Source organism: Microvirga mediterraneensis (genome assembly GCF_013520865.1).
GTDB classification, from domain to species: domain Bacteria; phylum Pseudomonadota; class Alphaproteobacteria; order Rhizobiales; family Beijerinckiaceae; genus Microvirga; species Microvirga mediterraneensis.
In genome coordinates, this window is the sequence record NZ_JACDXJ010000001.1 from 4128487 (window position 1) to 4352355 (window position 223869).

Sequence of the window (223869 nt, forward strand, 5' to 3'; positions counted from 1 at the left end):
TCTGAAGCGATCGGCGCAAGGTCTGCGAGAAGACGCGTGGGTAATAGACTGCGCTGCCGATCACGATGGCGGGCCTGCCCTGCCCCTCGACCACATAGGCCAACTCGAAGCCATCGGATGGAATGATGCCGTGCATGTCGCCGTTCCCGGACGCGAAAAACCTGGGTGGTTTCCCACGAAAGCTCTCGGCTTGTGAAGTCCCCCCACCCCTTCACGCGTGAACGGCACTCTTATGAGCATGTGCGGCTGCGGAAAAGGTGACTTCGAGCGATGGTGGGCTCGTCCCCAGGCCACCGGAACATCCCCCTATGCCGAACCCGGTCCAACGCTTTAGCATCCTGTCATGGCTTCTTCGTCTCTCGACCCCGTCCGCCCCGCCTTCGTCGAACCGTCCTGGGACGATTTGCGGATCTTTCTCGCCGTGGTGGCTCATGGATCGATGAACAGCGCCGCGAAGGCACTCGGCCAGAGCCAGCCGACCGTCGCTCGGCGCATCAAGGTGCTGGAGGACGCGCTGGGCCTCTCCCTCTTCCAGCGCGGGCCGAACAATCTCGAGCTGACGGAAGCAGGCCAGGCCATCCTCGAGGCGGCGAGTCCCATGGGCGACGCGGCCGCCGTCGTGTCGCGGACGGCCGCCGCCTACAGGCCCGATCCCGACGCGCCGGTGCGGATCACGGCCACCGCCTCGGTGACCCTGTTCCTGTCCCTCTACGCGGCCCAGCTGCACGAAGCGGCGGCGCCGGTGGAAATCGCCTATATCCCGACGCGCCGCCGACTCGATCTCGCCTCCGGCGAGGCCGATATCGGCCTGCGGATGCGCAACCTGCCGGAGGGGACGGACGATCTCGTGGCGCGGAAAATCGGCCAGATCGCCTTCGCCATCTATGCCCGCACGGACAATCCCACGGCGGTCATCGCGCCGCCGGAGGACCCGACGCTCTCCCGCCAGGCCGCCTACGTGGCCGAGTTCGCCCAGGGACGCACCATCGTGGCGCGGATCGGCGACATGCCGATCCGCTATCAGGCGGCCAAAGCAGGCCTCGGCGCCGCCTTCCTGCCCTGCTGGCTCGGCGATTCGGACCCCAGCCTCATCCAGATCACGAAGCCGGAGGGCGACCTGATCGAGGACGTCTTCCTCGTCATGCACCGCCGCAGCCGAAACCGTCCCAACGTGACGCGGGTGGCGAATGCCTTGGCTGCGCTGTTCAAGAAGAACCACAAGGCGCTGGTGGGCACCTGATCAATCCTTCGCGGATGCCTTCGCCTTCCCGCCCGGGATCTCCCCCAGCGCATGCACCAGCACCTTCTTCATGGCGCCGGGCAGCGCCTCCTCGTGCAGTTGGAGGCGCGGAGTCCAGCGCATGTCCTCGGGGGCCGGCGTTCCCTTGGCGACCTTGGCGAACAGAACCGTGAGCTCCAGCGGGAAATGGGTGAAGACGTGTTTCACCGTGCCCGGCAGGCGCTGCCAGCGCGCCTCGATGGGCGCGTCGAGCACGGCGCGGGAGGGTTGATAATCCGGCTCCCAGGTGCTCGTCGGCGGCTCGGCCATGCCGCCGAGAAGCCCCTGCGGCGGACGGGTGCGGAGCAGGATGGTGTCGTCGGCGCGCAGGACCACGAAGGCCGCGCCCTTGCGCAGCTGCCCGGTCTCCTTCTTCTGCTTCTTCGGAAAGGTCTCCTGCAGGCCCTCGGCCCGAGCCCTGCAGGGCACCATCCAGGGGCAGAGCGCGCAGGCCGGACGCTTGGGCGTGCAGATGGTGGCGCCGAGATCCATGACGGCTTGGGCGAAATCGCCCGGCCGGTCCGCCGGCACCAGCTCCTCGGTGAGGGAGCGGATCAGGGGCTTGGCTTTCGGCAACGCCTCCTCGACCATGAAGATGCGGGACATCACCCGCTCCACGTTGCCGTCCACGGCGGCCGCCTTCTGGTCGAACGCGATGGCAGCCACGGCCGCCGCCGTATAGGCGCCGATGCCGGGGAGTTTCAGAAGCTCCGCCTCCGTGCCCGGAAAGAGCCCGCCATGCTTCTCCACGACCGCCTTGGCGCAGGCATGAAGGTTTCGGGCCCGGGAATAATAGCCGAGCCCCGCCCAGGCCTGCATGACCGCGTCGGAAGGGGCTTCCGCGAGGGCCTCCACGGTCGGGAAGCGCTCCAGGAAATTCAGGTAATAGGGCCTGACCGCCGTCACCGTCGTCTGCTGCAACATGATCTCGGACAGCCAGACCCGGTAGGGATCCGCCGTCACGCCCGGCTTGGCGCGCCACGGCAGGTCCCGCCGGTGACGGTCGTACCAGGCGAGGAGATCCTGCGGGTCGGGCTTGGTCGCGCTCGGAGCGGGCGTTAACATGGGATTCGGAATAGCGTTCTACACGGAATATTCCAACGCGGCTTTTGGACATTCAACATGAGACGACCGAGGCGACAGTGAGACGTCCAAGACCTTTGGCCCGCCCCCTTGCCGAGTTTCTCGACGTCTGCCTGTCTCCCAGCCTGGCGGCGCAAGGCTTTGCGACCTCCGACATCATCATGGCCTGGCCCGATATCGTCGGCGAGCGGCTCTCCGCCTTCACCCAGCCGCTCAAGATCGAGTGGAAGCGCAAAGCCCCCCATGCCGACCCAGAGGCGCGGCCCGATCCGGCGACCCTCGTGATCCGGGTCGAGAGCGCCTTCGCCCTCGAACTCCAGCATCTGGCCCCGACCGTCATCGACCGGGTGAACACCTATTACGGCTGGCGCTGCATCGGAAAGCTGGTGCTGAAACAAGGGCCCGTGCGGCGGGTTGAGAAGAAGCGCCCGCCCCCCCGAGCCCTCACCCCCGCCGAGAGGGACAAGGTGGACCGGGCCGTCGGGCCGATCGAGGAGGAATCCTTGAAGGCGGCGCTCGACCGACTGGGCCAGGCGATCGTCAGCTCCGGTTCACGCACGAAAGCGTGAGATATTGGGCGCTTGCCTCCAAGGCCAAGTCATTCTACCGCAGGACGAAATCTCTTCAGGAGCTTCCCCACGATGATCACCCGGCGTCAGACGCTTCAGCTTCTCGGAACCGCAGCCGCGACCGTCTATCTCGGCATGAGCCTTCCGGCGCTTGCCCAAAACGTGTCCGCCCAGGACCTCGCGGTCCAGGGACCCATGGGCGATATCGCCCTCGGCCCCGCCGACGCCAAGGTGACGATCATCGAGTATGCCTCGATGACCTGCTCCCATTGCGCCCATTTCCATGCCACGACCTGGCCCGAGCTGAAGAAGCGGTACATCGATACCGGCAAGGTCCGCTTCGTGCTGCGCGAATTCCCGCTCGATCCCTTGGCCACGGCCGGTTTCATGCTCGCCCGCTGCGACGGCAAGGACAAGTACTACCCGATCACGGACCTGCTCTTCGACCAGCAGAAGAACTGGGCCTTCGTCGACAAACCCCTCGATGCTCTCCGGGCCATGCTGAAGCAGGCAGGTTTTTCACAGGAAAAATTTGATGCTTGCCTCAAGGACCAGAAACTATATGACGCAGTCAACGCGGTGAAGAACCGGGCTATGGAGCAGTTCAAGGTGGACTCCACGCCTACTTTCTTCATCAATGGTCAGCGCCATCCTGGAAGCCTGTCGATCGATGAGCTTGAGAAGATCATCAAGCCGATGCTGGGCGAATAAGCCCCTGAACCCTGCCTCCATGAGGCGGGACGGAAAGGCGCGTCCATGAAGCTGACGCGCCTTCGCATTGCCGGCTTCAAGACCTTCGTCGAGCCGACCGACTTCCTGATCGAGCCGGGCCTGACCGGCGTCGTCGGGCCGAATGGCTGCGGCAAGTCCAACCTCGTCGAGGCCCTGCGCTGGGTCATGGGGGAGAACTCCCACAAGAACATGCGCGCCACGGGAATGGACGACGTCATCTTCTCCGGCTCCGGCAACCGCCCGGCCCGTAACTGGGCCGAGGTGATGCTCACCATCGACAACATGGAGCGCACGGCCCCGGCCGCCTTCAACGACACCGATCTCCTGGAGATCTCGCGCAAGATCGAGCGCGAGGAAGGCTCGACCTATCGGGTCAACGGCAAGGAAGTCCGCGCCCGCGACGTGCAGATCCTGTTCGCGGATGCGGCGACCGGCGCCCGGTCTCCGGCCCTCGTCCGCCAGGGCCAGATCAGCGAGATCATTTCCGCCAAGCCCCAGGCCCGCCGCCGCATCCTGGAAGATGCCGCCGGCATCGCGGGCCTCCACGCCCGCCGGCACGAGGCGGAGCTGCGCCTCAAGGCCGCCGAGGACAACCTCGTCCGCGTCGAGGACGTGATCCGCGAGCTGGAGAGCCAGATCGAGAGCCTGAAGCGCCAGGGCCGGCAGGCCTCCCGCTACAAGAACCTCTCGTCCGAGATCCGTCGCCTCGAAGCCCTGATGTACGCCATCAGCTTCGCCGAGGCCCGCGAGCAGGCCGCCACCGCCGAACGGCAGGTCGCCGAGGATCTCAAAGCCGTCGCCGACGCCACCGAGGAGCAGACCCGGGCCGCCACCGCCCAGGCCGTCGCCGCCCATGGCCTGCCGGCCCTGCGCCAGGCGGAGGCCGCCGCCGCGGCCGCCCTGCAGCGCCTGACCCATGCCCGCAACGAGCTCGAATCGGAAGAGCGCCGCTCCAAGGAGCGCGTCGTCGAGCTGGAACGCCATATCGGCGATCTGAACCGCGATCTCGCCCGCGAGGCGGCGCAGCGCACGGATGCCCAGGCGACCATCGAGCGGCTTCAGTCCGAGGCCGACGAGATCGCGCTCACCACAGACGGGGCGGACGACGTCCGCGCCGAGGCCGAGGAGCGCCTACAGACCGCTGAAGCCGAGCTGGCGGAAGCCGAAGCGGCCTTGAGCGCCCTTCAGGCCCAGACCTCCGACCTCAATGCCCGCCGCGCCGCCCTGGAACGCGCCGTGCGCGAGGAAATGGAGCGCGCCTCCCGCTTCCGTTCCGAGAAGGAGCGGCTCGAGCGCGAGATCGCCGCCCTCTCCGGCACGCCGGAGGACGGCCTCTCCCTCGACGACCTGCGCGAGGAAGCCGCGATGGCGGAAGAGACCGCCCAGGGCGCCGAAGAGGCGGTGATCGAGGCGCGCGAGACCCTGTCCGCTGCCCGAGAGGCCGAAACCCGCCTGCGACAGCCCCTCAACGAGGCCGAGCGGACGGCCCAGCGCCTGGAAACCGAGGCGCGCACGCTCGCCAAGCTCGTCACTTCCGCGACCAGCGACCTCTGGCCTCCGGCGGTCGACCAGATCACGGTCAGGAAAGGCTACGAGACGGCTTTGGGCGCGGCCCTCGGGGACGATCTCGAAGCCTCGGTCAACCCGACCGCTCCGCACCATTGGGCCGAGACCCAAGGGGGTGCGGACGATCCGGCTCTGCCGGAGGGCGTCATGTCCCTGGCGGATCTCGCCCAGGCACCGTCCCAGCTTCAGCGCCGCCTGCGCCAGATCGGCGTGGTGAGCAAAGCCGACGGCCTGCGCCTGCGCGGCCTCCTGAAGCCCGGCCAGCGTCTCGTCACCGAAGAAGGCGATCTCTGGCGCTGGGACGGCTTCACGGCCGCCGCCGAGGCTCCCTCTCCGGCCGCCCGTCGCCTGGCGGAGAAGAATCGCCTCGGCGATCTGGAGCGCGAGGCCGCTGCGGCCCGCGAACAGGCCGAACATCTGCGCCATGAGGCGGAAGCAGCCCTCGAGGCCGTCCGCAAGGCCGCCTCCCACGAAATGCAGGCCATCGAGGCCGCGCGCCAGACCCGGCAGGCGCTCGACGCCGCCCGGACCAGGCTGACCGCCGCCGAGCGCAAGGAGGCCGAACTCGGCCAGCGCCGCTCGGCCCTGCAGGAGGGCCTCGCCCGCCTGTCCGACAGCGAGGCGGAGTCCCTGGAGCGCGTGCAGGATGCGCAAGGCGCCCTGCAGGACCTCGCCCCCGCGCCGGATCTCGAAAGTCGCCTGCTCGAAGAGCGCACCCGGGTGGCGGAACGCCGGGCTGCCGCGTCAGAGGCTCGCGCCGCCCTCCAGTCCCTCATGCACGAGGGAGAGCTGCGCCGCCGCAGGCAGGAATCGATCGCCGCCGATATCCGCCTCTGGACCGAGCGTGCCGCCCGCGCGGCCAAGGCATTCGAGGATCTGGGCGAGCGCCTGGAGCGCGCCCAGGACGAGCACCAGCGCCTGCTGGAGGCTCCCGATACCTACCTTCAGCGGCGCCGTGCCCTCCTTTCCGAGGTCGAGCAGGCCGAGGCGAAGCGCAAGGAAGCCGCCGACCACCTCGCCGATGCGGAGACGAGTCTCGCCGAGTCGGACCGGGCCGCCCGCGCGGCCCTGGAGGCTCTGTCGGCCGCCCGCGAGGCCCGCGCCGGTTCGCAGGCCCGTCACGAGGCCGCCGTCGCACGTCTCGCCGAGATCACCCGCAACATCGCCGAGAATCTGGAGACGACGCCGGCCGGCCTCATCGAACTCGCGGGCCTGAAGGAAGGATTCGAGCTGCCCTCCCATGGCGAGATCGAATCCAAGCTTCATTCCCTCAAGAACGACCGGGAACGCCTCGGCGCCGTGAACCTGCGCGCCGACGAGGAACTGACGGAACTCGAGACCAAGTACAACGGCATCGCCGGCGAGCGGGACGACCTTGTCGAGGCCATCAAGCGCCTGCGCCAGGCCATCGGCAGCCTCAACCGCGAGGGCCGCGAGCGCCTGCTCGCCGCCTTCGACGTCGTGAACAACCACTTCAAGCAGCTGTTCTCCACCCTGTTCGGCGGCGGCACGGCGGAACTGACCCTGGTCGATTCGGACGATCCGCTGGAAGCGGGCCTCGAAATCCTCGCCCGTCCGCCCGGCAAGAAGCCCCAGAGCATGACCCTGCTCTCGGGCGGTGAGCAGGCTTTGACGGCCACAGCGCTGATCTTCGCGGTATTCCTCACGAATCCCTCGCCGATCTGCGTGCTCGACGAGGTGGACGCACCGCTCGACGACGCCAATGTGGAGCGCTACTGCGCCCTCCTGGAGGACATGGCCCGTCAGACGGAGACCCGGTTCGTGGTCATCACCCACAATCCGATCACCATGGCCCGGATGGACCGCCTGTTCGGCGTCACCATGGCCGAACGGGGCGTGTCGCAGCTCGTCTCCGTCGACCTGCAGAGCGCAGAGCGCATTCTTGAGGTAGCCTAAGGCTTTCAGGGCCGCCTTGCTTCGGCCTCAAAAACATGTGCGCTTTCGGCCCGAAGCCGCCCAAAAACACGGTTATTTTAACCATTTCAGTGACTTAGATCTTTTCAGACGGTTCTTGACAGGGTGGACCCCCGCTCATATGGTGCGCCCGGCTTTCGGGGCTGGGTTTCCAAGCATTTTCCCGCATCGCTTCAAAGGAGATCGCAATGGCGGACCCCAACGAGCGGAACGGAGACAATGGGCGGAAACCGGGCAGCGCCGACGATGCCGACCTGTCAGCGAGACTGCAATCGCTCGACGCACGGATCTCCCAAGCATCCGCGCAGCGAGCCGAAGCGGAACCTCGCTCCCGCCCGACGTCAGATTCCAGCGCTCTCGGCCAAGCCTTCAGGCTCTCGGCCGAATTCGTTGCAGGAGTGGCCGCCGGCGGAATTTTGGGTTGGATAGTCGACCGTCTGTTCGGGACTTCCCCTTGGGGTCTGATCGTTTGTCTGATACTCGGCTTCTGCGCCGGGATGCTCAATCTGATGCGAGCTGCCGGGATGGTCAAATCCGCCCGGTATGACGACAAGCGGTGACGGACTTGGACTTCGAACGCCGAACGGCATTTGATAACAACGAACTTTGAGAGCGGATCATGGCGAGCCCGATCGAACAATTCCAGATCAAGCCCATCATTCCGGTCATCAATTTCACCAATTCATCCCTGTTCATGATCGGCGCAGCCGCCGTGATCGTGGGCGGCCTCCTGCTGGCGACCCGCAAGCGCGCGGTCGTTCCGGGCCGCGCCCAGTCCATGGCGGAAGTCCTGCACGATTTCGTCGCCAACACGCTGGTCGATGCGACAGGCAAGGAGGGGATGAAGTTCTTTCCCCTCGTGTTCTCCCTCTTCATGTTCGTGCTGACCGCGAACCTGCTCGGCATGATCCCGGGCTTCTTCACGGTCACCAGCCACATCATCGTCACCTTCGCCCTCGCCATGCTCGTCATCGGCACGGTGGTGGTCTACGGCTTCATGAAGCACGGCACCCACTTCCTCGGCCTCTTCGTGCCGTCGGGCGTGCCGGCATGGCTCCTGCCCTTCATCGTGGTGATCGAGCTCATCTCGTTCCTATCCCGTCCGATCTCGCTGTCGCTGCGTCTCTTCGCGAACATGCTCGCCGGACACATCGCGCTGAAAGTTTTCGCGGGCTTCGTGGTCAGCCTCCTGGCTGCCGGCGGTGCCCTGACGATCCTCGCTCCGCTGCCGCTTCTCATGGCGGTTGCCCTCATGGCGCTCGAGTTCCTCGTCGCCGCTCTGCAGGCCTACGTCTTCACGGTGTTGACCTGCATCTACCTTAACGACGCGCTGCACCCGGGCCACTAGGTCTGCGCTGAGTTACATCTTCCCTCCCGATCACAGTATTCCCAAGGAGATCACAATGGATCCGGTTGCTTTCAAGTTCCTCGGCGCGGGCCTCGCCTGCATCGGCATGGGTCTCGCCGCTATGGGCGTTGGCAACATCTTCGGTAACTTCCTCTCCGGCGCCCTGCGCAACCCGTCGGCTGCCGACGGCCAGTTCGCCCGCGCGTTCATCGGTGCGGCGCTCGCAGAAGGTCTCGGCATCTTCTGTCTCGTCGTCGCTCTCGTTCTGCTCTTCACCTAATCTCAAGACGGTGATCGGGAGGTCGAGGCGCGCTCACGCGCTTCGCCTCGACAGGGGTGACGGCGGGCTCAACCGCCGTCATTCATGTTTGTAGGACCGTATACTAGGATCTGCTCCATGGCTCAGGCTCAGACGAACCACGCCACAACAGAGGCCCCCGGCGGCGCTCACGAGGATATCGGCTTTCCGCCCTTCGAGACGGAAACCTATGCCGGTCAGCTCCTCTGGCTGGCGATCACCTTCGTGGTGCTCTACACCCTGCTCTCCAGGCTGGTTCTCCCGCGTCTGGGCGGAATCATCGAGAACCGCCGCGCGATGATCGCCAACGATCTCGACGACGCGGCCGCCATGAAATCACGCGCCGAAGACGCCGGCGCCGCCTACGAGAAGGCCCTCGCCGAAGCCAAGGGCCGCGCCCAGGCCCTCGCGCAGGAAACCCGCTCCAAGCTCGCAGCCGAGAGCGACGCGAAGCGCAAGGCGCTCGAAGCCGACCTCAACCAGCGTCTCGCCGACGCGGAGGCGACGATCTCCGCCAAGAAGTCCGAGGCCATGAGCCACGTGGACGCCATCGCCCGCGACACCGCTTCCGCCATCATCGAGCGCCTGACCGGCAAGGCTCCGGCCCCGCAGAAGGTCGAAGCCGCTCTCAACCAGATCAAGGCCTGATCGGGAGGTCCCCATGTTGCACAGCGCTGAATTCTGGGTTGCGGTCGCCTTCGTCATCTTCTGGGGCATCCTGTTCTACAAGGGCGTTCCGGGTAAGGTGCTCAACCAGCTCGATTCCCGCGGCAAGCGCATCGCCGACGAGCTGGCCGAGGCCAAGCGCCTGCGCCAGGATGCCGAACGGCTCCTCAAGGAATACGAGTCCAAGCGTGCCGCCGCCGAGCGCGAAGCCGCGGACATCGTCTCCAGCGCCCGCGACGAGGCCGAGCGTCTCGCCCGCGAAGCCCAGGAGAAGATGACCGACTTCGTGAAGCGCCGCACGGCCACCGCCGAGGCGAAGATCGCCCAGGCCGAGGCTCAGGCCTCCGCCGAAGTGCGCGCCGCCGCCGTCGACGCCGCCATCAAGGCCTCCGAGCGCGTCCTGCGCGACGAGATCACCGGCGCCACCGCCGCCTCGCTCATGACGGCGAGCCTCAACGACGTGCGGACGAAGCTGCAGTAAAGGCCTCGCGCCGGACGAACCCTCTCAAGGCCGCCCTCCGAGGCGGCCTTTTTGCTTGGAGACCGTGATGCTGATGATCTTCGACTGCGACGGCGTGCTGGTCGATTCGGAGCCGCTGAGCTGCCGGATCGACGCGGAGGTTCTGACGGCCTGCGGCGTGCCCTACACGGCCGACGCCGTGGCCCGCGAGTTTACCGGCGTCAGCATCAAGGACCAGATCAGCCGCATCGAATCGGAGCGCGGCATCCGGCTGCCCGAGGATTTCACGGAGCGGCTCAACAGGACCCTGTTCGCCCGTTTCGAAACGGACCTGAAGCCCACCGAGGGCGTACGCGAGGCAATTCTGTCCCTCCCCTACCCGCGCTGCGTCGCCTCGTCGTCCATCCCTGAACGGATCGCCCTGTCGCTACGCGTCACTGGCCTCTCAGACCTCTTCGACGACATCTTCAGCTCGACCCAGGTGGCGCGCGGGAAGCCGGCTCCCGACCTGTTTCTTCATGCGGCTCGACGCATGAGCACCGCCCCCGATCATTGCCTGGTCGTCGAGGATTCCATCGCGGGCGTTCAGGCGGCGACGGCCGCCGGGATGCGCGTGATAGGGTTCACAGGCGGCGGCCATTGCGGGCCCGACCATGGGGAGAAGCTCCGGCAAGCGGGAGCCACAAACGTCATCGGCCGGATGGTGGATTTGCAGGCTGCTGTGCAGGGCTCTCTGTAGCGGCGGGAGCAACATCTTCCCCCACGCGTCATCACGGGTCTCGTGCCGGTGATCGCAATAGTTTTGAGACCCTGTGGTGTCATTTCCGGCGGAAGCGCAGCTGAGGGGAAGGGAATCCACAGCTCATCGCTTGCTCGTAGATCCCCTTCCCGGTCCTGCGGACCACCGGGATGACAGCGTAACACCTTACCTTGTCGAGATGGCCGGGACAGGCCCGGCCATAACGTGAGAGCCATACGGCAGAGATCTGCCTCGTTACTCAGCATGGGCAGCGAAGAGCGCAAAGAAATGCCCGGCGATTGCCGGGCATTTGCATTTTTCGAGAGCCTTACTCCGCGGCCTCGGCCACCGGCTCCGGCGGCGTCCATTTCAGCACCGGGCTGCGGGCGGCGCGGGTCTCGTCGAGACGACGGCGCGGAGCGTGGTACGGGGCACCGGTGAAGCGCTCCTTGTCGCCGTTCTTCGCGGCCATCGCGAGATCGCGCAGCGTCGCAATGAACAAGTCGAGAGACGACTTCGATTCGGATTCCGTCGGCTCGATCAGCATGGCGCCATGCACCACCAGCGGGAAGTACATGGTCATCGGGTGATAGCCCTCGTCGATCATGGCCTTGGCCACATCGAGCGTGGTCACGCCCGTGTCCTTCAACCACGCATCGTCGAACAGCACCTCGTGCATGCACGGTTTGTTGCCGAAGGGCAGCGAGAGGAGGTCCGACAGTCCGGCCCGGATGTAATTGGCATTGAGCACGGCGTCCTCGGAAGCCTGCTTCATGCCGTCGGCCCCATGCGAGAGCATGTAGGACAGGGCGCGCACATACATGCCCATCTGGCCGTGGAACGCGGTCATGCGGCCGAAGGGCTTCTCGGCGGCATCGCTTTCCTGCTCCACCAGCTCGAACCCGCCATCCCGACCGGCGCGCACGAACGGCACCGGAGCGAAGGGCGCAAGGCGCGCGGAGAGCACCACCGGACCCGAGCCCGGGCCGCCGCCGCCGTGAGGCGTCGAGAAGGTCTTGTGCAGGTTGATGTGCATGGCGTCGACGCCGAGGTCGCCCGGCTTCGCCTTGCCTACGATGGCGTTGAAGTTCGCGCCGTCGCAGTAGAAATAGGCGCCCGCATCGTGGATCGCCTTGGCGATTTCCGCCACCTGCGGCTCGAAGAGCCCGCAGGTATTGGGGTTCGTCAGCATGATCGCCGCCACATCGGGGCCGAGCAGCTTCTTCACGTCCTCCACATGCACGGAGCCGTCCTCGCGCGCCGGCACCGCCTTCACCTTGAAGCCGATGAGAGCGGCGGTCGCCGGGTTCGTGCCGTGGGCCGAATCGGGCACCAGCACCACGTTGCGGGTAGCCCCCTCGCCCTTCGCCTCGATGGCGGCCTTGATCGCCATCATGCCGCATAGCTCACCATGAGCACCGGCCTTCGGCGACAGCGCGACGGCCGTCATGTTGGTGAGCGTGACCAGATAGCGCCCGAGCTCGTTCATGAGCTCCAGCGCACCCTGCACGGTCGAGACCGGCTGCAGCGGATGCACGTCGGCAAAGCCCGGCAGACGGGCCATGCGCTCATTGAGACGCGCATTGTGCTTCATTGTGCAGGAACCGAGCGGGAAGAGGCCCGTGTCGATGCCGTAGTTCTGCTGGCTGAGGCGCACGTAATGGCGCATGGTCTCGGGCTCGGAGAGACCCGGCAGACCGATCGCCTCCTTGCGCTCCAGGCCGCCGAGGCGCGGCTGGAAGTCCTCCGGCTCGTCGAAGTCGACGCCGGTCGTGTCGTGACGGCCGATCTCGAAGAGCAGCGGCTCGATCTGCGCCAGCGCCTTGTTGCCTGTGAAGGTCGGATGCGCGGTGGTGCCGGCTTCTCCGGCGGAAGAGGGACGTCCCTGGCGGTTCAACATCACAGAACCTCCTTCAAGGCGGCGACAAGGGCCGCGCGGTCATCATCGGTGTTCACTTCGGTCGAAGCGACGAGGAGCAGATTGTCGAGGCCGGCACCCGGCATGAGGCGCGACACGGGCACACCCGCGAGCACGCCTTTTTCGGCAAGACGCTCGACCACTTCGGCGGCAGGCTTGGCGAGCTTCACGGTGAACTCGTTGAAGAACGTCTCGTTGAGAACCTCGACGCCCTTCACTTGGCTCAATTGGTCGGCCAGTTTCACCGCGTTCGCATGATTGATGCGGGCGAGACGCGACAATCCCTTCTCGCCGAGCAGGGTCATGTGAATGGTGAAGGCGAGCGAGCAAAGCCCTGAATTCGTGCAGATATTCGACGTCGCCTTATCGCGGCGGATGTGCTGCTCGCGGGTCGAGAGCGTCAGCACGAAGCCACGGTTGCCGTCCGCGTCCACGGTCTCGCCGCAGAGGCGGCCCGGCATCTGGCGGATGTATTTCGACTGCGTGGCGAAGAGGCCCACATAGGGGCCGCCGAAGTTCAGCGCGTTGCCGATGGACTGGCCTTCGCCGACGACGATGTCGGCTCCCATGCTTCCGGGCGATTTCAACAGGCCGAGCGACACCACTTCGGTGAACACGGCGATCAGCAGCGCGCCGTGCTGGTGCGCCTTGTCGGCGATGGGCTTCAGGTCGCGTACGTTGCCGAACACGTCCGGCGACTGCACGACGACGCAGGAGGTCGTGTCGTCGATCTGCGAAAGGATGTCCTCGGTGCCGCGCACATCCGGCGCCAGGATGATTGTTTCGTCGCTCGCCATGTCGGAAAGCGTCTTCACCACATCCGTGTAATGCGGATGCAGGCCGCCGGAGAGCACGGCCTTGCGGCGCTTGGTGACGCGATGCGCCATGAGCACCGCCTCGCCCGTTCCGGTAGAGCCGTCATACATGGAGGCATTCGCCACATCCATGCCGGTGAGCGCCGCGACCTGCGTCTGGAACTCGAAGAGATATTGCAAGGTGCCCTGCGCGATCTCCGGCTGATACGGCGTGTAGCTCGTCAGGAACTCGGAGCGCTGGATCAGGTGATCGACCGTCGCCGGCACATGGTGCTTGTAGGCGCCGGCGCCCACGAAGAACGGCACGGAAGAGGCCGAGATGTTCTTCGAAGACATACGGGAGAGGATGCGTTCCACCTCCAACTCGCCCTTGCGGCGCGGCAGATCCACCGGCTCCTTGAGGAGCAGGTTCTTCGGCACGTCGGCGAACAGCTCATCGACATGGTTGACGCCGATCCGGGCGAGCATCTCGCTACGGTCGGTATCGGACAAAGGCAAATAGCGCATCGGCAAAAAACCTTGAGGCGTTAGTGCGAGGGAAGGTCCGCCACCACGATCTCCGTGAGAACGGAGTTGGCGATGAAGCATTCCTTGTGGGCGAGGTGGTGCATGTCGGCGATCTGCTCCGGCGTCGGAACCTTCTCGCCCGAGAATTCGATTGTCGGATCCAGGGTGACCTTGGACACGAAGAGCTTTCCGTTCTCGTTCTTGGTCATGACCCCGAGCGCTTCGTCCTCATAACGGTCGACGACGAAGCGCTTCTTGGCGGCGATCGACAGGAAGGTCAGCATGTGGCAGCTGGAAATTGCTGCCACGAACGCCTCCTCCGGATCGACGGCGTCCTCACGGGAGAGGGGCAAAGGCACGACGGAAGGCGATGCGGAGCCCGGCACTTCGATGCCGCCATCGAAGATCCAGCTATGGCCGCGGCTGTAGCGGTTGTCGGAGAAGATTTCGTCCTCTCCCCGCGTCCAGCGGATCGTCGCCTTGTATTCGTGCGCCATTGCCACGTCGCTCCTGGTTAGGAAATCGACTTCACGAATTCCTGGTACTGCTCCTCGGTCATGAGGCCATCGAGTTCGCTCTGGTTCGTGAGGCGGAGCTTCATGAACCAGCCGCGGCCGGCGGGATCCTCGTTCACGGTGCCGGGCGAGGCTTCGAGATCGCTGTTGACTTCGACCACTTCGCCGGAGACGGGCGCATAGACTTCGCTTGCGGCCTTCACGCTCTCGACGACGGCGGCTTCATCGCCCTTCGACAGATTCTTGCCGACGCTCGGCAGCTCCACGAAGACGACGTCGCCGAGCTGGCTCTGCGCGTAGTCGGAGATGCCGACGATGCCGGCATCGCCCTCGACGCGGATGTATTCGTGATCTTTGGTGTAGCGCGTGGTCATGATGATTTCCCTCTTTGAGTGTCAGCGCTTGTAGCGATGGGGCGCGAACGGCATGGCCGCGACCTTGGCGGGCAGCGGCTTGCCGCGAACGATGAGATGAAGGTCCGTGCCGACGGCGGACACGTCCTTCGCGACGTATCCCATGGCGACCGGGCCGTTGACCGTGGGGCCGAAGCCGCCGGAGGTCACGATGCCGACCTCGCGGCCGTCGGGCGTGGTGATGACGGTGCCCTCGCGGGCCGGAGCGCGGCCCTCGGGCCTGATGCCGACGCGCACGCGGGCGGCGCCGTCCTTGATCTCGCGCTGGACGCGCTCGGCGCCGGGGAAGCCCCCCTCCTCGCGGCGGCGCTTCTGGATCGACCAGATCAGGCCGGCCTCGATGGGCGAGGTCGTGGGATCGATATCGTGGCCGTAGAGGCACAGGCCCGCTTCGAGACGCAGCGAATCGCGCGCGCCGAGTCCGATGGCCTTCACTTCCGGGTCGGCGAGCAGCTTGTCCCAGAGCGCGGGCGCGTCCTTGCCCTGGCAGGAGATCTCGAAGCCGTCCTCGCCGGTGTAGCCGGAGCGGGAGACGTGGCACCAGATGCCGTCGATCTGCACGTCGGCCGACATCATGAAGGCGATGCCGGCGGCCTCGGGCGCCAGCTTGGCGAGCACGGCCTCGGCGGAGGGGCCCTGGAGGGCCATGAGGCCCAGATCGTCCTTGCGGCGCAATTCGACGCCCCTCGGCAGGCGGGCCTCGATATGAGCGTAGTCCTGCTCCTTCATCGAGGCGTTGACCACCAGATAGAGCCAGCCCTCATGGCCGGGCGCCCCGACGCGGGTGACCATCAGGTCGTCGAGGATGCCCCCATCGTCCGCCAGGAGCTGCGAATAGCGCTGCTGGTTGGGCTTGAGGTTCACGACGTCGGCGGGAATCAGCGCCTCGATCGCCCGGGCCACGGTCTCGTGGGACTTGTCCTCGGCGACAAGGAAGGCCTGGCCCATATGCGAAACGTCGAACAGGCCCGCATGCTCGCGGGTCCAGTTGTGCTCGGTCAGGATGCCGGTGGGATACTGCACAGGCATGTCGTAGCCGGCGAAGGGCACCATGCGGGCGCCAAGGGCCACATGCTGGGCATGAAGCGGGGTCTGCAGGAGCGGCTCGTCGCTATGCGCTGGCTCGGCCATGGGGTTTCCTCAAAGGTGCGCGTTCCATCGAGCCTTGCGGCCCGTTGCTGTGCGCCCCCTCTGTCCCGAGACCTGAGAGATTTCCCTCGCCGCTTGCGCGGCGGGTTACGCCCGTCGGTGGGCGACGCTTGTTCGGGCGTCGCCGCTTTCCAGAGTGCCAGCTCCCGCGCGGTCCTTTGGCCTGAGCGTTTCCGGGGCGGTTGCGCCTTCGGCGCCGGACCTGAGGTCCGGTCTCTTCCGCGGGGATCATCGGCTGGATTTAGCTCTGAAGAGGAAATGCGTTCCTGTCAACAAAGCAGGCCGCCGCATCGAATATCTCCCTGCCTTAATTGACGGCAGGGCATCGACACTCCATTTTAGGGGCCATCTGTCACAGAAGGGGAGAAGCGCGGCCTGGTCCGGTCAGCAGCTCCACGCATCGTTGCTCGAACTGATCATCGCCCTTGCTCTCGTCGCCCTCAACGGCGTCTTTGCTCTTTCCGAACTTGCCATCGTTTCCGCCCGCCGCGCCCGCCTCAAGACCATGGCCGAGCAGGGCCGCTCGGGAGCCAATACGGCCCTGACCCTCATGGAGGATTCGGGCCGCTTCCTGTCCACGGTCCAGATCGGCATCACCCTCGTGGGCATCCTGGCCGGCGCCTTCTCGGGCGCCGCTCTCGGCGACCGCCTGACCCAGATCTTCCTGGCCCAGGGCATGCCCGAAGGGTTGGCCCAGCCCTTAGGCTACGGCCTCGTGATCGGCATCATCACGTATCTCTCCATCGTCATCGGCGAGCTCGTGCCCAAGCAGCTGGCCCTGCGCCATCCTGAGGGCATCGCCTGCACCATGGCCCCGTTCATGCTGGTGGTCTCGAAAGTCGCGGCCCCGGCCGTCTGGCTTCTGAACGCCTCGACCGGCCTGATCTTCCGGCTCCTGGGGACCAAGTCCGACGATTCGTCGACGGTCACGGAAGAGGAAATCAAGATGCTCGTCGGCGAGGCCGAGAGCGCCGGCGTGATCGAGGAGGAGGAGCGTCGCATGATCTCGGGCGTGCTGCGCCTCGGGGACAGGACGGTGCGCGGCCTCATGACCCCGCGCACGGACGTGGACTGGATCGACCTGGGCGACGACGAGGCGACGATCCGCGCCCTGCTGATCGAAACCCCGCATTCCCGCCTGCCCGTGAGCGAGGGGACGCCCGACAACGTGATCGGCGTCGTCCAGTCCCGCGAGCTTCTCGCGACCATGCTGTCGGGCCAGCCCCTGGACATCCGGGACCATATCCAGGCGGCCCCGGTCATTCCGGACACGCTCTATGCCCTCGATGCGCTGGCCACGTTGCGCGATGCGGAAGTGCCGATGGCGATCGTCCATGACGAATACGGGCATTTCGAGGGAGTCGTGACTCCGGCCGACGCCCTGGAGGCCATCGTCGGCGCCTTCCGATCCGACGGCGAGGCTCCGGAGCCCGATGCCATCAGGCGCGAGGACGGCTCCTGGCTGCTCGCGGGCTCCATGCCGGTCGACGAGATGGCCGAGGTCCTGGGCGTCACCCTGCCCGAAACCCGCAGCTATCACACCGTCGGCGGCCTGGTGATCAGCGAGCTGCAGCACCTGCCCAGCACGGGCGAGCACGTGGACACCCTGGGCTGGCGCTTCGAGGTGATCGACCTGGACGAGCGCCGGATCGACAAGGTCCTGGCCGCGCCCCTCAACCAGAGAGCGGGCGCCGCCGCTCTCTATTGAGACTTCGAAGCTTAGAGCATCGAGCGTGAATTCGAGCTTACGTCAGATGCTCCAACTTCATGATTTTCCGCATCTTTCCACGCAAAGCCGATTTCCACTGTTGCGTTCGATGCTTTAACCGCGGCGCCGGCCCGAAGCGGCGCGGCCACCGCCGAGGCCGACCTCGATCTCGAAGCTGTTGGCGTAGGATGGCGGCACGATGATGCCGTCCTCGATTACCGATACGGTCGTCTGGGTCTGGCCGGCCGGGATGGAGGCCGCCAGACGGCGCGACCGGTCGGCGAATATGGTCGAGCCGTCCTTCACGACGATGTGGACCGGCACGTCGTAGCGGCCAGCCGATCCGCCGACGCCCAGGAGCGCCCGCGCCTCGACGCCGACCTTGACCAGGGTCGAGCCGTCCGGCTGCCCGATGCATTCGCGGGCGATCTCGCCCAGGGTCACTTGGCTTCGGATCGAGCCTTCCTCGCCGCTCCCGCGAACCCGGAGGGCGGAACCGCCGTCCACCACGTCGACGGTCGGGCAATACACGTCCCGGATCTCGGCCGATTGGGCCGGCGCCTGGGTCGTTCCCGCCGTCAGGAGCATGTCGCCCACGCCGAAGCCGCGTTCTCCCGGCGCGCCGCAGCCCGTCAGGGCCGACAGGCCGAGCACCGCGAGCGTCCATCCGGCCTTCCGGCTCAATCCGTCTCTCATGATTGCCCCCACTTCTTGTTCATCTGTTACGGAAGGGCATCGAACCCGGCCGCAAATCCGTTCAGGGACACGGGAATCCCGATCCCTTCCTCAGGCGTCTGGAACACGATGAAGGTGGCCGCCTGACCCGTCTTCATCTGGTTGACCAGGTTGTCCTCCATCACGACCTCGGCCACGCAGCCGGTGGCGAGGCAACGCACGAACCCGGCCCGGCCGATATCCGTCTGGTCGATCTTGAGGCCCAGGCCCGACGGCAACAGAATACCAAGAGGCGCGACCACGCGCAGGAGGCGGCTTTTGCCGTCGGCGGTTTTCAACACAATAATGACGAGAGTGACGTTCGGACGGTCCTCGGCGACGACGTTCTGCACGAGAGCGCATTGCTCGGCCGTGGCACCCGCCGGAGTCTCGCAGCGCATCTGCCACTCGCCGTAGGTGTTCTTGACCATGCCTTGAGCGCCGGCGCCGCTGGCCCCGAACAGGGCCGAGAGCCCCAGGATTGCCGCCGCACCATGGCGAGCCCATCGCGATGCGCCCATCGGTTTCTCCATTCATTAACCCTGGTAAGGGGTCGCGGCCTGCCGCCGCTTCAGGTCCATCTTTGGCCCGTTGGGACCATGGCAGAGGGCGCGATGTCAAGCGAGAGAGGCCGTTTGAGGGGCTGAAATGATTTTTGGCGGTTATGACGCACAGTTTGGAACGCTTCTACCGTTGCGCTTGAGCGCGTCCTGTGATCTTTGACGCAGATCAAAGGTGATGGCGCAAGCCGGGCGCCGCTTTCCGCACGCCCGCGCCTTCCCCGATGCTTTCATGGCCCTGGGCCATCACATCTTTAGGAGCTTAGGAACGCCGATGCGGATCGAGACTGGACGTCGATCGGTGACCGCCCTCTCCACGGCAGCGGTCGCACTTGTGTTGGGCATAAGTGAGGCGTGGGCCGCCGCCGGCCGGCCCTCCCCATGGGAAATGGGCATGCAGGAGATGGTGACCGAGTTGGGACACAGCGTGTCCAACTTCCACACCTACCTGGTTTGGCTGATCGCCGCGATCTGCCTTTTCGTTCTGGCGCTGCTCCTCGTGATCGTTGCCCGCTTCAACGAGAGCAAGAACCCGGTTCCCTCGAAGACCACCCACAACACCCTTCTCGAGGTGGCCTGGACCATCGTTCCGGTCCTCATCCTCGTGGCGATCGCCATTCCGTCCTTCCGCCTCCTGCGCCAGCAGCTCGTTCCGCCGCAGGCCGATCTCGTGGTGAAGGCGACGGGCTATTCCTGGTACTGGGGCTATGAGTACCCGGCCGACCAGGGCGGCTTCAAATTCGATTCGAACATGATCACCGAGGCCAAGGACCTGAAGCCCGACCAGCCCCGTCTGCTCGGCGCCGACAACGCCATGGTGGTTCCGGTGGGCAAGGTCGTGAAGATTCAGACCACTTCCGCCGACGTGATCCACTCCTTCGCCCTGCCGTCCTTCTACATCAAGGTGGATGCGATCCCGGGCCGCCTGAACGAGACCTGGTTCAAGGCCGAGAAGGAAGGCGTGTATTACGGCCAGTGCTCCGAGCTCTGCGGCAACGGCCACCCCTACATGCCGATCGAAATTCGCGTCGTCAGCGAGCAGCAATTTGCCGCTTGGCTAACCGAGGCGAAGCAGAAGTATGCTTCGACCGAGAGCGACGCCCCGCTCAAGTTCGCGACCGCTCAGTAATTGTAAGAAGGACCACAGAGGTCTCATCATGGCACATGCAGCTGATGCCGCTCACGCGGATCACCACGATCATTATCCGAGCTTCTGGCGCCGGTGGTTCTATTCCACGAACCACAAGGATATCGGCACGCTCTATCTCATCTTCGGCTTCACGGCCGGCATCGTCGGCGGCCTTCTGTCCATCGGCATGCGCCTGGAGCTCCAGGAGCCGGGTCTCCAGTATTTCTCCAATCCGCAGGCCTTCAACGTCTTCGTGACCGGCCACGGCCTCATCATGGTCTTCTTCATGGTGATGCCCACCCTCATCGGCGGCTTCGGCAACTGGTTCATCCCGATCATGATCGGCGCGCCTGACATGGCGTTCCCGCGGATGAACAACATCTCGTACTGGCTCACCGTCTCGGCCTTCTGCCTGATGCTGCTCTCGCTCTTCGTCGAAGGCGCGCCGGGCTCCCTCGGCTTCGGCGGCGGCTGGACCGTGTACCCGCCGCTCTCGACCGTCGGCCATCCCGGCCCGGCGCTCGACTTCGGCATCCTGGCCCTGCACCTTGCCGGCGCGGCCTCGATCCTGGGTGCGATCAACTTCATCACCACGATCCTCAACATGCGCGCTCCGGGCATGACGCTGCACAAGATGCCGCTCTTCGCCTGGTCGATGCTGGTGACCGCGTTCCTGCTGCTCCTGTCGCTGCCGGTCCTCGCGGGCGCGATCACGATGCTGCTCACCGACCGCAACTTCGGCACGACCTTCTTCGAGCCGGCGGGCGGTGGTGACCCGGTGCTCTACCAGCACCTGTTCTGGTTCTTCGGCCATCCCGAAGTGTACATCATGATCCTGCCGGCCTTCGGCATCGTGTCCCACATCATCTCCACCTTCTCCAAGAAGCCGATCTTCGGCTATCTCGGCATGGCCTACGCCATGGTGGCGATCGGCGTGGTCGGCTTCGTCGTGTGGGCGCACCACATGTACACGGTCGGTCTCTCGCTCCAGACGCAGGCCTATTTCGTGTTCGCCACGATGGTGATCGCGGTTCCCACCGGCGTGAAGATCTTCTCGTGGATCGCCACCATGTGGGGCGGCTCCATCCGCTTCACGGCGGCCATGCAGTGGGCCGTGGGCTTCGTGTTCCTGTTCACGGTCGGCGGCGTCACCGGCGTCGTGCTGGCGAATGCTCCCGTCGACCGCTACATGCACGACACCTACTACGTGGTGGCTCACTTCCACTACGTGCTGTCGCTCGGCGCCGTGTTCGTGATCTTCGCCGGTATCTACTACTGGTTCCCCAAGATCACCGGCTACGTGATGCCCGACTGGATCGGCAAGCTGCACTTCTGGATCGCCTTCATCGGCGCCAACGTGCTGTTCTTCCCGATGCACTTCCTCGGCCTCTCCGGCATGCCGCGCCGCTATGCGGATTATCCGGACGCCTTCGCGGGCTGGAACCTCGTCTCGTCGATCGGTTCCTACATCTTCTTCGCCGGTCTCTTCGTCTTCATCGGCGGCGTGGTCTATGCCTTCGTCCGCAAGGAGAAGGCAGCCGACAACCCGTGGGGCGAAGGTGCGACGACGCTGGAATGGACCCTGTCCTCTCCGCCTCCGTTCCACCAGTTCGAGACGCTTCCCCGCGTCGTCGACACCGGACACTAAAGCAATCGAGTGGGCGGCACCGCGCCGCCCGCTCCTCCCCAGAGGGCTTGCGCAGACAAGCCTTCCGGCGAGGAGCCGACTTTCAGGAGGCCTTTTCGGCCTCGTCACGGCATTTCGGAAGATCAATCAGTTATGAGCACCATGTCGAACAGTTTGACCGAAACCCAAGCAGAGAACCTTGCCACGGCAGGCCTCTCGCAGGGCGACGTGTCCGACTTCTTCGCCCTTCTCAAGCCGCGCGTGATGTTTCTCGTCGTGTTCACGGCGCTGGTCGGCATGGTCGTGAGCCATTCGGACGTTCATCCCGTCCTGGCTTTCATATCGCTTCTGATGATCGCCATCGGCGGCGGCGCGTCCGGCTGTCTGAACATGTGGTGGGATGCGGATATCGACGCCGTCATGACCCGCACCCGCAAGCGCCCGATCCCGGCCGGCAAGATCCAGCCGGGCGAGGCACTTGCCTTCGGCGTGACGCTCTCCGTCGGCTCCGTGATCATCCTGGGCCTTGCAAGCAACTGGCTGGCCGCCGGTCTTCTGGCTTTCACCATCTTCTTCTACGTGGTCGTCTATTCCATGTGGCTGAAGCGCTCGACGCCGCAGAACATCGTCATCGGCGGCGCGGCGGGCGCCCTCCCCCCGATCGTCGCTCAGGCCGCCGTCACGGGCCACGTCGCGTGGGACAGCATCGTGCTGTTCGCCATCATCTTCATGTGGACGCCGCCGCACTTCTGGGCGCTCGCCCTGGTGAAGTCCGGCGATTACGAGCGCGCGGGCATTCCCATGATGCCGAACGTGGCCGGTCCCGATTCCACGCGCTTCCAGATCCTGGCCTATACGATTCTCCTGGCGCCCCTCGGCCTCGCTCCGGTGGCGCTCGGCTTCGGCGGGCTGGCCCATGCGATCATCGCGCTGATCGGCGGGCTCGGCATGCTGGCGCTCGCCGTGCAGGTCTATCGCCTGCGCCAGGGCGAGCCGGCCATGCGTGTCGCCCAGCATCTCTTCGGCTTCTCGATTCTCTATCTCTTCCTGCTCTTCGCGACCCTTCTCGCGGAGCACGGCTTCGGCTTGTTCCGGCCGGTTTTCGGGTGATCGAATGGCAGACCGCACCGACTACGTTCGCCTGACTCCCGAGGAACAGAAGCGCCGCCGCCGGCGTTCGGTGGCTTTGGCCCTGACCCTCGCGGCCTTCTGCATCATTCTCTTCGCGATCACTCTTGTGAAGCTTGGACCGGGCGTCCTGCAGCGCCCCCTGTGAGGCTCAAATGGCTGAAAGATCCCCCACCGAACGCAAGATGAACCGCACGGCCTTCGCCTGCGCGGGCGTTGTCGTGGGGATGGTCGGCCTGGCTTACGCCTCCGTGCCGCTCTACGATCTCTTCTGCAAGGTCACCGGCTTCGGCGGCACCCCGATCATCCGCGACGCCAACGGCTCCGAGGTGATGGACCGGACGATCGCCGTCCGCTTCGATTCCAACGTGGCGCCCGGCCTCAACTGGCGCTTCTCCCCGGAGAAGCCCGAGGTCAAGGTGAAGCTCGGCGAGACCACGACGGTCTATTACAAGGTCACCAATACGGGCGACAAGCCGAGCACCGGCATCGCCACCTACAACGTGCAGCCGGACCTGGCGGGCACCTATTTCTCCAAGCTCGAATGCTTCTGCTTCACCGAGCAGACCCTGCAGCCGGGAGAAACCCTGGAATCAGCCGTCGTCTTCTACGTCGATCCCCGCCTCGTGCAGGACAGCGACGTGAAGGACCTGACCTCTCTCACCCTCTCCTACACCTACTTCCCCTCCAAGGGGGGCAAGCCGGTGGCGGAGGTGACATCATCCACCAAACCCATTGCTCAATAAGGGACGTGACAAGCTAGGCGGAAACGTCCTAAAGCGAGTTCACATTCGAGGCACGGAGACGACACGAAATGGCCGAGGCCCACGCCAAGAACCACGACTACCACATTCTTGAACCGAGCCCGTGGCCGCTCATCGGCTCGGTCAGCGCCTTCCTGATGGCATCCGGGTTCGTGACCTGGTGGAAGGCCATCACCATCGCGGGCATGCATCTGGGCCCGTTCATCTTCGGCGCCGGCATCATCGGCGTGCTCTACACCATGCTCAGCTGGTGGACCGATGTCGTTAAGGAAGCCAACACCGGCTACCATACCCGCGTCGTCCAGCTTCACCACCGCTACGGCATGATGATGTTCATCGCCTCCGAGGTGATGTTCTTCGCCGCCTGGTTCTGGGCCTATTTCGATGCGGCCCTCTACGCCGGCGACCCGCAGCTCTACTCCCGCGTCGAGGCTCTCGGCGGCGTGTGGCCGCCCAAGGGCATCGAGACCTTCGATCCCTGGCACCTGCCGCTGCTCAACACCCTGATCCTGCTCACCTCCGGCACCACGGTCACCTGGGCGCACCACGCGCTCCTGGAGAACGACCGCCAGGGCCTCAAGGCTGGCCTGTGGCTCACGGTGATCCTCGGCCTGATCTTCTCCTGCGTTCAGGCCTACGAGTACAGCCACGCCACCTTCGGCTTCTCGGGCAACATCTACGGCGCCACCTTCTTCATGGCGACGGGCTTCCACGGCGCGCACGTGATCATCGGCACGGTCTTCCTGGCCGTCTGCCTCCTGCGCGCCTATCGCGGCGACTTCACGCCCAAGCAGCACCTCGGCTTCGAGTTCGCCGCCTGGTACTGGCACTTCGTGGACGTGGTGTGGCTCTTCCTCTTCGCCGCCATCTACGTCTGGGGATACGGCGGGCACGCAGCCGCCGGGCACTAAGCCGCCAGTGACATCAAACTCAGCAAGGGCGGCTCAAAAGCCGCCCTTCGCTTTTTGGCTCCCGGCACCATCCGGCTTGGAGTTCGTTGACCGGCAACCCATCTGGAGAAAAGCCGTGGCCATTGACCCTTCCGCCCCCTCCCCCATCGTCACTGGCCTTAAGGGCCTGTGCCCCCGCTGCGGCAAGGGACACCTTTTCCAGGGCTATCTGAAGGTTCGGCCGACATGCGAGGTCTGCGGCCTCGATCTCGCCTTCGCCGACACCGGCGACGGTCCGGCCTTCTTCGTCATGTCCATCGTGGGCATCGTGGTCGTGGCCCTCGCCCTCTGGGCCGAGTTCGCCTATTCCCCGCCGATCTGGCTCCACCTCGTCATGTGGACGGCCCTGAGCATCGTCATGAGCCTCGCCCTCGTGCGGCCGCTGAAAGGGGTCCTGGTGAACCTGCAATACCACCACAAGGCCGAGGAAGGACGCTTCCGGTAGTGCCTGCCTCGTCCCGCAAAATTCGCTCGCTGATCGTCCCGGGCCTCGCGGCGCTCGTCGCGCTCGCGATCCTGATCGGGCTCGGCACCTGGCAGCTCCAGCGCAAGGCCTGGAAGGAAGGCCTCATCGGGCAGATCGAGGCCCGGGCCTATGGTCAGCCTGGGGCCATCGTCCCCGAAGCCGACTGGGCCTCATGGCGGGCCGATCAGGACGAGTTCCGCAAGGTGCGGGTGACCGGCACCTTTCTGAATGCCTTCGAAGCTCCCGTTTACGGCCTCCTTCCCGGCGAGCGGCAGGGGGCCCCGATCCAGGGCTATTACCTGATCACGCCCCTGAAGCTCGCGAACGGCGCCATCGTGATGGTCAACCGGGGCTTCGTGCCCATGGACCTGCGCGATCCAGCCCGCCGCCCCGAGAGCCAGCCTCAAGGCGAGGTGACGATCACCGGCCTCGTGCGGGCGCCCGAGGCCCGCAACCCCTTCACGCCGAACGACGACCCCGCCAAGAATCAGTGGTTCGCCCGCGACCCGCAGGCCATTGCCGCCGCCCACAAGCTCGAGCGTGTGGCGCCCTTCCTGATCGACGCGGATGCCACGCCGAACCCGGGCGGCTGGCCCAAGGGCGGCCAGACCCCGCTCACCCTGCCGAACAACCACCTGCAATACGCGGCCACCTGGTTCGGCATCGCCCTCACGCTGATCGGCGTCTTCACTGCCTTCGCGTGGCGGCGGGTAAAGGAATAACGCAGCCATAGAACCGGCTTGCCGTCGCCGGTCGCGACACCTAATGTCCGGCCGAATTTCCAGGAGATCCACCGTGCTCCACGTCTCGACCCGGGGGGAAGCCCCGGCGCTCGGTTTCGCCGATGCCCTGCTGACCGGCCTTGCCCGCGACGGCGGCCTCTACCTGCCGGAGAGCTGGCCGAACCTGCCCCAGGACACGATCCGGGACTTCGCCGGAAAACCCTATGCGGAGGTGGCGAAGGCCGTCCTCGGCCCGCTGGTGGACGGCGACATCCCGGACGCCGCGCTCGGCCGCATGATCGACGAGTCCTACGCCTCCTTCCGCCACGCGGCCGTCTGTCCGCTGACCCAGCTCGGCGACAATCTCTTCGTGCTGGAACTCTTCCACGGCCCGACGCTCGCCTTCAAGGACGTGGCGATGCAACTGCTCGGCCGCCTCATGGATCACGTGCTCAAAGCCCGTGGCGCCCGCGCGACCATCGTGGGCGCGACCTCGGGCGATACGGGCAGCGCCGCGGTCGAGGCGTTCAAGGGGCTCGATCAGGTCGATATCTTCATCCTCTACCCGCACGGGCGCGTCTCGGACGTGCAGCGGCGGCAGATGACCACGGTGGCCTCGCCCAACGTCCATGCGCTCGCCGTCGAGGGCACCTTCGACGATTGCCAATCCATGGTGAAGGGCATGTTCAACCATGCCCGCTTCCGCGACGAGCTGCAGCTTTCGGGCGTGAATTCCATCAACTGGGCCCGCGTCGCCGCCCAGGCGGTCTATTACTTCACCGTCGCCGTGACCCTGGGCGCTCCCCATCGCCCCGTCTCGTTCTCCGTGCCGACCGGCAATTTCGGCGACATCCTCGCCGGCTGGGTCGCCAAGCGCATGGGCCTCCCCATCGAGCGGCTGATGATCGGCACCAACGCCAACGACATCCTGGCCCGCACGCTCGGCTCCGGTTCCTATGAGATCAAGGGCGTGCAGCCCACGACCTCGCCGTCCATGGACATCCAGATCTCGTCCAATTTCGAGCGCCTGCTGTTCGAATCTTACGGTCGCGACGGCGAGGCGATCCGCCGCCTCATGGCGAATCTCGGCCAGTCGCGGGCCTTCACGATCGACGCCGGGCCCCTCGCCCGCATCCGCGAGGAATTCTCGGCCGAGGCCGTGAACGAAGACAACGTGCTCGCCGAGATGGCCGAGACCTATCGCACGACCGGCTACGTGCTCGATCCGCACAGCGCCGTCGGCACCCGCGCCGGACGCGCCCTTCTCAGGGCGAAGCCGGAAACGCCCGTGGTCGCCCTGTCCACCGCTCATCCGGCCAAGTTCCCCGATGCGGTCGAGCGCGCGACGGGCGTTCGCCCCGCACTTCCGCCGCACATGGCTGATCTGATGGAGCGCAGGGAGAGCTTCACGGTTCTTCCCAACGACCAGGCTGCGATCGAGCGCTTCATCCGCGAGCGCGCGCGGGCGGTCAAAGGCGCGGCCGCATGAACCAGCACTTCGTCCACGAGAAGCGGATCGAGATCACGACCCTGTCCAACGGCCTGATGGTGGCCACGGAGCGGATGCCGGCGATCGCCACGGCGACGCTCGGCGTCTGGGTCGGCACTGGCTCCAGGCATGAGCGGGCGCACGAGCACGGCCTGTCGCATCTCATCGAGCACATGGCCTTCAAGGGCACGGCCCGCCGCTCGGCGCGCCAGATCGCCGAGGACATCGAGAATGTCGGCGGCGACATCAACGCCGCCACCAGCGTCGAATACACGAGCTACACGGCCCGCGTTCTCGGCGAGAACGTGGATGTCGCCCTCGACGTCCTGGGCGACATCCTGATCCATTCGGCATTCGACGCGGGCGAACTCGCCCGTGAGAAGGGCGTGATCCTGCAGGAATACGCCGCCGTCGAGGACACGCCCGACGACCTGATCTACGACGCCTTCATGGAGACCGCTTTCTCGCGCCAGGCTGTCGGCCGGCCGATCCTCGGCACGCCGGAGACGATCAAGAGCTTCGACGAGGCGACGATCCGCGCTTTCCTGGCGCGGGAATACACGCCGGGCAAGATGGTGCTCGCCGCCGCGGGCGACGTGGACCATGCCCGGATCGTCGACATGGCTGACCGGCTCTTCGGCGGGATGCCGAGCGTCGCCCCCCAGGCACCTGAACCGGGGCACTACACGGGCGGCGAGAGGCGGATTTCGCGCAAGCTCGAACAGGCCAATCTGGTGCTCGGCTTGCCGGGTCTCTCGTTCAAAGACCCGGGCTATTACGCCGTCCACCTCTTCGCCCATATGCTCGGCGGCGGATTGACGTCACGCCTCTGGCATGAAGTCCGCGAAACCCGGGGCCTCGCCTATTCCATCGATTCTTTCCACTGGCCCTTCTCCGATTGCGGGCTCTTCGGCATCGGGGCCGGAACGGCCGGCTCGGATGTCCCCGAGCTGATGGACGTAACGCTCGCCTGCATGGCCCAGGCGACCCGCGACATCAGCGAGATCGAGCTGGTGCGTGCCAAGGCCCAGATGAAGGTCGCGCTCCTCACCGCCCTGGAGACGCCCGGCGGCCGGATCGAGCGCGTCGCGCGCCAGCTCCTGTCCTGGGGCCGGGTCGTGGCGAGCGAGGAGATCATCAGGAAGGTCGATGCCCTCGAGGTGGAGCACGTTCGCGAGGCGGGACGGCGGCTCCTGCAGGGCGCTCCGACGCTTGCGGCCATTGGGCCGATCAAGGGCGTGCAGTCTCTGGACGACATAGCCGCGGGATTGCGGGGCTGATTTTTTCTGCCCTAGCTTCCCCAACGTCACGTCTGATTCTCCTCAATCCCGCCGCAAAGTGACCTCATCGCCACTGGTAACAATAACCAACGAGTCCTGCGGACAAGTGGGGAGCGTCTCCGCCCCCACCTTGCCCTCAAGCCTCCTGACCGGTACCAATCCTGTTCCATTGTTTTAGTACCGGACGAAAGACCGAAGCATTGCGGATCGTATCTTTCGCCATAACCCTTCTTTTGGCGACTTTCCTGGGGCTGGCTTTGCCGTCCACCGGCTGGGCGGTGGAATCCGTCCGCGTCGACCCCAAGATGAAGGCCATCGACCTCACGCCGGCGATCGAGCGCTACAACTCGGACGGTGACGAAATCAGGATCTCGACCGCGCCGGGGCGCGACGGCATCGTCCGCCGCATCGCCGTGAAGGCGCGCGAGGCCGGCACCAGGCCCGATTGGATCGTCTTCGCGCTCACGAACGACACGGACGAGCAGGTGGACCGCCTCCTCGTCGCTCCGCATTTTCGCCTGACAGGGTCTGGCGTTCTGTGGCCCGACCTGGGCGCGACCCGCATCGCGGCGATCACGGCCAGCCAGGGCATCCGGCCCGACCGGGACGACAGCGAGGATGCGGATATTTTCCTCATCACCCTCGATCCGGGCACGACCGTCACCTTCGTGGCGGAGCTGCGCTCCCACAACCTGCCCCAGCTCCATCTGTGGGACGCGAACGCCTACAAGGACCGCGTCAACGGGCTGACCCTCTACAAGGGCATCATCATCGGCATCGCGGGCCTTCTGGCCCTGTTCCTCACCATCGTCTTCGTGGTGAAGGGAGCCCTGATCTTCCCGGCCGCCGCGGCTTTGGCCTGGGCGGTGCTGGCCTATGCCTGCATCGATTTCGGGTTCTTCCAGCGAGTCTTCCCGATCAGCGAGGCGACGGAGCAGATCTACCGCGCCGGCGCGGAGGCGGTGCTGTCGGCGACGCTCCTCGTCTTCCTCTTCGCCTATCTCAACCTCAACCGCTGGCACGTGCGCTACAGCCACGTCACTGCCTTCTGGCTGCTGTTTCTCGGAGCCATGGTGGCACTCGCCATCGTGGATCCACCGGTGGCCTCGGGCGTGGCGCGCATGTCCATCGCGGCCGTGGCCGGCATCGGCTTCGTGCTCGTGATCCATCTGGCGACCCACGGCTATGACCGCGCCGTGATGCTCGTTCCCACCTGGCTCCTTCTGGTGGCCTGGGTGACGGCCGCGAGCTTCACGGTCGTGGGGCAGCTGTCCTCCGACCTCGTCCCCCCGGCCCTCGTGGGCGGCCTCGTCCTGGTGGTCATGCTCATCGGCTTTACGGTGATGCAGCACGCCTTTGCCGGCGGCGCCTTCACGCGCGGCTTCGTGAACGACACGGAGCGCCGGGCCCTGGCCCTGACCGGTGCCGGCGACATCGTGTTCGACTGGGACGTGGTGTCAGACAACATCTTCGTCAGCCCCGAGGTCGAGCATCAGCTCGGACTCAAGCGCGGCTCGCTGGAAGGCCCGGCCTCGGCCTGGCTCGACCTGATCCACCCCTTCGACAAGGACCGCTACCGCCTCGCCCTCGACGCGGTGATCGAGCAGCGCCGTGGCCGCCTGACCCAGGATTTCCGCCTGCGCTCGTCGTCCGGCGCCCACCATTGGTTCCGCCTCAAGGCACGGCCGGTCATCGGCTCGGACGGCGAGGTGCTGCGCATCGTCGGCACGCTCGCCGACGTCATGGACAGCAAGACCGCCGAGGAGCGCCTGCTGTACGATGCGGTGCACGACAACCTGACGAGCCTGCCGAACCGGCAGCTCTTCTACGACCGCCTGGAAGCGGCTCTCACCTTCGCCAGCCAGGACGATGCCCTGCGCCCCACCGTGCTCGTCATCGACATCGACAAGCTGAAGGACGTGAATGCCTCGGCAGGCTATGCGGCCGGCGACTCCGTTCTGCTCACCCTGTCCCGCCGCCTGAGCCGCCTGCTCAAGCCGCAGGATACCCTGGCGCGCATCTCGGGCGACGAATTCGCCATCATCCTGCTCTCCGAGCGCGAGCCGGATCGCATCATCTCCTTCGCCGACATGGTCCGTCGGGTCGTGACGACCCCCTTCACCTATGCCGACCGTGAGATCTTCCTGACCGCCTCCATCGGCATCGCCCTTCACGATCCGCAGATCGCCGCGCGACGCGAGGAAGTGCTGCGCAACGCCGAGATCGCCATGGCCCATGCCCGGCGTCACGGGGGCGACCGGATCGAGGTGTTCCGCCCGACCATGCGCTCGGACCGCAGCGATCATTTCACCATGGAAACCGACCTTCGCCACGCCCTCGAGCGCAACGAGATGAAGGTGCTGTTCAAGCCCATCGTGCGCCTGGAAGACCGGACCATTGCCGGGTTCGAATCCATGCTGCGCTGGGATCACCCGCGCCTTGGCCGCATCGGGCCCGAAGACTTCATGTCGATTGCCGAGGAAACCGGCCTCATCATCAAGCTCAGCGTCTTCCTGCTGGAACAGACGGGCTATGAACTCGCCGCCTGGCAGAACGCGCTCGAGGTCGAGCCGCCGATCTTCGCCAGCGTCAACATGTCGAGCCATCACCTCCTGCGCCACGACCTGCTGCAGGACGTGAAGTCGGTCATCGCCCGCACGGGCGTCATCCCGGGCACGCTCAAGATCGAGATGACCGAGAGCCTCGTGATGGAGAATCCGGAATACTCGGCTCAGATGCTCGCGCGCCTGCGGGATCTCGGGGCGGGCCTCTCGCTGGACGATTTCGGCACGGGCTATTCCGCCCTCTCCTACCTGCAGCGGTTCCCGTTCGACACGATCAAGGTGGACGAATCCTTCGTGCGCCTGATGGCCTCCGGCAAGCCGGTCATCCTGCGCTCCATCGTCAAGATGGCCCATGAACTCGGCATGGAGATCGTCGCGGAGGGTGCTGAGAGCGAGTCCGAGGCCATCGAGCTCTATCAGCTCGGCTGCGAGTATGCGCAGGGGCCCGTCTTCGGAGAGCCGATGTCGACGCTGCAGGCCCGCCAGCTCGTAGGGGCCACTCCGGCTGCCGCCTGATCAGGCGTGGCCGGTTTCCATCGACAGCATGGCCGGTTCGATTCCGATCCGGCGCAGGGCCATCTCGTAGCGAAGGTCGGCGGCGGTGCTGAAGATCAGCTCCGCATCGGCCGGGCAGTTGAGCCAGCCATTGGACTGGAGTTCCAGTTCGAGCTGCCCTGCGCCCCAGCCGGCATAGCCCAGCGCCAGCACGGCGTTCTCCGGCCCGTCTCCACGGGCGATGGCGCGCAGGATGTCGATGGTCGCGGTCAGGCAGATGTGATCGTCAATCGGCAGCGTCGATTGGGCGAGGTGAAAATCCGGGGAATGGAGCACGAAGCCCCGGCTCGTCTCCACGGGTCCGCCCATCAGCACCTGCATGCTGCCCACTTTCTGCGGCAGTCTGATCCGCTCGGGCTTGGGAAGGATTTCGAGCTGGACCAGCAGGTCCGGCATGTTCAGATTGGCGGCGGGCCGGTTGAGGACGATCCCCATGGCCCCTTCGGCCGAATGGGCACAGATATAGATCACGGACCGCGCAAAGCGCTCATCCATCATGCCCGGCATGGCCACGAGGATCTGGCCGTCCAGGTAGGGGGATTCGATATCGTACAAAGGAAGCTGCGAGCCCATATCCTAAATCTGCCTTGCCGGACTTGGCCGGATCACAGGATCGTGGATGGCAAGCCCGAAGATAAATGCATAAGGGAAGCGCGTCAGGGAGGTGTCAGTTCCATGGCATTCATGCTCCGGGTCGCATCGATTGCGATTTTTTCGATTTTGTCCATTACAGCGGTCGTTGCGCAGCCCGTCAAATCACCCGCCTCCGCCCAGGGCTTCCACTCCCGCGCCCGCCTGGTCTCGGGAGGGCAGCAGGGCGATTCCTGGCTGGCTGGGATCGAGATCTCCCTCGATCCGGGCTTCAAGACCTATTGGCGCAATCCGGGCGATTCCGGCCTGCCACCCCGGTTCGACTGGTCGGCATCCGAGAACGTGGCGGATGTCGAGATCCGTTATCCCGCCCCGTACCGGCAGGAGGATGCGGCGGGCGTCGCCTATGTCTACGGCAAACGGGTTGTGCTGCCGGTTCTCGTCAAGGCCCGGGACAGGGCCAAGCCGGTCAGGCTCGCCATGTCGGCCGAATACGGGGTGTGCAAGGACATCTGCATCCCGGCCCGGGCCGACATGAGCGTGGATCTGACAGCGGACGGCCCGGACCGCAGCGCCATCGAGGCCGCTTTGGCGAAGGTGCCGCGCCCGCAGGTTCTTGGAGCGCAGTCGGAGCTGTCCGTGCTTTCCGTCGAGCCGGTAACACAGGACAAGCCGACCCTCTCCGTCACGGTCCGCGCGCCGGACGGGGCCAAGCCATCCCTTTTCGCCGAGGGGCCGGAGAACTGGTATCTCTCGACCTCCCAGCCCGACGATGCCAATCGCTTCACCGTGACGGTCGAGGAGAAACCCAAGGACGCCTCGGGCCTGATTCCCGTGCGTCTGACCCTGGTGGCAGGGGGTAAGTCCATCGAGACGGAAGTCAGCCTCGACGGCAACGGGCAGCCGCGCTAGGGATGAGCACCTATCGGTTTCAGTTCGGAGATCAGCCCATGCCCATCCAGGTTGGAGAACGCCTTCCCCAGGTCACCTTCCGCGTCATGACACCGGACGGCCCCGTGGCCAAAACGACGGACGATCTGTTCAAGGGCCGCAAGGTGGTTCTCGTCGCCGTGCCCGGCGCCTTCACGCCGACCTGCCACCGCAACCACCTGCCCGGCTACGTGCAGAAGAAGGACGAGATCAAGGCCAAGGGCGTCGACGCGATCCTGGTGACCTCGGTCAACGACGTCTTCGTCCTCGAAGCCTGGGGCAAGGCCTCCGACGCCGAGGGCATCGAGTTCCTGTCGGACGGCAATGCCGATTTCGCCAAGGCCATCGGCCTGTCCATGGACGGAACGGGCTTCGGACTCGGCATGCGCTCGCAGCGCTATTCCATGGTCGTCGACGACGGCGTCGTGAAGGCGATCAACGTGGAGGACGCGCCCTCCAAGGCGCAGCATTCCGGCGCCGACAACATCATGAAGGATCTCTGATCCTTCGCGCCTAAGAAGCCGGAGGGTCAGGCGCCCACTCTCCGGCCGCTCTTCTTGAAGGGCTTCATGGCCGCGACGGCCAGCTCGTCGACGCGGATATTGGTCGGATCGTCCGCGTGGCCCTTCACCCAATGCCAGGCGACGTCGTGCCGGGCGGCGGCTTCGTCGAGCTCGCGCCAGAGGTCCTCGTTCTTCACCGGCTTGTTGTCGGCCGTGCGCCAGCCGCGCCGTTTCCAGTTGTGCATCCATTGGGTGATGCCCTGGCGCACATATTGCGAATCCGTGAACAGATCCACCGCGCAGGACCGCTTGAGGGCGTTCAAGCCCTCGATGGCCGCACGGATTTCCATGCGGTTGTTGGTGGTGTGAGCCTCCCCGCCGGAGATCTCCTTCTCGCTGCCCTTGAAGATCAGGATCGCCCCCCAGCCGCCCGGCCCGGGATTCCCCGAGCAGGCGCCGTCCGTGTAGATCGTTATGCGTTCCGGGGCGCTCATGCTTCGAGTCCGTATTCGCGCGCATGCTTCACATGGCGATGGAAGTTGAGTTTTCGGTCGTATTCCAGCGGGTCCTTCGGCTTGACCAGCGCCCCCGGGGGCACGTTGAGCCAGTCCACCAGGCGGGTCAGCATGAAGCGCATGGCCGAGCCGCGACAGAGGACCGGCAGGGCCTCGACCTCGTCCGCATCGAGCCTGCGGACGCTCTGATAACCCGCCAGCATCGCCCGGCCCTTGGTGAGGTTGAACGAGGCATCGATCTCGAAGCACCAGGCGTTGAGGCAGATCGCGACGTCGTAAGCGAAAGCATCCGTGCAGGCGAAGTAGAAGTCGATCAGCCCGGAAACCTCCGAGCCGATGAAGAACACGTTGTCGGTGAACAGGTCCGCATGGATGATGCCCGACGGCAGGTTGCGGGGCCAGGCCTCAGCCAGGTTCGCGAGCTCCCGGCGCGTCCGTTCGGCAAGCCCCGCCGATACCGTGTCGGCCTGGGCCTCGGCCTGTGCGAAGAGCGGCGCCCAGGCGTTCAGGGACAGGGCATTGGGCCGCCGCATGGAAAAGTCCTGGCCGGCCAGATGCAGCTTCGCCAGGGCCGCGCCGAGGGCGCCGCAATGCTGCGCCGTCGGGCGGCGGACCGCGATGCCTTCTAGGAAGGTGATGATGACCGCCGGCCGGCCAGCGACCCGGCCCAGGGCCTCGCCCCGGCGGTTGTTGACCGGCAGCGGACAGTTGAGCCCCTTGAGCGCCAGATGCTGCATCAATCCGAGGAAGAAGGGCAAATCATCCTCCCGCACCCGCTTCTCGTAGAGGGTGAGGATGTACGAGCCCTTCGTGGTGTGGAGGAAATAGTTCGTGTTCTCCACGCCCTCGGCGATGCCCTTGTAGGACAGGACCGTGCCGATATCGTAGGTTTCGAGGAAACCCGAGAGCTCCTCGTCGCTGACTTCCGTATAGACTGCCACCGCTTACTCCGCCGCCTGCTCACGAAGCTCGCGAGGCAAAGGAAAGAACACGCTCTCATCCGCCGTCGACACGCTCTCGACCGAGACGTCGTAGCGCTCGGCAAAGGCGTCGATGATCTCCTCGACCAGGATCTCGGGAGCGGAGGCCCCGGCCGTGATGCCGAGGCTACGAATATCGCCGAACAGGCTCCAATCGATGTCCTCGGCCCGCAGGATCAGCCGGACCAGGGGGCAGCCCTCCCGCTCGGCGACCTCGCGCAGGCGCTGGGAATTGGACGAATTGGGCGAGCCCACCACGATCATGGCATCGACCTGGGGCGCCACGCGCTTGACCGCACCCTGGCGGTTCGTCGTGGCGTAGCAGATGTCTTCCTTGTGCGGGCCGACGATGGCCGGGAAACGGGCCTTCAGGGCGTCCACCATGTCCTGGGTGTCGTCGACCGACAGGGTCGTCTGGGTGACGAAGGCGAGATTGTCCGCATCCGCCGGGTCGAGCCGGGCAATGTCGTCCACATTCTCCACCAGGGTGGTGGCCCCCTCGGGCAGCTGGCCCATGGTGCCGACCACCTCCGGGTGGCCCGCATGGCCGATCAGGATGATGTGCCGGCCGCGCTTGTGGTGAACCTGCGCCTCCCGGTGCACCTTCGTCACCAGCGGACAGGTGGCGTCGATCCCGAAAAGGTTGCGGGCCTGCGCGGCCTCCGGCACCGATTTGGGAACCCCGTGGGCCGAGAAGATGACCGGAGCCTTCGTGTCGGGCACCTCGTCGAGTTCCCGGACGAAGACCGCGCCCTTCCGCCTCAGGTTTTCCACGACATATTTGTTGTGCACGATCTCATGGCGCACATAGACCGGCGCCCCATGGATGGCGAGCGCCTTCTCGACCGCATCGATGGCACGGACGACCCCGGCGCAGAAGCCGCGCGGGGCACAGAGCAGAATGTCGAGAGAGGGCTTCGTCATGATCCGGCGATGTGGCGAGACGAAGCCCCTCCTGTCAAGCGGGAGCGACGCTTATTCGCGGCGGAGGCTTGGCGTTCCATCCCCGTGCCCGAACGGGAGAGGGACAAAAAGGGAGGCTTCTTCACCACCCTGTGCGGCAAGGCACGAAACACGGCATTCCGGGCCAAGAAACGCTCGCCCTCGCCGCTCATAATCCCTAGAAAGGTGAGGCAGCCCCTCAAGTCCCCCTGATCGTCCATGGCCTCCACCGCTTCCCATGTCAGCTTCCTGCCGCCCGTCCTGACCTTCTGCGGGGCGGCCGTCGTGGCCGTGCCCGTGTTCCGGCTTCTGGGCTTGAGCGCCGTCCTGGGCTATCTCGCGGCCGGCGTGGCCATCGGTCCGTCGGGCCTGAGCCTCGTGGAGGATCCGCAGACCATCGCCACCGTCGCGGAACTGGGCGTGGTGCTGCTCCTGTTCATCATCGGCCTGGAGCTGAAGCTGTCCCATCTCTGGGAGATGAAGCGGGACATCTTCGGCCTCGGCTTTGCCCAATTGGCCGTGACCACCCTCTGCCTCGGCGGCGCGGCCTATGCGGTCGGCTTCACGCCCAAGGCCTCGTTCGTGACCGGCGCGGCCGTGGCACTCTCGGCAACGGCCATCGCCCTGCAGATGCTGGGCGAGCGGAACGACCTGCAGACGCCTTACGGCCAGCGCTCCTTCGCGATCCTGCTGTTCCAGGACCTGTCGGTCGTTCCGCTCCTGGCTGTTCTGCCCCTTCTCGCCTCCGGCGCGGCCGCGGAGCACGGCTCGCTGATGGACCGCCTTCTCGCTGTCGGCGAAGCCCTGCTCGGCATCGGCGCAGTCGTGCTGATCGGCCGCTATGGACTCAATCCTTTCTTTCGCATTCTCGCCCGCAGCGGCGCCCGCGAGGTCATGACCGCCTCGGCCCTGCTCGTCGTGCTCGGTGCCGCCCTGCTCATGCAGGAGGTCGGGCTCTCCATGGCGATGGGTGCGTTTCTCGCGGGACTCCTGCTCGCAGAATCGAACTTCCGGCATCAGCTCGAGGCCGATATCGAACCCTTCCGCGGCATGCTGCTCGGCCTGTTCTTCATGAGCGTGGGCATGTCGATCGATCTCGCTCTGGTCCGCGAGCAATGGCTCCTGCTCGCCATTGCGACGCCCGTCGTCATCATCGGCAAGAGCCTTCTCATCGCCATCCTGTCGCGGCTGTTCGGCGCAAGCTGGCGCGATGGACTGCGCTCGGGAGCGCTGCTGTGCACGGCGGGCGAGTTCGCCTTCGTCCTGCTCCCCGTCGCGACGGGCCTCGGCCTCATGTCCATGGCCGAGGCGCAGCCCGTCACGGCGCTGGCCGCCATCACCATGCTGCTGGGCCCGCTCCTGTCGACCTTCGTGGAGAGAGTGTTCGCCAAGACTAGCGAGAGCGAGGAGCAGCCCGATGAATCAGGCCTTCTCGGCCAGGAAGGCGAACTCGAAAGCCGCGTGCTCGTGATCGGCTTCGGCCGCTTCGGCCAGATCGTGAACCAGGTTCTTCTGGCACAGGGCATCGAAGCAACCGTGATCGACAAGGATGTGGAACGCATTCGCGATGCGGGACGTTTCGGGCTTCAGGTCTATTACGGGGATGGGACCCGCCTCGACGTGCTGCGCGCCGCCGGGGCCGAAAAGGCCGAGATGATCTGCATCTGCATCGACGATCACGATGCCATCCTGAAGATTATCGAGATCATCCACGAGAACTTCCAGAATGCACGGAGCTTCGTGCGCGCCTTCGATCGCATCCACGCCATCGAACTCATGAACCGGGACGTGGATTACCAGATCCGTGAGGTGTTCGAATCCGCAATCGTGTTCGGGCGGGCGGCGCTCGAGGAACTCGGGACCGAGCCCGAGGCAGCCGCAGCCGCGGCCAACGACGTGCGCAAGCGCGATATCGCGCGCCTCGTGCTGCAGAAGGAAGTCGGCTCCATGGGCGGCGCCGAGCTGGTTGTCGGCTCCAAGATCACGCCCGAGCCTCTCACCGTTCCCACGAGCCGGGCCAGGGCTCTCAGTCCCGAGACGCGGGATATTCTCGGCGAAGGCGTGTTGTGATGGATTCCAGTCCCTCCCTGAAACCGGCCGATCCGCCGAACGAGCCCCCACGCTTCGTCGTCGGCTCGACCATGCGTCACGTTCTCGTCATGACGGGAACGGGGGCGGCCGGCCTCGTGGCCATCTTCATCGTCGACCTCGTGTCGCTTCTCTACATATCCTGGCTGAACGACCCGAGCCTGACGGCCGGCGTCGGCCTCGCCACGGTCGTGATGTTCTTCACGATCTCGATCAATGTGGGCCTGATGATTCCCATCGGCGCGCTCGTCTCCCGGGCTCTCGGGGCGCGCAGGCCGAGCGATGCGCGTCGATTGGCGACTTCGTGCAGCATCCTCATGGCGGCCGTCGCGGCTTTGGTCAGCCTCATCATCCTGCCCCTGCTGCCCATGATCCTGACCATGATCGGCGCCAGCGAGCAGACCTACGAGGTGGCGCGGAACTTCCTCTGGATAGCGCTGCCGACGAACGTACTCATGGCCATCGGCATGGCGTTCTCCACCGTCCTGCGCGCGGCGGGCGACGCCAAGCGCAGCATGTACGCCACTTTGTCCGTGGCTGCCGTCACCGTCGTCCTCGATCCGATCCTCATCTTCGGACTGGGCCTGAAAACCAACGGCGCGGCGATCACCATCAACATCGCGCGCGTCGCCTATGTCTATGTGGCCTTTCTCTATCTCACGCGCGCTCACGATCTGCTGAAGCGGCCCAACTGGGCTGAACTCATCGCCGATGCACGACCGTTCTTCGCCATTGCGATCCCGGCCATTCTCACCAACATCGCGGCGCCTGCGGCCAACGCGTTCTTCACGGGCGTCATGGCACGGTTCGGCGATCAGGCGATCGCCGCTTCCGCGATCATCGACCGCGTCACTCCCGTGGCCTTCGCCGGGGTCTTCGCGCTCGCCGGCGCCATCGGTCCCGTGCTCGGACAGAACTGGGGAGCGCAGCGATACGACCGGATGAAGCAGACGCTCAGGGACTCACTGACCTTCACGATCGTCTATGTGGGCAGCGTGTGGCTGCTCCTCGTCCTCGTGCAGGTTCCGATCACACGGGCCTTCAATGCGCCTCCGGCGACCGCCGAGATCGTCCAGGTCTTTTGCCAGCTCAGCGGCTTCATCTGGTTCTTCGTCAGCCTCGTTTTCATGGCGAATGCCTCTTTCAACAATCTTGGCTATCCGCTGCTTTCAACCTTCTTCAACTGGGGCCGGGCCACGCTGGGGATGATCCCCTTCGCCTATTTGGGCGCGGAAATCGGCGGGCCCAAGGGCGCCCTCGTGGGGATCGGGGCGGGATCCGTGGTCTTTGGGATCGCCGCCGTCATCACTGCGTTCTGGACAATCCGGCGTTTGGAGAGGCAAGCTGTTCTCGCGATGTGATATCCTGAAGATCGTTTCGCATTCGAGGAGGCTGCCATGTTCAACTGGTTCGATCTGATGCGCCAAGCCCAGACCAGTGCAGCCCTGGCCTCCCTCGCGCAGCAATTCAACCTGTCGGGCGATCAGACCCAGAAAACCATGGCGGCCTTTATGCCGGCCTTTGCCATGGCGCTGCAGCATGCCACCGCCCAAAGCGACCCGGCCCGCCTCTTCCAGCCGATGATGAGCGGCGCCTTCCAGAATTTCTGGCAGGCTGCCGGGAACCCCTTCACGCCACAGGCGCAGCAGGAGGGCAGACGGCTGCTGGACCAGCTCTTCGGCTCCGATGAAGTCAGCCGCCGTGTGGCGCATCAAGCTGCCGATTTTGCGGGGATCAGCACCGAGACCATGCAGCAATTGCTGCCGCTTCTGGCCGGCATCATGGCTGGGGGCATGTCGCACTGGATGGCCGCGCACGCACAGGCCCTGCAATCCTTCGCCTCCTCAAAAGACAAGCCAGGCAGCGCCAACCCCTGGTCCGATCTCTGGGCCGGATGGATGACGGCGACGAATCCTGAAAAGAAGCATGCCAACCCGTTCGAGGACATGATGGCAAGCGTTCTCAAGGCGCCACCGCCGAAAGCCCCGCAGGAGGAGCCGCCCTCCACCCCGTCCTTCGACGAGATGATGGAAAAAGGACGCGAGATGCAGTTGCAATATCTCGCGTCCCTCCAGTCGATTTTCACCGATGCCTGGCACGGCCAGGACAAGAAGGGTTAGGCGCAGCGCTTGACCGGCCTCACCATGGGAACCACGGGTCGGACCGGCTTCGCCGAATGATCGGGTCTCTCGGCGCGGGAGTGTCGCTCCGCGCTTCGAACCAACACCCATGACGGATTGCGGATGAGAGGCTCGTCGAGCGCACTCGTCACATCGCTGCGGGTCAGGCCGATATCCGCGAGCATCCGGTCGTCGAACTCGGCGAGATGCCGGACCTCCCGGCGATGCTTCAGAGCGACGGCGAGATTCGTGAGCGCACGGGCCAACAGCCCGAGAGCCGCCGTTCCCGAGAAGGCCATGGACGGAAATGCAGACCGTTTCATCGGAGGTCTCCTTGTTCTCACGTTGGATTCGTCGGCTTTAGAACGCTGTGGAATGGGCGTTCCAGGCGTTCGAGGCGTTTCAGGGTGTTTCAACGGCCGTTCCAGGAGCGTTCCAGGGAGTTAGGCTGGAACGTTTCAACGCGTTCCAGCATCCGTTCCAGGTTAATATTCCACGACGTTCCACGAATTTTCATGGAAGCTCCTGCCAGTGACCTTCCATTCAACCCATTGATTTTCCTGATTTTCCCTCAGAATTTGGGAGATCGTATCAGACGAATATCATCACTTGAAACGATTGTTTGAGATATGTATCATCAACATGATTGATGATGAGGGATTGCCATGCATCTGCTTGATATCGACCAGCTCCGGACCTTCGTGGCCATTGCCGATACGGGGTCGTTCACCCGCGCGGCGGAGATCGTGCACAAGACGCAGAGCGCGGTGTCCATGCAGATGAAGCGGCTGGAGGACCGGGTCGGCAAGGCGATCTTCGAGCGCGACGGGCGCCTGTCGAAGCTCACCGACGAGGGCGAGCGCCTGCTCGACTACGCGCGCCGGATCGTGCGGCTGAACGCGGAATGCATGGCCTCCTTCAACGAGCACGAGCTGACCGGCCGGGTGCGCTTAGGCCTTCCCGACGATTACGCCGACCGCTACCTGCCGGAGATCCTGGCCCGCTTCTCGCGCTCGAACCCGAAGGCCGAGGTGACGGTGGTGTGCGAGCCGAGCCACAACCTGATCGAGCGCGTGCAGCACGGGGACCTCGACCTCGCGATCATCACCCATGTGGACCGGCGCGGCCCGTCCGAGATCGTGCGCATCGAGCAGCTGCTCTGGGTGACCTCGGCCCGGCACGGGGTGCATGAGGAGACCCCCGTCCCCCTGGCGCTCGGCCGTCCGAACTGCGACTGGCGCCATTCCGCCACGGAGGCCCTGGAAAGCGCCGACCGCGCCTTCCGCGTCGCCTATGTGAGCTACCACTCGACCGCCGTGGGCGCGGCGGTCCTGGCAGGCCTCGCGGTCTCGGTGCTGCCGGAGAGCGCCGTGCGCCCCGGCATGCGCATCCTCGGGCCGTCCGACGGCTTCCCGGCCCTGCCCTCGTGCAAGATCGGCCTGATCCGCGCCCGGGGCGAGGAGAACCCGCTCGCCGACGCGCTCGGCTTCCACATCAAGCAGTCTCTCGACAATCTCGGCTCGACCCGCCCGATGGCTCCGCTCGCCGCCGAGTAACCCCGCTCACTTCGCCACGGGCCTGCGCAGCACGAGCACGTTGCCGAGAAGCGCCAGCACGACGCCGATCACGGCGAGCGGCGTCCACACATAGCCCTCGATCAGGGTCGAGACCGTGAGCGCCACGATGGGAAACAGCACCGTGGCGTAGCCCGCCCGCGCGGCCCCGAGCCGCCGCAGCAGGGTGAGGTACGACATGAAGGCCAGCACCGAGGCGCCGATGGAGAGATAGATGAGCGAGCCGATGTACTTCACCGTGGGCTCGATGATGAAGGCGTTGCCGCGCAACAGGTTCAGCGCCAGCAGCACGGCGCAGCCATAGGTCATGCCCCAGGCGGTGGCGGACAGAAGCGGCACGCCCCGGCGCTGCACGACCGTCGAGATCATGTTGCCCGAGCAGAAGAACAGGGTGCCCATCACGCAGAGCGCCAGGCCTTTCAGCGCCGCCGCGTTGAAGCCCGCGCCGGTGATCTCCGGCCAGAACAGGAACAGGATACCCAGAACCCCGATCACGCCGCCGAGCGCCACCCTCGGCTCGACCCTCTGCCGGAACACGAGGAAGCCGAGCACGAGGTTGAACACGGAGGCAAGCGAGAACACCACCGAGAGCAGCCCGGACGGCACGCTCAGCCCCCCGTAATAGAACGAGATGAAGTTGAACGAGAACAGGCAGCACCCGACCGCCGCGAAGCGCAGGTGATCGGCGAGCGCGAAGCGCACCCGGTGCCCGGTGGCGAGCACCCAGCCCCACATGAGCGCGGCCGCGAGCAGGAAGCGCCACAGCACGGACATCTCCGGGGCCACCACCCCGAGCTGCGCCCGGATCCCGATCCAGCTCACGCCCCACAGGAACACGGTGGCGGCATAGAGCCCCAGGGTCGTCCCGTCGAGCCCTTTCAGGCTTTGACCCGGCATGGCGGCGCTCGCATGACTCATGACATTCCCGTCCCACTCGAAGCCACCGGAATACGCTCGGGAAAGCATCAGCACAAATGATGATAACTGATCGATCACCCTTGGAACGGTGATGAAACGTTCCAGGATCTTCCCCAAGGGAAATCCCTGGAACGCCCCGTTGGAACGGCGCTGGAACGGTTGGAACGGCTGAAACGGGCGTTCCAGCGGGATATTGCCCTAGCGGGAGGTCGACCCGGATGGGAGGTTTCAGACATTGCAGGAGCCATGAAACTTCCTATCATGGCGTCGCCATGTGAGAAGCCCATGCCCTACTATGTCTATCTCCTTGCGAGCCGCCGCCACGGCACGCTCTACCTGGGTTTGACGAACGATCTTGCGCGACGAGTCGACGGGCACAAACGCAAGATCGTTCCCGGCTTTTCCGCCACCTACGACGTCTCCCGTCTCGTCTGGTACGAGGTCTAGGACCGGATCGACGAGGCCATCGCCCGCGAGAAAAGCCTCAGGAAGTGGCGCCGCGACTGGAAGATCACCCTGATCGAGGAGATGAACCCCGATTGGTCGGACCTTCATGCCAGCTTGAATCGGTGAAGAACTCACGCCCGCTCTTGTCATTCCGGCGCGCGCCTGCGGCGCGAACCTGGAATGACGACTCTGGCCGACCTTGACCGGGCTCTGTGCCATACTATATTGTTCATGTTTTGTTCTTTCATCATGAAGACCGATTGCCATGACGTCCCCCTCTTCTCCCACCCCGGATCACGCGAGTTCCTCGGGGTTCCGCCAAAAACTCCCGCCGGAGCGGATCGCCCTTTTGCGCGAATGGGTGGAATGCACCACCCGTTCCTTCAAGAAGATCGGCCAGGAACTCGGCATCTCGCCCGCGACCATCTCGCGCTATGCCAAGGAAGGCGGCTGGAAGCGCCCCGCAGGGCCCCTCCCCCGCCCGCCATCGTCCGACGCAACCCGGCGCCCGCGAGCCGCCGCAACGCCGCCCGCCATCCGCCCCGGCCCTCGGCGCCGGCCTGTCCCCTCGACCCATGCGCGCGAGCACCTCGTCGAGCGGCTCTGGAGCCTCGCGGAGCGCCATGCCGAGAGCCTGGAGACCCAGCCCATCGAGCGCACGGAGCGCTCCCTCCAGCCGCTGGCCCGCCTCACCCGCACCCTCGGCGAGATCGACAAGCACGTCCGCCCGCCCCTGCCCGCCCGCGAATACGAGGCGGATTACGAGATCGACGCCCCCAAACCCCGCCGCACGCTGCACGAGCTGCGCGACGAACTCGCCGCCCATCTGGAGCGCATCAACCGCGAGGAAGGCGACGGCTGGGAGGTGCGGGAATGGTGGTTCAAGGATGGTGCGGGGATTTGAGGGATGTGCCTCACGTCCGGAAGAGATCGCCGGCGGACATTGAGCAAGCCGCAACCGTCTTCAGCTTTTGACCCAAAGGCGACGTTTCGAGCGTGCCTCTAGGCCTGATACGTCAGTCCATCACAAGCCGAATTGAAGATCTCGTTGGAGCAATTAGCAATTTCAACGTCTTCGCTGCCGCACGGTGAACCTAATAGCCCTCTCTCAACTTCACGATAGGATGGACGGACAGGCTAGCGTAACAGGCCACGCGCCATCGCGTTGATCGTGAGGTCAATAGCAGCGCCTTTGTCGTCGCCGTCGCCGATGAACCAAGCCGCCGACAACCCCGTCCATGCGACGATCCAGCGAAGGAGTCGCGCGGGCTCGCTCCCTGTCGCGCGGATCACGATCGCCAGCCGGGTCTCCAGTCGACCCGGCAAGGTGGAAAGCGGCCGGCTGGGATCGCTGAGATCGGGGTTTGTGAAGATGTTGGCATAGTCGAAGGTTCGTTCGCCCAGGAGCCCATGGGGGTCGATCGCCAACCACCCTCGCTCGCCGAAATCGAGCACGTTCTCGTGGTGCAGATCGCCATGGAGCGGACCGACCGCGTACGGAGCGGCCAGAAGCTGGCGTGCGGTCTCGGCCGCTGGGGCAAGTACCGCGTGTTCCGGCGCGAGTTGAAAGAGTGGCTGGAACCAGACCTCCAGCGGGTGCAGCACGGGAGGTGGGCTGCGCCGTGGCATGTGTAATCGGGCCGCCGTATCACAAAGGATCCGGCAGGCTTCGTCATCCTGGCCTGACCAAGCCATCTGTGCCAGATTGCGGGTCTCTATGGCCCGTTCCATGAGCAGGGCGCCTGGAGAAGAGGCGAAGACCTTGGCAGCGCCCTGACCATCCCACCACGACATAAGATGATAACCCGACTGCTCGTCAGGGATGCGGGCGACTTTCAGCATAGCGGATGATCCCTCGTGTCGAACCGGAAGGACCCAACTGGAACGCGTAGTCAGTAGGGGCCCATCAGGGACCAAGTGCCACGCGTTCAGGAACTCTCCGACCTTCGGCGGAAAGGCGGCATGCACGCCCATTAGAACTCTCCTCAAATCGTCCATCGGATCCGACGCCGATCTGGACGGCCGCTTTGGGCAGTTACGGTATTTTCGCCAATCATGCGCGCCCTTGTTCACCACGATGAAGGACCTTGGAGTAGGTTGCATCCTAGAATCGGTAGTGCAGCCGCACGCAGCCCTTGTCGATCGCCTGAGCGCTGACGAGGGTCGGACTCGCGCGGACGCCATTCCCTGCATCGACTATGCCCTCGGACTGAGCCCGCGCGAGGCATTTCTCGGCGACTTTCAGTTCTACTACGCCAAGGCTTACTTTCCAGGGTGCAAAGTACGAGCTTGGATTGAGTTATGCGCGGGAGGCGCATCGCTTGCGGTCCGGGCACGTACATCCGCTGATCATCGGCGCGGCCTGTGCCGGCCTTCTGGACGACCAGGAGGCTGCCAAGGACTTGCTCGGACGGCTCAAGTCGCTCGTCCCCGATATCTCGCGAGTCTCGGTCGAGGCAACATCCGCTTTCGTCCGCGCCGAGGATCGGGCACGCCTGATCGAGGGCCTTGCCCGTGCCGGCCTGGAGTGACCGGTTGGATTGACCTTGTGAACCAGGATCGTCCACTCATGGCACCCGCCGGACCTTAGCCTTATTGCCGAAGCACGCCTGCCTCATGCGGAGCAGATGTTCGCCCGGCCGATCGCCCCACGTAGATCGTGTAACGGCCGGAACCTCTTTCCGCAGCTGATAACCCTCAAGACCGGAGTCCAAAGAGCCGGTGATCGGTCCGGTTCTGTCAAAAGGATGTCTCACCCGGTCAAGCAGCTCTCACGGTCAAGCGTAGAGTGCCGGCTTCATGGCAGCACCGGGGCCAGGAGGGCCGTCGGCTGTGGGCGTGCACCGAGCATCGGAGCGTGGACATGCGAGCGGTAACTCTCACCCTTTCCCTGGTCACCGCCAGCGTTCTGGCCCTCTCCGCGGCTCAGGCCCAGCAGGTGACCGGAACCCCGGGCTCCCCCGGCTCCACGACGACCATCGACGGCAAGCAACTGCCGCCGCCCGATCCGGCCTTCGGCGGGATCATCAAGGAGAGGGCCGCCGAGTCGCAGCCCTGGTGGCCGCCGCGCGTCGTGCCGCCGAAAGGCGCGCCCAACGTGCTGCTGATCATGACGGACGATCAGGGGTTCGGCGCCCCCAGCACCTTCGGCGGCGTCATTCCCACGCCCAACATGGACCGGATCGCCCAGGCCGGGTTGCGCTATACCAATTTCCACTCGACGTCGCTCTGCTCGCCGACCCGGGCGGCGTTGATCACCGGGCGCAATCATCATTCGGTGGGGTTCGGCGTGGTCGGTGAAATCGCAACCGGCTTCCCCGGCTACGACTCGATCATCCCGATCGAGAAAGGCACGGTCGGCACGATCCTGAAGGCCAACGGCTACGCGACCTCATGGTTCGGCAAGGACCACAACACGCCGTCCTATCAGTCGAGCCAGGCAGGCCCCTTCGATCAATGGCCGAACGGCATGGGCTTCGAGTACTTCTACGGCTTCGTCGGCGGGGACGCGAGCCAGTGGCAGCCCAACCTCTTCCGCAATACGACGGCCATCTATCCCTTCCAGGGCAATCCGGGCTGGAACCTGGAGACGGCGATGGCCGACGAGGCGATCCAGTACATGAAACAACTCAAGGAGGTCGCCCCCGGCAAGCCGTGGTTCGTTTACTACGTTCCGGGCGCCACCCATGCGCCGCATCATCCGACGCCCGAGTGGGTCAAGACGATCAGCGATATGCATCTCTTCGACGAGGGCTGGAACAAGCTGCGCGAGACCATCTTCGCCAATCAGAAGCGGCTCGGCATCATGCCCGCCACCGCGAAACTGACGCCCTGGCCGAAGGAGCTGCCGGAATGGGATTCGCTCAGTTTCGACGAGAAGAAGCTCTTCATCAGGCAGGCGGATATCTATGGGGCCTATCTGGCCTATGCCGACCATGAAATCGGCCGCGTGATCCAGGCCGTGGAGGATATGGGCCAGCTCGACAACACCTTGATCATCTATATCGGCGGCGACAACGGCGCGAGCGCCGAGGGCATGCTCAACGGCACGCCGAACGAGTTCACCACCTTCAACGGCATCCCCGTGCCGGTCAAGGATCAGTTCCTCTGGTATCCGTTCTGGGGATCGGAACGCACGTTCCCGCATTTCGCGGCCGAATGGGCGTGGGCGATGGATACGCCGTTCAAGTGGGTGAAGCAGGTGCCGTCCCATTTCGGCGGAACGGCTCAGGGCGTGGCGATGGCCTGGCCGGGCCACATCGCGGATGTGGGCGGCATCCGCCGCCAGTTCCACCATGTCATCGATATCGTGCCGACCATTCTCGAAGCGACGGGCATTCCGCAACCCGACACGATCAACGGGATCAGGCAGATCCCGATCGAGGGCGTGAGCATGGCCTACACCTGGGACAAGGCGAACGCCGAGGCTCCGACGCGGCACACCACGCAGTATTTCGAGATGCTCGGCAACCGCGCCATCTATCACGACGGCTGGGTGGCTTGCACGACCCCGGCGACGCTGCCGTGGGAGCTGAGCACCAAGACGCCGCCCGACGTGATCACCGGCTACAACTGGGAGCTCTACAACGTCCAGGAGGATCCCACGCAGTCCAACGATCTGGCCGCCAAGATGCCCGACAAGCTCAAACAGATGCAGGACCTGTTCTATGCCGAGGCGAAGAAGTACAATGTGCTGCCGCTCGACAATTCGACGCTCACCCGTTGGAACACGCTGCGCCCAAGCCTGACCGCGGGCCGCACGGAGTTCACATATTCGGGTGAACTGATCGGCACGCCGGCCAGCGCCGCGCCGAGCATCCTCGACAAGTCCTACAGCATCACGGCCGAAGTCGAGATCCCCGACGGCGGCGCGGAGGGCATGATCGTGACCCAGGGCGGGCGCTTCGGCGGCTACGGCCTGTTCCTGAGCAAGGGCGAGTTCGGCGTCGGGCGGGGCAAGGTGGTGTTCATGTACAACCTGCTCGACCTGAAGCGCACGACCTGGGAGGGGCCGGAGCTGGAGCCGGGCAAGCACATCATCGTGTTCGACTTCACGGCTGCCGGGCCCGGCTTGGGCAAGGGCGGCACGGGGGTACTGTCGGTGGACGGTAAGGAGGTGGCGCGGAATTCCATGGACCACACCACGCCGGTGACCTTCCCGGAGGACGAGACCTTCGACATCGGCCAGGACACGCGCACACCGCTGGCCCTGCTCGAATACCGCTACGACGTCCCGTTCAAATTCACGGGCAAGATCGACCGGCTGACCTTCAAGCTCGAACCGGAAAAGCGGGCGGAGGCCACGCCCTAGCGGTCCAGTCAATCGCAACCGGGCGCGGGCATGAGGGACCAGGCATGATCGGTACGAGGAACAGACCGCTCATGGTCGCCGCCGTCGCTGAAGCGGCGACCGGCTTGGCATTGCTGCTGGTTCCGTCCCTCGTCGGGCAATGGCTGCTCGGGGAGGCGCTCGTCGGCGTCGCCATGCCGGTGGCACGGGTAGCCGGCATCGCGCTGATCGGACTGGGGATCGGCGTGCTGCTGTGGCCGGCGGTTGCCGTGTACGCGGTCCTGTCGGTCCTTCTTGGACATGCTTGGCTGGTCAGCCCCCAACAGCCGAAGCGAAGCGGCATTTGACGTCCCGAACGGGCGGAAACTCTCGGCTCATGATCCGGAACAGCCCTTCCAATCCGCTGGTGCCCCTGACCAGATTCACAGCCGGTGGAAAGACGCCATGCTGCGGTCCCTGGAGACGCTTTGCGCCTGTCCTGGCGCTTGAGATTGCCGTTGGCCTCGTCACGAACCTTGGCGCGGACGACATTCCGCCCTGGAGGGCGCCGGTTCTTGTCGTCCCCTCCTGGCCGCCTAAGTCATAACATAAGTAAAATGTCCTGCGTCCGACCTTGGCTCCGGCGAGCCACGTTTGATCGGCGGCTTCGTCGACGTCGCTCCTGAACCGCGTGGTTGCGTCAACCCAGAGGAGGAGCCTATGGACCTGCGCAACGAGCCGTCCGGGACACCCGTACGATGGCCGTGATCGACATCTTCGCCTGGATCGTGCTGCTCGTGCTCGTCGGCACGCTCGTGGCCATCGTCGCGGCGCTCGGCATGATGCCGGGCCGCATCGCCCGCAAGCGCGGACATCCCTGGGCGGAGGCGGTGGCGGTCGGAAGCTGGGCCACGCTGGTGTTCGGCTTCGTGTTCTGGCCGCTGGTCCTGATCTGGGCCTATGTCGACGTGCCGACCAGGCGGGAGACGCCGCGATGATCGTCGTCCTGCTCAATGCCTACATCGCGCTGCTCGCCCTGTTCGTCTGGCTCCGGTTCATCCCGTTCAACACCTTCTGGAAGCTCTCGCCGGTCCTGGTGCTGCTTGCCCTCCTTGTCGGCCTGTTCATCCCCATGGGCTGGGGCGCTCCCTCCGGACCCGCGGCGGTGATCCGCAACTCGGTTCAGATCATCCCCTCCGTGGCAGGGGAAGTCGTCGACGTGCCGATCGCGGCCAACGCGCCGATCAAGGCAGGCGATGTGCTGTTCCGGATCGACCCGACCACCTACCAGGCCCAGGTCGACACCATTCAAGCCCAGCTCAAGTTCGCCCAACTGCGTCTCGGTCAGTTCTCGGAACTCCAGAGCCGTGACACCGGACGCGCGTTCGACGTGCAGCAGCGCGAGGCCGAGGTCGAGCAGTTGCGCGCCGAGCTCGAAGGCGCCAAGTGGAACCTCGACAAGACCACCGTGCGGGCTCCGGCCGACGGCTACGTCACCAATCTGGCGCTGCGCAAAGGGGCGCGGGTCACCACACAGTCGCCGGTGATGGCCTTCATCGACACGTCGGAGACCATCTTCGGCGTCGAGATCCCGCAGATCTACGCCCGCTACATCGAGGTCGGACAGCCGGTGGAGGTCACGTTCAAGCCGCTCCCGGGCGAGGTCTTCCCTGGGCGTATCGAGACGGTGTTGCAGGCCATCGCCACCGGACAGACGCAGGTCGGCGGCCTGGCCGTCGTTCCGTCAGAAATCCAGGCGCCGCCGTTCGTCGTCCGCATCAGGCTCGATGATCAGGAATTGGCGAAGCGCCTGCCGGCGGGGAGCACGGGACTGGCGGCGATCTATACAAACCACGTCACGGCCGCGCACGTCATCCGCAAGGTCGTGCTGCGGCAGACGGCGATCGTCAATTACATCAATCCCTTCTGATCGCGATCGCGGCACACGGGAGAAGACAATGAAAGTGATGATCCTTGCAACGCTCGCGGCTATCGCCTTCGCGGCACCCGTACGGGCGCAGACGGCGGCGATTTCCGACCAGGACATCAGCGACGCCTACATCTATCTGCTCGGCCGCCTGATGGTGACGCGCCAGCAGCAGCTCGACTTCCAGGAGGGCTTCCAGTGGAACGAGATCCGGCACCGCAAGCCCGGAGCCGTCGATTGGCCCAACCCGAACCTCGACGTCGCCTATTCCGAAGCCTGGGTCGCCGTCGACGAGGCCAGTTGCACCATCGTCTCCGTGCCGAGGATCGAGGATCGTTACTACACGGTGCAGTTCCTGAACGGCTGGGGCGAGACGCTGGCCAACATCAACGAGCGCCTCTTCCCCAAGCGGCCATCCGGTGACTTCGCCATCTGCCTTCGGGGATCAACCGTCCCCGTGCCTGCCGATGCGCAGCGCATCGACCTTCCCGTGAAGTACGCGCGCGTGCTCGCCCGCGTCGCGTTGGGTGACGACTGGGACAAGGCGGTCGCCTTGCAGCAGCAGTTCACGCTCAGGGCCACCGGAACCCCGAAGCTGCCGGACATCCCGAAGACGCCGATCTTCGCGCTCGAGAACCTGCCCGGCGTGGAGGCCTTCGAGGCGGCGGAGATTGCCCTCGACAGCGAGCCTGACCTCAATCCCGGCCTGGAGCCGTTGCAGGACAAGACCCGCGCCATTGCGAAGGCGGTCAAGGATCCCGAGCAGCGGGCGCGGGTCGACAGGGTCATCCGCACGGTCGGGTTCGCCGATTTCGCCAAGGGCGGGCCGCCCATCGGGCACGGCACCATCCGCAACGGATGGGCCCGTCCCGCCGTGGTCGGTGCCTACAACATCGACTACCTGGCGCGCACCCTGATCAACTACGGCGGCATCTGGGCCAACATCGCCCCGGAGGTGATGTACTACCGGGCCAGCACCGATGGCTCCGGGGCTCCCCTGTCCGGTGACAATGCCTACACGATGACCTTCACCAGGGATCAGCTCCCGGCCAACTACGCGAACTACTTCTGGTCCGTGATCGCCGTGGACACCAAGCACTTCCGTGTCCTGCCCAACCCGCTCAACCGCTTCCTGATCAACGAGCAGTCCAAGCCCGTCTATGGTCCGGACGGATCGCTGAAGCTCTACTTCGCGGCCGAGAAGCCCGCCGACGCGCCGGACGGCAACTGGCTGCCGACGCCGAAAGGATCGGTCTATCGCCTGACCTTCCGCTTCTATGGCCCGATCAGCGGCGTGGCGAACGGCACCTATTACCCGCCGCCGATGCAGCGCATGAACTGAGCCCATCCGAAACGCGGGCGATGCCGCTATCCATGGAGGCTGAGCCATGACGACCCAGCGAACCTGGCAGGCCCGCTTCCCCTGTTGGCCCCTTGGAGCCGGTCTGCCTGCGCCGAAAGGAGTCGGCTTCACCCTGTATCCTGCGGGCCTGCTGGTCGAAGGCCCGCACCCTTCGACGACTCTTGGACAGCGCCGCCGTGCACCGGGCGGTGCGATGTTTGATCGTGATTGGGAATGGCACGAGGCCGACCTTAGCCTTACTTCCGAAGCGCAGGATTAAGCGGGCTTTCGTTCAGGCTCACGGTGCCACCGAGGTAGACCCGGTGCAGACATTCGCATTTTTTGAGGAACGAAGACCCAGGTCCAACAGACGACCTTTGCGCTTGCAACAGCCTCACTGGGTTTGATATAGCCACCCTGCCTCGGGACGACCCTTGGCCTTCGCATCATCGGGGACGGCCCCACCGTCGCGGCATCGCATGCCGTTTCTGTGGCTTCGACCTGAAAGCGGAGGCGTCCCGGTGGCCAGCCCTATTGAACAATTCGTCATCAAGACCATCGTCCCTCTCGGAAGCGTGGGCGGGATAGAGCTCGGACTGACGAATGCGGCCGCGTTCATGATCCTGGCCGTCACGCTGATCATCGGCGGGCTGCTTTGGGCCACACGTGAGAAGGCCGTCGTGCCCGGCCGCGCCCAGGCCGTGGCCGAGATGCTGCACGAGTTTATCTCCGGAACCCTTCAGGATGCGGCGGGCAGAGAGGGAATGAAATTCTTCCCCCTGGTGTTCTCGCTGTTCATCTTTGTCCTGACCCTCAACCTGCTGGGCATGATCCCTGGAGGCTTTACGGTCACAAGCCAGATCGTTGTGACGTTCGCTCTCGCCTTACTCGTGATCGGGACCGTGCTCGGTTACGGCTTCATGAGGCACGGCTTTCATTTCCTGGGGCTGTTCGTGCCCTCAGGCGTCCCGAAATGGCTCCTTCCGGTGCTGGTGGTCATCGAGATCATCTCGTTCCTGTCGCGGCCGATCAGTCTTAGCCTGCGTCTGTTCGCCAACATGCTGGGCGGGCACATTGCCCTGAAGGTCTTTGCCAGCTTCGTCGTCTCGCTTGGGACAGCCGGGATCGGCTTTGCCCTGTTGTCCCCGCTTCCACTGGCGATGGCCGTGGCGCTCACCGCCTTCGAGTTCCTGGTCGCGGTCCTTCAGGCCTACGTGTTCACGGTGCTGACTTGCATCTACCTCAACGATGCAATCCATCCGGGGCACTGACGCCACCCGGCCCAGGAAGAACCAGAGGACGACCTCTCCCATCATGGGTGAACCCCGCCAGGACGGCTTGGCTTGAAGCAAGAGAGGTTTGACAATGGCTTGGATTTATCTGTTGGTGGCGGGTCTGCTGGAGGTTCTGTGGGCCTACACGATGAAGCAGTCGATGGGGTTCACGAGGCTGGTGCCGAGTGTCGTGACCATCGTGGCGATGATCTTCAGCTTCGGGCTCCTGTCGTTCGCCATGCGGGTGCTTCCGCTGGGCACCGCCTATGTCATATGGACGGGGATCGGCGCCATCGGCGCCTTCATCGTCGGCATCGCGGTGCTCGGGGAGCAGGTCACGGCCCTGCGGGTCGGCAGCGCCGTCTTCATCCTGATCGGTCTCATCGGCCTCAAGATGGCATCAGACCACTAGGGTCGGGCGAACAGGGATCGAGGCTCCGGGTTCTCTTCTGAAGTCAACCAAGCGTCGGCTTCAGAAGAGAACCCGGAACATATCAACACGACGATCCCGGAAAGAGCGATTGAGTCTAAGAGGACAGACACCGCTGCTCCTGATGGAACTCTCATCGCGAAGGGCACTTGGCTCTCTAGCGCCGCCCATGCAGAGAGAAGCCATGCCAAAGTACTTCTTCAATATCCATATCGGCGGGGGCGTTCTCAGTGACCCTGAAGGGCAATCCCTGCGCGATCCCGATCAGGCGTGGGAAGTCGCGAGCGCCATGGCTCGGAACCTGATGGACACCCAGTTCGACAAGCCGATCAATTGGGCTTCATCCCACATCGAGGTGAAGGATGACCTGGATGAGATCGTCCTGGAATTTCCGTTTTTGGAGGCTCTTCAGCTCAGTCCGAAATCCCACTGAAGGGCTCGGCAGAACAAAGCTTAGGTCAACCGGGAGCCGTCGTCCGAACCTTTCTTATCCACGCTCTCCACAGGCCCCTCTTCAGCCTATCGACGAACCTGAAGGCTCATGACATGTTCACTATATGTTCTTCAAGGAGATTCGTCGTGACCGCCACAAACCAAAAGCTGACCACCGAGCAGGTTCTCGAGGCTCGTCTGAGGTTTGCATCCGGGGAACGGGAATGGAGCAAGCTCTCAAAGGATTACGGCGTGAGCCGGGAGACCATCAAAAGCGCCGTCGTGGGCGAAACCTTCAAGGAGCTCCCGATGCCGCCCAAGAGGGTCCTGGATCTTCGACCCTTTCCCTATGGCTAAAGCATCGGACCCAAAGGTGGATTCCACTTTTGGGATCAATCCGATACTCCACTCTTGGAAGAGCGCATCGTTCGGTGCGATAGGCAATTCCCGCCGATCCTGGCCCGGCCATCCGGCCTCCGGCATCGGCTGCCCGGGCGCGGACCGTACTCTCGATGGCGACTTCGTGGCCGCGCGGCGATGGGATGAAACCGGGCACGCGCCGCGGCTTGTTTCTTAACGAACGACGGCAAGAATGGCCGGAAGACCGGCATCAAAGGGAGAGGAACACGCGCATGGCCAAGAATACGATCTGCCTCTGGTACGACAAGGATGCCGAGGCGGCCGCCCGCTTCTACGCGGAGGTCTTTCCCGACAGCGCGGTGCATGCCGTGCACCGGGCGCCCGGCGATTACCCGTCCGGCCAGGAGGGCGACGTGCTGACGGTCGAGTTCACCGTTGCGGGAGTCGCCTGTCTGGGCCTCAACGGCGGGCCTGCGTTCAAGCACAGCGAAGCCCTCTCGTTCCAGATCTCGACCGCCGACCAGGAGGAGACCGACCGCTACTGGAACGCCATCGTCGGCAACGGCGGCCATGAGAGCGATTGCGGCTGGTGCAAGGACAAATGGGGCGTGTCCTGGCAGATCACCCCGCGCGTCCTGATGGACGCGCTCGCGGCGGGCGGCGACGAGGCCAAGCGCGCCTTCGCGGCGATGATGACCATGCAGAAGATCGACGTCGCCGCCATCGAGGCCGCGCGGCGTGGGTGAAGCGCCGTCGCGCTGGCGGCGACGTTTCCGCCAGCGCTTGGCCGTTCGTGGCTCCGGAGCGATGCATCCACGAGCCTAATTCTGCTCTAACTCTCGGGACCTACGATCACCGGCCCGACAGGCGTCATGCCGATCCCTGACCCTGATGTCGGGAAGTGGGGGCTTCTCTCAAGCCATGGAGGCGTTGATGAGCGCCTATTCCTTCGATCCGCTCGGACAGACTTCTCGATCCGCACACCATCCTGGGCAGCAGGCGAACTCCTACACTCAGACGAATCTCGTCTCCGACGGCTTTCTGCCTGCCGCGCATACCGACCCGAACCTGATCAATCCCTGGGGCGTCGCCAGCAGCCGCACCGGTCCGTTCTGGGTCTCGGACAACGGGACCGGCGTCACCACGGTCTACGACGGCAAGGGATCCCCGGTCTCGATCGGCGGCCATTCGTCGATCACGATCGCGGCCCCTCCCGGGCAGACGGATCCTTCCGCCCCGACGGGCCAGGTCTTCAATTCCACGCATAAGGGATTCAAGATCACCAGCAACGGGCACACGGCGTCGGCCGATTTCCTGTTCGCGACGGAAGACGGCACCATCTCCGGGTGGAACCCGAACGTGGACAGCGGCAGCTCCGTGATCGCCGTCGACAAGTCCGCATCCGGCGCCGTGTTCAAGGGCCTGGCCATCGGCACGACGCATGGACACACCTATCTGTATGCTGCGGATTTCCATAACGGCGCCGTCGACGTCTTCAACAGCCAGTTCCATCAGGTGAAACACTTCACCGATCCGAACCTGCCGGACGGCTATGCGCCGTTCAACGTGCAGGCGCTCAACGGCCATCTGTTCGTGACCTTCGCCCTCCAGGATGCGGACAAGAAGGACGATGTCGCCGGCGCGGGCCACGGCTATGTCGACGAGTTCGATTTCTCCGGCCATCTTCTTCACAGGGTCGCCTCGCAGGGCCCGCTGGACTCGCCCTGGGGCCTGGCCATCGCACCCTCCGGCTTCGGGGAATTCTCCCATGACCTGCTGGTGGGAAACTTCGGAGACGGGAGGATCAACGCCTACGATCCTCACGATTTCCATTTCCTCGGCACCGTGGACGATCCCAGCGGCAATCAGGTCGTGATCGGCGACCTCTGGGCGCTCGTACCCGGCAACCATGGTCCCAACAGCGATCCGCACAGCGTCTATTTCACGGCGGGCGTGCAGGATGAAGCGCATGGCCTGTTCGGAAAGCTCACGGTCGCTCCGGCGCAGGCGCCTCAGCATGCTGCGGCAACGGATTGGCTCATCTGATCCGTCCCGAGCGGTTCCTGCGCGCGAGTGGCTGAGAGACGTGCGCCCTAGAGCATCGTGCGGAAAAGTGGACCTCCTTTTGGGTCCGATGCTGTAGCCTCCCCGGACGTGATCCGGGGAGGCGACGATGTCGAGTTATCCGCGACAGGGTTCCGGCGCGGCATCCTCCCCTACCGATACCGGCCGGGCTTTCAGCCTTGGACGAAGGCCAGCATGTCGGCATTGAGCCTATCGGCATTGACGGTCAGCATGCCGTGGGACAGACCGGGATAGGTCTTGAGCGTGCCGTTCTTGAGCAGCTTGATCGACTTCAGCGCCGAGTCCGCGATCGGGACGATCTGATCGTCCTCGCCATGCAGGACGAGGGTCGGCACGGAGATCGCCTTGAGATCCTCCGTCTGGTCGGTTTCCGAGAAGGCCTTGATGCCGTCGTAATGCGCCTTGGCGGAGCCCATCATGCCCTGCCGCCACCAGTTCTGGATGACGCCCTCGTGCGCGGCCGCGCCGGCGCGGTTGAAGCCGTAGAACGGACCGGCGGGAACATCGCGGAAGAACTGCGCCCGATTGGCCGCCAGTGCCGTGCGGAAGCCGTCGAACACCTCCATCGGCAGGCCTTCCGGGTTGCTCTGGGTCTTGAGCATCAGCGGCGGAACCGCCGAGACCAGGATCGCCTTGGTCACGCGGCCCGCGGGCTCGCCGTGCCTTGCCACGTAGCGGGCGACCTCGCCGCCGCCGGTGGAGTGGCCGATCTGGACGGCGTTCCTCAGGTCGAGGGCTTCGACCACCGCGAAGGCGTCGGCGGCATAGTGATCCATGTCGTGCCCCCCGGCGACCTGCTCCGAGCGGCCGTGCCCGCGCCGATCATGGGCGACGACACGGTAGCCCTTCGAGAGGAAGAAGAGCATCTGCGCGTCCCAATCATCGGAACTGAGGGGCCAGCCGTGGTGGAACATGACCGGCTGGGCATCCTTCGGGCCCCAGTCCTTGTAGAAGATGCGCGTGCCGTCCTGCGTGGTGATCGTATCCATGAAAGGCTCCCTTGCGCGTCGGCTGGTCTGTCCCTGCCGCGCCCTGCCCAACCGACGGGGCAGAACGGACGGTCGTGATCGTATCACCCTGATCATGACCGGCCTGCGATCATTGGCAACCGGTTCAACGACGGCAGGATGACCTGCATCGTGTTCCATGCCGTCCCGAACACTCGGGCATCGGGCGCGAATTCGAGCTCGCATCCGCTGCTCCGAGCCTTTGTCTTGTCGCATCCCCATGCCGGCGTCGGCTACGGATCCGGCAGGAAAGTCGCCGCCGTCTCGTGAATGTCCGATGTGACCGCCTTATGCGGACCTTCGGCCCATCTCGCGTCGGTGCCATTGTGAGGCATTCCAGGGGCTCTTCGGAACCACCGGCCAAGTGTCCGTTCAGACCGTCACCTGGGTGCCCACCTCGACCACGCGCCCGGTGGGGATCTGGAAGAAGTCCGTGGCGTCGCTGGCGGACTTGGCGAGGCTGATGAAGAGTTTGTCCTGCCAGAATGGCATCCCGCCATGCACCGAGGGCCGGATCGAGCGGCGCGAGACGAAGAACGACGTCGTCATGATGTCGAACTTGAAGCCTTGCTTGCGCAGGAGGGCCAACCCGCGCGGGATGTTCGGAGCTTCCATGTAGCCATAGGTCATGGTCACCCGCCAGAACGAGTCCTCGAGAGGCTCGATCCGGACACGTTCGTCGTTCGCCACGCGCGGTGCGTCCGCGGTCTTTACCGTCAGCACCACGTTCTTCTCATGCAGGATCTTGTTGTGCTTGAGGTTATGCAGGAGGGCCGCGGGCGCAACTTCTGGATCGCTCGTCATGAACACCGCGGTGCCCTTCACCCGATGCGGCTGGCTCTTCTGCAACATGCCGATGAGCTCGAGCAGCGGCACGTCCACCTTCCGGGTCTTCTCAAACAGGATGCGCGTCCCGCGCCGCCACGTCATCATGAGCATGACCAGCAGCGCACCGACCAGGAGCGGCATCCAGCCGCCCTGCGGGATCTTCAGGGCATTCGCCGCAAGGAAGATCGTGTCGACCAGCAGGAAGGGCGCAATCACCGCCACCGAGGCCCAGAGTGGCCACTTCCAGAACCGCCACACCACGAAGAAGGCCATGATGGCGGTGACCACCATCGTTCCGGTGACCGCCAGCCCATAGGCATGAGCCAGGGCGCTCGAACTCCGGAACATGACGACCAGGATCAACACGGCGCCGAGAAGCAGAAAGTTCATCTTCGGCACGTAGATCTGGCCCTTCTCCGTCTCGGAGGTCCAACGAATCTCCATTCGTGGCAGCAGGCCCAGCTGGATGGCCTGCTGCGTGATGGAGAACGCACCGGTGATCACCGCCTGGCTGGCGATGATGGTGGCGACGGTCGCCATGCCGACCATCGGGAGAAGCGCCCAATCGGGATAGAGGAGGAAGAACGGGTTTTCGATCTTGGCCGGGTCGGCCAGCAGCAGCGCGCCCTGGCCCATGTAGTTCAGGGCCAGGCATGGCAGGACGAAGCTGAGCCACGCGAGCTGGATCGGACGTCGTCCGAAATGGCCCATGTCGGCATACAACGCCTCGGCTCCAGTGACGGCCAGGAATACCGCCCCGAGGGCGAACAGGCCCGCCGTACCGTGTGTGGCGAGGAACACGATGCCGTAGGTCGGGCTGATCGCCGCCACGATGCCGGGTGCGTCCGAAATGTGGAGGATGCCGCCGAGCGCCATCAGAACGAACCACAGCGCCATGATGGGGCCGAAGAACGCGGCCACGCGTGCCGTTCCATGGCTCTGCACCGAGAACAGGGCGATCATGATCACAAGGCTGAGCGGCAGGATGTAACGATCGAGAGCCGGAGTGACGAGCTTCAGACCTTCGACGGCCGAGAGCACCGAGATCGCCGGAGTGATGATGGCATCGCCGTAGAATAGCGCCGCTCCGACCATGCCGAGCACGGTAATCACGAGCACGTTGTGGCCCATGGCTCTCTGAGCGAGCGCCATCAGGGTCAGCGTGCCGCCCTCGCCGTTGTTGTCGGCGCGCAGGATGAACAGCACGTATTTGATCGTGACGATGACGATCAGCGCCCACAGGATCAGCGACACGATGCCGAACACCATCTCGCGGGTGACGGTGCCGCCCGCGGCCGCGGCCGAGAGGGATTCCTTGAGCGCATAAAGGGGGCTTGTGCCGATGTCGCCGTAGACGACGCCCAGCGTGCCCAGGGTCAGCAGCCAGAAGCTGGACGCATGAGGGGGGCCCGCATGGGCGGACGGCTCTGCGGGGCGAGGCTGGCTTGAGGCCGTTGCAGTCATTTATCTCTCCACCTCGCGGCCGATGGAGGTCGCTCCGGCCCGGTCCATCCGCCTGAACACCGTGACATTGCTGGGACAGCGGCCCTGAGCCTTCTGGACCTGAGCCTGGACGAAGGCCCCGAGGATCGCGAGAGCCGGGTTGCCGTGCTGGAACTCGGCCACGTCCTCGACCCAGTTGATCGCCAGTCCGCGGACGCAGATCGCGCAGTTCCAGCGGCTGTCGTCGCAGGACAGGTGGTGGATCACCCAGTCCGGCAATTCCCAGCCGACCAGCCAGAAGCCCAGATCAACCCAAGCCTCGGCTTCGATCAGGCGCCGTACGGGAGCGGTGGGGCCGAGAGCCGATCTGAGCCGGGGACAGGCATGTTCCAATACGTCGGCCACGAGTCCGACCTGCGGTTGGGAGGCCGTCTCGATGCGAGACAGGAGGGAACGGAGATCCCGCTCCGGATTTTGCTTCGGCCACATCTTGGCTGTCCAAACTGATCACGGCGGATCCCCCGCCCCGACCTCTGGCTCTGACATGGCCGGTCTCGCATAAAAAATCGATCCGGATGTGACGGGCCCGATATAAAGGCCGCATAAAAGCGCGTGCCTGGACCGGACCTGGAACACTTTTCGGTGAAGGCGTTCCGGCTCGCCGCCAAAACCGCGGCAACGCAAGAAAGAGAGCTGTTTCCAAGCAAGTGGAACGGCTCTCGCGCATCGTGCGGACCTAAAACGGGATCGGCGCCCTAGGCGACATCCATCAGGCGGTAGCCGATGCCCGGCTCGGTGAGGATGAAGCGCGGGTCGGAGGGGTTCGGCTCGATCTTCTGCCGGAGCTGGCCGACATAGACGCGCAGGTACTGGGTATCGTTCTCGTGGGCTGCGCCCCAGACGGCGGTAAGGACCTGCTTGTGGGTGACCACCTTGCCCGCATGGGCCGCCAGGAAGGCGAGAAGATCGAACTCCTTGGGACTGAGGCTTACATCGGCTCCCTGGAACGTCACGCGGCGCCGGGGGATGTCGATCTCCAATCCTCCGACGCTGACGACCGGCGTCTCGCCCTTGCGCTGCATGCGATGGCGCAAGGCCGTGCGCAGCCGGGCCATGAGCTCGCCCATGCCGAACGGCTTGTTGACGAAATCGTCCGCGCCGAGATCGAGGGCGGCGATCTTCTCGGCCTCGCGATCACGGGCCGAGAGTACGATGATCGGCACGTCCGACCATTCGCGCACCCGGGCGATCACGTCCTTGCCGTCCATATCGGGCAGGCCGAGATCGAGCACCACCACGTCGGGAGCCTCGGTGGCGATGCGCTTCAAGCCCTCGGCGGCCGTTCCGGCGCTTACCGCCTCGTATTCGTTCGCCTCCAGAGCCGGCTTGAGGAAACGGAAGATCGCCGGCTCGTCGTCGATGACGAGCACGCGCGTCAGGTTGGTCATGCCTTCTTCTCCTCCAGCGGCAGCCTGATCGCGATGCGGGTGCCGTGCGCGTCCGCGACGGGACTCTCCGCGACGATCGCTCCACCATGCGCGTCGACGATCCCTTTGGCGATGGCCAGACCCAGCCCGGTGCCCTCGCCCCCGTCGCCATCATGCTCCCGGCCACGGGCGAATTTCTCGAAAACCTTCGGAAGCAGGGCCGGAGGGATCCCTGGCCCATCGTCCGTGACTGACAGCACGACGTCCCGGCCATCCCGGCGAGCCGCGAGTTCCACCTTCGCATCCGGCCCCGCATAGCGAACCGCATTGCCAATGATGTTGGCGAGCGCCTGATCGAGCAGGGAGGCATCCGCCTCGACAAAGGGCAGATCCGGGTCGACGTCAAGACGGAAGGCCTGTGTTGCCCCTCGTCGCCGGGCGACGGCCACGACCCGGTCGAACGCTTCCCGGATGTCGACCCAGTCACGGCGCAGCTCGAGGGCGCCGGCCTCCACCCGGGTCATCGACAGCAGGTTGCGGACCATCCGGTCGAGGTGCTCCGCCTCGTGCTTGACCTGGTCCAGCAGGTCTTGGCGGGCAGGCTCCGACAGCTTGGGTCCATAATCGATCAGGCCGGTCGCCGCTCCGAGAATGGACGCGAGGGGCGTCCGGAAGTCGTGGCTGATCGAGGCCAGGAGGGTGTTGCGCACCCGCTCCGACTCGGCGGCCGTGTTGGCCGCCACGATCGCCCGCGTCAGCCGTGCCCGTTCCAGGGCCGCCGCCGTGAGCTCCGCCACCGTCTCGGCAAGCGTGCGCATCTCAGAGTCCAGGGCGGCCCCGTCGAGCGCGACACCCATCACCCCGACCCGGCCATCGGACGAGCGCAAGGGCAGGAAGAGCCAGCGCGCCGACGGCAGGGTTCCTGTCCCGGCGCCGGCCGTTTCGTCCTTGTCATAGGCCCAGCGGGCCGCAGAGGCCGAGGCGGTGTCGAGCCGGTCCTCCGGTGGCCAGGAGGCTGCAAGCTCAAGGCTGTCGCCCTGGGACAGGAGGATTGCCACGGGCCGGTTGAGGTAGCCGTTGAGCTCCACGACGGCGCCTTCGGCGACCGCATTGGCATCGGGGAAGCTCGAGAGCCGGCGGGTGAACTCGTAAAGCCGCCGCGTCGCCCGCGCCCGGCTGACCGCCGCCGCGGCCTGCTCCCGCGCCCGCCCGGCCAGGGCGGAGGTCAGGACCGCTGCGCCGAGGAAGATGAACAGGGCGAGCAGCTCGTGCGGACGCGCCACCGTGAAGGTGTAGACCGGGTCGATGAAGAAGAAGTTGTAGCCGAGGAACGACAGGATCGAACTGACGACCGCAGGCCAGATCCCGAACCGGACGGCGGCGAACAGCACGGCCACCAGGAAGATCATGGAGACGTTCGGCAGCGGAACAATGGAGGCCATCGCCAGCGCAACGACAATAGCCGTGGCAACCGCCAATGCGGACCAGAGGAAAGGAGCCCACGGCCGGCTGACCTTCATCCGTGGGAGACGGCCCCACCATCGCACCTTCCGGGCCTGCCCGTCCTTGGCGGTCACGACGTGAATGGCGATATCCTCGGCATGGTGAACCAACTGGTGGGGCAAGGAACGCCCGACCAGTTCGGACAGAAAGCCGCCACGGGATCGTCCTACCACGATCTGGGTGACGTTCTCAAACCGGGCGAACCGCAGGAGTTCCTGAACCATATCGCCTGCGACGAGCGTCTTAGCCTCTTCGGCGCCCAGGCGCTCGGCAAGCTGGAGCGTCTCGTCGATGCGCCGCCGCTCCTCGCTCCCGAGCAGCGCGCTCGGTCGCTCCACGGTCACGGCGAGCCAGGGAGCGCCGATGGCCTCGGCCAACCGCTTGGCGTGTCGCACGACCACCGGTGAGGCCTCGTCCGTGCCGACGCAGACGAGGATGCGCTCCCCTGCTGCCCAGGGGCCTTCAAGTCCACTGCTCTGCATCCGTTCGAGCAGGTCGCTGTCGATGCGCTCGGCGGCCCGGCGAAGGGTCAGCTCACGCAGGGCGACCAGGTTGTTGGGACGGAAGAAATTGTCGACCGCGCGGGCCGCCGTATCCTGGACGTAGACCTTGCCCTCGGCCAGCCGCTTGAGAAGCTCGTCCGGCGGCAGGTCGACGAGGACCAGCTCATCCGTTTCGTCGAAAGCCGCATCCGGCACGGTCTCACGCACGCGAACACGCGTGATGCGCTGAACGACGTCGTTGAGGCTTTCGAGATGCTGGATGTTCAGCGTCGTCCAGACGTCAATTCCCGCCGCCAGCAGTTCCTCGACATCCTGCCATCGTTTCGGATGACGGCTGCCCGGAGCGTTGGTGTGAGCATATTCGTCGACGAGAATGAGTTGAGGATGGCGCTGCAGCGCGGCGTCGAGATCGAACTCCTGCACCATCCGGCCCCGATAGGGAACCGACAGGCGCGGCAGGATCTCGAAACCTCCCAGAAGCTCCTCCGTTTCCTGGCGCCCGTGGGTTTCGACGAGGCCGATCACCACGTCTGTCCCACCGTCTCGGGCCGTCCGGGCGGCCTGGAGCATGGCATAGGTCTTCCCGACGCCAGGAGCCGCCCCAAGAAAGATCTTGAGGCGGCCGCGACCTTCGCGGTTGGCGAGGGTGAGAAGCGCGTCCGGGCACGCGCGGGGCGTCTCGGTCGAAGCCATGAGGGCTTATGCCTCCAGTGCGTCAGGATACATCGCGCGTTCCCTGAGAGCTCAGCCGGTCGAGGGCTCGGTTGACCAGCAGGACATTGACGCGGGGCTCCCCGAAGATGCCGAAGGTTCGCCCTTCGGTCGAGGTCTCGATCACGTGCCTGATCTGCTCTTCCGGAAGGTTCCGGGCCGCAGCGATGCGGGGGGCCTGCGCCAGCGCAAAGGCCGGGGAGATGTGCGGGTCGAGGCCACTGGCGGAGGTGGTCACGGCGTCGCCTGGAATCGGCTGCGCCAGGCCAGATGCCTGCCAGGCCTCGGAGGATGCGGTCAGGCGATCCGCCAGCTTCGCGGAGGTCGGCCCGAGATTGGAGCCGGTCGAGGCCGCCGCGTTGTAGGGCGCATCCACCGTCCTCGACGGATCCGCGGGGTCGGCGGCGCTCGTAGCCGAGGGGCGCGGCCAGAGATAGCGGTCCGACGTGAATGCCTGACCGATCAGCTCGGAGCCGACAACGCGGCCATCCTGCACGATCAGGCTGCCATTGGCCTGCGCCGGGAAGACGAGCTGTCCGATCCCCGTGACGGCAAAGGGATAGACGAGTCCCGTCAAGGCCGTGAACAGGACAAGCAGGACGAGCGAGGGACGAAGATATGACATGTCGGACTCCTTTCAGGCCCAGCCGATCGCCGTGACGGCGAGGTCGATGATCTTGATGCCGACGAAGGGCACGACGAGCCCTCCGAGGCCGTAGACGAGCAGGTTTCGGCGCAGCAGGGTTGCCGCCCCGAGGGGACGATAGGGAATGCCGCGCAGGGCCAGCGGGATCAGCGCGACGATGATCAGCGCGTTGAAGATCACCGCCGACAGGATCGCGCTCTGGGGCGTCGACAGGCCCATGACATTGAGCGCTCCGAGTTGCGGGATCGCAGCCACGAACAGCGCCGGGATGATGGCGAAGTACTTGGCCACGTCGTTGGCGATGGAGAACGTCGTCAGGGATCCTCGCGTCATCAGGAGCTGCTTGCCGATCCCGACGATCTCGATGAGCTTTGTCGGATTCGAGTCGAGGTCCACCATGTTGCCGGCCTCGCGGGCGGCCTGCGTGCCGGACTGCATCGCCACGCCGACATCGGCCTGCGCCAGTGCCGGTGCGTCGTTCGTGCCGTCGCCGCACATGGCCACGAGACGTCCTTCCGTTTGCGCGCGGCGAATGTAGTCAAGCTTGTCCTGCGGGGTCGCCTCGGCGATGAAGTCATCGACTCCCGCCTCCGAGGCAATCGCCGCCGCCGTCACGGGATTGTCGCCGGTCACCATGACGGTGCGGATGCCCATGCGCCGCAGCTCGGAGAAGCGCTCCTTGATGTCGGGTTTCACCACATCCTTGAGGTGGATGACGCCCAGCAGCCGGCTTCCGTCCGCCAGTCCGAGAGGCGTACCGCCCGAGCGCGCGATGCGATCCACGGCGGCGGCGAAGGTCTGGTCCGACACGGTTCGGCCGCTGGCGTCCCGCACGAAGCGGAGAACGGCATCCACCGCTCCCTTGCGCAGGTTCCGCTTGCCGAGATCGACGCCGGACAGGCGCGTCGTGGCGGAGAACTCGATGAAGCGGGCATCGTCCGGAGACTGCCCGGGGGCTTCCATGCCGTACTTCTCCTGAACCAGCGTCACGATGGAGCGGCCCTCCGCCGTCTCGTCCGCAAGGCTCGCCAGGAGAGCGGCCTCCGCCGCCTCGCGCTCCGTGACGCCGGAGACCGGAATGATCTCGGACGCCATGCGGTTGCCGAAGGTGATGGTGCCCGTCTTGTCGAGCAGCAGCGTGTCAACGTCTCCCGCCGCCTCCACGGCCCGTCCCGACATGGCGAGCACGTTGAAGCGGATGAGACGGTCCATGCCGGCGATGCCGATGGCGGAGAGCAGGCCGCCGATGGTCGTCGGGATCAGCGTCACGAGAAGCGCCACGAGCACCGGGACCGGAACGTCGGCTCCGGAGTAGCGCCCCAATCCGGACAGCGTCACCACGGCGATCAGGAACACGATCGTCATGCCCGCCAGCAGGACGTTGAGGGCGATCTCGTTCGGCGTCTTCTGCCGCTCGGCCCCCTCCACAAGAGCGATCATCCGGTCGAGGAACGAGGAGCCCGGCGCCGCCGTGATCCGGACCACGAGCCAATCCGAGATCACCGTGGTGCCGCCGGTAACGGCGGAGCGGTCGCCGCCCGACTCGCGGATGACCGGTGCGGACTCGCCCGTGATGGCCGCCTCGTTGACCGAGGCAATGCCTTCCACCACCTCGCCGTCGCCCGGGATCAGATCTCCCGCCTCGACGAGAACGAGATCGCCGATATCCAGCTCGAGCGCCGACACGTTGGCGTGGAGCTCCCTGCGCTCGGGATCGTACAGCCGCTTGGCGACGGTCTGCGTGCGGGCCTGGCGCAAGGTGTCAGCCTGTGCACGCCCACGGCCTTCGGCAACGGCTTCTGCGAAATTGGCGAAAATCACCGTGAACCACAGCCAGGCGGCGATCTGCCCCGTGAAGAAGGCGGAGGCGCCGGTGGCGAGATCCCGGATGAAGAGGATGGTCACCAGCAGAGCCACCACCTCCGTCACGAAGATCACGGGATTGCGGACAAGAACTGCAGGATTGAGTTTTCTGAAAGAGTCGAGGACCGACTGGCGCAGGATCGTTCCGTCGAACATCGAGATGGTCGCTTGAATGTGTTTGCTCATGGAGCACCTGTCAGAATGTTTTGCCGGTCAGCATCATCACCTGCTCGGCGATGGGGCCGAGGGCGAGGGCCGGGAAGAACTGGAGGCCGCCGAGGATCAGGATCACGCCGATCAGAAGACCTATGAACAGCGGGCCATGGGTCGGAAATGTGCCTGTCGAGGATTCAAGCTTCGTCTTGGCAGCCAAAGAGCCCGCGATCGCCAGCATCGGCACGATGTAGGCGAACCGGCCCAAGAGCATCGCAAGCCCGAGAGTCGTGTTGTACCAGGGCGAATTCGCCGTGAGCCCAGCAAAGGCGGAGCCGTTGTTTCCGGCCGCCGACGAGTAGGCGTACAGGATCTCCGAAAGGCCATGCGGCCCGGCATTGAGCAAGCCGGCCAGGCCCTGCGGGATCACGGCGGCGATGGCCGAGAAGCCGAGGATCGCGGTCGGCAGGATCAGGACGGCGAGCATCGCCATCTTGACCTCCTTCGCCTCGATCCTCTTGCCGAGATACTCGGGCGTGCGGCCCACCATGAGACCTGCCACGAACACTGCGATGATCGCCATGACGAGAATGCCGTAGAGGCCGGAGCCGACACCGCCCGGCAGGATCTCGCCGAGCTGCATGAGGAACATCGGGATCATTCCGCCGATGGGCGTGAAACTCGCATGCATGGCATTCACCGCCCCGCACGACAGGCCTGTGGTCACGGCGGCCCAGAGAGCCGACAGGGCAAGCCCGAAGCGGACCTCCTTGCCTTCCATGTTGCCCGCGAGCGTGTCGATGCCGGCCGCGTGCAGAATGGGCGTTCCAGCCGCTTCCGCCACATAGGTGACGGCGATGCCGGTCGTGAGCAGAATGCCCATCACCCAGACAAGGGCCCGGGCCTGCCGTCCGTCGCCGATGAGACGACCGAAGGCGAAAACGACGGCGACCGAGATCACCAGCATCTGCCACACCTGGACGAAGTTCGTCAGCGCCGTCGGGTTCTCGAACGGATGAGCGGCGTTCGCATTGAAGAATCCGCCGCCATTGGTGCCAAGCTGCTTGATGGCAACCTGACTTGCCGCGGGTCCGACCGCGATGGTCTGCTTCGCGCCCTCCAGCGTCGTCGCGTCCACCGAAGCCAGCATGGTCTGCGGCATGCCGAGGGCCACGAGCAGGATGGCCGTGACGAGGGACAGCGGCAGGAGGACGTAGAGAGTCGAGCGGGTCATGTCGACCCAGAAGTTTCCGACGGTGCTCGCCTTCGACCGGGCGAAGCCCCGGACCAGCGCCATCGCGAGGGCAAGCCCCGTGGCGGCGGAGAGGAAATTCTGCACCGTCAGCCCGGCCATCTGCGAGAAGTGGCTCATCGTGGTCTCACCGCCATAGGACTGCCAGTTCGTGTTGGTGACGAACGAGACGGCGGTGTTGAAGGCGAGATCAGGAGAGAGGGCGCCGAAGCCCTGCGGATTGAACGGCAGAAAACCTTGCAGCCTGAGGATTGCGTAGAGCAGCGCGAAACCGGCCGCATTGAACAGGAGCATCGCAAGAGCGTAGCTCCGCCAGCCCTGCTCGCGGGCGGGATCGACGCCCGCGAGGACGTAGAATCCGCGCTCGACAGGCACGAGCACCGGAGACAGGACAGTACGCTTGCCGGCATAAACCTTGGCCATGAAGGCGCCAAGCGGAACCGCCGCCAGCAAGACGGCTGCGAGGATGATAGCGATCTGGAGCCAGCCGCTGAGAGTCATGGGAGCCTCCTGGAGCATTTCCCGGTGAAGTGGATCCGGTTCACCGTCACGAAATGCGGCAAAGAAAAGAGGGGAGATGGTTCCACGCGAGTGGAAGCAGCTCTAGAAACGTTCGGGCTTGAGGAGCGCCAGGACGAGGTAGACGGCGAGGCCAAGTGCGACGAGGCCGCCGAGGAACAGATCGAGGGACATGGATGAGCCTCCCTCAGAGCCGTTCGGCCGCGCGGGCATACAGCGCCATCAGCGCAAAGAACCCGAGACCGATGAGGAGATAGACAAGATCGGACATGACAACACCTATTGCGAGTGCTGAACGCTACGCCCGGTGACCATCAAATCTCGATTGGGAAGTGCGGCCTCGAAAATAAAGGCGGCATAAAGAACGGCTGCCACCTGATCATCCGGATGGGTGGCGGCTTAGGCGCAACGCCGATGCCGTGGAAACCGGGCCAAGAGCATCTCTCGGCGAACCGGATCCGGTTCGCCGAAAAATCGCGCTGGCCTCAAGTCCTGATGAACCGGATGCGGACGAAAGAGTATCGCGAGCGCCGGTTCGGGACGAAACTAACGGGCTTGAGCGGGATGTCTATCCGCACAGCACGATGATGCCGGCTGGAGCTGAACCCCATCGGGATCTGTCCGATTTCTGCTCACGATCGAGACCACTTGAACGAATGATCCGGCAGACCTCTCACACCTGCATCGAGAGCGAACACGCTTCCGGACAGAGGAGCCTCCTGGAGCTGTTGGCTCGAGAGGCGTATTCTGGCCGATGTGATATAGAGCGTCGACAGATCGGGGCCGCCGAATGTGCAGCTCGTTGGGCGCGGCACGGGAACGCTGATGGTCCTGTCCACCGTCCCGTCGGGAGCATAGCGGATGATCCGCCATCCATCCCATTGCGCGCTCCAGACGAAACCTTCCGCATCAACCGTCAAGCCGTCCGGAACGCCCATGTTCTCGGGCGTTTGAGCGAAGACCCGTCGGTGCGAGATCGTGCCCCTGTCAGGATCGAAATCGTAGACGAAGATGGTTCGGGCCATCGAGTCGGTGAAGTACATGAGCCGGTCGTCCGGGCTCCAGCCGAGCCCGTTCGAGATCCCGATCCCCGATTCCATTTTGTCGATCCGGCCGTGCGCATCCAGGCGATAAAGGCTCCCTGCGCCGGGGGTGACGGCCATATCCATCGTGCCGGCCCAGAAGCGGCCGCGGCTGTCGCATTTGCCGTCGTTGAATCGGTTTCCGGGTTTGTCGATTTCCGGGTCGCCGATCGGCGTCTTGCGGCCCGTCGTCGGATCGAGGAGGAAAAAGCCCGTTTGCGATGCGATGACGAGGCCGCCCGCCGTGCATTCGGCGAATGCGCCGACGATCTCCGGCATCGGGATCACCAAGTCGCTCCCTTGGGCCGGATCCGATATGTGAATGGCCGGAGCGAGAATATCGATCCATTTGAGTGTCTTGTCCTTCTCGCTCCAGAACGGCCCCTCGCCAAGGAAGGCATTGGATCGAACGACACAGGAGACGGAGGGCTGGGTTATCATGTTGGCCTTCGGAGACTGGCTTGGTTGCGTGAAGGCGGCTTGCCCTGTGATGCGCTGCGCCGAGCGAAGAATGTCAGGTCCAAGCTCATGCAGGCGTTCGACGCTCATGCGAAACGCCGGGCCCATGATGGCGATCACCCCGATGGGACGATTGGCGCGATCCAAAACGGGAGCCGCGACGGAGCGAACGCCGTTCTGCCATTCCTGGTCCTCGATGGCGTAGCGCCTTGCCTTCGTGACATCGAGCTGCGCCCGGAAGGTCTGCCGATCCTCGATCGTCGAGGGCGTCAGCGCCTCGAATGATGTCGACTCGATCAGCGCGTCGAGCCGGTGAGGTTCCGTGAAGGCCAGCATCGCCTTTCCGGCCGCCGTGCAATAGGCCGGAAGCCGGACGCCTTCCGCGAGGCCGTGCGGATAGGATTGAGGGTTGCTGATGACCTGCTCGCAGATCAGCTGCGCTCTCTCGCCGACCGCAAAGAGAACCAGTTCCCCCGTGAGGGCATGAAGGCGGATGAGTTCGGGTTCGGCCAGGGCCTTGAGGTCCAGCTCCGCCGTCGACCACCGCGCGTATTCGACGAGGCGCCATCCGAAACGGTAGCGCGAATCCTTGCTCTCGAAGCGGATCGTTCCGTGATCGGTCAGCGCCGCAAGGATGCGATGCAGGGTCCCCTTGGGCAGTCCCGTGGCTTTCCCGATTTCCGAAAAGGTCATGCTGCCGCCGCCATCGGCAAGCGCATCCAGGATGCTGAGCCCCTTCTGGAGAGCGGCTGTCCCGCGCGCCGCCGGGCTTTCCTCGGATTCCGACAAATCAAAACCTCCGCTTGACACGGTTACAGTGCACAACCATTATCAGTTCCACAATATAAAACAAGTTCTACATTATAGAACTAACTGATTTCCGGACGAGGAAGCAAGGAGGGTGGTCATGAACCGTGTAACGAGACGTATATTACTGGTAACCGCGTCGGCATTCGCCATTGCGGGTGCCGCAGCCGCGCAGGCCAAGACCAAGATCACCTATTGGGCCTGGACGGAACACGTCGCCGCGGCCAATGCGGTTAAGGCGGAATTCGAGAAGCAGAACCCGGACATCGAGGTCGAAATCTCGAACCTCAACCCGTTCGACCTGCAGGACAAGTTCCTGGTCGCGATGGCGGCGGGCGTCGGCGGTCCGGATGTCGCCCTCATCCTGCAGCGCCGTTTTGACGTCTACATTTCGACGGGCGGACTGCTCGATACCACCAAGGAGATGAGTCCGCTGAAGGGGCAATATCCCGCCGCCGTGTGGTCATCCATCGAGCGTGACGGCAAGACATACGGCGTCCCCTACGACCAGAACCCCTCCGCATTCTTCTACAGAAGCGACATCTTCGAGCAGAACAACATCAAGGTTCCGTTCGAGACCTGGGACGAGTTCGTGGCCGCCGGCAAAGTGCTGGCCCAAAAGGGAATCTTCATCACCCACGTGTCCGCTCCGAGCGGCGTCCCCGGCGTGGCGAACCTGGTGGAATACCTTCAATCCCGCAACGCGCAGATCTTTGACGACAACGGCAAGGTCATCAGGAACAACGAGATCGCCCGAGAGACGGTCCGTTTCTACTACGACCTCGTGAGAACGCATAAGATCGCCTTCGAATCCCGCAACAATGCTCCGGAGTTCTTCCAGGCCATCAAGGACGGGCGCATCGCCGGCTATGCTGTGCCGTCATGGGCTCTCTTCCGTCTGCAGAAGGAAGCGCCCGAGCAGAGCGGGAAATGGCGTGCGATGCCCTGGCCGAAATGGGGCGCCAATGCACCCGCCACCACGGGCGCCTGGGGCGGCAACGTTCTCGCGATCCCCAAATCCTCGAAGAACAAGGAAGCGGCCCTGAAATGGGCTCAGTTCATCGGGGCCAACGAACTCACGCAGGTTCGGATATGGGAGGAAGGACATCTGCTCCCGGCTTTCGAACCAGCGCTGAAATCCGAAGCGCTTCTGAAAGGTGAGGCCTATCTGGGCGGGCAATCGATCTACGAGAGCGCCCTGAAGCCCCGCACGCTCAACAACTTCAACTATTTCGACTGGGCCAAGACCGAAGTGATCGTCGGCAATGAGCTGGATTTGATGTTCGGCAACAAAAAGACGCCCGAGCAAGCCTGGGACGATATCGAGAAGCAGTTGGCCAGCCAGTTGCGCCGCTGAACGTGCGCGGCAGGGCCCCTCCCTGCCGCCCTCCCTCCAAAGACAAGGACATGGTGATGAGCGCTGCAAATGTGCTGGCGAGGCGGAGCCCTGCGCCCTGGCGACGGAAGTTTCGCCGGGCCTTCATACCCTATCTTTTCCTGGCGCCGTTCTTCATCACATTCTTGGCCTTCTGGCTTGGGCCGATCATCGCGTCCTTTCTCTACTCCTTTACCGATTGGCGCGGCGTGCTGGACGCGCAGTTCATCGGAACCGCGAACTACGAGCGCATCTACAATGACCCTCGTTTCTGGCTGGCGCTTCGGAACACGGCATTCTACGGCCTTGTCTACGTGACGCTCCTCAATGTTCTGGCCCTGGCCCTGGCTCTGGCCCTCGACAGCACGTGGCTCCGGTTCAAGAACGGCCTGAAGATCGGCTTCTTCCTCCCGGTGACGATCAGCCTCGTCGTTGCCGCTGTCATCTTCGAGATGGTGTTTGCGAACGGGGTTGGCCTTCTCAACATCATTCTCGGCGCCCTGGGCCTGCCTCAACCCGATTGGCTGGGAGACCCCGAGGTCGCCATCTGGTCAATCATCATCCTCAGGGTCTGGCGCGCCCTGGGCTACTACGCAGTGATCTACTTCGCCGGGCTGCAAGCAATCCCGGGCGACGTCAAGGAAGCGGCGCGCCTCGACGGTTGTCGCCCCTGGCAGGTGACGTGGTACATGACGCTGCCGCTTCTGAAACCCGTCATCCTGTTCGGCGTCATCATGTCGACGATCTGGGCGCTCGAGCTGTTCGACGAGCCTTGGGTCCTCACCAAAGGCGGCCCGGCCGACAGCACGCTGACCATCGTGATCTACCTCTATCAGGCCGGCTTCCAATACATCGAGCTCGGCTACGCCGCCGCCGTCTCCTATGTCCTGACCTTCCTCATCGTGGTCGCCGCCATCGTCCAGAAGCTTCTCATCGGGAGGGAGCAGCAATGACCATGCAAGCCGTGAGCCCTGCGGGATCCCAGGTGGAAGAAGGCAGAAGAGCCGTCCCGTTCGTGTCCTATTTCGGCACTCTTTTGATGCTGATGCTCCTCGCGATCGTGATGACGCCCGTGCTGTGGGCCGTCTTGTCCGCATTCAAGACGCGAAGCGACATTTTCGCCGGTGACGTCTGGCCTCGGAACTGGTCGGTGGAAAGCTTCCGCGACCTCCTGTCAAAAACCCTGTACATCAGGTGGATGGTCAACAGCCTGTTCGTTGCCTTCTGCAGTACCGCACTCGGCCTGTTCTTCTGCTCCCTCGGCGGATACGCCTTCGCCAAGTTCGATTTCCCCGGCAAGACGGTCCTGTTCTGGATTGTGATCGCGTCGGTCTCCATTCCGCCCTTCACCACAGTCATCCCTCTCTTCGGCTGGTTGGCCCGGCTCGGCCTCCTGGATACCTACCTGGTTCTCATTCTGCCGTTCGCCGCGAACGCTTTCGGGATCTTCCTCATGCGCCAGTATGCGATGGGCGTTCCCAACGAGCTGCTCGATGCGGGCCGCATGGACGGGTGCGGCGAGTTCCGCCTGTACTGGAGCGTCGTCCTGCCCTTGCTCCGGCCTGCCCTGGGAACCGTCGGGATCCTCATCTTCATCTCTTCCTGGAACAGCTACATCTGGCCACTCGTCATGATGCGCTCCGACGAGATGCTCACATTGCCTGTCGGAGTTGCGTCCCTGAAGGGCGACCAGCTTCCGGAATATGGGATGCTGATGGCCGCCTCCGTCCTCTCCAGCCTTCCCATCGTCGTCGCGTTCTTCGCGATGCAAAGGCAATTCATCGCCGGCCTCACGCAGGGCGCGGTCAAATAATCTCCTTCCGGAGTCGACGAACATGCAACTGGATTTGGAAGACAAGGTCGTTCTGATCACTGGGGCGGCGCGCGGGATCGGCCTGGAGACGGCTCGCTGCTTTGCGGCTGAAGGCGCCAGAGTGATGCTCGTGGATCGGGACGCGGCGGCGCTTGCCGACGCCGCGTCGCAAATCGGCAATTCGGAAAGCATGGCGGCTGACTTGACCGTCGACGGAGCGGCCGACCAGATCGTTTCCAAAGCACTCGATGCCTTCGGTCGTCTCGATGTCCTCGTCAACAATGCGGGGATTAGCGAGCCGGCGCCCATCGCGGGAACAAGCCCGGAATCCTGGCGCAGAGTCATGGCGATCAACCTCGATGCCATTTACCTCTTGTCCCGCGCGGCCATGCCAGCCCTCGGGACCTCAAAGGGCTCCGTCGTGTCCCTGGCGTCCTTCGCCGGAAAACGGGGAACTCTGTTCGGCGACAACACGTCCTATTCGACTTCCAAGGCCGGCGTCATCGGGTTCACCCGCGCGCTCGCCATCGAAGCCGCCAAGGTCGGGGTCCGCGTGAATGCCGTCGCGCCGGGCCCTGTCGCGACCGAACTCATCAAGGCGCTCACACCCGATCAGCTCAAGCGCGTAACCGATTTCGTTCCCCTCGGACGCATGGCCGAGACCCGGGAAATTGCCGAGTTGATCGTTTTTCTGTCCTCCGCCCGCGCCGCGTACATCACTGGAGAAGTGGTGAACGTGAACGGCGGCTTGTACATGGATTAAATGCATGACGTCTGCCGCTTCGCCCCTCACGATCGTGAATGTCAGGCACTGGCTGATCTATATCCCATTCGAGCACCCGATCGTCTGGGGGTCCGGTAAGCGCCTGGGAAGCACGCGGCTCGTGGTGGAAGTGACCACCGCCGGAGGCGTCAAAGGGTATGGCGAAACCATCTCCCTGCTCGATTTCGTGCCGGCTGTCTTCGAGAAGGTTGTCGCGCCGCTCCTGATCGGCAGGAGCGTCTCCGACGTCGAAAGATTTCACAGGCACGTCCTCGGGGCCGGCTATTACCATCATCAGCGCGCAGCCGTCATGGCCATGGCGGCTGCCGAAATGGCCATGTGGGATGCACTCGGCCGTCACGCGGGCCTTCCTCTCCACGCCCTGTGGGGCGGCGCGTACCGCACGGATATCGAGTTGTCCGCGTACCTGTTCGTCGCGGACCCGCAGGGTTGCGCCGACATGGCTGCGCGCTTTCTCGATCAAGGCTACACGACATTCAAGCTCAAGATCGGTCATGACTTGGCGTCGGACCTGAGCTTGGTCGAGGCCGTTCGACGGACCATCGGCGACGATCCTCCTTTGCGGGCCGATGTCAACGGTGCTTGGACCCCTGGAACCGCCAGACGCCAGTTGGATCGCCTGAAAGCCTATGATCTGGCCTATATCGAGCAGCCGCTCGTTCTTGACGACCTGATCGGGCACGCGGAGCTTCGGAAGGTCCAAACGGTGCCGGTCGCGTTGGACGAGTCGGCCTACACCCTGAACGACGTCGGAAACATCGTCCGAATGGGCGCGGCGGATGTCATCCTGCTCGATCCCCATGAGCAGGGCGGCCTGTGGCAGTGCCTGAAGGCCGCAGCCATCGCGGAAGCGGCCGGATTGCCCGTAACGCTCCACAGCGGCGGGGAACTGGGCCTCTCCCAGGCCGCCTATCTTCACCTCGCGGCGGCCATTCCGAACATGTCGATCGCCATCGACACGGAGTATTATTATCATACCGTCGACATCATCAAGGACCCGCACGAGATCAAGGCCGGTCGCCTTCCCGTCCCGACCGGGCCGGGCCTCGGCGTAACCCCCGATATCGACAGGCTCGACAGCCTGCGCACCACGAAGGTCATCGGGGCCTATCTCGATGCGGACCGGCCCGGCTGGTTTGCCGAGAAACCCAAATACTAGGTGCATCATGAGCAGGTTTCAGGGACGCATCGCCGTGGTGACAGGTGCCGGCCAAGGCATTGGCCAGGCGGTGGCTCAACGGCTCTCGGATGATGGAGCGACCGTGTATGCGGTGGATATGGCCGCACCATCGGAAAGCGACGCAAGGCTGCGGGAAAGACGCGTCGATGTGACGGACCAGGAGCAGATCCAAACTCTCTTCGCCGAGATCGGCGAGGTTCATGGCCGCCTCGACATGCTCGTCAACAACGCCGGAATTCCCGGAGAGGGCGCCCTTGCCGGGCTCACCGTCGAGGCGTGGAACAAGGTCTTCGCCGTCAACGTCACCGGGCAGATGCTCATGTGCCAGGCGGCCCTGCCCCTGCTCCGTTCCGGTTCAAGCATCGTGAACGTCTCGTCGGTCGCAGCTCATATCGGGTTTGCCGACAGGGCGCCCTATTGCGCCTCGAAGGCGGCCGTGCTCGGCCTTACCCGTGCTCTCGCGGTGGAACTCGCCTCCAGCAACATTCGCGTCAACTGCGTGTGCCCCGGAACCGTCCAGACGCCCTGGATCGGCCGCCTCGTCGGCACCGACGAATTGTCGGACGCCAGACTTGCGAGCATGCGGTCCCGTCAGATCCTCAACCGGATCGGCGAACCGTCCGAGATCGCCTCCGTGATTGCTTTTCTTTTGTCGGACGACGCGTCCTTCGTCACAGGCAGCATTTTCATGGCGGACGGCGGAATGCTGACCGCCCGATAAATCTTGGAGTTCAAAATGGCTAAAGTCAGACTCGACCGCGTTCGCAAGACTTTCGGCGATGTGGTCGTCCTTCCGGGGATTGATCTCACGATCGAGAACGAGGAATTCGTCGTACTCGTCGGGCCGTCAGGCTGTGGAAAGTCGACCCTCCTGAGAATGATTGCCGGTCTGGACGACATGACAAGCGGGACGATCAGCATCGGCGACCGCATTGTGAATGACGTCGATGCCCGCGATCGCGATATCGCGATGGTGTTCCAGAGCTACGCGCTCTACCCGCACAAGACGGTCTTCGAGAACATGTCGTTTGCCCTGAAGCTCCAGGGTGTCGAGAAGGCCGTGCTGCGACGCAAGGTCGATGAGGCGGCAAGCATACTGGGCTTAACGAATCTTCTCGATCGCTATCCTCGGCAGCTGTCGGGCGGACAGCGACAGCGGGTCGCCATGGGACGCGCCATCGTGCGCGATCCTCAGGTTTTTCTGTTCGACGAACCGCTTTCGAACCTTGATGCCAAACTCCGCGTCGCGATGCGCACAGAGATCCGGTCCTTGCATCAGAGGCTCAGGGCAACATCCATCTATGTCACCCACGATCAGGTCGAAGCCATGACCATGGCGGATCGGATCGTCGTGATGAATGCCGGACGCATCGAGCAGGTCGGCACGCCGATGGAGCTGTATGACCGGCCCGCCAATGTGTTCGTGGCGAACTTCATCGGTTCTCCAGCGATCAATCTCCTTCCGGGCCGCATGGGGCAGAACGGCCGGTTCACGACCTCCGGCGGCGCAAGCCTGCCCGTCCAGAGCGCTGTTGGAGCGACGCCGAGGCCGCTCCTTTATGGCATTCGGCCCGAGCATCTGGAGATCGACCACGAGAGCGGCCTGCCGTTTCGCGTCGAGATCGTCGAACCGACCGGGTCGCAGGTCATTCTGTATGGCGACCTTGCTGGAAACCCCGTCTACGCTCTCTTCGGCGACCTCCGAGGGGTCACGGTCGGCGATACGCTCAAGCTATCCCCTCGATCCAGCGCGGCTCATCTTTTCGATGAGCACACTGGCACAAGATTGAACTCTTGATCCCACACGCGCCGCCTCGAATGCGTTACCCGGAGCGTTGGATCTCAGCGGGAAGCGTTAGAGCTGTTTCCACTTGCGTGGAATCAGCTCTCTTCTTTGTTTGACCGCATTTTTGACGGTGAACCGGATCCACTTCACCGAAAAATGCTCTAGGCCCTGTTAGGCCTTGAAAGCGTTCTCCCTTTGCTGGATGCCGAGGGAGGCCATCATGCAAGTTCTAGACGATGCTGAGTGGGCGGTCTGGGAGCCGCTGATTGCGGCCTGCCGCCCGCATGGCAAGACCCAACCGCTCGATCTGCGCCAAACCTTCGAAGCCATTGTCTGGCGTCACCGCAACGGCGCCAAGTGGCGCTCCATTCCGGCGGAACTCGGGCCATGGTGGCGTGCCGCGCAGATGTTCATCCGCTGGGCCGAACTGGGAGTGTGGGAAGCCATTTTCGAGCTGGCGCAAGAGCGCAAGGTCGAACTGGGCATGGTGTTCCTCGACGGCAGCAGCATCCGGGCGCATGCCAAGGCGGCGGGCGCGGCTAAAAAGGGGGGAGTGCGGCAAGCCGCGATCAGCATGAGGCACTTGGACGAAGCCGTGGCGGCTTCGGTACGAAGGCCTGCGTGATTGCCGATGCGCTCGGGCGGGCGGTGACGTTCCTCCTTGCCCCAGGCTAGGCGCACGAACTGCGCTTGGCGCTGCCCCTGCTCGACAGCTTGCCGGGCGTGCCGCTGTGGGTGGTGGGCGATCGCATCTACTCGTCGCATGGCTTGCGTCAAGCCGTCTGGGACAGAGGTGCACGACCGGCGATCCCCACCAATCCCACCGAGGGCCCGTTGGCCTGTCCCGCCTGGATCTACGCCAACCGTTCCCGTGTCGAGCAGCTCTGGGGGCGGCTGAAGGAATGGCGCGCCATCGCCACTCGCTACGAGAAGACGGCACGCTGCTTCATGGCGGTGCTGTGCATCGCCGCAACTCACGACTGGATCAAGAGCTAACAGAGCCTAGGTGGAGGCCCTATGGAAGTTACCGGCGCAGTCCAGGTTCATCCCGCTTGATAGGGGCTGGTGATCGGCTCGGGCAAGCCGCTCCCATGCTTGTAAAAAGCTGGCCCATCAACCGCGCTGCCAACCTTAGTCAATGGAGCGGCCTTCGCGACATCGAGCCCCTGCAAGCTAGACGACAAAGAAGTCGTGATGGGTAAGTTTGGCCTTGTTGGAGATCGTAGCGAACTTAACTTGAGCGGCCGACCCTGTGCCATCGGGATCATAGTAGAGTGAGCCCGAAGCTCGGTCATAGATGATACGATCCTGCGCATCCTGCGCCTGCAGGCCGGCCACGAAGCTCCCGCTCTTGAGCGCGACAGGCTTGGTTATCGTACCGATCCCGAGCCCGGCAAAGACTGAGTTGTCGAGCCAGAGACTGTCGCGTACGACATTGAAGTCCTTTATGATGTCGACATTGCCGCCCTTGTTCAGCCTAGTATCGAACAGGAACACGTCGCGCCCCGCATTGCCGAAGAGGATGTCATTGCCGGCGCCGCCATTGATCGTATCGTTGCCCCTGCCGCCATAGACCGTGTCCCGCCCCGCATCGCCATAGACACGGTCATGGCCCGAACCGCCATTGACCAAGTCATGCCCCGAGCCGCCATTGACCGTGTCGTTGCCGGCGCTGCCGGATATCACGTCGTTCCCCGATCCACCCGAGACCCGGTCATCGTCATTGTATCCATAGAGGGTGTCGTTGCCGGCGCCGCCCCTGATCAGGTCGTTGCCGGTGCCGCCGAAAACGTAATCCCGGCCCGAGCCGCCATCGATCGTGTCGTTGCCGCCGCCGCCATGAAACCAGTCGTTGCCGCCCCCGCCCCACAGGGCATTGTCACCGCCGCTACCCCGCATCGCGTTGCCGAGGGCGTTGCCCTGCGCCTGCGCATCGCCGCCGGTCAGGGTGAGGTTCTCGATGGAGTCCGGCAGCATCACCGTGCCCGAGCCGCCATAGAACACCTGATCGACGCCGCCCGTTCCCAGGGCGCCGGTGAGCTGCGAGGGATCTGTGATCGCGATGTCGACGCCGCCGCTATCGTTGCGCGTTACGGCCACATCGTCCGCTCCATACACCGTTACTGTGACATTCTGCACGGTCCCATCTAACGCTCGGACCGTGAAGATCTCCTGTGCCACATCGGTCGCTTTGAGCGCCTGCAGCGATGCGCGGGAGTTATCCAGATGATAGGTCCACTTACCCGTGCTCGCGTCGAACGAAAAGATACCGTAGGTACCGTTCACATCAGCTTGTGCCTGGAACTGGCCCTCGCCAGTATCGGGGTCGCTGACTATCAGTGTGCCTGAGATCGCGGTCGTAGCGTCTTCTGTCACCTCACCCGCTGTGGTGCCGCCAATCACGGTCGCATCGTCTGTGCCCATGACGGTTAGTCTGATGAGTTGCTCAGTGCCATCGAAGGCTTTGATCTTAAACGCCTCGTATGCCACAGCCCCAGACGTAAGTGCCTGGAGGGCTGTACTGGCTGGATCAAGGGAGTAGGTCCATCGGCCGGTGCTGGAGTTGAAGGAAAAGATGCCATAGGCACCACGAATATCGCCCTGAGCTTGAAACTCGCTCTCACCAGTATCTGGATCGACCACGGTCAATAGGCCTGAGACCGTAGTGATCGTGTCTTCCGTTGCCTCCCCTGTCACGGTGCCGTCTATGACCGCCACATCGTTCACACCGTGGAACGTTATCGTCACCTGACCAGTGTCCGCAGCACCGATCGGATCGGAAGCCTGATATGCGAACGTATCTGTGATCGTACCGCCGGCGCCGAGAGCTTTCACGGCAGCGAGTGTAAGAGCGCTTGCGCTGTAGGTGTAAGACCCATCGCTGTTAAGAACTACGAAGCCGCGTGCCGGGGCCTGACTCAGGGTGACTGTGATCGCATCACCTTCGGTGTCAATATCACGACCCGTCCCGTCCAGTGCGCCTTGGATCACGTTACCCATAGCACGCCCGAGATCATCCGCATCAGCGCTATCATCGGCAACCGACGGCGCTGAGTTGATCATCAATATTGTTGTGTTGGTTTGAGAGTCGTGTTTGGCATTCCAGATCAAGCCTGCAAAATTGCCCTGCAGGATGAGGCTGTCATACTCGCTGATGTCGAGGCGCCCCGTCTTCAGGGTGTCGACGACGGCTTGGTTGGCGACCCACATGCCGTAGTAGCTGTTCTGCAAAACGATACGGTCGCCGACGCCAAAATCAGTAATGATGTCGTCTTTGAGGTCAGACTGAGAGCCTAGAAACGTATCGTTCCCGCTCCCGCCTGTCAGAATGTCCGCGCCACCGGAACCGTTCAGGGTGTCATTCCCACTGCCCCCGTTAATCGTGTCATCCCCGGCCAGGAAAATCGAGGCTGTCCTTGGATCTTCATAAGACCACAATGTCGGGCCATATTTAGAAGCCCACGCCATATTGAAAATTATATCAGGTTGATCATCGATAAACTCTAGCCGAGCAACTGATGTACCGTTGCTGTAAGCGTTAATCTGCATAAGTTTATAGGTAAACCCTGACCTAAGAATGTTATCAAATATAAGATCTACCCGCAGCAGCTTCCCATCATTGGTCCCGCGTGCAAAATTATTTTCAGTATAGTTTGTTTGATTCTTAAGACTAATAGATGAGACCCGGTGGCCATTGCCCCAGAAATAATCAGTCGAGAAGCCTGTATCACCGTCCGATCCGGAAATTAGCACTCCCACGATTGCCCCCCTGTGAATTTCCCACGCCGTTTGCAGTGCTGGCCTAAGTCTCAACAAAGCATCTATGAATAGTTCCTTATCCCAATAAGGTAAGCTTTCCTAGAGAAAGCCAATACAGCCATCCCCATATTGTCTACAGGCAGCACGGGCATACTGATGCGTTTCATCGATGCCGCCCTCTATCGCGAGCCGGTCAGGGGCGGTGCTCAGCGCCTCGCTCCTCAAGGGCCAAGGCCGCAGCTACATCGATTTAGAGAACGGCGTCTTCTATCGGCTGGCCGAGGGCCAGCGGGACACGAACAAGAGACAGTCGTCCGTACGCCTGCCGCCGCGCCTGATCGCCCATATATGCCGCTGGCAAGCCAGGGGCATCATCGCCACGCATGTTGGGGAATGGGACGGAGTGCCGGTGAAGTCGGTCAAGGTGGCATGGGCGAGGGCCCTGAAGCTCGCCAAGATCAGCAAGAAGGCGCCGCCGCACACGCTCCGGCACACGGCCGCCACGTGGCTGATGCAGCAGGGCGTGGACAAGTGGGAGGCGGCCGGTTTCCTCGGCATGTCCACCGTCGTGCTGGAGCGGACTTATGGGAAGCACCATCCGGATTTCATGGCCGAGGCGGCGAGCGCCACTACCTGGAAAAGACGCAAATCATTGCCGCAGAACCTGCGATGTGCTCGGTTAAACAGCATCAAGAGGCCGATTTTAAGATAAATATCAAAGAGTTAGAGATTGGTGGGCCCGGCAGGACTCGAACCTGCAACCAGACCGTTATGAGCGGCCGGCTCTAACCATTGAGCTACAGGCCCTTCCAGGGAGGAAGGCAAGGGATCGTCTGAGGCGGGAGCCGGTCGTCACCCCTTGTCGTGACGGCAGGCCCTCCCCCTTCTCGTGAGCGGGGCTCAGGCGAAGGGGGCCCGGAGGCCATTCCTGTTCCTGTAATACATCTCCCTGTCCGTCAAGCCGGTTTTGTCCCGCGGCTCGGCCGGCTGTCGCACTGTCCTTGACGCCGGAATTGATCCGTCGCCCTTGACCCCGGCCAGGATCCTCCATCTGTCAGCTTTCCCGCTTGGGACGAGACGGGGAGGACGGGATGGGATTGCTGATCGACGGGGTCTGGCACGACCAATGGTACGACACCAAGGGTACCGGCGGGCGCTTCGTGCGCAAGCCGTCGGCCTTCCGCAACTGGGTCACCCCCGACGGCTCTCCCGGGCCTTCCGGCGGGGGTGGGTTCAAGGCGGAGCCGGGCCGCTATCATCTCTATGTCTCCCTCGCCTGCCCCTGGGCGCACCGCACCCTGATCATGCGCAGGCTCAAAGGGCTCGAGGGTATGATCGACATCTCGGTGGTGCACTGGCGCATGCTCGAGCACGGCTGGACCTTCGAGGACGGGCCGGGCGTCGTTCCCGATCCGATCCACCGGGCGCAATATCCCTACCAAGTCTATAAGGCGGCCGTGCCCGACTATACGGGCCGCGTGACGGTTCCCGTCCTCTGGGACAAGGCGACCGGCACCATCGTGAACAACGAATCCGCCGAGATCATCCGCATGTTGAACGCCGCCTTCGACGACCTGGGGGCCACGCCGGGCGATTATTGGCCGGACGACCTGCGCGCCGAGATCGACGCCCTGAACGGGCGCATCTACGACAACGTCAACAACGGGGTCTACAAGGCCGGTTTCGCGACGACGCAGCAGGCCTATGAGGAGGCGGTTCGGCCGCTGTTCGAAACACTCGACGTCCTCGACGAGCGCCTGTCCTCACGTCGCTATCTCTGCGGCGCCCGGCTGACCGAGGCGGACATCCGGCTCTTCACCACGCTGGTGCGCTTCGACCCGGTCTATGTGGGCCATTTCAAGTGCAATCTGCGCCGCATCGCGGATTACCCGCATCTCTCGGGCTACCTGCGCGACATCTACCAGACGGACGGCATCGCCGGGACCGTGAACATGGCGCACATCAAGGGGCACTACTACGAGAGCCACAAAACCATCAATCCCACGGGCATCGTGCCGGTAGGCCCGATCCTCGATCTCGATGCGCCGCACGGGCGCAATCGTTTTCAGGGTTTGTAGACCTCGATCGCCTCCGCGAAGCCTTCGACTTCGTGAGCGCCGAGCGGCGAGGGATTGCCCCACAGATGTTCGACGAACGGCTTGGACATGAGCAGCGGTTCGCCCAGCCTCTTGTTCAGCTCCGCGATGCGGCTGGCGAGGTTCACGTCGCGGCCGATCACCGTGAAGTCGAGGCGCTGTCCGGAGCCCACATTGCCGTAGGCCGCGTCGCCATGGTGAAGAGCCAGGCCGACATGGATCGGCACCGGAAAGCGGCCCTCGTTGTTGGCCGCCTCGATGCGTCGCAGCGCCTTGGTGGCGGCCGTCAGCGCCGATTGCGCAGCGCCGCCCGTGTCGTCGCCCTTGTCGCGCACGATGGCGAGGAGCCCGTCGCCGAGATATTTCAGCACCTCGCCGCCCTCGTCCTCGATGGGCGGCACGAGGCAATCGAAATAATTGTTCAGGAGATCGACCGCGCTTTCCGGGCTCAGGGTCGAGGAGATATGCGTGTAGTCGCGCATGTCGGCGAAGAGGATGGCCGACCGGATCCGCGTCACCTGTCCGCGCTGGATGGCGCCGGAGAGGATCGCCTTGTGCGGATCGTCGCCCACATAGATCCGCAGCACCTCGTCGAGCCGGTTGCTCGTCGCCCGCAGCTCGGTCACGAGGGAAAAGGACGGGATCACCATGCGCAGGATCGTCAGCTCGCGCAGGCCGAATCCCTGCGGTGTCCGAGTCGCAAAGGAGATCGCGTTCTCCGCCCCGCTGGTGAAGCGGATCGGAATGGTGACATAGTGGCGATAGCCCGCCTCCTTCAGCTCGGGGATGATCGGGAAGAGATCGTCGGGCGTGGTCGAAAGATCGAGGACGAGCCATTCGCGCGTGCGGTTCACATGGGCGAAGGGGCTCGCCTGGTACACGGTCTCCCGGCGGTCGCCGTGCGGCAGGTAGCGCACGACGGTCCCCTCCTCCCGGGTCCAGAACCGGCCGATGCCGGCATATTCAGAATGCAGCGTCTCGATGGCGGAAACCGCCCGGTCGACGGGCAGGCCGAGCTCGATCAGGCGATTGAGGAAGCCCGACAGGACCTCGTTCGAGTCCTCCATCTGGCCCGCCGCAGTGATCAGCCAGTCCCGCAGGGCGATGACCCGCGCGAGGCTTTCCGCGTCGAGGCTTCGCGCCATGGTCAATAGATCGTCCGGGGAGGCCGGCAGGAGGGAGGATGACATCATAAGGCCAAGGTGTGTTGCCCCGACGGATCCTTCAACCCACCGGGAATCTTTCCGCCCGGAAAGCTGGTATGCCCTTCCCGAAGCGGCAATGGCTTTGACAGAAGCCTGTGGCCGGAATAGAGCCAAGCCATGGCAAGCATCGATACGCTTTTCGTCACCAAAGTCTACCGCGCCGAGATGACGGGCGCCAAGGCCGAGATCCGCAACGCGGAGCTGGAGGCGGCCTGTTTGTCCATCGCCGAGGACGACGAGGCCGGTCAGCGCTGGTGCGAAAAGCACGGCTATCCGGGCTACACGTCCTATGCCTCCCTCAACGACCTGCCCTGGCGTGTGCCGGTGTTCGGCGAGCTTCTGAAGGAACTCGACAAGCACGTGGCGAGCTTCGCCAAGGAGCTGGAATTCGACCTGCAGGGCCGCAAGCTCGTACTCGACAGCCTGTGGATCAACATCCTCCCGCCGGGCGGCATCCACACGTCCCACATCCACCCGCATTCGGTGATCAGCGGCACCTATTACGTGACGATCCCGGAGGGCGCGAGCGCGCTCAAGCTGGAGGATCCGCGCCTCGGCTTCATGATGGCGGCGCCGCCGCGCAAGGCGAAGGCCAAGCAGGAAAACCGGCAATTCGCCTATATGAAGCCGGCCCCCGGCACGGTGCTGCTCTGGGAAAGCTGGCTGCGCCACGAGGTGCCCCTGAACGAGGCCGAGAGCGAGCGCATCAGCGTGAGCTTCAACTATTCCTGGCAGTAGGGAGCGGCATCTTCCCTGGTCGCCGCGATACGGCGAAATGCTCTCGTGTCATTCCGGGGCGCCGCAGGCGAACCTGGAACCTATAAACACGCCAGTTCCAAAAAATGCGATGAGCGTGATGCCTCTTCTTGCATCGGCAGCGTTTATGGGTTCCGGGTTCCGCTACGCGGCCCCGGAATGACAGGGCGGCACGACATTCATCGTGTAATGATCGTTGCTCAAACCTCCGCCCACATGCGGAAGAGATTGGCGCTGCTCTTCGCCAAGAGGTCGAATTCCGGCGTCTTTCCCGCCTGGGCGAACAGGTTGCGCTTGGCGGTTTCGAGATCGAACAGAAGCTCGCGCCGGGCGCTGTCGCGTACATAGCTCTGCGCCCAGCCCACCGCCACCATGCGCTCGCCCCGCGTGACGGGGGCGACCCGGTGCAGGCTCGTGGAATCATAGGCCACCAGATGCCCGGCCGGGAGCTTCACCTCCTCCTCGCCGGACACGGATTCGATCACGAGCTCGCCGCCGTCGTAAGTCGCCGGATCGGCCAGGAAGAGCGTGAAGGACACGTCCGTGCGGATGCCGTTCATGAGCGGATTGTCCACATGGGAGCCGTATTCCCGGCCCGCGCCGTAACGGGCGAAGATCAGCGGCGTCAGGGCCTTCGGACGCGCCGCGAGGGCGAAGACCTCGTGGCCCAGAATGGCCGCCGACACCTTCTCCCGCAGGAGGGTGAGAGCCGCCCCCTCGCGGGCCTGCTCGTTGTCCTTGACCAGCCGGGCGCTCCATCCCGCCGTCGCGCGGCCGTCCTCGAAGCGCATGGAGCCCAGCGTCGCCCGAACCTCTTCGAGATCGGCCGGCAGGAGGACGTCCGCAATCGTGATCAGCATGGGAGAGCACCTTCAGGCTTGCCAGGCCCTCCCATATTCTGTAGCTAAGTTATTGTAAAGACAAGCAGTTTTTAACTTTTCTAAACTAGCCGCGGCAGCCAGCGCGCCGAGGGGGAATCATGAAGAAACGGAAGATCTGGGCGGGCCTGGGCTCCGCCGTTCTCGTTGCCGCGCCGGTCGCCGCGCAGGCGGCGGCTCCGCATGTCGAGCCGCGGGCCGGGATCGAAGCCAAAGCCGGCCAGAGCCTGCTTCAGCTCGCCCAGCACCAGGGCCATGCCGCCCCGGCGGCCTCGGTCGGTGGCGAGGGAGACGAGGGCGGAGCCGGCGGCGCGGTCAAGTTGCCAGCGCCCCTTCATGTCTATCGCGGCATCGAGATGATTCGCGGCCATCTCACCGTCGGGGCCGAGCTGATCGAGGCCGGACGCTGGGCGGATGCCCTGCCCCACTTCCTGCACCCGGAGGAAGAGATCTACGGCAGCATCCGCGACCAGCTGAAGACCCTGAACATCGCGCCGTTCCAGGTCGCCCTGAAATCCCTGTCGCAGACCGTGAAGGCCAAGAACAAGGAAGCCTATATCCGCGCCCGCGCGGCGCTCGACGAGCGCCTGGCCTCCGCCGAGACGGCCGTGAAGGCGAAGGAGCAGGACGGCACCTATTTCGTGCTCGAAACGGCCCTCGAAGTGCTGCAGCAGGCAGCCGACGAATACGAGGAGGCCGTCGAGAAGGGCCGCATCGCCAACGTGGTCGAGTACCAGGATGCGCGCGGCTTCGTGTTCGAGGTGGACCGCCTCGTCGGAACGGTCATGCCGGCCGCTTCCGCCAAGAGCGCCGACGCGGCCAAGACCCTGCAGGCCAGCCTCGACGACCTGAAGGCAACCTTCCCGGCCGTGACGCCGCCGAAGCAGGCGGTGAAGGATTCCGGGCAGTTCCTGAGCGCCGTCGCGAAGTTCGAGCTGCAGCTCAGCAGCTTCCACTGACATCCATGCCGCGCGAAAGCCTCGCCAGGATCGGCCGGGTGCTTGCGGGCCTCGTGCTCGCAAGCCTCGTGGGCGCAGCCGCCGACAGGCCCGCTCCGCCCGATGCCGCGCATTGGCGGCAGGCTTTCGCGCGGCCGGACCATGCACCGACGCCCGCCGACAATCCGGCCAGCCCGGAGAAGATCGCGCTCGGCGCGAAGCTCTTCGAGGATACCCGCCTGTCGGGCTCCGGCGACATGGCGTGTTCGAGTTGCCATCAGGCGGATCTCTCCTTTTCCGATGGGGTCGACCGCCACCTGGGGCATGACGGCCAGCCCCTCGACCGGCGCACGCCTCCCCTGTGGAATCTCGCCTGGGGCCTGTCCTTCTTCTGGGACGGCCGGGCCGCGAGCCTGGAAGCCCAGGCCATGGGGCCGATCGAGAATGAGCGCGAGATGGCCGGCAACCTGCAGGCGGCCCTGCGCACGCTCGATTCCGATCCGCCGATGCGCAAGGCATTCGCCGCAGCCTTTCCGGACGATCCCGCCGTGACGCAGGCCAGCCTCGCAAAGGCGCTCGCGGCCTTTCAGCGGACGCTCGTCTCGCCGGAAACCCGCTTCGACCGATGGGTCAAGGGCGACGACGCGGCCCTGGAGGCGGACGAGCTGGCAGGCTTCTCGCTCTTCGTCGGCAAGGCCGGATGCGTCGCCTGCCACCAGGGCTGGCGGTTCACCGATGAAGCCTTCCACGACATCGGCTTGGCGAGTGACGACAAGGGCCGTGGTCCCGTTCTCGGCGTAAGCGCCGCGAACCATGCCTTCAAGACGCCGAGCCTGCGCGAGCGGGTCTGGTCCGCGCCCTACATGCATGACGGCTCGCTCGCAACCTTCGACGACGTCGTCACGCATTACGCGGAAAACGTGGTGCAGCGCCCCACCCTGTCGGCCGACCTGCCGCGACGGATCGAACTGAACGACAGAGAGCGCGCGCAGCTCGTCGCTTTTCTCAACACCCTGTCCAGCGACGACCCGCCACGCCCCGCAAGCCTGCCGTCGAAAGCGATGTCCTGGGGAACCGACGAGAGAGCCATTCCCACCTCCACGGTCAGCCAGAAGGACCGACGCTTCACGCCGGGCGCGGTCCTCCTGAAGGTGGGCGAGGCCCTGCGCATCGTCAACGACGACACGCGCGTCCACAACGTGCGCCTCGACGCCCCGGGCAAGAGCTTCAACTCGGACGGCCAGAACCCCGGCGACACGGTGACCATCGGGTTCGATCAACCGGGCCATTACGACGTGATCTGCGGGATCCATCCGGACATGCGCCTGGGCGTGGAGGTCGCCCAGGCGCGCTGAGCGTCGAACAAAAATACACGCCTCGTTTCCGGCGACACGGGCCCGACAGGTGAGCTAAAACTGGGTCATGCCGATGCTCCGTGACGACGACACTCTTTTTGCCGCCCTGATCGCCCGCGATCCCTCCTACGAGGGGTTCGCCTATGTGGGCGTGAAGACGACCGGCATCTTCTGCCGCCTGACCTGCCCGGCCCGCAAGCCGAAGCGCCACAACGTGGTGTTCTTCTCCTGCAGGGACGCGGCGCAGGATGCGGGCTTCCGCCCCTGCCTGCGCTGCAAGCCCCTCGACAGCAGGCGGCCGACGAGCGGCGCGTTCGAAACCTTGAGGGACAGGATCAGGGCCGAGCCTGACCGGCGCTGGAGCGCCGAGGACGTGAGGGCGCTCGGATACGACCCCTCCACCGTGCGCCGCGCCTTCCAGCGCGAATACGGCGTCACTTTCGCGCAATATGCGCGCTCGCAGCGCCTCGGCCTGGCGGTGAACACCTTGCAGCAGGGAGGCTCGGTGATGGATGCCCAGCTCGACGCAGGCTATGAATCCGGCAGCGGCTTTCGCGACGCCATCGGCAGGCTCATCGGCGACGCGCCGATCCGCGCGCCGTCGCGTCAGATCCTCACTGCGCAATGGCTCGACACGCCCATCGGGGCGATGCTCGCGGTCGTGGACGACACGGGCGTTCACCTGCTCGAATTCGCCGAGCGCAAGGCGCTTCCGGCCGAGATCGAGCGCCTGCGCAAGCGCGCCGGGCCGATCTGCTTCGGCCAGCATCCGATGCTCGACACGCTCGCCCGTCAGGTGGAGCTTTACTTTGCCGGTCGTTCGCTCGCGTTCGATGTGCCCATCGTGCAGAAGGGAACGCCGTTCGAAGCGACGGTGTGGGACGCCCTGCGACGGGTCCCGGCCGGCACCACGCGCAGCTATGGCGAGATCGCCCGCACCCTCGGCCGGCCCGACGCGCCCCGGGCCGTGGCGCGGGCGAACGGCGCCAATCAGGTGGCGATCATCGTGCCGTGCCATCGCGTGATCGGTGCCGATGGATCGCTGACCGGCTATGGTGGCAAGATCTGGCGCAAGCAATGGCTGCTCGAACACGAGCGGCGCGTCGCGACAGCATTGTCCAAGGGATGAAAGACATGACGGATCAAGTCACGAAGGCCGAGGCGTTCAAGGCTCTCCACGTTCCGGGACGGCCGATCGTCCTGTTCAACGTCTGGGATGCGGGCACCGCCAAGGCGGTCGCGGCGAGCGGCGCGAAGGCGCTGGCCACCGGCAGCTGGTCGGTCGCGGCCGCCCATGGCTTCGAGGACGGCGAATACATGCCGTTCGATCTCGCCTTGGCCAATCTGGAGCGCATCGTGGCGGCGAGCGACCTGCCGGTCACCATCGACCTGGAAAGCGGCTACGGAGCCACGCCCGAGGAGGTCGGCGCGACCATCGCCCGCACGGTGCGGGCCGGCGCCATCGGCTTCAACATCGAGGACGGCGTCCGGGAGACCGCGCTCCGTGACGCGCCGGAGCAGGCCGCGCGGCTCCGGAGCGCCCGGGAGGCGGCGGACCGGCTCGGAATCCCGGCCTTCCTGAACGCGCGCACGGACGTGTTCCTGATCGCCGCAAGCGACCAGCATGAGAGCCTCGTCGAGACCGCTCTCGAACGCGGCCGCGCTTATGCGGATGCCGGCGCGGACGGCTTCTTCGTGCCGGGGCTCGCGGATGAAAGGCTCATCGCCCAAGTCGTGGAGGCCTCACCCCTGCCGGTGAACATCATGGCAGGCGCCAAGACCCCAAAGGCTGCGCGGCTCGCGGAACTCGGCGTCGCGCGCATCAGCCATGGCCCGGGCCCCTATCGCATGGCGATGAAGGCCCTGGAGGACGCCGCGAGGGCGGCCCTGCTTTGATACAGTTTCAAAGAGTTTTGCGTATCGAAATCCCTCATCCTGAGGAGCAGGCGCAGTCTGCGTCTCGAAGGAGGTTCCAGTGATCGCCGGAGGCTCCTTCGAGACGGTCGCTCCGCGACCTCCTCAGGATGAGGCCAGAGAGTTATAGGCCCGCTCAGGCGTGCTTCCTCTCGATCTTCGGGAGGAAATACGCGAGGAGCCCCAAAGCCGGCAGGAACGAGCAGACGGTGTAGACCGTCCCGATGCTCGTGACGTCGGCGAGATGTCCGAGCGCTGCGGCGCCGATCCCTGCCATGCCGAACGAGAAACCGAAGAAGAAGCCGGAAATCATGCCGACGCGGCCCGGCACGAGTTCGATTGCATAGACGACGATCGACGAGAAGGCGGAGGCCAGAACCACGCCGATGATCATGCTCAGCACCGTTGTCCAGAACAGATCGGCGAAGGGCAGCATGAGCGTGAAGGGCAGGACGCCGAGGATCGAGAACCAGATCACATAGCGCCGGCCAACCCTATCGCCGAGAGGGCCGCCGAGCAGCGTGCCGACAGCGAGCGATCCGAGGAAGATGAACAGGTGGACCTGCGCGTCCTGCACAGGAAGCTGGAACTTGGAGATCAAGTAGAACGTGAAATAATTGGTGAAGCTCGCGACGTAAAAGTCCTTCGAGAAGATCAGCAGCACCAGGATCGCGAGGGAGATCACGATGCGCCTCTTCGAGAACAAAGATCCCGTCTCGACCGTGCGCGGCTTGGCGCGCAGATCCGCGAGCTTTGCCTGATACCAGCGCCCCACCGCGAAGAGGATCAGTATCGCCAACAGGGCCACTGCCGAAAACCAGGCGATGCTCGGCTGCCCGAACGGGACGACGATGAAGGCCGCAAGCAGTGGGCCCAGCGCGCTTCCGGCATTGCCGCCGACCTGGAACACGGACTGGGCCAATCCGTGCCGCCCGCCCGAGGCCAGTCGCGCCACGCGGGAGGATTCCGGATGGAAGACCGATGACCCCATGCCGATGAGGGCGGCCGCCAGGAGCAGGACCGGATAGGAGCTTGCCTGAGAGAGCGTCAGCAGGCCGACGAGGGTGAACCCCATGCCGGCGACCAGGGAGAACGGCTGCGGCTTGCGGTCCGTGAACGTGCCGATCATAGGCTGGAGCAGCGACGCCGTGAGCTGGAAGGTGAGCGTCAAGAATCCGATCTGGCCGAAATCGAGATGGAAATCCCGTTTGAGGATCGGATAGATCGCCGGCAGCAGCGACTGGATGAGATCGTTCAGCAGGTGCGACACGCTGATGGCGGCCAGGATCGGGACCGCGACCCTTTCCGGAGAGACGACGCGGGTCGCGAGGGGCATGGCTGGCGTTTGATTGGTCATCGTCGTTCTTCGTGATGCTGCCGAGCTTGCCTGCGAGCCCGGCCTTCAGGCGTTTCCACCTTCCGCTATAAACCAGAACGGATTTCCGATCTCCCCCCGGCCCTGCAGGGCAGGGTTACGGCGCAGGTAGGGCGGCCCATCCGCCGGGTCACAACTTTTTCCTATTTCGCCCTTACGCCTTGGCACCAAGGAACCAGCCCGATCCAGGGATAATCACAAAACACCGAAGGGGTCCCCCATGTCGCAAGCCTCGGCCTATGAGCAGCTCATGCTCGAGCTGGTCAATCGCGAACGCGCCAAGACCGGCGCCCAGCCTCTCGCCTTCAACGGCAGCCTGAACGACTCGGCGGATTCGCACAGCAGCTGGATGATTGCGACCGACACCTTCTCGCATACGGGCGCGGGCGGCTCGACGCCGACCGAGCGGATGACACAGGCCGGCTACGCCTTCTCGGGCAGCTGGGCATCGGCGGAGAACATCGCCTGGGCCAGCACCCGCGCGCCCGAGGGGCTCGCGGACGAGGTGGAGCTGCTGCACGCGAACCTGATGGACAGCCCCGGCCACAAGGCCAACATTCTCAACGGGACGTTCCGCGAGATCGGAATCGGCTTCGACACCGGTCCCTATCAGAGCTGGGACGGCGCCTTCGTCACGGAGAACTTCGCCCGGTCGGGCTCGGCTTCGTTCCTCACCGGCGTCAGCATGGCCGACAAGGACGGCGACCGTTTCTACGACATCGGCGAGGGGCTCGGCGGATTGAACGTGACCGCCGTGAGCTCGACCGGCGCCCAATACAGCACGACGACGCAAAGCGCCGGCGGCTACAGCCTGGCGCTTGCTGCGGGCACTTATGCGGTCACGTTCTCCGGCAGCGGCTATGCCCCCGTGACCCAGCAGGTGACCATCGGCTCCTCGAACGTGAAGCTCGATCTCATCGATCCGGCCGCGGGGATCTCAACCGTATCGAACACGATCAAGGGCAACGCCGGCAGGAACACCCTGAAGGGAACATCCGGGTCCGACACGATCAAGGGCCTCGGCGGCAACGACAAGATCTACGGCAACGGGGGCGACGACAAGCTCTACGGCGGGAGCGGGAACGACGCGCTCACCGGCCATGGCGGCAATGACCGCCTCTACGGCAATGACGGCAACGACCGCCTGTCCGGCGGCAGCGGCAACGACACCCTCACCGGCGGCAGAGGCGCGGACACCTTCCGCTTCTCCGGCAAATGGGGCGCGGACACGATCACCGACTACAGTGACGGCATCGACCGCATCGACCTGCGCGGCGCGCATCTGAGCTTCAAGGACCTCGGCATCACCCGGTTCAACGCGGACGGCGACGGCAAGGCGGACGACGTGCTCATCGAGGCCGACGGCCAGTCGATCGCTCTGCTCAACGTGAAGCATGCGCTGATCGGAGCATCCGACTTCCTGTTCTGACGGGGCGGCGCATCGACCTCTCTTACGTCGTCACCGGCCTTGTGCCGGTGATCCCGATGGATTGAAGCACAGCACTCTTCGGATCGAGATGGCCGCGTCAGCGAAAAGTGGATCCGGTTTTCCGCCCGAACGATGCGCCAGCCAAGAGAAGGAGCATCGGATTCGATCCCAAAAGTGGATTCCACTTTTGGGTCCGATGCTCTAGGAGCGGGAGGAACGAGCCACGGGCTTCTTCGATATGTTCAGTGCCACCGCCGCGCGAATGAGCGCCTTCAGCGCCTCCTCGTCGATCTCCTCGCCTTCATGAAGATCGATGGCGCGCCTCGTGTTGCCCTCGAGGCTGGCGTTGAAGAGGCCGGAGGGGTCTTCCAGCGAGGCGCCCTTGGCGAAGGTCATCTTCACGACGCTCTTGTAGGTTTCTCCGGTGCAGATGATCCCGCCGTGCGACCAAACGGGAACGCCTCTCCACTTCCATTCCTCGACGACCTCGGGGACAGCCTGCCTGATGACGGACCGGACCCGGGCGAGCATCTCGCCCCGCCAATCGCGCAGCTCCTCGATCTTCGCATCGATCAGCCGGGAGGGTGTCGCCTCTCCATCGGAAATCTTCATGTTGCTCTTCTCCCTGGCGGATGGTTCGTGCATCGGCGGCTTCCGCTCACATCCGCTCGCCGGGCAATTGGCTCGCCTGCCTCACCCAGTCGCTGAACCGATCTTCGTCGAAACCATCGTTCTCATAGATGTCGAGATAGCGCACGTCCTTTTGCTTGGAGGCTCCGGGCGGCTCCGGCTGCAGAGACGTGCCGCGGAAGAACGCCACCTTGATGTACTTCGCGAAGCAATGGAAGCTGAGAAACCAGCCCTGGCCTTCGACGCCGTAGAACGGCGAGTTCCATTTCACGGCCTTGCTCACATCGGGAACCGCCTGCGCGATGAGCGCATCGATGCGACGCCCGACATCGCTCTTCCAGTCCGTCATGGCCGCGATATAGGCCTGCACGGGCGCATCGCCGTAGCCCTTCGCGATCTGAGGATTGCCGCCGGAGAGAAGCTTAGGGCCTGAGGCGCCCGCAAGCGACGTTTTCGCCGCCTTCGTTGCGACCTTCGCCGATTTCCTCGAAGACACTGTATCGGCCATCGGACCCACCCCCATCGGCATATGGGCGCGCATGATAGGATCACGATCCGCAAATGTGCAACCTGCGCCAATCGGGCAGCCGCTCGGGGCGCGGCGCCGTCACGAGCGCGTCGCGCGCCATGGTGATGCCCGCGAAGGTGCGGCGAGCGAATGGACCTGGGCGAATGGACCTGGGCGAATGGACCTGGACTGTCTCCCGGTGCTTGCCCGTGCTAAGGAACCGGAACGGCCGAAGAGACCGATCGTCATGTGGCCGGCCGAGCAACAAGAGTCATGAACGACACGTCCCTGCTTTTCCGTCTCGTCGCCGCCCTGGCCATCGGGCTGCTGATCGGCCTGGAGCGCGGGTGGAAGCAGCGCGAGGAGGCGGAGGGCGAGCGCACCGCCGGTCTTCGGACCTATACGCTGACCGCCCTGCTCGGCGCCCTCTCGGCCGTTCTGACGAGCTATACCAGCACGGTCTTCCTGGCTTTCTCCTTCCTGGGCTTCGCGCTCGCGTTCAGCGCCTTTTCCTGGCTGGAGGCGAAGGCGGAGGAGAATTTCAGCGTCACGGGCGTCGTCGCCGGTCTCATCACGTTCGCCCTCGGCGCCTATGCGGTGCTCGGCAATCTCGAAATCGCCACCGCGGCGGGCGTCGTCGTCACGCTCATCCTCGCGCTCAAGCAGCCGCTGCACCGATGGGTGCGCAACCTCACCTGGCTGGAGATCCGATCCGCGCTCATTCTTCTCGCCATGACGTTCCTGGCGCTGCCCTTGCTGCCGGACAGGACGGTCGATCCCTGGAATGCGATCAATCCCTTCGAGATCTGGCTGCTCGCCATCATCATCGCGGCCATCTCCTTCGTCGGCTATATCGCGGTGAAGATCATGGGGAGCCAGGCGGGCGTGGCGCTCGCGGCGCTCGCGGGCGGATTGGCGTCGTCGACGGCGACGACCGTTACCCTCGCCCGGCTGGCGCGCGAGCATCCGGCCGCGAGCCCGCTGCTCGCCGGCGGCATCCTTCTGTCCGGATCGGTGATGATCGCCCGCGTGCTGGTCGTCGCAAGCGTCCTGAACAACGCCCTGCTCGTTCCCCTCGCTTGGCCGCTCGGCGCCGGGGGCCTCGTGATGATCGCGGTTGCCGGACTGCTCTTCTTCACCCACGGCGGAGGAAGCAAGGAGCATCCTCAGCTCGGCATGAAGAGCCCCTTCGATCTCGGGACCGCGTTGAAGCTCGCGGGCCTCATCGCCGTGATCAGCCTGCTGGCGAAGGTCATCGGCGGCTCCGCCGGCGATGTGGGCATCACCATCCTGGCGGCGCTCTCCGGCATCGCGGACGTGGACGCCATCACGCTCTCGCTCGCGCGGCTCGCCAACAACGGCATCACGCCCGTCACGGCGGCGCTCGGCATCGGCATCGCGGTTGCGGTGAACACGGTGGTGAAGGCGGGCATGACGTTCAGCCTGGGAACCGGACAGGCCGGCTGGATCGTCTCAGGCGCGAGCGGCGCGGCGATCGCGGCAGGCGGCGCGGCCTTCGCTGTTTTCGGCTGACATGAAAAAGGCGGGTCCTAAAACCCGCCTTCTCAATTCGCTCAGTTGTCCAGGAAGCTCCTGAGCTTCCGGCTCCGCGAGGGGTGCTTGAGCTTGCGCAGGGCCTTCGCCTCGATCTGGCGGATACGCTCGCGGGTCACGGAGAACTGCTGGCCGACCTCTTCGAGGGTGTGGTCGGTGTTCATGCCGATGCCGAAGCGCATGCGCAGCACACGCTCCTCGCGCGGCGTAAGCGAGGCGAGGACGCGGGTCGTCGTCTCGCGCAGGTTGGACTGGATCGCCGCGTCGATGGGCAGGATCGCGTTCTTGTCCTCGATGAAGTCGCCGAGATGCGAATCCTCCTCGTCGCCGATGGGCGTTTCGAGGGAGATCGGCTCCTTGGCGATCTTGAGGACCTTGCGCACCTTCTCCAGCGGCATGGCGAGCTTCTCCGCCAGCTCCTCCGGGGTCGGCTCGCGGCCGATCTCGTGCAGCATCTGGCGCGAGGTGCGGACGATCTTGTTGATCGTCTCGATCATGTGCACCGGAATGCGGATCGTGCGGGCCTGGTCGGCGATCGAGCGGGTGATCGCCTGCCGGATCCACCAGGTGGCATAGGTCGAGAACTTGTAGCCGCGCCGGTACTCGAACTTGTCGACCGCCTTCATGAGACCGATATTGCCCTCCTGGATCAGGTCCAGGAACTGCAGGCCGCGGTTCGTGTACTTCTTGGCGATGGAGATCACGAGGCGCAGGTTGGCCTCGATCATTTCCTTCTTCGCCTGCCGGGCCTCGCGCTCGCCCTTCTGCACCATCATGACGATGCGGCGGAATTCTTGGATCTCCAGGCCGGTCTCGCTCGCCAGGTTGTGGATGTTCTCGCGCAGGTCGTGGATGCCGTCCTTCGCCTTGGCGACGAAGTCCTTCCAGCCCTTGCCGCCGAGCTTGGAGACGCGCAGAACCCATTTCGGGTCGAGCTCCCAGCCCTGGTAGTGCTTGAGGAACTCCTCGCGGGCGACGCCGTGGCTCTCGGCCAGGCGCATCAGGCGGCCCTCATGGGAGATGAGGCGCTTGTTGATGTCGTAGAGCTGCTCGACCAGGGCTTCGATGCGGTTGTTGTTCAGCGACAGCGACTTCACCGACGTGACGATATCCGCCTTGAGTTCCTTGTACTTGCGCTCCTGGGCCGGGGTCAGCTGCTTGTTCTGCATGCGCTGTTCCACATGCTCGACCTGCAGGCGGCGCAGCTTCTTGTAGTTGTCGGCGATGGAATCGAAGGTCTCGAGAACGCGCGGCTTCAGCTCGGCCTCCATGGCCGAGAGCGACACGTTGTTCTCCATGTCGTCGTCGTCCATCTCGCCCTCGGGCGGGGTCATCCCCTCCTCGGACTCGGCCGTCTCCTCCTCGGCCTCGCCTTCGCCCATGCCCTCGACCTTGGGCGCGCCCTTGCCGTCGGGGCCCGCATAGGTGGCCTCGAGGTCGATGATGTCGCGCAGGAGCACCCGGCCTTCGACGAGCTCGTCGCGCCAGATGATGATGGCCTGGAAGGTCAGCGGGCTTTCGCAGAGGCCTGCGATCATGGCCTCGCGGCCGGCCTCGATGCGCTTGGCGATGGCGATTTCGCCCTCGCGGGAGAGAAGCTCCACCGAGCCCATCTCGCGCAGGTACATGCGCACCGGGTCGTCCGTGCGGTCGGTCGGCTCCTTGGCGGTGGTCTCCCGCACCGCCACGGCGCGGGTCTGCGACGCCTCGACGAGGTCCCCCCCGTCGGCCTCCTCCTCTTCCGCTTCCGGCTGGGCGTTCTCGTCGGTCTCCTCGGACTCGACGACGTTGATGCCCATCTCGGACAATTGGCCGAGCACGTCCTCGATCTGCTCCGAGGAGAACTCCTCCGGAGGCAGAACCTCGTTCAGTTCGTCGTAAGTGACATACCCGCGTTTTTTCGCGAGCTTGATCATCCGTTTAACGGCGGCATCGCTCAGGTCGAGCAGGGGCCCGTCGCTCTGCTGCTCCGGAGCCGTCGTCTCGCCTTCGTCCCGTTCGGTTGCCTTCGTTGCCATGCTTTGCTCAACTCCAGCGCCCCGCTCATCCCCCCTACAGGACCCGCGATGCGCGAATGGGCGGCCAAGCCTGCAGAGCTCCGCCACCCGAAATTCATTGCCAATCATAAACAGTGAGTCGCTTGACTAACCGTTAACCATCCCCTGCTCAAACCGCCGCAGCCGCCCGGCTTGCCGCACTCTGACATGAATGGACGTCAGAGACCGAGGGCCCCTGCATTGTCCATGTCGGCCTCGGCACCCTCGACGGAGGACAGTTGGTTTTGGACCTCTCGCAGCCAGGCGAGATTGGCCTCGTTGTCCTCTTCGGCGAGCGCGCGCTCGGCAGCCCGAAGTTCGCTATGTAACGTGCGTGCGCGGCGATGCAAGGTGATGGCTTGCCTCAATGCGTCCTCAAGCCGCAAGGGATCCGCATGTGGATCCAGCATCCACCGGTCGCCTGGACGGACCAGAGCCGTCAATCTTTCCGCCGTTCCGGTCAGCCCGGCCCGTTCGAGGCGGGCCATCATGACGGTCGGATCGGCCGGTTCGCCGCTCGCCGCTCCATCGAGCAGGAGACTGCGCACCATTTGGGTGGACCGGCCCTCAAGTTCAAGATCTGCAAGGGTTTCTACATGATTCTGGACCAGCTCCGGGTGGACAAGAAAGGTGCAGAGGATCATCGCCTCCCGGGGGCTATCGGCCGTGCTTCCGGCAAAGAGCGGGTTGCGGGCGAGCAGCGGCGAGACGCTCAGGCGGGAGCTCGGCGTCATGGGCTGGGGCTTCCCGAAATCCCTCCGGGCGCCCCCACCCTGACGGTCGAACCTTTTGGGCCGAGAATCCGCATTCAGGGACGAAAGGCGGCCCGCGATGTCCTCCCGGTAATATTTCTTGAGGGTCTCGTCGCGAATCAGCGTCAGTGATTCGCGCAGCCGCCGCTCCAGGGCCGCCCGGCGTTCGGGGGTATCGAGGGGACCGGCCTCCAGCTCCCGGGTCCAGAGCACGTCGACCAGCGGCCGCGCCGAGGCGAGGACCCGCTCCACGGCGGCGCTCCCTCCGGCGCGTGCGAGATCGTCAGGGTCCTGCCCCTCCGGCAGCATGGCGAAGCGCAGGGATTTGCCGGGCATCAGGTTCGGCAGGGCGACGTCGAGCGCCCGATAGGCCGCCCGCTGCCCGGCCTTGTCGCCGTCGAAGCAGAGGATCGGCTCTTCCGCGAGGCGCCAGAGCAGGGTGAGCTGGTCCTCCGTCAGGGCGGTGCCGAGCGGCGCGACCGCATGGGGAAATCCCGCGACGCTGAGCGAAATCACGTCCACATAGCCTTCCACGGCAATCACCGTGCCCTTCTCATGGGCCGGCTGGCGGGCGAGGTGGTAGTTGTAGAGGAGCCGCCCCTTGTTGAAGAGCGGCGTATCGGGCGAGTTGAGGTACTTGGCCGGCACGTCGGCGCTCATGGCCCGGCCGCCGAAGGCGATGACCCGGCCGCGCACGTCGCAGATCGGGAACATGACCCGGTCGCGGAAGCGGTCGGCCGGAATCTTCCCCGCCTCCCCGGCATGGACCAGCCCCGCCTCCACCATCATGTCGACAGGCACGCCCTTGCCGGCGAGATGATCGCGCAGCGCATAACGCTCGGACGGGGCATACCCGATCCGGAACCGGGTTTGCGTCTCGCGGCTGAGCTGGCGCCCGGCGAGATAGTCCCGCGCTTTGCCGCCAAAACGCCCCTGGAGCGAGGCCTCGAAGAACTCCGCCGCCAGTTCCATGACGTCGTGGAGGTTCTTGCGCTTGACCTCCTCCTGCCGGTCCTCCCGGGAGGGCGTCGGCAGGGGCACGCCCGCTTCGCCCGCCAGCCGCTCCACGGCCTCGGGGAAGGACAGCCCTTCCGTCTCCATGAGAAAGGTGAAAATGTCCCCGTGCTTGCCCGAGGAGAAGCAGTGATAGAACTGCTTCTGGTCGTTCACGTAGAAGGACGGCGTCTTCTCCGCATTGAACGGCGACAGCCCCTTCCATTCCCGCCCCGCCTTCTTCAGGCGCACGCGCTTCCCCACGACCGACGAAGTCGGCAGCCGGGCGCGGATCTCTTCGAGGATTTGGGGCGGGTAGCGCACGAAGCGGTGATCTCCAAACCTGCTCCATAAACTAGTGCGCCTACCCTTCGGTTAAAAACCCCAAGGCCACGCTTTTCTGTGCCCGCTATCCACAGGGCTCGTCATCGACGGTCTCCGTCGCTCTCCGTGCCGTGAACCCAAACGCCGGGAAGGTGCGAGCCTTTCGGTTCGCTCATCCTCAGGGTTTTGGAGGGCGCCGCCGACGCGGTTGCGCGTCGGCGGCCGATCGTTCACCGGCTCGCGGTCGTGAGCGCCGCGCCGATGCCGACGAAGGTCGCGCCGGCGGCGCGGTTGAACCAGCGGCCGTGGCGGGTCAGCCAGGGCGCGATGCGCTGGGCCATGCCGGCGAGAAGAAGTTCGTAGACGATCTCGACCACCACGAAGGTGCCGCCGAAGATCGCGAGCTGGACGGGAAAGGACACGCCCGGCGCCATGAATTGCGGCAGGAAGGCCGCGAAGAAGATCAGCGCCTTCGGGTTCGACACCGCCACGAGGAAGCCCTGGTTGAACATCCACAGGGGCCTCACCCGGCGCGGCCCCTCGTCCCGGGCGGCAACGTCCAGAACGGAGGCGGGCGACCGCCAGATCCGGATTCCGAGATAGACAAGGTAGGCGGCGCCGATCCACTTGGCGATCGTGAAGGCCTTCTCCGACGCGGCGAGCAGCGCCCCCATGCCGGCCAGAGATGCCGCGATGAGGATGAAGAACCCGAGCGCGCCGCCCAGAACCGTATAGATCGTGGGCCGGAAGCCGTAGCAGACGCCGTGCGTCAGGGACAAAAGCCCGTTGGGTCCGGGCGTCAGGGAGAGGCCGACAGCGGCGACCAGATAGATCAACCAGAGTTCAAGGCTCATATGTCACCGCTGCTTGCTCGTGCTGCCGCGTCTTCGGAAGGCGCCGCTCTCTCTTAGCACGATTTGGATCAGATCCACGAGCGGATACGCCGTCTCTCCCTCCCCTCTCCGTGAGAGAGGATGAAGGCTGGAGGAGTCGGAGATGAGCGCTCCGCGTCCATCCTCTCCACGTCATGGCCGGGACAGGCCCGGCCATCCAAGTCTGCGGGGCGCCCCTTCGACCTCATCCTGAGGAGCAGCGAAGCTGCGTCTCGAAGGATGCTCCAGCACGCACTGGAGACGCCCTCGTCCTTCGAGACGCTTCGCTCCTCAGGATGAGGGCTCTGGGTGAGACGCGCAGGGTTATGTTCTTACTTTGTTCTTGACAGGTGACGCAACCTTGGCTATATCGTTACCCATCCCCGCCTGACGAGGGGCGCGCTCGCGAGGCGTCGCAAGAACGGGGCGGGGAACGGTCCGGTCGCAGGTCTCGCACCCCTGGGGCCGGAGGCCCTTGGCAGCCGTGTGCTGGTTCCAAGTCTCAACGCCTAAAAGAACCGTGCGGGACGAGCAGTTCGGCTCTTCCATTACCTTACCCAGCGAGCCGGGCTGCCCGACACGCCACCCTCGATCCTGATAGGCTCGCAGCGCAAGCTGCGGGCCCACAGGTGCTGGCTCTTTGACATGAACGAACTTCCACACCCGCCCGTCATGGCCGAAGCGCCTAGCCCCATGCCCATCCCGTTGCGAGAACGATACGTCTTGTGGCGGTGGCGACCCTGGGTTTCGAATTCGCCCCGGGGAACGCGTTCAGGCGCTCACGGCCGCGGGAACGGCCGCGGCGGCCTGACGTCGGGTGCGCCCTACCCCTTCGGCAGCATGTCCTTCACGAGGCCGCTCGCCTTGGCGAAGTCCATGCGGCCGGCGTATTTGGCGCGCAGGGCGCCGACGACCTTGCCCATGTCCTTCATGGAGGCGGCGCCGGTCTCGGCGATGGCAGCCTCAATGGCGGCCTTGGTCTCGGCCTCGTCCATCTGCTGAGGCAGGTAGGAGGAAATCACTGCGACCTCGTTCTTCTCCTGATCGGCGAGCTCGGTGCGGCCGCCCTGCTCGTACATGGTGATCGATTCCTGGCGCTGCTTCACCATTTTCTGCAGGAGGGCCAGGATCTCCTCGTCGGACAGGGGCTCCTTGCCGTTGCCGCGGGCCTCGATGTCCTTGTCCTTGAGGGCGGCCTGAATCAGCCGGATGGCGCCGAGCCTGCCCTTATCGCCGGCCTTCATGGCTTCCTTCATCTCGGCGGTAAAGCGTTCGCGCAGCATGGACTTCTCCTTGGTTTTAAGTCGCTGGAGCATCGGATCCGATGCTCCTTCCCTTGTTTGGCGCATCGTCGACGCGGAAAACCGGATCCGCTTTTCCGCACGATGCGCTTGAGCGTTGACGGAACGCGAACGGCCCCTTAAGTCACGGGGGTAGTTCAAAGGCGGCCCGGGCACGGCCTGCTCAAGCACGGCCTGTTGGCCCCGGACTTACAAGAGATCATGACGATGCTGCAAGACAAAGACACCACCGGGAGTTCCTCGGGTGGCTGGGCCGAGCCGCGCGCGACCGCGGTTCTCGTGCTCCAGGACGGAACGGTTCTCGAAGGCTTCGGCATCGGCGCCGTGGGCGAGGCGACCGGCGAGGTCTGTTTCAACACCGCGATGACGGGCTACCAGGAGATCCTGACCGACCCGTCCTATGCCGGCCAGATCATCACCTTCACCTTCCCGCATATCGGCAATGTGGGCACCAACGAGGAAGACATCGAGAGCGTCAACGCCGCCTCGTCCTCAGGCGTGCGCGGCGTCGTGCTGGCGGCGACCATCACCGAGCCGTCCAACTGGCGCGCCTCCCGCGACCTCGATGCGTGGCTCAAGGCCCGCAGCATCGTCGGCCTCTCGGGCATCGACACCCGGGCTCTGACCGCCCTGATCCGCGACAAGGGCATGCCGAACGCGGTCATCGCCCACGATCCCGAGGGCCGGTTCGACATCGAGGCCCTCAAGGCCAAGGCCGCCGCCCTCCCGTCCATGGACGGCCAGGACCTCGTGCCCCTCGTGACCAGCGCCCAGCGCTTCGACTGGGACGAGACCACCTGGACGCGCGGCGAAGGCTACGGCCACCAGGACGGCGTCCCGAAGCGTCACGTGGTCGCCATCGATTACGGCGTGAAGCGCAACATCCTGCGCCTGCTCGCCCGCGCCGGCTGCAAGGTCACGGTGGTCCCGGCCACCGCCTCGGCCGAGGACGTGCTGGCCCTCAAGCCGGACGGCGTCTTCCTGTCCAACGGCCCCGGCGATCCGGCGGCGACCGGCGAATACGCCGTTCCGGTGATCCGCAAGGTGCTCGACGAGAAGATCCCGACCTTCGGCATCTGCCTCGGCCATCAGATGCTGAGCCTGGCCGTCGGCGCCAAGACCAAGAAGATGCACCAGGGTCACCACGGGGCGAACCATCCGGTGAAGGACAAGACCACCGGCAAGGTCGAGATCACCTCCATGAACCACGGCTTCGCGGTGGATCCGGAGACCCTGCCCTCGAACGCCGTGGAGACCCACGTGTCCCTGTTCGACGGCTCGAATTGCGGCATCTCGCTCACCGACCGCCCGGCCTTCTCGGTTCAGTACCACCCGGAGGCCTCCCCCGGCCCGCAGGACAGCCATTACCTGTTCGACCGCTTCGTGCAGCTGATGGACCAGAAGAAGACGCAGGCTTAACATCTGTGTGAAGGCTGGCGCCGCGACAAACACGTCGATTGCGCCAGCCGCCCAAATCACGGTAACCGATCATTAACCATAAAAATAAAATGATTCCGGACCTTGGTTTGGGGGTTTCATCCAATGGATTTCGATGACGATTCCGGCGAATTCAGCCGATTGCACAACCTGTTCACGTTTCACCTCGGCATCGCCGTCACGCTGTCCTGGCTGACGTCGCTCTATGCCGCCCTCTACGCGCCCTGGGTGCGCAACATCCGCCCGCTGATTGACCCCGGCAATGTGGGCCCGGTCGAGAGCACCTGGTCCTATCTCTTCATCTTCCCGGTGGTGCTCACGACGGCTTGGCTGATCTCGATCTTCGGCCAGAACCTCTTCGCCCAGTTCCGCATCTTCAAGAACCAGATCGTCGAGTTCGCCATCGCGGCGGTCGTGGCCTTCGGGATGTTTTACCTTTCCATCGACCGCGCCGTCGCGGCCATGTTCATCGGCATGTAAGACCGGACGGATTTTACGGTCTCGCTCGATCTTTGGCTCAGGCCATGCGTTCCCTCCCCGGTTCGAAGGGAGAGACGCATGGCTGAGGCGAAAGGATACGGCGACCCGCACGGCTACAACGCGCCGCTCGGCACGGAGACCTATGTCTTCCGCAGCAACGGCATCGTGCCGAACTCCTCCCTGCCGCTGATCGTGCGCCGGGGGGCGATTTCGCCCTCCGAGCACGACGCCGTCCGGACCTTCAAGGCGACCTTCGCCAGGAACGGCTGGACCAATGCCTGGCTGAACGGCATCCACGATTACCATCATTACCATCCGAACACCCATGAGGTGCTCGGCATCGTGTCGGGCTCGGGACAGGTCCGTTTCGGCGGCGAGGACGGCGATCTCGTGGCCGTGAGCGCCGGCGACGTGGTGGTCATCCCGGCTGGCGTAGCCCATGCCTGCATCAACGCGAGCGACGATTTCTCCGTGGTCGGCGCCTATCCGGGAGGGGCCGATTACGACACGATCCGCGACGACCCGGCCGCTCTAGCGACCTCGCAACAGCGGATCGCCCAGGTGCCCCTGCCGGAGGCCGACCCGGTCGACGGCGCGGACGGGCCGCTCATGAAGCTGTGGACCTGAGAACGACCGAGAAGCGTCCTGCCCGGTCCAAGGCGGGAGGTTGCTAAAGCGCGAGACAGGCCTCATGACTCGAAGCTCGCCTTCGGCGGCATTTTGAACTTCGTGGGGCACTACTTCCGATGAACTGGCGCGATTATTGGAACCAGGACACGCCGATCTACGTGAACGAGCGGCACAAGCTCCTGCATTACCGCCTGATCGCCAACGACATCATCGGGCTCATCCCATCCCCGGACGCGGTCGTGCTGGATTACGGCTGCGGCGAGGCGCATCTGGCCGACAAGGTCGCGGCCCGATGCGCGAGGCTATACCTGAGCGATGCCGCGCCGCTCGTTCGCGAGCGCCTGAACGAGCGGTTCCAAGACAATGAGCGGATCGCGGTTCTCGCGACCGAGGATGTGGCCGGCCTGGCCGACGCCTCGCTCGATCTCATCGTGGTGAACTCGCTCGTCCAGTATCTCTCCCTCGACGAGTTCCGCGGGCTCCTGAGGCTCCTGCGCGGGAAGCTCAAGGAGAATGGCAGGCTGGTCCTGGGCGACGTCATCCCGCCCGATATCAGCCCTCTCACCGACGCGAAGGCGCTGCTCTCCTTCGCCTGGCAGGGCGGGTTCATGAGGGCCGCCCTCGGCGGCCTCGCCCGGACGGCCTTCTCCGAGTACCGCAAGATCCGCGAGGAGCTGGGTTTGGCGCAATACAGCGCGGAGGAGATCTTCGACCTCCTCGACGATGCCGGGTTCGTGCCCGAGCGGGCCGCGCGGAACCTCGGGCACAACCAAGCCCGCATGACCTTCATCGGCCGTCCCGCTCAGGCCCTCGACACCGAAGACCTTACTGAGCGCTGATCGCTCAGGAGCGACAGGCCGAACACGCCGAGCCCCGCCACGGCGAGGGCCGCGCCGACCCATCCGGTCGAGGCGAAGCCGTAGCCCGCCGCGATCGCGAGGCCGCCGAGCCAGGCACCGAGCGCATTGGCGATGTTGAAGGCGGAATGATTGAGGGCCGCCGCCAGGGTCTGCGCATCGGCCGCCACATCCATCAGTCGGGTTTGAAGGGCCGGCCCGATGGCGACGCTGCAGCCGACGAGGAACACGCAGACCGAGAGCATGTGCGGGTTGTCCGCCGTCAGCCAGAGCACGGTCATCACCACGGCGCTGCAGGCGAGCACCCCGCCGATGGTGGCCATCAGGTTCCGGTCCGCGAACCAGGCGCCGACGAGATTGCCCACGATCATGCCGGAGCCGAACAGGGCCATCATGAGGGGGACGGCGCTCTCCGGCATCCGGGCGACTTCCGTGGCCGTCGAGGCGATGTAGGAGAAGACGGAGAACAGTCCGCCGAAGCCCACGGCCCCGATGCCGAGGGTGAACCAGACCTGCTTGCGCTTGAAGGCGCCGAGTTCCCTCATCGGGCTCGCCCCCTCCTGGACCTTGTCCTTCGGCAGGAAGAGCCAGATCAGCAGAACGGTCAGCGCGCCCATGAAGCCGACCGCCCCGAAGGCGAGCCGCCAGGTCAGGGCTTGGCCGAACCACGTGGCCACGGGCGTGCCGAGCAGGGTCGCGACGGTCAGGCCCAGCATGACACGCGCCACGGCCTGGGTGCGCTTGTTCGGGGGAACCAGAGAGGCGGCCACGAGGGCGGCCACGCCGAAATAGGCGCCGTGCGGCAGGCCGGTGAGGAAGCGCAGGAGCACGAAGGATTCGAAACTCGGCGCCACGGCGCTGACGGCGTTTCCGACGGCGAACACGGCCATCAGGACGAGGAGCAGCGTCTGGCGCGCGAGCTTGGCCGCCAGGACGGCGATGATCGGAGCGCCGACCACGACCCCGAGCGCATAGGCGCTGATCGCATACCCGGCCTGGGGTGTCGTGACATGGAACTCCTGCGCGAGGTTCGGCAGCAGGCCCATGATGGCGAACTCGCCCGTTCCGATGCCGAAGCTGCCGACCGCGAGCGCCAGTTCGATCAACGCGATGGCGAGGCGTGAACGCGGAACGGCGGGAGCCCTGCCCTGTGCGAGACAGGCCTCCTCGGCAATGGCCATATCGGACATGAAGCCCCCAAGCTTTTCAGGCGGTGCGAATGTGGGATGAGTGGCGGAGCAATTTTGAGAGGCTCCTGCGACAGCCATATTGCATCGCAAAAAGATTCGCGGGATCTAGTGGAATGCAGGCCAGGGCTGCGCTGGAAGACTGGACCTTGCGAATCTGCCCCGTCGCCTGCCGAGCGCTTATGCAAATGTCCATTTCTTGTGCGCCATGAAGCTCCACAGCATCACGACGCCGGTGGTGATGATTTGCGAGGGAAGATAGGGGCCGTCGAGCCACACCGTGAAGGCGTGCATCAGGAACCAGGTCACCAGGAAGCCGACGAAAGCCACGAGGGCGAAGCGCCATGTGGCCTCCCGATGGGGCCGGTCGCTCTCGTAAGTGTGCTTGCGGTTGAGGACGTATGACACGAGCCCTCCTGCCACATAGCCAGCAAGCGTCGCCGGCACGGGATGCGTCCCCGCGCCCTCGACGAGAGCGATGAGAAGTCCGTAATGCACGACGGCAGCCGCCACGCCGACCCCGAAGAAGGCGGTGAATTGACGGGTGAGCCGATGAAGGGAGCAGGATGCGGTCACGCCCTCTCGATAGCGGCTTCCCGAGCGCCCGTCACCTCATTCCCTGCAGACGCCCGGCAATCCTGCGGGAGAGGAAGCGCGGGGCGAATTTCGCCGCCAGGGCGCCGAACCGGTTGCCCGCCCCTGGGATGACGACGGCCCGCCCGGCCTCGTAGCCCTCGATGCCGGCGCGGGCGACCGTGGCGGCCGACATGGCGCTCTCCTTGAAGAATCCCGTCCTCTTCGGGCCCGCCGTCTTGCCGAACTCGCTCTCGGTCGGCCCCGGGCAGAGGGCCGTCACGGTCACCCCATGGGGCTTCGCTTCGTCGTGCAGGGCCTCCGAGAGGGACAGGACGAAAGCCTTGGAGGCATAATAGACGGCCATGTGGGGCCCGGCCTGGAAGGCCGCGATGGAGGCCACGTTCAGGATCCCGCCCCGCCGGCGCTCGATCATGCCCGGCAGCATCAGGCGGCAAAGCGAGGTCAGGGCCGTGACGTTGAGGTCGACCATGGCGAGTTGCTTCTCGTGCGGAAGAGACGCGAAATATCCCCTCAGGCCGAACCCTGCATTGTTGACCAGGGTGTGGACGGCGATTCTCCGTTCCAGGAGCATTTCATGAAGATCCCTGGGAGCATGCCTGTCCTCGAGATCGAGGGCGATGACCTCGACGGGAGCGCCATGGATCCGCCCGATCTCCGCGCTCAGGACTTCCAGGCGCTCGTGCCGGCGGGCCGTGAGAACCAGGGAATAGCCCCGGCCGGCGAAAACCCGCGCCAAATCGGCGCCGATCCCGCTGGACGCTCCCGTGACCAGCGCCCAGCGCGGCTCTTCCGTCATGACCATCTTTTCCCAGTTCCCCTACATGGCGATACAATGCGTCTTGTACCGCATGGGCATTGCCTGTCTAAATCATGGCTCAGGCCTTTGAATTTGCTCAAGGTCCGTGTAAGAGCCTCTCTCAACCTACAATCAGATCACATCCCGGCTGCGCTTGAAGCGCCGTAGCTCTACGGCCGCGCGGCTGGACACGCCTGGGTGGCCCAATGCCAAAGCGGACAGACATCTCCTCCATCCTCATCGTCGGCGCCGGTCCGATCATCATCGGTCAGGCCTGCGAGTTCGATTACTCGGGAACACAGGCCGTGAAGGCCCTGAAGGAGGAAGGCTACCGCATCGTCCTGGTGAATTCGAACCCGGCGACGATCATGACCGATCCCGATCTCGCGGATGCCACCTATGTTGAGCCGATCACTCCTGAGATCGTCGCCAAGATCATCGAGAAGGAACGCCCGGACGCGATCCTGCCCACCATGGGCGGCCAGACGGCGCTGAACTGCGCCCTGTCGCTCAAGAAGATGGGCGTGCTCGACAAGTTCAACGTGGAGATGATCGGCGCAACCGCGGAGGCCATCGACAAGGCCGAGGACCGGCAGCTCTTCCGCGAGGCCATGACCAAGATCGGCCTCGACACGCCGAAATCCCGCCTCGCCAACGCCTCGGCCCTCAAGAAGGCCGACCGGGACGCCTATCTGGCCGAGCTCGCCCGCATGGAAGCCATGGACATGCATCCGGGCGACAAGAAGCGGATGATCGCCGCCTACAAGCTCAGGTGGGATGCCGGCGAGAACGATCGCCGCAAGCGCTACCAGGAGCACGCCATGGGCGAGGCCCTGATCGCGCTCTCCGAGGTCGGCCTGCCGGCCATCCTGCGCCCGTCCTTCACCATGGGCGGCACCGGCGGCGGCATCGCCTATAACCGCGAGGAGTTCCTCGACATCGTCGAGCGCGGCCTCGATGCCTCCCCGACGAACGAGGTCCTGATCGAGGAGAGCGTGCTCGGCTGGAAGGAGTACGAGATGGAGGTCGTCCGCGACAAGGCGGACAACTGCATCATCATCTGCTCCATCGAGAACTTCGACCCGATGGGCGTCCATACGGGCGATTCCATCACCGTCGCCCCGGCCCTGACGCTCACCGACAAGGAATACCAGATCATGCGCGACGCCTCCCTGGCGGTGCTGCGCGAGATCGGCGTCGAGACCGGCGGCTCGAACGTGCAGTTCGCGATCAACCCGGAAAACGGGCGCATGATCGTGATCGAGATGAACCCGCGCGTGTCGCGCTCCTCGGCGCTTGCCTCGAAGGCTACGGGCTTCCCCATCGCCAAGGTCGCGGCGAAGCTCGCGGTCGGCTACACCCTCGACGAGATCGCCAACGACATCACCGGCGGCGCGACGCCCGCCTCTTTCGAGCCGACCATCGACTACGTGGTCACGAAGATCCCGCGCTTCGCCTTCGAGAAGTTCCCCGGCGCCGAGCCGACGCTGACCACGGCCATGAAGTCAGTGGGCGAGGCCATGGCCATCGGCCGCTCCTTCCCGGAATCCCTCCAGAAGGCCCTGCGCTCGCTGGAGACCGGCCTGACCGGCCTCGACGAGATCGAGATCGAGGGCATGGGCAAGGGCGACGACAAGAACGCCATCAAGGCGGCTCTGGGCACCCCGACCCCGGACCGGATCCTCAAGGTCGCGCAGGCCCTTCGCCTCGGCATCAGCCATGACGAGGTCTACGAGTCGTGCAAGATCGACCGCTGGTTCCTCGAACAGCTCCAGGACATCGTCGACCTGGAGGCCAAGGTGAAGGCCCACGGTCTGCCGCAGACGCCGGGCGCCTTCCGGCATCTGAAGGCCATGGGCTTCTCGGATGCGCGCCTGGCCGTTCTCACCCGCAAGACGGAGGCCGAGGTGCGCGAGGCGCGCCGCGCGCTCGCCGTCCGGCCGGTCTTCAAGCGCATCGACACCTGCGCGGCGGAGTTCGCCTCGCCCACGGCCTACATGTATTCGAGCTACGCGGCTCCCTTCGCCGGCCAGCCCGCGGACGAGGCCACGCCTTCGGACGCCAACAAGGTCATCATCCTCGGCGGCGGCCCGAACCGGATCGGCCAGGGCATCGAGTTCGACTATTGCTGCTGTCATGCCTGCTTCGCGCTCAAGGATGCGGGCTATGAGACCATCATGATCAACTGCAACCCGGAGACGGTCTCGACCGACTACGACACCTCCGACCGGCTCTATTTCGAGCCGCTGACGCAGGAAGACGTGCTGGAAATCATCGAGACCGAGCGCTCGAAGGGAACGCTCCACGGCGTCATCGTCCAGTTCGGCGGCCAGACTCCCCTCAAGCTCGCCCGCGCCCTGGAAGAGGCCGACGTGCGCATCCTCGGCACCTCGCCGGACGCGATCGACCTCGCCGAGGACCGGGACCGGTTCAAGCGCCTGCTCGACAAGCTGCACCTGAAGCAGCCCAAGAACGGCATTGCCTATTCGGTGGAGCAGGCCCGCCTGATCGCCGCCGATCTCGGCCTGCCTTTCGTGGTGCGCCCGTCCTACGTGCTCGGCGGCCGCGCCATGGCGATCATCCGCGACGAGACCCAGTTCGAAGATTACCTGCTCGGCACCCTGCCGAGCCTGATCCCGTCCGACATCAAGGCGCGCTACCCCAACGACAAGACGGGCCAGATCAACACGGTCCTGGGCAAGAACCCGCTGCTCTTCGACCGCTATCTCTCGGACGCGATCGAGGTGGACGTGGACTGCCTTGCCGACGGCAAGGACGTGTTCATCGCCGGTATCATGGAGCATATCGAGGAAGCGGGCATCCATTCGGGCGATTCCGCCTGCTCGCTCCCGCCCCGCTCGCTCTCGCCCGAGACCATCGCCGAGCTGGAGCGCCAGACGAAGGCCCTGGCCCTGGGCCTCGACGTGGGTGGCCTGATGAACGTGCAATACGCCATCAAGGACGGCGTGATCTACGTGCTGGAGGTGAACCCCCGCGCCTCGCGCACGGTGCCGTTCGTCGCCAAGGTCATCGGCGAGCCCATCGCCAAGATCGCGGCTCGGATCATGGCCGGCGAGCCCCTGGCCAAGTTCGCCCTGACCCCGAAGGAGCTGCCGCATATCGGCGTCAAGGAAGCGGTCTTCCCCTTTGCCCGCTTCCCGGGCGTGGACGTGCTGCTCGGGCCCGAGATGCGCTCCACGGGCGAGGTGATCGGCCTCGACCGCGGCTTCGGCGTGGCCTTCGCCAAGAGCCAGCTCGGCGCCGGAAGCCAGGTCCCAAAGACCGGAATCCTGTTCGTGTCGGTCCGCGACTCGGACAAGGCCCGCATCCTGCCCACCGTCCGGATGCTGGAGGAGATCGGCTTCCGGATCGTGGCGACGGCCGGAACCCAAAAGTTTCTTGAGGAAAACGGCGTCAAGGCGACGCGGATCAACAAGGTTCTGGAAGGGCGCCCGCACGTGGTGGATGCCATCAAGAACGGCGATATTCAGCTGGTCTTCAATACCACCGAAGGAGCAGGCGCTCTCTCGGATTCCCGGTCTTTACGACAGGCTGCCCTCTTGCATAAGATACCTTACTACACCACTCTTGCAGGAGCGATCGCCGCGGCCGAGGGCATCAAGGCATACCTCAGCGGCGATCTCGAAGTCCGGGCGCTTCAGGAATACTTTGCCTGAGGCATCCGGCCTCACATTGGAACTGCGAAGCTTCTGGTAAGTTTTCGTTGACATGCGAGGGCGCTGGAAACAGCGGCCTCGTACCTCTTTTTGGACGAGACAAACGATGGACAAGGTCCCTCTGACGATCAAGGGTTTTGCGGCGCTCGAGGACGAACTCAAGCACCGGCAGCAGGTTGAACGCCCCCGGATCATCCAGGCGATCGCGGAAGCCCGCGCGCTTGGCGACCTGTCGGAAAACGCCGAATACCATGCCGCCAAGGAAGCCCAATCCCTCAACGAAGGCCGGATCCTTGAGCTCGAAAGCCTGATCTCCCGCGCCGAAGTGATCGATATCGCGAAGCTCTCCGGCGACCGGATCAAGTTCGGCGCCACGGTGAAGCTCGTGGACGAGGACACCGAGGAAGAGAAGACCTACCAGATCGTCGGCGAGCCCGAGGCGGATGTGCGCTCGGGCCGCGTCTCGGTCGCCTCCCCCATCGCCCGCGCCCTGATGGGTAAGACCATCGGCGATACGGTGGAGGTCTCGACCCCTGGCGGCGGAAAGTCCTACGAGGTCGTCGGCGTCCGGTTCGGCGCCTGACCGTGAAAGGGGGCAGGAGCGATGAGAAATCCCATGATGTCCCCCTTCTCCCGACGTAGCATCCTCAAAGCTATCGCCTGTGCCGGCCTCGCCGGCGCAGGATTTTCCGTGCCTGCCCGAGCCCAAGCCTTCCCGCAGGCGTTCTCGTCATTCTCGGTCGATGTGAGCGCTCTGAAGGACAAGGGTCTCGGCCCCTTCGCCGATCTGGTCGGCGCGGCCGCGCTCGATGAGTTGCGGCGCTCCTTTGCCGACCGCGTCGATCCGCGCGGGCCGCGTCTGGTGCTGGTCCTCACCAGCGTCACCATGACGGCGTTTCCCGACGGCGGCGTCGGATACAAAGGCCGGGGCGGAGGCAGCGGGCACGACGCCCTGGAAGGCCAAGCGCTGGCCGTAGGCCGCAGGGGCGAAGTCCTGGCCGCCCATCCGATGCTGGCCGTGCGCGACGTGAACACCAGCCCGCTCACTCCCGACGAGCAGGGCCGCGCCGTCATGATCGCACAGCATTACGTGCGCTGGCTCAGGCGGGAGATTTGATCCTCAAAGGGATGTCATTTCGAACGAAGCGCAGCGAAGATCCGGGATCAGGCGCAATACAAGGCGCCCTTTCGTCCAGAGATCCCGGATTCCGCTTCTGCGGCTCCGGGATGACGAATCAACCCTCGACTTCCGCCACATCCTCGATCGGCACCAAAGGCTCGTCCTTGATCAGGTCGAGGGTGAGCGCCGTGCGCACGTTGCGCACGTTCGGCAGGGAGGTGAGCTCGGATACGAGGCTCTGGAAGGATGCGAGGTTCGGGGCCACGCATTTCAGGATGAAGTCGATATCGCCCGAGAGGGTCCAGCACTCGCGGACCATGGACCAGTCCTTCACACGCTGCTCGAATTCCTGCAGCTCTTTCTTGCCCTGGATGTCGAGCTGCACCATGGCGAAGCAGACGATCTCGAAGCCGAGGTTCTTCGGGTCGAGGATCGCCCGATAGGCCTTGATGATCCCGGCGCTTTCCAGCGCCCGCACCCGGCGCAGGCATGGGGGCGCCGACAGGCCCACCCGGCGGGCCAGCTCCACATTCGTGATGCTGCCGTCGGCTTGCAGTTCTTTCAGAATGGCCCAGTCGATGGAATCGAGGCGTCCGCGCACGGTAACTCCGCTCATGCACGATCGGGCAAGGGAACCGGCGGGCCGCCTTTGCCTGACCATACGGCATCAGGTCAAAAAATCTCGTCTTGGCTGAGTAGACCGTGTAGAGGGTCTACACAAGAAGGACAGGCGATTAAGTCGCAACGAACTTCATGAACTCCACAGGCTCATTGATCGAATGTTGCGCAAGGATAGCCGCCTTATCACCTGGGTGCTGACGGATGGCAAGGCCGGGGACGAGCTGCAGGCTCTGAGCGTCGCGGAGGCCCTCGGCCTCACGCCCGAGATCCGCCGGGTCACCCCGCGGCCGCCCTTCAGCTGGCTCATGCCCCGGGGCCCCATCGACCCTCGCGAGCGGCCGGGTGCTCCCGGCAGCCCGGTCGCGCCGCCCTATCCCGACCTTCTCGTCGCGTCGGGCCGCCGGGCCGTGGCCTACCTGCGCTTCGTGAAGAAGGCCTCGGGCGGGCAAACCTACACGGTGTTCCTCAAGGATCCCCGCACGGGCCCCGACACCGCCGACTTCATCTGGTCGCCCGAATACGACCGCCTGCGAGGCCCCAACGTCCTCAACACCCTCACCCCGCCGCACCGGATCTCGGCCGGGAAGCTCGAAGCGGCCCGCGCCCGTCCCGATCCGCGCCTCGCCTCCCTCCCCCGCCCGCGTGTCTCGGTCCTGGCCGGCGGCAACAGCCGCCACCATCGCTTCACGGATGAAGACGTCGCCCGCTTCCTTCGACACCTGACGGAGGTGGCCGAGACGGGAGCCGGCCTGATGGTCACCGCCTCGCGGCGCACGCCGGACGCCCTACGGGAAGCCCTGGCGGACCTGACCGCCCGGCACGGCGGCTTCTTTTGGGACGGCACCGGCACGAACCCCTATGTGGATCCCCTCGCCCAGGCGGATGCCATCGTCGCGACGGCGGATTCCTTCAACATGATCGGCGAGGCCGCCGTGACAGGACGGCCGATCCTGGTCTTCGAGCCCTCGGGGGGGCACCCTAAACTGGATGTTTACATGCGGGCCCTGAAAGCCCATGGAGTTGTGCATCCGTTCGCGGGTCGTCTTGAAGGACAGCCCTATGAACCCCTAAATTCAACACCCAAGGTCGCGAAGGCCATTGCCGAGGGCTTCAGGCGCCACCGCCGCGCCCTCGGCCTGCCGGACATCGCCCTATCACTGGAGACCCCCTGATGGCCCATTCTCACGCCAAGCTTATCATCATCGGCTCGGGCCCCGCGGGCTATACGGCGGCGATCTACGCGGCGCGCGCCCTTCTCGAACCCGTGATGATCTCCGGCTTCCAGCCGGGCGGGCAGCTCATGATCACCACGGATGTGGAGAACTACCCGGGGTTTGCCGACGTGATCCAGGGCCCCTGGCTCATGGAGCAGATGCGCATGCAGGCCGAGCATGTGGGCACCCGCATGATCTCGGATCACATCACCAAGGTGGACCTGAAGCAGCGTCCCTTCCGGCTGGAGGGCGATTCCGGCGAAACCTATACCTGCGACGCGCTGGTCGTCGCGACCGGAGCCCAGGCCAAGTGGCTGGGCCTGCCGTCCGAGGGCCAGTTCCAGGGCTTCGGCGTCTCCGCCTGCGCCACCTGCGACGGCTTCTTCTATCGCGGCAAGGAAGTCGTGGTGGTGGGCGGCGGCAATACCGCCGTCGAAGAGGCGCTCTACCTCGCCAATCTCGCCTCCAAGGTCACCCTGGTCCACCGCCGGGATTCCCTGCGGGCCGAGCGCATCCTGCAGGATCGCCTGTTCAAGCATCCCAAGGTCGAGGTGATCTGGAACTCGGCCGTCGAGGAGATCTGCGGCTCGGAAAACCCCTCCTCCGTGACCCATGTGCGGCTGAAGAACCTCGTCTCGGGCGAGGCGTCGGATTACAAGACCGACGGCGTCTTCATCGCCATCGGCCACAAGCCGGCGACGGAGCTCTTCACCGGCCAGCTCGACATGAAGCCCGGCGGCTACCTGCTGACGAAGCCCGGCTCGACCGAGACCAACATCCCCGGCGTCTTCGCGGCTGGCGACGTGACGGACGACATCTACCGGCAGGCCGTGACCTCGGCAGGCATGGGCTGCATGGCGGCCCTGGACGCGGAGCGTTACCTGGCCGCCCTCGAGGCCACTCAGGAAGCCGCCGAATAGGGTTTATTAACAACTGGTTAGTCCTCAGGCCGATTTCCGGTTGCATCGGACCCACGGCTCATAAGAGATAAGAGTTGCCTTGCGTCACGAGCATGCGAGGCATGAGGGGAACGCCGTGGACTGGGATAAAATCCGGATTTTCTATACGGTCGCTGAAGCGGGCAGCTTCACCCGGGCCGGGGACGATCTGGGTTTGAGCCAATCGGCCGTCAGCCGACAGATCAGCGCCCTGGAGCGCGAATTGCGGGCTCCCCTCTTCCACCGTCACGCCCGCGGGCTGATCCTGACCGAGCAGGGCGACCTGCTGTTCAGGGCCGCCCGGGACATGCGCATGCGGCTGGAAACCACCAAGGCGCGGCTCGTCGAGACCAGCGAGCGGCCTTCAGGCGAGCTGAAGGTGACGACGACCGTCGGTCTCGGCTCCATCTGGCTCGCCCAGCGCATCGCCGAGTTCCTCGACCTTTATCCGGACGTGCGCGTCGAGCTGATCCTATCCAACGAGGAACTGGACCTCGCCATGCGCGAGGCCGATGTAGCCATCCGCCTGCGCCGCCCGGCCCAGCCCGATCTGATCCAGCGCCGCCTCTTCACGGTGCATTTCCACGTCTATGCCTCGGCCGACTACCTGAAGCGGTTCGGCGAGCCCAAGACCCTCGAGGATCTGGACGAGCACCGGATCGTCTCCTTCGGCGGCGACCAGCCTTCCTATCTCATGGCCGTGCACTGGCTCTCGACTGCCGGCCGCGAGGGGCGCGAACCTCGGCAGTATCACTATGTCGTGAACAACATCACGGCTCTGAAGCTGGCGGTCGAGACGGGAGCGGGCATCGCCGTGCTTCCGGATTACGCGGTGGTCGGCAATCCGGACCTGATCCAGATCCTGCGGGACGTGGAGATGCCGTCTCTCGACAGCTACCTTGTTTATGCTGAGGAAATGCGCTCCGTCGCCCGCGTCCAAGCCTTCCGCGACTTCCTGATCTCCAAGGCCCAGCGCTGGACGTTCTAGCTCCGAATCCCCGCCAAGCTCGATGGCTCTTCCAATTTTGTCTGTGAGATGACGCGAGCCATGCGCCCGGTGCAGCCCTTTTATGAGGCATGCTGCATTGCAAATAGGCGCTTGGCGGCCGATATCACCCGTGGCTGATTTCAACGCGGCAGTGCTTTTCTTCCTCCCGGCGCTGCCGTGTCGGCCGTTCCCTCTGGAAGGTTTTGACTTTTGTCGGACCTCTACTTTAGCCGGGCTTCGCGCCCGGCTTTTTTTTTGCCTCGCGCCTGCGATCAGGAGCGGCCCTGCTCCACCTCTTCCTTGAGCGCACGGCGCAGGACCTTGCCCACATTGGTCTTCGGCAGGGTCTCCCGGAATTCGATCCGGCGCGGCACCTTGTAGCCGGTGAGGTTCTCACGACAGAACTCGCGCAGCTCTTCGACGGTGAGAGCCTGGTCCCGGCGGACCACATAGGCCACGACCGTCTCGCCGGAATGTTCATCCGGCAGACCGATGACAGCGGCTTCCATAACGCCCGGGTGCTTGACGATCACGTCTTCCACTTCGTTCGGATAGACGTTGAATCCGGACACGAGGACCATGTCCTTCATCCGGTCGACGATCTTGATCTGCCCGTCGGGCAGCATCACCGCCACGTCGCCGGTCCGGAACCAACCGTCTGCCGTCATGACCTTCGCGGTCTCGTCGGGCCGCTGCCAGTAGCCGGCCATGACCTGGGGTCCCTTCACGCAGAGTTCTCCCCGCTCGCCGGGCGGGAGAGCCGTTCCGTCGCTGGAGCGGACGGAGACGTCCGTCGAGGGCAGCGGATAGCCGATGGTGCCGGTGAACTCCTCGATGTCGAGCCTGTTGGCGCAGACCACGGGCGAGGTTTCGGACAGGCCGTAGCCCTCGACGATGGGCTGCCCCGTCACCTGCTTCCATTTCTTTGCCACAGCCTCCTGGGTGGCCATGCCGCCGGAGACGGAGAAGACCATCTGGGAGAAATCGACCTTCTCGATCCCAGGCGCATTGGCCAGCGCGTTGTAGAGCGTGTTGAGGCCGGACATGAGGGTGATCCGGCTCTTCTGCAGGGTCTTGACGAAGCCCGGAATGTCGCGCGGATTGGCGATCAGGAGCTGGCACCCGCCGATCCGCGTCATCAGCATGCCGCAGACCGTGAGGGCGAAGATGTGGTAAAGCGGCAGGGCCGTGACCATCAGGTGGTCCTCCCGGTCGCCGAAGAACGGCCGCATCCAGGCCTCGCATTGGAGCACGTTGGCCGCCACATTGCGATGGAGCAGGGTCGCGCCCTTGGCGATCCCCGTGGTGCCGCCCGTATATTGCAGGAAGGCGACGTCGTCGGGCGACACATTCACCGGCTGGGGCTTCTGCCGCCCCCCTTGGCCGATGACGGTCCTGAAAGCGATGGCCTGGGGCAGGCTGAAGGGCTTCACCGCCTTCTTCACATGGCGGGAGACCAGATTGACGACGGCTCCCTTGAGGCCGAGGAGATCGCCCGGCGTGACCAGGATTACCCGGTCGAGCGTCAGGTCCGGCACGGATTCCTCGACGGTCGCGGCGAAGTTCTCGAGCACGAACAGGAAGCGCGCCCCGGAATCCTTGAGCTGGTAGGTCAGCTCCCGCGGGGTATAGAGCGGGTTGACGTTGACCACCGTGCCGCCGGCCAGCAGCACCCCGAACAGGATCGTCGGAAAAGCCATCACGTTCGGCAGCATGATCGCCACCCGGTCGCCCTTCTTCAGTCCCTGGGACTGAAGCCAGGAGGCGACCGCATCGGCCTCCCGCCCCAGGCTCGCGTAGGTCATGCGCGTGCCGAAGCTCTCGACGGCGGCCCGGTTCGGATAACTGGCGACGGCCTGGCGGAAGATGTCGTTGAGCGTCCCGATCCCGGCCTCGTCGATCGTCTTGGGAACCTGCGCCGGGTAGGAAGCGAGCCAGGGGCGGGCGGCATAGGGATCCGTCGCGCCTGCCGTGGCAGGGGCCGGGGTCGACACGGTCATTGTTGTCCTCCGCTTCGGGGCGAGGTTGGTTTCCTGGGAGATGGCGTCTCCATAAGGGGATAACTTGGCGCGGGCGAGCCCGTTTGTCGATGGAAATAGTTTAGAGCTGAACGATTGGATAAGTGTCCCCTCACCTCTCCCCGGATCTCGGGTGTTCCCGAGATCCGTGCCGGCATGCTCAAGTCGGGAACACCCGACTTGAGATGGGGAGAGGCGAAGCGGCGCCATATGCGGCTACCTTCGCGCTCGGGAGAATGAGCCCTTGAACGCTCAATGCGCCTTGTGCAGCACCATGTCGGCGGGACGGCCGCTCAGTTCCGCCATGTGGTCGAACCGGGTCGAGAAGGTCCCGACGCCGGCCGTGGCCGAGCGAAGTTCCACGATCAGGTCGCCGATCTCCGATTCCGGAATGGTGGCGCTCAGGACCTGCCAGCCGTTCCAACCGGGCCGCTCGTCATAGCCCTGGATCTGTCCGCGCCGTCCGGTCACGAGGGCCGTCGCCTTGGACAGGGCCTCGGATGGAATCGTGATCTCGACCGACAGCACCGGCTCCAGCAGCACGGGCTTGGCCTTCGGCAGCGCTTCCGCGAGGGCGAGCTTGGCGGCCGCCTGGAAGGCCGCGTCCGAGGAATCCACCGTGTGGTAGGAACCATCGGTGAGCATTACCGCGAGGTCGACCACGGGGAAGCCCAGCGGCCCGCATTTGAGCGCATCCCGCACCCCCGTCTCGACCGACGGGATGTACTGGCGCGGCACCACGCCGCCGGTGATCCGGTCCTGGAACGCGAACCCCTCCCCGCGCGGCAGCGGCCTGATCTCGATCATCACGTCGCCGAACTGGCCGTGCCCTCCGGTCTGCTTGCGATGCCGTCCACGGGCGGCGGCGGGCAGCTTGATCGTCTCGCAATAGGCGACGCGGGGCTTGGCCGTCTCGACCCCGACCTGGAAGCGCGAGGCCAGCTTCTCCACGGCCACGCGCAGATGCATCTCGCCCTGCCCGTGGAGCCGGATCTCCCCCATCTCGGGCCGGGTTTCGATCACGAGGGACGGATCCTCCTCGGTGATCTTGGACAGCGCGCTCGACAGGCGCACGTCGTCCTTGCGGTCCTTCACCCTGAGGGCCAGCACGTAGACGGATTCGGGCGGCGCGGGCGACACGATGGCCTCGGGCCGGGCCTTGCCGGCCGCGAAGGCGTCCCCGGTGGCGATCCCCTCCAGCCGGCCGAAGCCGACCGTGTCGCCGGCCGCCGCATCCGTCTTGCGGTTGAGCGCGCTGCCGAGAAGCGTCGCGAGGCTGCCGATGCGCGCCTCCGCCCCGCGCGAGCCGACGACGCTGTCGCCCTCGTGGAAGGCGCCGCGCAGGACCCGGGCGATGGTGAGCTTGCCGCCCTGGCCCAGATGCAGGGTCTTCATGGCCTGGGCGAGGGGCGCGCCCTCCTCGGGAATGCCCAAGCGGGCACGGGTTTGCGCCAGGGTCGGCGCCTCGTGGCGCAGCGCCTTCAGAAGCCGCGTGATGCCGTTGCCGCGCTCGGCCGAACCGATCAGGGCCGGGACCACGTGGCGGTCCCTCAGCTCCTTCGAAAGGTCGTCGAAGATCTGGTCGCGCGGCGGCTCGATCTCCGAGATCAGCTCCTCCATGAGCTCGTCGTCGTAATCGGCCAGGCGCTCGAGCATGGCGAAGCGCGCCTCCTTTTCCCGGGGCAGTTCGCCCTCGGGCAGGTCCACGATCTCGCTCGGCGCGTGCTCGCGATAGATGAAGGCGCGCTCCAGGGCGAGATCGATGAAGCCGACGGCGATGCCGTCCTTCCAGAGCGGGATCTGGCGCAGGAGCAGGGGCGTGCGCGATGCCTGCTGCAGCAACGCGAGGGTCTCGCGGATGCGCTGGGTCGCGGTGTCGATCTTGTTGATGAAGAGGAAGCGCGGGATATCCGCCTCCTCCAGCTCCCGCAGGATGATCTCAAGCGCCGGGATCTTGCGCTCGTCCGCCTCACAGACGACGATCGCCGCGTCGCAGACCGGCGTGACGTTGCGCATCTCGTGCAGGAATTCCGTCGAACCGGGGCAGTCCACGAAGGTCATGCTGTCGCCCAGGAACTCGACCGTCGCCACATTGGGCTCGATGCTCATGGCATGGGCGCGGGCCTCCTGGCTCGCATCGCCGACGCTGTCGCCGTTGGACACGCGGCCCGCGCGCGAGATCGCCCCGGTCCGCTCCACGATGGCCTCGAGAAGCGTGGTCTTGCCGCTCTGAAACGGGCCGACGATTGCGATGCATCGTGGGCCCGAACCTAGTCTGCCGTTGGGTGCCATAGGACGTCATCCTCCCTGCCCCCATTGATCGGCGCGCTCTTTCGGGACGCGTTGCCATGAATGCTCTGCCTCTCGTGGCGGAATGGCAAGAGGGATTGTACGCGGGCGGAAGGACGCGGAAATGGCCGGCACAAGGCCGGCCATGACATAAGGGTATGGATCCCGGCCTATCGCGCCCGGCGCAGCTCGAAATCGGCCACCCCGAGGGCGAGGTTGAGACCGGTCTGGCCGCTGACGGACAGGGGCTGGAGGGAGATGCTCCGGTTCGAGCCGCCGACCAGGACGTTCGCCCCGACGCCGGCGCCGGCCGTCGCCTCGGCGGTCCCGCCCACATAGCTGCCGGCGAGGGAGCCGGGCGCCACGCTGCCCCGGGAGAAGACGGCCCATGTCAGGATGCCGCTGCGCGTCGCCCCGATATCGAGGCCGAACCGGCGGATCGCGCCCACATAACGCTCGGGCCGCCCGCGCCGGGGCGTGAAGGTGCAGAGCGTGGTCTTCTGCGACGTGACGATGAGCCCGATCCCGCCCGAGACGCTGCAGGACAGGACGCCGACACGTCCCCGGTTCTGAGCCTGGGCCTCGGAGGCCCCGAAAGCGGCAAGGATAGCTAGGGCAGCAACGGGGAGAGCGGCGCGACGCATGGTGATCTCCTAAGCTTGGTCAAGCTTAGCGGTTAACGGCGCAAGGGCGGCGCCGTTCCATGGGCAGGAGGTCAATCCTGGATAGGATGAGGAGTCAAATCGTGGTGCTCGCCGCGCCTGACGATGCGCATGGCCGTGATCGTCACGGGGCCGGCGCGCAGGAGGTTCATGGCCGAGACGATGATCTCGGCGAGGCGCTCGGGCGAAATGTTGTCGCCCTCAATGTCGAGAAGGAAGTCTTTCGCCTCCACGTAGCCGCCGTTGGTGAAGTCTACGCGGGCGTCGAACTTCACGCGGTGCGTGGAGGCGGGATGGGCCCGGTAAGGCTCCGCCCCGGGATCCGGATGGAAGGTCCGGGGCAGGTTCGTACGCGCATCGTGCGGAAGATCGATTTCAGTTTCATGCATCAGGGGCGCCCGCCGAAGGTTGCTCATCGAACTCTGACCTCATCCTGAGGAGCAGCGAAGCTGCGTCTCGAAGGAGGATCCAGAGAGCACGGGAGACGCCCTGATCCTTCGAGACGGAGCTAAAGCTCCTCCTCAGGATGAGGGCTTCAGGGAGTGCCCGGTCGAGCTCCCAGCACCCGCCGCGTTACCGAAGCGACCCGCAGAAGCGCTGGATGCGGTTGCAGGCATCCTCGAGCGCCGCATTGGACGTGGCGTAGGAGATGCGGAAGTTCGGGCCGAGGCCGAAGGCTGAGCCGTGAACCGCCGCGACGCCTTCGGCTTCGAGCAGCTCGGACACGAAGTCCTCGTCCGTCGCCAGCACCTTGCCCGAGGGCGCAGTCTTGCCGATGGCCTCGGCGCAGGACGGATAGACGTAGAACGCGCCTTCGGGCATCGGGCACTTCAGGTATTTCGACTGGTTGAGCATGGAGACCACGAGGTCGCGCCGCTCCTCGAACGCTTTCCGGAAGACCTTCAGGTGATCCTGCGGCCCGTCGAGCGCCTCCACGGCGGCCCATTGCGAGATCGCGCTCGTCCCCGACGTCTGCTGGCCCTGCACGAAGTCCATGGCCTTGATCAGGTGCTCGGGGCCGCCCGCATAGCCGATGCGCCAGCCGGTCATGGCATAGGCCTTGGACACGCCGTTCATGGTGAGCGTGCGCTCGTAGAGGTTCGGCTCGACCTGGGCCGGCGTGACGAACTCGAAATCGCCGTAGGTCAGGTGCTCATACATGTCGTCGGTGAGCACCCACACATGCGGATGGCGCATCAGCACGTCGGTGATCGCCTTCATCTCGTCGCGGGTATAGGCCGCGCCGGTCGGGTTCGACGGCGAGTTGAGGATGATCCACTTGGTCTTCGGCGTGATGGCGCGCTCGAGCGGCTCCGGCTGGAGCTTGAAGTTGTGCTCCATGGTGCAGTCGACGAAAACCGGCTTGCCGCCGCACAGGCCCACCATCTCCGGGTACGACACCCAGTAGGGTGCCGGGATGATGACCTCGTCGCCCGGGTTCAGGGTAGCGAGCAGCGCGTTGTAGATCACGTGCTTGCCGCCGGTGGACACGATGGTCTGAGAGGGCTTGTAGTCGAGGCCGTTCTCGCGCTTGAACTTGCGGGAGATCGCCTCGCGCAGGGGCACGATGCCGGAGACCGGCGTGTACTTGGTCTCGCCACGGCGGATGGCCGCGATGGCCGCTTCCTTGATGTTGTCGGGCGTGTCGAAATCCGGCTCGCCGACGGAGAGGCTGATCACGTCCCGCCCCTGGGCTTTCAGATCCCGCGCTTTCTGCGTGATGACGATGGTTGCAGACGGCTTGATGCGGGAAAGGGCGTCAGACAAAAAGCCCATGGGAATCCTCCGATCGGGACGTTAGAAAGGAACCGTGACGGCGGCGGACCCTAATGCGGCAAAGCCGCCCAAGCAAGCGAAACAGCAAGCACAAGCAGCCCGTCGAGAACGGGCTTTCGAGGAGCCGCCTTTTCCGATGACCACATCCGTCACCCGCCGCCTCGCGCTCGGCCTCGTCGCCGGCGCGGCCCTCTTCGCCACCGCAGCCTCCGCCCAGGACTTCCCGAACCGCATCATCAAGATGGTGGTGCCCTACCCGGCCGGTGGACCGACCGACGTGATCGCCCGCATCGTCGCGGAGGAAATGGGCAGGGATCTCGGCCAGAACGTGATCGTCGAGAACCTGGCCGGCGCCTCGGGCGCGGTCGGCACCCGCGCGGTCGCCAAGGCGGAGCCCGACGGCTACACCATCGTGTTCGGCAACAACCAGACGCACGGCAACAACATGTTCCTGCTCAAAGAGCCGGGCTACGACGCGGTGAAGGACTTCGCGCCGCTCGCGGGCGCAGGCGCCTTCGAGCACGTCTTCGTGGTGAAGAACGACCTGCCGGCCAAGACCATTCCCGAGCTGATCGAGATCGCCAAGAAGGATCCGGGCAAGCTGAATTACGGCTCGACCGGCGTCGGCTCCGGCTCGCATCTGGCGACCGAGCTCTTCATGACCCGCACGGGCATCAAGATGACCCACGTGCCGTTCCGGGGCGCCGCGCCGCTCGTGACGGAGATCATGGCGGGCCGCATCGACGTGTCGAACTCGACCCTGCCCAGCGTGCTCTCCCAGTTCCAGGCCGGCCAGATGCGCGCCATCGGAATCGCGAGCCCGCAACGCAACCCGCAGGCCCCGGACGTGCCGACCCTGCGCGAACAGGGCATCACCGATGCGGACGCGGAATCCTGGGCCGCCTTCTTCGCCCCGGTGAGCACCCCCAAGCCGATCCTCGACAAGCTATCCGGCACGATCATCGCGATCCTCAACAAGCCCGACGTGAAGGAGCGCATCACCAAGATCGGCTTCACCCTGAACGTGCGCGATCCGGAAGCGTTCAAGCCGTATCTCGCCAAGGAGATCCAGACCTGGGCCGAGATCATCAAGGCGGCCAGCATCAAGGCCGAGTGAGGCCAGTGCAGTCATCCCGGACGGCGCAAGCCGATCCGGGATCGTCTTCAGCAAAGGGCGTCATTCTCGTCATACGATCCCGGGTCCTGCCACGCAGCCCCGGGACAACCGGAGAAAGAACCTCTTATGCCGTATCACCAGGGCCGCCTCATCGACCACGTCCACCTGCGCGTGTCCGACCTCGAGGCCAGCCGGCGGTTCTACCGGGCGGTCCTGAACGCCATCGGCCGCGACTTCACCTCGGAGAGCCCGACGCATTTCGCCTGCGACGAGCTGTGGGTGGACCGGGCGGACGGGCCGGTCTCGCGGGTCCATCTCGCCTTCCAGGCGCCGGACAGGGGGGCCGTTCGCGCGTTCCACGAAGCCGCGCTCGCCCATGGGGGCCGCGACAATGGCGGGCCTGGAGAACGGTCCTATCACCTGGGCTATTATGCCGCCTTTGCCTTCGATCCGGACGGGAACAATATCGAGGCGGTTCACCACGGGCCGACGGAGCGCTCGGCGGGTTCGGTCGTGGTCAGCCGCAAAGCTTGAGCATACGCTGCCACAATGGTTAATAATTAGTTAATACGGTCACTTAGCCGAAAAACCGGAAGCAGCGCTTTCGGATAAGGCGGGAACTTTCTTGAATCGCACAAGTTTTTCTTCTGCAGCTTCTGTTCGGCTGCTGGGAATGGACCGATGAAGACTTTCCGACCAAGGCACCCCACCCGCGTTTCCACCCGTGCCCACCGCCTCGACCCGCGCCAGGAAAGCCGCTGCTCTCTGGCCCTGGTCATGCTGCTGGGCCTTGCGACGCTCTCCGTCATGGCTACGACCCAGACCCTGTCGGCACGGGACACGAAAACCATCCACGTCCATTCGCTGCGATAACGCGTGAGTGAACGGCGGCCCGGTTGACGGCCTGCCGCAGATGTTTAGCTCTCCGGCATGACAATCGACGGAGAGAATCCCAGATGCTGAGCCCACGAATTGCCCTGGCCTGCGCGCTTGCTCTCGGCGCCGTTCCCTCCGCCCTGGCCCAGGACACCCAGCGCTTCCGCACCGACAAGGTCGAGGTGATCGTCGAGACGCTCGCCCGCGACCTCGAGAATCCCTGGGGGCTCGCCTTCCTGCCCGACAACCGCATGCTGGTGACGGAACGCCCCGGGCGCCTGCGCATCGCGGATGCCAACGGCACCGTCTCGGAGCCGATCAAGGGCCTTCCCCGGATCGCCGCGCGGGGACAGGGCGGCCTTCTCGACGTCGCCCTCGATCCGAACTTCGCGCAGAGCCGCCTCGTCTACCTGAGCTTCGCGGAGGACCGCGGAGAAGGCCGCGCCGGCACCGCCGTGGCCCGTGGCCGCCTCAGCCAGGATGGGACCGCCCTGGAAGACACGCGGGTCATCTTCCGCCAGGAACCGGCCCATACGGGCAACAACCATTGGGGCTCGCGCCCCGTCTTCGACCGCGACGGCAACCTCTTCGTGACGCTCGGCGACCGGTTCGATCTGCGCGACCAGGCGCAGAACCCGGCCAACCACATCGGCAAGATCGTCCATATCAAGCCCGACGGCGGCGCGGCTTCGGGCAACCCGTTTCCAAACCGGGAAGATGCCCGACCCGAGATCTGGTCTCTCGGCCACCGCAATCTGCAATCGGCCGCGCTCCACCCGGCCACCGGCGAACTCTGGACCGTGGAGCACGGCGCCCGCGGCGGCGACGAGCTGAACATCCCGAAGAAGGGCAGGAACTACGGCTGGCCGGTGATCTCCTACGGGGTCGATTATTCCGGCGCGAAGATCGGCGAAGGCACCCGGAAGGAAGGCCTGGAACAGCCGGTCTTCTACTGGGACCCGTCCATCGCGCCGTCCGGCATGGCCTTCTACACGGGGGACCAGTTCCCGGCCTGGCGCGGCAGCATCCTCGTCGGCGCCCTGTCGGGCAAGCTGGTCTCCCGGCTCGAAACCGACGGCAACCGGGTCACCGGCGAGGAGCGCATGCTGCAGCAGCTCGGCGAGCGCATCCGCGACGTCCGCCAGGGCCCCGACGGCCTCGTCTATCTGCTGACGGATTCCCGCAACGGCCGCATCCTGCGCATGAAACCGGCGACGTGAGAGCCTGACGCTCCCTCCACCACGTCATGGCCGCCCCGGACTTGATCCGGGGACCGGTGCCGGCCGTCCCGATATGGAGAAGCCCAGCGCCTCAGTTAGGCGAGATCGCCGGCACGAGGCCGGTGATGACATGGAGAGCATTGCCCCTCACCCCCGCGGCCCGAACAGGATGAGCGCCGCGCCCGCCAGGCAGATGCCCGCGCCGGCGACGTCCCAGCGGTCGGGCCGCGCGCCTTCGGCACCCCAGAGCCACAGGATCGAGGCGACGATGTAGACGCCGCCATAGGCCGCATAGGCCCGGCCGGCGGCATCGGCCGGGACCAGGGTCAGGAGATAGGCGAAGAGGGCGAGCGCCCCCATGCCGGGCACGAGCCACAGGGGCGACTTTCCCAGCCGCAGCCAGGCCCAGAACGAAAAGCACCCGGCGATCTCGGCGAGCGCCGCGCCGGCATAGACGAGGAATGTCATGTCCGGCGCCGGGTCAGCGCGCCTGGAAGATGAAGGCCGCGCCCGTGGCGATGAGGCCGAAGCCGATCAGATGGTTCCAGCCGAGGGGCTCCTTCAGGTAGAACACCGAGAAGACCGCGAAGACCACGAGAGTGATGACCTCCTGCATGGTCTTGAGCTCGGCCGCCGAATAGACCGCCGAGCCGATCCGGTTGGCCGGCACGGCGAACCAGTATTCGACGAAAGCGATGGCCCAGCTGGCCATGACGGCGATCCAGAGGGGCGATGTCTTGAACTTGAGATGCCCGTACCAGGCGAAGGTCATGAAGACGTTCGATGCGACCAGCATCAGGACGGGTGTCGTGTGAGGGCTCATGGAGGTTCCGGTGCGGGCTCAGGTCGGACGGGGCGCTCTGCCGTAATCGTCCTGATGGGACTGTCAAGCCAATGAACGCCGATCAACCGGATTACGGCGAAGGGACCGAACGCCGCAGGCTCAGCAGGCTGCGGATCTCGCCGCGCGCCCGGCCTGCTGCGCGGGAACGGCCCGGCAGGCCTCCCTCAGCCGTCCCAGGACCTGCTCGCCGCCGGCGATCTGCGGGTTGGACGGATCGAACCCTTCCCGCTTCTCCCGCTCCGTGACGAGGCCGCGGGCGGTCTCGAAGGCCGTATCGAACCGCACCTCGCTCCTCAGGGCCTTGTTGAAGAAGGCGTCGCCGAAATAGGTCCAGGCCGCCCCGTCCCGGCAGCCGAAGGACGGCTTGTCGGCCGCCGCCGCCGTGATGACGAGGGTGCGCGGATCGGCGAGTTCCCGGGCAAAGATGCCCGAATAGCAGGCCGAGACGATCAGGACCCGGTGTTCCGCCCGGGTCCGGTCGAGCAGCTCACGGACATTCTCCGGCGTGACGAGGAGCGCGTCCCGCCCGGCGACCAGCCCGATGCCTTCCGGACCGCCATGGGAGGTGAGGACGAGCACCACGATGTCCTCGGCGGGATCGAGGGCCTGCCCGGCGGCCGCGGCGGCGGCCATCAGGGTCTGGGGCGTCGCACCGGCCCGGCGCTTGGTGTTGACCCGGACGATGGAGCGCCCCTTTCCGTCGAACCGGGCTTCGAGGATTCGCGCCGCCCCCCTGGCCTCGCTCTCGAACACGCTCTGCGGCCCCCAGAGGCCGAAGGACAGGATGTAGATGTCGGTCTGCCCGGGACGCTGCGGCGCCAATCGGCCCGCCTCCGCCCTTCGGGCCGGCTGGCCGTGAGCCTCATGGAACGGGCCGATGGCGATTGAGAGCCCAACCAGGCAGAAAGCGAGCAAGCGGCGCATGATATATCCCAGCCTCGCCCCAGTTTACGCGGAGCCGCCCTCGAAAGCCAAGAACCGACAGAGGGCTCGCGCAATGCTCCAGCTGAACCGAATGCCCTCTTCCGGGTTTCCCTGTCAGCGACGCCACGCGTTACATTCCAAGAGGGTTTTTATGGACATCGCGCTCGATAAGGTTTGCGAACTCATTCTCCGGGTCAGGGCCATCGATGTGAAGGAAGGCATCACCGATCCGGCCTCGGGCTCGAACCCTATCGACGACGGCAGCATCGACGCCCTTACCTCCTCGCCGGACGATGCGACGGAGGAGGAGATCCGCGACGTGATCGCGGGCCTCAACGACGACGAGCGCGCCGACCTGATCGCCCTGGTTTATATCGGCCGCGGCGACATGGAGCCCGAGGAATGGGGCGCCGCCGTTCGCCTCGCCCGCGAGCGGGAGGCCGCGAGTTCGCTCTCGACGGCCGACTGGCTCATCGGCATCCCCAACCTCGCCGACCTTCTGGATGAGGGCCTCAACGCCATGGGCCGCAGCTGCGCCTGAGGCGCGGCCGAGCCGTCACCGGGACCAGGTCCGGTGCCCCTCGCGATCACGCAATCGGCATCGACGCTCCGGCGACGGCGCCCTATTTAGGACATGGATCGAGCCAATAATTCTGCCTACTCCCAAAGGAGGATGTCATGAGTCCGCGCCTACCCCCTGAGAGCCCGGACGACGACGGGCAGAGCGAATTGCTTCAAAGTGTTCACGATGCATTGAACGACCTCGCCCCCCTGACCGATCCGACGGAAGAACAGCCCCTGGCCGAGACGCAACCGGGCGCTCCAGCCTCCACGTCTCCGGACGAAACGCAGGTCGAGATCGACCGGGTCGAAGCCTACATGAGGGGTCCGACGGCGTTCACCGCCTGACCCCGCTCTTGTATCCTGCACGTCTCAACCTGCGGCACCCGCCCCGTGCAGGCAAGCTCCTGACAATTGAACCGTCTCCTGATGCAACGGACCCGAACGCGGCCTGCCCGTTCGGGTCCGTTTCTTCGCTCATTGACGAGCGCTGTCGAATACGGCCCGAAGGCCGCGCAAGGCTTCAAAGCTTGCCGAGTTTGAGGAACAGCGTCTCGCCGGAAGAATTGTCGACGCCGTCGTTGTCGGTCACGATATAGGCATCGCCCGCCGCGTCGATGGCGAAGCCTTCGACCTTGTCGAGCACGTAGCCCTTGGCCGCCTTCAGATCAGGCAGGAGATCGCGCACCAAAGTCTTCTTCACGAGCGGCAATTCGCCACCGATCTTCGCGGGCTTCATGTCCGCGAGAGACACCGCATAGAGCTTCTTCACCTTCGCCTTCTCGGCAATCTGGTTGTCGCGCTCGATGATGATGACGCGGTCGCCCGCCGCCGTGATCTCGGACAGGCCGATCCAGCCGGCCTCCGTGCTGTCGAGCGGATAGCGCACGGCGCTCCAGCTCTTGTCGGACGGCTTGTAGGCGAGAAGCTTCACGGCGTTCTTGCCGTCGTCCGCCCATTCGCGCTGGACCGCGAGCCACACGGTTTCGTCTGCGCCCGAGCCGGTGACGGTCACGCCCTCGAAGCCGTAATTCTTGGCACCCTTTTCGAGCTCCGCCGGAACGTTGATTTCCTCCTGGATTGCGCCCCTGGCATCGACCCTGATGAGCAGGTTCTTGACGCCTTTTTCCAGATTGCCCTCGGAGGCGAGCCAGAAACCGTCCTGCGCCACGGCGATGCCTTCGAGGTCGAGCTTCTCCGCGACGGCGCCGTTGCGCGTCACGAGCGTCTCGGCCGTGATCAGCGCGGGCTTCTTCGTGGCGTCGATGGTGAGGATGCGCGGCGCGGCGCCGTAGAAGCTGTCCGTGATCGCATAGAGCTTGCCGGCCTGCGTCTTGTCGGCGGCAAGTCCCGACAATGCGCCCCAGCCCATGGGCAGGCCGTCGGCGTTCTTCGCCGAGCGGATCGTCGGATAGGTGGGAGCCGCGCGCTCGGCACGCTGGTAGATCATGACATGCGGGGCAGCACCGCCCTCGCCGTGCAGGTCCGTCTCGCTCGTGGCGACGAAGAGATTGCGCGACGGGATAGCGAGAAGCCCTTCGGGTCCGATGCCGGTCGGCAGAACCTGCAGAAATTCGGGCGTGGCGCCCGTGTCGCGGTAGACCGCGACGACCGACCCACGTTCGGAACCGACGAAGATGAGATTGTCGTTGCCGAAGCGGCCCGTCTCCACGCCTTCGATCTCGACGCCCTTCTTGTTGCGCTTGTCGGGATAGTGACCGAGAGAGACGATCTCGTGCTCCAGGCTCGCGCCGGATTCGTAGGCGATGCTGCCATTCTTGTTGAAGATGGTGAAGCCGCGCGAACCGCCCTTCCAGTCACCCTCATTGGCGGTCACGAAACGGTCGGCATCGATCCAGCGCACCGCATCCGGCTCGCGGGCGACCTTCTCCATGGAGCCGGAGAGATCGATCCTGCCGTCCTTCTTGGTGTCGATGTTCTTGAGGTCGACGCTGCCCGCGGAGAAATGCGCCTCGACGGTACCGGTCCTGCCGTCGACGATGGCGACGTGGTTGTTCTCCTGCAGGGTCACGACGACCTTGCCCTCATCGGACACGTCCACGAATTCCGGCTCCGGATCCTCGCCCGCGACCTCCGCCAGGCCCGTCATGTTCACGGTCTTAAGAGCCGCGCAATCGACCTGATCGCCGTTCAGGGAAGCGACCACCAGGGCGCCGGCGGGCAGTTGCGGAAGCGCGCCGTCGTTGACCTCTTCGTTGCGCTCGTTCTCGATGGCGATGGCGAGGATGCCCGCCTTGGCGGCAACGGAATCGGGCTGTCCCGGCAGGGTGCACTCGGACGAGATCTTGCGATCCGCAAGGTCCACGGCGACGAGCTTTCCGCTCGGATTGGTGAAGCTCTCTGAGGTATTGACGGCCACATAGGCCTTGCCGCCCACGACCTTCACGGAGGTGGGTTCGCCGCCCAGCGCGAGCGAACCGCCGGCCTTGGGAGACGCCGGATCGGTGATGTCGATGAAGCCCAGCGCCTTGCGCGGGCTGTCCGTGTAGACCAGCAGCTTGCCGTCCTCGCTGACGGAGATGATTTCGGCCACGGTCTCGGCCTTCTGGTCCGCATCCTTCGGCACGTTCGCGGTGATGGGGAAGCTGGCGATTCGGTCGAAATACTCGGCCGCGGAGGCGCTGAGCGCCGTGCCGGAGAGGAGCGCGACGGCAAGGGAGCCGGCGATGAAGGAACGGTGCATGGGATCCCCACGAGACGGTCAAGGTTAGCCGGATCGTCATGCGCCCGGCATATGACGGGCGCATGACGATCGGTGAACCGCACCAAGGGGATGCCGTTTTGCACCCAACCCGCATGTCAAACGTTGTCGAGACCGAAACCGCACGATAGCTGTTCCGCATCACGCCACCGCGCCGTTTGACCGATTTCGACAGGAGCCTTCATGAGCATCGGGCTGATCGCCTTGCTGGACGACATCGCGGCCATCGCCAAGGTCGCGGCGGCCTCGCTCGACGATGTGACCGCCCAGGCGGCCAAGGCCGGCGCGAAGGCGGCCGGCGTGGTGATCGACGACGCCGCCGTGACGCCGCGCTACGTGACGGGCTTCTCGGCCGCCAGGGAGCTGCCGATCGTCGGCAAGATCGCCCTCGGCTCTCTCAAGAACAAGCTGATCTACCTCCTGCCGGCCGCCCTCCTTCTCAGCTTCTTCGCCCCTTGGGCCATCACGCCGCTGCTCATGATCGGCGGCGCCTATCTCTGCTACGAGGGTTCGGAAAAGGTGTTCGGGGCGCTGTTTCCCCATGGGGCCCACGAGCATGAGCGGGCCACCCAGATCGAGGGGAACGTCGAGGACGAGAAGGTCAGCAGCGCCATCAAGACCGACTTCATCCTCTCGGCCGAGATCATGGCGATCACGCTGGCCAGCATCCCGGTGGGATCGACCTGGATGCAGGCCGCGGTGCTCGCCATCGTGGGAATCGGCATCACGGCCCTGGTCTATGGCGGCGTCGCCTTGATCGTGAAGGCGGACGACGTCGGCGTGGCGCTCGCCCGCGCTCCCCGGCCGGTCTCCAGCCTGCTGCGGCGCGCGCCCGAGAGCGCTCCCCTGCACACGGACCGCCTGCTGGCGCCGCTCACCAAGACCTTCGGCCGCGGCCTCGTGAAGGCCATGCCCGGCCTGCTCCAGACCCTCGCCATCGTGGGCACGGCCGCGATGGTCTGGGTCGGCGGCGGCATCATCATCCACGGCCTCGAAGGCTACGGCTTCGCCGGCCTCGGCCACGTCATCCACGAGATCGCCGCGGCGGCGGGACACGCGGTCCCGAGCATCAGTGGCGCGGTAGAATGGCTGGTCTCGGCCGCCGCCTCCGGCCTCGTCGGGCTCCTCATCGGCGCCATCCTGATCCCCCTCGTCCACTTCGTCGCTGTGCCGCTTCTGAGGTCCTTGCGCGGCGCGAACAGGAAGGCGGAGAAGCCCACCGTCTAACCAGCTATCCTCTTCCCTTCTCGGGTCGTTCGTACCATATTCGTTCTATGGCCAAATCACCCAAGAAGCCCAAGCTTTCCACCGGGAAGGCGTCCAAACCTGATCTGAAGCCCCTGGCCCCCCATTTGGCGGAACTCCTCAATCCGGCGGTCAACCGGGAGCGGGAGGCGGCCGAGGGTTTTGCCGAGCGGGTGCAGGAAACCTTCATCCATGGCGACATCACCGATGTCGATCCGGCACTCGCCAAGAAGCTTGGCCTGAAGGGCCCGGACGACGGGCCGGACGTCGCCGAGGAACTCGGCGACCTCGGCTCCGGCTCGGGCTTCTCCGCCACTGTCGATGCGCTGTCGCGGCTGCTGACGGAAGGCGATCCGCGCTTCAAGAACGGCAAGGCCTGGGTGCCGCACCGCCCCCCTCGCCCCGAGAAGTCAGAAGGCGGCATCCCGTTCAAGATTAAATCCGATTTCACGCCCTCCGGCGACCAGCCCAACGCCATCCGCGAGCTTGTGGACGGCGTGCGGCGTGCCGAGCGCGACCAGGTGCTGCTCGGCGTCACCGGCTCGGGCAAGACCTTCACCATGGCCAAGGTGATCGAGGAGACGCAGCGCCCTGCCCTCATCCTCGCGCCGAACAAGACGCTCGCCGCGCAGCTTTACGGCGAGTTCAAGTCGTTCTTCCCCGACAACGCGGTGGAGTACTTCGTCTCGTACTACGACTATTATCAGCCCGAGGCCTATGTGCCGCGCTCGGACACCTTCATCGAGAAGGAGAGCTCCATCAACGAGCAGATCGACCGCATGCGCCACTCGGCCACGCGCGCGCTGCTGGAGCGCGACGACGTGATCATCGTGGCGTCCGTGTCGTGCATCTACGGTATCGGCTCGGTCGAGACCTATACGGCCATGACCTTCTCCGTGAAAGTGGGCGAGCGCATCGAGCAGCGCCAGCTCATCGCCGACCTCGTGGCCCTGCAGTACAAGCGCATCCAGAGCGATTTCGCGCGCGGCACCTTTCGCGTGCGCGGCGATGTCATCGAACTCTTCCCGGCCCACTTGGAGGACCGTGCTTGGCGCATTGGCCTGTTCGGCGACGAGATCGAGAGCATCGTCGAGTTCGATCCGCTCACCGGCAAGAAGACCAACGACCTGCAATTCGTGAAGGTCTACGCGAACTCGCACTACGTGACGCCGCGCCCGACCCTGCAGCAGGCCGTGAAAGGCATTCAGGACGAGCTGCAGCACCGCCTGCAGGAACTCGCCCGCATGGGCCGCCTGCTCGAAGCGCAGCGGCTCGAGCAGCGCACGCAGTTCGACCTGGAGATGATCGAAGCCACCGGCGTGTGCAACGGCATCGAGAACTATTCGCGCTACCTCACAGGCCGCAAGCCCGGCGAGCCGCCGCCGACCCTGTTCGAGTACCTGCCCGACAACGCGCTCGTCTTCACCGACGAGAGCCACGTGACCGTGCCGCAGATCGGCGGCATGTATCGCGGCGACTTCCGCCGCAAGGCGACGCTCGCCGAATACGGCTTCCGCCTCCCCTCATGCCTCGACAACCGCCCGCTGCGCTTCGAGGAATGGGACGCCATGCGCCCGCAATCGATCCACGTGTCGGCGACGCCCGCCAAATGGGAGATGGAGCAGACCGGCGGCATCTTCGTCGAGCAGGTCATCCGCCCCACGGGTCTCGTCGATCCCATCGTGGAGATCAGGCCTGCGCGAAGCCAGGTCGACGATCTCGTGCATGAGGTCAAGGAACTCTCCGCTCAAGGGTATCGCACGCTCGTGACCACGCTCACCAAGCGTATGGCCGAGGACCTCACGGAATACATGCACGAGAACGGCATCCGCGTGCGCTACATGCATTCGGACATCGACACTCTGGAGCGCATCGAGATCATCCGCGACCTGCGGCTCGGCGCCTTCGACGTGCTCATCGGCATCAACCTCCTGCGTGAAGGCCTCGACATCCCCGAATGCGCGCTCGTGGCCATTCTCGATGCGGACAAGGAGGGCTTCCTGCGTTCCGAGACGTCGCTGGTGCAGACCATCGGCCGTGCAGCGCGTAACGTGGAAGGCAAGGCGATCCTCTACGCCGACAAGATCACCGGCTCCATGGAGCGCGCGATCGCGGAGACCAACCGCCGCCGCGAGAAGCAGCTCGCCTACAATGCCGAGCACGGCATCACGCCGCAGAGCGTGAAGAAGAACATCGCGGACATTCTCGAGAGCGTCTACGAGCGCGATCACGTGTCGGTCGATACGGGTCTCGCCGACAGGACCGTCGGCCACAACCTCAAGGCCGTCATCGCCGACATGGAGAAGCGCATGCGCGAAGCGGCCGCGAACCTGGAGTTCGAGGAGGCCGCGCGCCTGCGCGACGAGCTCAAGCGCCTGCAGGCGACGGAGCTCGCGATCAGCGACGACCCGATGGCGCGGCAAAGCGACGTGGAGAAGGAAGCGGGAAAGTATGGCGGCTCGCGCAAATACGGCCGCAGCGCCAACCTGCCGCCGAAGGGGCTTCCCCCGTCACCCGATGGGGCGAGCGAAGGCGACGAGGATTCCGAGTCTTACGGTCCCACCGGCAAGGGCCGCTCCGACGAGGGCACCCGCATCCGCAAGCCCGGCCTCGACGAGATGGGCCCGGGCACCGACCGCGAGGTCCCGCTGAACTACCGCGAACGCCCGGCCGCCCGCTCCACGCAAGGCTTCGCGGGGCAGAAGCCGAAATACAAGGGGCGCAAGGGACGGTAAGCGGCGCTTCCTTATCGGGTGCATGTGATCACCGCCCCGGACTCGATCCGGGGACCTCGGCGAAGACAAAAGCACCGGTGTCATTCCCGGCCGGAGCGCAGCGGAGGGGAAGGGAACCCACAAGCCTGCGCTTGAACGTGGATCCCCTTCCCTCGCTTCGCTCGCCGGGGATGACACCGTAGCGTCCCTCATCGCCAGTTCACCGCGAAAGCCTCCACGGGCTGCGTAAACCCCTTCACGACGCGGCTTCCCAGGTCCACGAAGGAGAAGCGCGGGGCGACCAGGGTGGTGATGATCTCCGACACCACGATGCTGTCGGGCTCGGCGCCCTGGCACAGGCGGGCGGCCTTCTGCACCGTCGCGCCGAACAGGTCGTTGTGGTCGGCCACGGGCTCACCCGCGTCGAGGCCGATGCGCACGCTCAGCTTTTCGCGGCTCGCCAGGTTGAAGGCCTCGAAAGCCTGCTGGATCGCCCGGGCGGCATCCACGGCGGCGGTCGCGTCGTCGAAGGCGGCCATGATCCCGTCTCCGGTGTGCTTGACCTCGCGCCCGCCTTTATCGCGCAGGGCGCGGCGCACCATGGCATCGTGCGCCCGCACCATCTCGACGGCGCGCGTATCGCCGAGGCGCGCCGTCATGGCGGTCGAGTCGACGATGTCGGTGAACATGATCGTGCGCAGGGCCGGATCGACTCTGCCCCCGGAGCAGCAGGCGTCCGGCTCAGGATCGGAAATTCGGCCGAGGAAGGCCTCGACGGCCGACAGATCGACCGCGATCACGTCGCGGGCGATTTCCCCATGCGCCTCGTCGTGCACCTGCATGGCGGTCTCGATGTCGGGCGCGTCGATGAGGCAGAACGCGGTGCCGCGGGTGTCGTCGAACCAGTAGGTCAGGAACCGGACCCCGTATCGCCCCTGGACCTCCAGGTCCTGCTGGTGCACCTGGGCGATGTCGGCGGCGGTCAGGCCCTTCAGCTCGTGCCGGTCCAGGAAGATGGGCATGGTGGATATCCCTCCGTGCCCCCGGCCTTAACTTACACGGTTCGGCCAAAACGGGCGATGCCCCTTTCGTTCTGTCCCTAAGGGGTAAGCGACGCGGCCGCCCGTCCGCCCGATCCGCACATTGTCGGACGGCCGCATCAACGAAAGCCGGATCCACTTTTGCGCGCGATGCGCTATGTAGACCCTCTGCCTCATGCCCCTGCTGGAGAGTTCGATGGCCTATCTGCCCGCCGAGACCCGCTATGACGAGATGCTCTACAACCGGTGCGGCCGCAGCGGGTTGCTCCTGCCGGCGATCTCGCTCGGGCTCTGGCACAATTTCGGCGAGGACAAGTCGGCCGCTACCGCACGGGAGATCTGCCGGACCGCCTTCGACCTCGGCATCACGCATTTCGATCTCGCCAACAATTACGGCCCCCCTCCCGGCTCGGCCGAAACCCTGTTCGGCGAGATCCTGCGCAACGATTTCCACGGCCTGCGCGACGAGCTGGTGATCTCCACCAAGGCGGGCTACCGCATGTGGCCCGGGCCCTATGGGGAATGGGGAAGCCGTAAATATGTGCTGTCGAGCCTCGACCAGAGCCTCAAGCGCATGGGGCTCGACTATGTCGACATTTTCTATTCCCATCGCTTCGACCCGAACACGCCGCTCGAGGAAACCATGCTGGCCCTCGATTCGGCCGTGCGGCAGGGCAAGGCGCTCTATGTGGGCCTCTCGTCCTACAACAGCCAACGCACCCGCGAGGCGCTGGCCATCCTGCGCGAGCTGAAGACGCCCTGCATCATCCATCAGCCGAGTTATTCCATGCTCAATCGCTGGATCGAGGAGGACGGGCTGCTCGACACCCTCGACGCGCTCGGCATGGGCTCCATCGTGTTCTCGCCGCTGGCGCAGGGCATGCTGACGACGAAATACCTCAACGGCATTCCGGACGAGAGCCGCGCGGCCCAGGGCAAGTCCCTGCGCACGAGCTTCCTCAACGAGGACAACATCGCCCGCATCCGCGGCCTCAACGGCATCGCCGAACGGCGCGGCCAGACCCTGGCCCAGATGGCCCTGGCCTGGGTCCTGCGCGGCGGGCGCGTCACCTCGGCGCTCATCGGCGCGAGCCGCCCCGAACAGGTCGTCGATTGCGTCGGCGCGCTCAAGAACCTCTCCTTCACGGCGGACGAGCTCGCCGAAATCGACCGCTATGCCGGCGAAGGCGACCTGAACATCTGGGCGGCCTCGGCGGAGCGGAAGGGACCCTCCCGGTAATCCACGGGAAGGTGTTAGCTTTTAGGCGTATACTCCTTCGGAGGGACTTGAGAAGTCGGTTAACAAGTGGTTAATGCCAAGCTTCTTCGACCACTTGCCCCAGGGTCATCTCCCATGGATTCCGTCACTGCCATCGACAATCGTCGGAAAGACAGGCGTTTTCCCACCCATCACCCGGCAAAGATCATGCTGGGTCCGGAGGCGATGATCTCGTGCCTGGTGAAGGACATCTCCACCGGCGGAGCCAGGATCGCGGTCAAGCGGCACATGGATCTGCCGGAAAGCTTCGAGCTGTATATCGCGGCCCATGACCTGCAGGTGCGCCGCGCGCGGGTGTGCTGGCGCAACGGCGATTTCGCCGGCGTCGCGTTCAGTGCCGAGGAGGCCGATCTCGCACCGGCCGCGGATGGCCCCGACGCGCTGCGGTTCGAGGTCTGCCTCGAACAGGCCGCCATGCCGCCTCATCTCGCATCCAAGCCGGCCCGCAAGAACCTCAAGCTCTATCGCACCACGGCCTGATCACTTAGCGCCGCCCGAACAGCCGCTCGATATCCGTCAGCTTCAATTCCACATAGGTCGGCCGGCCGTGATTGCACTGGCCGGAGAGCGGCGTCGCCTCCATCTCGCGCAGCAGCGCGTTCATCTCCTCGGGACGCATGCGCCGTCCGGCGCGGATGGAGCCGTGGCAGGACATGCGCGAGAGCACGGCATCCAGACGCTCCTCCAGCGGGCTCGAAGCCCCCTGCCCCCATTCCGCCAGCGCATCGGCCACGTCCTGCACCAGCGCCTTGATGCGCCCGCCCGCAAGCGCCGAGGGCACCTCGCGCACCAGCAGCGCACCGTGGCCGAAGGGCTCGACCACGAGCCCCAGGTTCTCGAGCGAAGAGGCCTCCGCCAGCACGCGATCCGCATCGACGGGGTCTAGGTCGACCACCTCGGGGATCAGCAGCAATTGCCGGGCGATGCCCGAGGCGGCCCGCTCGCGTTTCAGGCGCTCGTAGACGAGGCGCTCATGGGCCGCATGCTGGTCGACGATGACGATGCCGTCCTGCGTCTGCGCGACGATATAGGTGCCGTGCAGTTGCGCGCGGGCAGCACCCAGCGGCGCCTCATCTGTTTCCGGCTCGACCTCGTGCAGCGTCGCGCGGCTGTCGGCTGACGGACTTGCGAGATCGGGCAGGTTCGCCTGCCTCTCAGAGAGCCCCGAGGCGGGCGCATAGGATCGTTCCGGCTCGTCGAGCGGCGCCTGCCAATGGGCGAAGGCGCTGGTCGGGCGGATCGCATGGGTGCGGTGCGGATAGGCCGGACGCGGCGACAGACCTCCTTGCGGGCGCAGGCTTTCCAGCGTGCGCGCGCCGCCCGTCGACGAGGCCCGGAAGGCATAGCGGGTGATCGCCTCCTTCAGCGCGCCGACCACGAAACCGCGCACGAAGGCCGGATCGCGGAAGCGCACCTCGGTCTTGGCCGGATGCACGTTGACGTCCACCGCCCGGGGATCGAGATCGATCATGATGGCGAGCACCGGATGCCGGTCCGAGGCCATCACGTCGGCGTAAGCCCCACGCACGGCGCCGAGCAAAAGCTTGTCGCGCACGGGCCGCCCGTTGACCACGAAATGGATCGCCGTGCCGGTGCCGCGATGATAGGTCGGCAGGCTCGCGAAACCGGTGAGCCGCACGCCCTCGCGCTCGACGCCGATGGACATGGCGTTCTCGTGGAACTCCGATCCCAGCACCCGCGACAGACGACGCAGGAAACCGTGCTCGCCTGGCTCCTCCGGCGGATAGGTGAAGGCGGTGATGTGCTCGCCCGAAAGCGTGAACCGGATCGTCGGATGCGCGATGGCCAAACGCTTGACGATCTCGGCGACGGCCTGCGCTTCGGAGCGGTCGCTCTTCAGGAACTTCAGGCGCGCGGGCGTGGCGGCGAACAGGTCCGTCACCTCGACGCGGGTGCCCTTCGGTGCAGGCGCGGGTCGCACCGGCCCCTTCACGCCCGCCTCGACCACGAGCGACGAGCCTGTCTCGGCCTCTGCCGTACGGGTGACGATGGAGAGGCGCGCGACCGCCCCGATGGACGGCAGGGCCTCGCCGCGAAAGCCGAGGGTGTTGATCGAGAACAGATCGCCGTCCGGCAGCTTGGAGGTGGCGTGACGCTCGACCGCCAGTTCCAGGTCCTCCGGCGTCATGCCCCGTCCGTCGTCGACGATGCGGATCAGGCGCCGCCCACCGGCCTCGACGGCGATCTCGATGGAGGTCGCACCCGCGTCGACGGCGTTCTCGACCAGTTCCTTGACCGCCGCCGCCGGACGCTCGACGACCTCGCCCGCGGCGATGCGGTCGACGAGGATGGGATCGAGGCGGCGGACATGCATGCGAAGAGCCGGACGTTCGGATTCGAGACAAAGAACATAGGGGCTGACGGCGACGGAAACCAGAACGCGCGGCGTTATTCCCCAGGCTCCGTTTGGGTGATGTGACGGATGAAGCGCTCGCCTGTATCATCACCGGCCTTGTGCCGGTGATCTCGATCACTTGAAGCATCGAGCCTCACCGTATCGAGATGGCCGGGACAAGCCCGGCCATGACGTGTAAGGATTATCCGCCCCTCACCCCTGCGCGAGATATTCCTTCGCCAGGATCTTCGCCTCTTCCACGGCGGGCTGGTCGAACGGGTCGACGCCCATGGCGTAGCCAGCCAGGATCGTCTCCAGCATGAAGTGCATGAGAAGCTCGCCCAGGGCGCGCTCGTCCAGGGTCTCGACGTGGATCTGGCGGGTCGGGCGGCTGTTCTTGGCGAAGGTATCCGCCATGGCGCGACCCTGGGCGGCCACGAGGTCGCCGATGGTCTTGCCCGCGAAGGCCGCCTGGCCGGCGCGCTTGGCCAGCGCCTCGTTCATCACCGGGCCCTTGCCGGCGACGCCGGTGGTCAGCACGGTGAAGAGCTTGTCGTTGGGGCCCGCGAGATAAAGCTGCTGCTGGCTGTGCTGGTCCACGGGACCGATGGCCGCGACGGGCTGCGTGCCCTTGCCGTCCTTGCCCACGCTCTCGGCCCAGAGCTGAACCCACCAGCGGGTGAAGCGCTCCAGCCGGTCCGCATAGGCCATGGTGACCGCGATGCCCTTGCCGGCTTTCGCCGCCGCGACGTTCAGGGCGGCTCCCAGGGCGGCGGGTGCATCCTTGGCGGCCGCGCCGTTGCGGAAGGGCTCATAGGCATCGGCAGCGCCGCGGCGGATGGCCTCGATGTCGAGGCCGAGCGCAGCGGCGGGCAGAAGGCCCACATTGGTCAGGACCGAGTATCGCCCGCCGATGCCGGGGTGATGATCGAGGAAGCGCACGCCTTCGGGCTCCAGGAGATCGCGCAGGGCGTTCTTGACCCCGTCCTTGCGGGGCTCGGACACGCCGAGGAACACATCCTTGGGATGTGCGCGCAGGCCGGCCTTCTCCAGGGCCGTGAGCACCGCGATGGTCTGCATCAGCGTCTCGCCCGTGCCGCCCGATTTCGAGATCGCCACGAACTTGGTCGAGGAGAGCGGCAGCTTGTGCAGGACACGGTCGAAGGTGATGGGATCGAGATTGTCGAGGAAGTGGATGCGCGGGCTCTCGGTAAACCGGCCGGTGCCGGGCACCGCGTAATCCTTCAATTGCGCCAGGGTCTGGCCGCCGAGGCTCGATCCGCCGACGCCGAGAACGACCACGTCGGTGGCATCGTCGCGCAGGAACGCCGCCGCTTCGCGAATGCTCGCCAGATCGTCCGTGGTGCGCGGCATGTGGAGCAGCGGCAACCGGCCCGAAGCATCGTCCTCGGCCAGCCGCTTCATGGCCTCTCCGACGAGCCCCAGCGCGTCGTCGAGCGCCGCCTGCGCGAGACCGCCTCCCCCGATATTGGCGTCAAGGGCAAGATCGATCGATTGCTGCAGGGCCATAAGCGTACTCCGACTCGTTCAGGCAGGAGCGGAAGATTAGGGCAGAGACGGCCCTGAGGCTAGGGCTGTCTCTGCTCTGGAAGCCTACACCCCGGTCGGTCGGCCTGCGATCACCGTGAACATCCGGCCGTCGCCGAAGATGCGTTCGGCGGCCGCGCGGATGTCGGATTGCGTCACGGCTCCGACAAGGCCGTTGCGGCGGGCGATGTAGTCGATGCCGAGTCCCTCGAAGGCGATCTGCGCCAGAGTGTGGGCGATCTTGGTCGAGGTGTCGAAGCCGAGGGCATAGGAGCCGATGAGGTAGTCCTTGGCCTTCTGCAGTTCCTCGTCGGACGGGCCCTCGCTCGTCAGCTTCGCCATCTCGTCGGCGATGACGTCGAGCGCCTCGACCACGCGCTCGTTCTTGGTCGCGGTGTAGCCCCAGGTCATGCTCGCCGAGCGGTAGCTCACGAGCGACGTGCCGACGCTGTAGGCGAGACCGCGCTTCTCGCGCACCTCCTGGAACAGGCGCGACGTGAAGGCGCCGCCGCCCAGGATATGATTGAGAACGTAAGCCGGAATGAAGCCCGGGTCGCGCCAGGTGATGCCGTTCATGCCGAAACGGATCACGGATTGCGGAACGTCGAGATCGACCACGATGCGCGATCCCAGCTTCTGCAGCGAAGCGGGTTCGATGATGCCGAGCGGCTTTGCCTCAGGCAGGGAGCCGAACACCTTGTCGAGCAGAACCGAAAGATTGTCGCCGCCGATCGCGCCGACGACCGCGACCTTCACGCGTCCGCGCGCGATGATCGACCGGTGCATGGCGATGAGATCGTCCCGCGTGATCGCCGCCACGCTCTCGGGTGTGCCGGAGGTCGGGCGACCATAGGGATGGCCAGCGAAGCCCTCCTCGAAGAAACGGCGGGTCGCCATGACGCCGGGATCGTTCTGCTGGTACTTGAGGCCCGCGATGGTCTGGGCCCGCACGCGCTCGATGGCATCCTGGTCGAAGCGCGGCTCGGCGAGCGCGAGGCGCAAGAGCTCGAAGGCCTCGTCCGCATGCTTCACCAGCGTCTTGAGCGAGCCGCCGAGCGCATCGTTGCCCGCGTTGAAGGACAGCTCGATGGCGTGCGCCGCGAGTCGCTCCTGGAACGCATCGGAATCGTATTCGCCCGCGCCTTCGTCGAGCAGGCGAGCCAGCATCTGCGCCACGCCGGGCTTGTCCGCGGGATCGTGCGCCGAGCCGCCTTCGAAGATGAAGGAAACGGCGATCAGCGGCACGACGTCGGATTCGACGTGCCAAGCCTCGACGCCCTTGGCGGAGGTCAGAGCCTTCACCGTGGTCGGCGACGAGGACATGGTTTCGACAGAAGCTGTCATGATTACCTCGATTCTTGCGCAGGCGGACTTCAGGAGGCCGACTTCTGCAGATAGCCCGTGACGGAACGGCGGGGGATGAGATAACGCTCGGCCGCGGAGGCGAGATCGTCCTTCATGACGGCCTCGATCTCGACCGGCCAGCGGCGCACTTCCTCGATGGTCTCGCCGATGGCGAGCGCCGAGCCGTAGATGCGGGCGAGGGAGGATTGGCTGTCCGTGGAATAGATCGTCTCGGCCACGAGACGCGTCTTGGCGCGCTCGATGGAATCCGCATCCAAGGCCTCGCCGGGGATCGTCTTGAGCACCTGGTCGACAGCTTCTTCCAGCGCCTGCAGCGACACGCCTTCGGCCGGAACGGCATAGACGCAGAAGCGCGTGTCCTCCATGGCGGAAGACATGTACCAGGCGCCCGCATTCACCGCGATCCCGCGCTCCATCACGAGCTTGCGGTAGAGATACGAGGTCGGACCGCCGCCGATCACTTCGGCGAGCAGTTCGAGCGAATAGCAATCGCGCTGCGAAGCCGTGCGGCAGGACGGCACGAGATAGAGCCGCTGCAGGGTCGGCTGCTCGACCTTCGGATCGGCCACGGTGATGTGACGCGCCGCCACGGGCTCGGGCTCGCGAGGACGCAGGCGCACCGGGCGCTTGCCCTGCGGCGTGATCCGCCCGTAGGTGGCATCGGCCAGGCGACGTACCTCGTCCTCGCTCACGTCGCCGGCAACGACAAGGATGCCGTTCTCGGGCGTGTAGAAGCGACGATAATAATCGAGCGCGTGATCGCGATCGAGCGTCTCGATCTCGTGCATCCAGCCGATGATCGGAATGCCATAGGGATGATGCACGAAGAGCGAAGCCGCCATCGCTTCCGAGAGCTGTGCCGAGGGATCGGTCTCGACGCGCATGCGGCGCTCTTCCAGGACCACGTCGCGCTCGGGACCGATGACGGATTCCTCCAGGAGGAGGTTCGTCATGCGATCCGCCTCGAATTCCATCATGGTCTTGAGGTTCTCGCGGGCGACGCGTTGGAAATAGGCCGTGTAGTCGAACGACGTGAACGCATTCTCCTGGCCCCCGAGGCCCGAGACCACTTTCGAGAACTCACCGGCCGGATGCCTCTCCGTGCCTTTGAACATCAGGTGTTCGAGGAAGTGCGCGATGCCCGATTGTCCGAGCGGATCGTCGGCCGAACCGTTGCGGTACCAGATCATGTGCGTGACGACGGGAACGCGGCGATCCGGAATGACCACGACATCGAGACCGTTGTCGAGCGTGAAGGAAGACAGGTCAGGACCGCTGCCTTCCATCCGCCCGAAGGAGGCGGCATCGGCGCGAAGAAGTGGCTTAGAGGCAGTGTCCATAATGTTCCAACCTTGGCGACATCAAATCGTTTCGCAGGGTGTTTCCTAGGGGATAGTCGAATTAGGAGGCTATGCAAGCGAAGCCGCAAATCTTTCCTGTGCGGCATTGTTTGCCCGATGTCGTCGGACGAAGGCTTGGCTTTTCACGGCCCCATAACGTTTTCAGGCGAAGCGGGTGAACCCGTTCGCCTGAAGAAAGTGGGGAAAGACAAAGCTTACTGCCTGCTCTGCCGCTGGCGGAGATAGGCCGATGGGCTGTCGGGATCGCCCGACACGATGGGGTCCGCGGAGGCCTTGATCTTGCCGCCGCCCTGGGCCCTGAGCAGGTCGCCCGGAGGATCGCTGAGATAGCGGCGGTCGATGCCGTTGCCCTGCAGCTCCGGCTTCTCGTCCTTGGTGAAGGCCCGCAGCTCGTCGGGGGTCATGCGGCTGATGTCGGCCTGGCGGCCGACCGGCCCCTGCTGGACGGTCGAGGCATTGGGATTGCGGCCGGCGCGCATCTCTTCGATCGAGAGGCGCTTGCCTTCCGTGTTCTTGTAGTAGTCGGAGCTGGTATAGGGCGTACGGGCCTCGGCCGCGGCCTTGCGGCGGGCCGCCACGTCCGGATCCTTGGGCCAGTTGCCGTTGCGCGCCTCGGCGCCGCCGCCCGGGGCCGGGGCCGGCAGGTCCATCTTGGGCGGCAACACGAGCGGAGCGCGCTCGTTATACACGATGGGCGCCTTCTCCTTGGGAATGATGCCGATGGCGCCGAGGATGCTCTTCATCGCCTCGCCTTCTTCGGCCGACGCGCCGGTGGCGGCGATCAGCAGCGCCAAGGCCCCCGCACGGCCGATGACTTTCATTCCCTTCATGGCACCCACCATTCGTTTCTCATTGTGGCCGGAAGGCCTGATCGCTCATTCTGGCGAACATATGGCAGCGGGCGCGATAAAATATCATTATTTCGCCCGCCGCCCCTCCAGGACGAAGGAGTCATAAAGCAAACCGACCACCCCCGCAACGATGGCCGCGTCGGCCACGTTGAACACGTACCAGGACCACGACCCGAAGTGGATCTGGATGAAATCGAACACGGCCCCGAACCAGAGACGGTCGATGACATTCCCGACCGCCCCGCCCACGATCAGGCCGAGGGAGGCCGCCAGGAGCTTGGCATTGGTCCGGCGGATCCAGAAGGACAGGCCGATGGCGGCCAGGATGGAGATGACGATCAGCCCCCAGCGGCCAAGGTCGGTGCTCTGCTGGAACAGGCCGTAGGAGATGCCCCGGTTCCAGACCACGATCAGGTTCACGAAGGAGGTCAGCTCGACCGGCTCCTTCACTGGAAGATCGTAGACATAGAACGTGTAGAGCTTCGTCGCCTGGTCGAGGACGAACGTGATCAGCGCGATCGAGAAGCCGAGGATCGCCGCGACGGACAATCCCCTTTGGACTGCCGCCCGGCCCCTGCCCGCTCCCTTCCGGGAGCGCGGCTTGCTCGCCGCGCGCGGACGCGGAGAACCGGGTCGGGACGTCGTTCCCGCGTCAGTGAGCGGAGCGCCGGTATCCTCTGGATTGCTCATTCGGCGGCCGCCTTCAGCTGGTCCCATTCGCGCAGGGCCGCCGCGTCGCGGGGCGTCACGTCCGGGTAATCGGGATCGGCGCCCACATCCGGCGTCACCTTCCACGAACGGGCGCATTTGCGGCCTTGCGCGAGAGCCGGCACGACCGCGACACCCTTCACGTCGTCGAGACGGAAAGCCCCGGCCGGGCCGTCGCCCTGCACCACCTGGATGCCGGACGTGATGCAGATCTCGGCGAGGTCGAGCCCCTGAACGGCCTTGAGCAGGCCGTCATCGGCAATATGCACGACGGGCGCCGCCTCGAGGCTTGCGCCGATGCGCTTCTGCGCGCGCTCGATCTCCAGCGCGCCGGTGACGACGCGGCGCACGCGGCGGACCTTCGCCCAACGCTCGGCAAGCGCATCGTCGCGCCATTCCGCCGGCACCTGCGGGAAGGTTTCGAGATGCACCGACTCGGCCTGCGGATAACGGGCGAGCCAGGCCTCCTCCGCCGTGAAGGCGAGGATCGGAGCGATCCAGGTCGCCACGCAGCGGAAGGTCTGGTCGATCACCGTCAGGGCGCTCTTGCGAACTTGGCTCGAGATCGGATCGCAATAGAGCGAGTCCTTGCGGACGTCGAAATAGAAGGCCGACAGATCCGTGGTCATGAACGAGTTCAGGAGCGCGATCACCCGCTTGTAGTCGAACGTCGCGTAGGCTTCGCGCATCTCGCCGTCGAGCTCGGCGAGGCGGTGCAGCACGAAGCGTTCCAGCTCCGGCATGTCGCTTACGGCGACCTTGTCGGCCTCGTGGAAATGCGCAAGCGACCCCAGCATCCAGCGGATCGTGTTGCGCAGCTTGCGATAAGTCTCGACGAAGGTCTTCAGGATCTCCGGACCGATGCGCAGATCGTCCGAGTAGTCGGACGCCGCGACCCACAGGCGCAGGATGTCGGCGCCGGAATCCTGGATCACTTTCTGCGGCGCCACCACGTTGCCGAGGGACTTCGACATCTTCTGCCCCTTCTCGTCGAGGACGAAGCCGTGGGTCAGGACGATGTCGTAGGGCGCGCGGCCGCGCGTGCCGCAGCTTTCGAGCAGCGACGAGTGGAACCAGCCGCGATGCTGGTCGGAGCCTTCCAGATACATGACCTGATCGGGGCCGCCATCCACCTTGCGCGTGACCTTCAGGTCCTCGCGCTTCTCCAATGCGAAAGCATGCGTGCAACCGGAATCGAACCACACGTCGAGGATGTCGTTGACCTTGTCGAAATCGGCGAGGTCGTAACCGCCGGCCTTCAGGAAGCGCGAGCCGTCATCTGCGTACCATGCGTCGGCGCCTTCCTTCTCGAAAGCATCCGCGATGGCGGCGTTCACGCGCTCGTCCTTGAGGATCTCGTTGGTGCCCTTCTTCACGAACACCGCGATCGGCACGCCCCAGGCGCGCTGACGCGAGACCACCCAGTCGGGACGGTTCTCGATCATGCCGGTGATGCGGTTCTCGCCCGATTCCGGCACCCATTCGACGGTCTTGATGCCGTGGAGCGCGCGCTGACGGAGCGTATCGCCCTTATCGTCGAGCGGCTTGTCCATGGAGATGAACCATTGCGGCGTGTTGCGGAAGATCAGCGGACCTTTCGAGCGCCAGGAATGGGGGTACTGGTGCTTGAGGCGCCCGCGCGCGATGAGCGCGCCGACCTCGACGAGCTTCTTGATCACCGCCTCGTTGGCGCCCGCATCCTTGCCCTTGTCATCGTAGATGCGCTCGCCGGCGAAGAACGGCACGTCTGGGAAATAGGACGAATCCGGCGAGACCGTGTGCGGGACTTCCTTCGTGCCGCAGGCGGCGAACACGTCGCGGTGCTTCACATAGGTGTTGTAGTCGTCCGCGCCGTGGCCGGGAGCCGTGTGCACGAAGCCCGTGCCCGCATCGTCGGTGACGTAATCGGCCGGCAGCACCGGCACGCCGAAATCCCAGTAGCCGTGCGCGCCCTCGAGCCCGCGGAACGGATGCGCACAGCGCTCGATCATCACCGGCAGCACGTCCTTCACGCGCTCGTACCCGGCGACGCGCGCGGCCGCGAACACGTCCGCCGCGAGCTTGTCGGCGATGACGAGACGGTCGCCGACCTTGGCCCAATTATCGTCCGCCGCCTCGGTGACCTCGTAGATGCCATAGGCGATGGTCTCGCCATAGGCGATGGCGCGGTTGGCCGGGATCGTCCAGGGAGTCGTCGTCCAGATGACCACCGACGCGCCGTCGAGATCGCCGTCGAGCGTGTTGGTGATCCTGAACTTCACCCAGATCGTCGTGGAGGTTTTTTCGTGGTACTCGACCTCGGCCTCGGCGAGTGCGGTCTTCTCGACGGAGGACCACATGACGGGCTTGGAGCCGCGATAGAGCTGGTCGCTCACGGCGAACTTCATGATCTCGCGGGCGATCTGCGCTTCCGCGTCGTAGCTCATGGTCTGGTACGGGTTCGTCCAGTCGCCCTCGACGCCGAGGCGCTTGAATTCCTCGCGCTGCACGTCGATCCATTTCTCGGCGAAGGCCCGGCACTCGCGCCGGAACTCGACGATGTCCACATCGTCCTTGTTCTTGCCCTTGGCGCGATATTCCTCCTCGATCTTCCACTCGATCGGCAGGCCGTGGCAGTCCCAGCCGGGCACGTAGTTGGAGTCGAAGCCCAGCATGCCCTGCGAGCGGACCACCATGTCCTTCAGGATCTTGTTGAGCGCGTGGCCGATATGGATGTTGCCGTTGGCGTAGGGAGGGCCATCGTGGAGAACGAAGCGCGGCCGGCCCTTCTGGGCTTCGCGCAGGCGCTCGTAGAGCCGGTTCTCGTTCCAGCGCTGCAGGAACTGCGGCTCGCGCTGCGGCAGGCCGGCCCGCATGGGGAACTCGGTCTGGGGCAGGAACAGGGTCTCGGAATAGTCGCGGGCGGCGCTCTCGGGCTTATCGGTCATGACGGTCAATCGGTCTTGTGTGGCCTGCGATCAGGCAGGCGCATCGGGCTTCTCTTGGGGCGAACGGCTAGGATCCCGGACCTTCGCACATCATGCGAAAGCCGGGCCGATAATTCGCGCCTCGCCGATGCGGGCCGCATGCAGAGCCTGAGAAACCATGGACATGCCGAGCCTTTTAGCAGCGCCGGGCCGGATAATAAAGCGTGGTGATTGCCGGGGCGGCTCCCTATTTAAGGACCGGAACCAGCCCTATAGTCACCCCAGCAAACGACGGGCAGGAAGGATTGACCATGGCAGACTCGACCATTTCGGCCGAACGGCGCTCGAAAGCTGGCTTCGACCTCACCCCGCCCAGCCCCGAGCAGATGCACGCCCTCGTGGCCAATCTCGACGACGAGGAGCGCCGGGTCCTGCTCGAGCACGGCACGGAGCGGCCCTTCTGCGGCATCTTCAACGAGGCCAAGGAGAAGGGCACCTATTGCTGCCGCCTCTGCGGCCTGCCCCTGTTCAATGCCGGCACCAAGTTCGAATCCGGCACCGGCTGGCCGAGCTTCTTCGACCCCATCGACCGGGACCACATCGCCTTCGTGCGCGACACCAGCTACGGCATGGTCCGCACCGAGATCCGCTGCGCCCGCTGCGAGGGCCATCTCGGCCACGTGTTCAACGACGGCCCGCCCCCGACCGGCGAGCGCTACTGCATGAACTCGGTCTCCATGCGCTTCGTCGCCGAGGGCGATCCGCTGCCGGACGAGCTGGGCCGGGGCGCCCCGGAGGGAGAAACCGTGGGCTGACGGCTCATGGGCGCCGCCGCACATGAGACGGGAAGCCGGGCAGGATCGGACTTCTATGCCCGCCTGCCCGTCTTCGACCATTTCTCCCAATTGACCGACCCTAGGCTCTACATGCCCGCCCCGGACGATTGGGTGCTGGGCCTCAGCGACATCGTGCGCTCGACCTCCGCGGTCGAGGCCGGGCGCTACAAGGAGGTCAACACGGCCGCGGCCGCCGTGATCGCGGCGATCTCCAACAAGCTCGGCACGAGCGCGTTTCCCTTCGTGTTCAGCGGCGACGGCGCAAGTTTCGCGCTACCCGACGCGCAATCCGATCTGGCCCGCGAGGTTCTGTCCACCGTGGCCGCCTGGGTGCGGGATTCCTTCGGCTTCGAGCTGCGCATCGCGCTCGTTCCGGTCTCCGCGATCCGCGCCGAAGGCCACGACGTGCGGATCGCCCGGTTCGCGGCGTCTCCGGACGTCTCCTATGCCATGTTCTCCGGCGGCGGCCTCGCCTATGCGGAGCGGCGGATGAAGGAAGGCGCCTTCGCCATTCCCCCGGCCCGACCCGGAACCCTGCCCGACCTCACCGGACTGACCTGCCGCTTCGACGAGATCAGGCCGGAGCGCGGCATCATCCTGTCCCTGATCCTGCTCACCGGCTCCGATGCGGACACGGAAGCTTTCAACACCCTCGTCAGTCAGGTCCTGTCGCTCGCCGAGGGCCAGGAGGCCGGACGGCCGGTGCCGGAAGGCGGCCCTGCCCTGTCCACGCCTTTCAAGGGTTTCGATCTCGAAGCGAAGACCGTCCGGAAGAGTGTGGCGGGTCTCGTCACCCTGGCGAAGCTCGCGGGTCTTCGTCTGGCTGCCTTCCTGATCCTCCGGTTCGGACTGAAGGTCGGCGGGTTCGATCCGAACCGCTACCGGCACCAGCTCGTCGAGAACACGGATTTCCGCAAGTTCGACGACGGCCTGCGCATGACCCTCGACTGCACCCCCGCCCTGGCCGACCGGCTGGAAACACTACTGGCCGAGGCGCAGCGGACAGGCATCGCCCGTTACGGCCTGCACCGGCAGGACGCGGCCCTCATGACCTGCTTCGTCCCCTCCGCCACCCGCAGCGACCACATCCATTTCGTCGACGGCGCCATGGGCGGCTACCCGATGGCGGCGCGGGCGCTGAAGCCGGCGATGTGAGGGACGACTTCCGGGTCCATTTGTCATTCCCGGCCGGAGCGCAGCGGAGGGGAAGGGAATCCACCCGTACGCTCCGCGCCATGGATCCCCTTCCCGGCCTTTCGGCCGCCGGGGATGACACGGTTGGCTCAACCGATCATCGAAACCGTCTTGTCCTCGGCGAGCATCCGCTTCGCCTCGGCCGAGTCGCGGTCCATCTGGGCGATCAGCGCGTCGATCCCGTCGAAGCGCTCCTCGCCGCGGATCCAGCCGACGAACTCCACGTCCAAAACCTGTCCGTAGAGGTCGCCGGAAAAGTCGAAAAGATGCACTTCGAGCAGCGGAGCGCCGTTGTCGAAGGTCGGACGGCGGCCGAAGCTGGCGACTCCGTCGACCGGCCGACCCGCCACTATGGCCCGAACCGCGTAGATGCCATGCCGGAGACGGCAATCGTCGGGAAGGCGCATATTGGCCGTGGGATAGCCGAGCACCCGGCCGCGCTTGTCGCCGTGGCGCACCTCCGCCTGCACGAACCAGCGATAGCCGAGCAGCCGGTTGGCCGTGGCGATGTCGCCAGCTTCCAACGCGGCCCGGATGGCGCTGGATGAAACGGGCTCCGTCCCTTCCACGACCGCCGGGGCGATCAGGCATTCGAGCCCCCGTTCCCGGCAAAGCTCCGCCATGCGCGCCGGATTGCCTTCCCGCCCACGGCCGAAATGAAAATCGTGGCCGATCACCACACCCGAGAGCTGCAGATCGTTCGCCAGCAGGTCCACGAAGCCCGCCGCCGTCAGGGCCGCGAGGTTCCCGCCGAAGCGCCGCTGGAAGACGCCGTCGAGGCCGAGGCGGGCGAGGATCTTGAGCTTCACGGGTTCGGGGGTGAGCCGGAACAGGGGCCTGTCGGGCTGGAAGAAGGTGCGTGGATGCGGCTCGAACGTCAGGGCCGCCGCCGGTTTTCCGGAGTTCAAGGCCATGCTGAGGAGATATTGGTGCCCCCGGTGCACCCCGTCGAAATTGCCGATGGCTGCCACCGCACCCTTGAGGCTCTCGGGTACGGACTCGCCGTCGCGGCAAACCACGAAAGAAGGGGACATCGGAGGAGAAATCTCGGAGCTCATCTGTGCGGATATCGGTGCGGGCGGACCCTGTCGAAAACCGGCCCTCGGGTCAAGGGAAGTCGCTTCGGCGAGCCCCCTCGGTGTCATCCCGGCCAGAGCGTAGCGGAGGGGAAGGGAATCCATGGCTCTGCGCGTGATCATGGATCCCCTTCCCGCACTTCGTGCGCCGGGGATGACAACGACCCGCGGCACGAGGCCGGTGATGACGTGGAGATGGACCAGACCGACCTCACCAGGACAGCACTTCCGTGAAGGCGGTCGGCCGGACGGGCTGCCGGTCCACCCAATCCTGCACGTGATCGGAGACCAGGTCGCCCTTGTGGAGGCCCAGCTCCTCCGCATGGATGCCACGGGCGATCATCAGCGAGTCGATGCCGTAGCCCACGGCCCCGGCGATATCGGTGCGGATCGCATCGCCGACGGCCAGAACCCTGTCCTTCGAAACGGCCCGACCGTTCAGTCCGGCTGCGACGGAGAGCGCCCGGTCGTAGACGGGGCCATGGGGCTTGCCCGCATAGAAGACCTTGCCGCCCATCTCCTCGTAGGCGAGCGCGATGGTTCCGGCGCAGGGCAGGATCATGTGGCCGCGCTCGACGATGAGATCGGGGTTGGCGCAGACCATCAGCAGGTCGCGCCGGAGCATGGCTTCGAGCGTGGGCCGGTAATCCTCGACCGTCTCCTCCTCGTCGTTGTCGAAGCCGGAGCAGACCACGTAATCGGCCTCGTCGACGGAGCCGAAGCGGACATCGAGGCCGTCATAGATCGGCATGTCGCGGGGCGGGCCGATATGGTGGACGATCCTGTCGATGCGCTCCTCGATGGCAAGCCGCGTCAGGTCGCCGGAGGTCACGATGGCATCGTAGGCCGTGCGCGGCACGCCGAATCCGTCGAGCTGGGTTCCCACGGAGGCGCCGGGACGCGGCGCGTTCGACACGAGAACGACCCGCCCTCCCCCGGCCCGAAACCGCGTCAGCGCATCGCTCGCCGCCTCATAGGCTTTGATGCCGTTATGCAGCACGCCCCAGACGTCGCAGAGAACGAGATCGTATCGATCGGCGAGGGATTGCAGGCCCTCGACGTGAGCGGGACGGGTCAAAGCGGTCATGGGATCTCACTAGCGTATCGTGCGGACCCGCAGGGCCGCGTCGGCGGCCCGAACGGGCCACCTGTGTGAAAAGTGGCCCGGTTTTCCCCGCCAAACGATGCGCAAGTCAAGTCAATCCGGCAGAGCCGGATCATCGAGGCGTTCACGCCTCGCGCCGCCCGTCAACCGACATGCCGCAGAAGGCTTGGCGTATTCTCAGGGACGGGGGATTGGCGAACCGGCTGCTCGGCGGCGATCTCCGGCTTGACCGGGCGTGGAGCCGCGAAGGCGAAGCCTTGCGCCAGCGGCACGCCGAGATCGCAGAGTATCGGCACCATGCCGTCCTCCTCCACCCGGTCGGCGATGAGCAGGATGCCCTGGCGGCGCAGGGCCGGGGCGAAATCGCGCACGTCGGGTTCCGGTCCCGCATAGCGCCCGTCGGCCCGCTCGGCGGCCTCGATCATGAGGTCCGCCGGCAGCTTCATGAACCGGATGCCGAGATCGGCCAGCCGCGCCGGATCGAACCGGAGATCGGCGGCGCGGTCGAGGGAGAACGGCACGCCTCGCTCGCGCAGGGCGGCGAGCGCCGCCCGGTGATCCGCATCGAGACAGCGCCAGCTTTGCTGGGACATTTCCAGGACGATCTTGCCGAGAAGATCGGGACTGGCATCGAACAGGCGGGCCAGCGACCACAGGAAGCCGGGCTCGGCGATGGAATGAGCCGTGAGATTCACGCCGACGATGGCCTCGCTGCCCCGGGCGACCAGATGGCGGGCGACGGCCCTGGTGCGCACCAGCACCCGGCGGTCGAAATCCGACGCGTGGCCGGACGCCTCGACGATCGGCAGGAACTCGGCCGGGCGCAGAAGGGTTCCGTCGGGCAGGCGCAGCCGGGCCAGCGCCTCGTAGAAGCGGATCTTCTGCTGCGGCAACGACACCACGGGCTGCAGGTGCAGCTCGATCCGGTCGGCCTCGAAGGCCTGATTGACCTGCCGCACGCGGTCGATCTCCTCGGTCGAGGGCCTGCGCATGGAAGGCAGCAGGGACGGTTCCGGGAAATGCGCGGCCTTCACCTGTTCCGACCGCCCCGGGCCTGGATCGGCGCCGTAGACCTGCGCGCCGGCGGACATCGCCAGCTCGCGCAGGACGGAGACCGGGCTGTCGGCACGCACGGGCGGACGCAGGACGAGCGGTGCGGCCCGTGCCGGCTCCGCCTGCTCGTATGCCGCAGGCTGCACGGCCCTTGCCTGCCGATCAGTCTCGGCGTGCCACCACAGGACCACGAGGCCGAAAAAGACGGCCATGATCAGGAAACCGAAAACCGGCAGGATGATCCCTGCCTCCATCGGCACATAGGCCGAGGCGACGGCCATCAGAAAGGCCGGCGTGAAGGCAAGCATCGTCGTTTTCCTGTCCCGCAGGACAGAAATGTTCTTTATGTTCGTCACCATGGGTGCCCCCGCTCCCCTGGCTCGGCGAATGTGCGCGAATCAGTGTGTTAACAGACAATGAATCAGCGCGACTCGCGGGGCAAGATTCGTCTTCCCGAAATGGACATTATTTCGCAATCGCGCGTTTCCCGCCCATGGAATCCGCTGGATTCCGCAGCGGAATGGAAAGGCATCGACGATGGAAGAACCCCGGGAAGAACCTCGCAAGGACCTGCTGATGCAGGTCGACGGAATGACCTGCCAGGGATGTGTCACGTCGGTGACCAAGGCCATCCAGCGCCTCGATCCGGGTGCCATGGTTGAGGTGGACCTCGATCATGGCCGCGTGCATGTGACGACCAGGGCGCAGAGCGTGGAAGTCGCGCGCGCCCTCGACGCGGCCGGCTACGAGGCCCGCGCCATGACCGGATGAGAGGAGCCTTGCGCCCGGCTCATGGCTCTGCCGAAAGTTCCTTTTGCGACGCCCCGAAACGGCTGATAGGCTCCCGCCGACCAGCCACCCTCGGGGACCATGATGACCGCACAGACATCCAGAGCCGCCAACGACCTCATTGCACCCAACGATCTGGATGCCTGGTGGCTTCCGTTCACGGCCAACCGCTCGTTCAAGCAGCGCCCCCGGATGATCGCCCGCGCCAAGGGCATGTATTATTACACCCCCGACGGCCGGGAGGTGATCGACGGCGCCGCCGGTCTCTGGTGCTGCAACGCCGGCCATAACCGGGACGAGATCACGGCCGCCATCCAGGCCCAGGCGCAGGAGCTCGACTATTCGCCCGCCTTCCAGTTCGGCCATGCGGGCGGCTTCACTCTCGCGTCCCGTCTCGCCCAGCTCGCGCCGGGCGACCTCAACCACGTGTTCTTCTGCAACTCGGGCTCCGAGGCGGTCGACACGGCGCTCAAGGTGGCGCTCGCCTATTGGAACGTGAAGGGCCAGGGCAGCAAGACGCGGCTCATCGGCCGCGAGCGCGGCTATCACGGCGTCGGCTTCGGCGGCATCTCGGTGGGCGGCATCGTCAAGAACCGCCAGTTCTTCGGCTCGCTGCTGGCGGGCGTCGACCACCTGCCCCACACCTATAACCGGGCCGAGCAGGCCTTCTCCCGCGGCGAGCCCGAATGGGGCGCGCATCTGGCCGACGAGCTGGAGCGCATCGTGGCGCTTCACGATGCGTCGACCATCGCGGCCGTCATCGTCGAGCCGATGGCCGGCTCCACGGGCGTGCTGCCGCCGCCCAAGGGTTATCTCAAGCGCCTGCGCGAGATCTGCGACAAGCACGGCATCCTGCTCATCTTCGACGAGGTGATCTCGGGCTTCGGCCGCCTCGGCACCGCCTTCGCGGCCGAGCGCTACGGCGTGATCCCGGACATGATCACCTTCGCCAAGGGCGTGAATTCCGGCACCGTCCCCATGGGCGGCGTGCTGGTGCGCGAGGGCCTCTACGACACCTTCATGAACGGCCCCGAGCACGTGATCGAGCTGTTCCACGGCTACACCTATTCCGGCCACCCGCTCGCCTGCGCGGCCGCGCTCGCCACCCAGGACGTCTACCGGGACGAGAAGCTGTTCGAACGCGCCCGGGCCCTCGAGCCGGTCTGGGCCGATGCGATCCATTCGCTGAAGGACCTGCCGAACGTTCTCGATATCCGCACCATCGGGCTCGTGGGCGCCATCGACCTCGCCTCGCGCCCCGACGCGGTCGGCAAGCGCGCCTTCGAGGCCATGGACCGCGCCTTCCAGGAATACGGCCTGATGATGCGCATCACCGGCGACACCATCGCCCTCTCCCCGCCCCTCATCATCACCGAGGAGCAGATCGGCGAGATCGTCGACAAGCTCACCAAGGTGATCAAGGCGGTGGCGTAAGGCCCAACCCTCACGCTCCCACGTCATGGCCGGCCTTGTGCCGGCCATCTCGCTTCCGGAGAGCGCGGCGCTTCAAGCCATCGAGATCACCGGCACAAGGCCGGTGATGACCGGTGATGTTGCGATAAATGCAACATCTCTTGCCCCTCCCGGCCGCAGGGAGTAGGACCGCAGCACGTTTTTCCCAATTCAACGGCTGCTGTAAAAACCATGTCCAAGGCCGACAAGATCAAGGCCCGCGCGCCGCGCGGCTTTGCCGACCGCAATCCCGCAGACCTCGCCGCGACCGAGCGCATGCTCGCGGCCATCCGCGATTCCTACGAGCTCTACGGCTTCGAGGGTGTCGAGACGCCCTTCGTCGAATACACGGATTCGCTGGGCAAGTTCCTGCCCGACCAGGACCGCCCGAACGAGGGCGTGTTCTCGTTCCAGGACGACGATGAGCAATGGCTGTCGCTGCGCTACGACCTGACGGCGCCGCTGGCCCGCTACGTGGCCGAGAACTTCGACGCTCTGCCCAAGCCCTATCGCAGCTATCGCGTCGGCTGGGTGTTCCGCAACGAGAAGCCGGGCCCCGGCCGCTTCCGCCAGTTCATGCAGTTCGACGCCGACACGGTGGGCGCGGCCTCCGTCGCGGCGGATGCGGAAATCTGCATGATGGCCGCCGACACGATGGAGAAGCTCGGCCTCAAGCGCGGCGACTATCTGATCAAGGTCAACAACCGCAAGGTCCTCGACGGGGTGCTGGAGGCCATCGGCCTCGGCGGCGACGAACACGCCCACCGGCGCCTGACCGTGCTGCGCGCCATCGATAAGCTCGACCGCCTGGGACCCGAGGGCGTGAGCCAGCTCCTCGGGTCCGGCCGCAAGGACGAAAGCGGCGATTTCACCAAGGGCGCGGAGCTTTCGCCCGAGGCCATCCAGCGCGTGCTCGCCTTCACGGCCGCGAAGGGCGCGGACAACGCGGCCACGGTCGAGAACCTGCGCAAGGTCGTCGGCTCCTCGGAGCGCGGCCTCGAAGGGACGAACGAGCTTGCGGAGATCGCCACCCTCGTTGCCTCCTCCGGCTACGAGGACCGCGTCACCATCGATCCCTCCGTCGTGCGCGGCCTCGAATACTATACTGGCCCGGTCTACGAGGCCGAGCTGACCTTCCAGGTGCAGGACGAGGACGGGCGCCCGGTGCGCTTCGGCTCCGTCGGCGGCGGCGGGCGCTATGACGGCCTCGTGGGGCGGTTCCGCTCCGAGCCCGTCCCGGCGACCGGCTTCTCCATCGGCGTCTCGCGCCTGCTGTCGGCGCTGCAGAGGATCAAGAGCCCCATCGTGTCCGGGGCCGAGAAGCCCGGGCCCGTAGTCGTGCTCGTCATGGACAAGGACCAGGTCGCCGCCTACCAGCGCATGGTCTCGACCCTGCGCCAGGCGGGGATCCGGGCCGAGCTCTATCTCGGCTCCTCGGGCATGAAGGCGCAGATGAAATATGCCGACCGGCGCCAGAGCCCCTGCGTGGTGATCCAGGGTTCCAACGAGCGCGAGCGCGGCGAGGTCGAGATCAAGGACCTGATCGAAGGCGCCAAGGCGGCCGGGGCCATCGCGTCCAACGAGGAGTGGAAGGCCGCCCGTCCGGCGCAGTTCTCCGTGCCCGAGGCCGATCTCGTCAAGGCGGTCCGCGAGGTCCTGGCGCGCCATTTCGGATGAGCTTGGCCTTTTGGAACCCCTGTGGTTCCATAGGGGTTGTTCCGGAAGCTTGACCATCAGGAGACGAACATGGCGAAGGCCAAGGACAAGGATAAGAAGTCCGGTACGAAAGCGAAGAAAGGCGCCGGCACGAAGCTGGCGAAGACGGCGAAGAAGTCCGGCCTCATGGACCTCATCAACACGGATCTCGGCCGCGAAATCCTGGCCGATGCCCTGATCGCCGCCGCGGGCGCGGCCGCCGCCGCCCTCACCAAGACCCGCACGGCGAAGAAGGCGGGATCCGCCGCGGCCCATGCCGGCGCCCAGGGCGCCGACCTGACCCAGACCGCGGCCGGCGCCGTCGCCGGCGTGGTGACGGAGGCCGCCCGGCACTTCCTGCCCGCACGCCTCGTGGGCGAGGAAACCGGCGCCGAGCAGGGTGCCCGGGACGAGCCCAAGAAGGTCAAGTACGTCCACCGCTCCAGCGACCACAGCAAGAGCAGGACGAGCAAGGCCAAGAGCGCCAAGGGCGAGAAGAGCGACACCACCGCGAAGAGCTGACCTACCCCGTTCGACCGCCCTCCCGGATGCGGCGAGAGCCGTGATCCGGGAGCCCGGCCGGACGTGCCCCTCCCCTTGCGCGAAGCATGAAGGAGGGTGGCAAAACCGGTTCCCCCTTTTGCGCCCGATGCGTTTGAGCTTGCGCATCTCCCCACGCAAAACCGGTTCCCACTTTTGCGCCCGATGCGTTTGATCCTGCGCATCTCTCCACGCAAAACCGGTTCCCACTTTTGCGCCCGATGCTTTGGCCCCTCTGCCCTGCGCGGAACGGGAGCCTTTGCACCGCATGCGTCGGGCCCATGGGCGCGGACACCCACCCTGTCGAAAAAATATTAAACCAATCGGTTGACTGTTCCGAAGCACGGGCGCATATTCAACCACATGGTTGAATTACAGACATCCCCTCTCGACACGGTCTTCCACGCTCTCGCCGATTCCACCCGGCGCCGGATGCTGAGCGATCTCGGCGGCGGCGAGCGCACGGTGAGCCAGCTGGCCGAACCCTTCGCGATCTCGCTGGCGGCCGCCTCGAAGCACATCAAGGTGCTGGAGCATGCGGGCCTTCTGCGGCGCGAGATCCGCGGCCGCACCCATGTCTGCCGCCTCGATCCCGGGCCGCTGGCGAGCGCCCACCAGTGGCTCGGTGTCTACGAACACTTCTGGACCGAGCGTCTGGATGTGCTGGAGCGGCTCCTCCGCGAGGAGGATGCCGGGAAATCCCCACCCCCTGCCGAAGAAGGAGACGAAGCATGACCGATCTTGCCACCCTGGACGCCTATGGCGCGCTCACCGAGCCCGCCACGCTCACGATCCAGCGCCTCCTGCCCGGCCCCGTCGAACGCATCTGGGCCTATCTCACGCAGAGCGACCTGCGCGCCCGATGGCTCGCGGCGGGCGACATGGACCTCACGCTCGGGGCGCCGCTTGAACTCGTCTGGCGCAACGACGGCCTGTCCGATCTCCCCACCCGGCGTCCGCACGGCTTTCCCGAGGAGCAACGGATGACGAGCCGGATCACCGAGCTCGACCCGCCCCACCGGCTCTCCATCGCCTGGGGCTCGACCGGCGACGTCACCTTCACCCTGGAGCCGCAGGGCGCCGACGTGCTGCTCACCGTCACCCACCACCGCGTCACCGACCGCGCGACCCTGCTCAACATCAGCGCCGGCTGGCACACCCACCTCGACATCCTGGCCGCCCGCGTCTCCGGCGAGACCCCGGAGCCTTTCTGGGAGAGCTGGGAGAGGTTGAAGGAGGAATACGGGCGGCGGTTTGTGGGGTGATGCACCCGGCGCCCTGACCGGATACCCTCGACGTCATGGCCGGACGTGTTCCGGCCATCCACGCATTCCCAATCTCAGCCGCATCGAAGGCGTGGATCCCCGGCACGAGGCCGGGGATGACGATGCTTCGTCCCTCGATCAGAGCATCGTCAGGAAAACCGGGTCCCCTTTTCCGGACGATGCTCTCATCATTTGTTTTTCGCATCTTTTCACGCAAAACCGATTCCCACTTTTGCGTTCGATGCTTTAGGCCCCCAGAACCCGCGACAGGGTGAAGGCGGCGAGGAAACCCGCGACGGTGATGAGCCCGGCATATTCGTGGGCGGTCTCGAAGGCCTCCGGCACCATGGTGTCGGCGAGCATGGCGAGGATCGCCCCGGCGGCGACGGCGGTCACGACCGCGATGGGGGCGGGGCCGGTCCCGGAAAAGCCCGCGTAGCCGATGCGCGCCGCGCCCCCGGAAGCCACCGCAAGGCCGACCCAGATGCCGAAGATATCCGCCATGGCGCGCCCAGCCCGGCGCACCCCGGCCGCGCGGGAGAGCCCTCCCGGCAGGTGGGAGAAAACCCCCGCCGCGACGGCCACCAGACTCACCCCCTCGCCCGCGAGAAGGCTCACGCCGATGACGATGGATTCCGGAATGCCGTCGAGGAGCGCGCCGAGCGCGATGGCGAGCCCGCTCCCCTCTTCGCCGCTCCCGGCCTGCCGGGCATCCTGCGCATAGCCGGAGCGCTTGCGGTGCCTGGCGCCCCGGCGCGACACGACGATATTCGCCCCCGTATAGACCGCCGCTCCCGCGAGAAAGCCCAGTGACGTGGAGACGATGCCGCCCGTGCGATAGGCCTAGTCCATGAGGTCGAAGGACAGGGCCGAGATCAGCACCCCAGCCCCGAACGCCATCACGGCCGCGATGGCCCGCTGCGGCAGCTTTGCGAACGTCCCGATGAGCGCCCCCAGCACCAAGGCCGACCCGCTGAGCAGGCCCCAGAGCCCCGCCTGGATGGAAAGAGGCATGGTGATGGCACCTTAGAGCTAGGCGGCAAGAGGGCATCGCTCTGGCAAGAACACTGGTCCCGAGCGACAGCCTAAATTGCATTGACGACGTACGGAATTGATTAGTTAGTCTTAGCGACTAATCTTTCGTATCAAGAGCATCACGGATGGGCTGCCCGACAATCTCGCGCATTGACTGAGTTGTGCAGTTTTTGGACCATGCGGCAGCAAGTGCCTGCCATAAGATATCTCCGCCAACGATAAGTCGGTCAGCCGCATCGCGGACCCATTCTTTATGGTTTGAAAGGGACATAGCTCGGGAAAGAGCATCAATTGTTTCGGACGCACTACGCCCAATTCTTTGGGCTACTTCAGGCCACTCTTTGCTACTCAATCCTTCAAATATTACCCTTTCAGGAGCATCCTCACCTGGTAAAATTATGCATCCCAATGATGGAGCTTGATCACCATCAAGGAAAACTACGGAAGGGCGGGGAAATCTTTTCTGATACGCCATCTGACCAAGAGCCATACCTACTGAGGCAGCACCATAAGGAATCAACTTCAACCTAGATAATAAATCCCGGTCTAGGTTAACCAATATTTCTGCTATAACTGTAGCAGATCTAGGATCTTCTACGTAGACATCACACTCAGGATGCTGCTCCTCATCCATGCGAGTCATTGCAAATTCAGGACTTACACCGCTAACAACGCTCCTCCCAGACGCACCTTGCATCAGATATATGCGAGCCTCAGAAGGAAGCTCGTCAAGAACGTAGGGCGAATGAGTTGTGAGGACTATTTGAAGTTCCCGTTCCCGCGCGACCCTCGCCAAATCCCGCATAAGCCGCCTTTGAGCCCTAGGATGCATAGAGGTCTCGATCTCGTCGATAAGAAGAAGTCCATATTTAGGATAGTCCACAGCTAGCAATTCCGCCGCCGCGATCTCACCGGCACCTTGGTGGAAACCTGAATATCGAACTTTAGACGTTTGAAGGACAGGGATTGGACGACGTGGATCAGCGTCGGTAACTGATAAGCCAGCGCTTGAATAACTCTTACCAATAATCTGGCTAAGGCGCTCCAGCTTTTCTTGATCGAAAGGCATATGAGCTCCTTCTCCAACTCCGGCCTTCAGCAATTTTGCGTATCCAACTCTTGCACCAACCGGCTGAATCCGACGCAGATCAACATATTCAACTGTCCGCTCAGGCCGATCAGGATTGCCCCGCCAGCGGTCCGAAGGCTTTCGCACAGTTTTAGTTTGAGAATTGGCACCTTCTCGGTAGGAAAAGCGAATATTAGCGCCTGTTATGACCTCAAATGGCGTATCAGGGAAGAAATCAGAGGCATACAAATCCTTCGCTGGCGACCGATATACGGCTGCTGCAGATTGTAGAACAGTGCTCTTACCTGATCCATTCTCTCCCACTAGCGCAACAATTGGAAACTGAAGATCTACGCGCTGACCGGTCCACCCACGTATTCCGTTTATCTCCAGCCATTCTAGTCTTTTTGGCCAGCCGGAACCTGTCCGCCACTTATTCTGTAACTTTCTCATCTCGCTTGAGAGTGCCATCGCTGCCTCCAGAACCCTTCAGAGGCGCTTAGAAGCGGCTCTCAAGACGCAGTAGAGCCACGTACATCCGGCTTTAGCAATACCTTTTTGCCGGATATTCCATTATACACAAAGCTGGAATGCTGTAGTACGGCACAATAAACATAATTCTCATGTTAAAGTGTGGCCTACGAACGTTCAAGAGATGGACTTCAAAGCCTGCATTACCGAGGCAGGATTGATATTTGATGCCTCCGCAATCGTCAGAAACTCCAACACATCCAACCGACGATCACCGTTCTCGTATTTGCTGATAAAGACCTGATCGACGCCGATGCGTTTGGCGAGTTCGGTCTGGGTCAAGCCTGCTGTCTTGCGCGCGGCGATCAACAGCTCGCAGAAACGCTTGCTCCGTCCTGTATAGAGCGACTTATCCATCATCTCCGCCCATCGAATCGATGGCCAGCGCAATAAAATCCCCTCGATAAAATCCCAAAATGGAATATTAGCCAAAACAGCTAATTTCGCTTCACCCCTCAGAGCGACTGATATACTGGATGATATAGCTTAATTCCGATATTCTATTTTGGAATATCATTGAAAATCATCGATTGGGCAGTCTCAATTCTCATTTGGGACTATTCGTATGCCCGTTTCCTGGAAGCGCTCCCACAAAACCTCTCTCTGGCGTCGGCTCGATCCGACGCAGGCGGGGCGGGTCATGGCGGATTGCTATGGTGAGGGGGCCGGGGCCGAGGTGCTGTTGCGGGCTTTTCTGGAGGAACGGGACATGAACCCGGAGGCGGTCCGCTTCTGGCTGCGGGTCTATGAGCTGCTGAACGGGGCCGGCAAGCCGCAGGACGCCGTGCCGGGCTAGAGCATTTTTCGGTGAAGTGGATCCGGTTCACCGTCAAAAAATGCGGCAAAGCAAACACGAGAGCTCGTTCTATTGCATGGAACGAGCTCTAGGGGCGCGCGTTCGGGCGCTCATGCAAGGCCCGGTCCTTGAGCGGTTGCGACGGCTCCGGTCGCTCCGGCGGGCCTGACGCACTCCGGGTCCTGGCTCCGCTACGTCATGGCCGTCCCCGGACGTGATCCGGCCATTTGGATTAATTGCAGCGCCATCGCTGTCATTCCCGGCCGGAGCGTCAGCGGACGGGAAGGGAATCCACGTTCAGGCGCAACGCCATGGATCCGCTTCCCTCGCCTTCGGCTCGCCGGGGATGACACTCACCCCGTCACGGCCGCCCGTGTTGCGGCCCCCACGTCTTGAAGCAAGTTGAAGACGCAGGCGGCCGGGCCAAGCCCGGTCATGACGCGAGGAGGGATCGTCGGGCGGATGGCATGTTCTCACTTTGTTCTTGACAGGGCGGACAAGCTCGGCTATATCGTTCGCATTCCCGCCCGCCGAGGGGCGCGCTCGCGAGGCGTCAGCCAGTGCGGGGCGGGAGGCGGTCCCGCCGCAGGTCTCGCACACCTGTGGTCGCGGGAGGTCGACCTTGGGCGCTCCCCAGCTGGTCCACCTGAAAAGAACCGCGTGCGAGGCGCCGTCCGGCTCTTCCACTCTCACTCTCACAGCGAGCCGGGCGACACACCGCACCCTCCCTCGACTGACCTTCAGCCCCGGGGCCGACCGGCCCCGGGCGCGAAAACCCATGGCTCTTTCATCCCATTGATTTTCATCACCATCGCCCGGGAAACCCATCATGATCGACGACGACGATATTCCCCTGTTCACCATGCCCGATTTCGACGACACCCTGCGCCGCCTGTCCGACGTGTTCCTGATGCACCGCATCTGCCGCCGGCGCGCCTGCCAGAAGAACGAAAGCTGCCAGGGCGGCTTCGGGCCGCCCTGCTACCTGCAGCGGCGCCACCTCTTCGCCGATGCGCTGCTCTACGAACTGGACGAGTACCGCGCCTTCTGGCGGGACCAGCGCCAGCGGGCCATGCGCGAACCGTCATGGATCCGGCGCTGATGCGACGCCGGCCGCGCAGGCGGTCGCATCGCGCGTCCGAAGCCGGCTCGTAGTCCGCCCACCTCATCCGGAGTGTCCGGCCGGACATGCGCTGCCGGCTCCTCTTAAGTCATCACCTCCCCGGACCTGATCAGGTCCGGGGAAAGGCGTGGCGCTTCACCGGATCCCGTCCGGGAAAACCATGACGAAGAGGGAAACGATCGGTCGGCCGGATGCCGCGGAGAGCCGCGGCCGCGTCTCGCGGGGGGATCCGGAGCGAGCGGGAGGCGCCCTGCCCCGGCGGGTCCCCGGCCTCCCGGCTCGTCGTTACAAGGGCAGGTTCAGCGAGCAGCGCAGGCCTTCGGGCTGGAAGCGCATGTCCAGGAGGCCGCCGAGCTCGTCGCGGATGCTGCGCTCGATGAGGCGCGAGCCGAAGCCGAGACGCTGCGGGGGCTCGACCGGGGGGCCGCCCTGCTCGACCCAATCGACCGCGAGGCGCCTCTGCCCGGTCTCGTCTATTTCGGCCCGCCAGGAAATGTCGAGCCGTCCGTGCGGCACCGAGAGCGCGCCGTACTTCGCCGCATTGGTGGCCAGCTCGTGCAGCGCGAGGCCGAACCCGAGGGCCTGCTGCGGCTTCAGGCGGATCGGCTCGCCCGCCACCGTCACGCGGCCCTTGTCGAGCCCGCCATAGGGGATCATCTCCGCATGAAGGATATCCTCGAGCGAGGCGCTCTCCCACAATTCGCGCGTCAGGACGTTGTGCGTGGCCGACAGAGCCATGAGGCGCGCCTGGAAGGTTTCCTGAAAGCCGTCGAGGTCGCGGCTGCCGCGGCGCGTATGGAGCGCCAGCGACTGCACGACCGAGAGGGTGTTCTTCACCCGGTGGTTCAGCTCCTGCACCAGGAGCATCTGCCGCTCCTGGGCCCGCTTCCGCTCGGTAATGTCCAGGCAGGCGCCGACCATGAGGGCCGGTCCGCCCTTGGTATCCCGCAGCAGGCGGCTGCGGGTATACATCCAGCGCAGGGAACCGTCGGCCAGGATGGCCCGGAACTCGTAATCGACCGTGCCTCCGCTCTCGATCGCCCCGTCGATGGCGCGGCCGATATGCTCGTGATCGTCCGGGTGCACATAGCGGCGGAAATCCCCGCGCTGGCGCGGCGCCTCCGCCGGATCGAGGCCGAAGAGGCGCACGAGGGCCGGGTCCCAGTCGATCGCGTTGGCGCGGAAATCCCAGCGCCATGTCCCGGCTCCGGACGCCTCGAGCGTCGCCAGCAGCCGCTCCTGAGCGACCTCGAGCCGGGCCGCCGCGCTGCGCAGGGACGCGGCCGCCACGACCGAGAAGGCGCCGCCGAACAGGTAAATGGCGAGCCCCGTCAGGGTCTGGGCGGAGAACGGCGCCGGGCCATGGCTGACGGAGAGGAACCCGAAGGTCGCCGCCGCTCCCAGCAGCAGCGCCCCCATCCCGGCCCAGCCGCCCGCCGCGATGGCCGTGAACAGCACCGCCGGGTAGAGGGTGATATAGGGCAGCTCGTCGCCCAGCAGGGGATCGAGCGCATAGCGGACGAGCATCGCCACGCCGACAGACCCTACGGCATGCAGGGACGAGGCGATCCAGGAAAGCGGGCTGAGCGTGGTGAACCGTATCAGCAAGCGGGGCCTATTCTTTTGTCCCGCTATATCACTACATATGAGCGGATTCCAGCATCCGCAGGAAACCCTGCGGCCTTCGCCGCAGGGTCTCTTCTCGTCGGCCGGGGGGCAGGCCCCTGCCTAACCCTAGATCCGGCCCATCAGCAGCAGGATGATGAGGATGAGCAGGACCACGCCGAGAAGGCCGCTCGGGCCGTAACCCCAGCCGCGGCTGTACGGCCAGGCGGGCACCGCGCCGATGAGCAGCAGGATGATCAGAATGAGCAGAATGGTGCTGAGTGCCATGGAAATACTCCCTCCACAAATTTTCGCCGCGAGGATGCGGCGGTCGCTCATGGAAACTTGACCGTAAGCGAAAAAGTTCCCGCGCCTTTGCCTGTGGATGAGTCCCGAAGGGCAGGCCGGGACGCGGAACGATCAGAGCGGCTTGACGTTACTTCCTCGGCGATAAGGGTGCCGCCGTCAGCGCGGCCCTGCGGGAGATCGCTCTTCTCGATGACCAGGACAACTCAATGCAGAAGAAGAATCCGAAAGTGATGCACCGCGACGATCCAGAGCCCGTTCCTGGCCTCAACACATCCGATTCCCCTGCCCTCAGCCGCTCCGTTCAGGCCCAGATCGGCCAGCGTCTGCGCCAGTTCTACGACGCCCTGGCGCTGGGCGAACAGCCGGTGCCAGACCGTTTCATCGAGATCATCAACCGGCTCGACGGCGTGAAGGGAGAGAAGCAGCAATCATGAGTATCGACATCGATTTGCGCGACACCATGCTCAAGGCGACGCCGAATCTTCGCGCCTTCGCCATCTCGCTCACGAACAACGTGGACCGCGCCGACGACCTCGTGCAGGAAACCCTGATGCGGGCGATCGCCAACATCGACCGCTTCCAGCCGGGCACGAACATGCAGGCCTGGCTCTTCACCATCCTGCGCAACCTGTTCCATTCCGAATACCGCAAGCGCCGCCGCGAGGTCGAGGATGCGGATGGCAAATACGCGGCCGCGCTCTCGGTCCAGCCGGACCAGATGCCCCATCTCGATTTCGAGGATCTGCAGAAGGCGCTCGCCCGCCTGCCCCACGACCAGCGCGAGGCGCTGCTGCTGGTCGGCGCCTCGGGCTTCTCCTACGAGCAGGCGGCGGAGATCTGCGGCTGCGCGGTCGGCACCATCAAGAGCCGCGTCAACCGCGCCCGCAACCGCCTCGCCGAGCTGATGCACTTCACCGACATGGAGGAGGATCTCGGCCCGGACCGCGTCACCCTCTCGGTGATGCACGCGGTCGCGTGACGGGCCTCAAGGCAGGCCAAGAGCTTACCACCGACAGGCGCACCTCCGGGAGCGCCTGTCGTTTTAGCGGCGCCGGAACTGCTGGTTGCCGCGCTGCGGCGGACGCGGACCGGAAGAGGCACCCGAATCCTTGTGACGGAAGATAAGCCTGCCCTTTTCCAGGTCGTAGGGCGACATCTCGACGGTCACGCGGTCTCCGGCGAGGGTCTTGATGCGGTTCTTCTTCATCTTGCCAGCCGTATAGGCGATGACCTCGTGCCCGTTGTCGAGCTGCACGCGGTAGCGTGCGTCGGGCAGGATCTCGGTCACAAGCCCTTCGAAGGTAATCAGTTCTTCCTTTGCCATGCAAAGCCTTTCCAACAACAAAAAAGCCGCCCCTGAACCGGAACGGCTATCTGCAAGAGGACGTGCGGGGCACGTCCTCCGGCATTAAACCTTACGCGTTCTGCAGGTTCACTGCAGACTGGCGGCCGGTGCGCTGGTCGGTCTGAAGCTCGTAAGAGATCTTCTGGCCTTCGCGCAAGCCGCGCATGCCGGCCCGCTCGAGAGCGGTCGCATGAACGAACACGTCCTTGCCGCCGTTGTCGGGCTGGATGAAACCATAACCCTTGGTTTCATTGTACCACTTCACGGTTCCCTGTTCCATGGGAATTCCTTTCACTGTCGTTTGCACGTGGATGTGGGCCAAAGGCCAGTCACCCGTTAGTCGATAGATGGTAGAGAGAAGGAACGTGCGCCCGGCAGTGCCAAAGCGGGAAGCCCAGTCGTCCGGCCAAATGTCGATGAGGCTGTACCTAAGGCACGGTTGGGGCAATTACAAGGCAATGTCCCCTTAAGGGATAAACCGGCCCGACCTGGAAAATCAGGCCTTTCGACCGCCCTGGCGGATCCCGGAAACGATATGCTGCAAGGCCTCCTCGCCGGCCGGGGTGAAGGAGATCTCATGCCCGTCGGCTTTGACCAGGCCCCGTCCGTCGAGTTCGTCCACAGCGGCGTCGCTGGCCCTGTGGCCGACGCCGTCCTTCTGGACCACGCTGCGGACCCGCTGGCCGCTCGACAGCTCGTGATAGGCCGCGAAGGCGAAGACCGCCAGCGCCTCGTCGCTCAACCCGGACAGATCCGCCATCATGCACCTCGACACTCCTGAAAATCCTGTTCCGGTCAATGCGGGTTGCGGTCCGACCGTTCAAGCACGGCCGTGGAAAAAACCTCGGCTGCCCCGGCGTTCCCGCCCAGGAACACTCGCCCGGCCTTCACGTTGGTTGCGCGACGGCCCCTCCGGGTGGCCCCGATCCATGATGACGAGGAGCGCTTCCATGGCCAATGAACGCCGCTACGGCAATCAGGATTTCGACTGGCGTGACCGCGAGGACGACGGCTACATCGCGCGCCGGGGTTTCGGCAACCGGCGCGCAGGATACGAGCGGGGATCCCGCTGGGGCGAAGATGAAGGCTGGCGCCTCGAGCGCGAGGTCCGCGAGCGCGACTATGGGGACTCGGCCGGCTACGGCAGCGGCGGCTCGTCCCTCGACTGGCGCGACGTGGTCGGCGAGGATCGCGGAGGCTATGAGCGGCCCGTCTTCGGCTCCGACCGCCGCAGCGACCCGGATCAGTTCGGGCAGGACCGGTACGGCCGGAACCGTTCCGGTTCGGAGAGCTTCGGACGCGGCTCGCGCGACTACAACGAGGATCGCGGCTTCTTCGAGCGAGCGGGCGACGAGGTCCGCTCCTGGTTCGGCGACGAGGACGCGGAACGCCGCCGCGAGCGGGACATGCGCGAGGCCGGAATGCATCGCGGTCGTGGGCCGAAGGGCTATCAGCGTTCCGATGCCCGCATTACGGAAGACGTGAACGACCGCCTCACGGAGGATCCCCATATCGACGCGTCGGAGATCGAGGTGCGGGTGGAGAACCGCGAGGTCACGCTCACCGGCACCGTGAACAGCCGCTTCGAGAAGCGGCACGCGGAGGATCTGGCCGAGTCCGTCTCCGGCGTCACTCACGTGCAGAACAACCTTCGGGTCCAGCAGCCGGCGGATGCGGGCATCGCCGGCTCCATGATGTCCGGCGCGGGCGCTGCGGGCGCGGGGAGCACCGGCTTGGTGGAGACCTCGGGCGCCGGCAGGGCCGCACCGACCCGGCGGCGGCCCGGCGGCTCCTCGGAAAGCGGGATCTGACCGCCCCTGCCCGGTTTACCAGGATGCGCTTCTCCCCTTGGGGGCGAGGCGCATCCGTCGTACGAAGGCCCTTAGCCTTTCCCCCGGCACAGGTGCTCCCCATATGGGAGATGGGAAAGACGAGGACACATATGGCAGGTATTTCGGTCACGCTCGAAGGCGACAACATTCAGCTGGCATTCCAGAAGGGCGAGCAATCGACCGCCGTGGTCATGGATCCCCATGCCGCCCGCTCGCTCGTCAGGGCCGTGAGCCAGCTGCTCTCCGCCATCGGCGAATCCACCGAGGAAGGCGGCGACGACACGCCGGAGGAACTGGTCGACGTGACGTCCCAGACCATCGATGTCGGCATGGACGAGCACGGCATGGCCGTCGTGGCCCTTCAGGCCGGCATGATGCCGCCCTTCCTTTTGCGTCTGAAGGATGACGAAGCCCGTCACATCGCCCAAAGCCTGCTCGAGATCCTCAACAGCCCGCGCGACGTTCGGGTCTCGCACGGGGATCATTAAGGCCTTTTCCGGCGAAGAAGGACCGGCTCAACGCTCGAGCAGCGGCGCAGCTCGACGCTCAAGAAAGCTTGATCCGCACCTGAGCAGTCCCTCGGGCCCTTAGCTCGGCCGGCGCGGAACTTCATTACGGCCATTCTGTTGTCGAACGCGGGGCATTCTCGGCCGCGCTTGGACAAGGCCATGGCAGTTCACGATCCAGATCTCGTTTCAGGTATCCACCATGGCGTCCCTCTCATGGACGCCAAAGCGGAGCCGACCCTCAAATACCCAGAATCCGAAGCCTTCTATGCGGAGGCACTCCGCGAGTTGAACAATCTCGGCCTGCCCTTCCTGCTCGCCGGCACTTATGCCCTGTCGGCCTATACGGGGATCACGCGGCCGACCAAGGACCTCGACATCTTCTGCAAGGCCGGCGACTACACCCGCGTCCTGTCGCATTTCAAGAGCATCGGCTATTCCGTCGAGATCGAGGACGACCGCTGGCTCGGCAAGGTGTTCAAGGGCCAGTACTTCTTCGACGTGATCTTCGCCTCGTCGAACGGCACCATGCCGATCGGCGACCAGTGGTTCGAGCGCGCGCGCCAGATCGAAGTCTTCGGCAACCCGGTGCGCATTGTCGGGCCGACCGAGCTCGTCTGGTCGAAATGCTTCATCCAGCTGCGCCACCGCTATGACGGCGCGGACGTGGCGCACACGATCCTGAAAGCGCATGACCAGATCGACTGGCATGCCCTGCTCGCCTACATGGAAGTGCATTGGGAGGTGCTGCTCATGCACCTTCTCAACTTCCGCTGGATCTACCCATCGGAGCGCGACAAGGTTCCGCGCTGGGTGATGGACGAGCTCCTCGACAGACTTTCCAAGCAGCTCGATCTTCCGCCGCCGCAGATGAAGGTCTGCCGTGGGCGGATGTTCTCCCGCATCGACTACGAGATCGATGTCAAGCAATGGGGCTTCGCCGACGTCGGCGGCGAAGGTGAATGGCGGAATGAGTGACGAACCAAAGCCAATCATGAAGGTCGCGGCCATGGGCGACCTTCATGTTCGCGAAGACAACTGGGTATCCTACCGCGACCTGTTCGGCGAAATTTCGAGAGAGGCCGATGTCCTCGTGCTCGCCGGTGACCTCACCGATCTCGGCAAGCCGAAGGAAGCCGAACTTCTGGCGCAGGACATCAAGTCCTGCTCGATTCCCGTGGTCGGGGTGCTCGGCAATCACGATTACGAATGCGGCGCTCACGAGGAGGTGACGCACATTCTCCGCGATGCCGGAATGCGGGTCCTCGACGGGCAGTCCGTCGAGATCGAGGGTGTCGGATTCGTCGGCGTCAAAGGCTTTGCCGGCGGCTTCGGGCGTCGGATGCTCGGCTCCTTCGGCGAGCCGGCCATCAAGCAGTTCGTCGGCGAGACCATGAACGAGACGCTGCGGCTCGAGAACGCCATGCGGCAGGTGCGCGCGAAGCGTTCGATGGTCATTCTCCATTACGCGCCGATCACGGAGACGATCGAAAGCGAGCCTTTGGAAATCTATCCGTTCCTGGGTTCGTCCCGGCTGGCGGAAACCATCGACCGCTTCAAGGTCAGCGCCATCGTTCATGGCCATGCTCATCGCGGCCGCTTCGAGGGTCGCACGCCCGGCGGTCAGCCGGTCTACAACGTCGCCAAGCATATCGAGAAGCCGAACGGCAAGCCTTACGCCATCATCGAGATCTGAACCGGCGCGCCTGTGGCCGCCGGCTCATGCTGCGGCCGATGTCCAGGCTCAGAAGCGCGTGCCGGGATTCGTCGGATTGCCGGGAAGATAATCCGGTTCGGAGCCGGGGCCCTTCGGGTCGGTGATGCCCGGATCGTTGACGGGATACGGCGTGCGCGGCCCGGTCGGGCCGATATCCGGCTCCTCGTCGGGCATCGTGCCCGGCGGAACCTCGCTCGGGATGTTGCCGCCGGGAGCAGGTTCGTTGGTCGGCACTCCTGGGTTGGTCATCGCTTCTTCCTTGTTTCGAAAGCCGTGACTGGGTCAACAGGCCCGTCCCGCCAGGGTTCCCGCGAGCGGAACCCCTTATCCCTCCATCCGTTTTCAAACAGATCCCCCAACGAATGGAGAATGCGATGCCTGACATTAAACAGGCCAAGATCCTCATCATGGCGACCGATGGTTTCGAGGAATCGGAGCTCACGGTCCCGCAGGAAAAGCTCGCCGATGCCGGTGCGACGGTCGAAGTCGCGGCGCCGAAATCCCGCATGAAGTCCGGCAAGATCTACGGCTGGGACAAGACGGATTGGGGCAAGACCGTATCGGTCGACAAGGACCTCGAAGACGTGAACCCGTCCGATTACGATGCGCTCGTTCTGCCCGGTGGGCAGATCAATCCCGATAAGCTGCGCGTGGAGCCGAAGGCGCTCGAGATCATCCGAGCCTTCTACTCCTCCGGAAAAACTCTCGCGGCCATCTGTCACGCGCCCTGGCTCCTCATCGAGGCCGGCGTGATCAAGGGCAAGCAATGCACGTCCTATCATTCGATCAAGACGGATGTGATCAACGCCGGCGGACAATGGCGGGACGAGACGGTCGTGACCGATCAGGGCCTCATCACCAGCCGCAATCCGGGCGATCTCGATGCCTTCGTGAGCAAGATCATCGAGGAAATCCGCGAGGGCTCCCATGCGGGCCGGCGTGCGGCGGCAGAATAAGTCTCATCTTTCCGGACACAAAAAAGCGGCCGGTGAGAACCGGCCGCTTTCGCATTCCTATGATCGGGATTTAGGCCTGCTGGATCGCCGAGACTTTCCAGGAACCGCCCTGATCGCGGCGGAACGTCCAGAGCTCCGTCGCCTCCTCGACCTTGTTCGGATCGCCTTCCACCACACGGCCTGTGGCCCTGTCGGTCATGACGTCGGTGATGCCGAAGCGCATGGCGACGGTGGCGTAATCCGTGCTGCCCTCACGCCAGGCTTCCGAAAGGTCGCCCTGGTTGAGGCGGACGTTGGAGAGCTTGTTCACGACGCCGCGGGCGGCGTTGTCGTTGAGCTCCTCCTGAATGTATCCGGCCATCTCGGGCGTGGCGAGCTGCCAGAGCTTCGCGACGTCTTCCCGCGAATAGGCGTCCTGCATCTCGACGAGGCCGCGTTCGAAGGCCGCAAAATCGCTCTCGCCGATGCCGATCTCGTCGCGAACGCCCGGACGGGCCTGAGCCTGCTGAGGCCGACCGCCGAGGGCGCCGCCCAGGGCACTGCCGAGACCGCCGCCCAAACCGGCCCCCAAGCCGCCGCCCATGGAACGGGCATAGCCCTGGTCAGGGCCGGCATAGGCCGGCTCCTGGCGCCTGCGGAACCACTTCATGGCGAAGGAGACCAGCAGGACCACGAGGCCGATCTGGAGCAGGAGACCGAAGATCGACGCAAGGCCGCCGAGACCGCCGAAGAAGCCATGGCCGAACAGCATGCCGAGCAGGCCCGCGCCGAACAGGCCGGCCATCAGGCCCGTGCCGAATCCGAAGCGGCGAGGCTGTGCCACGTTCGGGGCCGGCGTGCCGGGCCGGGTCATGTTCGGGCCCTGGTTCGGGATCTGCGAGCGCTGGATCGGGGCCGCCGCTTCAGGGGCCGTCCGGGTTGCCGGCGGGGGCGTGTAGGTGCGCGCGCCGCGCGAGCCGAAACTGCTCCGGCCGCCGACTCGAGCCTCAGCCGCACTTCCGGCAAGGACCAAGGCCGCCGCCAAGGCGACCATCACCCGACTGCGGCGAGAAGCGAATTTCATCATCGTCTTTGTTTTCCATCCCTCTGGAGCACAATGCTCCTTGGGCATCATGTGGTGATGCCCGGAGGATTCCGGAAGGGTCGGGCCCATCGATTTTGGCCGCCGCCGCCGCCAACCTTGTGAAAGCGGGGATGACAGCGGCAGCATACCGACCTCAACGCCCCTGCTTCTGCTTCAGCTGGTCGATCCGCTTCGAGGCTTCGGCCTTGTCGAGATCGGGGTCGAAAGCCTTCGGATCGTGCGCCTGCTCGGACAGGGTTTTCAAATAGGACGCCTGGGCGCCGGTCATCGGCTCGTCGCCGGAAACCCATTCGTCCGGATCCTTGATCTGGTTGTCGGAAAGATCAGGGTGCACCTTCGGGTTATCTGCCTCTGCGGAAGGCTTATGGTTAACCGCGGAGTGGTTCGTCGCTTTATCATGCGAAGACATTCAGGACTCCTATTGTTCTCATTTTGTTCTGAAACGAGAACACTCTTGCAGAGCGTTGGTTCCTCAAGGAAAGGCGGATTAACCCGGCCGATTATTCCCCGTTATCCACAGATACCGGCCTCGACTCGCCGCCAAGCTTATGTTCTTGATCTGTTCTTGATCAGCAAGCAGGTGGCGGCATGCGCAAACCGACCGGTCTGGAGCGGCTCTATGTCGACTTCGATTCCTTCTTCGCCAGCGCCGAGCAGCACCTTCAGCCGCATCTGCGCGGCAGGCCCGTCGGGGTGATCCCGGTCGATTCCGAGCACACGGGCCTCATCGCCGTCAGCCGGGAGGCGAAGACCATGGGGATCAAGCGCGGCACCTTCGTGCGCGATGCCCGCAGGCAATGCCCCGGCCTCGTTCTCGTGACGGCGCGGCACGAGCTCTATGTGCAGCTGCACAAGGAGATCATCCGGGCCATCGAAACCGTGGTTCCGGTGAAGGCGGTCTGCTCCATCGACGAGATGCTCTGCGCGCTCCTCCCCGCCGAGTGGCCGCAGGCGCTCCGGATCGGGCAGCGGGTCAAGGAGGCCATCGCCACGGGGATCGGCCCTACCCTGACCTGTTCGGTCGGCCTCGGCCCGAACGACCTCCTGGCCAAGATCGCAGCCGAGATGGAAAAGCCCGACGGTCTCGTGGCCCTCCACCCGGACGACCTGCCCGGCCGCTTGCTGTCCCTCGATCTGACGGATATTCCCGGCATCGCCCGGGGCAACGCGGCGCGCCTGGCCCGCGCCGGGATCGCCGACATGGAGGCCTTGTGGCGGCTCCAGCCCAAGGAACTGCGCCGGCTCTGGGGCAGCGTCGAGGGGGAGCGGCTCTGGATGGGACTCCATGGCCATACGGTGGAGCGCCCCGAGACGCAGCGACGGATGTTCGGGCATGGGCGCGTCCTGCCGGCGGACTGGCGCTCGCTGAACGGCGCCTATGCGGCAGCCCGCGTGCTCCTTGCCAAGGCCTCGGCCCGGATGCGCCGCGCCGGCTTCTCGGCCCGGGCGCTCGCCCTCTGGCTGACGGACAGGAACAGTGCCGGATGGTACGGCGAGGAGCGTTTCCGGCCGACCTGGGACGACCCGTCCCTGCTGGCCTCGCTGAACCGCCTGTTCCTGCATGCCGAACGGGAGGAGATGCATCGCAGCCGCAGCGTGCATGTGGCCCTGCACGATCTGGTGCCGCTGGGCGAGATCGAGGAGGATCTGTTCGACCACACGCCGGAGGCGCAGCTCAAGCGCCGGATGGAATATCTGTCGACCATCGCCGACCGGCTGAACGTCACCCACCGCAGGACCCTCCTCCACTGGGGACCATGGGTGACGATCCCCGGCGGCTATGCGGGGGCGAAGATCGCCTTCAACCGCATTCCCGATGCAGAGGATTTCTAGAACTCTTACCGTCCTGGCCGCTCCCCAACCTGAGCCGGGGTCAGTTATGGGCATCCACGCCTTGGCAGCGGTGCGGTTCCCAGGACGTTGGTGGCCGGGACTGATCCCCGGATCAAGTCCGGGGCCGGTCATGACGCGGGTGGAGCCGATGCTTGTGTCAAAGAGCCAGCACCTTTGGGCCCGCAGCTTGCGCTGCGAGCCTTTCGGGTTCGAGGGTGGCGCGTCGGGCAGCCCGGCTCGCTCGTGTGTGTTGATGGAAGAGCCGAACTGCTCGTCACGCACGGTTCTTTTCAGGTGGACCAGCTGGGGAGCCCCCAAGGTCGACCTCCCGCGACCACAGGCGTGCGAGGCCTGCGGCGGGACCGTGCCTGCTCTCACTCTTGCGACGCCTCGCGAGCGCGCCCCTCGTCAGAGCAGATCTAGGGCAACGATATAGCCAAGGTTATCCGCCCTGTCAAGAACAAAGTGAGAACATAACATCGCCTCGCACCCGGAGCCCTCCTCCTGAGGAGCAGCACAGCGGCGTCTCGAAGGATCGTCCAGGGCGCCTCCAGCTCCTCCTTCGCGACGCCACGGCGTGGCGCCTCAGGATGAGGCCGGAGGGTATTGGCACGGAAGCCGTGGATGGCCGCAACAAGTGCGGCCATGACTTGAGGGTTTCCTCACCTCCCCGGACTTGATCGGGGACGGTCAGGATGGGGTGGGGAGCACTCCTCCCCTCCAGGGGGAGGAAATCCGCGCGAGCCGTGACGAACGAGGTCGTCGAACGAGGGCTTAGAGCATTCTCGGTGAAGTGGATCCGGTTCACCGTCGAAAATTGCGGTCAAACAAGAGAGGTGTTTCCACTGAGGTGGAAACACCTCTAGGCGCGTGGCGGCAGAATGCCTTAAGCCGCCTTGCTCTTGGGCTGCACCTCGGCCGAGTAGTCTTCCATCAGCACCTTGGTCATGTTGCCCGGCTGGAAGCGGTGGGGGCCGATCTCCGACACGGGCGTTACTTCCGCGGCCGTGCCGGTGATGAAGCATTCGTTGAAGCTCGGGAGTTCCTCCGGCATGATCCGGCGCTCCTCCACCCCGAAGCCGCGACGCTTGGCGAGATCGATCACCGTGCGGCGGGTGATGCCGTCGAGGAAGCAGTCGGCGATCGGCGTGTGAACGACACCGTCGCGGATGAAGAACACGTTGGCGCCGGTGCACTCCGCCACCCGCCCCTGCCAGTCGAGCATGAGCGCATCGGCATAGCCATTCCGCTCAGCCTTATGCTTGGAGATGGTGCAGATCATGTAGAGACCCGCGGCCTTCGCGGCCGAAGGGGCGGTCGCCGGATCGGGACGGCGATACTCCGCCATGTCGATGCGGATGCCCTTCATCTTCTGGGCCGGGTCGAAATAGCTCGGCCATTCCCAGGCTGCGATGGCGAGGTGAATCTTGTTGTGCTGAGCGGCGACACCCATCATTTCCGAGCCGCGCCAGGCGACGGGGCGCAGATAAGCATCCGTCATGCCGTTCTTCTCCAGCACGAGGCGCTTGGCCGCGTCGATCTCGGCCACCGTGTAGGGGATCTCGAAATCGAGGATCTGGGCCGATTTCTTGAGACGCTCCGAATGCTCGGTCGACTTGAAGATCTCGCCGCCATACGCCCGCTCGCCTTCGAACACGGAGGATCCGTAATGCAGGCCATGCGAAAGCACGTGGAGCTTGGCGTCCTTCCAGGGTACGATCTGCCCGTCGTACCAGATCCATCCATCACGTTGATCGAAGGGGGTCGCGGACATCGTTTTCTCCTTGAATGCCGACCTTTGTGGCAACCGGGGCCGTGTAATTTCCGGTTTGCTTACAGGCGATTTCAATTTCATTCATTTCGCCGAAGCGACTTGACGAGTAACAATCGTCCTGAGATATGTCAACAAGGCTGACATAAAAATTGGAAACAGGATGGTGCCAGACGCAATTCCGGCTTTGAAGTCTCAGCAATCCGGCAAGGATGTTCTGGTCGAGCAACCGGCTTACGACCTCATTGAACTGTTCTTCTTCGCCTATCGCGACTTCGTCAGCGATCCCGACAGGATCCTGGACGAATACGGTTTCGGCCGGGCCCATCACCGCGTCCTGCACTTCGTCAGCCGGCAACCGGGCCTGACGATCGCGGAACTCCTGGACATTCTGCGGATCACGAAGCAGAGCCTCAACCGGGTCCTGAAGGAACTGATCGAGAAGGATTTCATCGAGAGCCGGATGGGCACCTCCGACCGGCGGCAGCGACTGCTCTTCGCCACGGGCAAAGGCCACGATTTGGCCTTGAAACTCGCCAAGCTGCAGACCCGCCGCATCATGCGGGCCCTGTCGGACATGGACCCGGAGGCGAAGGAAACGGTCAGCCGCTATCTTCTGCGCCTCATCGATCCGGACGACAGCGCCCATGTGAAGCAGCTCGTATTCGGTCTCGAGAAAACCTGATAAGCAGGGTCCGACAAAGCAGCTTTAAGCCAGATGGATGCACGCATCGACATTCCCGACCATGCCCCGCACGTGCTCGTGGTGGACGACGACCGGCGCCTGCGCGACCTGCTGACCCGCTTCCTTACCGAGAACGGCTATCGGGTGACGGCCGCCGCCAGCGCGGCCGAGGCACGGGCGAAGGCGGGGAACTTCGTGTTCGACGCCCTCGTGCTCGACGTGATGATGCCCGGGGAGACGGGGTTCGAATACGCGCGCAGCCTGCGTGAGCATTCACAGGTGCCGATCCTGATGCTCACGGCGCGGGCGGACGCCTCGGACCGGGTGACGGGCCTCGAAATCGGCGCGGACGATTACCTGCCCAAGCCCTTCGAGCCGCGCGAGCTTCTGCTGCGTCTCGGCAACATCCTCAAGCGGGCCCTGCCCGTGCCGGGCGGGCCGAGCACTGACGCCCCCGAGATCATTCATTTCGGCCCGTTCTCGTATCGCTTCGACCGCGGCGAGCTGCGGCGCGGGGACGAGGTGGTGCGGATCACGGAACGCGAGCGCGAGATCCTGACCATCCTCGGGAACCATGCGGGCGACAACGTTCCGCGCGAGGCGCTGTCCGGCAATGGCATCGCGGCCAACGAGCGCACGGTGGACGTGCAGATCAACCGGCTGCGGCGCAAGATCGAGATCGATCCCGCCAACCCGACCTTCCTCCAGACCGTCCGCGGCATCGGTTATCGCCTCGTGATCGACCGATGAAGATCGGAGCGACCCTGCGCTATTCGCCTCTCGACCACGCCGCACGCTGGTTCGGCCGCTTCCTGCCGAAAGGGCTCTATGCCCGCGCGCTCATCATCATCATCGCACCGGTCATCCTGCTGCAATCCGTCGTCGCCTACGTGTTCATGGAGCGACATTATCAGCTCGTCACGCGGCGTCTGTCCTCGGCGGTGACGGCGGATATCTCGGCCCTCATCGACATCTACGAGAGCTACCCGCAGGACAAGGATGCGAGCACGCTGTCCCGCATCGCGTCGGAGCGCCTGCAGCTCGACGTGGACATCCTGCGCAACACCGATCTGCCGCCGCCCGGCCCCAAGCCCTTCTTCGACATTCTCGACGAAACCCTGACCGACGAATTACGGCGCCAGATCGACCGTCCTTACTGGATCGATACGGTCGGCCGGTCGAGCTATGTGGAGATCCGCATCAAGCTCGATCAGAACGACGTCATGCGCGTTCTGGCGCGGCGCAGCCAGGCCTATGCGTCCAACTCGCATATCTTCCTTGTCTGGATGGGCGGCTCGTCCTTCGTGCTGCTCGGCATCGCGATCCTGTTCCTGCGCAACCAGATCAGGCCGATCCTGCGCCTTGCCGAGGCCGCAGAGGCACTGGGAAAGGGACGTGAGATCGAGTTCCGACCGCGCGGCGCACGCGAGGTGCGACAGGCCGGCCACGCCTTCCTGGAGATGAAGCGGCGCATCGAGCGCAACATCGAGCAGCGCACAGCGATGCTGAACGGCGTGAGCCACGACCTGCGCACCATTCTCACGCGCTTCAAGCTCTCCCTCGTCTTCCTGGGCCAGACGCCGGAGGTGGAGGATCTCAAGCGCGACGTGGACGAAATGAGCCGCATGCTCGAAGGCTATCTCGCCTTCGCGCGGGGCGACGGCGGCGATGCGGGCGAGCAGGCGGTCGCGACGGATCTGCGGCAGCTCCTCGAAGAGGTTCAGTCCGATGCGGAACGGCAGGGCCATGTGACGGAACTCGACATCATCGGAGACCCGATGATCACCGTGCGCCCGGACGCCTTCCGCCGTCTCCTGTTCAATCTCGTGTCGAACGCGGCCCGGCACGGCGACCGGATCGAGATCACCGCCAACCACGAAACGCGCTGGCTCGTCCTGCATGTGGACGACGACGGCCCCGGCATTCCGGCCGAGATGCGCGAGGAGGTCTTCAAGCCCTTCATGCGCCTGGACGAAGCGCGCAATCAGGACGAAGGCGGATCGGGTCTCGGCCTCGCCATCGCCCGCGACGTCGCCCGCTCCCACGGCGGCGACATCATGCTGGGAGAGAGCCCGCTCGGAGGCCTGCGCGCGACGGTGCGGCTGCCGGCCTGAGAACCGTCACGGCACCTTCCTGCAGCGCATCTCGGGTGCGCCGTAACCCCAAGTGATTGCGGCTTCGCCCTGGTGCTCCCAGAAGCTTTCGTTGCGTCCCTGATAGCGCGCTCCGCTTCCCGACGGCTGAACAACCATCAGCGAGACGCTGTCGCCGCGCTCGGCGATCATCGTCGAAGGATCGGTCTGGAAGAACGTGACGACAACCTCGTTGCGCGGATCTCCGTCACAGGCAAAGGTCACGGGACCGATGCTGGGCACGAGCCGGTAACGCGCCTGGAGTTCGGCGATGCGGCGCTGGTACTCTCCTTCCACGCAGGCGCGCTTGCCGTCGCTTTTCCAGCAATCGTCGCGCCCCTTGATCCAGCCGCGCTGCTCCGCCCTCAGCACGGGCGGATGCTCGTTTTCCGCCTTGCGGGCGGCGAGGGCATAGACGTCGGCGAGCTTGCGGTCGAGCGCCGACAAGGCGCCGTCGGTGCAAACCATTTCCGCGATGCTTCCCGCCCCCACCTTGCCACAGGGGAAGGACGGTCCCTGAGCCAATGCCGCTCCGGCGCCCATGCCGGTCATGACGGCTGCGCCCAGGAATCTCGATACGGATCGAAGCATCGTAGCGTCTCTTCTCATGGGCAAGTCTCCCGTCGAAGAAGCAAGGGTTGCCGGTGGGATCTCAGGGGCATCTCTGCGCAGAAAAACGATCCGTGTCCGCCCCACGCCAGCAGCGCCAGGACCGCTTCACGTCCCGGATGCTCCAGGCTCCGGCACCGCCCCGGCCGAGGACGATGTCCCAGCGCTCGCCTCTCACGGAATCGTCCAGGAGCCCATCGCGCAACACCAGGATCCTCGCGGAAGACGGCGCCTCGCCGCCCTCGTTCATTTGAACAACGTGCTGCGTTGCGCCGTCGAACGGTCCAACGATTGCGAGCGCAATGTCGAGCGGCGAACCACCGCCTTCAGCCAGCGCTGAAGCCCGGCCATAAGCGTCCGGCCCAACCGATTCCATTGCGGCAACCGGCATATCCGGAAGGGAGACGCGGGGATCTCGCGGCAGAGGCTGAGCGTTCGCCTGCGCGAAAACGAGGAACGACGAGACGGCGCCGACTATGAGACCAGGAAGGCTCGCCATGATCCCCTCGCTTCGATCTAATAAAGTCGTCCACCCACCGGCACATCGCGGTCCGGACGGATCAGCATGACGTCGCCATTGGCATCCGGCACGCCGAGCGTCAGCACCTCCGACATGAACGGCCCGATCTGGCGCGGCGGGAAATTCACCACCGCCATCACCAGCGATCCCACGAGTTCCTCAGGCGTGTGGTTCACCGTGATCTGCGCCGAGGACCGCTTGGTGCCGATCTCAGGGCCGAAGTCGATGGTGAGCTTGAACGCCGGCTTGCGCGCCTGCGGAAACGGCTCCACGGCGACGATCCGGCCGACACGAATGTCGACCTTCAGGAATTCGTCGAACGTGATGGTTCCCGTCGTCGAACCCGCGTGATCCATCTTTGCCCCTTACCCTTCTCAAATCGCCGCTGCAGGATTCTGCGCATCGCCGTTGCCTTCATCGGTGCGGCGCGTTTCCGGCCGCGTCGGCCTGCGCCCCTGCATGAGGGCGCGTCCGACGGCGCGCAGGGGCGCGCTCAGGCGCCGCAGATCCTCGGCTCCTTCCAGGATGCGCTCGGCGCGGCGCAGTTCGCGGTCGAGCCGCGCCATGGTCTTGGCGAGGGTCGGGTCGTCGTCGTCGAGCCATGTGCGCATGGCGTTGGCGAAGACCAGGACGGCGCCCTGAAGCTTCAGCTTTCCGAGCGGCCCTTCCGTGTCGATGCCGGCCGCAGCCAGCATGAAGCGCTGTGAGTTGAGCGAAACCTGATTGAGAGCGGCGAGCGACACGGGATCGTATTGCAGGTCCTGGAAGATCCGGCGCAAAGCCGGCTTGTAGGGTTCCAAGGCATCGAAGCGGCGCATCAGCACGTCGAAGATGCGCTCGCGCGCGGGCTCGCCCGCGAGATCGTCGGAGGTTCCCTCCAGCACCTGCCGGTCGATCTGGCGCGACAGCGCGCCGAGCACCGCGCCCTTCGAGGGAAAGAGGTCGCGGAACTCGGCCAGCGACACGCCGGCGGCCTTTGCCACGTCGCCGATCTCGATCTCGTGCCAGGGCCGCCGCGCGGCGAGATCCATGAGCGCCTCGACGATGGCCTTGCGCTTATCCTTGGGAACGTCAGCGGTCACGATCGGTCTCCTGAATATTTGCCGTCGAGGCTTAATCTAGGGGCTGACCGCAGCAACCCCAAGGTTTCAGCCCGCGAGTTCCTCGGCCCGCCGCTTGGCGGCAGCCACGGCATCGCGCATGGGCGCCTTCAGCCCGTCCGGGTCGCGCATGAGGACTTCGAGCGCCGCCGCCGTTGTGCCGCCGGGCGAGGTGACGTTCTGGCGGAGCGTGGCGGGCGGCAGGTCGCTCTGGAACAGGAGCTCCCCCGCGCCGGTCACGGTAGCCCGCGCCAGGCGCTGTGCCAGATCCGGCGGAAGGCCGGCGGCCGTTCCGGCCTCGGTCAGGCACTCGACCAGGTGGAACACATAGGCCGGCCCCGACCCCGAGAGCGCCGTCACGGCATCGATCAGGTCCTCCGAGGGCAGCCATTCGACGATGCCGTTGCTGCTCAGGAGCGCATCGGCGGTGAGGCGCTGGGCCTCGCTCACCGTCTCGTTCACGGCGGCTCCGGTCGCTCCACGCCCAATGCTGGCGGGCAGGTTCGGCATGGCGCGCACGATGGCGCCGGCCGCCGGGAGCCTGGAGCGCAGATCGCCGATGGTTTTGCCGGCCAGGATCGAGATGATGAGGGTCCGCGGCCCGAGAAGACCGTTCAGCGCGGGAGCGGCCTCGTCGAGCATCTGCGGCTTGATCGCCAGGACCAGCACGTCCGCCGCCTTGGGATCGGCAGGGTTGAGGGCGATGCCATTCTCGCGGCAGAAGCGGGCCATCTCCTCGGAAGGACGCGGATCGAGAACCGTGACGCCTTCAGGCTTCATGCCGACCTTGAGCCAGCCCTCCAGCATGGAGCCGCCCATCTTGCCGGCGCCGACGAGGATGAGGGATGACGGCAGATGCGAGGGATTCGACGACATGGGCTTGACCTGACAGGGTGAAAAGATGAGGCCGCACTCTATTCACGGCCGCCCTGCCCTGTCGAGCCGGACCTCAGGCTTCGCCTTCGGTTTCGAACAGGACCGAATCGAGAGCCTCGCGGGCGGACTTGCCCGCCCAGATCACGAACTGGAAGGCCTGGAAATAGCGCTCGCAGGCCTCGACCGCGACCCGCAGCATGGTTTCGCATTGCCCGTCGGTCGGATCGGCCCCGCCGGCCAGCAACAGGGCATGGCGGAACATCACCACGTTTTCCGTGCTCCACAGGTCGAAATGCCCGACCCAGAGCTGCTCGTTGACGGAGGAAATGAGCTGGAGCACCTCCTGGCGGCGCCGCTCCGGAACCTTGAGGTCGAAGGCGCAGGCCATGTGCATGGCCTCCACGTCCTCGATCCAGGTGAAGGCGACGTCGTAATCCGCCCAGCGGCCCGCCACTGAGATCGACATCTCGTCCGCTTCGGCCCGGTCGAAGATCCAATGCCGCAGGGAAGCGAGACGCTCGACCACATCCAAGGGATGTTCCGAGCGGTCGATTTCAAGATGAATCTGCGACATGTCGATCCTGGATGCTGAATTACCCGATCATGGTAAACATATCGGGCAACACCATTGCGTAGATCCGCAGACTATTCGAAAGAAGTACTCAGAATACCTTCGGCATTCCGAGTTCCCGCTGCCGCCGCCTCGAATCAGCTGATGAATCGACAGTCTTAGATTTCGGGCTTCGTCACAATGCGCTGGATTCACCTGTCCACAGCAGGAGACCCGCGCAGGACGCAGGGCGGATTCCCGCCCGGATCAAGGCGTCGCGGGGTTCACGCCGGCCGTGGAAGCGAGCTTCGCCTCGAGGTCCTTGACCCGCGCTTCGAGCCGCTCGTTCTCCTCGCGGGCGGCAACCACCATCTCGCGCAGAACCTCGACCTCCTCACGGGTGGCGACGTCCATGTCCTTGATCAGGCGCTCGAACTGGCTGCGGACCATGGTCTCGACCTCTCGCCGGACACCCTGGGCGGCGCCTGCGGCATCGGTGGCGAAACGGGCGAGTTCATCGAAGATCCGGTTGGACGATTGGGTCATGGGGAAATCCACAGCGTTCGACGGGCCCTGAGCCCCGGGAAGCCCACACATGGGCGCATTTGCCACAAACTGCAACAGGGTTGACGACCTCGGCCCGGAGGGTCCAATGGCGACAGGTTAGAGCATCGGACCCAAAAGCGGACTTGCACTTTTGGGATCCATCCGATGCTCCACTCTTTGAAGAGCGCATCGTTGGAAGCGGAAAACCGGATCCACTTTTCCGCACGATGCGCTAGAACAAGGCCCGCTCATGCCGCTCTCCTTTCCCATCATCGATCCCGTGGCGATTTCCATCGGCCCCTTCGCGATCCGCTGGTATGCGCTGGCCTATGTGGCCGGCCTCCTGGGCGGCTGGTTCTACGCCAAGCGCCTCGCGGCAAAGGCTGAACTCTGGGGGGGCCTGAAGCAGCCCAAGCCCATAGATGTGGACGATCTCATCGTCTGGGTGGCTCTCGGCGTCGTGCTGGGAGGCCGGATCGGGTACGTGCTGTTCTACAATCTGAGCTCCTATCTTTCGCATCCGCTTGAAATCTTCGCGATCTGGCGCGGCGGCATGTCCTTCCACGGAGGCTTCCTGGGATCGGTGCTCGCCATCGTGCTCTTCTCCCGCTCGCGGGGGTTGAACCCGCTGGCCATGCTCGACATGGCGTCCGTGGTCACGCCGATCGGCCTGTTCTTCGGCCGCATCGCCAATTTCATCAACGGCGAGCTCTGGGGCCGCCCCGCTCCGGACTTCCCCTATGCGGTGGTCTTTCCCCATGCGGGCCCGGAGCCCCGCCATCCGAGCCAGCTCTACGAAGCCTTCGGGGAAGGCCTGATCCTGTTCCTCATCATGGCCGTCGCGGCCCGTCGCTTCGGCTTCCGGCGCCCCGGCCTGCTCGGGGGGATCTTCGTGCTGGGCTATGCCGTCGCCCGCATCGTCTGCGAGTTCTTCCGCGAGCCGGACGCGCAGCTCGGCTTCCTGTTCGGGTCATCCGTCCAGGCGCTCAGCGGCGGCATCACCATGGGCATGCTCCTCTCCGTACCCATGGCGCTGATCGGCATCGGCTTCATCGTCATGGCCATGCGCGGCCATACCCGCCCCTCCAGGACCGCCGAGGCCGCGTGAGCCCGCTGAAGGATACCTTACGCGAGACGATCGCCCTCGAGGGGCCGATCACGGTCGAGCGCTACATGAGTCTGTGCCTAAGGCACTACTACGCCACCCGCGATCCGCTGGGCGTTGCCGGCGACTTCACCACGGCTCCCGAGATCAGCCAGATGTTCGGCGAGCTGATCGGCATCTGGCTCATGGAGATCTGGAACGGGATGGGGCGCCCCAGCGGCTGCCGGCTCGTCGAGCTGGGACCGGGCCGCGGCACCCTCATGGCCGACCTGCTGCGGGCGACACGGCTCCTGCCCGACTTCAAGGCTGCCGCCACCGTCCATCTGGTCGAGACGAGCCCGTCCTTGAGAAGGAAGCAGCGGGATGCCCTCGCGGCCACCGGCTTCTCCCTTCAATGGCATGACCGGATCGAGGACGTGCCGCCGGGCCCGACCCTGCTCGTCGCCAATGAGTTCTTCGACGCCTTGCCGGTGCGCCAGTTCGTCGGCACCGAGCGGGGGTGGTGCGAGCGCCTTGTCGGGATCGAGGATGAGCGGCTGATCTTCGGCCTGCGCCCGGAGCCGGAGCCCGCCCTCGGCACGCCCTTGAAGCCCGGCGACACCCTCGAATGGCCGGGCGCATCCATCGACGTCATGAGCGAGCTCGCCCGGCGGCTGGCACGCGATGCGGGCGCGGCTCTGATCCTCGATTACGGCTATTGGGGCCCGGCCTTCGGCGACACGCTGCAGGCGCTCAAGGCGCACAGGCCCGTCGATCCTCTGGAGGAACCGGGTGAAGCGGATCTCACGACCCATGTCGACTTCCACCGTCTCGCCCAGGCGGCAATCGTGCAAGGGGCAAGGGCTCACGGCATCGTCACCCAGGGCGATTTTCTTCAATCCCTCGGCATCGACGCCCGCGCCTCCGCCCTGAAGGCACGGGCGACACCCGCGCAGGCCGCCGCTATCGATCAGGCGCTTGCCCGCCTGACGGAGCGCGGACCGACCGGAATGGGTGATCTGTTTAAGGTTTTGGCCGTTACACATGAGGCGATCGAAGCCGTGCCCGGCTTGCCCGCCCTGTCTCCCACGTCCTGAGATTGCGCCATGTTCATTCAAGCCCCTGCCCTCGCGGCCCATTCCGGCCTCCGCCATGCCTTCTTCACCCGCCAGGGCGGCACGTCGGACGGGATCTATGCCTCTCTCAACGGTGGAATCGGGTCATCGGACGAGCCCGCGAGGGTGCAGGAGAACCGCCGTCGCATGACGCAGGCCCTGGGTGTCGAACAGGACGCCCTGATCAGCGTCTATCAGGTCCATTCCCCCGATGCGGTGTTCGTCGAGGGGCCCTGGCAGGGCGAGCGGCCCAAGGCCGACGCCATGGTGACGGCCACCCCGGGCCTCGCCCTCGGCATCACCACGGCCGATTGCGGGCCGGTGCTGTTCGCCGACATGGAAGCGCGCGTGATCGGAGCCGCTCATGCAGGCTGGCGCGGCGCCGTGACGGGCGTCCTCGAGGCCACCGTCGAGGCCATGGAGCACCTCGGAGCCAAGCGTGAAAGGATCGTCGCGGTGCTCGGTCCGACGATCAGCCAGAAGGCCTACGAGGTCGGGCCGGACTTCATCCGGCGCTTCGCCGAGGAGGCGCCCGGGCACGAGCGCTTCTTCAAGGACGCCGAGAGGCTGGACCATGCCATGTTCGACCTTCCGGGCTTCATCGGCGCGCGCCTCGAAGCTGCGGGCATCGGCGCCTTCGCCGATCTCGGGCTCTGCACCTATTCCGACGAGGAACGGTTCTTCAGCTACCGCCGCACGACCCATCGCAAGGAGCCGGATTACGGTCGGCTGATCTCGGCGATCGCGCTCACTCCTTGATGCCGGCGACGTCGGGCGTTTCCCAGGCGAGATGCTGGCCGCCATCGACGGCGATCATCTGGCCTGTGACGCTACCTGCTTTCGCCAGATAGAGCACCGCATCGGCGATCTCGTCCGGCGTGCCGCCGCGCCCCAGCAGCACCGCCTCGCTCTGCTTGGAAAAATCCTCATCGCCCTGACGCACGTTCGACAATGTCGGACCGGGCCCGATGGCGTTGACGCGGATACGCGGCGCGAGCGCCTGAGCCATGGTTTGCGTCGCGGTGAACAACGCGGCCTTGGTCAGCGTGTAGGAGAAGAATTGCGGCGTCAGCTTCCACACGCGCTGATCGACGATATTGACGATGCAGCCATGCCCATCGGCGGGAAGCTGATGGGCGAAGTCGCGGGCGAGAAAGGCCGGGGCGCGCAGGGTGACGGCGAAATGCCGATCCCATCGATCCTGCGAAAGCGTCTCGACCTCATCGGGCTCGAACTCGGAGGCGTTGTTGACGAGCAGCGTCAGAGGTCCCAACTCCCGAACGGCCGACGGCACGATGCGCTCCACCGCAGCGCCATCCGCGAGATCGGCCTGAACGACGGCGGCGCGCCCGCCCCGCTCGCGTATCCGCGCGGCCATCGCGTCCGCCTCATCGGTCGAGCGCCGGCAATGGATCGCCACCGCATAGCCCTCGTCGACGAGCCGTTCGACGATGCGCCGCCCGATGCGCTGCGCACCGCCGGTTACGAGAGCGGCTTTGTTCATGATCAACCCCTTGAAATGTAAGCATGTCACGGCACTTCCGTGCGCCGGACAAGAAAATGACATTTTTTCGCTCGCCCGTCGAACCAATGGCCAAGCTGCGCGTTTAGGACTCCAGCGATGACGCAAGGGGAAACTCGCACATTGCCGCCACAATCCTGCCACGGTGGTCTTTGCCGCTGTGGTTGTCAGGTCACAGCCCTCGACCGGTTGTCGCTCTATAAAAGGACAGTGCTTGGCTTGACCCAGGAGACCGGGTCGGGCTCGCATGATTTCGATAGGAAAGAGAAACCATGAAGAAAATTCTTCTCGCCAGCGTCGCTCTCTTCGGCTTTGCCGGAGCCGCTTCTGCTGCGGACCTTCCGCTCCGCGCTGCTCCCCCGGCTCCGATCGTTGCTGCCGTTCCGGTCTTCACCTGGACCGGCTTCTACGCCGGTGTGAACGCCGGCTACGGCTGGATGTCGGACGATCGCATCGTCGATCCGCTGTTCGGCTTCACGGGCGGCAACAACGACGGCGGCTTCGTCGGCGGCGGTCAGATCGGTTACAACTACCAGATCGGCTCTTTCGTCGTCGGTCTCGAGACGGACATCCAGTACGCTGATCTCGGCACCCGCTACCGCTTCAACGCAGCCATCCCGGGCTACGAGGAAGACGATTCGAGCGACTGGTTCGGCACGGTTCGTGCTCGCGCCGGTGTGGCCTTCGACCGCGCCCTCATCTACGCCACCGGCGGTTTCGCCTACGGCGACAACGCCAACGGCTGGACCGTGGGTGGTGGTCTCGAGTACGCGTTCACCAACAACCTGACCGCAAAGGTCGAAGGTCTGTACGTGAACCTCGATCGCGATCGCGACTTCCTGTCCCCGACCGCAACGGGCGGCGGCGACAACACCGAGTTCGGTGTGGTCCGCGCCGGCCTGAACTTCAAGTTCGGCACCTACTAAGACCCATCGCTTCGGCGATAGAGAAGGCCCGGTGGCAACACCGGGCCTTTTTGCTTTATGGCGTCACTCTGGTCTTGGCATAGGCCGGAACGCGGGCTTCGAAATCCGCGAGCCACGCGACGAGCTTAGGATAGCTCTCGCGCCAGCGGCCGCCGAAGCGGAGATCGAGGTAACCCAGCGCGCAGGCGAGAGCGATCTGGCCGATATGCAGCGCCTGACCGGGTTCGGCGAGATGCGCCTCCGCATGGTCGAGGCCGCGACGCACCTTGTCCGCCTGGTGCGAGACCCATTTCGGCTCGTGCTTGTCTTCCGGGCGGAAGCGTCCCTCGTAGACCTGCAGCAGCGCCGCATCCATGATGCCGTCGGCGAGCGCCTGATCGCGCAGGGCCGAGAACCGCGCAGGGCCGTTCGGGATGACGCCGCCGCCGCCGGCGAGATGATCCAGGTAATCGACGATCACGCGGGAATCGTAGAGCACGTCGCCGTCTTCCAGAATGAGCGCGGGGATCTTGCCGAGCGGATTCTGCTGCCGGATGGAATCCTCGGGGTTCAGGGTATCCGCATCGACGATCTGAATGCGGTCGGTGAGACCGAGAATAGAAGCCGAGAGTTTGACCTTGCGGCCGAACGGCGACGCGGGAGAGGAACGGAGAACGAGCATGGATGACCCCTAGTGAACGGATGGCAGGAGTCATGAACGCTCGAAACTGGCGCGGCAATTGGTTTTAAGCAGGGGGCCCGAAGGCTTCACAGCGATATGCGCCATAGCCGCTGCGCGACAGGCGCTCCGCAAGGGCCGGCAGAAGCGTTTCCGCCTCCTGCCTCAGCGCCCAAGGCGGATTGATGACGAAGAGGCCGCTGCCGTTGAGCCGCGAGGGATCGCGCGGATCGTCCACATAGAGTTCGAGGCGAAGGCCGGGACGCGGGCATTCCATATGCAGGCGCGCCGCCACCGCGTCGACGGAGCCGACCTCCTTGATCGGATACCATCCGGCATAGATTCCGGTCTGCCATTTGCTCACGGCGGCAAGCATCTCCGTCCCGAGCCGCTCCAGCTCATTGGGCTTCTCGTAGGGAGGATCGATGAGCACGAGCCCGCGCTTCTCCTTGGGTGGGATCAGCGCATGCAGCGCCGTCCATCCGTCGAGATGCATCACCTTGAGATTCGCGACCTCGTTGAACGCGTCGCTCAGGACCTCGTAATCGGCCGGATGCAGCTCCACGAACACGCCCCGGTCCTGACGCCGCAGGAGCTCGCGCACGATGGCGGGCGATCCGGGATAAACAGTCTCGCCATGACGCGCCCGCACATCGGCCACCACGCTCCTGTAGGGCGCCAGGATCTCCTCGACCTCGGGAGCGAAGGCCTCGTCCAGCCGCCCGATTCCCTCGACCCATTCGCCCGTCCGCCCGGCCTCGTCGCCCGCGAGATCGTAGAGCCCGATGCCCGCATGGGTGTCGATGACGCGCAGGGGCGTCTCCTTGCGCTGGAGGTAGACCAGGATGCGCACAAGGAGCGCGTGCTTCATGACGTCGGCGAAATTGCCGGCGTGAAAGGCATGTCGGTAGTTCATCTTCGTCCTACGGCATCGGCCCGATGCCCGTCTCGTTCATGCGCAACGGATCGGTGCGCTATCTTACGGGCGGAACGGTGATTTCGCCCGCCCGGCATCCATCGCGGTCGACCTCGGGGCATTGGCGGAAGCCGCGCAGATCCTTGGTCAGGCAGATGCGGACTTCCTGAAAGATCCGTCGTCCGCAGGAAACCGAAATCATGTCGGGACGCAAGCCCGGATTCGCATTCATGAAGGCGCGTTCGATTTCGCTCGGCAGCACCTTCGGCCGGTTGTCCAGGCCGTTGAACCCGTCCGGGATGCGAACCAGCTCCCGCGCCTGCCGGACCGCCCGGAAATAGCCGCTCGGGCTCTCGCCCGTGCAGGTCCCGTGCTTGCGCCATTGGTAGCGCGCCAGGTTGTCGTCCGGAAAAAGCCCCTTGGCATCGGCGAGCGCCGCCTGCGGGACGAAGCGGCCGCTCGGCTCGCAGAAGCTGGGATAGCCCTGCTCCCATTGGGGCCACAGGCCGTGGGTCACGAAGCCGAGGCCACTGCCGGCGTCGCATTGCCGGTTCCGGCTGCCGCTGCTCTCGCAGAAGCCGGGCGACCAGGACAGGGCCAGCACGTAGAAGTCGAACTGCCCCATCGGGGCGCCCCTCGCCTCCCGAGGGCCTTGGGCCGCGGAAGGCAGGATCGAGACAAAGAAGGCAGCCGCAAAGGCGAGCCACCCGCGCAGGATCAAGGGGCCGCCTGCTTGCAATGCGGCGCGTAGGCATAATCGCGGTCGAGACCGTCGACGCAGGCCTCCGTGTTCCAGCCGATGCCGATGAAGCCGAGATCCTCACGGATCGAGAAGTTGATCCGGTGCTTGTAGCCGTCGGATACGATCACCGTGCCCGTGCAGTAGCGGCGGGGGATGTAGTCGAGCCCCCAGGGACGCCAGGCGACTTCCTGCACGCGCTCGAAGGCGAGCAGCTGGAGGCTGGAGTTCCAGAACCGGCCTTCCTTGTGCGAGAACCGCGAGCTGATGTTCTGGAGCACCGCGGGATCGGCACAGGCCGGCAGCGTAGCGTCGAAGGGCTCGTCCCGCCGTTCCGCAGGCGTGATCTCGCGTGCGAGCGCAGGCGCGCTCAACAGCATGCAGGAGATGATAGCCGCCAGCCACTTCATTTCGAATGCTCCACCAAGTCTTCAGACCGTGCATCATCGACCATGTGGGCGGCGTTCGCGAAGGTCAAGATCCGGTTACGCTTTAATAGATGGCGTGGCTGTTGAGCATCATCGGCTGACCGGCCGAACGCCCCTGCGTCCGAGCCGGGGCATAGGTCTGGTCGACCGGGCGGCCCATCGGCGGAAGGGGCCCCTGTGAATAGCCCTGAGCGGGCGAAAGCCTTGAGGATCCGGCATTCGCCCCGGGCATGTCGGCCGCATAGCCGCCGGAGGACGCTCGCGGGGCAGGGCCGACCGGAGCCGCGATGGCCGGGGACGGCGGCGGCGGCGCCGGCGGGATATAGGCCTCGCCATCCGCCACGTCCTGCTCCAGGTCGACGGGCGCCAGGTCACCGGACGCCGCCGCGCTCTGCAGAACCTCGCGGCTGCGCTCGGGATCGATTCGCGGTTCGAACTTCAGGATCGGCTTGCAGATGCGCCGCTGGCCCCGGGGATCGTGCCGCGCCAGGTCGATGTGGAAATGATCGTGATGGAAGGCGTCCGAACCGGGTCCGAGCACCGTGGTGAAGTAGCGGCAGGCCCCGACGAAGGCCTCGCGGAGGAATTCCTGGGTGGCGGGATCCCCTCCCCGCCATCCCTTGACCACGGAGATCTCCCGCCCGTCGGCCAGAACGAAGCCCATCACGTCCATGGCGTTGCCGAAGGCATGCTCGGAAACCTTCGCGCCCATCTGGTTGTTGCGGGGGCGGCAGGAATAGGAACCGGCTTTGATGTCGGCGAGCGGCACGCCGAAATACATCTGGGTGGCCGGCCTGACGATCTCGTCGAGCCAGGCATCGATGCTGGGGATGATCGGGCAGGCCAGGGTGACCTTCGATTTCAGCCCCACGGCGCCGTTGTTGAAGGCCGAGACCTTGAACGGATAATCCATGCCGCACACGCCCGGCCCGTCGATCTTGGAGCTGAGCGCCATATAGGCGGAAGGCTGCACGAGACGCTGCGACAGGCAGGCCTCCTCGGCCTGCGCGCGCCAAGGCTCGCGCTGCTCGAAACGAAACAGCCCGCAACCGGTGAGCCCAAGCCCGACGAGCGATAGGGCAAAAAACGCAACTAACCCACGACGCATGAGCCGGAGCCTCGCTCAAGGATGTAAATATCCCGTCAACGGAGAGCGCTTTCGGCCTGTCGCGCAGGCCCAAAGGCGTGGGTGGCCGCGACTATCCGTCAGCCATCCAGCCCTGAACCTGATGCTCAAGCAGGCGCGCTTTCACGGCTCCAGATGCTCCTTATGCATAGCTGGAACCAGCGGAACAGGGTGCGACAGAATTGAGCAGGAACTTTTTTCGCTTCGATTGGAACGGCAACTATATGTGGCAAAACAAGACTTTAACGCTTTATTAACCATTCAGCTCACCTGGAAACTCGGCCTCTAGCCCATCCGGGGTGCTTCTCAGGACTGCCCGGCTTTGATAGCGTACCTCTCCATTCAGAGGGGGGTTAAACCCCTTCAGAGATAGGGGCTCCTCCGATGAACATGACATCGAAGTTGGACTGGGCATCCAAGCTCAATATCGCCGCTGTCTGCGTGTCCTTTTCCTACATTCTCGTCGTTGTAACCGGCCTCTTCTGACACCCGCCGGATCGGGCGCGGGTCCGCTGTTCCCATGCCTCCCCGTGACCGCTTCGGCAGCGTTCTCACGTCTCCGGACAGGGCACGGCCGTGATGCTCCAGGACATCACGTTGATCTCCATCTGGCACTGCGCCAGTTTCGGGCCCTCTGCCGTCTTGAGGCAGACCCTTTCGCCGAGAGCGAACATCTTTCCTTGCGCGCGGCAATAGCAATCGAGAGGGTTGTGCGCGGGAGCCTGAGCCGTTTGGGCCGCCGGCATTTCGTGAGCCCAGGCCGGGAATGCCGCGACGAGGCTGAGAAAGACAACGATGCTGCGCATGAGACGCCTCCGTGTGTCGTTCACGGACGATGCTCACGCCGTTGCGAGGCCACGTCAAGGCTCGATCAGCGCCACCGCTCCGCCGCCCGGTCGTCGGCCTCTTTGGCCTCGACCCAGGTCCCGACGGTCCCGTCCTTGAGATGCTCGCGCTTCCAGAAGGGCGCGTGGGTTTTCAGGTAATCCATCAGGAAGGAGGCGGCCTCGAAGGCGGCCTGGCGATGGGCGCTGGCCGCGAGGACGAGCACGATCTCCTCGCCCGGCCGGATCCTGCCGAAGCGGTGGATGATCGTGAGGCCCAGAAGCGGCCAGCGGGCTTGCGCCTCGTCGGCGATGCGGCCGATCTCGGCCTCCGCCATACCCGGGTAATGCTCGAGCTCGAGAGAAGCGAGCCGCCCGCCTTCGTCCCGGCACAGGCCCATGAACGCGACCACGGCGCCGATATCCGCCCTCCCCCCGGTCAGGACAGCCGTCTCGCCGGCGGTATCGAAAGGCTCGGCCTGGATGCGGATGGTGACGGCCATGGCGAACCGCTCCCTGGCAGGAGCTAGCCTCCCGTCATGGGCGGGAAGAAGGCGATCTCCTGCGCGCCCGCGATCCGGGCGTCGGGCTTCACATGGACATGGTCGACGGCGGCGCGGACGACGCCCTCGTTCTCGAAGGCATATTCGTACTCCTCGCCCCGGCCCTTCAGCCAGCGCACCAGATCGGCCACCGTGTCGATGCCTTCCGGCAGGGCGACCTGCTCGTCGGTCTTGCCGACCCTTTCGCGCACCCAGGCGAAATAGACGAGCTTCATGGCCCTAGCCCTCGTCCATGAGGTGATGGATGCCGTTCTTGAAGTAGTCCCAGCCCGTATAGATCGTCAGGATGGCGGCGATCCACAAAAGGATCGTGCCGATGAGGATGTTGTTGGGCAGCACCGTTTCGCCGGCCGGTCCCGCGATCAGGAAGCCCAGGGCCACGAGCTGGAGCGTCGTCTTCCATTTGGCCACCCGGCTGACGGGCACGCTCACCTTCAGCTCGGCCAGGAATTCCCGCAGGCCCGAGACCAGGATCTCGCGGCAAAGGATGACGATGGCGGCCCAGAGCGCCCAGCCCCGGATGGTGCCGTCGGCGACCAGCATAAGCAGGCTCGCGGCCACCAGGAGCTTGTCGGCGATCGGGTCCAGCATGCGCCCCAGGGCCGATTGCTGGGCGAAGGTGCGGGCCACGTAGCCGTCGAGGTAATCGGTAATGGCCGCGATGGCGAAGACCGCCAGGGCCAGCCAGCGGGACCAGTGGTCCTCGGGCCAGAACAGGAGAGCGACCACGGCCGGCACCGCGGCGAGCCGACCGTAGGTCAGCATGTTCGCAAGGTTGAAAGCCTTCGAGCGGCCCAAGGAGGAAACGGTCTTCATGACACCTGCAGGAAGCATGAGGATGGTCCCTCCGTCAATCGGAGGAAGGGTCGTTGCGCACCGCCGCGGCTGCGCGAGCACGGCAATGTGAGAACAGCCTGCCCGCTCCTGCCGATATTCATGTCTATCCCCGCTCGTGGAAGAAATCGTAGACGGCCCGGGCCGTTGCGGCATTGACCCCGGGTGCCTTCATCAGGTCCTCCAGGGCTGCCCGCTGGATCGCCTTGACGGTTCCGAAATGGTGCAGGAGCGCCCGTTTGCGAGTGGGCCCGATACCGGCGATCTCATCAAGCGGGTTCTTCACCAGCTCCCGCTTGCGCTTGGCCCGGTGCGCCCCGATGGCGAAGCGGTGGGCCTCGTCGCGCAGGCGCTGCACGAAATAGAGCGCGGGGTCCCGCGGCGGCATCTTGAAGGGCGGCTGGCCCGGCTTGAAAAAGGTCTCGCGCCCCGCGTCGCGGTCGCGCCCCTTGGCGATGCCGATCAGGGCCACGTCCTCCTCGCCGACGCCCACCTCGGCGAGCGCCTGCCTGGCCGCCTCCAGCTGCCCCTTGCCGCCGTCGATCAGGACCAGGTCCGGCCAGGCGGGAAAGGAATCGTCGCCCGGATGCCCGTCCGCCTCGGCGCCGCGCGGCTCCTCCTTCACGAGGCGGGCGAAGCGGCGCTGCAGCATCTCGCGCATCATGCCGTAATCGTCGCCCGGCTTCAGGTCCTCCGACTTCATGTTGAAGGTGCGGTAATGCTGCTTCATGAACCCGTTGGCGCCCGCCACCACCATGGCGCCCACCGCGTTGGTGCCCATGATGTGCGAGTTGTCATAGACCTCCACGCGCTTGGGCGCCTTCGACAACCCGAAAGCCTGCCCCAGGGACACGAGAAGCTTCTGCTGCGAGGACGTGTCGGCGAGACGCCGGCCCAAAGCCTCGCGGGCATTGCGCAGCGCGTATTCGATGAGCTGGCGCCGCTCCCCGCGCTGGGGCGCGTGGATCTCGACCCGGGTCTCGGTCCGGGTGGACAGGGCCGCCGCCATGAGCTCGGAATCCTCGATCTCGTGCGAGAGCAGGATCAGCCGGGGAGCGGGCTTGTCGTCGTAGAACTGCGCCATGAACGAGCCGAGAACCTCCTCGCGGCTCATGGACTTGTCGGCCTTCGGGAAATAGGCCCGGTTGCCCCAGTTCTGCCAGTTGCGGAAGAAGAACACCTCCACGCAGAACTGCCCCGCCTGCTCGTCGAGGGCAAAGACGTCCGCCTCCTCGACCGATTGCGTGTTGATGCCCTGTACGCCCTGGATCGCCGACAGGGCGGCCAGGCGGTCGCGGCAGCGCGCGGCGCGCTCGAATTCCAATTCCTCGGCGGCGGCCTGCATCTCGTCCGTGATGCGCTGCTTCACGGCATTCGACTTGCCCGACAGGAAGGCCCTGGCCTCGGAGACCAGCTCGGCATAATCCTCCTGCGAGATCTCGTTCGTGCACGGTCCGGAGCAGCGCTTGATTTGATAAAGCAGGCAGGGCCGCGTGCGGTTCTCGTAATAGCTGTCGTTGCAGGAGCGGAGCAGGAACGCTCGCTGCAGGGCGTTGATGGTCCGGTTCACCGCCCAGACGCTGGCGAAGGGACCGTAATAGTCGCCCTTGCGCTTCCTGGCGCCGCGATGCTTCACGAGCTGCGGCGCCTCGTGGTCGGCGGTGAGCAGGATATAGGGCAGCGACTTGTCGTCCCGCAGGAGCACATTGTAGCGGGGCTTGAGCTGCTTGATGAGGTTGGCCTCGAGCAGCAGCGCCTCGGTCTCCGTCGCCGTGGTGACGAATTCCATCGAGGTGGTTTCGCCGATCATCCGGGCGATGCGGTTGGAATGCGCCTGCCCCCGCGCATAGGAGCCGACGCGGTTCTTCAGGCTCTTCGCCTTGCCCACATAGAGCACGTCACCCTTGGCATCGAGCATGCGATAGACGCCGGGCGCATTGGGAAGGGTGTTCCAGAAATGCCGGATGACCTCGGTGCCACGCTGGACCGAGCCCGGATTGGCCTCCAGGTCGAACTCGACATCCGAGCCGCTCTCGACGGAAACGGCCTCGTCGTCTTCCTCATTGTCCAGAATATCGGGTGGAACGTCGTTGGTGGTGTTGCGACTCATGGGGGAGATTTAGGGATTCCCGGCCTTCCAGGAAAGTCCCGTCGCCTTTCCCTCACTGCGCGATGCTCTCGAAAGGACGAGGCCATTCGAGGGCATCGCGGCCCTTTGGACCGGCTGAACCTGACGGATGCCGGGGTGACGTAAGTGCGGCCGGCCTATTCCGCAGGCTCGGCCTGGCGCAGGTCCACCGGGGTCGAGAGGCCGCTTTCGGTCTTCTTCATGTCGACGCGCCGGTCGTGATAGGCGGAGAGCGTCGAGCGGTGGCCGATGGACACGACGGTCGTGTTCGGCAGCTCCTCCCGGATGATCCGGTAGATCTCCCCTTCCGTCGGCTCGTCGAGGGCTGCCGTCGCCTCGTCCAGGAACAGCCAGTCGGGCTTGGCGAGAAGCGCCCGGGCCACCGCGAGGCGCTGCTGCTCCCCGAGCGAGAGGGTCTGGGCCCAGTTGCGGTCCTCGTCGAGGCGCTCCGCGATCTGCGGCAGCCTGGCCGAGCGCAGGGCCTCGGCGATCTGACCGTCATTGTAGGATTCGGCCCGGCCCGGATAGGTGACGGCCTCGCGCAGGGTCCCGATGGGAATGTAGGGCCGCTGCGGCAGGAGCATCATGGTCTGCCCCTCGGGCACCAGCACCTGCCCTTCGCCGAAGGGCCAGATTCCCGCGATGGCGCGGAACAGGGTGGACTTGCCCGAGCCCGACGGGCCGGTCATCAGCGTGCGCTCGCCCGGGTGGAAGGTCAGGGCGTCCGTGTGCATCAGGGCGCTGCCGTCGGGCAGGCGCACATCGAGGTCCTTCAGGCGCAGATCCCGGCCGGAGGCTTCGTTCACGACGAGCTTGCTCTCGCCGCCGACCCGCTGGGCGGACGCGATCGCGCCCTCGAACGTGGTGAGACGGTCGAGCACGGCCTTGTAGTCGGCAAGCGTCGTATAGATCGTGATGAAGTAGGTCAGGGCCGACTCGACCCGCGAGAACGCGCCCACCACCTGCTGCATCTGACCCAGCGAGATCTTGCCGATGAAGTAATAGGGCGCGGTCAGGATATAGGGCACCACCACGTTGGCCTGGAAATAGGCCGAGGTGAAGGTGTTGAGCTTGATGAGGCGGAACACGATCCGCATGTAGTTGTCGACGATCTGCCCGAACCGCCGTCCCAGGCCCTCCCGCTCGGCCCGCTCGCCGGAGAGAAGCGCCACCTGCTCCGTGTACTCGCGCAGGCGCGCCAGGGAGAAGCGGTAGTTCGCCTCCACGCGCTCCTGTTCGAAGTTGAGGGCGATCAGCGGGCGGCCGATGAGATGCGTCACCCAGGTGCCGAGGATGGCGTAGCCCGCGCAGACCCAGACCAGCAGGCCGGGGATCTCCACGCTCGTCCCCGGGAAGGTGAAGCCCGCCGAGATCGTCCAGAGGATGGCCACGAAGGACACCAGCGTCGCGGCCTGATTCATGAGGCCGACGGACAGGGAATAGGTGCTCTCGACGAACTTACGCAGGTCTTCCGAGATGCGCTGGTCCGGGTTGTCCGCACCCCGGCCCATGATCTGCATCCGGTAATGGGTTCCGTCGCCGAGCCACTCGCGCACGTAATAGGTGTTGAGGAAGGCGCGCCAGCGGATGGTGAGCACGTTCTGCAGCAGCACCTCGGTCAGCGCCATGGAGACGAACACCGCCGCCAGGGGCGTGAAGATGACGAAGAGCTGATACCAGAAGGCCGCCGCATCCTTCGCCTCGAGCGCATTGAACATGTCGCGGGAGAAGAAGCTGAGGCGGACGTTGAGGGCCACCTGGGCGAGGTTGATCGCGATGAGGATCGCGATCATCCAGGTGCCGATGGTGCCTTCACGGGCCCGCACGAGGCCGAGGAACGGGATGCGGATGACGCTGTCCGCCTGGGAGTCGAGATAGCGGTCGGTGATGCGGCAGATGGTGCGGACCACCGGGACGTGAGCCAAGCCGTAGATGATCGCCCCGAAGGCGGTCGCGCCGAGCGCGGCCGAGGGCGGCGGGACATAGCCCGTGTAGTCGCCCGTGATCAGGCCTGCGGCGGCCCCGAGGACGAGCAGGACGAGCACGAGATGGGTCGCCGAGAGCATGACGACGAAGATGCGCAGGAATTTCGGGATATCCCGTCCGACATACACGATCGCGGCCAGGGCCACGGACGAGAGGGGCAGGTAGAACGGAACGGCCACCGCCCCGGACAGGGAGGCCACCAGAACGCCCAAACCCAGGATTGCCAGCGCAATGCTCGCCTTGATCATACACATCTCCTGCCGAGATCCCGTTCCCGGCTCCTTAGAAACCCGGGGAAGCCGGATCAAGGGTGCTTGTGGCGAAAGAAAGGAGGAACATCCGCCCCGTGCAAGCGATAGCAGCCTTGTGAGACGAGCGACAGGCCGTTATAGGGCCTGCCCCGTTCGTAAAAGGCATACTGTCCTGTTTAACGAACGAAAAGGTTGACTTAGAGAACGGGATGTTTCATGTGTCATATCGACATCCCCGACGTCCCTGAAGAAGGCGACCCTATGAACGCCCCCCTTGGCTATCTCGGCGAACAGACCGCCCAGCGCCTGATCCCGGCGGAGCCCATCGTGCGCCTGGAGAAGGTGTCGAAGACCTTCCCGGGCCGCGACGGCCAGCCCGTGACCGCCCTGCAGGAGATCGACCTTGCCGTGCCCCAGGGCTCCATTCTCGGCGTGATCGGCCGGTCGGGCGCCGGCAAGTCGACCCTGATCCGCCTGGTGAACGGGCTCGAGAAGCCCACCTCCGGCAAGGTGATCGTCGACGGCGCCGATATCGCGGCCCTTCCCGAGGCGGCCCTGCGTCATGCCCGCCGCTCCATCGGCATGATCTTCCAGCATTTCAACCTGCTGTCCTCGCGCACGGCCGCCCAGAACATCGCCCTGCCGCTCGAGGTCGCGGGCTACGACAAGGCCGCGATCAGGACCCGGGTCGACGAGCTCCTGGCCCTGGTCGGCCTCTCGGACAAGCGCAACCGCTATCCGTCGGAACTCTCCGGCGGCCAGAAGCAGCGGGTCGGCATCGCCCGTGCGCTCGCCACCAAGCCGAAGGTTCTCCTGTCGGACGAGGCGACCTCTGCTCTCGACCCTGAGACCACCCGGTCGATCCTCGACCTGCTCGGCCGCATCAACGACGAGCTCGGCCTGACCATCCTGCTCATCACCCACGAGATGGCGGTGATCCGCAACATCGCCCGCGAGGTCGCGGTGATCGAAGGAGGCCGCATCGTCGAGCAGGGCGACGTCTTCGAGGTCTTCACCCGGCCGCAGCACGAGGTGACCCGCTCCTTCCTGGCCGATGAATCCGGCCGCGCGCTGCCGCCCTATGTGCAGACCAGGCTCACGGCCGAGGCGACGCCCGGCAGCCAAGCGGTCGTCCGCATCGGCTTCCGCGGTCCGCACGCGACGGATCCGATCCTCGCGCGGCTCGCCCGCGACCTCGACATCGAGACCAACATCCTCTCGGGCTCGGTGGACGAGATCGCAGGCCGGCCCTTCGGCACCCTCGTGGTCGGCGTGCCGGAGCAATCCCTCGCCACCACGCTCGATTTCCTCAACAAGCACGGTCTCGACACGGAGGTCCTCGGCCATGTCGCCTGAGATGATCCGCCTCATCGCCAATTCCACCGGCGAAACCCTCTACATGGTCGCGGTCGCGGCCGTGATCGCCACCATCCTGGGCCTGCCGCTCGGCGTGTTCCTCGCCACCTCCGGCAAGGGCGAGCTCTTCGCCGCCCCCTGGGTGAACCGCGTCCTCGGCGTCGTGGTCAACGCCACGCGCTCCACGCCCTTCATCATCCTGGTCGTCGCGATCATCCCCTTCACGCGCCTGATCGCCGGCACCTCCATCGGCACCAATGCGGCCATCGTGCCGCTGACCATCGCGGCCACGCCCTTCATCGCGCGCCTCATCGAAGGCGCGATCCGCGAGGTGGACCAGGGGCTGATCGAGGCCGCGCGCGCCTTCGGGGCGACACCGATCCAGATCGTGCGCAAGGTGCTGATCCCGGAAGCACTGCCCGGCATCGTGCTCGGCCTCACGCTCGCGGTCGTGTCGCTGCTGGGCTTCTCGGCCATGGTGGGCGCGGTTGGCGGCGGCGGCCTCGGCGACCTCGGCATCCGCTACGGCTACCAGCGCTTCATGCCCGAGATGATGCTCGCCGTCGTGGTGGTGCTCATCGTCCTCGTCCAGGCCGTGCAGAGCATCGGCGACCGCCTCGCCCGCCGCCTCAACAAGCGCATCCGCCACGCCTGATCATCACATAAGAACATCGTTCAAGGAGTATCCGATGTCCCTCAAGAAACTGGGCCTCGTCGCCCTCTTCTCGCTCGCCGCCCTGCCCGCTCTCGCGCAGCAGACGCAGCCCCTCCGCATAGGCGCCACGCCCGGCCCGCACGCGCAGATCCTCGAAGCCGTGAAGCCGATTGCCGCCAAGAAGGGTCTCGACCTCAAGATCGTCGAGTTCTCGGATTACGTGGTGCCGAATACGGCCCTGGCCGGCGGTGACATCGAGGCGAACTCGTTCCAGAACCAGCCCTATCTCGACAATCAGGTGGCCGATCGCGGTTTCAAGATCGAGAGCGTCGCGCTCACCGTGAACTTCCCGATCGGGATCTACTCGAAGAAGCACAAGAGCCTCGATGCGCTCCCGAGCGGCGCGACGATCTCGATCCCGAACGATCCGACCAACGGTGGCCGCGCCCTCATCCTTCTGCAGGACAAGGGCCTGATCAAGCTGAAGGAAGGCACCGGCTACAAGCCCACGCCGCTCGATGTCACGGACAATCCGAAGAAGATCAAGTTCGTCGAGATCGAAGCCGCCCAGGGGCCGCGCGTGCTCGACGACGTGGATGCCTCGATCATCAACACCAATTACGCGACGTCCGGCGGGCTCGATCCGGTGAAGGATCCGATCGCCCGTGAGAACCCGAAAGGTCCTTACGTGAACATCATCGCAGTGCGCAGCGAAGACAAGGACAAGCCCTGGGTGAAGGCCCTCGTCGAATCCTATCACACCCCCGAGGTGAAGAAGTTCATCGAGGAGAAGTTCAAAGGCTCCGTGCTGACGAGCTGGTAAGCACCACATCCTCTAAAGCATCCGATGGCCGGGCCCAGTGCCCGGCCTTTTTTGTTGTTCGGCGGCAAATGGGACGGACACTCAACCAAAGCCGCCTTGACAAAAAAGCCGGCTAAGTTTCCTCATCGCATGGTTCCTTGAAGCACAAAGCGAGCCGGGCCGATGCAGCCCAGCATCCGGGAGGAAATCTGATGCGACTGTCACTGTTGGGCTTGGCCCTCACGACGACCCTCTGCGCCGCGCCCATAGCCGCTCAGGCCCAGACGCCGATCACCATCTACTGCTCCATCCTCGAAGAGCAGTGCCGCGTCGGCGTCGCTGCCTTCGAGAAGGCGACGGGCGCGAAGGCCACGATGGTGCGCAAGAGCACCGGCGAAACGCTCGCCCAGATCAGAGCCGAAGCCTCGAATCCACGCGCCGACGTGTGGTGGGGCGGTCCCGGCGATTCCCATATCCAGGCGGCCGAGGAAGGGCTGACGGTCGAATACAAGTCGCCCAAGCTGCCGGAGCTGCACGATTGGGCTCAGCGCTTCGCCGAGCAGGCCGGGTACCGCGCGACGGGAACCTATCTCGGCGCCCTCGGGATCGGCTACAACACGAAGGTGCTCGAAAGCCGAGGACTGCAGGAGCCGAAATGCTGGGCGGATCTGCTCGATCCGAAATACCGCGACGAAGTGCAGGTCTCCGATCCGAACTCGTCCGGCACGGCCTATGTCTTCCTGGCCTCGCTCGTTCAGCTCATGGGCGAGGACAAGGCCTTCGACTACATGAAGAGCCTGCACAAGAACGTCAATCAATACACCAAGTCGGGCGCCGCTCCGGTCAAGGCCGTGGCGCTGGGCGAAACCGGAATCGCCATCGCGTTCATGCACGACATGGTGACGATGATCGCCGAGGGAGCCCCGGTCAAAACCCTCGCCCCCTGCGAGGGCACGGGCTACGAGACCGGCTCCATCTCCGTCGTGAAGGGCGGAAAGAACACGGAAACGGCGCAGAAGTTCGTCGATTGGGCGCTCTCGGCCGAAGCGCAGAAACTCGTGGGCGCCGACCTCAAGATCTACTCCATCGCGTCCAACAAGAACGCGCCGGTTTCTCCGGATGCGCCGAAGCTCTCGGAGATGAAGCTGATCAACTACGACACGGCCAAATACGGTTCCGTGGCGGAGCGGACGCGCCTGCTCAAGAAGTGGGACGCGGAGGTCAAGTCGGCGCCCAAATAGGATCGATCTGAACACGTCTTTCAAGAAAGGCCGGGCGGCATCGCTCGGCCTTTTCGCACGGGCCTATTTCTGCCGGGGCTCCTTCAAGGTTTTGCCGGCAGAGACGAGCTTCCCCTCCCGCTTCGCCTTCACAGCCTCCAACAGTGTCCATGCGGCGTTGCGCACCTCGTCCTGCACAGCCTGGTCCCGGTCGAGCTCTTCATGACTGGTGGCGTAGGGCTTCCAATAGCCGATGTAACGCTCGAACTCCGCGGCCCCTCCGGCCGATTCGAGATCCATGGCGCGCAGCCAGTCGGACAGGCTGCGGCGAACGCCGCCCGCGCCCTCCGCGTCGCCGTGAACGAGGACGGAGAAGAGACGGCCTTCCAGGTGCTTGGGATAGTCCCAGCCCTTCACTTCGAGACCTTTCGCGAGATCCGTCTTCTTGCCCTGGGTCGACGTCGGATCCGGATTGCCGCCATCGGCACAGACGAGCCGATCCATCATCAGCTTCAAGGGCGACGAGACCTGATACCAGTTGACCGGGGTGACGATCATGACGCCGTGGGCTTCCACCCATTTCGGGTAGATGTCGTTCATCCAGTCCTGCGTCTGTCCTAGCGAGTAATTGGGATAGCAGGAACAGGGCCAGTGGCACAAAGCGGCCGCCGTCGAGAAGCAGGCCTTGCAAGGGTGGATGTGTCGGCCGTACTCGGAGGTGAGACGGCTCAATTCCAGCACTTCAACCTCGGTGTTTTCGGCGCTGGCGAGAACCTGATGGGCGATCTCCACGAGACGGTAGCTCTTGGACATCTCGCCCGGACAGGTGTGTTCGCTGCGCGACGAGGCCGAGATCAGGAGGAACCGGGATGGGGCCTTCGGATCCTCGTGCCGCTTCTGCGCAAGGTCGATCGCCTCCTTCGCGGCGATCCAATCGACCGCGAGATCGTAGTCGGGATCGGCGAAGCCGGGGCCCGCCTTGCGGGTCCTGGGGCTCTTCCTGTGATGGCTGTAGGCATCCCAGGCCGCATCGGCGACCCGCTGAAGCTCGCCTGCCAGAGGCTCATAGGCAGGGTCCTGAAACTGCTGGAGAAACCGTTTGCGGAACTCGGCCTGGTCGAGGGTCGGATCGGGCGTACCCTTCCGCGCTTCTGGGACGGACAATGCGAGCTCCTGCATCGAGAAAGAATGTGCCAAGCTTGCAACGCGGGGTCGCTATGCCGGTTCCGGCATGGCGCCGGGCCGAGGCGATCACTATTTGATTATTCCCGCCTGACGTTATTCTCCCGCCGCACGATCAATGGAGCCGTCTATGCCGACCATACCGACTGTCCGCCTGAACGATGGAAACGCCATGCCGCAACTGGGCTACGGCGTCTGGCGGGTCTCCAACGAGGAAGCCGCGAGCGTCGTCGGCGAGGCCATCAGGGCCGGATACCGCTCCATCGACACGGCCACCATCTACGGCAACGAGGAAGGCGTGGGACAGGCCATCGAGGCCGCGCCCGTCTCCCGCGAGGAACTCTTCATCACCACGAAGGTGTGGAACGACCGCCACGGCTACGACAACACCCTGCGGGCCTTCGACGAGAGCCTCGCGCGCCTCAGGCTCGATCATGTCGATCTCTATCTCATCCACTGGCCGGTCGCGGGCAGCGAAGCCTATCTCGATACATGGCGCGCGCTGATCCAGCTGAAGCAGGATGGCCGCGCGAAATCCATCGGCGTGTCGAACTTCATGGTGCCGCACCTGCAGCGGCTGATCGGCGAAACCGGCGTGACGCCGTCCGTCAACCAGATCGAACTGCATCCGGGCTTCCAGCAGAGGGAACTGCGCGAGTTCCATGCGGCGAACGGGATCGCGACCGAGGCCTGGAGCCCGCTCGGCCAGGGAACGCTTCTCGAAAATGAAGACCTCGTCGCCCTGGCGCGCAAGTTCAACAAGACGCCGGCTCAGATCATCCTTCGCTGGCATCTCGACAACGGTTTCATCGCGATCCCCAAGTCCGTCACGCCGTCCCGCATCCGCGAGAACCTGGACATCTTCGATTTCGTGATGGATGCGGAAGATGTGCGCACCATCGTCAGGCTCGACGATGCCAACGGCCGCGTCGGCCCGGACCCCGCCGTCTTTGGCTGACGGTTACGACGAAAGCTACAGGCGGCCCTTCACGGGGTCGCCTACGGCCTCGAACTGCCTGTAGATCGCCTCGGCGATGGGCAGGAGCTGCGCGCGCTGGGCTTTCGCCGTGACCACGTAGGACAGGCCATTCTCGATCCAGGAGAACGCCGAGACGCCGTCCCGCTCCTCGAACTGGAACGACGTCCGCGCCTCGTCTCCCGAGCGCGCATACAGCGTCAGGCGGTTTCCGCCCCCATTCTCGTACATGAAGAGCGCCGCCGCCTCGCCGCTGTCGGGCAGCAACCGCCCGCCGATGAGACGATAGCCCTGGGCGTTCAGGTTCGGCGCCGTCAGCGGCTTCCCCACCCGGCGCGACAGCCATTGCACGAGATGCGCCTCCTGCTCGGCGGGAACTTCCACGGGGTGCAACCGCTCGCTGACATAGATGCGATGCGCCGCGATGGCGTTGTCGGCAACGCTCACGGCCTCAGCCTGCCTCTGCGCGCGCGACGCCCACCAGACGCCGCCCCAGGCGCCCAGAACGCCCCCGATGGCGAGCCATGCCAGAACGGCCGCGACAGCGGCAGGGCGCACCAGCGGGGAACGGCGTCGAGCCGCCACGAGGTTGGCGACGCGCAGGCGCGAGGGGATAGGCTCCCGCGCCTTGAAGGCGAGCCTCGCGCGAAGGGCTTCCCGATGCTCGATCTCTCGCCCCACCAGCTCGGCCGTTGCCGGATGCTCGACGAGATATGCCTCCACCGCCTCGCGCCGGGGCGGCGGGAGCCTGCCGTCCACGAAGGCCTGCAGGTCGTCTTCTCCGATGGGTCGCTCGCCCGTCACTTCACTCTCCTCAAGACGGCGCTGCGCCCGTTCTCCATGTATTCCCTCAGGCGCGCCCGCGCGCGGCTCAGGCGGGACATCACCGTGCCGAGCGGAATATCCAGCACCTGCGCGGCCTGCTCGTAGGACAGGTCCTCGACGCCGACCAGCAGCAGGATGGAGCGCTGCTCCTCCGGCAGGGCATCGAGCCCCCTCAGGACGTCGTGCAGGCCCGCATGGCCTTCCGGGCTCATGTCGGGCGCCTGAACGTCGTTCAGCGCGTCCTCACCGACGCGCGTGCCATGCGCCTTGCGCCGGCGAAGGGCGTTGATGAATAGGTTGCGCTGAATCGCGAAAAGCCAGGCCCTTAAATCGCCGTCGCGCCGCTGGTGCCAGCGGCTGATCGCACGCTCCAGGGTGTCCTGGACGAGATCGTCCGCCGCCTCGCCATCGCGCAGCAGGGCCCAGGCGTAGCGACGCAGGCCCGGAATCTGCGGCTCGAGAAGGGTGGCGATCTCGTCCAAGGTCAAGTCTCGGTTGGCGGCATCATTCAACGATGAACCTGAGCGTCCGGCAACCTTTACGGCGTCGCGACGTGCCAGACATTGTTGACGCCGTCGCCCGTGACCTCACCCGGCTTGGTGTCCTTGACCCAGAGGTAGAGCGGCTTGCCCTTATAGGCCCATTGCTTGGAGCCGTCGTCCCGGGTCACCACGCTCCAGTCGCCCGATGCGGCGGCGCCACCTGCCGCCATGAGGGGCGGCCAGTTCTGGGCGCATTGGCCGTTGCAGGCGGACTTGCCGGCCGTGTCGCGGTCGAAGGTGTAGAGGGTCATGCCCTTTGCATCGACGAGGGCCTTGCCCTTGCTCGTATCGGCCACCTTCGCGGGGGCCGCGGTCTGGGCGAGCGCGACGGATGCGGCGACGAGGGCTCCGGCCACAAGGGCGGGACGCAGAAACAGCTTCATGGGTGTCCTCCTGAGGGTCGACGTTGACCACGTCTCAGAGACACGCGATGGGCGGCCTTATTCCCGGTTCGGGGACATTTTTTCACCGGCCCATCGCGTTGAAGCCGTTCTCGTCGATGGGCTCGCGCAGCTCGATGCGATGGCGGCCGTTGTCGCGGATCTGCGCCGTCCGGAAGCGGCCGTCGAGTTCGTCCTCGGGGGCTTGAAGGATGTCGACTCCGGCCTTGCGCAGACGAGAAACCTCCTTGTCCACATCGGGAACGATAAGGCTGATGACCGGCAACCGCGTGACCGCGACACCGCCGGTCGCATCGGGATCCTGATCCTGCTGCAGCAAATGATCGACTTCGGTCACTTCCAGGAGAAAGCCGCTGCGCTCCAGAACGGCCCTGCGTCCCTGCACGAAATTCTCGGAGCCGATCAGCCGAAACCCGAGCTTGTCCTGGTACCAGCTCAGGGTCTCGTCGAAATCCGGCGTCCGGATGGAGGTGGAGCTGGGACGCGAGGTCGCCGCCGATTGCGCCTGAGCCGAAGACAAATCCGAGATGACGAGGGCCGCGAGGAGGAGACCCAGGCCGGCCAGGATGCAGCGCAGCGATCGGGTCGAGAGTGAGGAATTGGGTTTCACGGGGGATCCCTCGTCGGCAGGAACTTAGCCGTCTTCTCTCATGAACGCCCTACGGTCCAGATCGTTCGTGGAAGCTCAGGCATTCTCGGAATGCATCAGCTTCAGCAGGAGGGCCGCGAGCTGCTCCGCCTCCCCATCGGAGAGCCTTCCGCCGACGAAGCGGCTGATGGCCGGGCCGTAGACGCTCCACATGCGCCGCTGGAGCAGGCGCCCTTCCTCCGTGATCTCCACGAGCTGGCGCCGCCTGTCGCCGGGATAGGGTATGCGGCGCACAAGGCCTTCAGTCTCCATCCGGTCCAGGAGGCGGGACAGGTTGTACTGCTCGAAGAGCACCGCGTCCTCGATTTCCCGCGGCGAGGCACGGCCATCGGACCGGCGCTTCAGGTGCAGGAGCACATCGTACCAGGTCAGGGGCGGGAAACCGGCGCATTTCATTTCCGCCTCGATCCGGCCGACCACATCCCTCTGCGCCCGGATGAGGCGGACCCAGGCATCGGTCACCGCATCCGACGGCTCCTGCACATCTTGCGCCACGGCAAAGACCCTCATGCTTCTATGCAACTGCATCATGTTTGACATTTCGATGCAAGTGCATATTAATATCCATGCAACTGCATAAAAACTCTCACCTCCCTCCAAGGATCATCCCATGAAGCTTTACTACACCCCCGGCGCCTGCTCGCTCGCTCCCCATATCGTGGCCCGTGAAGCCGGCCTTCCGGTCACTCTCGTGAAGGTGGACCTCGCAAAGCACCTCACCGAGACCGGCGAGAACTTCCGCGCCATCAACCCCAAGGGCTATGTGCCGGCCGTCGCCTTGCAGGACGGCTCCCTGCTCACGGAGGCGGCCGCGATCATCCAGTATCTCGCCGACCAGCAGCCCGGCACAGGCCTCGCCCCCGCCAACGGCACGACGGAGCGCTACCGCCTGATCGAGTGGATCACCTTCATCAGCTCCGAGATCCACAAGGGTTTCGGTCCGCTCTGGAACCCCGCTACTCCGGACGCCATGAAGGCCGCCACGAAGGACCGTCTCGCCAACCGCTTCGCCTATCTCGACGAAGTCCTGGGCAAGCAGCCCTTCCTGATGGGCGAGACCTTCACGATCGCCGACGCCTATCTCTTCACGGTCGTGAACTGGACGAACGTCCACCAGATCGACATCTCGTCGTTCAAGAACCTGAGCGCCTTCATGGCCCGCGTGGCCGAGCGCCCGAAGGTGCAGGAAGCGCTCGTGGCCGAAGGCCTGAAGCAGGCGGCCTAAGCTTTTCATCGGCAGCGCAAACGAAAAAGCCCCGGAGTTTCCTCCGGGGCTTCTTCATTTCTACGGATGCGTAGGGCTTAGAAGTCCATGCCGCCCATGCCGCCCATGCCGCCGCCCGGCATGGCCGGAGCGGATTCGCGCTTGGGAGCCTCGGCGACCATGGCCTCAGTCGTGACGAGCAGGCCGGCCACGGAAGCCGCGTCCTGCAGGGCCGTGCGGACGACCTTCGCCGGGTCGACGATGCCGGCCTGGAGCATGTCCACGAACTCTTCCGTCTGGGCGTTGAAGCCGAAAGTGTCGGACTTGGCGTTGTCGTTGATCTTGCCGACAACGATCGAGCCTTCCACGCCGGCGTTCTCGGCGATCTGACGGATCGGAGCCTCGAGGGCGCGCAGCACGATCTTGATGCCGGCCTGGACGTCCGCATTGTCGGTCGTCAGCTTGGCAACCGCGCCCTTGGCGCGCAGGAGAGCCGTGCCGCCGCCGGGGACGATGCCTTCTTCCACCGCAGCGCGGGTGGCGTTCAGGGCGTCGTCAACGCGGTCCTTCTTCTCCTTCACCTCGATCTCGGTCGCGCCGCCGACGCGGATCACCGCGACGCCGCCTGCGAGCTTGGCCAGACGCTCCTGGAGCTTCTCACGGTCGTAGTCCGAGGTGGTCTCCTCGATCTGCGCCTTGATCTGAGCCACACGAGCCTCGATGTCGGCCTTCTGGCCGGCGCCGTCGATGATCGTGGTGTTCTCCTTCTCGATGCGAACGCGCTTGGCGCGGCCGAGCATCGGGAGCTGAACGGTCTCGAGCTTGATGCCGAGGTCTTCGGAGATCGTCTGACCGGCGGTCAGGACGGCGATGTCCTCGAGCATGGCCTTGCGACGGTCGCCGAAGCCCGGAGCCTTCACGGCGGCGATCTTCAGGCCTCCACGCAGCTTGTTGACCACGAGGGTGGCGAGCGCCTCGCCTTCCACGTCCTCGGCGATGATGAGGAGCGGCTTGCCGGTCTGCACCACGGCCTCGAGGATCGGCAGCATGGGCTGGAGCGACGAGAGCTTCTTCTCGTGGATGAGGATGTAGGGATCCTCAAGCTCGGCCACCATCTTCTCGGCGTTCGTGATGAAGTACGGCGAGAGATAGCCGCGGTCGAACTGCATGCCTTCCACGACATCGAGCTCGGTCTCGGCGGTCTTGGCTTCCTCGACGGTGATGACACCTTCGTTGCCGACCTTCTGCATGGCATGGGCGATCATCTCGCCGATGTCCTTGTCGCCATTGGCGGAAATCGTGCCGACCTGGGCAACCTCGTCGGACGAGGCAACCTTCTTGGCGCGGGCCTGGATGTCCTTGATCGCCTCGCCGACGGCGAGATCGATGCCGCGCTTGAGGTCCATCGGGTTCATGCCGGCGGCCACAGCCTTGGCGCCCTCGCGGACGATGGCCTGGGCCAGAACCGTCGCGGTCGTGGTGCCGTCACCGGCGATGTCGTTGGTCTTCGAGGCCACTTCGCGCACCATCTGGGCGCCCATGTTCTCGAACTTGTCGGAGAGTTCGATCTCCTTGGCGACGGTGACGCCGTCCTTCGTGATGCGCGGAGCGCCGAAGGACTTCTCAATCACCACGTTGCGGCCCTTGGGACCCAGCGTGACCTTCACGGCATCGGCGAGGATGTCCACGCCACGGAGCATCTTGTCGCGAGCGTCCGAGGAAAACTTAACGTCTTTGGCAGCCATGGGCTATGCCTCCAGTTAAATTGGGAAACTTGGAAAGAAGGGCGACCGGCTCGATTAGCCGACGATGCCCATGATGTCGGATTCCTTCATGATCAGGAGGTCCTGACCGTCGATCCGCACCTCGGTGCCGGACCACTTGCCGAACAGGACGCGATCGCCGGCCTTCACGTCGAGAGCGGCAACCTTGCCGTTCTCATCGCGGGCGCCGGGGCCGACGGCGACGACTTCGCCCTCTTGCGGCTTTTCCTTGGCGGTGTCCGGGATGATGATGCCACCGGCCGTCTTCTCTTCGGCTTCGATGCGGCGGACGACAACGCGGTCGTGCAGCGGACGGAACTTCATGGAACTTCCCCTTTGACGATAGGCGCGACCCCTCTGGCCGCGCCGGTCTCCTGGCTGTTAGCACTGTTCGTTGACGAGTGCTAACGCTGGCCGCGAGATAGGCATATGCGCCGAGGGAGTCAAGACACCTGCCCTTGGGGCAATGTCAGAAAATCGACCCTAGCCCTTTATAGATAACGGTCATGACTGTCCCGGAAGACAGCCGACGGGCGGCCCGGAGCCGATCCGCTAGCGCCGCGACGTCATGGCGGCCGCGGCCACGATGAGGATGCCGCCGCCGAGGGTGGCCCAGGTGGGGATCTCGCTGAAGACCCCGTAGCCGATCAGCACGGCCCAGATCAGGGCTGTGTATTCGAGCGGAGCGAGCCGCGCCGCCTCGGCCTTGGCATAGGCGGTCGCCATGAGCACGTGGCCGATCACGCCCAGGACACCCATCAGAGCGAACCAGGCCAGGTGCTCGTAATGCAGGGGCTGCCATGCCCACAGGCCGAAAGGCGCCACCAGGAGGAAGGGTCCGATATTCTGGAAGATGACGATGTGCAGGAACTTGTCCCGCTGGGCGCGCTGGCGCAGCAGCACGAGGCTCAGCGCATACGTGATCGCCGACAGCAGAGCCGCGCCGACGCCCGTCCACGAGCGGGCCGCGCTGGCCTCCCCCGTCTGGCCGAGGACGACCACGAGGGTCCCGAGAAACCCGATGCCGATGGCGCCGACGATCCGGCTGTCGACCCTCTCCCGGAGCATCAGCATCCCGAACAGGGCGATGAACATCGGCGACAGGAACGACAGGACGAGGGTCTCGGCGAGCGGCAGCTGCCCCAGGGCATAGAAGAAGCTCAGGGCCGTGATGACCGCGATCACGGACCGGATCGCATTGGCCGCGACGGTCTCCCGGTTGGGCCAGCCCGGCTTGAGGACGGCCACGACGCCCGCGACGACGATGCTTCCGCACATGAAGCGCAGGAACGCCACCTGGAGGGTCGGATAATGAGCGGACATCCCCTTGATGACCGCATCCATGATGGAGAGAACCGCGATGCCAGCGGCCGCCCGGAGGGCGGGACCGAATTTCATGATGTCACGACGATGTGAAAGCCGGCGTCCGGGATGAGCGCCGTCGAAGGAAGAGGTTCTTACCGCACTTTCCCCAGCGGTTCACTCCCCTTTTCGGAGCATCGTCAGGAAAGCTCTCCTGCGCTTCCTGTTTAAATTCATCCAGCTTGGCGGAAACAAAAGCCGCGCTTGCCGTTTATTCTGCAAATCACCGATAAGGATACGTCAATGCGCGCTTGGATCCCTTGCTCTGCAATGCTTCTGGCCGTCCTTCTGCCGGCCGCCGCCTCGGCGCAGCCGGTCTATGGAAACGGCAATTTCTACGGCAATACCTACATCGCTCCGGGCTACGACTACCCCTACGCACGCACGGAGGATGGCTATCGCGAGGGCTATCCTCTCGTGACCCGTCCGTCGGCTCGCGCCTCCCGGGCCGAGCGCATGGCGGGCTATCCCTACGACGTGACCACCACCGGCAGCACGGTCGCCTCCCTGCCGCAGGATTACGGCAACGGCACGGGCTACGACAACAGCATCGATTACGCGATCGCGCCGCAGTTCCAGCGCCAGCTCGTATCCTATCGTGGCAACGAGCGTCCGGGCACGATCGTGGTCGATACCAACAACAAGTTCCTCTACCTCGTTCAGGACGGCGGCCGCGCCCTCCGCTACGGCATCGGCGTGGGCCGCGAAGGCTTCGAATGGCGTGGTCGGCAGACCGTTTCCATGAAGCGCGAATGGCCGTCCTGGCGTCCGCCGGCCGACATGCTGCGCCGCCGCCCGGACCTTCCCCGCTTCATGGAAGGCGGGCCGGACAATCCGCTCGGCGCCCGCGCGCTCTATCTCGGCTCCACGCTCTACCGCATCCACGGCACCAACGAGCCGCACACCATCGGACAGGCCGTCTCGTCGGGCTGCATCCGCATGCTCAACGACGACGTGGTCGATCTCTACAGCCGCGTGAAGGTCGGAACGAGCGTGGTCGTTCTCTGATCGCGCCACATACGCAACGTGCAGTCACGCAGGATGGCTGGGCTTGTCCCGGCCATTCGCTTTTGGGAATCGCGCCTCGCCCGGTGTAAAGCTCTGCGGCCGCCACTTGGGAGCCGCCATGAACTACGTCTATCTCTTCGTTGCCATCGTCAGCGAAGTCATCGCGACCTCGGCCCTGAAGGCGGCCGAAGGCTTCTCGCGCTTCTGGCCTTCCGTCGTCGTGATCCTCGGCTATGGGATCGCCTTCTATTGTCTCTCCCTGACCACGCGCACGATCCCCATCGGCATCGCCTATGCGATCTGGTCGGGCGTCGGCATCGTGCTGATCGCCCTCGTGGGTCTGCTGCTCTATCGCCAGTCCCTGGACGGCCCCGCCGTCATCGGCATGGCGCTGATCCTGAGCGGCGTGCTGGTGATCAACCTCTTCTCGAAGACGGCAGGTCATTGATACGAAAACGCCCGCCGGATGGCGGGCGCTTCCGAAAGCTCGCTGCGTTTAGGCCCAGTCGCCCTCGTCTCCGCCGTCGCCGCCGAAGTCCGAGAAGTCCTGCTCGTTGTCCTGCGGCTCCTGGCCCTGGTTCGGGTAGAGCCCATCCGTGATGCTGCCGAATCCGGCATTGTCCGCCGACGCCTGATCCGTGCCGCCGAGGCCCGCCAGGGAGGATGCGTCGCTCAAGGGATTGTTGTTGCCGCTGAAGGCATGGCTCAGGGCATTGGCGATCATCATGCCGCCCGCGACGCCCGCCGCGGTCGTCAGCGCGGTCCCGAGGAACCCGCCGCCACCCCCGCGCTGCATGCCGCCCCAGGGGCCGGGCGCGCCGCCCATCATCGGGCCGCCCTGCGGAGCGCCGTAGGGCGGCTGCTGCGGCTGAGGTTGAGGCTGGCCCCAGGGCGAAGCCTGCCGGGCCGGCGGTGCGTTGTAGGCGGGCTCCGGCGGGCGCGACGCGCCACCGCCGAAGATGCTGGACAGGAAACCGCCCTGCTGCTGTGGCGGCTGGCGGCTCATCCGGTCGAACTCGGCGCGCAGCCGCTCGTTGTCGGCCTGGAGATTGCCCAGCGCCTGTTCCTGAACGAAGACCGCCTGGGCCAGGGCATAGGGCGCATAGGGCTGGCGGCGCAGCTTCTCGGCGATGTAGCGCTCCGCCTCCGGATCCCGCGGCTGGTTCGCCACCTGCTCGAGACGCTGGAAGATATCGTCGATGACCTGCCGTTCCTGATCGTTCATCGCATGCCTCCTTCAAGGAATGTTGGAGAAGGATGTAAGCATGCCCCTGTCCTTTGTCAGGGGCGGACAAGCCCGAGCGCGCGCATATTCCGTAAGCCCTGCGGCGCTATGTTCTCCAGATCCTGAAGGTCGCGCCACTCGGCGCCATGCACCTCCCGCAGATCGGGCCGGAGAGCATCCTGCTCCGATGCCCGCACCACATAGCGGATATCGTGATGCCAATGCTCGGGCTCGTCCCGTTCCGGCCGTGCCGGGATGCGGTGGCTGTCGATGTCGACGGGCAGACCCGCCTCCCTGTGCCAAGGGTCGATCGCGAGGTCGGGCATGCCGGTCTCCTCGACGGCCTCGCGCAGGGCGGAGCCCATCAGGTCGTCCGGCGGCTCGTAATGGCCGCCGGGCTGCAGCCATCGCTCCAGAGCGCGATGGTGGATCAGAAGGATGCGCTGCCCCGTCCGGTCGAGGATGAAGGCCGACGTGGTGACATGGCCCGGGAAGGTCCGGCGCGAATGGATGTCGTCCCCGGCCTCGATCTGGCGCCGCAGGACCGCATGCCGTTCATCGGGCAGGCCGAAGGCCCCGGCGTGCTCGTTCAGGATCCTGCCGACGTGGCGGCGGAAGGCTGCCGGATCGAAGTTCACGACGGTTCTCTCAGCCTTCCATCACCTTGGCGAAGGCATCCTTGTAATCGGGATGCCAGCGCGAGAGCGGCGGACGGTTCTCGATGAGGTCCTCGGCGGCCCAGCGGATGCGCTTCTCGTCCATCTCCCTGGTCGTCTCGTTGTCGGGGCAGAGCACGTAGAAGTCGCCTCGCTCCAGGGCCGGCAGCAGGAAGTCGATGACCTGCTCCGGCTCCCAGGCGCCGGCCGGCTTCTCGGTGACGCCTCTCGCCTTGGTGAAGCCTGTATAGACGAAGCCCGGGATGAGGAGATGGGCGCTCACCCGGCAATCGGGCCGGTTGCGCAGCTCGTGGGCCAGACCTTCCGTGAAGACCTTCACGCCCGCCTTGGAGATGTTGTAGGCCGTGTTGCCGGGCGGCGTGGTGATGCCCTGCTTCGATCCGGTATTGATGATCGCGCACGGGGTTTTCTGATCGATCATGGACGGCGCGAAGACCTGAACGCCGTTGATCACGCCCCAGAGATTGGTCTCCAGGATCGCGTGCCAGCGCTGCAGGTTGCCGAACATTTCCCCACCGCCCTCGGTGCCGGCATTGTTCATGAGCAGGGCCACCTCGCCAAAGGCGGTATGGACCCGTTCCCTGAGCTTCTCGACGTCTCCCAGCCGGCTGACATCGGTGGCGGCGGCGAGCACGTCCTCCGGCTTGCCGGCCACGCGCTTCACGTCTTCCTCGGCGCGCCGGAGGGCCTCGCCCTCGAGATCGGCCAGGCAGACTTTCATGCCGAGCTCCGCGAACCGCTTGGCGGCCGCGAGACCGATGCCGCTCGCGGCTCCGGTGATGACGGCGACGCGGCCGGGGGCGATTGCTGGATGCTGAGCCATCGTGGGGATCCTTCATGCCTGCCGTGGAGGCGTTGGCGATTCGACGATGGGGCCAAAGTGGCGCGCAACGGCTCGTTCGCCAAGGTGGATCAAGCCCTGCGCTCGACCACGGCCTATCCAAAAAAGAAAAAGCCCCGCATCTCTGCGGGGCCCTGGAGGTAGTACGCTACTCCGCGTCCGGCGATTTCAAGGGCCGGACATTCGTCTCGAATTCCTCCTCGTCGAAGAGGCTCGGATCCTCCTCCTGGGTGTCGAGGCGGGTCTTCTTACGCAGGGCCACGTATTTCTTCTGGATCTTGGTGCGGCTCTCGCGGGCGATTTCGAGGGCGCCCTGCATGAGGGAGCGCTCGGCCTTCTCGTTCTGCAGCTCCTCGGTGAGGCGGCGGTTGGCGGCCTCCAGGGTGTTGCGGTCCTGCTCGAAGCGCTTGGTGAGCTGGTCGATGCGCTCGGAGAGGCTCGCCACCTTGTTGTCGGAGCTTTCGATCTGGAAGTCCTTGGCCGCGATGGCCTTGCCCAGCATCTCGACGCGCTCCTGCAGCTCGATGCGCGAGCGCTGAAGCTCGTTGACCATGGCCACCTGACGCTCGACTTCCTGTTGGGTCGCCTCCAGGCGGCGGTCGAGGGTGTTCTTCTCGATGCTCGTCTCTTTGAGGTTGCGCTCGACGCCGCGCAGGGCCTCGTTCTTGTCGCGCAGCTGGTCGCGGGTATGGGCCAGGATCTTGTCGGTCGCGGCCAGACGGGAGTTGAGCCCCTCGATCTTCATGTCGAGCGCCGAAAGGTCCGTCTGATGAGCCGAGCGCTCGGAATCGATCTGGGTCTCCAGACGCTGGCGCAGCACCTGCTCGGCCATGAGCTTGGTTTCGAGCTCGGAGGCGCGCTGGCGCGTGGCCTCGAGCTGGGTTTCCAGCTCGCCATAACGGTTGGTCAGGCTGGAGAGGCGGTAATTCTGCTCCTCCGCCACCTTCTGCAGGCGCTTGACCTCGTGATCGAGCAGGCCGTTGCGCTCACGGGTCTCGATGAGTTCCCGCTCGGCGCGGGCCACCGTCTGGTCCGCCTCCTGCGCTTCGATGCGCAGGGCCTGGTTCTCCTCGGTGATGTTGCGGGCGCGCTCGGTCTCGATGGAGAGCTGGTTCTCCAGGTCGGCGACGATGGCCTCCTTGTCCTTCACGTTGAGGCGCAGGTCCTCGATGAAGGATTCCTGCTCGCGGACTCTCGTTTCCGCCTTGCGCAGCTGCGAAACGGCGGAATTCAGGTCGTCCACCGTCCGGGCGTGGAGGCCGCTGAGGTCTGAGAGTTCCCGGCGCAGGGCCACGGTCGTGTCCGTTTCCTGCCGGAGCACCGCCTCGGTTTCGAGAAGGCGCGACTGAAGCTGCGGATAGCTGCGGATGAGATCGTTCACCGGCTCGTTGAGGAGGGCGAAGTCCTCCTTGAGGCTGCGGATCTCCTCCAACCGGTCGATCATGTTGGCGAAGCGGACGCGGATCAGCTCGTTCTTCTGACCGACCGAATCGAGCGCCACGTTGGGGCGAGCGGCGATCACCTCGCCCTTTTCGGACGCCGCGACGGGCGCGGAAACGGCCTCGACGCTCTCGCCCCCCTCGTGCAGGGAGCCGATGACGGCCTCTTCCTGCTTCTTGCCAAAACGGCTCCTGAACGATGTCCAACCCGAAGACATGTGCCGGTCCTTACGCCCCTGAAATTCATACTTTCCTAACTTTTAGCTCAGATGGCCGCGTTTTGGAAATAGAATTTCGTTGCGTAAGAATGTAGCAGCCTCACTGTGCCGGAATGGTTAACGTCTGAGAGGCGCGCTTTCCGAACCCTGCCGCCTCCAAGGTTTCCGGCATGGGACCACCGGTCGCCCAGTCGAGGAGTTCGACCGTATGGACAATGGGGATGTCCGTCCCCTTGCCGATCTGGGTCATGCAGCCGATGTTGCCGGTGGCGATGAGGTCGGGCTTGGTGCGCTCGATATTGGCGACCTTGCGGGCCCGGAGCTGGGCGGCGATCTCCGGCTGAAGCAGGTTGTAGGTGCCGGCCGATCCGCAGCAGATATGCCCTTCCGGCACGTCCTTCACCGTGAAGCCCGCCTGCTTCAGCAGGGTTTTCGGCTCGGTGCGGATCGCCTGCCCGTGCTGCATCGAGCAGGCGGAATGATAGGCGACCACGAAGTCCGTCTCGCGCACCGGCTCCATGAGCGTCAGGGACGTGACATACTCGGTGATGTCCTTGGCGATCGCTGAGACCCGGGCCGCCTTCTCGGCATAATCCGGGTCCTCCCGGAACATGAAGCCGTAATCCTTGATCGTCGTGCCGCAGCCCGATGCCGTGATGATGATGGCGTCCAGCCCCTCCCCGTCCATCTCGGCGATCCAGGCGTCGATGTTGCGCTTGGCGAAGCCGTGGGTCTCCTCGTCGCGGCCCATGTGGTGGACGAGGGCGCCGCAGCATCCCTCCCCCTTGGGCTGGATGACGTCGACGCCGTGCCGGTTGAGGAGACGGATGGCGGCCTCGTTGAAGCCGGGCTTGAGCACCGGCTGGGCGCAGCCGGACAGGATGGCGACCCGGCCCCGGCGCTCCCCGTGCCCCTTGAAGGTGCCGGGCTGGTCGAAGGGCGAGCGGGTGGGCGCCTTCGCCGGCGCGAGGTCGATCATCGCCTCCAGACGCTTGCCGAGGAACGGCAGCCCGCCGATCACGCCCTTGAGGGGCTTGGCCAGCATCGCCGCGCCGAGCGCGAAGCGGAAGCGTCCGGGATAGGGCAGCACGCTGGCGAGAACCCAGCGCAGGAGCCGGTCATGCCAGGGCCGCGTATAGGTGGCCTCGATGTAGGCGCGGGCATGATCGACCAAGTGCATGTAATGCACGCCGGACGGACAGGTGGTCATGCAGGACAGGCATGAGAGGCAGCGGTCGATGTGCTTGACCACTTCCGGAGATGCGGGCTTTCCGCTCTCCAGCATGTCCTTCATCAGGTAGATGCGCCCGCGCGGGGAATCGAGCTCGTCGCCGAGCAGCAGGTAGGTCGGGCAGGTGGCCGTGCAGAATCCGCAATGGACGCAGGTCCGGAGGATCTTCTCCGAACTGGCCATGGCGGGATCCCTGAGCTGGTCGGGCGTGAAGTTGGTTTGCATCGTTTTATCTCACAGCGCCCCTTGCCATTGATTGATGGCCTCAATGGGATGGATCAGCATGATGATGTTCAGAATGAGATTGTCGCGGATCCAGAAACCCACGAAAGCCTCCATAAACGCCGCCACCACGACCGTCAGCCAGACCGGCCAGATCCGGGCCAGCGCGAACCCGATCATCATGGCGATGATGTCCGACACCGAGTTGATAACGCTGTCGCCATAATAATCGAGCGCGATGTTCGTCGCACGATAGCGGTCGATGACGGTGTTGGTGTTCTCGGCGATCTCCCAGGCGCATTCGATCCCGATCGCGACGAGAAGTGCGATGCCGAGCGGCAGCGGCTTTCCGATCAGGCGCCCAAAGGCCCAGAGGCCGCCATAGAACAGAAATCCATGGATCACGTGGGAGGGCGTGTACCAGTCCGTCAGGTGCTGGGAATTGCCGGAATCCTTCACGACCCCATGCCACAGCTCGATGGTGCCGCAGGTGCAGATCGGCGTGCGGCCCATGGCCAGCAGGATCGCGGCGGTGAGCGCGACGAGCCCGAGCGCGACCCCGGCCCCGAGAGCCTCCCGCGATTTGCCTGGGGTCCTCGCCTCCGTTGCGGGGGAAGCCGTGACCGCCATGTCAGATCCCCGCATACATCCGGCCCGGATTGAGAATTCCGGCGGGATCGAAGGAGGCCTTGATGCCGCGCGTGAGCGTCATGAGGGCGTCGGGCTGCGGCTCGAACACGTCGAGGGTGGAGCGGATCTCGGCGGGCGCGCGCCCCAGGGGGGCATGACCGCCGAAGGCCCGGGGCGCCTCGCGCAGGACCGGGGCGCCCGCGTCTCCCCTGGTCGGCGTCGAGAGCCAGATGAGCCCGCCGCCCCAATCGTAGAACCATTGCGCATCGAGCGATTGCGCCACCTGGGCGACCAGGTCGGGGCCTTTCGTGGGAGCCGTCGACACGCGCCAGACCGCCCGCTCGCCCTGATCCGTCAGCAGCGCCACATCGCGCACCGATTGCCAGAGCGCCTCAGCCCCGACGCCCTCGAGCAGGTCCATGAACCGGAAGCGCTTCAGCAGGCGCTTGAGCTCGTTCATGCGGTAGTCGACCGAGACCCTGAAGCCTTCGAGCCGGATCAGCGTGGTGCCGCCCCGGCGGTCGCGGTCGGGAACATGCGCCGCGCCGGTCACGTCGAAGGGCGATCCGAGGGCCATGGAGAGGGCCTCGATGGCCTGCCGGTCGTCGAGGCCTCGGATGGCCAGCGTCGCCATGCGCTCCTGTTTCGGCAGGACCTTGAAGGTGACTTCCGTCAGGAAGCCGAGCGTGCCCCAAGAGCCGGCCATGAGCTTTACGAGGTCGAGCCCGGTGACGTTCTTCATCACGCGGCCGCCGGATTTCACCACCTCGCCGCGCCCGTTGACGAAGCGCACGCCGATCAGGCTGTCGCGGGCGGCGCCCGCCATGATCCGGCGCGGGCCGGAGAGATTCATGGCCGCCACCGCCCCGATGGTCGGCTCGCCCCTGGTGCCGAGGAGCCCGCGATAATCCATGGGCTCGAAGGGCAGCTCCTGGCCTTTCGCGGCCAGCACGCGCATCACCTCCAGCACCGGTGTGCCACTGCGGGCGGAGATCACGAGTTCGGACGGCTCGTAGAGGGTGATGCCGGTCATGGCCGAGGACGAGATCGAGGCGTCGGTCTGGTTCGGCCGGCCCATCGGGGCTTTCGTGCCGTTGCCGGACACGTTGAGAAGCGTGCCCCTGTCGGCGGCCTCGCGGATGATGATGGATGCGTCCTGCTCGTCGCGGGGGGTATAGGTCGTCACGCGGCGAGCCTTCCTTCGAGCGGGAACACCTTTGCGGGATTGAGCAGCCAGCCGGGGTCGAACACGCCGCGCACGCGCATCTGCTGCTCCAGGTCCGTGGCGTTGAACTGATAGGTCATGAGGTCCCGCTTCTCGATGCCGACGCCGTGCTCGCCGGTCAGGCAGCCGCCGACCTCGACGCAGAGCTTGAGGATGTCCTCGCCGGCCTTCTCGGCCTTCTCCATCTCGCCCGGCACGTTGGTGTTGAACATGACGAGCGGGTGCAGGTTGCCGTCGCCCGCATGGAACACATTGGCGACGCCGAGCCCGTAGGATTTCACGATCTCGTCGATGCGCTTGAGCACGTAGGGCAGCTGCCCGGTCGGGATCGTGCCGTCCATGCAGATGTAGTCGGCGATGCGCCCCGTGGCCCCGAAGGCCGACTTGCGGCCCTTCCAGATCGCCGCGCTCTCGGCCTCCGATTGCGAGACCTTCATGGTTTTTGGCCTGAACGGCTCGGCGATGGCCACGATGCGCCGGAGCATGCCGTCGATTTCCGCATCGGAGCCCTCGACCTCCACGATCAGCATGGCCTCGACGTCGAGCGGATAGCCCGCATGCGCAAAGGCCTCGCAGATCTGGATGGCGGGCTTGTCCATGTATTCGAGCGCCACCGGAATGATGCCCGCCCCGATGATCGCCGCCGTGCAGGCGCCCGCATCCTCCACGGTGGAGAACCCGAAAAGGGCCGGACGGGCCCCTTCCGCCGCCCGCAGGATGCGCACCACGGCTTCCGTCACCACCCCGAGCTGGCCTTCCGAGCCGCAGATGAGGCCGAGGAGATCATAGCCCGGAGCATCCAGGTGCTCGCCGCCGATCTCCACCACCGTGCCGTCGAGGAGCACGATGGTGACGCCCAGGAGATTGTTGGTGGTGACCCCGTATTTCAGGCAATGGGCCCCGCCCGAATTCATCGCGATGTTGCCCGCGATGGTGCAGGCGAGCTGGCTCGACGGGTCGGGGGCGTAGAAGAAACCCTCGTAGGATACCGCCTGGCTGATGCCGAGATTGGTGATGCCCGACTGGACCCGCGCCGTGCGGTTCTCGAAGCTGACGTCCAGGACCCGGTTCATCTTGGCGACGCCGAGCACGATGGCGTCCTCCTGGGGAATGGCACCGCCGCAGAGCGAGGTCCCCGCCCCGCGCGGGACCACCTTCACCCCGTGGTCGTGGCAGAAGCGCATGATGGCCGCGACCTCCTCGGTCGTGGAGGGCAGCACGACGGCGAGCGGCATCCGGCGGTAGGAGGTCAGGCCGTCGGTCTCGAAGGCCCGGCGCTCGTCCTCGGTGACGATCAGCGCCTCGGACGCGACAAGGCGTCCCAAACCCTCGACGATCTCCCTCCGGCGCGCCAGAACCGCTTCGTCCGGTTTCGGAAATGCAATGGTCATGACACCCTCCCTCAAGGGTCATCGCTGCGTCCAGGGAATGGCTACCTCAACAATAAGGCGGCTTTCCCCGATGGCGTTTTCCAATAATGTAGAATGTCTCTAGCGCATTGTGCGGAAAAGTGGACCCGGTTTTCCGCCCGAACAATGCGCTGCGCAAAAAAAGGAGCATCGGATTGGTCCCGAAAGTGGTGTCCACTTTTGGATCCGGTGCCCTAGGATGGGCCAGGGGTCCAGCAAAGGAGTTTTTGATGCGTTCCTTCGTTCTTTCCGCCGCCCTGCTTCTCGCCGGGCTCGGTTCCGCTCAGGCCCAGGACGCGGCCGCCGGCGAGAAGGTCTTCACGCAATGCCGGGCCTGCCACCAGATCGGGGAGAATGCGAAGAATGCCGTGGGTCCGGAGCTGAACGGCCTCATCGGCCGCCATTCGGGTTCGGTCGAAGGCTATAACTACTCCCCGGCCAACAAGAATTCCGGCATCACCTGGGACGAAGCCACGTTCCGGGAATACATCAAGGATCCGAGGGGCAAGATTCCCGGCACCAAGATGATCTTCGCCGGCGTCAAGGACGAGCAGAAGGTCAACGACCTCGTGGCCTACCTCAAGCAGTTCGACGCTTCGGGCAAGAAGGTCGCCCCATGAGCGTTCTGCCCTCCCAGGGCCAGCCCGTGAAACCCCGGGTCGGCCTCTTCGTCACCTGCCTGGTCGACCTGATGCGTCCCTCGGTGGGCTTCGCCGCCGTCAAGCTCCTGGAGGATGCCGGCTGCACCGTCGACGTGCCCGTCCAGACCTGCTGCGGCCAGCCGGCCTACAATTCAGGCGACCGCGGCACGACCCGGGACCTCGCCATGCAGGTGATCGAGGCCTTCCATGGCTACGATTACGTGGTTGCCCCCTCGGGCTCCTGCGCCGGAACGATCAAAGCCCATTACCCGGAACTGTTCGAGGAAGATCCGAACTGGCGCACCAAGGCCGATGCGCTGGCCGCCAAGACCTATGAGCTGACGAGCTTCCTGGTCGACGTGCTCGGGGTCACCAGGGTCGAGGCCTCCTTCGACGGACCCGTGACCTATCACGAC

221 protein-coding genes, 1 tRNA gene, 3 pseudogenes and 1 riboswitch (2 of these 226 cut by a window edge) are annotated in these 223869 nt (G+C 65.1%); of the genes and pseudogenes, 114 read left to right on the forward strand and 111 right to left on the reverse strand.

The window, feature by feature from the left end; translation table 11 throughout:
- A protein-coding gene (locus H0S73_RS19560) for an alpha/beta fold hydrolase (RefSeq protein WP_181053713.1) crosses the window boundary here: on the reverse strand, positions 1 to 136 show its 5' portion. The gene continues 725 nt to the left of window position 1, outside the view; the window shows 136 of its 861 coding nt (coding positions 1–136); it begins with the start codon at positions 134 to 136; the stop codon falls past the left edge of the window.
- Between the two features lie 207 nt (positions 137 to 343).
- On the opposite strand from H0S73_RS19560, the gene H0S73_RS19565 reads away from it, so the two are divergent.
- On the forward strand, positions 344 to 1240 hold the full coding sequence (locus H0S73_RS19565; RefSeq protein ID WP_181053714.1) for a LysR family transcriptional regulator: 897 nt from the start codon (positions 344 to 346) through the stop codon (positions 1238 to 1240).
- Here H0S73_RS19565 and mutY read toward each other — a convergent pair whose 3' ends face one another.
- The gene (gene mutY, locus H0S73_RS19570; protein WP_181053715.1) at positions 1241 to 2344 is read right to left on the reverse strand and encodes an A/G-specific adenine glycosylase; all 1104 of its coding nucleotides are present in this window, start codon (positions 2342 to 2344) and stop codon (positions 1241 to 1243) included.
- A 95-nt stretch (positions 2345 to 2439) separates the two neighbouring features.
- On the opposite strand from mutY, the gene H0S73_RS19575 reads away from it, so the two are divergent.
- The 9 genes from H0S73_RS19575 (at position 2440) to H0S73_RS19615 (ending at position 10675) form a co-directional block, all read left to right on the forward strand.
- On the forward strand, positions 2440 to 2931 hold the full coding sequence (locus tag H0S73_RS19575) for a DUF721 domain-containing protein (protein ID WP_181053716.1): 492 nt from the start codon (positions 2440 to 2442) through the stop codon (positions 2929 to 2931).
- 72 nt (positions 2932 to 3003) lie between these two features.
- Complete coding sequence (locus H0S73_RS19580; protein ID WP_181053717.1) at positions 3004 to 3642, forward strand: DsbA family protein; 639 nt, start codon at positions 3004 to 3006, stop codon at positions 3640 to 3642.
- Positions 3643 to 3687: 45 nt separating this feature from the next.
- Positions 3688 to 7146 (forward strand): chromosome segregation protein SMC, encoded by a 3459-nt coding sequence (smc, locus tag H0S73_RS19585; protein ID WP_181053718.1) that lies wholly within the window; start codon positions 3688 to 3690, stop codon positions 7144 to 7146.
- A 206-nt stretch (positions 7147 to 7352) separates the two neighbouring features.
- Positions 7353 to 7724 carry an AtpZ/AtpI family protein gene (locus H0S73_RS19590; RefSeq protein ID WP_181053719.1) on the forward strand — a complete coding sequence of 124 codons (372 nt, stop codon included), beginning with the start codon at positions 7353 to 7355 and terminating at the stop codon, positions 7722 to 7724.
- A gap of 59 nt (positions 7725 to 7783) precedes the next feature.
- Positions 7784 to 8512 (forward strand): F0F1 ATP synthase subunit A, encoded by a 729-nt coding sequence (locus tag H0S73_RS19595; RefSeq protein WP_114944899.1) that lies wholly within the window; start codon positions 7784 to 7786, stop codon positions 8510 to 8512.
- A 55-nt stretch (positions 8513 to 8567) separates the two neighbouring features.
- Positions 8568 to 8792 (forward strand): F0F1 ATP synthase subunit C, encoded by a 225-nt coding sequence (locus H0S73_RS19600; protein ID WP_009764739.1) that lies wholly within the window; start codon positions 8568 to 8570, stop codon positions 8790 to 8792.
- A 117-nt stretch (positions 8793 to 8909) separates the two neighbouring features.
- The gene (locus H0S73_RS19605; RefSeq protein WP_181053720.1) at positions 8910 to 9458 is read left to right on the forward strand and encodes a F0F1 ATP synthase subunit B family protein; all 549 of its coding nucleotides are present in this window, start codon (positions 8910 to 8912) and stop codon (positions 9456 to 9458) included.
- A 16-nt stretch (positions 9459 to 9474) separates the two neighbouring features.
- Entirely contained in the window at positions 9475 to 9957 is a 483-nt protein-coding gene (locus H0S73_RS19610) for a F0F1 ATP synthase subunit B family protein (protein ID WP_181054396.1), read from the forward strand.
- A 67-nt stretch (positions 9958 to 10024) separates the two neighbouring features.
- On the forward strand, positions 10025 to 10675 hold the full coding sequence (locus H0S73_RS19615; protein WP_181053721.1) for an HAD family hydrolase: 651 nt from the start codon (positions 10025 to 10027) through the stop codon (positions 10673 to 10675).
- A gap of 328 nt (positions 10676 to 11003) precedes the next feature.
- Here the strand turns inward: H0S73_RS19615 and gcvPB are convergent, their stop codons facing one another.
- The 5 genes from gcvPB to gcvT are packed head-to-tail and all read right to left on the reverse strand — an operon-like array spanning position 11004 to position 15974.
- A complete protein-coding gene (gene gcvPB, locus H0S73_RS19620) occupies positions 11004 to 12575 on the reverse strand; it encodes an aminomethyl-transferring glycine dehydrogenase subunit GcvPB (RefSeq protein WP_181053722.1) in 1572 nt (523 codons plus the stop codon).
- Positions 12575 to 13915: an aminomethyl-transferring glycine dehydrogenase subunit GcvPA gene (gene gcvPA, locus H0S73_RS19625; protein ID WP_181053723.1), complete on the reverse strand. Its 1341-nt coding sequence runs from the start codon at positions 13913 to 13915 to the stop codon at positions 12575 to 12577. The genes gcvPB and gcvPA overlap by 1 nt, the downstream gene beginning before the upstream one ends.
- A 20-nt stretch (positions 13916 to 13935) precedes the next feature.
- Positions 13936 to 14412 (reverse strand): OsmC family protein, encoded by a 477-nt coding sequence (locus tag H0S73_RS19630; RefSeq protein WP_181053724.1) that lies wholly within the window; start codon positions 14410 to 14412, stop codon positions 13936 to 13938.
- 17 nt (positions 14413 to 14429) lie between these two features.
- On the reverse strand, positions 14430 to 14804 hold the full coding sequence (gene gcvH, locus H0S73_RS19635; protein ID WP_181053725.1) for a glycine cleavage system protein GcvH: 375 nt from the start codon (positions 14802 to 14804) through the stop codon (positions 14430 to 14432).
- 21 nt (positions 14805 to 14825) lie between these two features.
- Entirely contained in the window at positions 14826 to 15974 is a 1149-nt protein-coding gene (gene gcvT / locus H0S73_RS19640) for a glycine cleavage system aminomethyltransferase GcvT (protein WP_181053726.1), read from the reverse strand.
- A gap of 159 nt (positions 15975 to 16133) precedes the next feature.
- Positions 16134 to 16224: riboswitch (glycine riboswitch) on the reverse strand.
- Positions 16225 to 16395: 171 nt separating this feature from the next.
- Here gcvT and H0S73_RS19645 point away from each other — a divergent pair.
- On the forward strand, positions 16396 to 17700 hold the full coding sequence (locus H0S73_RS19645) for a hemolysin family protein (protein WP_181053727.1): 1305 nt from the start codon (positions 16396 to 16398) through the stop codon (positions 17698 to 17700).
- A 114-nt stretch (positions 17701 to 17814) separates the two neighbouring features.
- Here the strand turns inward: H0S73_RS19645 and H0S73_RS19650 are convergent, their stop codons facing one another.
- Both H0S73_RS19650 and H0S73_RS19655 read right to left on the reverse strand, forming a co-directional pair.
- The gene (locus H0S73_RS19650) at positions 17815 to 18396 is read right to left on the reverse strand and encodes a hypothetical protein (RefSeq protein WP_181053728.1); all 582 of its coding nucleotides are present in this window, start codon (positions 18394 to 18396) and stop codon (positions 17815 to 17817) included.
- 26 nt (positions 18397 to 18422) lie between these two features.
- Positions 18423 to 18935 carry an invasion associated locus B family protein gene (locus H0S73_RS19655; RefSeq protein WP_009764728.1) on the reverse strand — a complete coding sequence of 171 codons (513 nt, stop codon included), beginning with the start codon at positions 18933 to 18935 and terminating at the stop codon, positions 18423 to 18425.
- 313 nt (positions 18936 to 19248) lie between these two features.
- On the opposite strand from H0S73_RS19655, the gene coxB reads away from it, so the two are divergent.
- The 11 genes from coxB to H0S73_RS19710 all read left to right on the forward strand — a co-directional run bounded on the left by coxB (position 19249) and on the right by H0S73_RS19710 (position 31609).
- Positions 19249 to 20103, forward strand: a complete 855-nt coding sequence (gene coxB, locus H0S73_RS19660; protein ID WP_181053730.1) for a cytochrome c oxidase subunit II — start codon at positions 19249 to 19251, stop codon at positions 20101 to 20103.
- A gap of 28 nt (positions 20104 to 20131) precedes the next feature.
- The gene (ctaD, locus tag H0S73_RS19665; protein WP_181053731.1) at positions 20132 to 21751 is read left to right on the forward strand and encodes a cytochrome c oxidase subunit I; all 1620 of its coding nucleotides are present in this window, start codon (positions 20132 to 20134) and stop codon (positions 21749 to 21751) included.
- A gap of 132 nt (positions 21752 to 21883) precedes the next feature.
- On the forward strand, positions 21884 to 22840 hold the full coding sequence (locus H0S73_RS19670) for a heme o synthase (protein WP_181053732.1): 957 nt from the start codon (positions 21884 to 21886) through the stop codon (positions 22838 to 22840).
- 4 nt (positions 22841 to 22844) lie between these two features.
- Entirely contained in the window at positions 22845 to 23006 is a 162-nt protein-coding gene (locus tag H0S73_RS19675) for a hypothetical protein (protein ID WP_181053733.1), read from the forward strand.
- A 7-nt stretch (positions 23007 to 23013) separates the two neighbouring features.
- Positions 23014 to 23604 (forward strand): cytochrome c oxidase assembly protein, encoded by a 591-nt coding sequence (locus H0S73_RS19680; RefSeq protein ID WP_181053734.1) that lies wholly within the window; start codon positions 23014 to 23016, stop codon positions 23602 to 23604.
- 68 nt (positions 23605 to 23672) lie between these two features.
- Positions 23673 to 24533, forward strand: a complete 861-nt coding sequence (locus tag H0S73_RS19685; protein ID WP_181053735.1) for a cytochrome c oxidase subunit 3 — start codon at positions 23673 to 23675, stop codon at positions 24531 to 24533.
- A gap of 115 nt (positions 24534 to 24648) precedes the next feature.
- On the forward strand, positions 24649 to 25017 hold the full coding sequence (locus H0S73_RS19690) for a DUF983 domain-containing protein (protein WP_181053736.1): 369 nt from the start codon (positions 24649 to 24651) through the stop codon (positions 25015 to 25017).
- Positions 25017 to 25760 (forward strand): SURF1 family protein, encoded by a 744-nt coding sequence (locus tag H0S73_RS19695; protein ID WP_181053737.1) that lies wholly within the window; start codon positions 25017 to 25019, stop codon positions 25758 to 25760. The genes H0S73_RS19690 and H0S73_RS19695 overlap by 1 nt, the downstream gene beginning before the upstream one ends.
- Before the next feature lie 73 nt (positions 25761 to 25833).
- Positions 25834 to 27249, forward strand: a complete 1416-nt coding sequence (gene thrC, locus H0S73_RS19700) for a threonine synthase (RefSeq protein WP_181053738.1) — start codon at positions 25834 to 25836, stop codon at positions 27247 to 27249.
- Positions 27246 to 28529, forward strand: coding sequence for a M16 family metallopeptidase (locus H0S73_RS19705; RefSeq protein ID WP_181053739.1), 1284 nt, complete (start codon positions 27246 to 27248; stop codon positions 28527 to 28529). Before thrC ends, H0S73_RS19705 begins: the two co-directional genes overlap by 4 nt.
- Before the next feature lie 200 nt (positions 28530 to 28729).
- On the forward strand, positions 28730 to 31609 hold the full coding sequence (locus tag H0S73_RS19710; RefSeq protein WP_181053740.1) for an EAL domain-containing protein: 2880 nt from the start codon (positions 28730 to 28732) through the stop codon (positions 31607 to 31609).
- Here the strand turns inward: H0S73_RS19710 and H0S73_RS19715 are convergent, their stop codons facing one another.
- Complete coding sequence (locus H0S73_RS19715; protein WP_181053741.1) at positions 31610 to 32221, reverse strand: YqgE/AlgH family protein; 612 nt, start codon at positions 32219 to 32221, stop codon at positions 31610 to 31612.
- A gap of 102 nt (positions 32222 to 32323) precedes the next feature.
- Here H0S73_RS19715 and H0S73_RS19720 point away from each other — a divergent pair, with 102 nt between their 5' ends.
- Both H0S73_RS19720 and H0S73_RS19725 read left to right on the forward strand, forming a co-directional pair.
- The gene (locus tag H0S73_RS19720; protein ID WP_181053742.1) at positions 32324 to 33151 is read left to right on the forward strand and encodes a protein-disulfide reductase DsbD domain-containing protein; all 828 of its coding nucleotides are present in this window, start codon (positions 32324 to 32326) and stop codon (positions 33149 to 33151) included.
- A gap of 38 nt (positions 33152 to 33189) precedes the next feature.
- On the forward strand, positions 33190 to 33672 hold the full coding sequence (locus H0S73_RS19725) for a peroxiredoxin (RefSeq protein ID WP_181053743.1): 483 nt from the start codon (positions 33190 to 33192) through the stop codon (positions 33670 to 33672).
- 26 nt (positions 33673 to 33698) lie between these two features.
- On the opposite strand, the gene rnhA is transcribed toward H0S73_RS19725, so the two are convergent.
- The 3 genes from rnhA to ispH are packed head-to-tail and all read right to left on the reverse strand — an operon-like array spanning position 33699 to position 36091.
- Positions 33699 to 34166: a ribonuclease HI gene (gene rnhA, locus H0S73_RS19730; protein WP_181053744.1), complete on the reverse strand. Its 468-nt coding sequence runs from the start codon at positions 34164 to 34166 to the stop codon at positions 33699 to 33701.
- Positions 34163 to 35128, reverse strand: coding sequence for a homoserine kinase (locus tag H0S73_RS19735; RefSeq protein ID WP_181053745.1), 966 nt, complete (start codon positions 35126 to 35128; stop codon positions 34163 to 34165). Before H0S73_RS19735 ends, rnhA begins: the two co-directional genes overlap by 4 nt.
- 3 nt (positions 35129 to 35131) lie before the next feature.
- The gene (ispH, locus tag H0S73_RS19740; RefSeq protein ID WP_181053746.1) at positions 35132 to 36091 is read right to left on the reverse strand and encodes a 4-hydroxy-3-methylbut-2-enyl diphosphate reductase; all 960 of its coding nucleotides are present in this window, start codon (positions 36089 to 36091) and stop codon (positions 35132 to 35134) included.
- Positions 36092 to 36328: 237 nt separating this feature from the next.
- Between ispH and H0S73_RS19745 the strand changes: the two genes are divergently transcribed.
- Genes H0S73_RS19745 through H0S73_RS19755 form a run of 3 tightly spaced genes read left to right on the forward strand, consistent with a single transcriptional unit; the run spans position 36329 to position 40317 of the window.
- Positions 36329 to 38179, forward strand: a complete 1851-nt coding sequence (locus H0S73_RS19745) for a monovalent cation:proton antiporter-2 (CPA2) family protein (RefSeq protein WP_181053747.1) — start codon at positions 36329 to 36331, stop codon at positions 38177 to 38179.
- A complete protein-coding gene (locus tag H0S73_RS19750) occupies positions 38179 to 39558 on the forward strand; it encodes an MATE family efflux transporter (protein ID WP_181053748.1) in 1380 nt (459 codons plus the stop codon). Before H0S73_RS19745 ends, H0S73_RS19750 begins: the two co-directional genes overlap by 1 nt.
- A 36-nt stretch (positions 39559 to 39594) precedes the next feature.
- A complete protein-coding gene (locus H0S73_RS19755) occupies positions 39595 to 40317 on the forward strand; it encodes a DUF937 domain-containing protein (protein WP_181053749.1) in 723 nt (240 codons plus the stop codon).
- Here H0S73_RS19755 and H0S73_RS19760 read toward each other — a convergent pair.
- Positions 40314 to 40640, reverse strand: coding sequence for a DUF1127 domain-containing protein (locus tag H0S73_RS19760; protein ID WP_181053750.1), 327 nt, complete (start codon positions 40638 to 40640; stop codon positions 40314 to 40316). The genes H0S73_RS19755 and H0S73_RS19760 overlap by 4 nt on opposite strands.
- 342 nt (positions 40641 to 40982) lie before the next feature.
- Here H0S73_RS19760 and H0S73_RS19765 point away from each other — a divergent pair, with 342 nt between their 5' ends.
- Positions 40983 to 41873, forward strand: a complete 891-nt coding sequence (locus H0S73_RS19765; protein WP_181053751.1) for a LysR substrate-binding domain-containing protein — start codon at positions 40983 to 40985, stop codon at positions 41871 to 41873.
- 6 nt (positions 41874 to 41879) lie between these two features.
- Here the strand turns inward: H0S73_RS19765 and H0S73_RS19770 are convergent, their stop codons facing one another.
- Positions 41880 to 42809 (reverse strand): DMT family transporter, encoded by a 930-nt coding sequence (locus tag H0S73_RS19770; protein WP_181053752.1) that lies wholly within the window; start codon positions 42807 to 42809, stop codon positions 41880 to 41882.
- Positions 42810 to 43094: 285 nt separating this feature from the next.
- On the opposite strand from H0S73_RS19770, the pseudogene H0S73_RS19775 reads away from it, so the two are divergent.
- Positions 43095 to 43382, forward strand: a pseudogene (locus H0S73_RS19775) (GIY-YIG nuclease family protein).
- A gap of 139 nt (positions 43383 to 43521) precedes the next feature.
- Complete coding sequence (locus tag H0S73_RS19780; protein ID WP_181053753.1) at positions 43522 to 44160, forward strand: hypothetical protein; 639 nt, start codon at positions 43522 to 43524, stop codon at positions 44158 to 44160.
- Between the two features lie 233 nt (positions 44161 to 44393).
- Here the strand turns inward: H0S73_RS19780 and H0S73_RS19785 are convergent, their stop codons facing one another.
- Both H0S73_RS19785 and H0S73_RS26290 read right to left on the reverse strand, forming a co-directional pair.
- Positions 44394 to 45230 (reverse strand): APH(6)-I family aminoglycoside O-phosphotransferase, encoded by an 837-nt coding sequence (locus H0S73_RS19785; RefSeq protein ID WP_181053754.1) that lies wholly within the window; start codon positions 45228 to 45230, stop codon positions 44394 to 44396.
- A gap of 130 nt (positions 45231 to 45360) precedes the next feature.
- A pseudogene (locus H0S73_RS26290) lies at positions 45361 to 45438 on the reverse strand (dihydrofolate reductase family protein); the annotation flags it as partial.
- Positions 45439 to 45550: 112 nt separating this feature from the next.
- On the opposite strand from H0S73_RS26290, the gene H0S73_RS19790 reads away from it, so the two are divergent.
- The 12 genes from H0S73_RS19790 (at position 45551) to H0S73_RS19845 (ending at position 56336) form a co-directional block, all read left to right on the forward strand.
- The gene (locus tag H0S73_RS19790) at positions 45551 to 45787 is read left to right on the forward strand and encodes a hypothetical protein (RefSeq protein WP_246389104.1); all 237 of its coding nucleotides are present in this window, start codon (positions 45551 to 45553) and stop codon (positions 45785 to 45787) included.
- Between the two features lie 332 nt (positions 45788 to 46119).
- The gene (locus tag H0S73_RS19795) at positions 46120 to 48567 is read left to right on the forward strand and encodes an arylsulfatase (protein ID WP_181053755.1); all 2448 of its coding nucleotides are present in this window, start codon (positions 46120 to 46122) and stop codon (positions 48565 to 48567) included.
- Between the two features lie 44 nt (positions 48568 to 48611).
- The gene (locus tag H0S73_RS19800) at positions 48612 to 48893 is read left to right on the forward strand and encodes a hypothetical protein (RefSeq protein ID WP_246389105.1); all 282 of its coding nucleotides are present in this window, start codon (positions 48612 to 48614) and stop codon (positions 48891 to 48893) included.
- A gap of 390 nt (positions 48894 to 49283) precedes the next feature.
- Entirely contained in the window at positions 49284 to 49523 is a 240-nt protein-coding gene (locus tag H0S73_RS19805; RefSeq protein ID WP_181053756.1) for a DUF3302 domain-containing protein, read from the forward strand.
- Positions 49520 to 50455, forward strand: coding sequence for an HlyD family secretion protein (locus H0S73_RS19810; RefSeq protein WP_181053757.1), 936 nt, complete (start codon positions 49520 to 49522; stop codon positions 50453 to 50455). Before H0S73_RS19805 ends, H0S73_RS19810 begins: the two co-directional genes overlap by 4 nt.
- 28 nt (positions 50456 to 50483) lie before the next feature.
- Entirely contained in the window at positions 50484 to 51794 is a 1311-nt protein-coding gene (locus H0S73_RS19815; protein WP_181053758.1) for a DUF1214 domain-containing protein, read from the forward strand.
- Positions 51795 to 52273: 479 nt separating this feature from the next.
- The gene (locus tag H0S73_RS19820) at positions 52274 to 53065 is read left to right on the forward strand and encodes a F0F1 ATP synthase subunit A (protein ID WP_181053759.1); all 792 of its coding nucleotides are present in this window, start codon (positions 52274 to 52276) and stop codon (positions 53063 to 53065) included.
- Positions 53066 to 53159: 94 nt separating this feature from the next.
- Positions 53160 to 53480 (forward strand): DMT family transporter, encoded by a 321-nt coding sequence (locus tag H0S73_RS19825; protein ID WP_181053760.1) that lies wholly within the window; start codon positions 53160 to 53162, stop codon positions 53478 to 53480.
- Between the two features lie 202 nt (positions 53481 to 53682).
- The gene (locus H0S73_RS19830) at positions 53683 to 53931 is read left to right on the forward strand and encodes a DUF6894 family protein (protein WP_181053761.1); all 249 of its coding nucleotides are present in this window, start codon (positions 53683 to 53685) and stop codon (positions 53929 to 53931) included.
- Positions 53932 to 54077: 146 nt separating this feature from the next.
- Positions 54078 to 54287 (forward strand): helix-turn-helix domain-containing protein, encoded by a 210-nt coding sequence (locus H0S73_RS19835; RefSeq protein ID WP_246389350.1) that lies wholly within the window; start codon positions 54078 to 54080, stop codon positions 54285 to 54287.
- A 275-nt stretch (positions 54288 to 54562) separates the two neighbouring features.
- Positions 54563 to 55036: a VOC family protein gene (locus H0S73_RS19840; protein WP_181053763.1), complete on the forward strand. Its 474-nt coding sequence runs from the start codon at positions 54563 to 54565 to the stop codon at positions 55034 to 55036.
- 187 nt (positions 55037 to 55223) lie between these two features.
- Positions 55224 to 56336, forward strand: a complete 1113-nt coding sequence (locus H0S73_RS19845) for a TIGR03118 family protein (RefSeq protein WP_181053764.1) — start codon at positions 55224 to 55226, stop codon at positions 56334 to 56336.
- 191 nt (positions 56337 to 56527) lie between these two features.
- Here the strand turns inward: H0S73_RS19845 and H0S73_RS19850 are convergent, their stop codons facing one another.
- The 10 genes from H0S73_RS19850 to H0S73_RS19895 form a co-directional block, all read right to left on the reverse strand.
- On the reverse strand, positions 56528 to 57364 hold the full coding sequence (locus tag H0S73_RS19850; RefSeq protein ID WP_181053765.1) for an alpha/beta fold hydrolase: 837 nt from the start codon (positions 57362 to 57364) through the stop codon (positions 56528 to 56530).
- Between the two features lie 390 nt (positions 57365 to 57754).
- Complete coding sequence (locus H0S73_RS19855) at positions 57755 to 59674, reverse strand: potassium transporter Kup (RefSeq protein ID WP_181053766.1); 1920 nt, start codon at positions 59672 to 59674, stop codon at positions 57755 to 57757.
- Positions 59675 to 60142: a hypothetical protein gene (locus H0S73_RS19860; RefSeq protein WP_181053767.1), complete on the reverse strand. Its 468-nt coding sequence runs from the start codon at positions 60140 to 60142 to the stop codon at positions 59675 to 59677.
- Positions 60143 to 60408: 266 nt separating this feature from the next.
- The gene (locus H0S73_RS19865) at positions 60409 to 61101 is read right to left on the reverse strand and encodes a response regulator (protein ID WP_181053768.1); all 693 of its coding nucleotides are present in this window, start codon (positions 61099 to 61101) and stop codon (positions 60409 to 60411) included.
- Positions 61098 to 63779: a sensor histidine kinase gene (locus tag H0S73_RS19870; RefSeq protein ID WP_181053769.1), complete on the reverse strand. Its 2682-nt coding sequence runs from the start codon at positions 63777 to 63779 to the stop codon at positions 61098 to 61100. The genes H0S73_RS19865 and H0S73_RS19870 overlap by 4 nt, the downstream gene beginning before the upstream one ends.
- 22 nt (positions 63780 to 63801) lie before the next feature.
- Entirely contained in the window at positions 63802 to 64422 is a 621-nt protein-coding gene (gene kdpC / locus H0S73_RS19875; RefSeq protein WP_181053770.1) for a potassium-transporting ATPase subunit KdpC, read from the reverse strand.
- A gap of 12 nt (positions 64423 to 64434) precedes the next feature.
- Entirely contained in the window at positions 64435 to 66462 is a 2028-nt protein-coding gene (gene kdpB / locus H0S73_RS19880; RefSeq protein ID WP_425488233.1) for a potassium-transporting ATPase subunit KdpB, read from the reverse strand.
- Between the two features lie 40 nt (positions 66463 to 66502).
- Complete coding sequence (gene kdpA / locus H0S73_RS19885) at positions 66503 to 68212, reverse strand: potassium-transporting ATPase subunit KdpA (protein WP_181053772.1); 1710 nt, start codon at positions 68210 to 68212, stop codon at positions 66503 to 66505.
- Positions 68213 to 68314: 102 nt separating this feature from the next.
- A complete protein-coding gene (gene kdpF, locus H0S73_RS19890) occupies positions 68315 to 68404 on the reverse strand; it encodes a K(+)-transporting ATPase subunit F (protein ID WP_181053773.1) in 90 nt (29 codons plus the stop codon).
- Positions 68405 to 68862: 458 nt separating this feature from the next.
- Positions 68863 to 70560 (reverse strand): SMP-30/gluconolactonase/LRE family protein, encoded by a 1698-nt coding sequence (locus H0S73_RS19895; protein ID WP_181053774.1) that lies wholly within the window; start codon positions 70558 to 70560, stop codon positions 68863 to 68865.
- 118 nt (positions 70561 to 70678) lie between these two features.
- Between H0S73_RS19895 and H0S73_RS19900 the strand changes: the two genes are divergently transcribed.
- The 8 genes and pseudogenes from H0S73_RS19900 to H0S73_RS19935 all read left to right on the forward strand — a co-directional run bounded on the left by H0S73_RS19900 (position 70679) and on the right by H0S73_RS19935 (position 78512).
- Entirely contained in the window at positions 70679 to 71935 is a 1257-nt protein-coding gene (locus H0S73_RS19900) for an ABC transporter substrate-binding protein (RefSeq protein WP_181053775.1), read from the forward strand.
- A gap of 56 nt (positions 71936 to 71991) precedes the next feature.
- Complete coding sequence (locus tag H0S73_RS19905) at positions 71992 to 72906, forward strand: carbohydrate ABC transporter permease (RefSeq protein WP_181053776.1); 915 nt, start codon at positions 71992 to 71994, stop codon at positions 72904 to 72906.
- Positions 72903 to 73766, forward strand: coding sequence for a carbohydrate ABC transporter permease (locus H0S73_RS19910; RefSeq protein WP_181053777.1), 864 nt, complete (start codon positions 72903 to 72905; stop codon positions 73764 to 73766). The genes H0S73_RS19905 and H0S73_RS19910 overlap by 4 nt, the downstream gene beginning before the upstream one ends.
- A gap of 22 nt (positions 73767 to 73788) precedes the next feature.
- Positions 73789 to 74529 carry an SDR family NAD(P)-dependent oxidoreductase gene (locus H0S73_RS19915; protein ID WP_181053778.1) on the forward strand — a complete coding sequence of 247 codons (741 nt, stop codon included), beginning with the start codon at positions 73789 to 73791 and terminating at the stop codon, positions 74527 to 74529.
- A gap of 4 nt (positions 74530 to 74533) precedes the next feature.
- Positions 74534 to 75709 carry a mandelate racemase/muconate lactonizing enzyme family protein gene (locus H0S73_RS19920; RefSeq protein ID WP_181053779.1) on the forward strand — a complete coding sequence of 392 codons (1176 nt, stop codon included), beginning with the start codon at positions 74534 to 74536 and terminating at the stop codon, positions 75707 to 75709.
- Between the two features lie 7 nt (positions 75710 to 75716).
- Positions 75717 to 76451, forward strand: a complete 735-nt coding sequence (locus tag H0S73_RS19925; RefSeq protein ID WP_181053780.1) for an SDR family NAD(P)-dependent oxidoreductase — start codon at positions 75717 to 75719, stop codon at positions 76449 to 76451.
- 15 nt (positions 76452 to 76466) lie between these two features.
- Positions 76467 to 77528: an ABC transporter ATP-binding protein gene (locus tag H0S73_RS19930; protein ID WP_181053781.1), complete on the forward strand. Its 1062-nt coding sequence runs from the start codon at positions 76467 to 76469 to the stop codon at positions 77526 to 77528.
- A 208-nt stretch (positions 77529 to 77736) separates the two neighbouring features.
- Positions 77737 to 78512: pseudogene (locus H0S73_RS19935) on the forward strand (IS5 family transposase).
- A gap of 177 nt (positions 78513 to 78689) precedes the next feature.
- Here the strand turns inward: H0S73_RS19935 and H0S73_RS25865 are convergent.
- Positions 78690 to 81275 (reverse strand): VCBS domain-containing protein, encoded by a 2586-nt coding sequence (locus H0S73_RS25865; RefSeq protein ID WP_181053782.1) that lies wholly within the window; start codon positions 81273 to 81275, stop codon positions 78690 to 78692.
- Positions 81276 to 81444: 169 nt separating this feature from the next.
- Here H0S73_RS25865 and H0S73_RS19945 point away from each other — a divergent pair, with 169 nt between their 5' ends.
- A complete protein-coding gene (locus tag H0S73_RS19945) occupies positions 81445 to 81987 on the forward strand; it encodes a tyrosine-type recombinase/integrase (RefSeq protein WP_181053783.1) in 543 nt (180 codons plus the stop codon).
- 19 nt (positions 81988 to 82006) lie between these two features.
- Here the strand turns inward: H0S73_RS19945 and H0S73_RS19950 are convergent.
- Positions 82007 to 82082, reverse strand: a tRNA-Ile gene (locus H0S73_RS19950).
- 284 nt (positions 82083 to 82366) lie between these two features.
- On the opposite strand from H0S73_RS19950, the gene H0S73_RS19955 reads away from it, so the two are divergent.
- Positions 82367 to 83353 carry a glutathione S-transferase family protein gene (locus H0S73_RS19955; RefSeq protein WP_181053784.1) on the forward strand — a complete coding sequence of 329 codons (987 nt, stop codon included), beginning with the start codon at positions 82367 to 82369 and terminating at the stop codon, positions 83351 to 83353.
- On the opposite strand, the gene H0S73_RS19960 is transcribed toward H0S73_RS19955, so the two are convergent.
- The gene (locus H0S73_RS19960; RefSeq protein ID WP_246389331.1) at positions 83341 to 84516 is read right to left on the reverse strand and encodes an adenylate/guanylate cyclase domain-containing protein; all 1176 of its coding nucleotides are present in this window, start codon (positions 84514 to 84516) and stop codon (positions 83341 to 83343) included. The genes H0S73_RS19955 and H0S73_RS19960 overlap by 13 nt on opposite strands.
- 177 nt (positions 84517 to 84693) lie before the next feature.
- On the opposite strand from H0S73_RS19960, the gene H0S73_RS19965 reads away from it, so the two are divergent.
- Positions 84694 to 85314, forward strand: coding sequence for a TIGR02466 family protein (locus tag H0S73_RS19965; RefSeq protein WP_181053785.1), 621 nt, complete (start codon positions 84694 to 84696; stop codon positions 85312 to 85314).
- 218 nt (positions 85315 to 85532) lie between these two features.
- Here H0S73_RS19965 and H0S73_RS19970 read toward each other — a convergent pair whose 3' ends face one another.
- Complete coding sequence (locus H0S73_RS19970) at positions 85533 to 86192, reverse strand: Fe2+-dependent dioxygenase (protein ID WP_181053786.1); 660 nt, start codon at positions 86190 to 86192, stop codon at positions 85533 to 85535.
- A gap of 119 nt (positions 86193 to 86311) precedes the next feature.
- Here H0S73_RS19970 and H0S73_RS19975 point away from each other — a divergent pair, with 119 nt between their 5' ends.
- From H0S73_RS19975 to H0S73_RS19990, 4 genes are all read left to right on the forward strand, one after another.
- Positions 86312 to 87169, forward strand: coding sequence for a hypothetical protein (locus H0S73_RS19975; protein WP_181053787.1), 858 nt, complete (start codon positions 86312 to 86314; stop codon positions 87167 to 87169).
- A 5-nt stretch (positions 87170 to 87174) separates the two neighbouring features.
- Positions 87175 to 88503 (forward strand): cytochrome c peroxidase, encoded by a 1329-nt coding sequence (locus H0S73_RS19980; RefSeq protein WP_181053788.1) that lies wholly within the window; start codon positions 87175 to 87177, stop codon positions 88501 to 88503.
- Positions 88504 to 88576: 73 nt separating this feature from the next.
- The gene (locus H0S73_RS19985) at positions 88577 to 89632 is read left to right on the forward strand and encodes a bifunctional transcriptional activator/DNA repair enzyme AdaA (RefSeq protein WP_181054399.1); all 1056 of its coding nucleotides are present in this window, start codon (positions 88577 to 88579) and stop codon (positions 89630 to 89632) included.
- A gap of 5 nt (positions 89633 to 89637) precedes the next feature.
- Positions 89638 to 90399 (forward strand): isocitrate lyase/PEP mutase family protein, encoded by a 762-nt coding sequence (locus H0S73_RS19990; protein ID WP_181053789.1) that lies wholly within the window; start codon positions 89638 to 89640, stop codon positions 90397 to 90399.
- A gap of 154 nt (positions 90400 to 90553) precedes the next feature.
- Here H0S73_RS19990 and H0S73_RS19995 read toward each other — a convergent pair whose 3' ends face one another.
- A complete protein-coding gene (locus H0S73_RS19995; RefSeq protein ID WP_425488201.1) occupies positions 90554 to 91774 on the reverse strand; it encodes an MFS transporter in 1221 nt (406 codons plus the stop codon).
- A gap of 238 nt (positions 91775 to 92012) precedes the next feature.
- Between H0S73_RS19995 and H0S73_RS20000 the strand changes: the two genes are divergently transcribed.
- On the forward strand, positions 92013 to 93221 hold the full coding sequence (locus H0S73_RS20000) for a CAP domain-containing protein (protein ID WP_181053790.1): 1209 nt from the start codon (positions 92013 to 92015) through the stop codon (positions 93219 to 93221).
- Between the two features lie 201 nt (positions 93222 to 93422).
- Here H0S73_RS20000 and H0S73_RS20005 read toward each other — a convergent pair whose 3' ends face one another.
- Positions 93423 to 93833 (reverse strand): DUF1801 domain-containing protein, encoded by a 411-nt coding sequence (locus H0S73_RS20005; protein WP_425488202.1) that lies wholly within the window; start codon positions 93831 to 93833, stop codon positions 93423 to 93425.
- Positions 93834 to 93879: 46 nt separating this feature from the next.
- The gene (locus tag H0S73_RS20010) at positions 93880 to 94359 is read right to left on the reverse strand and encodes a DUF1801 domain-containing protein (RefSeq protein WP_181053792.1); all 480 of its coding nucleotides are present in this window, start codon (positions 94357 to 94359) and stop codon (positions 93880 to 93882) included.
- Between the two features lie 273 nt (positions 94360 to 94632).
- Between H0S73_RS20010 and H0S73_RS20015 the strand changes: the two genes are divergently transcribed.
- Positions 94633 to 95892 (forward strand): MgtC/SapB family protein, encoded by a 1260-nt coding sequence (locus tag H0S73_RS20015; protein ID WP_181053793.1) that lies wholly within the window; start codon positions 94633 to 94635, stop codon positions 95890 to 95892.
- Between the two features lie 41 nt (positions 95893 to 95933).
- On the opposite strand, the gene rpoD is transcribed toward H0S73_RS20015, so the two are convergent.
- From rpoD to H0S73_RS20035, 4 genes are all read right to left on the reverse strand, one after another.
- Positions 95934 to 97931: an RNA polymerase sigma factor RpoD gene (gene rpoD / locus H0S73_RS20020; RefSeq protein WP_181053794.1), complete on the reverse strand. Its 1998-nt coding sequence runs from the start codon at positions 97929 to 97931 to the stop codon at positions 95934 to 95936.
- A gap of 197 nt (positions 97932 to 98128) precedes the next feature.
- Positions 98129 to 100018: a DNA primase gene (dnaG, locus tag H0S73_RS20025; protein WP_181053795.1), complete on the reverse strand. Its 1890-nt coding sequence runs from the start codon at positions 100016 to 100018 to the stop codon at positions 98129 to 98131.
- 230 nt (positions 100019 to 100248) lie between these two features.
- Positions 100249 to 100872, reverse strand: coding sequence for a LysE family translocator (locus H0S73_RS20030; RefSeq protein ID WP_181053796.1), 624 nt, complete (start codon positions 100870 to 100872; stop codon positions 100249 to 100251).
- An 842-nt stretch (positions 100873 to 101714) separates the two neighbouring features.
- The gene (locus tag H0S73_RS20035) at positions 101715 to 102173 is read right to left on the reverse strand and encodes a GatB/YqeY domain-containing protein (protein ID WP_181054401.1); all 459 of its coding nucleotides are present in this window, start codon (positions 102171 to 102173) and stop codon (positions 101715 to 101717) included.
- Positions 102174 to 102398: 225 nt separating this feature from the next.
- On the opposite strand from H0S73_RS20035, the gene carA reads away from it, so the two are divergent.
- The 4 genes from carA to H0S73_RS20055 all read left to right on the forward strand — a co-directional run bounded on the left by carA (position 102399) and on the right by H0S73_RS20055 (position 105577).
- Positions 102399 to 103610 (forward strand): glutamine-hydrolyzing carbamoyl-phosphate synthase small subunit, encoded by a 1212-nt coding sequence (gene carA, locus H0S73_RS20040; protein WP_181053797.1) that lies wholly within the window; start codon positions 102399 to 102401, stop codon positions 103608 to 103610.
- A 123-nt stretch (positions 103611 to 103733) separates the two neighbouring features.
- Positions 103734 to 104108, forward strand: a complete 375-nt coding sequence (locus tag H0S73_RS20045; RefSeq protein WP_181053798.1) for a hypothetical protein — start codon at positions 103734 to 103736, stop codon at positions 104106 to 104108.
- A 78-nt stretch (positions 104109 to 104186) separates the two neighbouring features.
- A complete protein-coding gene (locus H0S73_RS20050; RefSeq protein WP_181053799.1) occupies positions 104187 to 104735 on the forward strand; it encodes a cupin domain-containing protein in 549 nt (182 codons plus the stop codon).
- Between the two features lie 119 nt (positions 104736 to 104854).
- Complete coding sequence (locus tag H0S73_RS20055; protein WP_181053800.1) at positions 104855 to 105577, forward strand: class I SAM-dependent methyltransferase; 723 nt, start codon at positions 104855 to 104857, stop codon at positions 105575 to 105577.
- Here H0S73_RS20055 and H0S73_RS20060 read toward each other — a convergent pair.
- The 3 genes from H0S73_RS20060 to H0S73_RS20070 all read right to left on the reverse strand — a co-directional run bounded on the left by H0S73_RS20060 (position 105541) and on the right by H0S73_RS20070 (position 108175).
- Positions 105541 to 106785 (reverse strand): MFS transporter, encoded by a 1245-nt coding sequence (locus tag H0S73_RS20060; RefSeq protein WP_181053801.1) that lies wholly within the window; start codon positions 106783 to 106785, stop codon positions 105541 to 105543. The genes H0S73_RS20055 and H0S73_RS20060 overlap by 37 nt on opposite strands.
- 177 nt (positions 106786 to 106962) lie before the next feature.
- A complete protein-coding gene (locus H0S73_RS20065) occupies positions 106963 to 107358 on the reverse strand; it encodes a GtrA family protein (protein WP_181053802.1) in 396 nt (131 codons plus the stop codon).
- A gap of 31 nt (positions 107359 to 107389) precedes the next feature.
- Positions 107390 to 108175 (reverse strand): SDR family NAD(P)-dependent oxidoreductase, encoded by a 786-nt coding sequence (locus H0S73_RS20070; RefSeq protein WP_246389107.1) that lies wholly within the window; start codon positions 108173 to 108175, stop codon positions 107390 to 107392.
- Between the two features lie 206 nt (positions 108176 to 108381).
- On the opposite strand from H0S73_RS20070, the gene carB reads away from it, so the two are divergent.
- The 3 genes from carB to H0S73_RS20085 all read left to right on the forward strand — a co-directional run bounded on the left by carB (position 108382) and on the right by H0S73_RS20085 (position 112969).
- Entirely contained in the window at positions 108382 to 111852 is a 3471-nt protein-coding gene (gene carB, locus H0S73_RS20075) for a carbamoyl-phosphate synthase large subunit (protein ID WP_181053804.1), read from the forward strand.
- Positions 111853 to 111958: 106 nt separating this feature from the next.
- Positions 111959 to 112435 carry a transcription elongation factor GreA gene (gene greA / locus H0S73_RS20080; protein WP_181053805.1) on the forward strand — a complete coding sequence of 159 codons (477 nt, stop codon included), beginning with the start codon at positions 111959 to 111961 and terminating at the stop codon, positions 112433 to 112435.
- Between the two features lie 33 nt (positions 112436 to 112468).
- Positions 112469 to 112969, forward strand: coding sequence for a hypothetical protein (locus H0S73_RS20085; protein WP_181053806.1), 501 nt, complete (start codon positions 112469 to 112471; stop codon positions 112967 to 112969).
- A gap of 118 nt (positions 112970 to 113087) precedes the next feature.
- On the opposite strand, the gene H0S73_RS20090 is transcribed toward H0S73_RS20085, so the two are convergent.
- Entirely contained in the window at positions 113088 to 113588 is a 501-nt protein-coding gene (locus tag H0S73_RS20090) for an Lrp/AsnC family transcriptional regulator (protein WP_202049834.1), read from the reverse strand.
- Positions 113589 to 113751: 163 nt separating this feature from the next.
- Here H0S73_RS20090 and H0S73_RS20095 point away from each other — a divergent pair, with 163 nt between their 5' ends.
- The 3 genes from H0S73_RS20095 to H0S73_RS20105 all read left to right on the forward strand — a co-directional run bounded on the left by H0S73_RS20095 (position 113752) and on the right by H0S73_RS20105 (position 116733).
- Entirely contained in the window at positions 113752 to 114765 is a 1014-nt protein-coding gene (locus tag H0S73_RS20095) for a mitochondrial fission ELM1 family protein (protein ID WP_181053807.1), read from the forward strand.
- A complete protein-coding gene (gene trxB / locus H0S73_RS20100; RefSeq protein ID WP_181053808.1) occupies positions 114765 to 115727 on the forward strand; it encodes a thioredoxin-disulfide reductase in 963 nt (320 codons plus the stop codon). Before H0S73_RS20095 ends, trxB begins: the two co-directional genes overlap by 1 nt.
- 115 nt (positions 115728 to 115842) lie before the next feature.
- Positions 115843 to 116733, forward strand: coding sequence for a LysR family transcriptional regulator (locus H0S73_RS20105; RefSeq protein ID WP_009764607.1), 891 nt, complete (start codon positions 115843 to 115845; stop codon positions 116731 to 116733).
- Between the two features lie 272 nt (positions 116734 to 117005).
- Here the strand turns inward: H0S73_RS20105 and H0S73_RS20110 are convergent, their stop codons facing one another.
- The 5 genes from H0S73_RS20110 to H0S73_RS20130 form a co-directional block, all read right to left on the reverse strand.
- A complete protein-coding gene (locus H0S73_RS20110; protein ID WP_181053809.1) occupies positions 117006 to 118733 on the reverse strand; it encodes an AMP-binding protein in 1728 nt (575 codons plus the stop codon).
- Between the two features lie 270 nt (positions 118734 to 119003).
- A complete protein-coding gene (locus H0S73_RS20115) occupies positions 119004 to 121043 on the reverse strand; it encodes an elongation factor G (protein ID WP_181053810.1) in 2040 nt (679 codons plus the stop codon).
- A gap of 167 nt (positions 121044 to 121210) precedes the next feature.
- Positions 121211 to 121684 carry a DUF992 domain-containing protein gene (locus H0S73_RS20120; RefSeq protein ID WP_181053811.1) on the reverse strand — a complete coding sequence of 158 codons (474 nt, stop codon included), beginning with the start codon at positions 121682 to 121684 and terminating at the stop codon, positions 121211 to 121213.
- Between the two features lie 71 nt (positions 121685 to 121755).
- Positions 121756 to 122118: a hypothetical protein gene (locus tag H0S73_RS25540; RefSeq protein WP_202049836.1), complete on the reverse strand. Its 363-nt coding sequence runs from the start codon at positions 122116 to 122118 to the stop codon at positions 121756 to 121758.
- Between the two features lie 157 nt (positions 122119 to 122275).
- Entirely contained in the window at positions 122276 to 123478 is a 1203-nt protein-coding gene (locus H0S73_RS20130) for a pyridoxal phosphate-dependent aminotransferase (protein WP_181053812.1), read from the reverse strand.
- 136 nt (positions 123479 to 123614) lie between these two features.
- On the opposite strand from H0S73_RS20130, the gene H0S73_RS20135 reads away from it, so the two are divergent.
- The 4 genes from H0S73_RS20135 (at position 123615) to H0S73_RS20150 (ending at position 126691) form a co-directional block, all read left to right on the forward strand.
- Positions 123615 to 124595, forward strand: coding sequence for a Bug family tripartite tricarboxylate transporter substrate binding protein (locus tag H0S73_RS20135; protein WP_181053813.1), 981 nt, complete (start codon positions 123615 to 123617; stop codon positions 124593 to 124595).
- A gap of 126 nt (positions 124596 to 124721) precedes the next feature.
- Positions 124722 to 125129, forward strand: a complete 408-nt coding sequence (locus tag H0S73_RS20140) for a VOC family protein (RefSeq protein WP_181053814.1) — start codon at positions 124722 to 124724, stop codon at positions 125127 to 125129.
- A 147-nt stretch (positions 125130 to 125276) separates the two neighbouring features.
- Positions 125277 to 125468: a hypothetical protein gene (locus H0S73_RS20145; protein ID WP_181053815.1), complete on the forward strand. Its 192-nt coding sequence runs from the start codon at positions 125277 to 125279 to the stop codon at positions 125466 to 125468.
- 83 nt (positions 125469 to 125551) lie between these two features.
- A complete protein-coding gene (locus H0S73_RS20150) occupies positions 125552 to 126691 on the forward strand; it encodes a PQQ-dependent sugar dehydrogenase (RefSeq protein ID WP_181053816.1) in 1140 nt (379 codons plus the stop codon).
- Between the two features lie 147 nt (positions 126692 to 126838).
- On the opposite strand, the gene H0S73_RS20155 is transcribed toward H0S73_RS20150, so the two are convergent.
- From H0S73_RS20155 to H0S73_RS20165, 3 genes are all read right to left on the reverse strand, one after another.
- On the reverse strand, positions 126839 to 127159 hold the full coding sequence (locus H0S73_RS20155) for a YnfA family protein (RefSeq protein WP_181053817.1): 321 nt from the start codon (positions 127157 to 127159) through the stop codon (positions 126839 to 126841).
- Between the two features lie 13 nt (positions 127160 to 127172).
- Complete coding sequence (locus H0S73_RS20160; RefSeq protein WP_181053818.1) at positions 127173 to 127514, reverse strand: DMT family protein; 342 nt, start codon at positions 127512 to 127514, stop codon at positions 127173 to 127175.
- 120 nt (positions 127515 to 127634) lie between these two features.
- Positions 127635 to 128459, reverse strand: a complete 825-nt coding sequence (locus H0S73_RS20165; RefSeq protein WP_181053819.1) for a C13 family peptidase — start codon at positions 128457 to 128459, stop codon at positions 127635 to 127637.
- 151 nt (positions 128460 to 128610) lie between these two features.
- Between H0S73_RS20165 and H0S73_RS20170 the strand changes: the two genes are divergently transcribed.
- Positions 128611 to 129000: a DUF3775 domain-containing protein gene (locus H0S73_RS20170; protein WP_009494724.1), complete on the forward strand. Its 390-nt coding sequence runs from the start codon at positions 128611 to 128613 to the stop codon at positions 128998 to 129000.
- A gap of 137 nt (positions 129001 to 129137) precedes the next feature.
- The gene (locus tag H0S73_RS20175; RefSeq protein WP_181053820.1) at positions 129138 to 129368 is read left to right on the forward strand and encodes a hypothetical protein; all 231 of its coding nucleotides are present in this window, start codon (positions 129138 to 129140) and stop codon (positions 129366 to 129368) included.
- Between the two features lie 175 nt (positions 129369 to 129543).
- Here H0S73_RS20175 and H0S73_RS20180 read toward each other — a convergent pair whose 3' ends face one another.
- Positions 129544 to 131724: an esterase-like activity of phytase family protein gene (locus H0S73_RS20180; RefSeq protein WP_181053821.1), complete on the reverse strand. Its 2181-nt coding sequence runs from the start codon at positions 131722 to 131724 to the stop codon at positions 129544 to 129546.
- A 201-nt stretch (positions 131725 to 131925) separates the two neighbouring features.
- On the opposite strand from H0S73_RS20180, the gene H0S73_RS20185 reads away from it, so the two are divergent.
- Both H0S73_RS20185 and uvrB read left to right on the forward strand, forming a co-directional pair.
- Positions 131926 to 132969 (forward strand): DUF808 domain-containing protein, encoded by a 1044-nt coding sequence (locus H0S73_RS20185; protein WP_181053822.1) that lies wholly within the window; start codon positions 131926 to 131928, stop codon positions 132967 to 132969.
- A gap of 47 nt (positions 132970 to 133016) precedes the next feature.
- On the forward strand, positions 133017 to 135722 hold the full coding sequence (uvrB, locus tag H0S73_RS20190) for an excinuclease ABC subunit UvrB (protein ID WP_181053823.1): 2706 nt from the start codon (positions 133017 to 133019) through the stop codon (positions 135720 to 135722).
- A gap of 188 nt (positions 135723 to 135910) precedes the next feature.
- On the opposite strand, the gene H0S73_RS20195 is transcribed toward uvrB, so the two are convergent.
- Positions 135911 to 136723, reverse strand: coding sequence for a nickel-binding protein (locus tag H0S73_RS20195; RefSeq protein ID WP_181053824.1), 813 nt, complete (start codon positions 136721 to 136723; stop codon positions 135911 to 135913).
- Between the two features lie 214 nt (positions 136724 to 136937).
- Between H0S73_RS20195 and mgrA the strand changes: the two genes are divergently transcribed.
- Positions 136938 to 137981 (forward strand): L-glyceraldehyde 3-phosphate reductase, encoded by a 1044-nt coding sequence (gene mgrA, locus H0S73_RS20200; RefSeq protein ID WP_181053825.1) that lies wholly within the window; start codon positions 136938 to 136940, stop codon positions 137979 to 137981.
- 114 nt (positions 137982 to 138095) lie between these two features.
- Positions 138096 to 138500 carry a PilZ domain-containing protein gene (locus H0S73_RS20205; RefSeq protein ID WP_181053826.1) on the forward strand — a complete coding sequence of 135 codons (405 nt, stop codon included), beginning with the start codon at positions 138096 to 138098 and terminating at the stop codon, positions 138498 to 138500.
- A gap of 4 nt (positions 138501 to 138504) precedes the next feature.
- Here the strand turns inward: H0S73_RS20205 and mutL are convergent, their stop codons facing one another.
- The 7 genes from mutL to ileS form a co-directional block, all read right to left on the reverse strand.
- Complete coding sequence (mutL, locus tag H0S73_RS20210; RefSeq protein WP_181053827.1) at positions 138505 to 140355, reverse strand: DNA mismatch repair endonuclease MutL; 1851 nt, start codon at positions 140353 to 140355, stop codon at positions 138505 to 138507.
- Between the two features lie 234 nt (positions 140356 to 140589).
- Complete coding sequence (locus tag H0S73_RS20215; protein ID WP_181053828.1) at positions 140590 to 141906, reverse strand: glucose-6-phosphate isomerase; 1317 nt, start codon at positions 141904 to 141906, stop codon at positions 140590 to 140592.
- An 84-nt stretch (positions 141907 to 141990) separates the two neighbouring features.
- Positions 141991 to 143268 carry a M16 family metallopeptidase gene (locus H0S73_RS20220; RefSeq protein ID WP_181053829.1) on the reverse strand — a complete coding sequence of 426 codons (1278 nt, stop codon included), beginning with the start codon at positions 143266 to 143268 and terminating at the stop codon, positions 141991 to 141993.
- 29 nt (positions 143269 to 143297) lie between these two features.
- Entirely contained in the window at positions 143298 to 144629 is a 1332-nt protein-coding gene (locus H0S73_RS20225) for a M16 family metallopeptidase (protein ID WP_181053830.1), read from the reverse strand.
- Positions 144630 to 144844: 215 nt separating this feature from the next.
- A complete protein-coding gene (locus H0S73_RS20230; protein ID WP_181053831.1) occupies positions 144845 to 145480 on the reverse strand; it encodes a hypothetical protein in 636 nt (211 codons plus the stop codon).
- Positions 145481 to 145567: 87 nt separating this feature from the next.
- Positions 145568 to 146035: a signal peptidase II gene (lspA, locus tag H0S73_RS20235; RefSeq protein ID WP_343058460.1), complete on the reverse strand. Its 468-nt coding sequence runs from the start codon at positions 146033 to 146035 to the stop codon at positions 145568 to 145570.
- A gap of 152 nt (positions 146036 to 146187) precedes the next feature.
- A complete protein-coding gene (ileS, locus tag H0S73_RS20240) occupies positions 146188 to 149136 on the reverse strand; it encodes an isoleucine--tRNA ligase (protein ID WP_181053833.1) in 2949 nt (982 codons plus the stop codon).
- 365 nt (positions 149137 to 149501) lie between these two features.
- Here ileS and msrB point away from each other — a divergent pair, with 365 nt between their 5' ends.
- Both msrB and H0S73_RS20250 read left to right on the forward strand, forming a co-directional pair.
- Positions 149502 to 149930 (forward strand): peptide-methionine (R)-S-oxide reductase MsrB, encoded by a 429-nt coding sequence (gene msrB / locus H0S73_RS20245; protein WP_246389333.1) that lies wholly within the window; start codon positions 149502 to 149504, stop codon positions 149928 to 149930.
- Between the two features lie 6 nt (positions 149931 to 149936).
- A complete protein-coding gene (locus tag H0S73_RS20250; protein ID WP_181053835.1) occupies positions 149937 to 151106 on the forward strand; it encodes a DUF3095 domain-containing protein in 1170 nt (389 codons plus the stop codon).
- Positions 151107 to 151234: 128 nt separating this feature from the next.
- Here the strand turns inward: H0S73_RS20250 and H0S73_RS20255 are convergent, their stop codons facing one another.
- The 3 genes from H0S73_RS20255 to H0S73_RS20265 all read right to left on the reverse strand — a co-directional run bounded on the left by H0S73_RS20255 (position 151235) and on the right by H0S73_RS20265 (position 154687).
- Complete coding sequence (locus H0S73_RS20255) at positions 151235 to 152179, reverse strand: bifunctional riboflavin kinase/FAD synthetase (RefSeq protein ID WP_181053836.1); 945 nt, start codon at positions 152177 to 152179, stop codon at positions 151235 to 151237.
- 253 nt (positions 152180 to 152432) lie between these two features.
- Positions 152433 to 153308, reverse strand: coding sequence for a TIGR01459 family HAD-type hydrolase (locus H0S73_RS20260; RefSeq protein ID WP_181053837.1), 876 nt, complete (start codon positions 153306 to 153308; stop codon positions 152433 to 152435).
- Positions 153309 to 153469: 161 nt separating this feature from the next.
- Positions 153470 to 154687, reverse strand: coding sequence for an EAL domain-containing protein (locus H0S73_RS20265; RefSeq protein ID WP_181053838.1), 1218 nt, complete (start codon positions 154685 to 154687; stop codon positions 153470 to 153472).
- Positions 154688 to 154916: 229 nt separating this feature from the next.
- Between H0S73_RS20265 and H0S73_RS20270 the strand changes: the two genes are divergently transcribed.
- From H0S73_RS20270 to H0S73_RS20295, 6 genes are all read left to right on the forward strand, one after another.
- Entirely contained in the window at positions 154917 to 155150 is a 234-nt protein-coding gene (locus H0S73_RS20270) for a heavy-metal-associated domain-containing protein (RefSeq protein WP_181053839.1), read from the forward strand.
- Between the two features lie 102 nt (positions 155151 to 155252).
- On the forward strand, positions 155253 to 156602 hold the full coding sequence (gene aptA / locus H0S73_RS20275) for an omega-aminotransferase AptA (RefSeq protein ID WP_202049837.1): 1350 nt from the start codon (positions 155253 to 155255) through the stop codon (positions 156600 to 156602).
- Between the two features lie 210 nt (positions 156603 to 156812).
- On the forward strand, positions 156813 to 158297 hold the full coding sequence (gene hisS / locus H0S73_RS20280; protein WP_181053841.1) for a histidine--tRNA ligase: 1485 nt from the start codon (positions 156813 to 156815) through the stop codon (positions 158295 to 158297).
- Between the two features lie 69 nt (positions 158298 to 158366).
- Positions 158367 to 158837 (forward strand): hypothetical protein, encoded by a 471-nt coding sequence (locus H0S73_RS20285; RefSeq protein ID WP_181053842.1) that lies wholly within the window; start codon positions 158367 to 158369, stop codon positions 158835 to 158837.
- 381 nt (positions 158838 to 159218) lie between these two features.
- Entirely contained in the window at positions 159219 to 159590 is a 372-nt protein-coding gene (locus tag H0S73_RS20290; protein ID WP_181053843.1) for an ArsR/SmtB family transcription factor, read from the forward strand.
- Positions 159587 to 160120, forward strand: coding sequence for an SRPBCC family protein (locus tag H0S73_RS20295; protein WP_181053844.1), 534 nt, complete (start codon positions 159587 to 159589; stop codon positions 160118 to 160120). Before H0S73_RS20290 ends, H0S73_RS20295 begins: the two co-directional genes overlap by 4 nt.
- A gap of 246 nt (positions 160121 to 160366) precedes the next feature.
- Here the strand turns inward: H0S73_RS20295 and H0S73_RS20300 are convergent, their stop codons facing one another.
- The 4 genes from H0S73_RS20300 to H0S73_RS20310 form a co-directional block, all read right to left on the reverse strand.
- Positions 160367 to 160882 (reverse strand): ZIP family metal transporter, encoded by a 516-nt coding sequence (locus H0S73_RS20300; RefSeq protein WP_246389109.1) that lies wholly within the window; start codon positions 160880 to 160882, stop codon positions 160367 to 160369.
- 81 nt (positions 160883 to 160963) lie between these two features.
- Positions 160964 to 161134, reverse strand: a complete 171-nt coding sequence (locus H0S73_RS25870) for a ZIP family metal transporter (protein ID WP_246389111.1) — start codon at positions 161132 to 161134, stop codon at positions 160964 to 160966.
- Positions 161135 to 161252: 118 nt separating this feature from the next.
- Positions 161253 to 162695 carry an ATP-dependent nuclease gene (locus H0S73_RS20305; RefSeq protein WP_202049838.1) on the reverse strand — a complete coding sequence of 481 codons (1443 nt, stop codon included), beginning with the start codon at positions 162693 to 162695 and terminating at the stop codon, positions 161253 to 161255.
- Between the two features lie 177 nt (positions 162696 to 162872).
- Positions 162873 to 163187: a helix-turn-helix domain-containing protein gene (locus tag H0S73_RS20310; protein ID WP_246389113.1), complete on the reverse strand. Its 315-nt coding sequence runs from the start codon at positions 163185 to 163187 to the stop codon at positions 162873 to 162875.
- 133 nt (positions 163188 to 163320) lie between these two features.
- Here H0S73_RS20310 and H0S73_RS20315 point away from each other — a divergent pair, with 133 nt between their 5' ends.
- Positions 163321 to 163551, forward strand: a complete 231-nt coding sequence (locus H0S73_RS20315) for a hypothetical protein (protein WP_181053845.1) — start codon at positions 163321 to 163323, stop codon at positions 163549 to 163551.
- Positions 163552 to 164380: 829 nt separating this feature from the next.
- Complete coding sequence (locus H0S73_RS20320) at positions 164381 to 164653, forward strand: hypothetical protein (protein WP_181053846.1); 273 nt, start codon at positions 164381 to 164383, stop codon at positions 164651 to 164653.
- Between the two features lie 306 nt (positions 164654 to 164959).
- On the opposite strand, the gene H0S73_RS20325 is transcribed toward H0S73_RS20320, so the two are convergent.
- Both H0S73_RS20325 and H0S73_RS20330 read right to left on the reverse strand, forming a co-directional pair.
- Positions 164960 to 166282, reverse strand: a complete 1323-nt coding sequence (locus H0S73_RS20325; RefSeq protein ID WP_181053847.1) for a sensor histidine kinase — start codon at positions 166280 to 166282, stop codon at positions 164960 to 164962.
- 126 nt (positions 166283 to 166408) lie between these two features.
- On the reverse strand, positions 166409 to 166567 hold the full coding sequence (locus H0S73_RS20330; RefSeq protein ID WP_009494620.1) for a DUF3309 family protein: 159 nt from the start codon (positions 166565 to 166567) through the stop codon (positions 166409 to 166411).
- Between the two features lie 227 nt (positions 166568 to 166794).
- On the opposite strand from H0S73_RS20330, the gene H0S73_RS20335 reads away from it, so the two are divergent.
- A complete protein-coding gene (locus tag H0S73_RS20335) occupies positions 166795 to 167022 on the forward strand; it encodes a NepR family anti-sigma factor (RefSeq protein ID WP_181053848.1) in 228 nt (75 codons plus the stop codon).
- Positions 167019 to 167567, forward strand: a complete 549-nt coding sequence (locus H0S73_RS20340) for a sigma-70 family RNA polymerase sigma factor (RefSeq protein ID WP_181053849.1) — start codon at positions 167019 to 167021, stop codon at positions 167565 to 167567. The genes H0S73_RS20335 and H0S73_RS20340 overlap by 4 nt, the downstream gene beginning before the upstream one ends.
- Positions 167568 to 167630: 63 nt before the next feature.
- On the opposite strand, the gene infA is transcribed toward H0S73_RS20340, so the two are convergent.
- The 3 genes from infA to H0S73_RS20355 all read right to left on the reverse strand — a co-directional run bounded on the left by infA (position 167631) and on the right by H0S73_RS20355 (position 168696).
- Entirely contained in the window at positions 167631 to 167912 is a 282-nt protein-coding gene (gene infA, locus H0S73_RS20345; protein WP_009494617.1) for a translation initiation factor IF-1, read from the reverse strand.
- Positions 167913 to 168003: 91 nt separating this feature from the next.
- Positions 168004 to 168213, reverse strand: coding sequence for a cold-shock protein (locus H0S73_RS20350; RefSeq protein WP_009494616.1), 210 nt, complete (start codon positions 168211 to 168213; stop codon positions 168004 to 168006).
- 216 nt (positions 168214 to 168429) lie between these two features.
- The gene (locus H0S73_RS20355; RefSeq protein WP_181053850.1) at positions 168430 to 168696 is read right to left on the reverse strand and encodes a hypothetical protein; all 267 of its coding nucleotides are present in this window, start codon (positions 168694 to 168696) and stop codon (positions 168430 to 168432) included.
- Positions 168697 to 168883: 187 nt separating this feature from the next.
- Between H0S73_RS20355 and H0S73_RS20360 the strand changes: the two genes are divergently transcribed.
- The 4 genes from H0S73_RS20360 (at position 168884) to H0S73_RS20375 (ending at position 171967) form a co-directional block, all read left to right on the forward strand.
- Positions 168884 to 169744, forward strand: coding sequence for a BON domain-containing protein (locus tag H0S73_RS20360; protein WP_202049839.1), 861 nt, complete (start codon positions 168884 to 168886; stop codon positions 169742 to 169744).
- A 131-nt stretch (positions 169745 to 169875) separates the two neighbouring features.
- Positions 169876 to 170253: a hypothetical protein gene (locus tag H0S73_RS20365; RefSeq protein ID WP_181053851.1), complete on the forward strand. Its 378-nt coding sequence runs from the start codon at positions 169876 to 169878 to the stop codon at positions 170251 to 170253.
- A 180-nt stretch (positions 170254 to 170433) separates the two neighbouring features.
- Complete coding sequence (locus H0S73_RS20370; protein ID WP_246389115.1) at positions 170434 to 171249, forward strand: nucleotidyltransferase family protein; 816 nt, start codon at positions 170434 to 170436, stop codon at positions 171247 to 171249.
- A complete protein-coding gene (locus tag H0S73_RS20375) occupies positions 171242 to 171967 on the forward strand; it encodes a metallophosphoesterase family protein (protein WP_181053852.1) in 726 nt (241 codons plus the stop codon). The genes H0S73_RS20370 and H0S73_RS20375 overlap by 8 nt, the downstream gene beginning before the upstream one ends.
- A 48-nt stretch (positions 171968 to 172015) precedes the next feature.
- On the opposite strand, the gene H0S73_RS20380 is transcribed toward H0S73_RS20375, so the two are convergent.
- Entirely contained in the window at positions 172016 to 172237 is a 222-nt protein-coding gene (locus H0S73_RS20380; protein ID WP_181053853.1) for a hypothetical protein, read from the reverse strand.
- A gap of 125 nt (positions 172238 to 172362) precedes the next feature.
- On the opposite strand from H0S73_RS20380, the gene H0S73_RS20385 reads away from it, so the two are divergent.
- Positions 172363 to 172944, forward strand: a complete 582-nt coding sequence (locus H0S73_RS20385; RefSeq protein ID WP_181053854.1) for a type 1 glutamine amidotransferase domain-containing protein — start codon at positions 172363 to 172365, stop codon at positions 172942 to 172944.
- Between the two features lie 70 nt (positions 172945 to 173014).
- Here the strand turns inward: H0S73_RS20385 and H0S73_RS20390 are convergent, their stop codons facing one another.
- Both H0S73_RS20390 and H0S73_RS20395 read right to left on the reverse strand, forming a co-directional pair.
- Positions 173015 to 174010 carry a Tim44 domain-containing protein gene (locus H0S73_RS20390; protein ID WP_181053855.1) on the reverse strand — a complete coding sequence of 332 codons (996 nt, stop codon included), beginning with the start codon at positions 174008 to 174010 and terminating at the stop codon, positions 173015 to 173017.
- Positions 174011 to 174161: 151 nt separating this feature from the next.
- The gene (locus H0S73_RS20395) at positions 174162 to 174437 is read right to left on the reverse strand and encodes a DUF3072 domain-containing protein (protein WP_181053856.1); all 276 of its coding nucleotides are present in this window, start codon (positions 174435 to 174437) and stop codon (positions 174162 to 174164) included.
- Between the two features lie 179 nt (positions 174438 to 174616).
- Here H0S73_RS20395 and H0S73_RS20400 point away from each other — a divergent pair, with 179 nt between their 5' ends.
- Positions 174617 to 175861, forward strand: a complete 1245-nt coding sequence (locus tag H0S73_RS20400; RefSeq protein ID WP_181053857.1) for a Y-family DNA polymerase — start codon at positions 174617 to 174619, stop codon at positions 175859 to 175861.
- Between the two features lie 886 nt (positions 175862 to 176747).
- Here H0S73_RS20400 and H0S73_RS20405 read toward each other — a convergent pair.
- Complete coding sequence (locus tag H0S73_RS20405; protein ID WP_181053858.1) at positions 176748 to 177635, reverse strand: branched-chain amino acid aminotransferase; 888 nt, start codon at positions 177633 to 177635, stop codon at positions 176748 to 176750.
- A 160-nt stretch (positions 177636 to 177795) separates the two neighbouring features.
- Here H0S73_RS20405 and H0S73_RS20410 point away from each other — a divergent pair, with 160 nt between their 5' ends.
- The 3 genes from H0S73_RS20410 to H0S73_RS20420 are packed head-to-tail and all read left to right on the forward strand — an operon-like array spanning position 177796 to position 180431.
- Positions 177796 to 178317, forward strand: coding sequence for a MarR family winged helix-turn-helix transcriptional regulator (locus tag H0S73_RS20410; protein WP_181053859.1), 522 nt, complete (start codon positions 177796 to 177798; stop codon positions 178315 to 178317).
- A 33-nt stretch (positions 178318 to 178350) separates the two neighbouring features.
- On the forward strand, positions 178351 to 179067 hold the full coding sequence (locus H0S73_RS20415; protein ID WP_181053860.1) for a response regulator: 717 nt from the start codon (positions 178351 to 178353) through the stop codon (positions 179065 to 179067).
- Positions 179064 to 180431, forward strand: a complete 1368-nt coding sequence (locus tag H0S73_RS20420) for an ATP-binding protein (protein WP_181053861.1) — start codon at positions 179064 to 179066, stop codon at positions 180429 to 180431. Before H0S73_RS20415 ends, H0S73_RS20420 begins: the two co-directional genes overlap by 4 nt.
- A 6-nt stretch (positions 180432 to 180437) precedes the next feature.
- Here H0S73_RS20420 and H0S73_RS20425 read toward each other — a convergent pair whose 3' ends face one another.
- From H0S73_RS20425 to H0S73_RS20455, 7 genes are all read right to left on the reverse strand, one after another.
- Complete coding sequence (locus H0S73_RS20425) at positions 180438 to 181040, reverse strand: MliC family protein (protein WP_181053862.1); 603 nt, start codon at positions 181038 to 181040, stop codon at positions 180438 to 180440.
- Positions 181041 to 181101: 61 nt separating this feature from the next.
- Positions 181102 to 181557, reverse strand: a complete 456-nt coding sequence (locus H0S73_RS20430) for a hypothetical protein (RefSeq protein WP_181053863.1) — start codon at positions 181555 to 181557, stop codon at positions 181102 to 181104.
- A 17-nt stretch (positions 181558 to 181574) separates the two neighbouring features.
- Positions 181575 to 181934 (reverse strand): tRNA-binding protein, encoded by a 360-nt coding sequence (locus H0S73_RS20435; RefSeq protein WP_181053864.1) that lies wholly within the window; start codon positions 181932 to 181934, stop codon positions 181575 to 181577.
- 18 nt (positions 181935 to 181952) lie between these two features.
- Positions 181953 to 182609 (reverse strand): TetR/AcrR family transcriptional regulator, encoded by a 657-nt coding sequence (locus tag H0S73_RS20440; RefSeq protein ID WP_202050024.1) that lies wholly within the window; start codon positions 182607 to 182609, stop codon positions 181953 to 181955.
- 117 nt (positions 182610 to 182726) lie between these two features.
- Positions 182727 to 183554, reverse strand: a complete 828-nt coding sequence (gene proC, locus H0S73_RS20445; RefSeq protein ID WP_181053866.1) for a pyrroline-5-carboxylate reductase — start codon at positions 183552 to 183554, stop codon at positions 182727 to 182729.
- 73 nt (positions 183555 to 183627) lie between these two features.
- Positions 183628 to 184128, reverse strand: coding sequence for a type III secretion system chaperone family protein (locus tag H0S73_RS20450; RefSeq protein ID WP_009494597.1), 501 nt, complete (start codon positions 184126 to 184128; stop codon positions 183628 to 183630).
- A gap of 243 nt (positions 184129 to 184371) precedes the next feature.
- Positions 184372 to 184650, reverse strand: coding sequence for an accessory factor UbiK family protein (locus H0S73_RS20455; RefSeq protein WP_181053867.1), 279 nt, complete (start codon positions 184648 to 184650; stop codon positions 184372 to 184374).
- Positions 184651 to 184900: 250 nt separating this feature from the next.
- Here H0S73_RS20455 and lgt point away from each other — a divergent pair, with 250 nt between their 5' ends.
- Genes lgt through pgeF form a run of 3 tightly spaced genes read left to right on the forward strand, consistent with a single transcriptional unit; the run spans position 184901 to position 187608 of the window.
- Positions 184901 to 185758 carry a prolipoprotein diacylglyceryl transferase gene (gene lgt, locus H0S73_RS20460; protein WP_181053868.1) on the forward strand — a complete coding sequence of 286 codons (858 nt, stop codon included), beginning with the start codon at positions 184901 to 184903 and terminating at the stop codon, positions 185756 to 185758.
- The gene (locus H0S73_RS20465; protein WP_425488203.1) at positions 185755 to 186831 is read left to right on the forward strand and encodes a class I SAM-dependent methyltransferase; all 1077 of its coding nucleotides are present in this window, start codon (positions 185755 to 185757) and stop codon (positions 186829 to 186831) included. Before lgt ends, H0S73_RS20465 begins: the two co-directional genes overlap by 4 nt.
- 9 nt (positions 186832 to 186840) lie before the next feature.
- Positions 186841 to 187608 carry a peptidoglycan editing factor PgeF gene (gene pgeF, locus H0S73_RS20470; RefSeq protein WP_181053869.1) on the forward strand — a complete coding sequence of 256 codons (768 nt, stop codon included), beginning with the start codon at positions 186841 to 186843 and terminating at the stop codon, positions 187606 to 187608.
- Here pgeF and H0S73_RS20475 read toward each other — a convergent pair.
- Positions 187598 to 188353, reverse strand: a complete 756-nt coding sequence (locus tag H0S73_RS20475) for an SDR family oxidoreductase (RefSeq protein WP_181053870.1) — start codon at positions 188351 to 188353, stop codon at positions 187598 to 187600. The genes pgeF and H0S73_RS20475 overlap by 11 nt on opposite strands.
- Before the next feature lie 290 nt (positions 188354 to 188643).
- On the opposite strand from H0S73_RS20475, the gene H0S73_RS20480 reads away from it, so the two are divergent.
- A complete protein-coding gene (locus H0S73_RS20480; protein WP_181053871.1) occupies positions 188644 to 189297 on the forward strand; it encodes an outer membrane protein in 654 nt (217 codons plus the stop codon).
- Between the two features lie 55 nt (positions 189298 to 189352).
- Here H0S73_RS20480 and H0S73_RS20485 read toward each other — a convergent pair whose 3' ends face one another.
- The 11 genes from H0S73_RS20485 to H0S73_RS20535 all read right to left on the reverse strand — a co-directional run bounded on the left by H0S73_RS20485 (position 189353) and on the right by H0S73_RS20535 (position 199747).
- Positions 189353 to 189958, reverse strand: a complete 606-nt coding sequence (locus tag H0S73_RS20485; protein ID WP_181053872.1) for a glutathione S-transferase — start codon at positions 189956 to 189958, stop codon at positions 189353 to 189355.
- A gap of 64 nt (positions 189959 to 190022) precedes the next feature.
- Complete coding sequence (locus H0S73_RS20490) at positions 190023 to 190871, reverse strand: 23S rRNA (adenine(2030)-N(6))-methyltransferase RlmJ (protein WP_181053873.1); 849 nt, start codon at positions 190869 to 190871, stop codon at positions 190023 to 190025.
- Between the two features lie 58 nt (positions 190872 to 190929).
- Positions 190930 to 191496 carry a ribonuclease T2 family protein gene (locus tag H0S73_RS20495; RefSeq protein ID WP_246389117.1) on the reverse strand — a complete coding sequence of 189 codons (567 nt, stop codon included), beginning with the start codon at positions 191494 to 191496 and terminating at the stop codon, positions 190930 to 190932.
- A 92-nt stretch (positions 191497 to 191588) separates the two neighbouring features.
- Positions 191589 to 192020 (reverse strand): hypothetical protein, encoded by a 432-nt coding sequence (locus H0S73_RS20500; protein ID WP_181053875.1) that lies wholly within the window; start codon positions 192018 to 192020, stop codon positions 191589 to 191591.
- A gap of 82 nt (positions 192021 to 192102) precedes the next feature.
- Entirely contained in the window at positions 192103 to 193146 is a 1044-nt protein-coding gene (locus H0S73_RS20505) for an extensin-like domain-containing protein (RefSeq protein WP_181053876.1), read from the reverse strand.
- A 569-nt stretch (positions 193147 to 193715) separates the two neighbouring features.
- Positions 193716 to 193970: a hypothetical protein gene (locus tag H0S73_RS20510; protein ID WP_181053877.1), complete on the reverse strand. Its 255-nt coding sequence runs from the start codon at positions 193968 to 193970 to the stop codon at positions 193716 to 193718.
- Between the two features lie 65 nt (positions 193971 to 194035).
- Entirely contained in the window at positions 194036 to 194491 is a 456-nt protein-coding gene (locus H0S73_RS20515; protein WP_181053878.1) for a molybdenum cofactor biosynthesis protein MoaE, read from the reverse strand.
- Between the two features lie 23 nt (positions 194492 to 194514).
- Positions 194515 to 194766 (reverse strand): molybdopterin converting factor subunit 1, encoded by a 252-nt coding sequence (moaD, locus tag H0S73_RS20520; protein ID WP_181053879.1) that lies wholly within the window; start codon positions 194764 to 194766, stop codon positions 194515 to 194517.
- A gap of 4 nt (positions 194767 to 194770) precedes the next feature.
- Complete coding sequence (gene pgsA, locus H0S73_RS20525) at positions 194771 to 195367, reverse strand: CDP-diacylglycerol--glycerol-3-phosphate 3-phosphatidyltransferase (RefSeq protein WP_246389119.1); 597 nt, start codon at positions 195365 to 195367, stop codon at positions 194771 to 194773.
- 124 nt (positions 195368 to 195491) lie between these two features.
- Positions 195492 to 197495: an excinuclease ABC subunit UvrC gene (gene uvrC, locus H0S73_RS20530; protein WP_181053881.1), complete on the reverse strand. Its 2004-nt coding sequence runs from the start codon at positions 197493 to 197495 to the stop codon at positions 195492 to 195494.
- Between the two features lie 155 nt (positions 197496 to 197650).
- Complete coding sequence (locus H0S73_RS20535; protein WP_181053882.1) at positions 197651 to 199747, reverse strand: ABC transporter ATP-binding protein/permease; 2097 nt, start codon at positions 199745 to 199747, stop codon at positions 197651 to 197653.
- Positions 199748 to 200011: 264 nt separating this feature from the next.
- Between H0S73_RS20535 and H0S73_RS20540 the strand changes: the two genes are divergently transcribed.
- The 4 genes from H0S73_RS20540 (at position 200012) to H0S73_RS20555 (ending at position 203804) form a co-directional block, all read left to right on the forward strand.
- Positions 200012 to 201106: a methionine ABC transporter ATP-binding protein gene (locus H0S73_RS20540; RefSeq protein WP_246389121.1), complete on the forward strand. Its 1095-nt coding sequence runs from the start codon at positions 200012 to 200014 to the stop codon at positions 201104 to 201106.
- Complete coding sequence (locus H0S73_RS20545; RefSeq protein WP_181053883.1) at positions 201096 to 201761, forward strand: methionine ABC transporter permease; 666 nt, start codon at positions 201096 to 201098, stop codon at positions 201759 to 201761. Before H0S73_RS20540 ends, H0S73_RS20545 begins: the two co-directional genes overlap by 11 nt.
- A gap of 34 nt (positions 201762 to 201795) precedes the next feature.
- Positions 201796 to 202584 carry a MetQ/NlpA family ABC transporter substrate-binding protein gene (locus H0S73_RS20550; RefSeq protein WP_181053884.1) on the forward strand — a complete coding sequence of 263 codons (789 nt, stop codon included), beginning with the start codon at positions 201796 to 201798 and terminating at the stop codon, positions 202582 to 202584.
- 191 nt (positions 202585 to 202775) lie between these two features.
- On the forward strand, positions 202776 to 203804 hold the full coding sequence (locus H0S73_RS20555) for an ABC transporter substrate-binding protein (protein WP_181053885.1): 1029 nt from the start codon (positions 202776 to 202778) through the stop codon (positions 203802 to 203804).
- A gap of 63 nt (positions 203805 to 203867) precedes the next feature.
- On the opposite strand, the gene H0S73_RS20560 is transcribed toward H0S73_RS20555, so the two are convergent.
- A complete protein-coding gene (locus H0S73_RS20560; protein WP_425488204.1) occupies positions 203868 to 204947 on the reverse strand; it encodes a flavodoxin family protein in 1080 nt (359 codons plus the stop codon).
- Positions 204948 to 205095: 148 nt separating this feature from the next.
- Between H0S73_RS20560 and H0S73_RS20565 the strand changes: the two genes are divergently transcribed.
- Complete coding sequence (locus tag H0S73_RS20565) at positions 205096 to 205923, forward strand: aldo/keto reductase (protein WP_181053886.1); 828 nt, start codon at positions 205096 to 205098, stop codon at positions 205921 to 205923.
- A gap of 15 nt (positions 205924 to 205938) precedes the next feature.
- On the opposite strand, the gene H0S73_RS20570 is transcribed toward H0S73_RS20565, so the two are convergent.
- The 5 genes from H0S73_RS20570 to H0S73_RS20590 form a co-directional block, all read right to left on the reverse strand.
- Entirely contained in the window at positions 205939 to 206745 is an 807-nt protein-coding gene (locus H0S73_RS20570; RefSeq protein ID WP_181053887.1) for an anti-sigma factor, read from the reverse strand.
- Positions 206742 to 207248 carry an RNA polymerase sigma factor gene (locus H0S73_RS20575; RefSeq protein ID WP_181053888.1) on the reverse strand — a complete coding sequence of 169 codons (507 nt, stop codon included), beginning with the start codon at positions 207246 to 207248 and terminating at the stop codon, positions 206742 to 206744. Before H0S73_RS20575 ends, H0S73_RS20570 begins: the two co-directional genes overlap by 4 nt.
- A 56-nt stretch (positions 207249 to 207304) precedes the next feature.
- Positions 207305 to 207691 carry a COG4315 family predicted lipoprotein gene (locus H0S73_RS20580; protein WP_181053889.1) on the reverse strand — a complete coding sequence of 129 codons (387 nt, stop codon included), beginning with the start codon at positions 207689 to 207691 and terminating at the stop codon, positions 207305 to 207307.
- Positions 207692 to 207773: 82 nt separating this feature from the next.
- The gene (locus H0S73_RS20585) at positions 207774 to 208319 is read right to left on the reverse strand and encodes a VOC family protein (protein WP_181053890.1); all 546 of its coding nucleotides are present in this window, start codon (positions 208317 to 208319) and stop codon (positions 207774 to 207776) included.
- A gap of 75 nt (positions 208320 to 208394) precedes the next feature.
- Positions 208395 to 208868 (reverse strand): MarR family winged helix-turn-helix transcriptional regulator, encoded by a 474-nt coding sequence (locus tag H0S73_RS20590; protein ID WP_246389123.1) that lies wholly within the window; start codon positions 208866 to 208868, stop codon positions 208395 to 208397.
- Between the two features lie 100 nt (positions 208869 to 208968).
- On the opposite strand from H0S73_RS20590, the gene gstA reads away from it, so the two are divergent.
- Positions 208969 to 209583 (forward strand): glutathione transferase GstA, encoded by a 615-nt coding sequence (gene gstA, locus H0S73_RS20595; protein WP_181053892.1) that lies wholly within the window; start codon positions 208969 to 208971, stop codon positions 209581 to 209583.
- A gap of 77 nt (positions 209584 to 209660) precedes the next feature.
- On the opposite strand, the gene groL is transcribed toward gstA, so the two are convergent.
- The 3 genes from groL to H0S73_RS20610 form a co-directional block, all read right to left on the reverse strand.
- Positions 209661 to 211307: a chaperonin GroEL gene (groL, locus tag H0S73_RS20600; RefSeq protein ID WP_181053893.1), complete on the reverse strand. Its 1647-nt coding sequence runs from the start codon at positions 211305 to 211307 to the stop codon at positions 209661 to 209663.
- A gap of 54 nt (positions 211308 to 211361) precedes the next feature.
- Entirely contained in the window at positions 211362 to 211649 is a 288-nt protein-coding gene (gene groES / locus H0S73_RS20605) for a co-chaperone GroES (RefSeq protein WP_114945189.1), read from the reverse strand.
- A 228-nt stretch (positions 211650 to 211877) separates the two neighbouring features.
- Positions 211878 to 212723, reverse strand: a complete 846-nt coding sequence (locus H0S73_RS20610) for a DMT family transporter (protein WP_181053894.1) — start codon at positions 212721 to 212723, stop codon at positions 211878 to 211880.
- Positions 212724 to 212930: 207 nt separating this feature from the next.
- On the opposite strand from H0S73_RS20610, the gene H0S73_RS20615 reads away from it, so the two are divergent.
- Together H0S73_RS20615 and H0S73_RS20620 are read left to right on the forward strand one after the other, a co-directional pair.
- Positions 212931 to 213695, forward strand: coding sequence for a L,D-transpeptidase (locus H0S73_RS20615; protein WP_246389125.1), 765 nt, complete (start codon positions 212931 to 212933; stop codon positions 213693 to 213695).
- A gap of 118 nt (positions 213696 to 213813) precedes the next feature.
- Positions 213814 to 214143: a DMT family transporter gene (locus H0S73_RS20620; protein WP_181053895.1), complete on the forward strand. Its 330-nt coding sequence runs from the start codon at positions 213814 to 213816 to the stop codon at positions 214141 to 214143.
- A gap of 48 nt (positions 214144 to 214191) precedes the next feature.
- On the opposite strand, the gene H0S73_RS20625 is transcribed toward H0S73_RS20620, so the two are convergent.
- The 8 genes from H0S73_RS20625 to H0S73_RS20660 all read right to left on the reverse strand — a co-directional run bounded on the left by H0S73_RS20625 (position 214192) and on the right by H0S73_RS20660 (position 222794).
- Positions 214192 to 214920: a DUF2076 domain-containing protein gene (locus H0S73_RS20625; RefSeq protein WP_181053896.1), complete on the reverse strand. Its 729-nt coding sequence runs from the start codon at positions 214918 to 214920 to the stop codon at positions 214192 to 214194.
- 56 nt (positions 214921 to 214976) lie between these two features.
- Positions 214977 to 215558, reverse strand: coding sequence for an NUDIX domain-containing protein (locus H0S73_RS25875; RefSeq protein ID WP_181053897.1), 582 nt, complete (start codon positions 215556 to 215558; stop codon positions 214977 to 214979).
- A gap of 10 nt (positions 215559 to 215568) precedes the next feature.
- Positions 215569 to 216420: an SDR family NAD(P)-dependent oxidoreductase gene (locus tag H0S73_RS20635; protein ID WP_181053898.1), complete on the reverse strand. Its 852-nt coding sequence runs from the start codon at positions 216418 to 216420 to the stop codon at positions 215569 to 215571.
- Positions 216421 to 216586: 166 nt separating this feature from the next.
- Positions 216587 to 218095, reverse strand: a complete 1509-nt coding sequence (locus H0S73_RS20640; RefSeq protein ID WP_181053899.1) for a chromosome partitioning protein ParA — start codon at positions 218093 to 218095, stop codon at positions 216587 to 216589.
- A gap of 100 nt (positions 218096 to 218195) precedes the next feature.
- On the reverse strand, positions 218196 to 219551 hold the full coding sequence (glcF, locus tag H0S73_RS20645) for a glycolate oxidase subunit GlcF (RefSeq protein WP_181053900.1): 1356 nt from the start codon (positions 219549 to 219551) through the stop codon (positions 218196 to 218198).
- Between the two features lie 9 nt (positions 219552 to 219560).
- A complete protein-coding gene (locus H0S73_RS20650) occupies positions 219561 to 220178 on the reverse strand; it encodes a DUF2585 domain-containing protein (RefSeq protein ID WP_181053901.1) in 618 nt (205 codons plus the stop codon).
- A gap of 1 nt (position 220179) precedes the next feature.
- Positions 220180 to 221364, reverse strand: a complete 1185-nt coding sequence (locus H0S73_RS20655) for an FAD-binding protein (RefSeq protein WP_181053902.1) — start codon at positions 221362 to 221364, stop codon at positions 220180 to 220182.
- Positions 221361 to 222794: an FAD-linked oxidase C-terminal domain-containing protein gene (locus H0S73_RS20660; protein ID WP_181053903.1), complete on the reverse strand. Its 1434-nt coding sequence runs from the start codon at positions 222792 to 222794 to the stop codon at positions 221361 to 221363. The genes H0S73_RS20655 and H0S73_RS20660 overlap by 4 nt, the downstream gene beginning before the upstream one ends.
- Before the next feature lie 248 nt (positions 222795 to 223042).
- Between H0S73_RS20660 and H0S73_RS20665 the strand changes: the two genes are divergently transcribed.
- Together H0S73_RS20665 and H0S73_RS20670 are read left to right on the forward strand one after the other, a co-directional pair.
- Positions 223043 to 223432, forward strand: coding sequence for a c-type cytochrome (locus tag H0S73_RS20665; RefSeq protein WP_181053904.1), 390 nt, complete (start codon positions 223043 to 223045; stop codon positions 223430 to 223432).
- Positions 223429 to 223869, forward strand: the 5' portion of a protein-coding gene (locus tag H0S73_RS20670; RefSeq protein ID WP_181053905.1) for a (Fe-S)-binding protein. The gene runs 357 nt beyond the window's last position; only the first 441 of its 798 coding nucleotides appear in the window; the start codon lies at positions 223429 to 223431; the stop codon falls past the right edge of the window. Before H0S73_RS20665 ends, H0S73_RS20670 begins: the two co-directional genes overlap by 4 nt.

Coding starts and splice junctions, on each gene's coding strand:
- H0S73_RS19565 (WP_181053714.1), top strand. CDS start 344: ATGGCTTCTTCGTCTCTCGACCCCGTCCGCCCCGCCTTCGTCGAACCG.
- mutY (WP_181053715.1), bottom strand. CDS start 2,344: ATGTTAACGCCCGCTCCGAGCGCGACCAAGCCCGACCCGCAGGATCTC.
- H0S73_RS19580 (WP_181053717.1), top strand. CDS start 3,004: ATGATCACCCGGCGTCAGACGCTTCAGCTTCTCGGAACCGCAGCCGCG.
- smc (WP_181053718.1), top strand. CDS start 3,688: ATGAAGCTGACGCGCCTTCGCATTGCCGGCTTCAAGACCTTCGTCGAG.
- H0S73_RS19590 (WP_181053719.1), top strand. CDS start 7,353: ATGGCGGACCCCAACGAGCGGAACGGAGACAATGGGCGGAAACCGGGC.
- H0S73_RS19595 (WP_114944899.1), top strand. CDS start 7,784: ATGGCGAGCCCGATCGAACAATTCCAGATCAAGCCCATCATTCCGGTC.
- H0S73_RS19600 (WP_009764739.1), top strand. CDS start 8,568: ATGGATCCGGTTGCTTTCAAGTTCCTCGGCGCGGGCCTCGCCTGCATC.
- H0S73_RS19605 (WP_181053720.1), top strand. CDS start 8,910: ATGGCTCAGGCTCAGACGAACCACGCCACAACAGAGGCCCCCGGCGGC.
- H0S73_RS19615 (WP_181053721.1), top strand. CDS start 10,025: ATGCTGATGATCTTCGACTGCGACGGCGTGCTGGTCGATTCGGAGCCG.
- gcvPB (WP_181053722.1), bottom strand. CDS start 12,575: ATGTTGAACCGCCAGGGACGTCCCTCTTCCGCCGGAGAAGCCGGCACC.
- gcvPA (WP_181053723.1), bottom strand. CDS start 13,915: ATGCGCTATTTGCCTTTGTCCGATACCGACCGTAGCGAGATGCTCGCC.
- H0S73_RS19630 (WP_181053724.1), bottom strand. CDS start 14,412: ATGGCGCACGAATACAAGGCGACGATCCGCTGGACGCGGGGAGAGGAC.
- gcvH (WP_181053725.1), bottom strand. CDS start 14,804: ATGACCACGCGCTACACCAAAGATCACGAATACATCCGCGTCGAGGGC.
- gcvT (WP_181053726.1), bottom strand. CDS start 15,974: ATGGCCGAGCCAGCGCATAGCGACGAGCCGCTCCTGCAGACCCCGCTT.
- H0S73_RS19650 (WP_181053728.1), bottom strand. CDS start 18,396: ATGAGAGACGGATTGAGCCGGAAGGCCGGATGGACGCTCGCGGTGCTC.
- H0S73_RS19655 (WP_009764728.1), bottom strand. CDS start 18,935: ATGGGCGCATCGCGATGGGCTCGCCATGGTGCGGCGGCAATCCTGGGG.
- coxB (WP_181053730.1), top strand. CDS start 19,249: ATGCGGATCGAGACTGGACGTCGATCGGTGACCGCCCTCTCCACGGCA.
- ctaD (WP_181053731.1), top strand. CDS start 20,132: ATGGCACATGCAGCTGATGCCGCTCACGCGGATCACCACGATCATTAT.
- H0S73_RS19670 (WP_181053732.1), top strand. CDS start 21,884: ATGAGCACCATGTCGAACAGTTTGACCGAAACCCAAGCAGAGAACCTT.
- H0S73_RS19675 (WP_181053733.1), top strand. CDS start 22,845: ATGGCAGACCGCACCGACTACGTTCGCCTGACTCCCGAGGAACAGAAG.
- H0S73_RS19680 (WP_181053734.1), top strand. CDS start 23,014: ATGGCTGAAAGATCCCCCACCGAACGCAAGATGAACCGCACGGCCTTC.
- H0S73_RS19685 (WP_181053735.1), top strand. CDS start 23,673: ATGGCCGAGGCCCACGCCAAGAACCACGACTACCACATTCTTGAACCG.
- H0S73_RS19705 (WP_181053739.1), top strand. CDS start 27,246: ATGAACCAGCACTTCGTCCACGAGAAGCGGATCGAGATCACGACCCTG.
- H0S73_RS19715 (WP_181053741.1), bottom strand. CDS start 32,221: ATGGGCTCGCAGCTTCCTTTGTACGATATCGAATCCCCCTACCTGGAC.
- H0S73_RS19720 (WP_181053742.1), top strand. CDS start 32,324: ATGGCATTCATGCTCCGGGTCGCATCGATTGCGATTTTTTCGATTTTG.
- H0S73_RS19725 (WP_181053743.1), top strand. CDS start 33,190: ATGCCCATCCAGGTTGGAGAACGCCTTCCCCAGGTCACCTTCCGCGTC.
- rnhA (WP_181053744.1), bottom strand. CDS start 34,166: ATGAGCGCCCCGGAACGCATAACGATCTACACGGACGGCGCCTGCTCG.
- ispH (WP_181053746.1), bottom strand. CDS start 36,091: ATGACGAAGCCCTCTCTCGACATTCTGCTCTGTGCCCCGCGCGGCTTC.
- H0S73_RS19745 (WP_181053747.1), top strand. CDS start 36,329: ATGGCCTCCACCGCTTCCCATGTCAGCTTCCTGCCGCCCGTCCTGACC.
- H0S73_RS19750 (WP_181053748.1), top strand. CDS start 38,179: ATGGATTCCAGTCCCTCCCTGAAACCGGCCGATCCGCCGAACGAGCCC.
- H0S73_RS19755 (WP_181053749.1), top strand. CDS start 39,595: ATGTTCAACTGGTTCGATCTGATGCGCCAAGCCCAGACCAGTGCAGCC.
- H0S73_RS19760 (WP_181053750.1), bottom strand. CDS start 40,640: ATGAAACGGTCTGCATTTCCGTCCATGGCCTTCTCGGGAACGGCGGCT.
- H0S73_RS19765 (WP_181053751.1), top strand. CDS start 40,983: ATGCATCTGCTTGATATCGACCAGCTCCGGACCTTCGTGGCCATTGCC.
- H0S73_RS19770 (WP_181053752.1), bottom strand. CDS start 42,809: ATGAGTCATGCGAGCGCCGCCATGCCGGGTCAAAGCCTGAAAGGGCTC.
- H0S73_RS19780 (WP_181053753.1), top strand. CDS start 43,522: ATGACGTCCCCCTCTTCTCCCACCCCGGATCACGCGAGTTCCTCGGGG.
- H0S73_RS19785 (WP_181053754.1), bottom strand. CDS start 45,230: ATGGGCGTGCATGCCGCCTTTCCGCCGAAGGTCGGAGAGTTCCTGAAC.
- H0S73_RS19795 (WP_181053755.1), top strand. CDS start 46,120: ATGCGAGCGGTAACTCTCACCCTTTCCCTGGTCACCGCCAGCGTTCTG.
- H0S73_RS19800 (WP_246389105.1), top strand. CDS start 48,612: ATGATCGGTACGAGGAACAGACCGCTCATGGTCGCCGCCGTCGCTGAA.
- H0S73_RS19805 (WP_181053756.1), top strand. CDS start 49,284: ATGGCCGTGATCGACATCTTCGCCTGGATCGTGCTGCTCGTGCTCGTC.
- H0S73_RS19810 (WP_181053757.1), top strand. CDS start 49,520: ATGATCGTCGTCCTGCTCAATGCCTACATCGCGCTGCTCGCCCTGTTC.
- H0S73_RS19815 (WP_181053758.1), top strand. CDS start 50,484: ATGAAAGTGATGATCCTTGCAACGCTCGCGGCTATCGCCTTCGCGGCA.
- H0S73_RS19820 (WP_181053759.1), top strand. CDS start 52,274: ATGCCGTTTCTGTGGCTTCGACCTGAAAGCGGAGGCGTCCCGGTGGCC.
- H0S73_RS19825 (WP_181053760.1), top strand. CDS start 53,160: ATGGCTTGGATTTATCTGTTGGTGGCGGGTCTGCTGGAGGTTCTGTGG.
- H0S73_RS19830 (WP_181053761.1), top strand. CDS start 53,683: ATGCCAAAGTACTTCTTCAATATCCATATCGGCGGGGGCGTTCTCAGT.
- H0S73_RS19840 (WP_181053763.1), top strand. CDS start 54,563: ATGGCCAAGAATACGATCTGCCTCTGGTACGACAAGGATGCCGAGGCG.
- H0S73_RS19845 (WP_181053764.1), top strand. CDS start 55,224: ATGAGCGCCTATTCCTTCGATCCGCTCGGACAGACTTCTCGATCCGCA.
- H0S73_RS19850 (WP_181053765.1), bottom strand. CDS start 57,364: ATGGATACGATCACCACGCAGGACGGCACGCGCATCTTCTACAAGGAC.
- H0S73_RS19855 (WP_181053766.1), bottom strand. CDS start 59,674: ATGACTGCAACGGCCTCAAGCCAGCCTCGCCCCGCAGAGCCGTCCGCC.
- H0S73_RS19860 (WP_181053767.1), bottom strand. CDS start 60,142: ATGTGGCCGAAGCAAAATCCGGAGCGGGATCTCCGTTCCCTCCTGTCT.
- H0S73_RS19865 (WP_181053768.1), bottom strand. CDS start 61,101: ATGACCAACCTGACGCGCGTGCTCGTCATCGACGACGAGCCGGCGATC.
- H0S73_RS19870 (WP_181053769.1), bottom strand. CDS start 63,779: ATGGCTTCGACCGAGACGCCCCGCGCGTGCCCGGACGCGCTTCTCACC.
- kdpC (WP_181053770.1), bottom strand. CDS start 64,422: ATGTCATATCTTCGTCCCTCGCTCGTCCTGCTTGTCCTGTTCACGGCC.
- kdpB (WP_425488233.1), bottom strand. CDS start 66,462: ATGTTCGACGGAACGATCCTGCGCCAGTCGGTCCTCGACTCTTTCAGA.
- kdpA (WP_181053772.1), bottom strand. CDS start 68,212: ATGACTCTCAGCGGCTGGCTCCAGATCGCTATCATCCTCGCAGCCGTC.
- kdpF (WP_181053773.1), bottom strand. CDS start 68,404: ATGTCCCTCGATCTGTTCCTCGGCGGCCTCGTCGCACTTGGCCTCGCC.
- H0S73_RS19900 (WP_181053775.1), top strand. CDS start 70,679: ATGAACCGTGTAACGAGACGTATATTACTGGTAACCGCGTCGGCATTC.
- H0S73_RS19905 (WP_181053776.1), top strand. CDS start 71,992: ATGAGCGCTGCAAATGTGCTGGCGAGGCGGAGCCCTGCGCCCTGGCGA.
- H0S73_RS19910 (WP_181053777.1), top strand. CDS start 72,903: ATGACCATGCAAGCCGTGAGCCCTGCGGGATCCCAGGTGGAAGAAGGC.
- H0S73_RS19915 (WP_181053778.1), top strand. CDS start 73,789: ATGCAACTGGATTTGGAAGACAAGGTCGTTCTGATCACTGGGGCGGCG.
- H0S73_RS19920 (WP_181053779.1), top strand. CDS start 74,534: ATGACGTCTGCCGCTTCGCCCCTCACGATCGTGAATGTCAGGCACTGG.
- H0S73_RS19925 (WP_181053780.1), top strand. CDS start 75,717: ATGAGCAGGTTTCAGGGACGCATCGCCGTGGTGACAGGTGCCGGCCAA.
- H0S73_RS19930 (WP_181053781.1), top strand. CDS start 76,467: ATGGCTAAAGTCAGACTCGACCGCGTTCGCAAGACTTTCGGCGATGTG.
- H0S73_RS19945 (WP_181053783.1), top strand. CDS start 81,445: ATGCCGCCCTCTATCGCGAGCCGGTCAGGGGCGGTGCTCAGCGCCTCG.
- H0S73_RS19955 (WP_181053784.1), top strand. CDS start 82,367: ATGGGATTGCTGATCGACGGGGTCTGGCACGACCAATGGTACGACACC.
- H0S73_RS19960 (WP_246389331.1), bottom strand. CDS start 84,516: ATGGCGCGAAGCCTCGACGCGGAAAGCCTCGCGCGGGTCATCGCCCTG.
- H0S73_RS19965 (WP_181053785.1), top strand. CDS start 84,694: ATGGCAAGCATCGATACGCTTTTCGTCACCAAAGTCTACCGCGCCGAG.
- H0S73_RS19970 (WP_181053786.1), bottom strand. CDS start 86,192: ATGCTGATCACGATTGCGGACGTCCTCCTGCCGGCCGATCTCGAAGAG.
- H0S73_RS19975 (WP_181053787.1), top strand. CDS start 86,312: ATGAAGAAACGGAAGATCTGGGCGGGCCTGGGCTCCGCCGTTCTCGTT.
- H0S73_RS19980 (WP_181053788.1), top strand. CDS start 87,175: ATGCCGCGCGAAAGCCTCGCCAGGATCGGCCGGGTGCTTGCGGGCCTC.
- H0S73_RS19985 (WP_181054399.1), top strand. CDS start 88,577: ATGCTCCGTGACGACGACACTCTTTTTGCCGCCCTGATCGCCCGCGAT.
- H0S73_RS19990 (WP_181053789.1), top strand. CDS start 89,638: ATGACGGATCAAGTCACGAAGGCCGAGGCGTTCAAGGCTCTCCACGTT.
- H0S73_RS19995 (WP_425488201.1), bottom strand. CDS start 91,774: ATGACCAATCAAACGCCAGCCATGCCCCTCGCGACCCGCGTCGTCTCT.
- H0S73_RS20000 (WP_181053790.1), top strand. CDS start 92,013: ATGTCGCAAGCCTCGGCCTATGAGCAGCTCATGCTCGAGCTGGTCAAT.
- H0S73_RS20005 (WP_425488202.1), bottom strand. CDS start 93,833: ATGAAGATTTCCGATGGAGAGGCGACACCCTCCCGGCTGATCGATGCG.
- H0S73_RS20010 (WP_181053792.1), bottom strand. CDS start 94,359: ATGGCCGATACAGTGTCTTCGAGGAAATCGGCGAAGGTCGCAACGAAG.
- H0S73_RS20015 (WP_181053793.1), top strand. CDS start 94,633: ATGAACGACACGTCCCTGCTTTTCCGTCTCGTCGCCGCCCTGGCCATC.
- rpoD (WP_181053794.1), bottom strand. CDS start 97,931: ATGGCAACGAAGGCAACCGAACGGGACGAAGGCGAGACGACGGCTCCG.
- H0S73_RS20030 (WP_181053796.1), bottom strand. CDS start 100,872: ATGAGCCTTGAACTCTGGTTGATCTATCTGGTCGCCGCTGTCGGCCTC.
- H0S73_RS20035 (WP_181054401.1), bottom strand. CDS start 102,173: ATGCTGCGCGAACGCTTTACCGCCGAGATGAAGGAAGCCATGAAGGCC.
- carA (WP_181053797.1), top strand. CDS start 102,399: ATGCTGCAAGACAAAGACACCACCGGGAGTTCCTCGGGTGGCTGGGCC.
- H0S73_RS20045 (WP_181053798.1), top strand. CDS start 103,734: ATGGATTTCGATGACGATTCCGGCGAATTCAGCCGATTGCACAACCTG.
- H0S73_RS20050 (WP_181053799.1), top strand. CDS start 104,187: ATGGCTGAGGCGAAAGGATACGGCGACCCGCACGGCTACAACGCGCCG.
- H0S73_RS20055 (WP_181053800.1), top strand. CDS start 104,855: ATGAACTGGCGCGATTATTGGAACCAGGACACGCCGATCTACGTGAAC.
- H0S73_RS20060 (WP_181053801.1), bottom strand. CDS start 106,785: ATGTCCGATATGGCCATTGCCGAGGAGGCCTGTCTCGCACAGGGCAGG.
- H0S73_RS20070 (WP_246389107.1), bottom strand. CDS start 108,175: ATGACGGAAGAGCCGCGCTGGGCGCTGGTCACGGGAGCGTCCAGCGGG.
- carB (WP_181053804.1), top strand. CDS start 108,382: ATGCCAAAGCGGACAGACATCTCCTCCATCCTCATCGTCGGCGCCGGT.
- greA (WP_181053805.1), top strand. CDS start 111,959: ATGGACAAGGTCCCTCTGACGATCAAGGGTTTTGCGGCGCTCGAGGAC.
- H0S73_RS20085 (WP_181053806.1), top strand. CDS start 112,469: ATGATGTCCCCCTTCTCCCGACGTAGCATCCTCAAAGCTATCGCCTGT.
- H0S73_RS20090 (WP_202049834.1), bottom strand. CDS start 113,588: ATGAGCGGAGTTACCGTGCGCGGACGCCTCGATTCCATCGACTGGGCC.
- H0S73_RS20095 (WP_181053807.1), top strand. CDS start 113,752: ATGTTGCGCAAGGATAGCCGCCTTATCACCTGGGTGCTGACGGATGGC.
- trxB (WP_181053808.1), top strand. CDS start 114,765: ATGGCCCATTCTCACGCCAAGCTTATCATCATCGGCTCGGGCCCCGCG.
- H0S73_RS20110 (WP_181053809.1), bottom strand. CDS start 118,733: ATGACCGTGTCGACCCCGGCCCCTGCCACGGCAGGCGCGACGGATCCC.
- H0S73_RS20115 (WP_181053810.1), bottom strand. CDS start 121,043: ATGGCACCCAACGGCAGACTAGGTTCGGGCCCACGATGCATCGCAATC.
- H0S73_RS20120 (WP_181053811.1), bottom strand. CDS start 121,684: ATGCGTCGCGCCGCTCTCCCCGTTGCTGCCCTAGCTATCCTTGCCGCT.
- H0S73_RS25540 (WP_202049836.1), bottom strand. CDS start 122,118: ATGAGCAACCTTCGGCGGGCGCCCCTGATGCATGAAACTGAAATCGAT.
- H0S73_RS20130 (WP_181053812.1), bottom strand. CDS start 123,478: ATGGGCTTTTTGTCTGACGCCCTTTCCCGCATCAAGCCGTCTGCAACC.
- H0S73_RS20135 (WP_181053813.1), top strand. CDS start 123,615: ATGACCACATCCGTCACCCGCCGCCTCGCGCTCGGCCTCGTCGCCGGC.
- H0S73_RS20140 (WP_181053814.1), top strand. CDS start 124,722: ATGCCGTATCACCAGGGCCGCCTCATCGACCACGTCCACCTGCGCGTG.
- H0S73_RS20145 (WP_181053815.1), top strand. CDS start 125,277: ATGAAGACTTTCCGACCAAGGCACCCCACCCGCGTTTCCACCCGTGCC.
- H0S73_RS20150 (WP_181053816.1), top strand. CDS start 125,552: ATGCTGAGCCCACGAATTGCCCTGGCCTGCGCGCTTGCTCTCGGCGCC.
- H0S73_RS20155 (WP_181053817.1), bottom strand. CDS start 127,159: ATGACATTCCTCGTCTATGCCGGCGCGGCGCTCGCCGAGATCGCCGGG.
- H0S73_RS20160 (WP_181053818.1), bottom strand. CDS start 127,514: ATGAGCCCTCACACGACACCCGTCCTGATGCTGGTCGCATCGAACGTC.
- H0S73_RS20165 (WP_181053819.1), bottom strand. CDS start 128,459: ATGCGCCGCTTGCTCGCTTTCTGCCTGGTTGGGCTCTCAATCGCCATC.
- H0S73_RS20170 (WP_009494724.1), top strand. CDS start 128,611: ATGGACATCGCGCTCGATAAGGTTTGCGAACTCATTCTCCGGGTCAGG.
- H0S73_RS20175 (WP_181053820.1), top strand. CDS start 129,138: ATGAGTCCGCGCCTACCCCCTGAGAGCCCGGACGACGACGGGCAGAGC.
- H0S73_RS20180 (WP_181053821.1), bottom strand. CDS start 131,724: ATGCACCGTTCCTTCATCGCCGGCTCCCTTGCCGTCGCGCTCCTCTCC.
- H0S73_RS20185 (WP_181053822.1), top strand. CDS start 131,926: ATGAGCATCGGGCTGATCGCCTTGCTGGACGACATCGCGGCCATCGCC.
- uvrB (WP_181053823.1), top strand. CDS start 133,017: ATGGCCAAATCACCCAAGAAGCCCAAGCTTTCCACCGGGAAGGCGTCC.
- H0S73_RS20195 (WP_181053824.1), bottom strand. CDS start 136,723: ATGCCCATCTTCCTGGACCGGCACGAGCTGAAGGGCCTGACCGCCGCC.
- mgrA (WP_181053825.1), top strand. CDS start 136,938: ATGGCCTATCTGCCCGCCGAGACCCGCTATGACGAGATGCTCTACAAC.
- H0S73_RS20205 (WP_181053826.1), top strand. CDS start 138,096: ATGGATTCCGTCACTGCCATCGACAATCGTCGGAAAGACAGGCGTTTT.
- mutL (WP_181053827.1), bottom strand. CDS start 140,355: ATGCATGTCCGCCGCCTCGATCCCATCCTCGTCGACCGCATCGCCGCG.
- H0S73_RS20215 (WP_181053828.1), bottom strand. CDS start 141,906: ATGGCCCTGCAGCAATCGATCGATCTTGCCCTTGACGCCAATATCGGG.
- H0S73_RS20220 (WP_181053829.1), bottom strand. CDS start 143,268: ATGACAGCTTCTGTCGAAACCATGTCCTCGTCGCCGACCACGGTGAAG.
- H0S73_RS20225 (WP_181053830.1), bottom strand. CDS start 144,629: ATGGACACTGCCTCTAAGCCACTTCTTCGCGCCGATGCCGCCTCCTTC.
- H0S73_RS20230 (WP_181053831.1), bottom strand. CDS start 145,480: ATGAAGGGAATGAAAGTCATCGGCCGTGCGGGGGCCTTGGCGCTGCTG.
- ileS (WP_181053833.1), bottom strand. CDS start 149,136: ATGACCGATAAGCCCGAGAGCGCCGCCCGCGACTATTCCGAGACCCTG.
- msrB (WP_246389333.1), top strand. CDS start 149,502: ATGCACGCCCTCGTGGCCAATCTCGACGACGAGGAGCGCCGGGTCCTG.
- H0S73_RS20250 (WP_181053835.1), top strand. CDS start 149,937: ATGGGCGCCGCCGCACATGAGACGGGAAGCCGGGCAGGATCGGACTTC.
- H0S73_RS20255 (WP_181053836.1), bottom strand. CDS start 152,179: ATGTCCCCTTCTTTCGTGGTTTGCCGCGACGGCGAGTCCGTACCCGAG.
- H0S73_RS20260 (WP_181053837.1), bottom strand. CDS start 153,308: ATGACCGCTTTGACCCGTCCCGCTCACGTCGAGGGCCTGCAATCCCTC.
- H0S73_RS20265 (WP_181053838.1), bottom strand. CDS start 154,687: ATGCTTGCCTTCACGCCGGCCTTTCTGATGGCCGTCGCCTCGGCCTAT.
- H0S73_RS20270 (WP_181053839.1), top strand. CDS start 154,917: ATGGAAGAACCCCGGGAAGAACCTCGCAAGGACCTGCTGATGCAGGTC.
- aptA (WP_202049837.1), top strand. CDS start 155,253: ATGACCGCACAGACATCCAGAGCCGCCAACGACCTCATTGCACCCAAC.
- hisS (WP_181053841.1), top strand. CDS start 156,813: ATGTCCAAGGCCGACAAGATCAAGGCCCGCGCGCCGCGCGGCTTTGCC.
- H0S73_RS20285 (WP_181053842.1), top strand. CDS start 158,367: ATGGCGAAGGCCAAGGACAAGGATAAGAAGTCCGGTACGAAAGCGAAG.
- H0S73_RS20290 (WP_181053843.1), top strand. CDS start 159,219: ATGGTTGAATTACAGACATCCCCTCTCGACACGGTCTTCCACGCTCTC.
- H0S73_RS20295 (WP_181053844.1), top strand. CDS start 159,587: ATGACCGATCTTGCCACCCTGGACGCCTATGGCGCGCTCACCGAGCCC.
- H0S73_RS25870 (WP_246389111.1), bottom strand. CDS start 161,134: ATGCCTCTTTCCATCCAGGCGGGGCTCTGGGGCCTGCTCAGCGGGTCG.
- H0S73_RS20305 (WP_202049838.1), bottom strand. CDS start 162,695: ATGGCACTCTCAAGCGAGATGAGAAAGTTACAGAATAAGTGGCGGACA.
- H0S73_RS20315 (WP_181053845.1), top strand. CDS start 163,321: ATGCCCGTTTCCTGGAAGCGCTCCCACAAAACCTCTCTCTGGCGTCGG.
- H0S73_RS20320 (WP_181053846.1), top strand. CDS start 164,381: ATGATCGACGACGACGATATTCCCCTGTTCACCATGCCCGATTTCGAC.
- H0S73_RS20330 (WP_009494620.1), bottom strand. CDS start 166,567: ATGGCACTCAGCACCATTCTGCTCATTCTGATCATCCTGCTGCTCATC.
- H0S73_RS20335 (WP_181053848.1), top strand. CDS start 166,795: ATGCAGAAGAAGAATCCGAAAGTGATGCACCGCGACGATCCAGAGCCC.
- H0S73_RS20340 (WP_181053849.1), top strand. CDS start 167,019: ATGAGTATCGACATCGATTTGCGCGACACCATGCTCAAGGCGACGCCG.
- infA (WP_009494617.1), bottom strand. CDS start 167,912: ATGGCAAAGGAAGAACTGATTACCTTCGAAGGGCTTGTGACCGAGATC.
- H0S73_RS20350 (WP_009494616.1), bottom strand. CDS start 168,213: ATGGAACAGGGAACCGTGAAGTGGTACAATGAAACCAAGGGTTATGGT.
- H0S73_RS20355 (WP_181053850.1), bottom strand. CDS start 168,696: ATGATGGCGGATCTGTCCGGGTTGAGCGACGAGGCGCTGGCGGTCTTC.
- H0S73_RS20360 (WP_202049839.1), top strand. CDS start 168,884: ATGGCCAATGAACGCCGCTACGGCAATCAGGATTTCGACTGGCGTGAC.
- H0S73_RS20365 (WP_181053851.1), top strand. CDS start 169,876: ATGGCAGGTATTTCGGTCACGCTCGAAGGCGACAACATTCAGCTGGCA.
- H0S73_RS20370 (WP_246389115.1), top strand. CDS start 170,434: ATGGCAGTTCACGATCCAGATCTCGTTTCAGGTATCCACCATGGCGTC.
- H0S73_RS20375 (WP_181053852.1), top strand. CDS start 171,242: ATGAGTGACGAACCAAAGCCAATCATGAAGGTCGCGGCCATGGGCGAC.
- H0S73_RS20380 (WP_181053853.1), bottom strand. CDS start 172,237: ATGACCAACCCAGGAGTGCCGACCAACGAACCTGCTCCCGGCGGCAAC.
- H0S73_RS20385 (WP_181053854.1), top strand. CDS start 172,363: ATGCCTGACATTAAACAGGCCAAGATCCTCATCATGGCGACCGATGGT.
- H0S73_RS20390 (WP_181053855.1), bottom strand. CDS start 174,010: ATGATGAAATTCGCTTCTCGCCGCAGTCGGGTGATGGTCGCCTTGGCG.
- H0S73_RS20395 (WP_181053856.1), bottom strand. CDS start 174,437: ATGTCTTCGCATGATAAAGCGACGAACCACTCCGCGGTTAACCATAAG.
- H0S73_RS20400 (WP_181053857.1), top strand. CDS start 174,617: ATGCGCAAACCGACCGGTCTGGAGCGGCTCTATGTCGACTTCGATTCC.
- H0S73_RS20405 (WP_181053858.1), bottom strand. CDS start 177,635: ATGTCCGCGACCCCCTTCGATCAACGTGATGGATGGATCTGGTACGAC.
- H0S73_RS20410 (WP_181053859.1), top strand. CDS start 177,796: ATGGTGCCAGACGCAATTCCGGCTTTGAAGTCTCAGCAATCCGGCAAG.
- H0S73_RS20415 (WP_181053860.1), top strand. CDS start 178,351: ATGGATGCACGCATCGACATTCCCGACCATGCCCCGCACGTGCTCGTG.
- H0S73_RS20420 (WP_181053861.1), top strand. CDS start 179,064: ATGAAGATCGGAGCGACCCTGCGCTATTCGCCTCTCGACCACGCCGCA.
- H0S73_RS20425 (WP_181053862.1), bottom strand. CDS start 181,040: ATGCTTCGATCCGTATCGAGATTCCTGGGCGCAGCCGTCATGACCGGC.
- H0S73_RS20430 (WP_181053863.1), bottom strand. CDS start 181,557: ATGGCGAGCCTTCCTGGTCTCATAGTCGGCGCCGTCTCGTCGTTCCTC.
- H0S73_RS20435 (WP_181053864.1), bottom strand. CDS start 181,934: ATGGATCACGCGGGTTCGACGACGGGAACCATCACGTTCGACGAATTC.
- H0S73_RS20440 (WP_202050024.1), bottom strand. CDS start 182,609: ATGGATCTCGCCGCGCGGCGGCCCTGGCACGAGATCGAGATCGGCGAC.
- proC (WP_181053866.1), bottom strand. CDS start 183,554: ATGTCGTCGAATCCCTCGCATCTGCCGTCATCCCTCATCCTCGTCGGC.
- H0S73_RS20450 (WP_009494597.1), bottom strand. CDS start 184,128: ATGTCGCAGATTCATCTTGAAATCGACCGCTCGGAACATCCCTTGGAT.
- H0S73_RS20455 (WP_181053867.1), bottom strand. CDS start 184,650: ATGACCCAATCGTCCAACCGGATCTTCGATGAACTCGCCCGTTTCGCC.
- lgt (WP_181053868.1), top strand. CDS start 184,901: ATGCCGCTCTCCTTTCCCATCATCGATCCCGTGGCGATTTCCATCGGC.
- pgeF (WP_181053869.1), top strand. CDS start 186,841: ATGTTCATTCAAGCCCCTGCCCTCGCGGCCCATTCCGGCCTCCGCCAT.
- H0S73_RS20475 (WP_181053870.1), bottom strand. CDS start 188,353: ATGAACAAAGCCGCTCTCGTAACCGGCGGTGCGCAGCGCATCGGGCGG.
- H0S73_RS20480 (WP_181053871.1), top strand. CDS start 188,644: ATGAAGAAAATTCTTCTCGCCAGCGTCGCTCTCTTCGGCTTTGCCGGA.
- H0S73_RS20485 (WP_181053872.1), bottom strand. CDS start 189,958: ATGCTCGTTCTCCGTTCCTCTCCCGCGTCGCCGTTCGGCCGCAAGGTC.
- H0S73_RS20490 (WP_181053873.1), bottom strand. CDS start 190,871: ATGAACTACCGACATGCCTTTCACGCCGGCAATTTCGCCGACGTCATG.
- H0S73_RS20495 (WP_246389117.1), bottom strand. CDS start 191,496: ATGGGGCAGTTCGACTTCTACGTGCTGGCCCTGTCCTGGTCGCCCGGC.
- H0S73_RS20500 (WP_181053875.1), bottom strand. CDS start 192,020: ATGAAGTGGCTGGCGGCTATCATCTCCTGCATGCTGTTGAGCGCGCCT.
- H0S73_RS20505 (WP_181053876.1), bottom strand. CDS start 193,146: ATGCGTCGTGGGTTAGTTGCGTTTTTTGCCCTATCGCTCGTCGGGCTT.
- H0S73_RS20510 (WP_181053877.1), bottom strand. CDS start 193,970: ATGCGCAGCATCGTTGTCTTTCTCAGCCTCGTCGCGGCATTCCCGGCC.
- H0S73_RS20515 (WP_181053878.1), bottom strand. CDS start 194,491: ATGGCCGTCACCATCCGCATCCAGGCCGAGCCTTTCGATACCGCCGGC.
- moaD (WP_181053879.1), bottom strand. CDS start 194,766: ATGAAGCTCGTCTATTTCGCCTGGGTGCGCGAAAGGGTCGGCAAGACC.
- pgsA (WP_246389119.1), bottom strand. CDS start 195,367: ATGAAGACCGTTTCCTCCTTGGGCCGCTCGAAGGCTTTCAACCTTGCG.
- uvrC (WP_181053881.1), bottom strand. CDS start 197,495: ATGAGTCGCAACACCACCAACGACGTTCCACCCGATATTCTGGACAAT.
- H0S73_RS20535 (WP_181053882.1), bottom strand. CDS start 199,747: ATGATCAAGGCGAGCATTGCGCTGGCAATCCTGGGTTTGGGCGTTCTG.
- H0S73_RS20540 (WP_246389121.1), top strand. CDS start 200,012: ATGAACGCCCCCCTTGGCTATCTCGGCGAACAGACCGCCCAGCGCCTG.
- H0S73_RS20545 (WP_181053883.1), top strand. CDS start 201,096: ATGTCGCCTGAGATGATCCGCCTCATCGCCAATTCCACCGGCGAAACC.
- H0S73_RS20550 (WP_181053884.1), top strand. CDS start 201,796: ATGTCCCTCAAGAAACTGGGCCTCGTCGCCCTCTTCTCGCTCGCCGCC.
- H0S73_RS20555 (WP_181053885.1), top strand. CDS start 202,776: ATGCGACTGTCACTGTTGGGCTTGGCCCTCACGACGACCCTCTGCGCC.
- H0S73_RS20565 (WP_181053886.1), top strand. CDS start 205,096: ATGCCGACCATACCGACTGTCCGCCTGAACGATGGAAACGCCATGCCG.
- H0S73_RS20580 (WP_181053889.1), bottom strand. CDS start 207,691: ATGAAGCTGTTTCTGCGTCCCGCCCTTGTGGCCGGAGCCCTCGTCGCC.
- H0S73_RS20590 (WP_246389123.1), bottom strand. CDS start 208,868: ATGAGGGTCTTTGCCGTGGCGCAAGATGTGCAGGAGCCGTCGGATGCG.
- gstA (WP_181053892.1), top strand. CDS start 208,969: ATGAAGCTTTACTACACCCCCGGCGCCTGCTCGCTCGCTCCCCATATC.
- groL (WP_181053893.1), bottom strand. CDS start 211,307: ATGGCTGCCAAAGACGTTAAGTTTTCCTCGGACGCTCGCGACAAGATG.
- groES (WP_114945189.1), bottom strand. CDS start 211,649: ATGAAGTTCCGTCCGCTGCACGACCGCGTTGTCGTCCGCCGCATCGAA.
- H0S73_RS20610 (WP_181053894.1), bottom strand. CDS start 212,723: ATGAAATTCGGTCCCGCCCTCCGGGCGGCCGCTGGCATCGCGGTTCTC.
- H0S73_RS20615 (WP_246389125.1), top strand. CDS start 212,931: ATGCGCGCTTGGATCCCTTGCTCTGCAATGCTTCTGGCCGTCCTTCTG.
- H0S73_RS20620 (WP_181053895.1), top strand. CDS start 213,814: ATGAACTACGTCTATCTCTTCGTTGCCATCGTCAGCGAAGTCATCGCG.
- H0S73_RS20625 (WP_181053896.1), bottom strand. CDS start 214,920: ATGAACGATCAGGAACGGCAGGTCATCGACGATATCTTCCAGCGTCTC.
- H0S73_RS20635 (WP_181053898.1), bottom strand. CDS start 216,420: ATGGCTCAGCATCCAGCAATCGCCCCCGGCCGCGTCGCCGTCATCACC.
- H0S73_RS20640 (WP_181053899.1), bottom strand. CDS start 218,095: ATGTCTTCGGGTTGGACATCGTTCAGGAGCCGTTTTGGCAAGAAGCAG.
- glcF (WP_181053900.1), bottom strand. CDS start 219,551: ATGCAAACCAACTTCACGCCCGACCAGCTCAGGGATCCCGCCATGGCC.
- H0S73_RS20650 (WP_181053901.1), bottom strand. CDS start 220,178: ATGGCGGTCACGGCTTCCCCCGCAACGGAGGCGAGGACCCCAGGCAAA.
- H0S73_RS20660 (WP_181053903.1), bottom strand. CDS start 222,794: ATGACCATTGCATTTCCGAAACCGGACGAAGCGGTTCTGGCGCGCCGG.
- H0S73_RS20665 (WP_181053904.1), top strand. CDS start 223,043: ATGCGTTCCTTCGTTCTTTCCGCCGCCCTGCTTCTCGCCGGGCTCGGT.